Raw genomic sequence first — 230,686 nt, forward strand, 5'->3', positions numbered from 1 at the left:
GGAACCGTCCGGATGCTTCACAGGTACAGATTGTTCGATTTTCTCATCGCTCAGACCGTAGCCGCCTTTATCTACAGGTGTGCGAATGATGCTGTTGAAGCTTTCTTTCATTTGTGTCAGCTCGATGCGATCTTGTGGACGTTTTGGTCCTGCAAGACTTGGTACAACAGAGCCGAGATCCAGTTCAATCACATCTGTGAATTCAGGGTCAACGGTGCTGGAAGTACGGAACATGCCTTGAGCTTTGTAATAAGCTTCAACCAATTCTACTTGCTCGTCAGGACGGCCAGTGTTGCGCAGATAGTTCAATGTTTCACTATCAACAGGGAAGAAACCGATCGTTGCGCCATACTCTGGTGCCATGTTGGCTACTGTTGCGCGGTCAGCCAGACCGATGTTGGCAAGACCTGGTCCGTAGAACTCTACGAATTTACCAACAACGCCTTTTTTACGAAGCAATTGGGTAACGGTCAGTGCCAGATCCGTTGCTGTTGCGCCTTCGCTCAGGCTGCCTGTCAGTTTGAAACCGATAACGTCCGGTGTTACAAAATAAAGCGGTTGGCCCAGCATACCTGCTTCAGCCTCAATACCACCAACACCCCACCCAACAACACCAAGTCCGTTGATCATGGTGGTGTGGGAGTCTGTACCTACGAGGGAATCCGGGAATACAACGGTTTCGCCGTCCACGGTTTTTGTTGCTGCCACGGAAGCCAGATACTCCAGGTTAACCTGGTGAACGATCCCTGTGGATGGTGGAACTGCACGGAAGTTGTTGAATGCCGTTTGCGCCCAACGCAAGAAGCGGTAACGCTCTTCATTACGCTCAAACTCAACTTTGATATTGTAATCAAGTGCATCGTTGGTACCAAAAGCATCAACCATAACGGAGTGGTCGATAACGAGATCGACCGGTACGAGCGGGTTGATCTGTTTTGGATCGCCGCCTGCTTTTTTCACAGTATCACGCATTGCAGCGAGGTCAACGACAACCGGTACACCGGTGAAATCCTGCAGAACGATACGTGCAGGGATGAATGGAATTTCCTTGTTATTGTCACGGCCATCTGCCCAGCCGGTCAGTTGTTTTACATGTTCTTCGGTGATAGCACGTCCGTCGAATTGACGAATTGCTGCTTCAAGCAACACTTTAATGGAGAAAGGAAGCCTGGAAAGATCGCCGTGGCCGTTTTCCTGAAGAGCATCGAGACTGTAGTAGCGGTAAGACTTGCCTCCAACCTCAAGACTGCGAGCGGCGGAGAAATGATTCTTTGCTGACATACATGTACCTCCTTGGGATGTGTCGGTGAGATGAAGAAAACGTTCATTTAGGTGAAGAACAGGCCTTCATCGTTCCGTGTTCTTGTTCGTTAGTTTCATCAGATGAAACGTAATTTCATAATCATAACTTTAGTTTTAAGTATACCGTTTTCACCTCCGTACGTAAAGGTCTTTTTGCCTGATCAAGCAAGCTTTTGAACGGATGAAGGCGTTTTCGTGAAGCGAGCAGGAACAAGATATCTTGTGTACCTGTATTTGCCGAATTTCGAATCTCCCTCCTGAGCCGTGTACATACAACCGAAGACCCTTTCATATGAATAGTAGGAGTTTATATACGCAATGAAATATTCCGGACAGAACTCATGCCAAAGGGGGACATAGGCTTGGAACGGGAATGGAAGAGTGCCTTATATACTTACGTGAACCAGTACAATCGCTGTGAGATCGACTACCGTCCACAGACCAGCGAACGGATCGTTACCGATCCTGACTTCGTGGTGGAACGGGGAGAGCGTATGGCAAGGCTGGACGAATGGTATCGTAAGCGGCGCGCCGTGCCTCTTCGCAGCGAGACCAGCGCCAAGCTTGTGCGCACGCTTATGGATGGCCAGGAAGAAGCGGTGGTGGATGTACAATTGTACAGCAGACTGTTCTACGAGAAGAGCGGTATCACCCACCGGGAGGACCGGATTGAGCGGGAGCGGTTAACCTTTCTGCGGCAGAGTGGTGGATGGGTCATTGGACGGGTCGAGCGAGAAGTGCCGGAGCGTCGCCCTGCTGGGGAAGGACGTCCGTTTCAACAAGCTGATTTTGTACAGGCGATGAATCGGCCGCTTCTGAATCGGGAAGTGTTGGGTCAAGGAAGAAGCTCACGGCAACAATCATATCGCAGAGATTTGGCGGTCGCCTATGCAGATCGGTGGTGGAATGCGGGGAATCCGGCATTTGAGGAATTTGATGTGGATTGCACCAATTACGTGTCCCAATGTCTCTTTGCAGGGGGCGCACCCATCCACTATACTGGTAGAAGAGAAGCCGGCTGGTGGTATAAAGGGTATGTGAACGGCTCCGAAATGTGGAGTTACAGTTGGGCAGTTTCCAACAGTCTGGAGCGTTATTTGTCAGGCAGCAGCTGGGGTCTGACCGCGACAGAAGTGGAGCGTCCTGAGCAGCTGATGCTCGGCGATGTTATTCTCTACGATTGGGACGGAGATGGACGATTTCAGCACAGCACCGTTGTGACCGCGTTTGATGCGGGCGGTATGCCGCTTGTTAACGCACATACGGTTAGCAGCCGTCACCGCTTTTGGGATTACCGGGATTCTTACGCTTGGACGGAGCGGACGGTATACCGGCTTTTTCATATTGCAGATGAGTTTTGATGACGAAAGATTTTCGGGATGCGGTGACGCAGACATCCAGTTCCGTGTAAAATAAGACCAGATAATGCAAGCAGAATAACAAGGGTGCTGAGCATGCAAGCATGACAGCATCAGGCACAGATAATCGGAGGGTACACATGAGTATGGATAAATTAAAAGTAGGCGTCGTGTACGGCGGAAAATCGGGCGAGCATGAGGTGTCGCTGCAAACGGCGTTTGCTGTAACAAACGCATTTGATTATGAAAAGTATGAACTGGTTCCTTTTTATATCTCCAAGCAGGGGACGTGGAAAAAAGGACCTGTCATGCATGCGCCGTTCGCGCAGATTGAAGACTTGAAGCTGGAGCAATCGGCAGGCGGAACGCAGGATGCACTGAACGCCCTGTTTGGCCGTTTGTATGGCGGAGCAGAAGCGCTGGACGTGATGTTCCCTCTGCTGCATGGTACGTTTGGAGAGGATGGCACCATTCAGGGCATGTTTGAGATGGCGGATATGCCATATGTAGGTGCAGGTGTACTGGCTTCGGCTGGCGGCATGGACAAAGTGGTCATGAAAAAGCTGTTTGCACAGGCTGGCATTGACCAATGTGCCTTTACGTATTTTAACGCGACACAATGGAAGCAGACAGAGCACGAAATGATCGTACAGGTCGAAGATCAGCTGGGGTATCCTTGTTTTATCAAACCGGCGAATCTGGGCTCTAGCGTGGGAATCTCCAAAGCACGTAACCGCGATGAGCTGAAGACAGCTGTCGAGTTTGCACTTCGGTATGATACGAAGGTTGTCATTGAGGAGTTCGTTGAAGCCCGCGAAGTTGAGGTCAGCGTCCTTGGCAACGACGAGCCCATGGCTTCCGTTCCAGGTGAGATCGTATCCTCCGGTGAGTATTATGACTATGCAGCCAAGTATATTGATGGTCAATCACAGATGCTGATTCCAGCTCCACTGGACCCAGAGGCCGCAGATCGCATTCGCGAGGCAGCTTTGCAGGCGTTCCGTGCGATTGAAGGTAACGGTATTTCACGTGCGGACTTCTTCATTCGGAAAAATGACGGCGCCTTGCTTATTAATGAAGTCAACACCATGCCTGGTTTCACACCATACAGCATGTATCCACTTCTTTGGCGTGAGACAGGTGTATCGTATGCCGAACTGCTGGATCGCATGATTGAACTGGCACTGGAGCGTTACAACCGCAAGCAGGCACTGAATTACGAGAACGGCGTACAGGCGTAGCCTGCGACCACAAGATCAGGAGGGATATGCATGGGATTTCAGACTGAATTCAATTCCGTATGCAAGTTCAAGAATGAGCAGGAGCTGTTCGAACTTCTTGAATACGGACGCGGCAAAATGGTCAAACAGGGCTTCCGGGTATTTCCTACCGGCCAGAAAGTGATTGCATACACACCGGATAACGTGGCTGTAGCCATCGTCAAGATCGTGGTTTCCATTGCAGAGATCAACTTCCAGGGGCAAGAGGTAACCGAGGTGGAGATGCAACTCATCCGCAAATTGACTGAGGAAGAATCACGCATCCAGACTGCCCTTGCGGATGAGATGTTCTTTGGGGAGCAAGCACAGGAGTAGTTGTTGACTGTAAGTGCGGGTCGGAAGGACGGATTTGCCAGAATACGATTATGGTCACTCTTTTAGGGTAAAACTTGGTTATATACAGTGACGGTACATCCTGACGGCTGAATATGCCGTGCGGGTTCTCCGCCCTAATAGAGAGGAAGAGATTCATGCTCGTACGCTTTGGTTACGTGGCAATGTCCGTGCTTATAGAGAACGCCTCGCCTTCCCGGACCATGACCATGTCGAGTTTTAACAAAATCGATGACAGGGAAGCCGCGATCCGCAAGCTCGAACGGATTGCAGCCGAGAACCTGCACAATACATTACGTTTGCTCAGGCACAACAAGGGTAGCCATATTCATGTATATCGCTTCTCTTCCAAATTGATTCCACTGGCAACACACGAGGACCTGAATGATTGGGACCCGTTCCCGGCGCTAAAGCAGGACTTTGCGGCCATTGGTGATTTTGTGAAGGAAAATCATATGCGTGTGTCCTTTCATCCGGATCATTTTACCGTACTTAGTACCCCCCGCGAGCAAGTTCTGCACAACTCGATTCGCGACCTTCGTCATCATGTTCGGATGCTGGATGCCATGGGATTGAATGCCACTGCCAAGAACAATATACATATTGGTGGTGCATACGGGGACAAGCCTTCGGCGGCGCTTCGTTTTGAAGAAAACTTTTTGAAGCTGGATCGGGACATTCAGGAGCGGCTCACACTCGAAAATGATGACAAAACGTTCAATGCGCCTGAGACACTTGCCGTGTGCCAGCGCTTGGGATTGCCCATGGTACTTGATATCCATCACCATTGGGTGAACAACGAAGGAGAACAGGCATGGGATCTGTGGCCTGATATTCTAAAGACCTGGCAGTCACCGCTTGCCCAGGCAGATTCACCGGCTGATCAGCCATTGCCACCCAAAATCCATGTCTCCAGTCCGAAGAGCGAGAAGGATCTGCGAGGTCATGCTGATGGTGTAGAGGTAGAGCCTGTGCTCGATTTCTTGCGTCATATCGCAGCAGACACCCCAAGACTTGACGTGATGATTGAGGCCAAACGCAAGGATGAGGCTCTTGTGCAACTGATGCAGAAGCTGGCATTCTATCACGAAGAGGGTGTGGAGTGGGTGGACGAGTCTACCGTCATCATTCATCCGTAGTGCCAAAAGGGGCCTGGGCAACGAGAAACTTTATGACCTGTGGGGCGTATACTTTTAACAAGTATTTCAACTTTTCGTAGATTGATATAGAAAGTAGAGTGAACGCTTTGAATGAGAAGGAAAAGACACCTTATGTCGTGACAAGCAAAAGCTATACTGCCGTTGCCATTAATGCAGCTTCCAAAGCTGGCGAATGGATCAAAAGCCGTCTTGGGACGGTAGCTGAACTTGGCACCAAATATTCACCCCAAGATCTGGTGACCGAAGTGGATAAAGGAGCGGAGCAGATGATCCGCCGCCTGATTCTCACGCATTTTCCCCACCATGCCATTCTGGGTGAAGAAGGCGTAGAACCGGGACCGGAAGCTTCGGCAAAAGCACTGAAAGAGGCTGAGGAAGAAGAGTTCCTGTGGATTGTTGATCCTGTGGATGGAACGACGAACTTTGTACACGGATTCCCGTTTTATTCGGTGTCCATCGCATTGGCTCACGATGGTGAAGTCATTGTCGGCGTGATCTACGACCCTTCCCGTGATGAGATGTTTGTTGCGGAAAAAGGGAAAGGAGCATATGTTCACGGAAACCGGATGCTTGTATCTGGTGAACAGGAACTGGCTCAGAGCCTGATTGCGGTTGGATTCCCGGCAGACACAACCTTTGCGTTGCCACTGAATATGGCCGCTGTGCAGGCGCTTGCTCCGCAAGTTCGTAACTTGCGTGCAGGCGGATCTGCCGCCCTTCATCTGGCGTATGTTGCCGCAGGACGTCTCAGCGCCTACACCGAAGTTGGCCTGAAACCGTGGGATATAGCCGCAGGTGCGCTGTTGGTTGAAGAATCAGGCGGCAAGGTGACGGATACCATCGGAACGCCTTACCAACTGTCTGTAAACCATGTCGTTGCCAGCAATGGCAAAATCCATGATGCACTGACGGATGTGCTGAAGGAAGCGAAAGCAACCGGTCTGGAGTGAGTTTATTCAACTCATCTGCTCGCCTTTATCACCGGATTTCTCCCTTGGAAAAGGGAATCAAAGAAATCTGGGGATAACAGCGATCGGAAGATGGTTCTGTACACGAAGTGAAAGTACAATAGTATGGTTAACGCAAGTATGACTTTAATTAAAGGAGCGAAAACAATGGATGAATCCAAAGAACTGGAACGACGGCTCAGTGATATGCTGACGGAAGGGGACATGGAAGAGTCCGGCGACACCGATCAGCGTGAACGCCAGCTGATTCCTCCCAAATATGAAGTGCGAATCCAGACAGAACGTGATCCAATTGTCGAGGAAACGTTAAAGTACCGGAAGATGGCACGTGAAGTGGACGATCGTTATGATCGGTATCTGGAGCGAGCTACCGGGAACAAACCGGAGAGCGACAAAGGTCATTCGATTGCTGAAGACTCGAATAAGCCGCAATCTTAACTAATCACTGAACGTCATAGCTGAGCTTAACCAATAACAGGCTCCCCTTTAGGGAGTCTGTTATTTCATGTGTGCTCTCAGTAGAGAGGACAACGCCTACTTTGAAATGATAGAATAGAGTAACACGACTTATATCATTGGAATGACCGATGTACTATATATTAGTGTAATTATAGATTCGCGAGAAGGAGTGTTACCTGAATGAAGCGTAAACGTATATGGGAAAATACAGCTGCCGGTTTAACGGTAAGCATGTTGGCAGGAATGCTGCTCTTTACATCATCTGCATTGCCTGCACACGCGGCTGACACCAAAACCGGTGTATTGCCAGCGGGTACAAACGAGACTTCGCTGACTGCGAAGAAAGATGCAGTAGCCGTAACGAAGGAGTTCCGCATCGTGACATTGGGAGATTCCATAACGGTAGGTTATGAGCCCAACACAAAAGAATTGCCCTATGGTTATGTAGAACGTCTGCAGGAGCAGGGTTTGCTGCATGGACGTACACAGGTGGACAACTACGGGATTGCCGGATTGAAAACCAGTGGCCTGAAAAACTTCACTACTGCAATTAAGGATGGTAAAACGCTGACTTCTGAAGCCATTCAACCAAGTCTTCCTGATCCAAGAGCGGGACAGATCGGAGCCAATACTGCTGCAATCCGTGAGAGTGTAGCACAGGCCAATCTGATTGCAATTACCATTGGGGGTAATGATGTATCTGAGCTTCTCGGTACAGCAGACAAACTGAGTGATCAGGAACTGCAAGCGAAGGTAAAAGAATTACTCGCAACATATACAGCCAATGTTAGTGCAACGATTAATGATATCCATGAAATTAATCCGACAGCTACAATTGTCATCGCCGACCAGTATCAACCGATGCCAGAAGTAGCAGGCAAGGCACTCTATGCCAAACTGATGGAGGCATCCCAAGGTTTCACACAGACCATTGATGGCATTGCAGCACAATTCACTGCTCAGGGTACCGATGTCAAAGTCGCACACGTGGCCAAGGAGTTTGTTGGTGGTGAAGGCACGATGACACATATGATCAAAGATCGTGATTTCCACCCGAACCAATTTGGATATGCGGCCATTGCCGAAGTATTTGCCAAAACAATCTGGGGCGACTACACCAAGCTGACTGTACCTGCCACAGGTGAACCAATGAACATTATTGTGAGTGGCAAAACATTAAATACACCGTACAAACCGATTATCCGTAACGGCAAAAACTTTGTGGCGATTCAAGACATCGTGAATGCGGTCGGTGCTACTACAGTGTGGGATAACAAAACTTCAACCGCAACCATTACATATGGAGACCGGAAAGTTGCTGTGAAGATTGGTGCCAATGCTGTGAAGGTAAATGGAGCATCGGTTACTGTGGATACACCTGCATTCCTGAATAAGGTAGGCAAAGAATCCAAAACATATGTACCCCTTGCCATGGTGGCTGAAGGTCTTGGCTTTGATGTGCAATATGTAGCGAAGCTGAAAACTGTTTTTGTTAATCCGTAAATTGTATTTCATACTTTAACATGATGTTATTCAACAGCCAGAATACCTTGATCTGTTCAAGGTATTCTGGCTGTTTTGTGTTCTTTTTGAGTTGCTGACACAGATGTATACCTTCTCTAATGACCTAAAATGTTGCATAAATATATCTTGTCAGATGACCAATGGATGTGTAAATATGAAAATAACTTACAATAAAACCACTAACCTATAGCATGACAGGCACCCCTCGCAAGCCAAAGGAGCGCTTAGGATGAACAAAATTAAGAACGCTTTCACAACACTGCCGATTCATCACAAAACGATTCTTCTCATCGGACTCTTGATGTTAATCAGCTTTACGTTTTATGCATCCGTACTCCGATATGTGTTCAGTATCTATGACCGTCAGATCTATGAGAAATCCTCGCAGGTCCTCAATATGTCTTCAGTAGGCATTGAGAATCAACTACGTGAAGTTTCCAATCTCTCCTTCAAGGTGATGTCAGACGAGCCGCTTCAACAATATTTGCTTCAACTTGAAAAGGCCGAGACGGGATATGAGAGAAATGGTCTGCGCAAGAAAATTACCAACCGATTGGTTGCTTATGCGGGTTCTGAGAAATACGTCTATTCCATGCTATTTATCGATAATGATAATAACGTCATGGCTGCAGGGAACCGGGAAGGGATTTCGGAGTCGAAGCAAAGGGAATTGGTATCGCTGGGGGATCAATATACAGGCTCCAATGTCTGGCACACAAGCGGGGATAAACAAGCCAGGCTTTTATCTGTACGACAGGTGAAATCTTTTACTGGGGGCGCATTTACACTGGATAAGCTCGGGACTCTAATTATCCGAGTGCGTCTGGACCGAATCGTACAGGATCAGATGCAGGAACCCGCAGAGGACTCACAGTTATTGATTTCGGATGGAAAAGAAGTAATCTATCCAACCGAATCTTCGGTAAGTGAAGCTGAGATTGAATCGGAACTGAAGCGTACCCAACCCTATGGAATTGCCATGTTTGAGCAGGGGAGACACTTTGTAGCCCGTGCCAATTCTTCCTACACAGACTGGACGTACCTGTACACCACACCTTTTGACCAGATGTTTAAAAAAATTCAGTTTGTTAAACAGTTGGTCACGGTTATTTTTATCATGATTTTTCTGGCGGCACTCATAATTGGAGCAAAGTTCTCCCGCAGTATTACCCATCCGATTGCACAGCTGATCAAAAAGATGCGTAATATCGAAAAAGGTGATCTGGATAAACTGGAGGAGGCTGCCTTAGGTAACGTTCCGATGTCTCCACAGAATGAGGTTGGGCTGCTGCATCGCACATTCAAGATGATGCTTCAGCGGATTCGTGAATTAATTGATGAGAATTATGCGAAGCAACTGGTGATTCGTGAGACTGAGCTGAAAGCGCTTCAAGCACAGATTAATCCTCATTTCCTATACAACACGCTTGAATCCATTAACTGGATGGCCAAAGTACAGAAACAACGTCAGATCTCGGAAATGGTTGAGGCGCTTGGATTCCTGCTGCGCAGCTCTGTGAATATGACGGAGAAGTGGATCACGCTGGAAAGAGAGCTGGACATTGTCCGCAGCTACGTTACAATTCAGCGCACGCGTTTTGAAGAGAGACTGGATTTTGATATGGAGATTGCGCCTGAGGTGGGTTCAGCACGAATTCCCAAGTTAACACTGCAACCGCTGGTAGAGAACGCCATACATTATGCACTCGAACCAAGCATTGACCCTTGCCGGATCCGTATTCGGGCGAGAGCAGATGGAGATAAGGTGATTATTGAAGTTGAGGACGACGGTCCGGGGATGACACCGGAATTCCTGGAACAATTACACGAAGGACGTATTCAGACAAGAGGGCAGGGCATTGGGTTATCTAACATCCAGGAACGAATCAGACTGACCTTCGGCGATGAAGGTGGAATGGTGATGAGCAGCAAGCCCGGATCAGGAACTGTAGTATCGATCAGCATACCTTGGATCAGAGAGGACGATGACGATGTACAAAGTGATGCTCGTAGATGATGAACGTGTCATTCTGGAAGGGATTTCTCAAGTGGTCGATTGGGCCGCGGCAGGTACGGAATTAGTGGGTACGGCGAGGAACGGGATCGAAGCATTGGACAAAATCGGGCAGTCGAGACCCGATATTATTATTACGGATATTTCCATGCCAGGTCTGGATGGTCTCGGTCTCATAGAGAAGGCATCCGAAGCATACCCGGGAGTACGTTTCATTATGTTATCCGGCTACAAGGAGTTCGAATATGCTCGCAGAGCGATGCAATATGGTGTGAAGCATTATTTGCTCAAACCCTGCAACGAGAATCAGATCCATGATGCGTTAACTGAACTGTTGCAGGAACATCAAGATGCTCAGGTGAAGGAACATGTTGCCGGTGAGATGAAACAGCGATTGCAGCGTGTCCTTCCGCATGTGAAGGAGCAATTTCTGCTGGAGTTCATGACCAACCGCACCTATGGGCCGGTTGATCTGGAGTATTATCAGGAGCTGTTTGATCTGGAGCTTGAACAGAACGCGGTTCGGTTACTGCTGTTCCGAATTGTGGATGAACATGATTACAGTCACTTATTTGCGATCAAAAACATTGCCAGTGACCTGCTCCCACATGTCCTGTTAAGCACAACCATTGAAGGCAAACTCCTTATCCTGCTTGCGGATTCAGTTGACCCGGCCGGACTGAAAGAAAGTATTGAAGAGGTTCGGACTGCATTTACCAGACTATATAAATTGGAAGTGACCGCTGCGCTGAGTGAAGCAGATCGAATGATTCAGTCCCGGCGGTTGTTTCGTGAGGCATTGCAGTATCTGAACCATCGCTTCTTTATCGGTGAAGGCAAGCTGATCACGAAGAATGATCTAGTTCTGGCCGGAGAATGCGACGGGGTGCATGTAGAACAGGATGCGGAGCAACTGTGTCAGTTGATCAAATCAGGTAATACCGAGGAAACAGCGGTAGAGGTGGATCGTCTGTTTGATCTATTATCGCGTCAGCAACTGGAAATTGAAGTGACTCGCTCTTACGTAGTGCAGCTGTACTCGGCGATGGTTCATGTCTGTCCACCTGAGGAGGCAACGGAATTCACCCAGCGTATGGCAGAACTGCCGCATATCGATACGTTATCTGGTTTGAAGTCTTTTATTGCAAGCAGTGCAGCCCGATTAACTTCCGGTTATTACAAAAACCATATCAGTCGTCAGTCTTCTGCCGTGGAGAAGATGATGGATATCGTGGATCGTCATTATGGAGAGGCGGATCTCTCTCTCAATGGGGTCGCGCATCAGATGTTGTATATGAATCCGGATTACCTGGGCAAGATTTTCAAAAAAGTCACAGGCGAGAATTTCTCCAACTACGTGAATCGCCTGCGCATTGAACGCGCATGTGACCATATTCGCAGAGGCGGGGATGTGAAAGTATTCGAGCTTGCTGAATTGTTCGGATTCGGCGGGAATTCGCAATATTTCAGTCAGGTGTTCAAAAAGTGGACCGGTATGACACCTACGGAATTCCGTAGGATCGGCATATAACAGTGGACTACCAATCATGTGATTCATGTCTGGGGAGGACGAACAGCGCCGAGAGGAGGCTGTTGTCCTCCTCTGTTTTTTGAACCAACAAGACGGTTTTGTGTATTCAACTCTGGTCGTACATTTGCGAAAATGACATTAACAAGTTTGTGAAAGCGTTATCAGTAACGAAGGGATAACTCGTTCACACAACCATATCAACATAAAAGGGGAGATTGACATGGTGAAAAAGGCAATATTCCTGATGATGGCTGCTTTGCTCGTGTTTACAGCGGCATGTAGCTCAGGTGGAGGAACTGAAGGAGCATCTGGAGATGACTCAGTTACCCTGCGGATCGCTTGGTGGGGCTCGGATGCAAGGCATGAATATACACAGAAGGTCATCGACCTGTACAAAACGAAAAACCCGAATGTCAAAATCGACGTGGAATATGCTTCATTTGATGACTACTGGAAAAAGCTCGCGCCACAAGCAGCTGCAAATCAGTTGCCTGACATCGTTCAGATGGATATTTCCTACATCAGCCAATATGCACAGAATGGTCAGCTTGAGGATCTTGCTCCATATCTGGGCAATCAGATCAAAGTGGACGATGTGTCCGAGAACGTTATTAGCACAGGTGTAATTAACGGCAAACAATATGGGGTACCTGCCGGTGTTAACGTTCTGGGCTTCCAATATGACCCTGCTTTGCTTCAAAAAGCGGGAGCGGAAGCTATGCCTGAAAATATGACATGGGAATCATACGAAGCACTGGGTAAACAAGCCGCAGAGAAAGGCCTGTATTTGGATGGAGGGGTAGCTCCTGATATCTTCTTCCATTACTTCCTGCGTACCAAAGGACATTCGCTTTACAATGCAGAAGGAACTGGCCTTGGTTATGATGATGACCAATTGTTTGTGGAGTTCTTCGGACTTATGCGCCGCATGATCGAGCAAGGTGCAGCACCTACGCCGGATGTAGCCAACCAAACCAAAGGCATTATTGAGGAATCAGACCTCGTGAAGGAAAAAGGAATCGGCGTATGGCAATGGTCCAACCAGTTCGTAGCCTTGCAACAGGTAGCGAACCGTCCACTCGAAATCGCTCCAATGCCAGGACCGGATATGGAAAAAGGACTATATATGCAACCAAGTATGTATTGGGGTGTAACGTCCAACTCCAAAGTGAAGGAAGAAGCGGCTAAATTCATTGATTTCTGGGTGAATGACGTGGAAGCCAACAAACTGATCAAAGGTGAGCGCGGTGTGCCAATTTCAGGAGCAATCAAAGAAGCTATCGCACCTGAACTGAGTGACGCAACAAAACAGGTCTTTGAATTCGTAGCAGCCATGGAGCCTAAGGCTTCACCAATGAGTTCTCCGCCACCGGTTGGTTCACCTGAAGTAATCTCTGCTCTGGCAGATGTGGTTGAAGAGTTGAACTTTGGCAAAATTACACCTGAACAAGCAGCAGAAACATTCCGCAAGAACGCCGAATCTGTACTTGCGAACAATAAATAACAGTTGAATGATGGCTTGCTCGTCCCACCTCAGGGATGGTCGGGAATGGGGCTACTCGCGAATGCGAGGGCCTTTCCCCGTCCAGATGACCGAAGCCAGGATGAGGGAGCAAGCTGATCCATGAAGGAGGTTCGTTCCATTGAGGCAGTATTCGTCGTTACGTAGAAACTTAACTGGATATGCGTTCATAAGCCCGTTTATTATTGGATTCCTGGGCTTCACACTCATCCCCATGTTTGTGTCCTTATATATGTCGTTCACGAGTTATAACTTGTTCACTTCTCCGCGGTGGATTGGGCTTGATAACTACACCAAAATGTTTTTTGATGACCCGAAATATTGGAACTCGGTCAAAGTGACGTTTCTGTATGTATTCATTGGGGTACCGTTAAGGTTGATCTTTGCCCTCTTCGTAGCGATGGTCCTAAACACTGGCTCTCGTATGATTGGAACGTACCGGACGCTGTATTACCTGCCATCCATTATCGGTGGTAGCGTGGCTGTATCCATCATGTGGCGTAACCTCTTCAGTAATGAAGGTGTTATCAACAGTGCTCTAACGGCAATTGGGATCGGGCCTATCAGCTGGTTTGGTGACCCGAATGCGTCCCTCGTTATGCTTATCTCACTGTCTGTGTGGCAGTTCGGTTCGTCCATGCTGATCTTCCTGGCTGGTCTCAAAAATATCCCTACTGAGATGTACGAGGCAGCAGGTGTGGATGGCGCGAATCCTATACGGAAATTTTTCAGCATCACCTTGCCACTGCTTAGCCCAATCGTCCTGTTCAATATGATTATGCAGACGATTGGAGCATTCATGACGTTTGTACCTGCCTACATTATCTCCAAAGGAGAGGGCGGTCCAATGGATGGTACGATGTTGTACTCTCTGTATCTGTTCCGTCAGGCATTTATGTTTAACAACATGGGTTATGCTTCGGCCATGGCCTGGATCATGCTCATCATGATCGGTATACTCACGGTAGCTGTATTCCTGACATCCAAGTACTGGGTGTTCTACGAATCTGAAGGAGGGAAGTAACGATGGTTTGGAGAAATGTGAAATGGCCCATTTATCACCTGTTCGTTGCAGCTCTTGCCCTCCTGATGCTCTATCCCGTCCTATGGATGCTATTCAGTTCATTCAAGGAAAGCCGTACGATTTTCGTCACAGCGGATACCCTGTTTCCTGCGGAGTGGATCTGGAGCAACTATGTGGATGGCTGGAAAGGCACAGCTGGAAGACCGTTTATGGATTACATCACCAACTCACTTGTAATCGTGGTTATTTCCACGATCGGTGCCGTAATATCATCATCGCTGATCGCTTTTGGTTTTGCCAGACTGAATTTCAAGGGACGCACGTTCTGGTTCTCCTTGATGATGTTAACACTGATGCTGCCACATGACGTGGTATTGGTTCCTCAGTACATCATTTTCACGAAGCTCGGCTGGCTGAACACTATCTTGCCAATCGTTGTCCCTACATTCTTCGGAATGCCATTCTTCATCTTCCTGATGGTACAGTTCATTCGAACGATTCCGAAGGAGCTGGATGAGGCTGCAACCATCGATGGATGTAATAAGTTCAGACTGTATATCCAGATTATTATGCCGCTGATCAAGTCTTCTCTGGCGACTGCAGCCATCTTCTCCTTCTACTGGAGATGGGAGGATCTGCTCGGTCCGGTATTGTACCTGAACTCGCCTGATAAATACACCGTGTCGATGGCGCTGAAAATGTTCCTCGATAGCGAATCTGCTTCCAACTGGGGCGCAATGTTCGCCATGTCCATCGTCAGTCTGGTTCCGGTTGTAGCTGTGTTCTTCATCTTCCAAAAACAAATTGTTCAAGGGATGAGCACCAGCGGATTGAAAGGATAAGCCAGATTACTGTATCTTCGTATCTTCGCCCGAATGAACGTTTACGAAAGTTAACCAAGGAGGTTATCGCTTTTGAATAAAGCTCAGGGTAGTCAGGCCGTTGCCATGGAGGCAGCGGCAGAGGGCCAGGCAGTTTCCGTGACCAGCTGGAAGTTTAACTTTGGACCGGACTTGGGAAGAGTAGATGAGACAGGGGATTATCTGAAAGTAACTGCAACAACCGCATATGAGGAACGCGGAGGATACGGATTCGAGGCAGGATCTCTGGTGTATGAGAAACAACGCATTCGTGATGACGATGTGCCGGATCCCACGAAACAACATCATAATAATTCGGGGCAGACAACCATGTCTGCCCGATTGCGTTCAGGCTTCTGTATTCCGCTCAAAGCATCGTTCATCGTGGATGTTCCCGACGGAACCTACCAAGTATTACTTGTTGCAGGGGATGAATTGGCTGAGACAGTGACCCGCGTGAAAGCTGGTGAAGGCAGGCTTGTACTGCCAACCATTCGCACACTTCCCGGACAATACGCAGAGGTTAGATTCTCGGTTGTTGTTAGCGGCGGCAGACTTCGTCTGTCATTCTCCGGTCCTGCACCGAGAATTAATACTTTGGAGATTACTCTTGCGAATCAGACCATGACCGTATTTCTTGCCGGGGATTCAACCGTAACGGATCAGCCGGAAAGTGGATATCCGTATTGCGGCTGGGGCCAGTTATTGCCAGCACAGTTCAAACATGATGTGGCAGTAGATAATCACGCCCAGTCAGGCCGCAGTTCCCGCAGTTTTATTAATGAAGGCAGATTAAGCGCCATTCTGGAGCGAATCAAGCCCGAAGATTTTCTGTTTATTCAATTTGGACATAACGATGAGAAGCCGGACCCTGAACGTGGTACGGACCCATTCACAACATATAAGGAATATTTGAAAAAGTATATCGACGCTGCATGCGAAGCCAAGGCTCGTCCGGTGCTCATCACTCCGGTGCATCGTCGCTATTTTGCGGATGATGGCACATTGACCGATACCCACGGCGATTATATCATCGCAGTGCGTGAGTTGGCCGAAGAGGAAGATGTTCCGCTGATTGATCTGGCTGAGCGCAGCCGTCTTCTGTTCGAGCAGGCGGGCGTTGAAGGCACTAAGGACGACTTTATGTGGGTGCTGCCAGGCGAGTATGTGAACTTCCCCTCAGGCGTGGAGGATAACACGCATTTTCAGGAACGCGGTGCCCGCCGCCTTGCCCAGCAGGTGGCAGAAGCCATCCGCGAGTTGCAATTGCAACCGTTGCAGATGTATCTGCGGTAATCAGTATCAGTATCAGTAGAGGATCTAATTCTATTGTTCTAGGGGATAAGTTCCCGCAGGATTTTAAGTCCTGTGCGTCTGTATTTAAGCGAAGCGAGTTAAACGAAGTAACGAGCCAGCAAAGTTGCCCAGCGAAAGAGCGAAGGCAATAATCTTTAAAAAAACAGGCGAGCGTAGCAGCGAAGAAGGGCGGAATCGGGTAGAGGGAGCGAAGCGTCCGCCTTTGGAGCGGGATTTCCCCTGCTGAGGGGGAATTGAATAGAAATCCCGAGCCAACAGCGGCCCACGGCCCGATCCGCCCGCCAAAGCGGCCGCCCAGCGAGCCCACGGGTTTTAAGCGTTGCCCCCGCGAATGAGCCGAAGAAATCCCGAGCCAACAGCGGCCCACAGCCCGATCCGCCCGCCGAAGCGTCTGCCCCGCGAGCCCGCAGATTTTTAACTTAATATTGCACTCGCAAAAAAAAGGAGGATGTATTTCAATGACACCTGACCAGACAGAATCAGGCACATCTGCAAGTAAGAATGTTTCAGTAGCTACAGGTCACACCTACTGGGTCATTCCGGATGGTTACATTCCCCCGGAGAGCCGGGGCACATTGGAGAGTCATGAGAGTATCTGTGTACTGAACACCAGTGCCACGGATGCTGAACTGCATCTCACGATTTACTTTGAAGACAGAGATCCACTCGAAGGTATTGCCGCCGAAGTGCCAGCAAGAAGGACGAAGCATATTCGCACTGCATCGCTACGATCTGGGGAGCAGTCTATTCCGCCGGGCGTGCCTTATGCGATTACGGTTTCGAGCAATATCCCCGTTATCGTCCAGTACAGTCGTTTGGACACGACCCAGCCTGAATTGGCTTTGATGAGTGTCATGGCGTATCCATTAGGATAACTTCCCCAATCGACAGCATAGTTGGAGATGGTAAGAAGCCCCGTAAACCTTGCATCCAATGCAGGCACGGGGCTTCTTTTTCTTCATTTATTCGCTGTATTTATACGTGCTCGCATTAAGGATATCCACGTGAACCTCCACTTTTCCAAGCTTAAAACGTTGGAGTGGATCCGCCCGATTGTATACTTCCTGTTTCCATAAGGGAAGGTTGTGGCGATATAAGTGTTCCACAAGACCGTATGAATCAATCTTGTGTGACTTGGTTTTTTCGAACGTATCTCGGATTTGGGATTCGATCTGTTTTTCGGCTTCTTGTTCCATGGCATGAGGCGTGCGTGGGGCTCCATGGTCTTCGGTGATGGAACTTTTGACCGAGGTAACCAGATCAAATGTGACGCCATCTCCTTGTTTCCTTGCCTTGATTCTAGTCTTGGGATCACGAAGCATCAGGGTTAAATCAGGAGTCTTTCGATCATTCCCATATACGTATAGTGGGTACTGATGTACGCGCTCATAATTTACGTATCGTGTACCGTCTGCGTCTGCTCCTGCAACTCTACCCTGACTTGTGCCTTTGGAAATAACATAAAATCCATCCATTCTAACAAGGGGGGGAGTTTTATCCCCGTTGAACCAAGTCTCGTTCCTCGTTGACACCGAGGGTAAAAGAACGACAGAAGCGGGCTCCCGTAGTCCATCAAGAAGCTGATGGAGCCGGATAGGTTCGTAACCGGAATGCTGTTTGTATAGCCTCATGGGCTCAAATAACTCAATGGTCTGGGCGGATTGGTTCAGCAGCGCAGAAGGGGAGAGCACGTCCGGAATGTTATGTTCTGTCGCGTAAATCCAAGGTGTATATCTCAGTTGACCTGAATGTAGCAACGTGTTAAATATATCCTCCAGCTTCCCGTCGAGAGCATTTTTCGATAAAACAATGGCTTTAACATGAGTCCAGAGCGTTTGCTGCTGTGACGTTTCATACAAGTCGTTAATAGCCATGCTCAGTGTTGTACCTTCGCCCCGTCCAATCCAGATATCCCTTGTCTCCCGGGAAGTTGGTGTTTCCTGTTTTGCAATACTGGAGAAGTCAATCAGTTGGGCATACGTAATATACTGGTTGTCCACATAGTCTATTCCTATTGCCGTGATGAAGTTAATACTTTGCACCTCTTTGGAATCCCAGCACCCCGTTAGCAGGATCAAACAGCTTATAAGAAGCCCACTTATGGATACCCATCTTTTCACGGACGTTTCCTCCGGCGGGTGGAATCCTGGGTATGAAGTGCTGCTGGACGTTTGGTTCTTTTCATAGAAGGTGGCATGGATACGGCCTGAGTGAAGTCTCCGGGAATGTAGGGAGATACGGGTGACAGATAGGATACGCCATAACACTCCAACGATACGAGGTGCACCAAAAGAGCGAACAGTCCGATCATAAATCCAAATAATCCAAGGATCGAAGACATAATGAGCATTCCGATACGAATGTGTGCAGTAGCCCCGCTCAGCACGGTGTTCACGAGTATATAGCTGGAGATGACCGAGATCGCTACCGTGACTATGATGGTGGGAGACGTAATCCCGGCACGAATGGCTGCATCCCCGATGATAAGTCCACCGACCACACTGACGGTCTGGCCCAATGCACGTGGTAACCTGCGACCGGCTTCGTTAAATAGCTCAAACATAAAAATCATTAGAAATGCTTCCAGCGTCACCGGCATGGGCAGGCCCATCCGAGTACCGGCAATCGTAGCCAAGAGAGGTAACGGAATCTGTTCCACATTAAAACTGGTCAGGCCGATGTAGAAGGCTGGGAAGAAACAGGCAATCAGCAGACCGGAAATACGCAAAATCCGTTCGAAGGTAACGATGAAAAAGGGTGTACTTTCGTCCTCCGGAGACTTCAACTGATTGAAAAGTGTAGTTGGGGCGATGACCGCTACAGGAGAACCATCGATGAGAACGGCAAAACGTCCATTTAACAAGGAATCAACGACAAAATCAGGACGTTCGGTATTATCTGTGAGCGGAAAGATACTTCTAATTCCTCCCATGACAGCTCTTTCCATGATCGATGTACCCAGAATGCCATCAATCTCAATCTGATCCAGATTGTGCCGAGCTTCTTTCAGAATGTCTGGATTGATAATATCTTTTACATATAGAAGCCCGATGGATGTCTGGGTACGACCGCCTTTGACATATTTCTCATAACACATCGAAGAGGTTTTCATTCGTTTGCGTATAAGGGCCACGTTGGTATTGAGTTCTTCGGTGAATCCATCGCGCGGGCCTTTAACTGATGTTTCAATAGCTGATTCTTCTGGACTGCGTCCCGGGATATCAGCGATATCCAGACTGCAGGACTGAACGCCATTGCCGAAAATGATCAGTAGTTGTCCACTAAAAATCAACAGATTAAGTTTCTTGGAATCAGTGAGATCCTCAATCGGATTTAAGGTTAATCCCAATTCCTTGGGATATGATTCTTCAATGATCAGGGAGTGTTGTTCCAGACGGGGAATAATAAATTGGTTGATTTGTTTGCCGTCGACCAGTCCTTCGCAATAGAGCAAAATGACTGGCTGATCGGATTCATCTTTGACAGGAAAGGTCTGAATAACAACATCCGCACATGGATTGAACTGCTCTTTCAAAGAGGCAAGCAGTGTTTCATGGGACGTGGTGTCAATCGCTTGATGCTCCATGATGTTTCCTCCTCTGGTGGCGTGAATGGATAAATGCAACCGTCGTCGCGATAATCGCAAGTCCGCTCAGATATACGAGATTGAACGGAAATATGTATTCGACCAGAAGCTTTTCGAAGGTCATATCATCCAGAGGATACAACATGGTTAGAATAAAGAAGACACCTAACGAGATACAACTGATAAGCCTTCTGGTAGAGCTCTTAATATTCCATATTTCTACTACAATATACATGGCGAGACTAATTCGGGTGAACGAGCCTGCGAGCCATTGGTAGATGGAAAAGAAGTCGGTTTGAGCGATGTATTTGCCCAAGGAGGCAATTCGCCATTCTTCAAAGGCGGGATATCGCATTTTCGCAGCCTCAAAAGGATCGAATTCTACAATCGCCCCGATGAGTGGGCCGACAGTCAGTCCCACAAGAATGAGTGCGAGCATCAGATACTGCCATACACGTATACGATTGGTGAGATGAGGCTGGATATACCAGATGAACAGCAGTTCAAACATGCCTGCAAGACTGTAAATCATGCCATTCAACACCGGATGCCAGCCATGTTCTAACACAGGCAGGAGACGACTGTAATCCTTGTATTGAGTGTTCACAATGGCAACATAGAAGCCCAGCAGTACCACCAGTGGAAGGATCAATCCTGCCGTAAATGCCAGTGAGCGGATGCCTTTATATGCCCCATAGGCACAGAGAGACATGAGGGCAATACTGGTTACCAGAATTGGCGTTTCTGTCAGGTAATTTGTTTTGGCCCAAGTCGTGGTTTCGTGCAGGGTGAAATAGATTGCGCTCAGAAAAAAGAGACTGTTCCCAACTCGAAATAACATGCCAATAGGCTTGCCGAGACGGGATGTTAACCACTCATGCAGGGTTTGATGCTGGAGGAAACGAGAGACATAGGCGAGCATTAGCGCAAATATTAGAAATGGTCCGGCTGATAGCAGGACGGAAATCCAAGAATCCCTTTTGGCCGCAGCCAAAAGGGCAGGAATAATCAGAACATGGCTGATCAAGCCAACGGACAACATGATCAACATCATAGCTTGTAAAAAAGAAGGTTGTGTTCGTTTCATGCTGAGGGGTCCCCTTTTCCCAATAGACTGTCCTCAGCAGTGTTAACGGGATTGGAGTGCTTCATACTGTCAGTCGAAATAACGAATACCCATTGCTTCTCTTTTACCTTTAGCATCGTTTCCCGAGCCGCTCTCCAGTCAAAATGCGGGGTTTGGGGAGGATGGGAGCGAATAACTCGTTGAACCGGCGAACCAACTTCCGTGCTGCCTCAATATGGGAAATCTTACTTGATCCCGGTGACCGGCCTGTGTTTGCGACCGCTCATATTGGTGCCAAGCACACCGGCGATAATCAACAATGCACCAATATAGTGATAGCTACCCACTGGTTCATGCAATATCCATGCACCTCCTACGATGGAGATGAGCGTGGACAGATTGCTGAATACACTCATTTGCGAAGCCTCCAGATGAGTAAGGGCATAGCTCGCGAGCAGGGTAGAGATCATGGTGGAGAGAATTGCCAGATAAGCAAGTGCACCCAGATAGGATGTATCTCCAAGCGGTTTAATGTAGTCCATCATGGAACCGCTGGACGCATGCCGGATCAGGGAAGCGGCGTTAAATACAATACAGCCAACCATCAGTGTGACCCAGGTTAATTCCATTGGTTTATACTTCTGGGTTAATGGTCTTGCAAGCACACCATAACCTGCAAAACAGACCGTGGATAGCAGCAATAATGCAATGCCCTTCAGGTTACTCATAGATACGCCGCTTCCTTGCATCATGAAAATAAAGACCACTCCAGCGACAGACAGTAGCAGGAACAGCTTCTGCATCGTGGATGTACGTTCCTTCAGGAAAACTGAAGCGAGAACGAGTGTGAATACAGGGGCCATAGCCTGAATAATTCCGGCTTCCGATGAGTTGGAAGAGACAAGTCCAAAGGCTTGAAAGGCAAAAAATAAGACGGGAGATAAAAGCCCTAGTGGAATGATGCGCCACAGATCACGAAGGCTCAGTCGGATTTTGATCCAGCCAAAAATGACAGGAATGCTGACAACGATCAGCGACAGAGCGAATCGGTGGGCAAGCACATCAATTGGATGTGCAACAGTGACGGTCATTTTAACAAATAAAAAAGATAGACCGATAATAGCTGCGTACAATACAGCTGCGATATAAGCGTATCCCCGAGTGTGTGTTGTGTTCATAAATGCTCCTCCAATACAGTAGTCATAGTGCTTTATCTTTCATTATCCTGAATTATGTCAGGTTCGAGGCACGTCCTGGCCTTATTCAATATACTGCCGGGTGCATCGTGCTACAATAGATAAAAGGTTGAACTGTATCGGTACAGTTGTTGGAGAGGGATGGGTGCATTGAGAAAATACGAAGTGATTGCCGAAGCGTTAAAGCAATGGATTCAGGAACAGATGCAGCAGCAGGATCGTCGCCAGTGGGCGGATAAGGGCATTCGACTGCCAGCAGTTCGAGTTATAGCAGAACAATATCAATGCAGTGTAAGTACAGCGATTCGAGCATATGAGTGGCTGGAACAGCGGCATTTGGTGTACGCCATACCTCAATCCGGTTATTATGCTGTACAGAACGGGACAGGTGCTCAGGACATGGACTGGCAGGGAGCGTTGGACTTTGCTTCAGCTGCTCCCGATCCAAGGGTGTTCCCTTATGCAGACTTTCGTCACTGTGTGGATCAGGCGATGGAGAAGAAGCAGGCAGAGTTATTTATGTATGGCACGGATCAGGGATTACCTTCGCTAATTCTGCTGTTGCAGAAGCAGTTTTCGGATTATCAGGTGTTTGCGAGAACAGAGCAGTTCTTTATCACGTCAGGTGTGCAACAGGCACTGGCTGTACTTGCATTGATGCCTTTTCCCAATGGAAAGAGAAAAGTACTGCTTGAACTACCGACCTATCATAATATGCCCTCGCTACTGAGTGGATTAAATGTGCCGATTGCCGGTGTGAGACGTGCCCTGGATGGGCTGGACTGGGCATCGCTTGAACGTCAGTTCGCTGAGGAAGATATCAAGTTTTTCTATGTCATGCCGCGCTTTCACAATCCGATTGGCACATCTTTGACTGTTGCTGAGAAAAAGAAACTGATCCGGCTTGCACAGCGGTACGATGTCTATCTGGTGGAGGACGATTATCTGGCTGATCTGGAGGACAATACGAAACAAGACCCGCTATGGTCATATGATACGGAAGGCCGGGTCATTTATCTGAAGAGTTACTCCAAAATTTTGTTTCCAGGCTTGCGCATTGGTGTAGCTGTTCTGCCCTCACCTCTAATTGAATCGTTTGGTGCATACAAAAAAATGCTCGATATCGACACTTCCGTCCTGTCTCAAGCTGCGCTGGAGATCTATGTCCACAGCGGAATGTTTGCTCATCACAGGAAAGTGATTCGTAACCGCTATGCTGCCCGGATGAACACAGTACATGAGCAACTGGACACATATCCAGAATTTGCTCCGTTTATGGACGCTCCTCGAACAGGAGGGGAGCATACCGTATTGCCTTTAGCGGGTGATATCCCACTTCGTGTTCTGCTGTCCCGGCTTCAAAAGCGTGGTGTCATCGTTGATACAACAGAACGGTATTATCCGGAGGGAACATATCAGGTGCATGAGGATCAAATGCTGCGATTGAACATCTCCAATGTGCCGAAGCAGAGAATCGAAGAAGGGATGCAGGTGATCCGGGAGGAAATTTTGAAACTTCAGATCAGGCAGAAATAACGTGAAGAATCGGAGTGTTGTCCGTATATAACAAAAGGCGTCCACACAAGTTGATCACTTGTTGGACGCCTTTTCCATGAATTGTTTTCCACCGACCATACAGCTTGTACGCTATATTGTAGATGGAAATAATCCGTTTTATTCCTGAGCCATCGCCTTGAAGGAAGCTTCTGCGGCTTCCAATGTAGCCTGAACATCCTCGTCTGTATGAGCCGTGGTTAGGAACCAAGCCTCATATTTGGATGGAGCCAAGTTAATGCCACGGTTCAGCATGTGACGGAAGAAGGAAGCGAACAGCTCTCCATCCGTGTCTTGAGCATGATCGTAGTTCGTAACCGGATGGTCACAGAAATGGGTGGAGAATGCACCACGAATCCGGTTGATTGTCAGTGCAATCCCATGACGGTCAGCAGAAGCTTGCAGACCTGCTGTCAGGTCGATAGCAAGGCGTTCCATCTCTTCGTATACACCTGCGCCTTGCAGGACCTCCAGACATGCGATACCAGCCGAGATGGATGCAGGGTTACCAGCCATCGTTCCTGCTTGATAAGCAGGGCCGAGTGGAGCAACCTGCTCCATAACATGTTTGCGTCCGCCGTAAGCACCGATTGGCAGGCCGCCACCAATAATTTTACCAAGAGCCGTCAGATCGGGTTCAATCTCCGCATGATTATCGAGTCCGGCATACGTCTGTGTAGAACCGTAATGGAAACGGAAAGCCGTAATAACCTCGTCATAGATAACCAGTGAGCCGTTGGCGCGTGTCATGGCACAGAGACCTTCCAGGAAGCCAGGCTCCGGCATAACCATACCGAAGTTCCCAACGATCGGTTCAACCATGACTGCGGCAACATCATCACCCCAGCGCTCCAAAGCTTCCTTCAGGGCTTCCAGATCATTGTAGGGCACAGTAATGACTTCTTGTGCAATACTGGCTGGAACTCCCGCACTGTCAGGAATTCCGAGCGTGGACGGCCCAGAACCCGCAGCCACAAGCACCAGATCCGAGTGACCGTGGTAACATCCGGCGAATTTTACGATCTTGTTGCGTTTGGTGTAGGCACGGGCTACGCGAATCGTGGTCATAACCGCCTCTGTACCGGAGTTTACAAAACGCACTTTATCCATGGAAGGAATGGCTTCTTTCAGCATTTTGGCGAGCTTGATCTCAAGCTCTGTTGGGGTACCGTACAGCACGCCATTTGCTGCAGCTTCCGTAATTGCCTGCGTAATATGAGGGTGAGCATGTCCTGTAACAATCGGACCGTAAGCGGCCAGATAATCAATATAACGGTTGTCATCGACATCCCAGAAGTGGGCGCCTTGGGCTTTTTTCATAAATACAGGTGCACCGCCACCAACGGCTTTGAACGAGCGTGATGGGCTGTTAACACCTCCTACAATATGTTCAAGTGCTTCTGCGTATAGAAGTTCGGAACGGGAACGTGATGTATTCATAAGATAACTTCCTTTCGTAATGCAAAATATGATAAAGGTACAAGCTACAGAAAGATATGATGATTTTCTCATAATAGTATAGCCGGGCACAACGAGAGGGCAGCGTAATGGCTGCCCTCTGCATGTTTAGATTACTGAGCCGGTTGCTCTGACTTTTGATCGTCACCACTGGCTGTTTTATCTTCGGTGCTGGTTGTACTATCATCCGTTGTAGCAGGCGGGTGAATAATATCCTGAATATGCTGCTTCAATTTCTCTTCATTGGTAACCGTCAATACTTGCGCACCGCCTGCTGTACGTTCTTCTTTCAGCAGGTTCATTGGCGGGATCTGCTCACTGCCATTCATGCTGCTCTGGTAACCGAGGCCACCCAGTTTCCACATATCGGAGAGTGTCAGATTCGTATCCACATAAGGATTAACCTGTTCCAGAATGGAAGGCAGCTTGGCAATGGTTGTTGTTGACTGCATTTTTGCCGTCACAGCTTTCAGCAACTCACGCTGACGCTCGGAACGAGCGAAATCCGACATCGCATCATGGCGGAAACGAACGTACATGAGGGCTGTTTCGCCATCCAGATGCTGATACCCTTTTTTGAGATCAATATCGTATTCGTTATTGTCTGCTTTACTTGTATAGTGCATGTCTTTCTCCACATCAAAATCAACACCGCCAACGGCATCCACCAATTTGATGAATCCCTGGAAATCCGTATACACATAATATTGTACAGGAATGCCGAGCAGGTCGCCGGCAGCTTGCATCGCTGCATTAGGACCATGGGTGATGGCAGTGTTGATCCGTTCCTTGCCATATCCGTCAATATTGACGTAAGTGTCGCGCAGAATGGAGAACAGATTGATTTTTTTGGTAAGTGGGTCGAGCGATACAACCATCATGCTGTCGGAGCGGGGAACTTCACCTTTTTTCAATCCGCGCGCATCGACACCCATAACGAGAATATTTACCGTTTCTGTGCCTTCCCATTTTGGAGGGTCAGGAGTATTTACTTTCTCCACATTCTCGATACCTGCGAATGGTGATTCGTCGCCGTCTTTTGCCAAACCGTCCAACTGATTGAGAATAGAACCGAAATAATATGCCGCTGCTCCTCCGATAATTAACACGAAGGCGGCAAGAGAAATCCATATGGTTCTCTTCGTCTTTCTGGTCATGCTAGCTCTCCTTTGTATTTGAGATGAAATAAAAAAACGAGTTCGAGTATTCAAGTAAGATCTAGTCGAAGCTTTCCGTACACGTCTTTTCCCAACATAAGGGCAGGACGCGGCTCCAGACTATTTTAAAGCTTGCTGAATTTTGACTGATACCATTATAATTTCTTTTTGGGCTACAAGCAATTTCAACAAAATCCAAGTGAGGTATAATCATGCTGGCGATTGATGTCAAAGATTTGCGCAAGTCGTTTAGCGTCCAGAAAAGCCGAGGTGGGCTGAAGGGCGCATTCCAAGACCTGTTTGCACGTCAATACCAAGAGGTATTGGCTGTAAATGATATTTCATTTCAGATTCCGCAGGGCGAAATATGCGGATATATTGGGGAGAACGGTGCCGGTAAATCAACAACGATCAAGATGTTGACCGGCATTTTGGTGCCTACTTCAGGGCAAATATCGGTTGGTGGATATGTTCCGTATCAGGAACGTGAGAAGTTTGTACAGAATATTGGTGTTGTTTTTGGTCAGCGCAGTCAATTGTGGTGGGATATTGGCGTTATCGAATCCTTCCATTTATTGCGCAAAGTATATCGTGTAGGAGAGGTCGATTTCCGTAAACGGCTGGATGAACTGGTTGAGCGATTGCAGCTTCAGGACCTGTTAAGTCGTCCTGTACGGAAGCTCAGTCTTGGTCAGCGTATGCGCTGCGAGTTAGTGGCAGCCTTGTTGCATAATCCGAGTATTGTTTTCCTGGACGAGCCAACTATTGGTTTGGATATTGTGGTAAAGTCGGAAATTCGGGATTTCCTGAAAGACATGAACAAGGAGCATGGAACGACCATTCTGCTCACCACCCACGATTTGCAGGACATTGAAGCCCTGTGTTCCCGGGTTATCATGCTTGATGCAGGCAACATCATTTATGATGGAGGTCTGGATCATCTCAAGTCCCAGTGGGGTAAGGAGCGCGAGATCCGCTTCAAGTTTGGTTCAGCTCACAACATCAGTCAGATGCAGGAATGGACTGCTGCGTTGCCTGTACGTTGGACGGTTGAGAATGAATTGTCCGCATCCGTATGGATTCCGCTGGAACTGAATGTTTCGGATGTACTCGGACGTGTCGTTGGACAAGCCGATATTACCGATATTCAGATTATTGAGATCAACACGGATGAGATTGTGCGCAGTATTTACCAATCCGGTTCCGCCGAGCGTCCCGAGATTGTGGGAGCAGGGAAAGAAGCGGTGGGTGTATCCTGAGATGAATAGTGCATTTATTGATTTTATGCGCATCCGTTTTCTAACGATGCTGGCATACCGGGTGAATTATTACTCCGGCATTTTGATATATACGCTGAATATCGGCGTGTATTACTTTACCTGGCAAGCCATTTACGGTAGCAGTGGTGAACTCGGCGGCTTCACGGCAGCGCAGATGACCACTTACATCGCTGTATCCTGGATGGCACGTGCCTTTTACTTTAACAACCTGGACCGGGAGATTGCCGCAGATATACGGGATGGCTCCATTGCAATTCAATTCATCAGGCCGATCAATTACGTTATGGTCAAAATGATGCAGGGTCTGGGCGAAGGTATCTTCCGCTTCTTGCTCCTCATGATTCCGGGGATGCTCATTGCCATTCTGCTGTTCCCGGTTGAATTGCCTACGGCGCCATCCGCGTGGATTGGCTTTCTCGTCATGCTGTTCTTCAGTTTCCTCATTAATTCCCAGATTAATGTGATAACCGGACTGGCGGCATTTTTTGTAGAAAACAATGAAGGCATGATGCGTATGAAACGCGTCGTGGTTGATTTGTTCTCCGGTCTAATCATCCCGATCAGCCTGTATCCAGGCTGGATGTCCGCGGTGATGAAAGTATTGCCTTTTCAGGCCATTACGTATCTGCCCGGTTCCGTGTTCACTGGAAGAGTGGAAGGTACCGCCATCTGGAGTGTACTCGGTATTCAGGTGTTCTGGTTTGCCGTACTGCTGCTTCCGATGGTATTGATCTGGCGTAAGGCGCGCAAGCGTCTGTTCGTGCAAGGGGGATAACAGATATGTACTATATGGGTCTGATCTGGGAATATTTGAAAAATTACATGAAAACACGACTCACGTACCGTGCTGATTTCTGGGTGGAGATCCTATCTGATCTGCTGTTCCAGGCAACCAACCTGATCTTTATCTTTGTGGTCTTCCGTCATACGGATAACCTGGGCGGCTGGAGTGAGAGTGAAGTACTCTTTGTTTATGGATATTTTATGGTGCCCTATGGCATCTTCAGTTGTTTTATCAATCTGTGGGGATTCAGTGAGCGGTACATCGTCAAAGGTGAGATGGATCGGATCCTGACACGCCCTGCACATAACCTGTTCCAGATCTTGCTTGAAAATGTAGACCCGCCTGCACTCGTGGGCTCGTTTATCGGCTTGATTATCATGATCTTCAGCGGAGCAGAGATGGGCTTGATGCTGGAATGGTGGCATATCCCTGCATTGATTATTTTGGCACTCAGCTCAGTCATGATCTATGCCGGCATTTATACCACCTTGACTTCACTATCCTTTTATTCGGACGCGCCGACAGGTATTTTGCCATTGATGTATAACATTCAAGGGTATGGGCGTTACCCGGTAACGATCTATAACCGTGCCATTCAGGTGCTGCTAACCTGGATCATTCCGTTTGCCTTTGTGGGGATCTATCCGGCAGCACTGTTCCTGGAAAGGTCCGAGATGCATCGCATGGCGCTGCTTACACCTGTGATGGGATTGGTGTTTGGCTCCATGGGCTTGCTACTGTGGAATTATGGCGTGAAGCGGTATCGCGGAGCAGGTTCATAATAACGCCCTATAACAATTCATGGGGGAGATTAGGGAGGAACTGACATGACGTTAAATGTAGGCGAATTGGCACCGGATTTTGAACTTCCGTCCAGTACGGGAGAATCGGTAAAGCTTTCGGCTTACCGCGGACAGCGGGTATTGCTTTATTTTTACCCCAAGGATATGACTTCGTCCTGTACGCAACAAGCTTGTGATTTTCGGGATCGACATGCTGAATTTGAAGGGCTGAACACGGTCATTCTCGGAATCAGCACCGATCCGATGAAACGACATGACAAGTTTATCGCCAAATACGGACTGCCGTTCACCTTGTTATCGGATGAAGAGCACGTTGTAGCCGAGCAATACGGTGTATGGCAGCTGAAGAAAATGTATGGCAAGGAGTACATGGGTATGGTTCGCTCCACTTTTCTAATTGATGAAGAGGGGAAATTGATCAAGGACTGGTCCAAAGTTCGGGTCAAAGGACATATCGAGGCTGCGCTTGAGGCTTTGAAGACATTGTAATAAATGATTTAGACATGTGTGAATAAATACATCCTAACCGTTTCATCATTAAAGGCTGTGCTTCGCGGAATTTCCGTGAACACAGCCTTTTTAGGTTGGCAAGCGCTTATGATTGGTTGAATTATTCTTGCTCTTGCCAGAACGAAGCCGATGCACGAGCAGTAGGAATAGCGGAATAATAAAGCTTACCGTGATATCCCAATCCACCCAAGCGGGCATAATCGTATTGGTGTAGAAAATGACATTGGGAGAAATCAGTACAGCTAAAGCGAATAATAACATGGCTGATGGCAGGATGAGAGGTTTATATGTCTTTAATCGAAATAGCTGAGCTGTTCCAACGACAAAGGAGAACATATACAGCAGGCTTTTAAAATAGGTAGCAATTAACCAAGCGGTCGCCATGAACGCCTCAATTCGCTCGAAAAAGTTGCCGATATTAATTTTCTGGGACAGGGTATAGGAGATGTAGATGTCATGCTGGGTCAGAAAGGGGCCAAATATCATCAGTGAAATGACCAACAGTGTGGTTAGCAACAGCCCTCCACATAAAGTAGCGAGTAACATGTCCCGTTTGATGTGAGGCCCGGACATCACATAAGGAAGAACCATGGTGATCACGATTAGTTCACCAAAGGAAGTGAAAGCCCCTCTAATGATAGACTGCATCAGATGAAGCCAAGGGGTGTTCAAGTAAGGTTGTAGATTTGAACTGTCTACTTTGGGCATCAGCCCCAGAAATAATAGAATCATAAATGCAACAACGATTGGAGTCAGCATTTCACTGCTTGCTCCTATTGTATGCAAGCCATGCATAAGCCCCCAGACCAGAGCGCACATAAGGATAATTAGAATGACCCGGATGGGGGTCTGAAGGTAGATCTGTGTGGTCATGAAGTCACCGACTTCACGGATACATATGACAGCGCCTATGGCGAAATAAAATAGATATGCAGCTGACAAAACAGACCCTGCCCACCGGCCAAGTATTTTTTGGCAGATTTCAATAAGGGAAAGATCAGGGTGTGTCTGATGAAGTTTGTATAGCACCCACATGATAAGTATGCCGATCGGTTGACCGATAAGAGAACAGATCCATGCATCCTGTTGACCCGAAGCAGTAACCACGGAGGGATAGAGTAGAATCATGTCCCCAATCATGACGAGAAAGGTAAGGACTGCAAATTGCCTAATGGTGATTTTCTCCTTAATTAACATAGACACCATTCTCCTTCTCTATATTCAGCATGGATGATATTCATGGATGAAGCTCCATTTCTCCATCCATACCATGCTCCTTCCCCCAAAAAATAGTACTCATTCCTGTGAGGAATTGTTTGGAGTAACCGATGATTTTCTGTAAGACTTGAGCAATTGTATCAGCAGAAGACAGCCTGGCAGAATGATCCCCAGTGTGGTATCCCAGTCTACCCAATATGGAACAATGGTGATCACGATAAAAGTAATGCTTGGTGAGATCAGATTGGCTAATCCGAACACAAGTATGGACGCAGGGAGTACCAGTATCTGATACTGCTTAAGCTTGAACAGTTCCGCACAACCAACAATAAACGCGTATAAGTATATCATCGCTTTGAAGTACGTAGAGATCAGCCAGGAAGAAGCCATAATGGCTTCAATACGTTCAAAAAAGCTCCCAATACTGATTTTCTGGGACAAAACAAAAGAAGCATATATGTTATGTTGCGTAAGAAAGGCACCCAAGACCAGCAGCGATATGGTAACGAGCGTTGCCAATACCAAGCTGCCTAAACCAGCTGCAATAATTACGTCCCGTGTTCGATGAGCCTGCTTGGCAACATAGGGCAGTATCATCATGATGGGAACGACTTCACCGATCGGATATATAATGCTTACCAGAATGCCTTGCGAGATAGAGACAACACCCGTATCACTTACTGGCTTCAAATTTCTAGTATCAATCTGAGGAAGCAGGCAGACTGCAAGGACGACAATAAACACAATAACGACGGGCATCAGTAGTTCACTACTTCGCGCAATCGTCTCTAATCCGTGAAACACTCCCCAGGCGATCACGATGACGAACATCAGAATGATGATGCGAATGGGAGTGTACGGGAAGATTTGAGTGGTCATGAAATCGCCGACTTCTCTCGTATGCGTGGAAGCACCAATAATGAAAAAGAACAGGTAGAAGCAGGAAAAGAAAGTACCTGGCCAGAACCCTAGAATGCTTCGTGCCATCTGCACCAGATTTTTTTCTGGATGCATACTACATAGCTTCAGGATCATGGCCATCAGTGCCATCCCCAGAGGAACGCCTATAAAAGCACAAATCCAGGAGTCTTGTTTGGCATAGGACGTGATGACCGAGGGGTAGATCAGCATCATATCCCCGACCACCATCATAAAGATGAGAGTGGTCAATTGTCTTGTTCCAAGGCGCCCCTGTTCCAGCATAATGGTCCTCTCCTTTTTCTAAGTTCCTGTCAGATGTGCCAAGAATTGATTAACAGGTTCATAGATCCACATGATGATATAGAGCGGACTGGGGAAATCCCACAGGTTGGCTGCAATTACACTGAACCCTGTGGCTATGACGAGCATTCCGCTGTACACAACTGTTTCCCTCCATTCCTTACGACGGATGAGACCTGGAAGATCAACCAAGCCTACGAGGCCTCCTATGACTATGACAGTAATTGTAATCAACATCCGGTCTCACTCCTTCAAATCCTCCTTGAATGAATCATCCAGTGTACCCACACGTTTGATCTGTACATTGGCTTCATACTTAACATCCAGATTCTCAAAATATTGATCCCAATCCTTTTCAATCTTTTTGAAAAATTTAGGATCGGCATGATACACTTCCTGACCGAATCCAAAAATGTCAATATGGAACTTTCGCCGCACTGAATTCACGGATTTTTCCATCAGTTCTATCAGTCGCTCCTCACTGTCCTTTTCCAACTCTTTGAGCGTTTTCATCGAACCAATTCTGATTCCGCACTCTACTGCACCAATGGAAGACACATTTTTGAGTTTGATGTGGATCACAGGCTGGTCGTTAATGACCTTGGCTTTTCGTTGGGTCTTGGTACGGAGAGCTTTGAACGTCACATTTCCGCCCTTTCGGCAAGGCATGTGACTGATGGTAGACACCACATTGTCGCGGATGTAGTTGTATCCTTTCGATTCATCTTCCGTTAACCAGCCGATCAGTTTGTCCTTTTTGAAGATGCTTAATCCCGTAGAATTCAGATTGGCCGGAGATTTGATTGTCGCAATATTATCTTTGCTTCCGCTTATCGCTGAACTGCCAACAACCTCTACTCCGGTGATGACAGGCTGGATTCCGGGAGTTAGCATGTATTCCATTAACTGATCACCAGTTACCGTAGTAGTGGGAGACCAGGTTTTGGCAGATACGTCCAGAGAATTAAACATCTTCTCCGCAGGGATATTCTCAAGTGGGGTAAGCACGTTCAGTACTTTGGAAGCCGTTGTATTTCGTGCAACCAAGACGTAATAATCGGGACGGACAGTAGGTTCTCGCATTAACGCTTCCATAACATCGTAGATGCCCTCTTTGCGTGCATATTCTTCTCCGAACACCAGTACACGGATATGTGCCATGAATATGCGGCGTGGACTTGTCTCGGTCAGCTTTTGAATTGCTTCAAACAGCGTGGACGCGGACGCTTCGTACAGCGTGACAGGAGTACCATTGCCTCCCCCTGATTTGGAGGATACTTCATTCGGCACGACGACCTGAGCACTCACTTTAATCAAATCGCCATCCTTGTCTACACCAAGACCCAGCATAATGCCAAGTTCATTCAATTCCTGGCGATCCCAGCATCCGGTAAGGAGAGGGAGCAGGCATACAATGCATACAATTAATCGGAAGCACTTGTTCATACGTTGTTCTCCTTACCGAATTAACGCTTCATTTTTTTGCTGGCTTGTCGGATTTTGTTTGGGGTACCCGTAGAGAATGGCCGTGTTTTCATATGGGACCAGGGTACACGAAACAGCGTATCTTTCAGATCTTTCTGAATTAGAGGTGCAAAGGGGGACATATACGGTACGCCAAAAGAACGCAAGCTGCACAGGTGTGTAACGGTAATGAGCAGAACAATTAGAATACCGTAGAAACCAAAAGCTGCCGCGAGTATCATCAATACAAATCGCAAAATTCGGACAGAGATAGACAATCCATTCTCTGGAATGACATAACTGGATATGGCCGTTATGGAAACGATAATAACCATTGCGGCGGAGACAACTCCTGCATCTACGGCGGCTTGGCCAATCACCAGTGTTCCGACAATGGAAACGGCCTGACCGACCGTTTTCGGAATACGTATACCTGCTTCTCGCAAAATTTCATAGGTCAGTTCCATCAGTATGGCTTCAATGAATGCGGGAAAAGGAACGCCTTCACGTTGAGCTGCCAGACTAATGAGCATATTGGTGGGCAACATTTCCTGGTGAAAGGTGGTAATGGCAATATAGAAGGATGGAGCTAGTAAAGCGATAAAAAAGGACAGATAACGAATCAAGCGAATCAATGTGCTGATATCGGCCCGTTGATAGTAATCCTCCGGCGATTGGAAGAAATGCACGAACAAGGCGGGAACCAGCAGCACAAAAGGGGTACCGTCCACGATGATGGCTACTCTGCCCTCAAGCAAAGCAGCACAAACCGTATCTGGACGTTCGCTATTGTAAACCGTGGGGAATAACGTTCTGGTTTCGTCTTGTACAAGTTCCTCGATGTACCCGCTCTCCAGAATCCCGTCAATATCGATCTCATCGAGCCTGCGCCTTAGTTCCTCTACCACTTCTGGATCAACGGTATGCTTCAGATATAAGACCGCAACCCTTGTTTTGGTGATACGACCAATCTCCTTTTCTTCGATCCAGAGATGAGGGTCACGAATCCGTTTGCGAATCAAGGATGTATTTGTACGCAAATTTTCATTAAATCCCTCCATAGGACCCCGAACAACGGTCTGTGAGATGGGTTCACCAACAGCGCGGTCTTCCCACCCAGCTGCGGCAATTTTCAATCCTCGTTCACAGCCTTCGAGCAGCAGGATGGCCGAGCCGGACAGGAGAGCATTAAGCACATCTTCCATGTCATCCACAAATGTTACATTGCTCGCAGCCAGAATGTCATTCTGGAGGTAGCTCAGATGCTCATCATCTGCAGAGAATTCCGGAAGTTCATGTGTCTTTAACAGGGATTCCAGGATGGAATGATTCAGAATCTGCACATCCACTAATCCATCAATGTACAACATGACTGCAGGCCATTTATGTAAACACTGGAGAGGGCGCATCATCAAGTCGTTGCTGTTCCCCATCACTTGCTTGCAGTATTCCATATTTTCGCTTAGATCCGGAGAGATTTGCCTCTGATCTTGGCGTTCCAGCGACGATTCACTCATGCCTTCACCTCCCTATACACCCTATATTTTCAAGTTAGTATGACCTGGATGAATTCGGATTATCACAAAAAAAAGGAGCTGCGATTATTCGCAACTCCTTGCCTGTTTATTATAGATGGACTTTTGTCCGAATTTACTTTTGTCTTTGTCGAACAGGGGCTGGCTTGGATACGGTGGATCTTGCTGTCCATGCTTTGCGGTAACGATAGAGCACGGCTACGATAAGCAATAGGCCAATTCCTCCCACGATATATGCTGCATATTGATGAGCCAGATGGAATACGGCGTTCCACTGAGGGCCAAATATTTTGCCAATGCCCAGAAACAGTACAACCCAGAACAGTGCGCCTGAATAGGCGTAGAGAGCGAATTTACGAAAGGGAACAGCGGCTATGCCTGCGAAATATCCAGTGAAATGTCTTACTCCCGGAATGAAATAACCAATGAAGATTAAGGCATTACCATACTTGGCAAACCACTTTTGCGTTTTATCGAGCTTGTCCTGCTTCAGCAGAAACCATTTTCCGTATCGTGTTATAAAGGGCAGTCCTGCTTTGGCTCCAATAAAATAAGTGATGGTCATGCCAATCGTTGTTCCCAGAAAAGCCAGTATGGTGAGGATTCCGAAGTCCAGATGCCCCTTGTAGGAGAGAAACCCTGCGTAAGCCATCGTTGTTTCACCAGGAAAGGGAAGTGCGATGAATTCAAGCAACAAGCCAAAAAACAATACGCTGTATCCGTAGGACCCAAACAGATGTTGGATCTTCTCAAGCAATTCCAATAGATTTCACTCTCCTGAATACGGGGTGGGAGCATGAATACTCTCCAAGGTGTTTTAATGTGTTCTGCCTGTCCATTATGCTACCTAATCTGAAGCGAAGAATCAATCAGGCTAGATAGCAAATTGTGAAAAAATATTAAACAAAATCACGTCTTTTTTCAATGTAGCCTCCATATAATTCTAACAAATCTGCTGAAGTCTATCAGCAAATTACTAGAGACGGTGGAGGTCGATTCGTAAATGGTACAGAGACCGGAATTGAGAATCAAGGAAAATGGGGGAAACTCTGCAACAACCATACATATGTTTTTAGCTGGACAGTGGTCTGTCATTCTCATGCGTATTGCGATATTGTTATGTGCATTTGCTGTATATGCAGGCACGGCTTATGCATCTTCTGCTTCCGGCTCAGGTGATCCAATCCCGGAAGATAAGAATACTCAAGACAAGGTAGTTTATCTGAGTTTTGACGATGGACCGGGTAACCATACCCGTGAAGTATTGGATATTTTGCGTAAGGAGAAGGTTTTGGCTACATTTTTTGTCCTGGGTGAGCAGGCAGAGCGTTATCCCGAGTTAATCCGGACGCTTGTGGAGGATGGACATGCTTTGGGAAATCATACGTTTAATCATCAATACGAACAGCTGTACAGTGATTTCAAAGTGTTCTGGAAACAGATCAAGCAGACAGAGGAAGTGCTGGAGCGTATCACCGGCTTCCGTCCGAATCTGGTGCGAGCACCAGGTGGTACCTACGGGCATTTTGACCAGAGTTATTTTGATTTGCTCCAACTGGGTGGATACACCGTCATGGACTGGAACGTCGATAGTGGAGATTCCAAGCGTAAAGGTGTTCCGGCCAAAGAGATCCTCAGCAATTCGACCAAAGTACCTGCGGGAGCACGTTCGGTCATTGTCCTGATGCATGACGGTGGTGCACATGCTGAAACGGTAAAAGCACTTCCGGGTATTATCAAATATTATCGTGATCATGGATATCGTTTTGACACCATAAAGAGTACGGATCAACCAGTTCAATTCCGTGTACATCCAGATAGTAAGTATAAGGCCCGCAAGGCGCCGGGAAAGGCCTGGATCGCAGAGCATGTAGAAGCGAATGCGACTTTGTGGCTTGCAAGCAAGAAGCTGAAGGTAGAGGTGGGTTTGGCTGCGGCTACCTTGCAACCGGGTGAGTTCCGCATGGAGGGTCAGCGAATCATGGTGCCATTGCGTACTTTCATGAAAAAATTCGGGGGCAGCACTCGCTGGGACTCTGAAACAAGGACGGCCATAGCAGTATGGAAGGAAAGAACGATTCATGCAGACAGTGTGAGTGGAACACTGACAACAACAGGGGCAATTGAAACAGGGGCAGTACAGAGTCAGGGCGGAACCATCTGGGTTCCGTTACGTGAGTTACTGGAGCAGATGGGGTTGAGGGTGAATTCCTTAACCAGTAATGAAGCAGAGTGGACGGTGAAGGCGGGCACTTCCAGATCCATTTCGGCAATGAACAACATATTTAAGTATAAAATGATCTGAAGAAAGTCATTCTTGCAGGACTATTCTCTCTACTTCCGGGCAACACTGAATCATAGATTACTATGGTTCAGGAATGCTGATGAACGGAAGGAGATCAGAGAAATGTCTTATATCCGAATGGAACATGAACATGCTGTTGAATTGTTAAACAGGGTCATGAAACGTGTTGAGAGTGTAATTATTGGCAAAAAAACAGAGATTCGTTATGTCCTCACTGCAATGCTCAGTGGAGGTCATGTACTTCTGGAAGATGTGCCGGGTACCGGGAAAACGATGCTGGTTCGTGCCGTTGCTTCTGCACTGGACTGCTCCATGGGCCGGATTCAATTCACGTCTGATGTCATGCCGGCAGATGTTACGGGCACTTCAATCTATTATCCACATACAGCTGAATTCAAGTTTCGGCCCGGACCCGTCATGTCCAATGTTGTCCTGGCTGATGAAATAAATCGCGCTTCACCACGCACTCAGTCTGCCCTGCTGGAGGCAATGGAGGAACGACGTATTACGGTTGATGGCACAACCTATGCTTTGCCACGCCCGTTCTTTCTGCTGGCGACACAGAATCCGTTACAGTTCGAGGGTACGTACCGTCTGCCTGAAGCGCAACTGGATCGATTTATCATGAGAATTGGACTTGGGTATCCCGATCCGGAACAGGAATTGGAATTGTTAACCCGCATGCAAGGTAGAGAAGCGCTTGATGAACTTCGCCCTGTCCTGCTTGCTGAAGAAGTCGTAGCCATGCAGCGTGAAGTCAAACAGGTACATGTTGATCCGGTCGTCAAACAGTATCTGGTGGCCGTTGCTGTAGCCTCTCGTAGCCTTCCGGCGGTCAGATTGGGCATCAGTCCGCGTGGAACACTGGCCTGGATGGCTGCGGCGCAGTCATTTGCCTATCTTCAAGGACGCAGTTATGTCATTCCGGATGATGTGAAAGAGGTAGCTGTGCCTGTCCTTTCCCACCGTATTCAATTGAAGGCCCAGAACAGAGCCGAGGTTTGGGGGCAAGTACAAGTCATTGAAGAAGCATTGTCATCGGTCCCGGTACCTGTACAGATGGCATCACAGGGAAGGGGACGGAGGCAATGACTGCGCTGGGACAACGGATTGTGAGTGCTGTCTTGGTGGTGGCTTTTGCTTCCTTGTATCAGTGGCATGGGGGCAAAGCGGCGTTGTTTCTATCCGTTATAGCTTTCTTGATGTTCACAGGAGGTCTGCTTCTCCATTGGTTCGGACCACGGCGTATTCACATCCGTCGGAAAATACACACGAACCGGATTGAGGCAGGCGAGCAGGTACGGGTTCTAGTCGAACTTGAATTCAATTGCCGTATTCCATTGTTATGGATCGTTCTGTGTGAGAACACACCTGCAGGTGTTCATCGCAAATTGATTTTCCCGGGAACACGGCGACAATTTTCCTATCAATATGAATGTTCCGGGTTACGCAGAGGAGTCTACAGATGGGATACGGGCAGATTGTACTGGGGTGATATGTTTGGCTGGAATACCCTCTCCGCAGAGACCGCGGGAGGTACCCCCTTGATTGTTGTTCCTCAAGCAACAGCTTGGGGGAAGGGTGATTCGGTAGAATTCGCAGCGATGATCGAAGGGACTCTGTCAGAGCGAAGAAATAGCCAGGGTAACCGTAGCCCTGAGTTCCGTGAATATCAGCAGGGTGACCCACTGGGACGAGTTCATTGGAAAAGTACAGCCAAAACGGGACAACTTCAGACCTTTCTGCCTGATACCACGGATCTGGCTTCGCTCGGCATCCTTGTGTATGAAGGCGCGTCGGGTTATGACGTAAAACAACGGGAGAACATGGATGCACCTGCTTTTGAACGAGTGGTTCGTGCAGCTGCCCGCTGGATTCATACCGCTGAACGGGATGACATTCCTTATCATCTGTGGATGGAAGACGGCGATAAGAACTATGATGCACAAGATCAATGGCAACATGGGCCGTTCCATGCAGATGATGAGAATCATGGACTGGACAAGTTAGCGGGGGCACGAATATCCAAAGCACAATCAGGCTCTGTTTCGCTTCGAACGGAGATGCTGGATGGACTAACGAGCGGGTCGCGAATTGTGGTTCTCACAGGTAAGATGGATCAGGTTCTGGCCGAATGGATCATAACTGCAATCGGGTCGGGTTATCGTGTAGAGGTGCAATTGACTGAAGCAAACCAGGACCAATTAGGATCAACGGATAGATTGATGAATGGATTGGGATATGACAGCTTAAGTTTGGAGCGGCTTCGTCACAGCGGGGTGCCGATCCACACGGTTACAGACGTTGCGTTATCTTCATTGGGAAAGGTGGAGGTAACGGATGTGGGAGCGTAATGGTAACCAGCAACCCAATTCCACTGTGGCCGACTTAGAGTCAACGGACCGTACGAGAATAGAATCGGCCTATTCTGTATATAAAACTGTGAACCAGAATTCTGTGACGGACATAAAGGATGAGGGATATGTTAGCGTACCTGTCCTGTACAAAATTTTTATTTCGGCCATTTTACTTATACTGTCTCTGGAGTGGATATATCCTGTTACATCATCAGATCAGCAGGGCAGTGAACGGTTCTTGTCCGTAATGGCGGGATTAACGGGAGCATTGTTGCTCGCGGGGTTAATTCGTACAGGATGGATCACCGGAGTACTGATCCGCTTATTCATTGCACTCGCTGCTTTATGTCTGATGTACGGAGGAAGTGATCCTGTCCGTTGGGCAGCTGCTTATCCGGGAATATTTTCAGCGGATATGGACACTTTTATAAATAACTGGCGATTTCATTCGATTAGTACAGAAACGAGAGGTTTGTTCATGATGTGCGGCTGGAGCATGCTCATGGCTTCTGTGCAATCCCTTGTATTGTTACGTCGAAGCGTTATGCTGTTTGGCACTGCAACACTGCTCTATTTGCTTTTGCTTGAATCCTTTGCGGGGCTGGATGTGTATGCTTCCGTAATACGGTCTGTCCTATGGACTTTTCTTATTCAGGCTCTGCTTCAGCTACTACGTCTCAATGGAGGAGTCACTACTCCGAGTTATCGCGGCAGCCCCTATGGCCGCTGGAGTGCCGTAACTATCGTTGCTTCTGCAGGTATGGTGCTTCTCTCAGCGTTACCTGGCCAGTTTGCTTCCATTCCTCAACCGGAGCGCATATCTCTGGAACAGATGGGTGAACGCATAGCTCGCTGGGCAGGTTATACACAGCACAGTAGTATCCCTGCTGCAACGGCAGTCACGGGATATAGCACAGCGGACGCGCCTATGGGAGCACCGTTGGTGCAGGGGAACTCAATCTTTTTTATAGCGAAAAGTCCGAAAGTGACGTATTGGCGAGGGGAGACCCGTTCATATTATAACGGTAGTACTTGGAGTGATCCGGGTCAAAGCTTCGAAACGGCAAGTCCATCCGGAATGCTGCGTGCTGATGGTTGGGAGAATCCAACCTATTGGAGTCGCGTTCGCCAAACCGTCACGATGCAGCGAGAGTGGAAAGGACCAAATCCTCTCTTTACCGGGGGCATACCGGTTAACGTATCGTTCCAGGATAAGAACAAGGATAATCAGGAAAACATGTTTTCATTGCTGTCTAATCGCGATTCGGCAACATTGTGGCTCGCGAGTTCAGGGGACGATAAGATCGTTAAAAATTATTCGGCAGACGTCATGGTTCCTGTCGCAACACCTGAACAGTTACGTCTGCTTGAGGAAACGAATAAAGGGAAAGATCCGGCAGCCATTCGGAGGGACTATCTGCAATTGCCTTCATCACTCCCTGGTCGAGTGCAGACGCTTGCCAAGGAAATCATTCAAGGCAGTGAGACCCGGTATGACGCTGTGCAAGCTGTAAAGACTTATCTGGCTGCTCATGCTGAGTATACGTTGGATACCCGTATGCCACCGCGAGGAACAGATTTTGTGGACGATTTTTTATTCGTCACACGGAAGGGATATTGCAATCATTTCTCCACAGCCATGATTGTGTTGCTGCGTGCAGAAGGCATCCCCGCACGCTGGGTTAAAGGTTTTGGCCCCGGAGTTGCTGACCCGGATGTGCCCAGTCAGTATGTGATTTCACAGGGAGATGCACATTCCTGGGTAGAGGTATATTTTCCGGGTGCAGGCTGGATGCCGTTTGAGGCCACGCCAGGCTTCACCATGGCGCAAGGCGCGGGCGAAGGTGTTGCAGCACTCGCCGGTCCGCAGCCTGTTGCGGAGACTCCGCCGTATACGAGCGGCGGAGTGGGTTACGCGGGCGCATGGCTGCTCGCCCGCGCACGGGCCATTGCCGCGGAGCCATGGCTTGTGGCAGCGGCCCTGCTGGGCGCCGCTGCTCTGGTCCGCATGCGGCGGCTACGCCCCGCGCTGCGGATCAGGCTGCTGCTGGCGTGGCCACGCAGCAGCTTTCCGGACCGCGAGCGGCTGCTGCGTGCCGCCGCTCCGGTCTGGGCCGCGCTCGCGCGCCGGTACGGCCCGCGGCCGCCGGGTATGACGCTACGTGAATATGCAGCGTCACCGGCTTTGGCCGCAGGCGCGGACGGGGCGGACATCGCGCGGTTTGCAGCCGACTGGGAACGGCTGCTGTACGGGCCAGACCGTCCGCTGCGCGCGGACAGTCTGGACTTCCTGCGCCGGGCACTTCGTTTGGCCCGGCGGTTGCAGGTGTTGTAACACCAGGATGTTACAACGTTACACCAAAGATGCGAAGCAGCTGCCATACAATCGCTATCGCTTTCCAATAGAGCTTGGCCACATGTGGGCAGATGAAGATCGCCATTGGCTGGCGCACTGTTTTTAAACGCAGCGTTTAGTTCATCGCTTCATGCCATACATAAGACGCCTTTCGCGCTGCGCTGCGAACGAGGCGTCTTTCCACGATCATACACTTGAACCAGCATCTTGCTGCCAAGCTTTTCTATTCGAAATTTCATATTTAGAGGCATTTGGTAATCCTGTTTTGATATGTCGAAAAAAGGAGTTTCGCCTTTCCTTGACGGTATGTTTTGTCGTTGCGTATAATTAGTTTCAATGAATTGAGGGAGGCACGGTTATGAATAAGCAGAATGAGATTGTGGTTGTCCTTGACTTTGGGGGCCAATACAACCAGTTAATCGCCAGAAGAATCCGGGATCTTGGCGTATACAGCGAGCTTTTGCCGTATAACACACCGGCGGAAAAGATCGCAGAAATGGCACCAAAAGGAATCGTATTTTCAGGTGGGCCGTCCAGCGTATACGCTGAGAATGCTCCACACGTGGACCCAGGTGTTTATGACCTGGGCTTGCCAATCTTCGGTATCTGCTACGGAATGCAGCTTATGGCGCAACAGCTCGAAGGTAAAGTAGAACGTTCCGAGAAGCGAGAGTACGGTAAAGCAGACCTTGAGTTTGCTGCTGGATCTACACTGGCAAAAGGCATTGAAGGCGAACATACGGTATGGATGAGTCACGGTGACCACGTGGTTACACTTCCTCCAGGTTTCAAACTGGATGCAGGCACAGAAAGTGCGCCAATCGCTGCCATGAGTGACGATGAGCGCAAATTGTATGCTGTTCAGTTCCATCCTGAGGTACGTCACTCTGTTCGCGGTAACGATATGATTCGTAACTTCCTGTTCGAAATCTGTGGTTGCGAAGGCAACTGGACGATGGAGACATTCATCGATGACACCATCAAAGACATTCGTGAAAAAGTGGGCGACAGTAAAGTACTGTGTGCGCTTAGCGGCGGTGTAGATTCTTCCGTTGTAGCTGCATTGCTTCACAAAGCCATTGGTGATCAACTGACATGTATGTTTATCGACCACGGTCTGCTGCGCAAAGGCGAAGCAGAAAGTGTAATGGAGACGTTTGTCGGCAAATTCGACATGAAAGTTGTCAAAATTGATGCACAAGAGCGCTTCATGTCCAAACTGGCTGGCGTGGATGATCCAGAACAAAAACGTAAAATCATCGGTAACGAGTTTATTTACGTATTTGACGAAGAGTCCAAGCAGTTCGATGATTTTGCATTCCTCGCGCAAGGTACACTGTACACAGACATCGTGGAAAGTGGCACAGCGACTGCACAGACCATCAAATCTCACCACAACGTGGGCGGTCTGCCTGAGGACATGAACTTCAAACTGATCGAGCCACTGAGCACGCTGTTCAAGGATGAAGTACGTAAAGTAGGTACCGAGTGTGGCTTGCCGGACGAAATTGTACACCGTCAGCCGTTCCCTGGTCCGGGTCTTGCAATCCGTGTTCTAGGTGAGGTTACTGAAGAGAAACTTAAAATTGTTCGTGATTCAGACTACATCCTGCGTGAAGAGATTGGCAAGGCCGGTCTTGACCGCGAAATCTGGCAGTACTTCACAGCCCTGCCGAACATGAAGAGTGTTGGCGTTATGGGTGATGCGCGTACGTATTCCTACACAGTAGGTATCCGTGCTGTAACATCCATCGACGGTATGACTGCGGACTGGGCACGTATCCCTTGGGATGTGCTGGAGAAAATCTCCGTACGGATCGTTAACGAAGTTGATAACGTAAACCGTATCGTCTATGACGTAACTTCCAAACCACCTGCAACGATTGAGTGGGAGTAAGTTGTGAAATATTAGTGGACTTCATTGCTTAGAAGCCCTGATATGGTTGGAACCCTTGAATTATTAAATAAAAGGCTCATTCTTGATAAATTGCTATCAAGAATGAGCTTTTTGTATTGGTTAGATGAATTAATCAACCCTAGTTCCGAAGTAACTCCAGTATTCGTTGGGGTTGACTGTTTGCTTGAGCAAGTATGGCTTGAGAGGCATCGGTTAGAATACTCAGTGTAGAGATCTTTATCATTTCTTTGGATATGTCAGTGTCCCTGATTCGTGACTCGGATGCTGTAAGGTTCTCAGAATAGTTGGATGTGTTGTTATAGGCGTACTCTAGTCGATTTTGATAGGCGCCTAATTTTGCACGCTCCCCTGTGACTTTATCTAAAGCCGTTTCGATATCTGTTAATGTGATATGAGGAATGACTTCATAATCATCAAAACTTGCTTCCGAAAATGCGGTGAACAATCCGGTGTAGCCTTCAAGCATGGATGTATTGGCGGAATAGCCTTCGATCTTTCCTACACCCGTAACAGAAAATGTATAATAATTGCCTACAACAGTTCCGGTAAGTTCATAGTTCTGATCTAATTGCGCAGGATCAACTACTATGGAGGTAATTAATCGATATGATCCATTTACGCGTTCTCCAATATATAATCCACCGTACTGGCTATACCAACCAAAAACTTGGTTGTTAAAGTCGTTTCCTTTAATAATTATGCCAATATTTCCATCTGGATGTGTCGTCATGAATTTTCCATTGACCGTAATGGTCATATCATTACCTTGAATTACTTCCGTGAGAATCGTTTTGTCACCAACGCCTTCAGTGGACTGTGTCAATAATCCGTTCTGGACTGTCCAGGCACCTTGCGCAGGATGCCATTGTGAAAACCTATTTTGATCGTTAAAATTCTCCCTATAATATAGGTCCAGATGCATGTCATTAATGCTTAGCGGAATTGTGTCAGTACCTGTATGGACAGCAGCATTAGTAAGTGAACCATTCAAAAGGTAGATTCCATTAAATTGTGTGTTGATTGTTATATCCTCTATATTTCGGAGGTTGTGTGTAATTTCTTGATTAATTGTTTCTTTATCACTATAGGTGTATGTATCATTTTCCCTTTGAACAAGTAGTTCTCTGATTCTTTGAAGTCCACTTGTTATGCTATTGAGAGCACCTTCCGCAGTTTGAATTAATGAAATTCCATCTTGGATATTTCTGGATCCTTGCTCTAAAGCCCTAATCTGAGCACGCATACTTTCGCTAATAGCTAGACCGGCAGCGTCATCCGCAGCGCGATTAATGCGTAGACCTGACGAAAGTCTTTCAAAAGAAGTTTTTTTGGCGTTACTATTATTATTAATTCTATTTTTGGCGTTTAATGCTGGCAGATTATTGTTAATTCTCATATTTCTCCTCCTATCCTAATATTAGTATACACGTTTCGTGGAGAAAATTAATCTGCTAAGGATGGACAATTTAAACAAGAATGACCGTGTTGATGAGCTATGAAACGTAAAATGCATTTTTTTAGGAAAAATTTAAAACGTCCATCGATGGTATAACAGATGACTGGGCACGTATCCCTTGGGACGTATTGGAGAAAATCTCCGTGCGGATCGTTAACGAGGTGGATAACGTAAACCGTATCGTGTATGACGTAACTTCCAAACCACCAGCAACGATTGAGTGGGAGTAGAACGTAATATAAATTTAAATGTATAATTAAAATACTCTTCTCTATCTGTGAATTTCAGCAAATAGAGAAGAGTATTTTTGTGCTCAAGCTATTTTGTTGAGTATTAAGGTTTGGAAGGATACTCTATATACAATTTCTTAGTTGGATTGCTCCATTTAATGTTTGCGCCAAGAAGAGACGGGAGATCCTTTGCTTTAACATATGAAGTTCCCGAGATATTCCTAGACTGTGTCAGGGGACTGCCATAGAGCACTGGTAACTTCTTGGAGGAATCATAGCCTACGACAACACCGAAGGATTCACTGATAGCACGTAAAGGAATGTATACGGACCCACTAACGATGCGGCCTGAATCTGAAATTAGTTTGCCATTTATAATAACTTTAACTTCTATTGGCTTGGAATCTGATCTAACTACGGTAGCATATGGCTCGGGCTCTGCATTCAATATGGCGGCAGTGGCAGGTGTTACAACTGTAATCTTCTTCTCACCAGTTATAGAACCGAATGTGACCTTTATTGAGGCGGTTCCTAAGCCTACAGCTTGAATGTTGCCGTTTCCATGGAGCTGTAATACTTCTGTGTTTGTTGAATGCCATGTGACCATATCCGTTACATAGACAGCATCCCCATTTTTAAAGTATGCAAGTGCATTCAGTTCGTTGCTATCATTTAAACCGAAAATGAATGGTAGAAAGTCAGGTCGCATTGTCCCCGCAACAACGAAAATTCTTTTCGGCATAGAAACGAAGATATTTGCTGGTGTTGTGTTATAACTCTGAATCGATTCTACAGTATGATTTACCAAGAGAGTCATAGCGGGTAAAACTTCAATAGACGTTTGTTTATTCAAACTGTCCTCTTTAGTTTTTAGATAAAACGATATAAATGCTTCGCCGGAGGAAGAATTAATCGATTTACCATTTTTGGATGAAATGGAAATAATAATTTCTTGTTTACCGTCATTAGGGTCAAAATCTGCGGGTTCTGGATTTTGGATCGTGTAATCCTTGGATTCAAAATAGTCGTTAGGAATGATAAAGGTATCGTCTCTCCATATGTATTTTCCTAGTGTTTCGTCAAACCGTATTACTTCATCTTCATCCGTTGTAAAAATATCATCATAGCTCAAAACGATAGTCGCTGATCGGATGTCCCCTTTTTCAGGAGGATTGCTAGTGTTGAGAATCCAACGTTCACCGATATACCTTGACCCGGGATTGGGTTGAATCGCTTGTTACATCAATAAAAACCTCCTTTGCTTTAGATTCCTTTGCTACGATAGCGCCCGCCAGACATCCTGCTATCAATAGAAAAGACAACACTCCCATAATTAACTTTTTTCCGAAATACATCTCATAACCCCCATAATACGTAATTTTCTTGTTTTATATCGGTAATTTTATAATGATAGTTAAGTTTGTAGTGGTAGTCAGTATCTCTTCATTTGATCCAAATAATTAGCCTCTATCTTATAGTTCAATTGGAATTTAGATTTCATCCCATTTTAAAGTTCACTTCATGATCCTTTCAGGTCGGGCCTGTACAATAAGTACATACTAAGAGCTATATGGCTACTGAAAGGAGAATTGAATGTATGCGTAAAACCGACTATATGACCAAATGGAAGATGGGCATTGGAAGTGCGTTTCTGATGGTGATGCTGGCAGGATGCGGTTCAGGTATGCAAGACCTGGCTTCCGGTTCGGGGGACTTTCCATTTGTGAATTTAGAGGCAGCGGATGCTTCTTCCGATCAGACCAGAAATCAGGATTTATCCTCTGACTCAACAACGAACGCAAATCAGGAACAACAAGAGGTACAAGATGCTCCGCAGACAGAGATATAAATAACATAAGACTGATCCGGTAAAAAATAGCTCCGGAACATGTCGCAAATTGCTCCATATACCTAATGAGTATAAGCCTTCGGAATACGAGATATCGTTATTCCTAGATCATCATTCACCTGATTGCTAAAACGCATCAGAAACATAAGCTAACCTGATTAGAGCGCTTCTCGCCCTTGGATCAGGTTAGCTTTTTTATGTTATCCTGCGGAACTTTCGCCATGAAAGAATGGACATATTCCATTGAGATTTCAACGAAAAAAGCGTATTCAATTGGGTTGTAAACCGCTGAACTGGTTCAATCTGTTAAATAATACGAACGATATTATACAAGGGTGATATTAATATTCGTTTTTCTCATTGACAAAAACATACTGCCCTCCTAAAATAGTGATGGGAAACAAACAAATAGCGCATACTTATTCGTATAATCCTGGGGATTGGCCCGGGAGTCTCTACGAGATCACCCTAATGATCTGGCTACGAAGAGGAGAAGGCTAAGCACATGAATTCTACATGATTGCGGGGACATCACGCACATTAGAATTTTTTTTGTTCTTAGTAAAGGCATCATGCCACTCCTTGTCAGCTGAACCCTGGGTGAAGAATCTTCATCAGGGTCATTTGTCGTTTTTCAATATGGCTTCAACATCTCTAAGGGGGAGTTAGTAATTATGGATCGTTTCTTTAAATTAAAAGAAAACGGAACAAACGTTAGAACGGAGATTGTTGCGGGTCTCACTACGTTTATGACAATGGCTTACATTCTTTTTGTAAATACGTTGTTCTTGGGACAAGCCGGTGCGGGGATGTCGGATAATGCAGTATTCTTTGCAACAGCCGTCGGCGCCGGATTAATGACTATTATTATGGGATTGTTCGTGAATATTCCGATCGCACTTGCACCAGGTATGGGGCTGAATGCGTACTTCATGACTGTCGTTCTAAGTTCGAATGGAGCGATTACTTGGCAAGCAGCTCTCGGAGCGGTATTCCTTTCCGGTATCGTGTTCATTATTTTGACCGTGACGAAGATTCGTCAAATGCTGCTTGTTGCAGTTCCGCAGTCGATCAAAATGGCCATTACGGTGGGTATCGGTCTCTTTATTACCATTATTGGTTTTAAACTTGCTAATCTCGTGGCTGTAACAGTTAATGTTGCACCAGACGCAGACCTGAGTCAGCCGATTCCAGGTAGCAGTTTTAACTTGTCATTGGGCAACTTTGTAACACATCACGATGCGTTGCTGGCCCTGATTGGTTTGCTCCTTATTGCTATTCTGATGGTTATGCGCGTCAAAGGCGCTCTGCTGATCGGGATCGTAGCAACAACGCTGATTGGTATTCCGATGGGCGTTACGAATCTGAGTGGTCTTTCAGGCGCAAGCTGGTTGCCTAACTTCAGTGATCTGGCGGTTGGACAGCTGGATTTGAAAGGTGCTATCAGTCTCGGATTGTTCGAGATCATCTTCATCTTTACCTTCGTTGAATTGTTCGACACGTTTGGTACGATGGTAGGTACTGCAACACGTATGGGTATTATGAAAGATAAGAAAAAAGGCGAGAAAACGATCGGTAAAGCAATGCTCGTCGATGCAGTTGGTGTCAGCGCAGGTGCTGCACTGGGTACAAGTACCATTACAGCATACGTTGAAAGTGCTTCAGGTGTTGAGGCGGGTGGACGTACAGGACTGACTTCGGTAACGACAGGTTTGTTGTTCATTTTGGCCCTGTTTATCGCACCGCTTGCGCTTGTTGTTCCATCCGCTGCGACGGCTCCGGCATTGATCATCGTGGGTGTGCTTATGATGAGTCAAGTACGTAGCATTGAGTGGGATGATTTCCTGCAAGCTTTCCCTGCTTTCCTTACCATTGTATTGATGCCTTTCACAGGTGGAATCGCAAACGGGATCTCCGCAGGTATCGTATCTTATGTGATTCTGGCGGTGTTCAGTAACTTGGTTACAGAGCGTAAAGTGAAAATTCACTGGCTTATGTGGATCTTGGCGCTCATTGTAGTCTGCCGATACGTATTTATTGGCGGGGAGTAAGGGTTCATTAGGTTTAATGAAGAATACGGAGATAAGTTGTTTACCTTATATATGAAAGAAGCGGAAGCCAGAGGATTTAAACCCGGAGCTTTCGCTTTTTTTTGTATTCTTTTCTTGAGCAAAATGAATTTCAAAAATGTTTTCCTTCTATATAGAAGGAATGAGTATAATGTTCTATGATCTGTTGGTTGTTTATCCAATGAAATCATCGGTTAATAAGTTCTATAACGTGATGAGTATGTACTCTATACAACATGAGTTTCTCTATAATTGGATTTGGGATCATATGAAAAACCTTTTTGCGTATTTGAGTTAATTACTCCGATCATTAAAGTTAGTGCGCAGATGTATCATTTAGCTGGTTATAAGGAGATACTTGTTAAAAGGTCTACAGGGTACTCATTTCATAAGAATATAATGTTTATCGAAAAAAGACTTGCGTTCCATAACTGTACATGGTATATTCTATTTCCGGCCAAAAAAACACGAGATACACGGTGCGGCAAGCAAATGAAGTAAGCTTCGAAAGAAACTTGAAAAAAGAGCTTGCAAAGTTGGTTCGGACATGATATTATATAAGAGTTGCTGAAGAGAACAACATTCGGTAACAAAATAAGTTTGATCTTTGAAAACTGAACAACGAGTGAGCAAACATTCTGCTTGCAGAATGAACGCGAAAGTTCGAGACAAGCTTGGCTTGGATCAACTGGAGCACAAATGAGATTTTTAATCTCGTCAGATTCAAAATGAGCTTATCGCTCTTTTCAATACTTTATTGGAGAGTTTGATCCTGGCTCAGGACGAACGCTGGCGGCATGCCTAATACATGCAAGTCGAGCGGAGTTGATAGGAAGCTTGCTTCCTTGATACTTAGCGGCGGACGGGTGAGTAACACGTAGGCAACCTGCCCTCAAGTTTGGGACAACTACCGGAAACGGTAGCTAATACCGAATAATTGTTTTCTTCGCCTGAAGAGAACTGGAAAGACGGAGCAATCTGTCACTTGGGGATGGGCCTGCGGCGCATTAGCTAGTTGGTGAGGTAACGGCTCACCAAGGCGACGATGCGTAGCCGACCTGAGAGGGTGATCGGCCACACTGGGACTGAGACACGGCCCAGACTCCTACGGGAGGCAGCAGTAGGGAATCTTCCGCAATGGGCGAAAGCCTGACGGAGCAATGCCGCGTGAGTGATGAAGGTTTTCGGATCGTAAAGCTCTGTTGCCAGGGAAGAACGCTTGGGAGAGTAACTGCTCTCAAGGTGACGGTACCTGAGAAGAAAGCCCCGGCTAACTACGTGCCAGCAGCCGCGGTAATACGTAGGGGGCAAGCGTTGTCCGGAATTATTGGGCGTAAAGCGCGCGCAGGCGGTCATTTAAGTCTGGTGTTTAATCCCGGGGCTCAACCCCGGATCGCACTGGAAACTGGGTGACTTGAGTGCAGAAGAGGAGAGTGGAATTCCACGTGTAGCGGTGAAATGCGTAGATATGTGGAGGAACACCAGTGGCGAAGGCGACTCTCTGGGCTGTAACTGACGCTGAGGCGCGAAAGCGTGGGGAGCAAACAGGATTAGATACCCTGGTAGTCCACGCCGTAAACGATGAGTGCTAGGTGTTAGGGGTTTCGATACCCTTGGTGCCGAAGTTAACACATTAAGCACTCCGCCTGGGGAGTACGGTCGCAAGACTGAAACTCAAAGGAATTGACGGGGACCCGCACAAGCAGTGGAGTATGTGGTTTAATTCGAAGCAACGCGAAGAACCTTACCAGGTCTTGACATCCCTCTGATCGATGCAGAGATGTATCTTTCCTTCGGGACAGAGGAGACAGGTGGTGCATGGTTGTCGTCAGCTCGTGTCGTGAGATGTTGGGTTAAGTCCCGCAACGAGCGCAACCCTTATATTTAGTTGCCAGCACTTCGGGTGGGCACTCTAGATAGACTGCCGGTGACAAACCGGAGGAAGGTGGGGATGACGTCAAATCATCATGCCCCTTATGACCTGGGCTACACACGTACTACAATGGCCGGTACAACGGGCTGCGAAATCGCGAGATGGAGCCAATCCCAACAAAGCCGGTCTCAGTTCGGATTGCAGGCTGCAACTCGCCTGCATGAAGTCGGAATTGCTAGTAATCGCGGATCAGCATGCCGCGGTGAATACGTTCCCGGGTCTTGTACACACCGCCCGTCACACCACGAGAGTTTATAACACCCGAAGTCGGTGGGGTAACCGCAAGGAGCCAGCCGCCGAAGGTGGGATAGATGATTGGGGTGAAGTCGTAACAAGGTAGCCGTATCGGAAGGTGCGGCTGGATCACCTCCTTTCTATGGAGAATCGTTTCCTGCAACGGAAACATTCAAATACGCAGCTTAGCTGCAAAACACTCACTCGTTGTTCGGTTTTGAGAGCTCAAACTCTCAAACAGCTTGCTTTTGCATGGAGCTTGTTCTTTGAAAACTAGATATCGAAACGAAACAAACGCGAATTAGAACATTCCTTTTTAGCTGAACTTGTGTAAACAAGTGAAGTGTTTATAAAGGTAGTTAAATTGCTTTTGTGAGGGTATCGGGTGAGAGCGACTTTTGGCTTTGCGCAAGCAAACCAAGGGAAGCGAGCGACCGAAACCGGAACAAAATGGTTAAGCTACTAAGAGCACACGGAGGATGCCTAGGCGCTAGGAGCCGATGAAGGACGTGGCGAACAACGAAACTGCCTCGGGGAGCTGTAAGCAAGCTTTGATCCGGGGGTGTCCGAATGGGGAAACCCAGCTGGGGTAATTTCCAGTTACTCACAACTGAATACATAGGTTGTGTAGAGGCATACCAGGGGAACTGAAACATCTAAGTACCCTGAGGAAGAGAAAACAATAGTGATTCCGTCAGTAGCGGCGAGCGAACGCGGAGAAGCCCAAACCAGAGAGCTTGCTCTTTGGGGTTGTGGGACGTCTCACATGGAGTTACAAAGGAACCGGTTAAGCGAAGAGGTCTGGAAAGGCCCGCCAAAGAAGGTAAAAGCCCTGTAGTTGAAAGTTGGTTCCCTCCGAGACGGATCCCGAGTAGTGCGGGGCACGTGAAACCCCGTATGAATCCGGCAGGACCATCTGCCAAGGCTAAATACTTCCTAGCGACCGATAGTGAAGCAGTACCGTGAGGGAAAGGTGAAAAGCACCCCGGAAGGGGAGTGAAATAGAACCTGAAACCGTGTGCTTACAAAAAGTCAGAGCCCGTTTTAGGGGTGATGGCGTGCCTTTTGTAGAATGAACCGGCGAGTTACGTTCCCGTGCAAGGTTAAGGTGAAGAGCCGGAGCCGCAGCGAAAGCGAGTCTGAATAGGGCGACATAGTACGTGGACGTAGACCCGAAACCGGGTGATCTACCCCTGTCCAGGGTGAAGGTGCGGTAACACGCACTGGAGGCCCGAACCCACGCATGTTGAAAAATGCGGGGATGAGGTGGGGGTAGCGGAGAAATTCCAATCGAACTCGGAGATAGCTGGTTCTCCCCGAAATAGCTTTAGGGCTAGCCTCGGAAAACAGAGTCGTGGAGGTAGAGCACTGATTGGGTGCGGGGCCCGCAAGGGTTACCAAGCTCAGTCAAACTCCGAATGCCATAGACTTACTTCCGGGAGTCAGACAGTGAGTGCTAAGATCCATTGTCAAAAGGGAAACAGCCCAGACCATCAGCTAAGGTCCCCAAGTGTGTGTTAAGTGGGAAAGGATGTGGAGTTGCACAGACAACCAGGATGTTGGCTTAGAAGCAGCCACCATTGAAAGAGTGCGTAATAGCTCACTGGTCGAGTGACTCTGCGCCGAAAATGTAACGGGGCTAAACACACCACCGAAGCTATGGCTTGATGCTTTGCATCAGGGGTAGGGGAGCGTTGTATAAGGGTTGAAGGTGTACCGTAAGGAGCGCTGGACATTATACAAGTGAGAATGCCGGTATGAGTAACGAAAAGATCAGTGAGAATCTGATCCGCCGAAAGCCTAAGGGTTCCTGAGGAAGGCTCGTCCGCTCAGGGTAAGTCGGGACCTAAGGCGAGGCCGAAAGGCGTAGTCGAAGGACAACAGGTCGAAATTCCTGTACCACCGTAAGCCGTTATGAGCAATGGGGGGACGCAGTAGGGTAGTGACGCGGACTGATGGATGTCCGTCTAAGCAGTAAGGCTGATGTGTAGGCAAATCCGCACATTGTAAGGCTGAGCTGTGATGGGGAGCGAAAATTATAGTAGCGAAGGTCATGATCTCACACTGCCAAGAAAAGCCTCTAGCCAGGTGAAGGTGCCCGTACCGCAAACCGACACAGGTAGGCGAGAAGAGTATTCTAAGGCGCGCGGAAGAACTCTCGTTAAGGAACTCGGCAAAATGACCCCGTAACTTCGGGAGAAGGGGTGCCCCGGTAGTGTGAATAGCACGAGGGGGCCGCAGTGAAAAGGCCCAAGCGACTGTTTAGCAAAAACACAGGTCTGTGCGAAGCCGTAAGGCGAAGTATACGGGCTGACGCCTGCCCGGTGCTGGAAGGTTAAGGGGAGTGGTTAGGAGCAATCCGAAGCTGTGAACCGAAGCCCCAGTAAACGGCGGCCGTAACTATAACGGTCCTAAGGTAGCGAAATTCCTTGTCAGGTAAATTCTGACCCGCACGAATGGCGTAACGACTTGGGCGCTGTCTCAACGAGAGATCCGGTGAAATTTTAATACCTGTGAAGATGCAGGTTACCCGCGACAAGACGGAAAGACCCCATGGAGCTTTACTGCAGCTTGATATTGAATTTGGGTACGATCTGTACAGGATAGGTGGGAGCCTTTGAAACGTGAGCGCCAGCTTGCGTGGAGGCAACGTTGGGATACCACCCTGATCGTATCTAGGTTCTAACCTGGTACCGTAATCCGGTGCGGGGACAGTGTCAGGTGGGCAGTTTGACTGGGGCGGTCGCCTCCTAAAGAGTAACGGAGGCGCCCAAAGGTTCCCTCAGAATGGTTGGAAATCATTCGAAGAGTGCAAAGGCATAAGGGAGCTTGACTGCGAGACCTACAAGTCGAGCAGGGACGAAAGTCGGGCTTAGTGATCCGGTGGTACCGCATGGAAGGGCCATCGCTCAACGGATAAAAGCTACCCTGGGGATAACAGGCTTATCTCCCCCAAGAGTCCACATCGACGGGGAGGTTTGGCACCTCGATGTCGGCTCATCGCATCCTGGGGCTGAAGTAGGTCCCAAGGGTTGGGCTGTTCGCCCATTAAAGCGGTACGCGAGCTGGGTTCAGAACGTCGTGAGACAGTTCGGTCCCTATCTGTCGTGGGCGTAGGAAATTTGAGAGGAGCTGTCCTTAGTACGAGAGGACCGGGATGGACGTACCGCTGGTGTACCAGTTGTTCCGCCAGGAGCACCGCTGGGTAGCTATGTACGGACGGGATAAACGCTGAAAGCATCTAAGCGTGAAGCCCCCCTCAAGATGAGATTTCCCAGTATGTAAGACCCCTTGAAGACGACGAGGTAGATAGGCTGGGGGTGGAAGTGCAGCAATGCATGGAGCTGACCAGTACTAATCGGTCGAGGGCTTATCCAATAGCAAGTTGTCATTCGCGTGTTTCGTTTCGAATCTAGTTTTCAGAGAACAAAACTCTGAAATGTAAGCTAAGCTATGCGTTTGGTGGCGATGGCGGAGGGGTTCCACACGTACCCATCCCGAACACGACCGTTAAGCCCTCTAGCGCCGATGGTACTTGGACCGCAGGGTCCTGGGAGAGTAGGACGCCGCCAAGCGATAGGAAGACACACTTGATGATATATCGAGTGTGTCTTTTTTATTTTAATCCTAAATGCTTATATAAACCTTAACAGCCTTGGTTATTTACCAGGGCTGTTTTTTATTTCAATATTTATGAAAATGTTAAATAACTTTAAAAGAATCATTTCTCTATCGTCCATTTAATTAATCGGCATCTGTCTATACTTTCATTTGTTTGCAAGCCTCTCCAAGGATTGTAAGGGAGTTCTGCAATGCATGCTGGGTTTCCGAATCAATAATGACTCCTTGTTTGTTCATTTTCAATGTAATATGAGGAATAGTTAAGCAGCCCTCTTGTAAGACTTGTGCATTAATCATGTTTAGTGTAAGCAATAAGGAAGCATGGGCTTTGTCACCTCCCATAGGGCTTGGGGAAGCAGCAATGACAATGGTGGGTTTATTGAGCCATTCTCCAGAAGATACAACCCAATCTAGTGCGTTTTTTAAGACCCCAGGAACGCCATTTCCATACTCTGGCGTGCAGATAAGGACACCGTCCGAATGCTTAAGTTGGGCTCTCAAGTTCTGTACGGACACTGGACCCTCTTCGACATCGATGTCGGGGTTAAAATGCGGTAGATCATTTAATCCATCATATACTTCAAACTTAAGGTTAGTGTGAGCCAGCTTAATCATGGCGTGCATTAGTAACGTATTGGAGGACTGATTGCGCAGACTTCCGGAAATGGCAAGGATATTTAATTCTTTTTTCATGGGTATAGATCATCTCTATTCTTTAGTAATGTATGGCAATCTGTTTATTTTCCTCCTGTTAAAATGAGCTGTCTATAGAAAACGCATATAATTAAGGCATTCTTCATGTTAGTCAGGGAATATCCACAATTCTTCATCAAAGATGCATGCCATCGTTTGTATTACTCTGGGTAATAGAATAAATAGATCATTTAATATAAACAACTGACGAAAGAATCATCATAAATATTTTATAAAATTAGTACCAAGTACTAAGACTTAGTGCTATAATAGTAAAAAACAAGTGAGGTGACTACCGGTATGAATCATCAATCAAAGGCAACCATCACGGCAATGGGGACGTATGTACCGGATCGAATATTAACGAATGCTGATCTGGAGAAATTGGTCGAGACAAGTGACGAATGGATTGTACAGCGTACTGGTATGAGAGAACGGCGAATTGCAGCTGAAGATCAATTTGTATCTGACCTCGCTACGAAGGCTGTAGAAGATATGATACGTCGTTATGATGTAAGTGTAGAAGATGTGGATATGATCTTGGTGGCTACAAGTACACCTGAATATGCTTTCCCAAGTACCGCATCCAGAGTACAGGCTAATCTTAAGATTCCACACACGGGTGTACTTGATTTAAATGCGGCATGCGCTGGTTTTACCTACGGACTACAGCTAGCCGACAGTTTGGTGACTAGTGGAATGTACCGCAAAGTACTGGTTATTGGAGCAGAGACATTATCCAAAATTACGGATTACACAGACCGCACGACTTGTGTACTGTTTGGTGATGGAGCGGGGGCCTTCTTGGTGGAGAGATCATCGGGTGCTGAAGGTGACTTTATGGCAGCCATATCAGGTACACATGGAGAAGGCGGTGTACATCTCTATAAGAGTGGTCTGTCTTCGGAGATGAATGGTGTGCCTTTACAGGGCGAAGGTTGTTTAGTTCAGAATGGGCGAGAGATTTATAAGTGGGCTGTACGGACGATTCCAGAGCAATTGGGTAAACTTATAACGAAAGCTGAATTAAGCCCTGACCAGATTGACTGGTTTGTCCCGCATAGTGCCAACATGAGAATGATTGAAGCTGTTTGCGAACGTGGTCCGGTTCCTTTGGAACGTACTTTAACCAGTGTCGAGTATCGTGGGAACACATCTGCTGCTTCCATTCCGCTTGCGCTACAGCTTGCAGTGGATGAAGGGAAATTGAAAGAAGGACAGAGCGTAGCTCTATTTGGCTTTGGCGGTGGTCTGACGTACGCAGGTCTGGTGCTGAAATGGGGCGTGCCGGACAACGTTCAGGAGTAACATCCGACGGTATGCAACACAAAAATAAATAGAGAACATAAAAGAGACCACCCAAACTTCATGCAGTCATGAAGAAGGTGGTCTCTTTAGTGGGTTAACTGGTTTCAAAAAAAGTGATATGATTGCATCTATTTTTTGTGTTAACCGGAATTGCTTAATCCCGTAAATATTTTACGGCGTAAGCTTAGGCGCTTGGCGGTGATGAGTTCCTTGTTCGTAGCTGTAAGCGAGCTTGATCAAGGTACCTTCATCAAAAGCACGACCCAGGAACTCCATACCTACTGGCAGACCTTCTGTTGTGAAACCGGCAGGTACAGTGATTGCCGGGAAGCCGGAGAATGGACTCAGACGGTTGTTACCACCGGAGTTTTGTCCTTCGCCAATAACACCAGCGGCTTGTGTGGATGTAGGATAGATGATGGCATCCAAGTTATTATCTGCCATAACTTTCAGCAAGGACTCACGTGTAACTTGGGTACGTTTCAGGACGATGTCCTTATATTCGGTAGTCTCCAGGGTTTGGCGTGCATCCCGAGTCTTCATGGATTGTTCTTGGGACTTATCAAACTCTCCGGAAGCGATGATCTCGGACAGACTGTGATATGGAGCATCTGCACCCAATGACTCCAGATAGTCATTCAACTGGAACTTGAATTCATATCCACTAAGGCTTGGGTACTTATTGATCTCAGTTAAGTTCGGTATGGAAATGGGAACTGCAGTAGCGCCCAGTGTCTTCAGTTCTTCCACAGCTGTGTTGATCACGTCAGCAACGGCTTTTTCTTCAGCTTTGGTACTTGGGATGAGTTCTGCAGCCACACCGATGCGTGCACCTTTCAGTCCGTTTACATCCAAGAAGTCTGTGTAGCTGGAAGGGATTTTTCCAACCGCGTAAGCTGTAGCGACATCTTTTTTATCATAGCCGGCTGTAGCATCGAGCATGATTGCAGCGTCACTAACGGTACGGGCCATAGGTCCACCAACATCCTGTGTCAAAGCCAATGGGATAATACCTTCACGGCTTGACAGTCCGATGGTTGGACGGATACCCACGAGGCTGTTGAAGCTGGACGGGATTCGGATCGAACCGCCAGTGTCTGTACCCATACCGGCTGCGGCAAAGTTAGATGCAATGGCTGCACCTGTTCCACCGCTTGAGCCACCTGGATAATGGTCCAAGGCGTATGGGTTCAATGTTTGTCCGCCCAATGAGCTGGATGTTGTGATGCCAAATGCGAATTCATGCAGGTTTGTTTTGCCCAAAATAATGGCGCCAGCTGCTTTGAGTTTCTTCACTTGTTCAGCATCGTGAGCAGGGACCGAATCTTTCAGACAGATACAGCCTGCGGTTGTCGGCATGTCATTGGTATCGAAATTGTCTTTCACCAGAATCGGAACGCCATGCAGAGGCCCGCGAGCACCTTGAGCTGCACGTTCTTCATCCAATTGCTCCGCAATTTGGAGCGCATCCGGGTTCAGGGTTAATACGGCGTTGATGCTTACACCTTGATCATCGTATTTTTCAATGCGGTCCAGATATTTCTGAACTAGCTCTTTTGATGTCAGTTTTCCTTGCGTCATTGCGGCCTGGAGATCCATGATGGTTGCTTCTTCCAGGACAAACGGTTTTATGTAGTTATAAATGCGGTCTTTCAGTATGGAGAGGTCATTCTCGGTAAGTACAGCGTTTGGAAGGAAGAGTGATTCCGTATAACCTTTCATCAATCCCGCAGTGTTCAATGCACCAACAGCACCTGCGAAAGTGGCTTCATCCGGGACATCCTTGAATGATTCGGTTGTCGAATCCAGCTTGAGCCATTGTTGCAAGGCGACCGCAGCATCTTTACGTTGTACGGTTTTGCCGGAGAGCTTGTCCATGGTAAAAGGAACACCTGCAAGTGTAGCTGCTTCTTCCATGGCCTGAACAAATGCTGCCGGAGTAGCTGGCGCTTTTCCTTTGGATACAGCTGCTACTGTTGTTTTACTCGTAGGCGTTGCCGTTGCAGCTGATGCCGAAGGTAACGTTCCTCCCCATGTTGTGGCAACAACAGCTCCCGCCAGTAACAAAGCCCCACTTTTTTTCAATACAGATCCATGATAAGTCATGCATCCACGCTCCCTTCCTGTGTCTCATTGATGTGTGTAGCAGCGATTCTGTTTCTATGCTTTTGACACATTGTATAGTCATGTCAGGTAATATTACAAGGTTTATATTTATCCAAAAAAACGTATACATCAATACTTTACAGTGTTAATACTTATTCATGCTTCTGTTTACATGTACTCAGAAAAACTATTACAAATTTTAATGTTAGGAAATATAACACGTAATCGATGTGTTGATTAAACATGAGGTTACAGGATGCGAGTAGATTAGGAAGTAGAGATGACAGAGCATACCTTTAGTGTGAAATGATATAATGAAAAGATAGGAATAGAAGAGACATAAGGTATTACAGAGAGGAAGAGATATGAAGTGAAGACATTGGTACTGGCAGAAAAACCGTCTGTGGCACGCGAAATAGCCAGAGTTATGGGTGCGCGTGATAAACATAAAAGTTATATGGAAGGCCCGAAATATATCGTTACCTGGGCACTTGGACATCTGGTTGGATTAGCTGAACCCGAGGATTACGATAAAAAGTATGCAACATGGAATCTGGAGGACCTGCCCATTCTGCCAGAGCGTACGAAACTGAAGGTACTTAAAGAGACCAACCATCAATATAAAGCAGTACAGCAGCTGATGAAACGTCAGGATGTGGGTGAGTTGGTCATTGCGACGGATGCGGCTCGTGAGGGAGAATTGCTGGCCCGTTGGATCATGCAGATGGCGGGGTGGAAAAAACCTTTTAAACGCCTGTGGATTTCATCCCAGACAGATAAGGCGATCAAAGACGGATTTGCTTCGCTGAAACCAGGCAGTCAGTTCGACCGTCTTTATGAATCTGCACGTTGCCGTGCGGAAGCCGACTGGATGATTGGACTTAACGTGACCCGTGCACTAACCGTTCGTTTTAATGCGCAGTTGTCTGCTGGACGGGTCCAAACGCCGACCTTGGGCATGATTATGGATAGAGAAAATGAAATTAATGGTTTCCGCTCGCAGGAGTATGAGACGTTAACGGCAGATTTGGGTGGTTTTCAGGCTGTGTGGCGGGCAGCTGGGGGAGATTCACGAATTTTCGACCCTCAAGAAACGCAAGAATTGAAGAAACGGGTAGATGGGCGCAAGGGTACGGTTGCCCAAGTGAAGAAAAGCGAGAAAGTAGAGCCACATCCCCTGGCATATGACTTGACGGAACTGCAACGGGATGCCAACCGAAAATATGGTTTCTCTGCAAAGCAAACATCAAATGTCCTGCAACGTCTGTATGAACAACACAAACTCGTGACGTACCCACGTACAGACAGTCGGTATCTGACTTCGGACATGACAGCTACATTGAAAGAACGTTTGGACAGTGTAGCCATTGGACCTTATGCGTCTTTGGCACGTCCTTTGCTGCGCAAAAATCTGAATATCACCAAACGTATTGTGGATGACAGTAAAGTTACGGATCACCATGCGATTATCCCAACGGAGCAAACAGTGCTTCTGAATCAACTGAATCCGGAGGAACGCAAATTGTACGATCTGATCGTACGTCGTTTTATCAGCCTGTTCTATCCGGCAGCGAAGTACGATTCGGTTGCGATCACGGTTCAAGTGGGGAATGACTCCTTCCATGTCAAAGGAACAACAGCGAAAGAAAGTGGATGGCGTGAAGTATACGGCGGTGATTACAGCGATGATGACGATGACCGTGCTGATGATGCAACAGACCATGAGCGTGCGCTTCTGCCAGATGTGCCGCAAGGGCAGTCCGTGACGGTTCAGCGTTGCCATATTAAAAGTGGACGGACGATGCCGCCCAAACGGTATACCGAAGCTGCTTTGCTTTCCCAGATGGAAAAGCATGGACTCGGGACTCCGGCTACGCGGGCGGATATTATCGAGAAGCTGGTCAGTTCCGATACAATAGATCGTCAAGGCAACAGCATGCACCCGACTGGCAAAGGAAAACAGTTGATTGAACTGGCTGCTCCGCAGCTTCGTACACCGGATCTGACTGCTCGCTGGGAAGCTGAACTGGAACGCATCGCTCGTGGGCAAGGGAAACCGGGGCCGTTTCTGGATAGTATCCGATCCATGGCGAAAGAGCTGGTGTCTACGGTAAAAGGCAGCAAAGCAGAGTACAAGCCGCATAATGTGTCTAATAGCCATTGCCCGGACTGTAACGCACGGTTGTTGGAGAAGAAAGGTAAGCGCGGCAAGTTTCTTGTATGTCCTACCGAGGACTGTGGATATCGTCGTTCAGCAGAGAAAAGATTGTCCAATCGTCGTTGTGCGCAGTGCCACAAAAAGATGGAAATCAAAGAAGGCAAGGCGGGGTTATATGTACAATGTCTACCTTGTGGTATTACAGAAACGTTGGATAAGGACAAACAGCATGTGAACAAACGCGATCAGCAAAAGCTGGTGAAACAGTATGCGAAGCAGGAGTCCATCGGTTCCAATCTGGGTGAACTGCTGAAGGCGGCTATGGAGAAAAAGGGAGAGTAACACGCTTGAGGGTAGTCGAGGTAGTACCTCGTGCGGTACGCGCCATGCGAATGATGTACTCATTTACTCCACAGGGACTGATTATAACTTTTCTCTACTCATCTATGTGCAGTCGTATAAGATCCTCCGTTTTCAGGCAACGTAAGCCAAGGAGGTGATACCTACATGCCGCACAACAAACCAGAGAAAATCCATAATCAGCAAAACAAAGACAGTATTCGGGAAGAGAGTATCGCTGTGCGCCCGGACAAAGCAGCCAAAAGAGCACCAAGCCTGAACGGTATTCCAAAGCAGGAGTCCTAGGTTAGAGCGAGGTTAGCGTTATTACACAAAATTGCGGTTCCCTATCCGGTGCGTTGAACATGTCTCTAATGAGGATTATAATGGAGGCAGGGAGATGTCCCAGGACAGGGGGATCGCTAGAATTATATGCAAACCGGACTTATATTGTGGTTTTTATTTATTAATGTAGTTGGTTATCTGGTGATGTCGGATGATAAGAGGCGTGCACAGCAAAGGCGTGATCGTACACCCGAACGGACGTTATTCTTATTAGCATTTATAGGCGGTGCTTTGGGAGTCTGGATCGCGATGTATAGGAAAAGGCATAAGACTAAACATCCCAGCTTCACCATTGGCATTCCATTGTTGTTGTTCCTGAATGCGGTAATCTATGGTTACTTTATTCAATGAACAGATGGAACACATGCGTAACCATTCCTTCTATGTTTTTAATTGTAGGATTGGAGATATCGAACTGGACTTACGCTGAAGTGAAGGTGTATCGTTAATTTGTCTGATATGTAAATTCATTCGTATAAATGGTTCATTGTGGCTGCGGAACGTTTAAGGAGTTATATGGTTCTGTTAGTTTATTACATGTCAGACCGAAGCTTGCTTCGCGTGCTCTACATATAAAGGAAGGGATGGGATTCACATGTTATTTTCCAAAATATTAGTGGCTTATGATGGTTCCAAAGCTTCAAATAAAGCACTTGATCGTGCGATTGAGCTAGCTAAAGTGTCCCCAAATGCAGTACTGGATGTCATTCATGCTTTTGATTTCCCGCGTGTATTCATCGGTGAGGGGTTGGCTCCACTGCCACCTTCACTTAATAATGACTACTACAATCTGGCGGTACAGACGACAGATGAAGCAAAAGAGCGAATTCAGGCTGCTGGTGTAACGGCCAATGTGGATCTGATTCAAGGAGCGGCAGCGGAAGTGCTGCTTGATTTTGCCAAAGAAAATGATTCAGATATCATTATTATTGGTAGCCGCGGACTGGGTGGTATTCGGGAATTTGTCCTGGGTAGTGTTAGTCACAATGTGGTGCAGCATGCTCAGGTTCCAGTACTGATCGTAAAATAATGGATGAAGTGTGTACGCACTGAAAAGCAGGAAGCCGGTTGTCTTCGAGAGATTGAAGAGGAGCCGGCTTTCTTTTATGGGATGAAATGGATGGCTAACCGAATTTAATGAAGCAATTCCCGAACATTATATTTGTCAATATGTTAAATGTTCGTCTTTAAGTTGACATTAGCTGTAGGGGATTGTTAGAATGTTAGATGTGTCGATCAGGTAAGAATAAGGTCGAGTAGGAACGAAATATGTAATAAGAGATTACCAAAATGAACGAAAATAGTTTGATAGATATTTGCTCGTATAACGCCGGGAATAGGGCCCGGAAGTATCTACCCGGGAACCGTAAATTTCCGGACTACGAGGAGATACGGCTGAGAGTCGCATGCAACCAGATGCGGACAGCAAGCCCCCTTTTGGCATGCCCAAATGAGGGATACGTATTTCTTGGAGTCCGGTGTCCGGAGAAAATGTGATGTTTTCGCGGGTAGCGGATTTTTTCATTTCACACGTAAAATGAATTCCTTATTACCAAGTGTAATCAAAAAAGCTCAGACGGGAGTTGGATGTATTCATGTCACTGCAAGTCGCTGTAATCATGGGCAGTAAGTCGGATTGGGAAACGATGAAACATGCGTGCGAGGTTCTGGATGAACTGGAGATTGGGTATGAGAAAAAGGTGGTCTCCGCCCATCGTACACCGGATTTGATGTTTGAATACGCAGAGCAAGCAATTGATCGGGGATTCAAGGTGATCATTGCAGGCGCAGGCGGGGCAGCACATCTGCCCGGTATGGTTGCTTCCAAAACGGTGCTTCCGGTCATTGGCGTTCCAGTTCAGTCCAAAGCATTGAACGGTCTCGATTCCTTGTTGTCCATTGTTCAGATGCCTGGTGGTATTCCCGTCGCAACTGTGGCGATTGGCAAGGCAGGGGCAACCAATGCAGGATTGCTGGCAGCTCAAATGATCGGTGCTTTTGACCCGGATGTCCAACGTCGCTCTGAAGCTCGCCGAGAGCGCATCAAACAAGAAGTACTCGAAAGCAGTGAAGAACTATGAGTAGTACAGGGAACCAATCCGGTATAGCAGGAGAACTGAAAAAAGTCCTGCTGCCCGGGAAAACAACCATCGGCATTCTTGGAGGCGGACAGCTCGGACGTATGATGACGCTCGCAGGAACGGCAATGGGGTATCGATTCGTTACTCTTGATCCCGCTGCGGATGCACCTTGTGGTCAAGTTGCTTGTCAGATTGAAGCTGGTTATGACGATGCCAAAGCTGCACTTGAACTGGCTCGGCAATGCGATGTCATTACGTATGAGTTTGAAAATGTAGATGCAGAAGTCGCTGGGCTGCTCGAGCGTGAGTCTTACGTTCCACAAGGAAGTGCGTTACTGTACACCACACAACATCGGTTGCGTGAAAAACGTGCGATCGAAGCTGCTGGAGTAAGAGTCGCGCCTTATCGTGAAATCACAAGTGTGGATACGATGCTTGCTGCTGTAAGCGAACTTGGAGTGCCGTGTGTACTGAAGACGGTGACTGGAGGTTACGATGGCAAAGGCCAGCGTGTAATTCGGGAAGCGAATGAGGCTGTGGCTGCGTACGAAGAACTTGCAGCTACAGGTGCGGAACTGGTGCTGGAACAATTCATCAAGTTTGAATGCGAGATATCGGTTGTTGTAGCGCGTAGTACAAATGGGGAGATTAAAACGTTCCCGCCAGCGGAGAACATTCATGTAAATAACATTTTGCATGCTTCAATTGTACCGGCTAGAGTTGCCGCAGACATCCAGATTGAAGCGCAAAAGCTGGCAGCAGCGGTGGCAGAATCGATGAAGGCTGTTGGGTTGCTGGCTGTGGAACTGTTTGTAGCGGCGGATGGAAGACTGTACGTCAACGAACTGGCACCAAGACCACATAATTCTGGTCACTATACGATGGAAGCTTGTGCGACTTCTCAGTTCGAACAACATATCCGTGCGATCTGCGGATTACCACTTGGGGACACTTCGTTATTGAGTCCGGTTGTTATGGTCAATGTGCTTGGAGAGCATCTGGAAGGTATTATCGCTAGAACAGGGCAACCTGATGCAGAAGCGATAGAGCTCGGTGTGATTCCCAAGCTTCATATATATGGTAAAACCGAGGCAAAAACAGGACGTAAGATGGGGCATGTGAATCTGCTTTGTCAGGATGTTGAAGAAGGATTGCAATGGATTGAACAAACTAATCTCTGGAGGAATACAAATTCATGATTGAACGTTATAGCAGACCTGAAATGAGAGCCATCTGGACCGAAGAAAACAAATTCCAATCGTGGCTGGAAGTTGAAATTTGTGCATGTGAGGCGTGGGCCGAACTGGGTGTAATCCCTAAGGAAGAAGCAGCATTGCTTCGTCAGAATGCATCTTTTGACATCGACCGCATCTATGAAATTGAACAGGAAACACGTCATGACGTTATCGCATTTACACGTACGGTATCTGAAAGTCTGGGTGCGGAGCGGAAATGGGTGCACTACGGACTGACTTCTACAGATGTCGTGGATACGGCTCTGGGATATGTACTGCGTCAAGCGAATGAGATTCTGGAAAAAGATATCGTGAATTTCATTGAAATTCTTCGCGAAAAAGCACTGGCTTATCAGCACACACCAATGATGGGACGTACGCACGGCGTGCATGCGGAGCCAACAACATTTGGTCTGAAAATGGCGTTGTGGCATGAAGAGATGAAACGGAACCTGGAGCGTTTCCGTCATGCAGCAGACAATGTACAATACGGCAAAATCTCAGGCGCAGTAGGAACATACGCCAACATTGATCCGTTTGTTGAAGAGTTTGTCTGCGAGAAGCTGGGCACGAAGCCAGCGCCAATCTCAACTCAAACATTACAACGTGATCGTCACGCGGAATATATGGCTACACTGGCGTTGATCGCAACGTCTCTGGACAAGTTTGCTACAGAGGTACGTGCACTGCAGAAGAGTGAATTCCGTGAAGTGGAAGAAGCTTTTGCTAAAGGTCAAAAAGGATCTTCCGCGATGCCGCACAAGCGTAACCCGATCGGTAGTGAAAACATCTCCGGCCTGTCCCGCGTCATTCGAGGACATATGGTATCCGCATACGAGAACGTAACACTTTGGCATGAACGTGACATCTCACATTCTTCCGTAGAACGTATCATTCTGCCAGATGCAACGATGCTGCTGAACTACATGCTGAACCGTTTTGGCAACATCGTGAAGAACCTGACGGTATTCCCTGAGAACATGAAACGCAACATGGAGCGCACCTACGGGGTACCATTCTCCGGTCGTATCATGACAAAGCTGATCGACAAAGGCTTCAGCCGCGAGCAAGCGTACGATACCGTTCAACCACGTGCGATGCAAGCATGGGAAGAGCAACGTCAGTTCCAGGATATCGTGAAATCCACACCGGAAATCACGGAAGTACTGAACGAAGAGGAAATCGCAGATGCATTCAACCCGTCATGGCACCTGAAGCACGTAGACACGATCTTCAAAAAGCTCGGCTTGAACGACTAATATATTAAGGTTTTGAATTATTCTACTCCCTAAAAGTATAGGTTGATTATGTGTTCACGCTGGAACGGAGAAGGCAGAAAAAACCTGAAGAAGCAAAGCGCTCGCCTTTATCACCGGATTTTCCCCTTGAGAAAGGGGATCAGAAAAATCTGGGGATAACAGCGATCGGAAGGTTGTTCTGCATTCGTAGTGGCCCCGCGTGAAGAGGGGAATTGGACGTATACTTTACATCTCCTGAAAGAAGGTGAGCCCATGGCACTGTCCACTGCGGCAGATCTCGTTAAAGCACCTCTGTTATATAAAGGAAAAGTACGTGAATTGTACGACCTGGGTGAACATTTTCTAATCGTGGTAACTGACCGAATCTCTGCATTTGATTACGTGCTGGATCCGGCAGTTCCCGAGAAAGGAAACGTACTGAATAAACTCAGCAGCTTCTGGTTTGAACTGACAGGTGACATGATGGAGAATCACGTCGTTCATACCGATGTGAATCAACTGGGTGATCTCATCACAGACCCTGAATTGCTCAAAGACCGCATCATGGTAACCCGCAAAGCAGAACGCATTGATATTGAATGTGTCGTGCGTGGATACATCACGGGTGGTGGATGGAGACAATATGAGACAAGCGGTGAAGTGAATGGCATTAAACTGCCTGATGGACTTCGCAAAAACGCCAAGCTCGAAGTTCCCATTTTCACCCCGGCAGCCAAAAACGATGTTGGTCACGATGAAGACATCCCGATGGATCGCATGAAAGAACTGGTGGGAGACGCACTTGCAGTTGAGCTTCAGGAAAAAAGCTTGCGCCTGTACGAATTCGCCCGTGATTACTGTGATCAGCGTGGCATCATTCTGGCAGACTGCAAATTCGAGTTCGGTATCGTGGATGGCAAGGTCATCCTGATTGACGAAATCTTCACCCCAGATGCTTCGCGCTTCTGGGCCAAAGAGAATTATGAACTCGACATCGAGATCGACAGCATGGATAAAGAGCCAGTGCGCACCTATCTCGCCGGAACCGATTGGAACAAGAACAGTAAACCCGATCCACTCCCACATGAGGTAGTTGAGGCAACAACCGCAAGATACGTCGATATTTATAACCGTTTAACGAAATAATAAAGTTTAACGTTTGAGTGAGCTGCGGGAAAGTTTGGCTTTCGATCGCTGTTGCCCCCGGATTGTTTTGATTGGAATCCTTTTTTCAAAAGGAAACATTCCGGTTGCAAAGGCGAGCACTTCGTTTCTCTAGCTCAAATCTTTCCCTCCGCCAGTGACAAACTGGTGGGTGAGGCAATTAAGAGCGGTGGCTTCCCACAGGTAGGGGAAGCCTGAAAAATTAAGAGAATTAAATTTACTAATTATTAAAGTAACTTAAAGACCATTCACCATTCACTGTTTTGAAGGAATGGTCAGTCTAGACCATTACACACCGTGCAACGTAAAAGGTTTAGGCCTTTAAAAAACGTCGCATGGACTAGCGGAGGGGCGGAATTGTTCTTAAAGGAGCGATAGCGTTCGCCTTTGTCCCCGGGTTTTGACCGCAGAGCGGGCCAAAACAATCAAAAAACCTGGGGACAACAAGCGACCGGAAAGAACAATCCGCCCCGGAGCAAGCACCAATGCCCCACCTTTTAACAGCGTAAAGCATTTATCCCGTTCATTACTGAGGAGGAACATAAGGATCATGATCAAAGCAACCGTATATGTCACTATTAAGCAAAGCGTACTCGACCCGCAAGGCGTAGCTGTTCAAGGAGCCCTGCATTCAATGGGATTCAACGAAGTGGAAAGTGTACGGATCGGTAAAGTCATGGAACTGAACCTGGATACAACAGATCGTGCGGAAGCGGAGAAACGACTGAAAGTCATGTGTGAAAAGCTGCTGGCCAACACCGTTGTTGAAGATTACCGCTACGAATTGGAGGGTTAATCTCATGAAATTTGCAGTTCTTGTGTTCCCTGGCTCCAACTGCGACATCGACTGTTACAAGGCAGTGGAAGATGCGATTGGACAAGAGGTTGATTATGTATGGCACACGGCTACAGATCTTTCGGCTTATGATTGTATTTTAGTTCCGGGTGGTTTCTCTTATGGTGACTACTTGCGTTGCGGAGCGATTTCCCGCTTTGCACCGGTAATGAACGAGGTAGCGAAAGCTGCTGAACAAGGTAAATATATTTTGGGTATTTGCAACGGATTCCAGATCCTGACTGAAGCGGGATTGCTTCCAGGTGCATTGATCCGTAACACTTCCCTGAAATTCCGTTGTCACGATACGGTATTGAAAGTGGCGAACGCAGATACACCATTTACACGTGACTATGCACCCGGCGAAGAGATTATCATCCCGATTGCTCACGGTGAAGGCAACTATTATTGCGACGAGGAGACGCTGGCGAGTCTGCAAGCGAACAACCAGATCGTATTTACTTATGGCAACAACCCGAACGGTTCCCTGGGTGATATCGCGGGAGTCTGTAACGAGGGTGGAAACGTGGTCGGCATGATGCCACATCCAGAGCGTGCAGTGGACTCACTGCTAGGTTCGGAAGACGGCAAACGTATGTTTACATCTATTTTGAAAGCATGGAGGGATCGGCATGACGCAGCAGCTATCCGCTAAGGAACCGACAGCAGAACAGGTCGCAGAACATAAACTTTACGCACAAATGGGCGTATCTGACAGCGAGTATGCGCTGATCTGTGAGTTCATGGGGCGCAAGCCAAACTACACGGAAATAGGTGTGTTCAGTGTAATGTGGTCCGAGCACTGTGCTTATAAAAACTCCAAGCCATTGCTGCGCCGTTTCCCAACCACTGGACCACGTGTCCTGATGGGACCTGGTGAAGGTGCCGGTATCGTGGATATCGGTGATAATCAGGCCGTTGTATTCAAAATTGAAAGCCATAACCATCCTTCCGCGGTTGAGCCTTATCAAGGTGCGGCAACAGGTGTGGGCGGCATTATCCGTGATATTTTCTCCATGGGTGCAAGACCGGTAGCAATACTGAACTCCCTGCGTTTCGGTAAGCTGGAGAGCGATCGCGTTAAATATTTGTTCGAACATGTGGTAGCGGGTATTGCTGGATACGGTAACTGTATCGGGATTCCTACCGTTGGTGGCGAAGTGATGTTTGATGAGAGCTATGAAGGTAATCCGCTGGTTAACGCGATGTGTGTAGGTCTGATTGATCATGACAAGATCCAGCGCGGTGTAGCTAAAGGTGTAGGTAACCCGGTTTACTATGTGGGCCCGCCAACAGGCCGGGATGGTATTCATGGAGCAACCTTTGCATCGGTTGAACTGACGGAAGAATCCGAGTCCCAACGGACAGCGGTTCAGGTTGGTGATCCATTTATGGAGAAACTGGTAATGGAATCCTGTCTGGAATTGATCGACACGGGCATCGTGCTCGGTATTCAGGATATGGGTGCTGCGGGTCTGACATGTTCGAGTGCAGAGATGGCAAGTAAAGCGGGTAACGGTCTGGAATTGTATCTGGATCAGGTACCACAGCGTGAAGAAGGCATGACGCCTTACGAAATGATGTTGTCCGAGTCCCAAGAACGGATGTTGTTCGTCGTTGAGCCGAAGGATGAGGCGCAGGCGATGGAAATCTTTGAACGTTGGGGCGTTATCTGTGCCAAAGTCGGTAAAGTAACGGATGACGGTCGTCTGAAATTGATCCACCACGGCGAAGTGGTCGGAGATATGCCGGTAACGGCTTTGGTTGACGAATGTCCAGTGTATGACAAACCTTCTTCGGTACCTGCATACTACGAGCAAAGTGCTTCCATCGACACGCTTCGTTACGACGAAGTGTCGGATCTCGGCGGAGCATTGAAACAAGTGCTGGCTTCACCAACAGTAGCAAGTAAAAAATGGATTTATGATCAATACGACTATATGGTGCGTACAAGCACTGCCGTTCGCCCAGGTTCGGATGCTGCCGTAGTTACGATTCGTGGAACACGCAAAGGTCTCGCGATGACAACGGACTGTAATGGACGTTATGTGTACCTTGATCCTGAAGTTGGTGGACGGATTGCCGTAAGTGAAGCAGCGCGTAACATTGTATGTTCCGGTGCAGAGCCGCTGGCAATTACGGACAACTTGAACTTCGGTAACCCGGAGAAGCCGGATATTTTCTGGCAAATGGAGAAAGCGGTAGACGGTATGGCGGAAGCTTGCCGTGTGCTGGATACGCCGGTTATCGGTGGTAACGTAAGTCTGTATAACGAAAACGCCAAAGGCTCTATCTATCCAACGCCAGTTGTCGGTATGGTAGGTCTCGTTCATGATACGGATCATATCACGACACAAGCATTCAAGTCCGAAGGTGATGTTATCATCCTCCTCGGTGAAACAAAAGCTGAACTGGGTGGTAGCGAGCTGCAATACGCAGTTCATGGTCAGACGGAAGGTCGTCCTCCAGAACTGAACTTGCAAACGGAAAAAGCGTTGCTCAGCACGGTGCTGGAAGCAATCCAATCCGGTCTTGTTCGCTCTGCACATGACTTGTCTGAAGGCGGCTTGGCTGTTGCACTTGCAGAGTCTTGTATCAGCGGTAACGTAGGAGCACAGGTGAATGTGGAGACTGCACTGCGTGCAGATCACGCCCTGTTCAGTGAGAGCCAATCCCGTATCTTGTTGTCGGCTACGCCAGAGCAAGCGGGTAAACTTGAAGCATTTGTACGTGAGCGCGGTGTACCTGTAGCTGTGATTGGACGTGTAGAAGGAAGTAACCTGACGATTGAATTGAACGGAACATCAGCCGTGAGCGAACCTGTAGGAGGTTTGGCTCAGGTCTGGGAGGATGCGATTCCATGTCTCATGAACTGACGACAGGACCGTTGTGGACAGGCGATTATTATAATGAAGGGTCCGGCAAGGAAGGACTCGACAAATTGAAGGAAGAATGCGGCGTGTTTGGGGTGTTCAGACACCCTGACGCGGCTTCGCTCTCCTATTATGGACTGCATGCGCTGCAACATCGGGGCGAAGAAAGTGCAGGCATGTGTGTGAGTGATGGCAGCCAGTTTAACTATCATCGCGGCATGGGTCTGGTGAAAGAAGTGTTCACCAAAGACCTGATGCAGACGTTGACGGGGGATATTTCCATTGGACATGTCCGTTATTCAACGAGTGGTGACAGTAAACTGACAAACGCACAGCCATTGGTATTTAAATACCGTGATGGCGATTTGGCGGTAGCGACCAACGGGAACATTGTGAATGCACCAACGATCCGGCGCGAGCTGGAGCAGAGCGGTTCCATTTTCCAAACAACGAGTGATACTGAGGTCATTGCGCATCTGATTGCACGATCCTCCAAAGGGCTTGTGGAAGCTGCAAAAGAGGCGTTCCAGCGCATTGTGGGTGGTTATGCATTTCTGATCATGACCAACGACAAGCTGCTCGTGGCTTCCGATCCGCACGGACTTCGTCCGCTGACGATGGGTAAGCTGGGAGATGCGTATCTGTTTGCATCTGAGACGTGTGCACTGGAAACAATTGGCGCAGAGTTAATCCGTGACATTGAACCGGGTGAACTACTTGTGTTGGATGCAGATGGTCTGCACGAGGATCGCTTTGATCATCACAAACACCGCAAGGCATTATGCGCGATGGAATATATTTATTTTGCTCGTCCGGATAGTGATATGAATGGTACGAACCAGCATGCGGCCCGTAAACGGATGGGAAGCCGGATGGCCATTGAGTCGTTTGTGGATGCGGACTTGGTTACGGGGGTACCAGATTCCAGCATCTCGGCAGCAATTGGATACGCTGAACAGACAGGTATTCCGTATGAGATGGGTATGATCAAGAACAAATACACCGGACGTACGTTTATCCAGCCAAGCCAGGAATTGCGGGAGCAGGGTGTGAAGATGAAGCTGAGCGCTGTGCGTCGCGTTGTGGAAGGCAAACGTGTGGTCATGATTGACGACTCCATCGTACGGGGAACAACCTCCCGCCGGATCGTGAACATGCTGCGTGATGCAGGAGCTACCGAGGTTCATGTGCGTATTACATCACCACCTTTCAAAAACCCGTGTTTCTACGGTATTGATACGCCTGACAGCCGTGAATTAATTGCTTCACAGTTGTCGGTGGAAGAAATCTGCCGTGAAATTAATGCGGACTCCCTGGAGTTCCTCAGTCCCGATGGACTGATTGCATCGATTCAGGGAGATAATCAGGATGACCCTAAAGGCGGACTATGTCTCGCATGTTTTGATCATGATTACCCAACCCGCCTCGACTTTGGCGGCGAGGAAAAATTCGGCTGTAGCTGTTAGCCCTTAAGCCCAGCCTTGCGGAGCAACAGGGGCCAGGCAGCCAGGCGAAGCAGCTGCCCCCGGGCTTAGCCCGAGCCCTTAAGCCCCGCCTTGCGGAGCAACAGGGGCCAGGGCAGCCAGACGAAGCAGCTGTCCCGGGCAAAGCCGGAGCCCTTAAGCCCCGCTTTGCGGAGCAACAGGGGCCAGACAGCCGAGCGAAGCAGCTGCCCCCGGGCAAAGCCCGAGCCCTTAAGCCCCGCCTTGCGGAGCAATAGGGGCCAGGCAGCCGAGCGAAGCAGCTGCCCAGCGGGCTTGCCCGCAGCGTAGCTGAGCGGGGTTCGCTGACCGATGGCTTGCAGCCAACGGAATCGGCGAACAATCCCGCGAGATCACGCACGAACCAACCATAGCAAGATCACACCAGCCACCTCTGCACCGCTTTTTTGGCGGGTGTCCAGAGGGCCTGCCAAGGTCCTATGGGGTCCTCCCGGGCGGGAGGATTTAGGTGGGGCGAAAAAAAAGGAGATGATTCCACTTGTCTGAAGCATATAAAAAGGCCGGCGTTGATATCGCGGCAGGTAATGAAGCGGTTGAACGGATGAAAAAACACGTGAAGCGTACCTTCCGTCCGGAAGTGATGACAGATCTGGGTGGATTCGGTGCCCTGTTCGGTTTGAACAAAGATAAATACGATGAGCCGGTGCTTGTATCCGGTACAGACGGCGTAGGCACCAAGCTGAAAATTGCATTTGCCATGGACCGTCATGATACTATCGGAATCGACGCGGTAGCGATGTGTGTGAACGACATTGTGGTACAGGGTGCAGAACCACTCTTCTTCCTTGACTATCTGGCATGTGACAAAGTCATTCCTGAGAAGATTGAAGCTATTGTTGCGGGAATTGCTGAAGGCTGTCATCAATCTGGTTGTGCGCTGATCGGTGGCGAGACGGCGGAAATGCCGGGCATGTACAGTGAAGGCGAATATGATATTGCCGGATTCACGGTGGGTATCGTAGACAAAGCGAAGATCATCAACGGTACAACGATTGCCCCTGGTGACACAGTGATTGGACTGGCCTCCAGCGGTGTGCATAGTAACGGATTCTCGCTGGTACGCAGACTTTTGTTGGAAGATGCGGGACTTGATCTGCATGATGAAGTAGCGGAACTGGGCGGTAAGTTGGGTGATTCCCTGCTGGAACCTACAAAGATCTATGTTAAACCTCTGTTGTCCCTGCTGGAAAAGGTGAAAGTAAAAGGCATGGCACACATTACAGGTGGTGGCTTCATTGAGAATATCCCACGTATGTTGCCGAGCAACGTGAATGTGGATATTGACTACGGCTCTTGGCCGATCCTGCCGATCTTCAACCTGTTACAGGAAAAGGGTGCTGTCTCGAACCGTGACATGTTCACCACATTTAACATGGGTGTTGGGCTTGTACTGGTGGTTAATGAAGCAGATGCAACGGAAGCGCTGCAACAACTGAAAGCATCTGGTGAAGAAGCGTACATCATTGGCCGTGTTACTGAAGGAGATGCGCGAGTAACCTTCACGGGAGCGGATGTTTAATGGCGAACTACCGCATAGCTGTATTTGCCTCGGGTGAAGGGACTAACTTTCAGTCATTGGTCGATGCAGTACGGAACGGTGGGCTGAATGCATCCGTAGAACTGCTCGTGTGTGATAAACCTTCTGCACGTGTTGTGCAGCGGGCACAGGATGCAGGCGTGGATTGTCATCTGTTTACTCCGAAAAATTATGCTTCCCGTGAAGCCTATGAGGCAGAGATCGTGGAAGTGCTTGAATCCAAAAAAATCGACTTGGTTGTTCTTGCGGGTTATATGAGATTGCTGACTTCTGTTGTGGTGGATCGTTACGCAGGGCGGTTGATTAACATTCATCCGTCCTTGCTACCGGCATTTGCAGGCAAGGATGCGATTGGACAGGCACTTGAGTATGGTGTGAAAGTGACGGGCGTGACTGTGCATTTTGTGGACGGAGGCATGGATACCGGACCGATTATTGCCCAGCATCCGGTTCCCATTTTGCCGGAGGATACGCCTGAGTCAATCAGCCGTTCCATCCATGCAGCTGAACAGCAGTTATACCCTGAAGTGGTTTCCTGGTTCGCGCAAGGTCTGGTTCAACTAGACGGACGTCATGTTACTGTTAATAAACCGGTTTGATATAAGTTGAAATTTTTTTACACATTAACGGAGAGGACAGAAAAAACCTGAAAAAGCGAAGCGTTCGCCTTTATCACCGGATTTTCCCTTTAAGAAAAGGGAATCAAAAAATCTGGGGATAACAGCGATTAGAAGGTTGTTCTGTCATCGGAGTGTCCCGTGTAAACATCTTAGTTCCACTTATATAACAGAAGTCGAATATTGGTACGCATTTTGTGATATTTCTCGGGAAATAAATCGGCTGTGTTTCGTCAGGAAACGCGAAGCCATGGGACATTAAAGGAGGAGCATATTGTGAGTATCAAAAGAGCGCTGGTCAGCGTATGGGATAAAACAGGCATCGTGGACTTTTGCCGCGAGCTGTCGCAAATGGGTGTGGAGATTATTTCGACAGGAGGTACAAGCAGCCTGTTGTCGAAGGAAGGCGTACCTGTCATCGGAATTTCGGATGTGACCGGATTCCCGGAAATCATGGACGGACGTGTCAAAACATTGCATCCGGCAGTGCATGGTGGGTTGTTGGCTGTTCGTGACAGCGAAGAGCATAAGCGCCAGATGGAAGAGAACGGACTGGATTATATCGACCTCGTTGTCGTAAACCTCTACCCCTTCCAAGATACTATCGCCAAACCGGATGTGACGTACGAAGACGCAATCGAGAACATCGATATCGGTGGTCCAACGATGCTTCGTTCGGCAGCCAAAAATCATGCTTTTGTTAGTGTTGTTGTTGACACAGCAGATTATGGCAAGGTGCTTGAAGAAGTTCGCAGTAATGGCGATACCACCCTCGAAACACGCAAACGGCTTGCGGCAAAAGTGTTCCGCCATACAGCGGCTTACGATGCAGTTATTTCTGACTATCTCTCCAACCTGAACGGTGATCCGTTGCCAGAGCGTCTGACGGTTACTTACGAAAAACTCCAGGATTTGCGTTATGGCGAAAATCCACACCAGCAGGCGGCATTCTATCGCAAACCGCTGGCTGCTCAAGATACGTTGACAACAGCCGAGCAATTGCATGGCAAAGAGTTGTCTTACAATAACATCAACGATGCGAACGCAGCATTGCAGATTGTCAAAGAATTTGAAGAACCGGCGGTTGTTGCGGTTAAACATATGAACCCATGCGGCGTAGGTATTGGCGCAAGTATCTATGAAGCTTACAGCAAGGCATATGCTGCAGATCCAACGTCTATCTTTGGTGGCATTGTGGCAGCAAACCGCATTATCGATAGCGATACAGCAGGCAAATTGAGTGAGATTTTCCTGGAAATCGTACTTGCCCCTGACTTTACACAAGAGGCACTCGATATCCTGACGAAGAAGAAAAACATTCGTTTGCTCAAAACGGGTGAACTGAATGCTGCTCGTAAACGGGAGAGCCAATTCGTGGTAACGTCCATCGACGGTGGTATGATCGTGCAACAGTCCGATGTACACTCCATCGAAGCGAGCGAGTTGAATGTTGTAACCGATCGTGCGCCATCGGAAGAAGAACTGAAACAGCTGTTGTTTGGCTGGAAAGTAGTTAAACACGTGAAATCCAACGCGATTGTACTTGCTGCGAATGACATGACGGTAGGTGTGGGCGCTGGACAAATGAATCGTGTGGGTGCAGCCAAAATTGCGATAGAGCAAGCGGGCGAGCAAGCAAAAGGTGCTATTCTGGCATCTGATGCGTTCTTCCCAATGGGTGATACGCTGGAACTGGCTGCAAAAGCCGGAATTACAGCAGTGATTCAACCGGGTGGTTCGATCAAAGATGAAGAATCCATCAAAGTAGCCAATGAATACGGAATTGCGATGGTCTTCACAGGCGTTCGTCACTTCAAACACTAGAGCGAAAAAGGTTTAAATAAGGGGTGTCGCCAGTCATGCTTATGACTTATGGTACACCCCCTCTTTTTTAGGTTTTTCAACACGTACTAGCGTAACAAATCCAGTTATGCACGGAGGGGGAACAGAACGAATGGATATTCTGGTAGTAGGCGGCGGTGGCCGGGAGCATGCAATCATCTGGGCACTGGCAAAGAGTCCAAAGGTAGACAAGATTCACTGTGCACCGGGAAATGCAGGTATTGCTCAGCTCGCTGAGTGTCATGCCATTGCGGTAAATGAATTCGATAAACTAACGGCTCTTGCTGTAGAGCTTAAAGTGGGCTTGGTAGTTATTGGTCCGGATGATCCGCTTGCAGATGGGATTGTGGATGCATTTGATTCGACAGGTATTCCGGTATTCGGACCCCGTCGTAATGCAGCAGAGATCGAAGGAAGTAAAACGTTCATGAAAGACCTCCTGCACAAATATAACATTCCAACCGCAGCCTATGAAAAATTCGACAACTACGAACAGGCTCAAGCATACCTGAATGAGCAAGCAATACCAGTTGTCATCAAGGCAGATGGACTGGCAGCGGGCAAAGGTGTGACGGTAGCTTATTCGCGTGATGAGGCTGATCAGGCTCTGCGTAGCATCATGGTGGACAAAGTGTTTGGTGAAGCGGGAGCCAAAGTCATTATCGAGGAATTCCTCGCAGGGCAGGAAATGTCCATTCTGGCCTTTGTCGATGGAGAGACGGTTCGTCCGATGGCGGCAGCACAGGATCACAAACCTGTATTCGACAACGACCAAGGACCAAACACAGGCGGTATGGGTACATACTCACCTTTGCCACATATCCCTGCTTCAATAATTGAGGAAGCCGTGGAGACGATCATTAAACCAACTGCCAAAGCGATGGTGTCCGAGGGACGTCCATTCCAGGGTGTATTGTTTGCCGGACTGATGATTTCACCAGATGGTAAACCCAAAACGATTGAGTTCAACGCACGTTTTGGTGATCCGGAAACACAGGTCGTATTGCCACGCCTGAAGAGTGACTTGTTCGATATCTTCTGGGCAACTGTTCATGGCAAGCTGGCTGATATTGAGATTGAATGGAGTGATGAAGCCGCAGTATGTGTGGTGCTTGCTTCAGGAGGTTATCCGGGTCCTTATGCCAAAGGTGTAGTCATTGAAGGACTGGATCAAGTGCAAGATGCCGTGGTATTCCACGCAGGTACAGCGCGTAGTGAAGCAGGTGAGTGGGTCACCAATGGTGGAAGGATTCTGGGCGTAGTTGGCCTTGGTGCGGATATTGCCGAAGCTAGAAACAAAGCCTATGAACAGGCGGAGCGTATCCATTTTGATGGTAAACATCAGCGGACGGATATTGCTGCCAAAGCACTCGTATAGAATGAATATAAGAGCTCGTAAAGATGTATACCGGAAAGGTATTTGCATCTTGCGGGCTCTTTGCTACGTATATAGATGTATCTTGTGCAAACGGCCGGACTTGTCCATACGGGAAAGACATGGGGAAGATGCGAAACAGGATATAATCTGGGTGTTTAGGCACGTTGTTTAATACCCTAAAGTACAGGGTAGTATTTTTATAAATTGGACTATACTAATCATGTGAACAATATCACATTATGAGATAATATCAATCATATTATATAAAGTACGTAACATACATAGAGACTAATTTGTGAACATTATACTGTAAGCTTGTGGCAAACCATAACGTGCAACTGGATGGTTGAGCGGGAAACATGGTATACTTTTCGGAAACAGGAATGAGTACGAGGGGAGGTGGATATCTATTGGGTAGGCGATATTGTAAATTGTCCAAATGGCGAATCTAGGTGGAGTTAAGCGAGGAACAATTGACAGCATGAGGGGTAACCCGATTTGAATGAAGAAGTTTCTGCATGTCATTGACTTCATCTTGAATTCCTGTTTTGGTTTTACAAGGTCAAACACGTACGACATATACAAATATGATCATTATTCGATTTCATATAAGGCATAAGCCATGATGAACGACAAACAGCGGATGAATGGTTAACGTAGTTAACGGATCACGCTGTAACTATCTCTGGAGGTGAATCCCTGAGAACCGGGGAAATCATTGGACATAATTACCATATTGAATATCGCTTTACTTATTATCTTGATTGCATTGACTGCATTTTTCGTAGCATCGGAGTTCGCTGTAGTCAAAATTCGTACATCAAGAGTAGATCAACTGGTTGCCGAAGGCAATAAAAAGGCTGTACTGGCCAAAAAAGTTGTCTCGGACCTGGATTATTATCTGTCAGCCTGTCAGCTCGGTATTACGGTCACTGCTCTAGGACTGGGAGCGCTCGGAAAACCGACGGTTGAGAGATTGTTATACCCGGTATTCAATTATTTAGACGTACCTGCTTCGATCTCATCAATTGCTTCCTATGCGATTGCCTTTATCCTCGTCACGTTTTTGCACGTGGTTGTTGGTGAGATGGCACCGAAAACGCTGGCGATTCAATTTTCAGAAAAACTGACATTAATGCTTGCCCCATCGCTATACTGGTTTGGTAAAATCATGTATCCGTTCATCTGGGCGCTTAATGGAACCTCACGTGTTCTTCTGCGAGGATTCGGTGTAAAGCCTGCCAAACATGATCAAGCCTACTCGGAGGACGAGATCAAAATCATCATGAACCAGAGTTATGAAGGTGACGAGAACAACAAGACCAAGCTTTCATATCTGGAAAATGTATTTGTGTTCGACGAACGTGATGCCAAAGACATCATGGTGCCACGTACGGAACTGGTGACATTAGATCAGGATATGACCTATGACGATATTATTCCTATATTGGATGAACATAACTATTCACGTTACCCTGTCATCGAGGATGGGGACAAGGACCGCATTATCGGTGTTGTGAATGTGAAAAAGATTTTGCCTGACATGGTAGCCGCAAGATCGTATCAACTAAGCGAGTTCGTTCGTGAGATCCCATTTGTTTCTGAAGTTACAAGTATACAGGATGCGATGATTAAAATGCAGCAGGAACGTGTACACATGGCCGTGGTCGTGGATGAATACGGCGGTACCTCGGGTATCATTACGATGGAGGATATTCTGGAGGAGCTGGTCGGTGAGATTCGCGATGAATTCGATGCCGATGAGGTGGCGGATATTCAGGAGACCGGAGAGAATCAATATCTCATTAATGGCCGGGTACTTTTGGATGAAGTGGAGCGACAGTTCGGACTTATCTTTGAAGGTAATGAAGAGATGGATACTGTGGCCGGATGGATCCAGTACCAGAAGGGTGTAGGTGTGGAAAAAGGCGATACGGTAGAACACGGCGATTATGTGTGGACCGTTGTTGATACCGAAAACTATCACATCAAACAAGTTCTTCTGGAGCGGGTAAACGGCGCTCAGGTTGAGGAAGCTACTAGCGATCTGGCGTGATCTTGCCCGAAAATCTTTTGAAAATTTTAAATGTTTTTGCGATAACGGAGCAGTGTAGGGGACGGAATCGATTCTGAAGAAGCGCAGCGTTCGCGTTTGCAAACCAATTTTAAACCTTTGAAAACAACAATCAGGGAAATTTGGAGGCAATGGCGATCGGAAGAACGAGCCGTCACCGGAACGTCACTCGTGCAACCTTAATATAAATTTTACTTGGAGGTGAATCCCTCAACCTGAGGGAAATCATTGGACGGAATAATAGCCTTGAATTTATTTTTAGTAGCCGTATTTATAGGTCTGACAGCCTTTTTTGTTGGAGCCGAATTTGCAATTCTTAAAGTACGGATGTCCCGAATCGATCAATTGATCTCGGAAGGCAACAAAAAGGCAGTACTGGCCAAAAAAGTGGCGCACAACCTGGATTATTATCTGTCGGCATGTCAATTGGGGATTACCATCACGGCGCTGGTATTGGGAGCCTTGGGTGAACCTACTGTTGAGAAAATGCTGCATCCGCTCTTTGAGCGAATGGAAATACCAGCGGCATTGTCTACCGTGCTTTCCTATGGTATTGCTCTGGCGATCATTACGTTCCTGCACGTGGTTATCGGTGAATTGGCACCGAAAACACTGGCGATTCAGTTTGCAGAGAGAATGACGCTGTTGCTGGCACCACCACTATACTGGTTCGGTAAAATCATGAATCCATTCATCTACGCGCTGAATGGAGCTGCTCGTCTGTTACTTGGCATATTTGGTGTAAAACCTGCCGGGCATGATACCGTCCACTCCGAAGAAGAGCTGAAGCTGATTATGGCACAGAGCTACGAGAGTGGCGAGATCAACCAGACGGAGCTGGACTATCTCAAAAACATTTTTGCTTTTGATGAGCGTCTGCTTCAGGAGATCATGATTCCACGAGATAAAATTGTTACTCTGAATAAGGAAATGCCGATTGATCAGATCATTGAAACGCTGAATCGACACGAATACACGAGATACCCTGTTATTGCGAATGGGGATCAGGCTCATTTTGTGGGCTTCATTAACACAAAAGAAATGTTGACGAGTGTAGCTGCGGGCAGAGACTTCAATATGGAGACTTTTGTTCACAATACGCCGAGTTTCTCCGAGCGTTCTCCAATCAAGGATGTACTGATCCAGATGCAGCAAAGCCGTGTACACATTGCCACCGTGAAAAATGAGGCAGGTGCTACGGTAGGTATGGTTACGATGGAGGATATCCTTGAAGAGATTGTCGGAGACATCAAGGATGAATACGAGCATAAAGATTTGGTGAATCCACCAAAAAGAATGAAACTGGTTTAATAAGCAGTAATACAAAAGTGATACAGGAATACGAAACAACCTAATCAATCGTTATAACGCTAAGCAGGTTCCCGGAGTGATCGGGGCCTGCTTTTTGTATTAAATCTTAATTTTAAAATAAAAGCTTGCATAATGTAGTCCAATGAATTAATATAATTAAAGAATCTTAACTTAAAGATAATTAACAGAAACCAATAAATAAAAGAAGCAAAATAAGTCGAACTAATAACTTACACGTAACGAAGAGGACAGAAAAAACCTGAAAAAGCGAAGCGTTCGCCTTTATCCCCGGATTTTCCCTTAGGAAAAGAAATCAAAAAAATCTGGGGATAACAGCGATTGGAAGGTTATTCTGTCATCGTAGTGTCTGTGTAAATAAACCAAGGGAGTGAAGATTATGTTCAGAACTTCAGGAATTCATCATATTACAGCTTTTGTTGACGATGCACAGAAAAACGTTGATTTTTACGCAGGTGTGTTGGCACTCAGACTGGTGAAAAAAACCATTAACTTTGATGCACCAGACGTTTATCACTTGTATTACGGAAACGAGCAGGGTGCACCGGGCACAATTATCACCTTTTTCCCACAGCAGAATTCAAGAAGAGGTGTCATTGGTTCAGGTCAGACTGGAGTTACCGTATATGCGGTTCCTGTGGGCAGCCTGCCTTTCTGGAAAGAACGTCTTGCTTCCTTCAATATTCCATATGAAAATAAAACGAGATTCGGTGAGCAGTACATTCGTTTCTTCGACAAAGGTGGTCTGCTGCTTGAACTGGTTGAGCGCGAAGGTGGTCAGCCAAGCAAATGGTCTTTCAACGGTGTAACACCAGAGCATGCCATCAAAGGATTCGGCGGTGCCGTATTGTTCAGTCATGTTCCTGAGAAAACCATGGACGTATTGGTGAGCAAACTGGGTCTGGAGCAGGTTGGCGAAGAGGACGGACTCCTTCGTCTTCAGGCAAGCGGCGATATTGGCCAGATCATCGACATTCAGTCTACAGGTATCCAACGCGGGATTGGCGGAGCGGGAACGGTTCACCATATTGCATGGCGTGCCAAAGATTACGTAGAGCATGAACAAATTCAGCAGGATCTTGAACAATCCGGATATCATCCAACGCCAGTCATTGACCGTCAATACTTCAACGCTGTGTATTTCCGGGAGCCGGGAGGCATACTGTTCGAATTGGCTACGGATCCTCCGGGATTTGCACGGGATGAACCAGCAGAGAGCATGGGCGAGAAACTGATGTTGCCTGAATGGTATGAGCCACAGCGTGAGCAGATTGAACAATTGTTGCCACGAATCGAAGTACGTGAATGGAAAGGAGAGTCCAAATCATGACCATAACCAATACAATGAAACATATCTATAAAGCAGGTGCTCAGCCGGATGCTCCAACAATTCTGTTGCTTCACGGCACAGGCGGAACCGAGAATGATCTGGTCGGTCTGGCGGAGATGATCGCACCAGGAGCTGGCATTCTTGGGGTGCGGGGGAATGTATCGGAGAACGGGATGCCCCGTTTCTTCCGCCGCCTGGCCGAAGGTATTTTTGATGAAGAAGATCTGGTTGCTCGTACGGCGGAGCTGGGATCTTTTGTAGATGCAGCTGCGGTGGAATACGGTTTTGATCGGTCCAACGTGTATGCACTGGGTTACTCTAACGGTGCCAACATTGCGGCGAGCCTGATCTTCCATCAAGCGGATGTATTCAAAGGTGCAATTCTGCATCATCCGATGGTACCGCTGCGCGGACTGGATTTGCCGGATCTGAAAGGTCTGCCTGTGTTCATTGGTGCGGGCGATAACGACCCGATTGTACCAAGACGTGAAACGGAGGAACTTGCTTCGCTACTCAGCGGTGCAGGTGCCGATGTAAACACACATTGGGAGCGTCAGGGTCATCAGTTGACTCGTACCGAAGCAGAAGCCGCGGCAGCTTGGTTTAAGACACAGGCGTAAATTGGGTGGATAGACGGTTATGAAACGTATAGAGACAGCCTGATCGTGAAGATCGGGCTGTTTTTTCTTTTTATTTTGATCATCGTTAGGAAGAAGAAGAAATGATGGACTGGTGTTATGTAACCGTTACTAACCGGGTAAACATTTGAATGTGTGGTAGATAACCTTGTATGCTTAGTGATATAGCTATGTATCAACATCATGAACTGGAGGGGTTAATGTGGAACGTAACATCAAGGAACTGGTACAGCAGATGACACTGGAAGAAAAAGCGGGTATGTGCTCGGGACTGGACTTTTGGCATCTGAAAGGGGTGGAGCGTCTTGGCATTCCATCCATCATGGTGACGGACGGACCTCACGGGCTGCGCAAGCAGGATGGAAGCGCAGATCACCTGGGTCTGACGTCGAGCGTGCCCGCAACCTGTTTCCCTTCTGCGGCAGGATTGGCTAGTTCATGGGACAAGGAGCTGGCGCGTCAGGTTGGGGTGGCTTTGGGTGAGGAATGTCAGGCCGAGGATGTAGCGGTACTGCTTGGACCGGGTGTAAATATTAAACGTTCCCCATTGGGTGGACGTAATTTTGAATACTTTTCCGAAGATCCGTTGTTATCTACGCAGATGGCTACCGGTCATATTCAGGGTGTGCAGAGCCGAGGTGTGGGTACGTCTCTCAAACACTTTGCAGTTAATAATCAGGAAGAACGGCGCATGTCAATTGATGCGGTGGTGGATGAACGGACGCTGCGCGAAATTTATCTGGCAAGTTTCGAAGGTGCGGTGAAGGATGGACAGCCGTGGACGGTGATGTGTTCATACAACAAGGTTAACGGTACGTATGCAGGTGAGAATGAATGGTTGCTTACGGATATCCTGAAAGACGAATGGGGACACGAAGGTCTTGTGGTGTCAGACTGGGGTGCGGTCAATGAACGTGCAGACGCCCTTGCAGCAGGACTAGAACTGGAGATGCCAACAAGTGGTGGAATCGGTGAGCGTAAAGTGATTGATGCCGTAGAAAGCGGACAACTGCCGCTGGACAAGCTGGATCGGGCGGTGGAGCGTCTGCTTACGCTGATCTTTAATGCTGTTGATCAAAAGCAAGATGGGGCTACATATAACAAGGATGAGCATCACCAACTTGCGCGTAAGGTGGCAGCCGAGAGTATGGTTTTGCTGAAAAATGAAGAGAGTATCCTGCCGCTTGGGCGTGAAGGCGATGTGGCGATAATCGGGGCATTTGCGCGCAAACCTCGCTTCCAGGGCGGCGGCAGTTCCCATATTAATCCGACCAAAGTGGATGATATTGTGGAAGAGATGAAACAGGTGGCTGGCGAAGGTGTAACCTTCTCGTATGCCCCAGGTTATCGGATTGAAGTGGATGATGTGGATGAAACGTTAATGAATGAAGCTGTTCAGGCAGCGCAGTCGGCGGATACCGCCGTAGTGTTCGTTGGATTGCCCGATCGTTATGAATCCGAAGGGTATGATCGTGCCCATTTGCGTCTGCCTGACAATCATATTCGTCTGATCGAAGAGATTGCAAAAGTCCAATCACGTGTCGTCGTGGTGCTGAGCAACGGATCTCCAGTGGAGATGCCTTGGCTGCCGCAGGTGCAAGCGGTGCTTGAAGCTTATCTTGGTGGACAGGCTGTTGGCGGAGCGATAGCTGATCTGTTGTACGGAGAGGTAAATCCATCTGGTAAACTGGCGGAGACATTCCCTGCCAAGCTCAGCCATAATCCATCCTTCTTGAATTTTCCGGGCGAAGGGGATCGAGTTGATTACCGTGAAGGCATCTTTGTTGGTTACCGCTATTATGACAAAAAAGAGCTGGAGCCACTGTTCCCGTTTGGCTATGGACTGAGTTATACGACATTTGAATATGCTGACCTGAAGTTAGATCGCACAGAATTGACCGATCAGGATGAGGTGAATGTGCAAGTAAGGGTCACCAATACCGGTGACAGAGCGGGCAAGGAGATTGTACAGCTGTATGTCAGCGATGTAGAGAGCACAGTTATTCGTCCGGTGAGAGAATTGAAAGCTTTTGCCAAAGTGGCTCTGGAGCCTGGAGAGTCCAAAGTGGTGAGCTTCACACTAAACAAGCGTTCATTCGCCTATTACAACTTGGATATGAAAGACTGGCATGTGGAGACCGGAGAGTTCGAGATTCAGGTAGGCAGCTCCTCACGGGACATTCATTTGCAGACACGTGTGAATTTAGAGTCTACAGCGACATTCCTTCCAACCTATACTCGTAATAGTACATTGGGTGATATCCAGCGTGATCCGGCCCATAAAAAGCTGCTGGACCAGGCTTTGCAACAATTTCAGGAGGCCAGCGGGTTTGGCGGTGATGATGCTGGTGATCACGCAGATATGATGGATGCGATGATGAAATATATGCCGCTGCGTGCACTTGTTGCGTTTAGCGGTGGGGCCATGACGGAAGAAGCGATGAATGAACTTCTGGAGCAGCTGAACAAAAAGGACCATGGTATTCGAGGATAAGGGTCGGTACCTTTAAACCGAAATTTGTCCATCCTTGGATTAAACGATTGTGCAATCCGTGCAGGAACTGCGCACGAAGCAACAAGAATGTGTATGTGATAGCCAGCCGCATATTGGCTGGTACAGTTACCCGATCCGATCATGGATCGGGTTTTCTTTTTGCATAAAGGAAAAGGAGGGGAATGGAATTGTGGGATGCGGGGTGATCCATGCAACGTGGAAGAAAGCGATAGGACTGTTTTAACTTGATGAAGCAACATGGTTGTCGTAAAGCATGGATTATTCTATAATGAAGTAATTGATAATCATTTTCAATTAGATTCGGTGATAGATACTATGCAAGTAATCAGGAGGGGAATATGAATCCTAACCCTAGCTCACATACATTTGGTTCAAGTACGTTTGTTCAGACCCGCGATGGTCGCAAACTACATTATATGTCCAGGGGAACAGGAGAGCTGACGGTTGTATTTGAGTCCGGTATGGGCGTCTCCAGATCAAACTGGGGACTGGTTGCACCAGCCATTGCTGAGCATGCACGTGCAGTTGTGTATGACAGGGCAGGGGCGGGACGAAGTGATGTCGACTCGGCTCCCCGCAACCTTGAACGCATTGCAGGGGATCTTGGAGAACTGCTGACAGCTCTGGGCCCGGGCCCATTCATTCTGGTTGGACATAGCTGGGGTGGTCCGATTGTACGGGCTGCGGCAGCTGCACATCTATCTCGATTACGTGGCATTATTCTGGTAGATCCATCAGACGAGCATTGCGAAATGTATTTTTCCAAGCTTACTAAAAAGAGCTTTGCCATCAATGGTTTCATTATTCCAATCATGGCGCGGACTGGCTTATATAAGATGCTTGGCAGCAAAGCTGGAAGTGTTCAGCCTGACGATGTGGCAGCGGATCACCTCAAGGAGGATTTCACTGTACGGGCAGCCAGCACGATGCTTGCAGAAGGCAAAACATTTCTGGATGACATGGCAGCGCTGCTGGAACATCCTCCGGCTCTGGGTGATCTGGAAGTTAGCGTGATCTCGGGTACGAAACCGGGCAAGGGAGAGGGGAAAATAAGACCTGCCCTCATTACGGCGCATCGTCAGACGGTGAGCCAGCTGTCCAATGCGAGATGGATTGGGGCCGATCAATCGGGACATATGGTTATGTATACAGACCCTCAGGTCATTATTGGTGAAATTGTACGAATGATAAATGAAGTGAGCTCAGGCGCAAGAACAGATCAAAAGTGATACAATACAAAGAAAAGCAGTGCGCGACATTGCTAGACCATAAAAGCGGAGTGTGGAGACAACATGAAACCAGTTGAACAAGAACCAACGGGAACCACAAGTCCCGGTCGTGCCAGTGTTGGCATGGAAGATATCGTACGCGCACATCATGTGCTGCGTGAGGTCATTGTAAGAACGCCGTTACAGCGGGATGCTGTATTGTCGGCCAAATATAACTGTAATGTGTATCTGAAAAGGGAAGACCTTCAAGTGGTACGTTCGTTCAAAATTCGGGGCGCCTATAATATGATTCGCAGTCTGACACCAGCCGAGATGGAGAAGGGTATTGTCTGTGCAAGTGCGGGCAACCATGCTCAGGGTGTTGCTTTTAGCTGTAATGCCCTTGGAATTAACGGCAAAATCTTCATGCCGAGTACAACACCGAACCAGAAGGTGAAGCAGGTGCGTCGCTTTGGTGGAAACAACGTTGAAGTGGTGCTGATCGGGGATACGTATGATGACGCTTATGCAGAAGCAATGCGTGCATGTGACGAACAGGGCATGACGTTTATCCATCCTTTTGATCAACCGAAGATTATTGCAGGTAATGGTACGGTAGCGATGGAAATCATGGAAAGTCTCGATGAGAATGCCGACTATGTATTCGTGACGATTGGTGGCGGAGGGTTGGCAGCCGGCGTGGGAACTTACATGAAGACCGTGAGTCCGGAGACACGCATCATTGGAGTTGAGCCACTTGGGGCAGCTTCCATGAGTGAGGCGATGTTCCGCAAACAGGTTGTGACGTTGGACGATATTGATAAATTTGTGGATGGCGCAGCGGTGAAACGGGTTGGTGATCTCACCTTTGATATCTGCAATAGTATACTTGATGACATTGTGAAAGTGCCAGAAGGCAAAGCCTGCACAACTATTCTGGAGTTATATAATGAAAATGCGATTGTTGTCGAGCCTGCCGGTTCCTTGGCTGTTGCGGCGCTGGAGCAGTATCGTGAGCAAATCGTGGGCAAGACGGTGGTCTGCGTAATTAGTGGCGGTAACAACGATATCGACCGGATGCAGGAGATCAAGGAACGTTCCCTCATATATGAAGGTCTGAAGTATTATTTCATGGTTAATTTCCCGCAGCGTGCAGGAGCTTTACGTGAATTCCTGGAGGAAGTTCTAGGGAAAAATGATGATATCACCCGGTTTGAATATACGAAAAAGCATGATAAGGAAAATGGCCCTGCCTTGGTGGGCATCGAGCTGATGTACAAGGAAGATTACCACCCGCTCATTGAACGCATGAACCGCAAAGGTATCGCCTATACCGAGCTGAACAAAAATCTAAATCTGTTCAACATGTTAATCTGATGAATCATTCCAGTGTGCAATCAGACCACCAAGAAACATCTCCTCTGATCAGACCTGCGCGCATAGAAGATGCAGATCAGGTCATTCCGTTACTGTATCAGGCGATAGGGGATATAGCTTACTCGCTAGCGGGTGAGGCGGATCATGAGAAGGCGATGCAGGTTTTGCAGGAGTTCTATGTACAGGAAAACAACCGGATTAGCTATCGTCATGTGACAGTGATGGAGCAGGATGGGCTGATTGCGGGGATTCTGGTAGCCTATGATGGCGGAGAAGCAGATCGTCTGGACCAGCCGATTCTGGATCGACCTGAACGAAGCCGGGATGAGAAGTATGCATTGGTCAAAGAGACCCGTCCGGGGGAGTATTATCTGGATACTCTTTCGGTAAGTGAAGCTTATCAGGGGCAGGGCATCGGCCGGGCACTGATGGCTGCTTTTGAGCAGCAGGGCAGAGATCTGGGTCACTCGCAGGTATCCCTGATTGTAGAACGAGACAACGGCCGTGCGCTAATGCTGTACGAACGGCAGGGATATGTCAAAGACGATGTGATTGTCATCACAGAACATGAGTACAATCATATGGTCAAACCGATTCAATAGAGCAGGAAGCTGACGGGTTAAGTCAGTTTTGAATATAGAAGCAAGAAGAAACCGCCACAGGAGCGAATCCTGTGGCGGTTTTTGGTATGGTGAGATGTTTAAGTTTAGCCTGAATTTTGGCCCGGATATTAACTCTGGGGAACGGATTAACTCAATAATTCGCATAGTCGCTGACCGGCACATTCTGCTCAAGCCATTTCTCGACAGCAGCTGTTTTCTCGAATTTGGCTTCGGTTACGATGTCCATGAACTTTTCGAGTTTCCTCAGGAAGGCACTGTCTTCGGATGAGTTACGTTGTAAGACAGCTTTGTAACCTTTCTGGGCATTGGCTGTCATTTTGTTCGTTTCATAGTCAAATAAAGGTGTATTATTCAGGCCATAAAACGTATACAAGGTATAGTTATTCATTAGCTTCTTCACCTGTTGTAACCGATTAGACTTCGGATATTCGTTCAGGAATCGTTCCTGATTCAAAGCGCGATTGAGTATCTCCTGATAGCCAATGACCAGTGCACCATCATCGGCGGCAAGGTTGCTGGTTTCGACCGCCATGATATTAATGTATTGTTTGATGTCTGGTTTCACGTACGAGATATATTTCTGAAAAGCCATATAATTCATGATCGGATAGAGGGAACCTTCCAGCATAACCAGGCGATAACCGCTATCCCGTGCTTGCTGGAGCAGTGCACGCAGACTGGCATCGTTGGTGCGGCTCATCAGTTGGGTGAAGCTATCATTCCACTTGTAGGCTTTGATCATTTTGTCCTGAACGTTAGGAACGAGCAGGCGGTCCGTCATGGCTGTTAACGCCTTGTTGCGGGCATTCTCCAGCTGTAAGACCATTAGGGTTGCATGATGAGTTGTAACTTGATCGATATGAGATTCGAGATAAATATCCGCGGCAGGCAAGCCGTTCTTTTTGTAGAGCATGGACTGAAATGTTTTATATATCGTTGTTGAACTGGCAGTCGTGACTTTGGTATCTGTACTGGAAGATGCGGCAGCAGCGACTCCGGATAATGGAGCGACAGCCGTTTGGAGCAGCATGAGGATGGTGGTAGCTGTAATGAAGGTGCGCATGCCTTTACGTGTGGCAGATTGGAACGATGATGTCATAGATATGAACCTCCCGTAGTTAAGAAAATGATAGGCGTTGTTCACTAGTCACTATACATTAACGCAATTGGGGCAGGATGTGGTTGCGGAATGGTGACAAATTCTTCTGTTATTTTTAACTTTTGGAGGGTGGAAGATAGAGGAAGATTTCTGCGAAAATATTTTTTGTACAACTGGAAACTTTTGAGCTGATCGGAACGTCTTAGTTGTGCATAGGAAAATACAGGAATTCATGAAAAGAACAGCGAATCTATTTCGATGTTAACTAAATGTGAGAATGGGGATATGGGATATGAGGAAAGCGGGAGGAAAACAAGTGAAGAAGGTAATGTCAGCGCTGGCTGTATCGGCCATGCTGATGTCCGCACTTCCAACATCGGTTATGGATGCAGCTGCGAGGATCAGTATATATATTAATGATGCAGAGTTATCATCTGCTCAGGCACCTGTCATGAAAGGTGGACGCGTACTGGTTCCGCTTCGGTCGATTTTTGAAGGATTGGATGCGAAGGTACAGTACACGAACAGAACCAAAACGATTGTTGCAACGCGCGACGATCAGGAAGTTAAATTGACACTTGGTTCCAAAACGGCATACATCAACGGGGAAGCGATATCGCTGGATGTACCTGCAAACACGATTAAGGGCAATACGATGGTTCCGATTCGTTTTGTCAGTGAAGCTTTTGGAGAGAAAGTATTTTGGAACTCACGTAATCAGCGTGTAGATATCAAGACAACAGCAACACCTCCAGTAGATGAGACACAATATGCTGCATGGAACATCTATGGTTCGGTATCCGGAAGTAACGGAGATGGTCGTGACTTGACCGTGAGCTTCACACGTCCAACTTCAGAGAAGGCGGTATCTGCTTACCGGATTATGCTGGTGAAAACTCGCGATGTGAATAGCTTTACGGAGTCCTCAGCCACTGCCGTACCTTCTGCGAACTATACATCTGTTACACCAAATGGCAGCAACCCGAAACTGACACTTAATGCACAGACACGTGACGTAAACGGGGATCTGCTTAACAGCAATGAAACGTATCGCCTGTATGTACTGACTGTTGGTAACAGCACCAATAATTATAAAAATGCACTGAACTGGTCTTCCCAAGCATTGAAGCTCAATAATGTGAAATCCACAGTACAGGCGGTTACAAGTCTGCGTGCTGCAGATATTAGTGACTATGGCGATGGCCGCGATCTGGAGATTAACTTCACGCAGCCGAGCACAACATCGAACATTACGTATTATCGTGCTTTTGTCGTTAAAGCGAAGGACTCTTCAGCGTTCAATCTGGCTGCAGCGAACAAAGTGTCAAGTGCCAACTCCACGATCATATACAAAGGAAACAGTACCGCAGTGAAAAGCCAGCTGACTTCTTCGACACGGGATACGTCTGGCGAAATGATTAAAAGTGGCACAGCGTATGTGATCTACATCTTGTCGGTAAGCACTAATACAACAACAGACAGCAAGCTGTCCGCAGCATCATCTTCACTTACGTTGTCCGTGAACACAGCAACGTCTCCAGTAATTACGCAGGTGAAGGATAACTCGGATTATGGAGATGGTCGTGACATTCAGGTGAGTTTCAACCGTTCATCAGATGAGTCCAAGGTGGCGAATTATCGCGTCTTTGTGGTGCGCAACTCGGTTGCCAGCAGCTTTAATCTGACAACGGCGAGTAACCTGTCCTCCAGTCTGTACTATACGGTGAATAAAACAGGCAACAACATTACAACGACTTTACCTTCATCCATGAAGGACACAAGTGGTTATAACGTAACGAATCTGCAAGATTATCGCATCTTTGTGATGGCGGTGGGCAATCAGCAAAATGGATACACCAATGCGCTGTCAGCTTCCTCTACAGCTCTGAGACTGACAACGACCGGTAACGCGGGAGTCATTAGCAACCTGGCTGTTGCGGATATTGGTGACAACGGTGATGGGCGTGATCTACGGGTGTCTTTCAACAAGGCCGCGGATGAATCCAGAATCTCTGGATATCGAGTATACGTTGTTCGCTCCGGTAATGCGGGCAACTTCACACTAAGTGCAGCTAATGCGTCGAACTACTATACGCAGGTGAACAAAACGGGTGGTAACCTGTCCGTTACGCTTCCGAATGCATATGATACAAGCGGTTCCCTTATTTCCAATAACGTTTCCTATCGTGTATTCGTTATGTCAGTAAGCAATAGCGGAAACTCAAGTCAAAATGCGTTGTCTTCATATTCTTCTCAGATCACACTGACTGCGAACACGGCTGTTACCGCTCCGACCAGTGTGACTGCGAAGGACATCGCGGATAACGGAGATGGACGTGATTTGCGTGTGACATTTAATCGATCGTCGAATGAGACGAACGTGTACCATTACCGTGTATTTGTAGTCAAAACTTCCAACTTGAGTGGATTTGATTTGGCGGAAGCTAATCGGAACTCCAACTTTAAGGTGGTAAACAAAGCTGGAGGAAGCGGAGATTACACGGTGACTTTAGACGATACGAAGGCAACAGATAGTACAACTATTCGCAATGATGAGAACTATCGCATATTTGTACTTGCGGTAAGTAATACAGGTAATTCATCTAATGTGCTGTCAACAGCTTATGCAGATGTTAAATTGTCAGTAACTAGTGCAGTAGGAGCAGTTACCATTACTAAAATTGATTTTAAGAACGAAGATCAAGCAGCTGGTGATGTAACGGATGTTACTTTGAGATATACGGAACCAGCTTCCAAAGCAGGCATTGGACGTTATGTTGTTATGGTTGCTCCGACAGGAAGCGCATTTGGGCTCAATGTAGCGAAGAATATAGCGAAAGAAAACAATTCCACTACAATAAAATCTGTGGAAACATCTGGTGGAAATGCCACACTTCCGGGTGTACTGTCTGATATCAATGGTCAAAAAATTGAAGCAGGCAAATCATACACGGTGTATATTTTATCTGAATCAAACGACAATAATCGTGAATCAAGTTTGGCTTCATCTACATTCACGATTAATGCGAAGAAACAGACAGTAACACCAGTGCAAGCGGTAACTGCAACAGTAACTGGTAATTCAATCAATGTAAGTTTCAATAAGCCAACTAATGAAGCAGGTATTGCTCGTTACGATGTGTATATTGTTAAAGAAGGAAACGGTTCAGGAACTGCTGGCAGAGCTTTAACATTTGTTGATCCAGGTGGTACTTCTTCAGGGACAGCAATAGTGGATATTGGAAATTCGGCCAAGGATTCAGATAATGTAGATTTTGGAACGGGTAAATACAGAGTTTTGGTAGTCTCAGTGGTGAGTGAATCGACGAAATATACATCTGTCAGTGCAGAAAGCACATTTGATATTTTGCCAGCTCCTTCTGGCAATGGCACTCAATCATCTGCTGCAGACCCCTCTACGCCAGGTTCATGAATCCAGATAGACAAATGCGGTTGAAACGCATACTGGGTAATTAATTTTTAGAAATTTAAAGCCATTAACTCCCTTTCCAACCGGAAAGGGAGTTTTTAATATTCCCGCGTAGACACCGCTTAATATCCTCGCGGCAATTCACTTGATAAAAAATTTGTCGCCAGAACGGTTCCTTAGACCAATGTTGCATTTGAACCAATTATTGGATAATAAAGGGAAGTTGGCTATATAGATTGAACTAACATTTACACGAAACGGAGTGGCCAGTGTAAATTTCTTTAGTTCACCTTATGTAAAAGCCTATGAGCCGAAAGGAATGATGGAATGCTTGCATTTCGTTTGACAGGCCTGCCGGATTCCCGGTTGCCGTTGTACCTGTATTGTGTGGGCACGCAGGAAGAGAAAGTTCTGCATAGACCGGATGGATTTCCGGTGTATCAGTTGTTTTTGTCACGGGGTGGTGAAGGGCAGTTCTGGATTCCGGGAAAAGGGACGTGGACGATGGGAGCAGGGCAGTTATTCATCGTGGAACCCGGGATTGCGCATGAGTATGTGCCTCATTCCAAATCCAAAGGTGAACTTGGTTATATCGGTATTGGCGGTGCATCGGCTGGATCAGTACTACAATCCACGGGTTTGCTTCAGAACGAACCGTGCCATATCTCCGGTTTTGAAGTCATCTGGTCACGCATGACCAATCTCTGGCACGCGCTGGATCAAGGAGTAACGGAGATGTGGGACACATCAATCCTCATCTACCAGCTCATTTTGGATCTAGCACAATCGAAAATTCCATCTGATGTCGGCATCGGAGGTATTGGATCATCTAGGGCACAGGATGGCACTGTAAAACACTCTAATCGGGAGTCCGATCCGAGCAAGGATGCACTCGTCCGAGCAGTAGCATTGATGCATACGCACTACCAGGATGACCTGTTATTGAAGCATGTTGCTGACGCAGTGGGCTATTCGGTTCAGCATCTCAATCGATTATTTCATCATCATTATGGCGTGACAGGACATCAATATATGCAACGATTACGTTTGCAGAAGGCTTCGGAATGGCTGGACAAACATCCACGAGCAAGTGTGCGAGAGGCGGCAGAGACCGTGGGGATGGAAGTGAACTATTTCATCCGGATGTTCAAGCGGGAGTTTGGAGAGACACCGGGCAAAGGAATCAAACATCGGAACCAGCTCCAAATGGAAAAAGACCTCACGAGTTCGTGAAGTCCCTTAATCGCTTATATACGTGTTATGCTGTTTTCTTTTGTCCAAATAAAGGCCTTACCGTTGCAAGTCCCACAACTCCGATCACTGCACTCACCCACGGAGCCAGTGCAAATACCGGAAGTTTATCACGCAGTGGATACCCCACAAACAGCACAAGTACCACGATGACGATGTAGATGATGATCCCCTTAAGGTTAACCTTAGGTACGGTGTTCTTGTCTGCTCCTTCATCGTCCGGTCGCTCAGCAAGGCGGCGAAGCATCTCGACCAATGCGATACCGCCAACTGCTGCAACGATCAGAGAGAACAGACTGATGTGTTGGAACGGCTCCGTATCTCCGCCAGTCCAACCCACGAACAATCCCACACATCCTTGAATCAACATGACAAAAGACAAAGCCGCCCAAGCGATCATGGCATACCACTTTGGTGTCCGTTTCACAGGCTCTGGATTCTCAGCTGGCTGTGGTTCTACAGCGTTGGCATTCTTTTTCGATGAAGCTGTTGAACTATTACCACGGGTTGGGCTTGATTTACCCACCTCAACGGCAGCCGTCTTCTCCGGTGCTGTATTTGTAATCCTGAGCTGTGCATGGATGTCTTGTTCCAGATCAGGTCCGTATAACTCACGAGCGGGTTTGTTATCCCGCTGAGCCTGTACGATCGCTTTTCCTGCGGAGAGTATCCACTCTTCCTGTGTTCTCTCGTCCGCTGGCGCATGACGCGCAATTGTGCTGATCTCGTCATACAGTTTCACATGTTCAGGTGTCATTCGACTCATCTCAGTTATTTGCCGATTCTGTATTTCTTTAAGCTTCTTATAGGAAATTCCCAATGATTGCTCCCCCTGTCTACACACGTTCTGATCTTCCAATTGACTGAAGACCCTGACGGTATTTTAGTATACGGGAAGGGCTCTCGTTTCGCAAAGTCATTCCTTATAAAAAAGCTGCTCATGGTGGACCCATATCCATACACAGGCCAGTATAACACAGGTGCATAACAGCACCAGTTTACCGTGATGTTGAATCCATTCCAGTAGATGTTCCATGAATTCATTCCTTTCGGCAGAAGGATTCCGAGGCAGATGCTGCCTATGTTTGTTCGTTTATTTTCCCCTGTTCATGTGAAAAAATACCCTCACGCCTCACAGATCTAACGATTGTGTGAAGTATGCATAAAGAGCAGCCGATTCCATCACAATAGTAGCATTTCCAACAGAAATCCAAGATTGGAGTGTGCTTGTTATGGATAAACAAACAGAATTGACGCGGAAGCTGCTACTGAACAGCAACTCCCGTGGAGTCGTGGACGAGGTTGTATCCTTTGAAGAGAACCTGGAGGATACGGAGTATGCAGAAGAACTGACAGATGGCAATTTGAAGGGAAGAAGTTTCTGGGACAATAGTGATTCGGGTCATGAGCATGAGTGGAATGGACGGGTGGAGACCCACGAGATGTTCCGTAGAAGCTACGAATAACGATCCTGTAACACTTGATTTGAATTCCAAATGATATCCGGGCCAGCTGTCATCAGCGTGGCTCATTTTTTTGTGCTTATTATCCGATAAAATGTAGATTGGTAGTCGACGTAGAAAGGGTCCTTACTTACGTTGACTTGAAGGTTACGGGATGATAATATATGAATAACATCTTAATACACACTAAACTTATCGGATTATATATATTTAATAAATGGAAGTTAACAGGCTAAGCTTGGAAAGGGGAAATCGGTATGGAACGTCAGATCAGTATCCGTCATGGACAGGAAGAATTAACAGCCACGATTCATTATCCGGTTGTGAAAGATATAAAGGAGGAGAAGAGTCAGCAGCGAGTCCCTCTGGCGGTCATCTGCCACGGCTTCGTTGGTAGCCGGATCGGCGTGGATCGTTTGTTTGTAAAGACTGCACGGGAGCTGGCTGAAGACGGTTATCTAGTCCTGCGTTTCGATTATATCGGTTGCGGAGAGAGCAGCGGGGAGTACGGAGCGGAGGGACTGGAGTCCATGGTGCTGCAGACCCGTTCGGTGCTGGATTACGCGGTGAATTGCAGTGATGTAGATCCTACGCGTGTTACGCTAATTGGTCATAGTCTGGGTGGTGCCGTTGCATTGCTAACTGCTGTGCGCGACAAACGTGTTAAGAACCTGGTGATGTGGTCCTCCGTGGGTTATCCATTTAATGATATCGTGAAGATTACGGGACGGGAAGTATACGATGAAGGCGTGAAGGTGGGTGCGGCTGATTATCTGGGATACAAATTCACACCGACGTTCTTTGAGTCTCTTGCTGAACAACAGCCATTCCAGGAAGCAGTTAAGTTTAGCGGAGATGTACTCGTCGTGCATGGCACGTCAGACGAGATTATTCCTGTAGACTACGCATTCCTGTATCAAAAGGTATTCTGGATGCGCCAAGAGGGCCGCTGTGACAAGGAGATCATCTTCCAGGGCGATCACACCTTCTCTTCAGGTAAAGAGCGGGAACAGCTAATTACGCGTACCAGAGAGTGGCTTGGGGAACGTCAGAAGATTGAGCAGGATTGGCAGCACTGGATGATATAAGTGGTAGATCACAACTGTTTGGGGATGTCAGCTTGGAAAAGCGCCTTCTTAAGGGTAAAATAGAGGAGTAAGCATTCTATCCGTGTCTGGAGGTTGGCAGCAATGACATTACCCGCACTTTTCATTGCGCATGGTTCTCCCGCTCTGGCGGTGGAGAGCAATGACTACACTCACTTCTTGAACCAGCTTGGAGACAGGCTGCCGGCTCCGAAAGCCATTGTCGTATTTACGGCGCATTGGGATTGTCCTGAACCGTCCGTGACGATGGATGATACACATCAGACCTTGCATGATTTTTACGGATTTCCTTCTACGATGTATACGATGGAATACCCTGCATCTGGGCAGCCAGATTTAGCAAACGAGATATGTGCTTTGTTCACCCGCAGCAATCTGGCACATCAGCCGATTCGAGGCCGAGGGCTGGATCATGGCGTATGGGTACCGTTGCTCCATATGTATCCCGAGGCTAACATCCCTGTGATTGCTGTATCTGTAGACTCGCTGCGTACGCCGCAGGAACAGTATGATATTGGCCGAATGCTGGAACAGCTGCGTCATGATGATGTGTTAATCATTGGCAGCGGTGGAACGGTACACAATTTGCGATTGCTGGGCAATACGGATGAACCGCAAGAGTGGGCGGTGGAGTTTGATAACTGGATCGGGGAGCGCTTGCAGCAGTGGAACACAAGAGAACTGTTTCAATATGAGAAAAAAGCCCCTCATGCACGTACGGCGGTTCCGTCGTATGGTACAGAACACATTGCACCTTTGTTCTACGCCATGGGTACAGCGGATATGTCCCGATCAGCGAAGCGTATATTCCAGTCTTACCCTTATGGAACGCTCAGTTTGAACTGCTGGCAGTTTGGAGACGGCGTGTAACTTGGAACAGACAACAGCCTGATTATGGTGCTTGAAGCCAGTTTCGTACGGATAACATAACGTGTATTAATGCATACAATTACAATATATAAACAAAAGAAGGTTACTGTACACCCTTGAAGGGCTACAGTAACCTTTTTTCAATACGAGGACCTATTCATGCAATAGATCTTTATTTGCGGATTTCGAACAATTCACAGTCTGTACGCGAATGATAAGCGAGCTCACTGACACTGGATTGTACCACTACGGTGTTGCTGTCAAAACGGATAATGATGCCACCGGAGTCAATCTGGTGATTATCTTTAAAAACTCGAACCTTATACTTCATATTCATGGCTTCCTGGAAGTCCGCATCGGTCTCGAGACGTCGCTGGGTCGGCATATCGTGTACTCCTTTGAAGTTCAACTTTATTTCATCATAATACGATTTTCTGTGGATGGGCAAGTCAGTCAGGCATTCGGGCTGATTTTGAAAAGTAAAAAACCCTGCTCTCCAGGGGGATTGGAAGCAGGGCCGAGAATTCTATGAATGATTGCTTAAGCTGTTTTTTGAGTAGGGCTAATCGTTGGTGTGTCTTTAGGCTGATTGCCTTTGTTGTTACGAGTGAACAATCCGCGAAGGTAAGGCAGTACCCAGTGATCCAGACCGATTTTACCTGCATTTGCACCAGCAACGACAAGGAAGATTTCCATTACAACCAGTTGAGCATTCGTGCTTACTGTTCCCGAGAAGAGGAACGCGAAGTTCATGACCATAGCCATCAGTGCTGCTAGTGTAGTGAAGCAACCGAGGATGAGACCCAAACCTACAAGGAATTCACCCAATGGGATAACGAAGTCGAACAGTCCTGCGTTTGGTACTGCGAATTTCTCAAGGAACGTTCCCCACCATGCTTGAACTGCTGGATGATCACCCGTTGTTTTTTCCAATGCCCCTGCAAGGAAACCGCCAGCTTCGAATCCGCCAGTCAATTTGCTCCATCCGTGAGTCATCCAATCATAACCGATATACACCCGAAGTACTGTCAAAATCCACATTGCTACTTTGTTTTCTCTAAGCCATTGGTTTGTGCTGAACATATGAACCACTCCTTCATGGAATTTAGTGTGTGTTGTTTTTGTTTTTTCTAAGTGATCACCTTTGATGTCTTTATTGTATAGTTCAAAAGTTGTTTTGTTTGTGATTAAAATCACAATCTAGTTCAAATTTTAAGTAAGGTTTGAGAAGTTCACATTTAGGACATATTTTTCTCGCAAATCGCTGTTTCAAATGTGAATTTCAAGCTGTATCAAGGCCTTCTAGGCGCAGACAAATCGGATGGGGTGTGATTAAATGGAAAGAAATACGTGAAATGGTTGCCTACATGAGACATATATCACAACTTAGAACCAGGCCATATCGTTCAGGAGGTCCTATATTGAAGCTTTTTAAATGGAACAAAGCAGCATCGGCTGCATCCCTATTTATTCTCTCATTGAGTCTTGTTGCCTGCCAAAACCAGGAGGTAGCGCAGATGCCAGTTCAGCCAGAACCGACACCTGCACCTGTACAAGAAGAACAGAACGTGGAGGAGTCCAACACGTCTCTCTATACAGCACCTCTGACAGGTCTGCCTGTAGATGAAGCAATTACGCGTCGACCACTCGCCGTAATGATTAATAATGCACCAGCAGCTCGGCCCCAATCGGGTCTAAGTTCAGCCGATATCATTCTTGAAGTTCTCGCTGAGGGAGGCATTACCCGTTTCATAGCCATCTTCCAGAGTGAAGGCGGTGCGGAGACGGTTGGACCCGTTCGCAGTATACGTCCATATCTAATTGAGCTCGGCGAGAGTTATGATGGGGTACTTGTTCACGCCGGAGGCAGTCCGGAGGCGTATTCCATTTTGCAAAGGCAGCAGAAACAGCATATGGATGAAATCTCGAATGGTGGACCTTACTTCTGGCGTTCCTCGGATCGTAAAGCCCCACATAATCTGTATACTTCAGCGGACAAGCTGAGAGAAGGGTCAGATATCAAGGGTTATAGCCATGATTTCAAGTCGCCGGTATACAACTATAACGAAGAAGGCGCGACATCCGCAGGAGAGGCAGTGAAGCAATTCGATATCCATTATTTATTGGATAGTTACCGGGTGACGTATGATTATGATGAAGTTAGCGGACGATATATGAGAATGGTGAATGGCAAGGCAGATCAGGATCTGGATAATGGGACTCAACTTGGTGCAGCGAACATCATTGTGGCAGGTGCAGATCATAAGGTGCTTGATAGTGTAGGTCGGTTGTCCGTTAATTTGGAACAGGGCGGGGAAGCCATGCTGTTTCAAAAGGGCAAGATGATTCGTGGGCAGTGGGTGAAGAAGCAGGGGGATATTATACGGTTTGTTCAGGGTGGCAGTGAAGTTGCTCTTGTGCCTGGTAAAACCTTTATCAGCATCGTTCCCAATCAACCTGAATTTTCCAGTCACGTGAAGCTGGCTGTTCAGCAATAAAAGGATGTAATGAAAGAAAACAATGAAACATGTATTCATTTTGCCGTCGAAAAGGCATTATATTTGTCCTTAGCGTGAAAAGTAGAATCGTGTCGATTTTGAATTTTGATGTCGAATTGTAAACGCAGTGTAAAATCTTGACTTGAATTTACCATTATTCCAAATAATTAAGATTCATTTCAGATTAATGTGATAAGAATATAAAAAAGGATCACACCTTTTGTACAAACCATGAAACAAATATGATAAGATATCAAAGGTTGTCATTTCATGTTTCATCGGTTGTCGGCAATTTTTCTCGTAAAGGGGATAGAGCTATGAAGCTTAAGAAGAAGAAGGATATATTTTTTGAGACACTGGAGAATATGGCAGATACGGTTGTTCAAGCGGCAGATTATTTCTCCCAGCATGTTTCCAACCTTCAGGATGTGACTCTTTTTGCTAATGAAATGAAGAAGTACGAGTCGAAATGTGATGATTACGTGCATACGATCATTACAGAACTCAACAAAACATTTATCACACCGATCGAACGCGATGATATTATGGAGCTGACAACAACACTTGATGACGTATTGGACGGACTCGAAGCAACGGCTTCCCGTTTCTATATGTACCAACTGACAGATCCAGATGATGAGTTCGTCATACAGTTTGCTGAAATTTTGCGCCAATCGGCTTACGAAATTCAGAAGGCGATCCATCTGCTGTCCCAGAAAAAATTGCTCGCGATCCGTGAGTATACCATTCGTTTGAATGATCTGGAAAACCAAGGCGACGAAGTGCTGCGCATGTGTATCAAACATCTCTTCGCTACCGTGTCTGATCCGATTGAACTGATCAAGCGTAAGGAAATTTACGAACGTCTTGAGACAACAACGGATGCTTGTGAAGACGTAGCGAACGTGCTTGAATCCATCATTATGCGTAATTCTTAAGGAGCCAGAGAATAATGGAAACAACGATTTGGGTATTGGGTATAGTCGTCTTCCTTGCACTGGCGTTTGACTTCATCAACGGTTTTCACGACACGGCCAATGCCATTGCAACTTCGGTCTCAACCCGAGCACTGACGCCGCGTCGAGCTATTCTTATGGCAGCGGTGATGAACTTTGTCGGTGCGATGATGTTCACAGGCGTTGCGAAGACGATTGGGGGGAGTGTGACCGACCCCACCACGCTGGATAACGGGATAGAGGTCGTCATAGTCACCTTGATATCAGCGATTATCTGGAACCTGGTTACATGGTGGTTTGGTATTCCGTCTTCCTCATCACATGCACTTATTGGAGCCCTTGCAGGTGCCGTGCTCGTTGGCGCAGGATCTGATAAGGTGAAATGGAGCGGATTCATTGATATCGTCGGAGGTTTGCTATTATCACCTCTGATCGCATTTGCCATCGGTTATGTGGTCATGACGATTCTCAAATATATTTTCGCCAAACGCAGTCCGCATAACGTGAACAAAGGTTTCCGTACGGTACAGATTTTCACGGCAGCACTGCAAGCATTCACGCATGGTACGAATGATGCACAGAAAGCGATGGGTATTATTACGTTTGCTTTGGTTGCAGCAGGTGTGCAGGATAATCTGGATGTTCCGCTGTGGGTTAAAATCTCAGCAGCAACTGCGATGGCTCTGGGTACATCCATTGGTGGTTGGAAAATCATCAAAACGATGGGTACCAAAATTTTTAAAATTGAACCGATTAACGGTTTTGCCGCGGATCTGTCAGCTGCATCCGTTATTTTCACAGCAACGTTGCTTCACCTTCCAGTGAGTACAACGCACGCGATCACATCAGCTATTCTGGGTGTTGGCTCCGCGAAACGTTTCTCTGCGGTGAAATGGGGACTTGCTGGACGTATTATTATTACGTGGTTCATTACGATTCCGATTACTGGGGCACTGGCAGGATTATTGTACTGGATTATTTTCTAAAAAGAGAAGTTATCCCGAACGAATTCGGAGTTACCAGACAATCTGTTCATAACTGTGTGAATATCGGGATATGTGGATAAATATACAACCAAAATCAAGAGACGCCTGTGCATGAACGTGTGGACAGGCTGGATATGTGGATAGCCATCCGTGGAATGATAAACCAAAAGAAGATATTCCTGTGGATACAGGGAACTGTGGATAGGGAAATGAGAGAAGCCAACAGGGTTGGCTTTTTTTGTTGTCGAGTTTGAATGCGTCTGTGGATATTTTGGACACGTGGGAGACGTACCTATGGTTAAAGTTGTACAATGACTTAAAGATACAGGACAAGGACGTGGTCTAATTTATGATTCGTACACTCGCCATTACACGAGAACATCAAGTCTCCGTTAACGTACCACTTACACAGCTGGATTTGAACGATTACGCCTGGGTATGGGCGGATTTTAACCAGCCAACGGAAGAGGAAAGCCGTTTGCTGGATACATATTTTCATTTTCATCCATTAGCCATAGAGGACTGTCTGCATGTATTGCAACGGCCCAAGCTCGATTATTATGATAATCTGCAGTTTCTTGTACTGCATGCACTGAACCCGTCCACACTGGAAGCCGAGGAGGTTGACTTGTTTCTCGGATCAAACTTCCTAGTGTCTTTTCATCATGGAGTTTTGGAGGAAGTAGATGAAGCTTGGGAACGCTTGTTGCACCATGCACATGAACGTACCATTTGGGCGCGAGGTCCGGTGGCAGCAGCCTATACGGTGATGGACAAGCTGGTCGATCATTATTTTCCGTCTCTATTTGCGATTGAGGATGAACTGGCCGAACTGGAGAACCGGGGTGGACAAGAGTCGGTTGAAGACTTGATGAACCAGGTGTTTGATCTGCGGACTCGATTGCTGAAGCTTAGAAGAACCGTAGTACCGATGCGGGATCTGCTCTATCGGGTGGTGAACTCCCAGCATGTGCAGCGAACAGGTGAACATACGGCTTATTTTACCGATATCTATGACCATTTATTGAAGCTGACGGACATGATTGAAGCCGATCGGGAGATGACCGCTGACCTGCGCGACAGTTATATTTCCCTGAACTCCAACCGGATGAATCAGATCATGAAGACACTCACGGTGATCACGACTGTATTTATGCCGCTCACACTGATCGCGGGTATATATGGCATGAACTTTGCCTATATGCCTGAGCTTCAATGGAAGTTTGGGTATGGTGCGGTGCTGCTGTTAATGTTTGTGCTTGGTGGAAGCATGGTCGCCTGGTTTGTGAAGCGGGGATGGTTTAAGTAGAAAATGTTACGCCTTACTGCTCCGTATGCAGTTCCATCTTTCGGTGATAAGCGCACGCTCTTTCGAGCAGATCATCAGAAGAAGATTGCATAGCTGAAGCAACGTTTGTTACATATGAAAAGGGCCACTGGACAAGGGTCTCAGGCAGAAATTACTGTCGGGAGATGATGTTTGCCAGGTGGCCTTTCTGATTCTTCTATTAGAAGTTTTGAAAAAAAATGTATCCACATGTGAATAACTATTCCGCTGCAATAAGCTGTGTATAACTTATGATGACTTCCTTTTACTCCATTTCAAGAACAAAAGAAGTCGTTGCTGCCTCTTTACCATTCACAAGAATGGTAAGCGTATGCAGACCGGCATAATATTTTCTCGTTGTGATGACTTTGAAAGATTGTTTAGTGGCTACCTTGGTTCTGCCTGTCGGGTACATTTTATCGGAGCATTTGAATCGTTTGGGGGCCTGTTTGCCGTTGGCCTTCATATAACCCATCTCATATTCAATTCGCAGCATCTGTGACTCGCCGCTCTCATTAACGACATCAAACGAAAAATGAAGATCCTCACCAATGCTAATCGTATCCTGGACAAGCTGAAGCTGCTCAATGTGAATCGAATCCTGCTCGTTATAACCAAAAAGACTTAGTGCTTTGCTATGTCCTTTCTTCAGTAATGACCTGCTGGCATGCCGAACAATCCAGTCTGTGTGTACATGTTGTCCGTACCAGGTCGTGGCCAGATCCATAACCAGTTCAGGGTGGTCCTTGGAGATGTCATTCAGATGATTGGCGACACTTTTGCGAACATAGAGGGACTCGTCCTGTTTTAATGCATGCAGAATCGGAAGTACAGGTGTTGGATCAGTGATAAAGTTCTGGAGTTTCGCACCCCATGGCAAACGTGGCCGGCTGCCCTCACTGGCAAGTCTGCGGATATGCTCGTTGTTGCTCTCTGCCCACGCCATCATATGTTTCATCGTTTGGATTGGATAATGTTCAATAAACGGGCGTACCGCGAACTCCGAGCTGGAATAAGGTGTGAAGAGGGTCAGATACTTCATGGATAACTCGTAATCTTCTGGGTCAAGTCCGTTCACTTCGATAAAATCCGGTACAAACAGATATTCAACGCCTCTCATCGTAGGGGCAGCTTGTTCGATAATATGTAATGCTTCCTCATAATTGTCCGGCAGTACCTGGGTCAAAGCCAGTGTGATTCTGCGAATGCGCGCTTTGAATTCCAACTGTTCCCAGCCTTTAGCGAAAACCAATTCATGAAATTGCTGTGTATCCAGCTTCGGGTAGAATTGACGCAACTTTTCGCCGGTCCGATCGATTAATGCGGGAGTGTATTTGTCTTTGATAAGTTCCATGGTCCGCCTCCTTTAGTTACTATCCAGTATACCTCAAATTACAGAAATAAGAACGTAAGTTCCTGAAAATTATTTATATACGGATGAACGGTGTTAAGGCACCCGCCTTCTGTAAGGGGGTGCCTGAATTTTTTTTAACCTTTGCGACTTTTGGGACGGCGCTTCGTGGAATTGGATTTGCGGCGGATTGGAGTCGTATTACGGCGACGTGGAACATTCGTTGCTTTGTTCCGACGTTTACTTTTGCGTTTGCGGGACGGCTTATATTCTTCATAGTCTGCATCGGCCGCGCTGTTATTCGATTTTCCTTTTCCAAAAGGCAGAATGCCCATAACGAGTTTCATCATCGGAGCCATCTGCTGGATCCCACCAACGACCTTTTGCATTTTGCCTATTCCACTCATGATTCCATCAATACCGCCGAAGCGGTCGATCATTCCTTTTAACTCACCGATGTTGGCTAATGAAAAGCCGGAACTGCCAGTAGCAGGCGCCGTTACCGGAGCTGGGGGAACAACCTGAGCTGCACCTCCATAAAAATTCCCGCCTGGAGCACCTTGCCCATACGGTACGATTGCAGATGCTTCGACTTCACCAAACCCCGGGTAGTGTGGTTCTACGCCAGGGTACATCGGTTGGATCTGGGTTTCATTCAAAGACCGCGGAACCACACCGGGCGGCATATAGGCAGAAGTATGCGCCTGCCGATGAGCATGAGAAGACGGACGCTGCCCTGGTGCTGGCTGGCGGTGATAATAATGCTGTGGCATGAACGATCACGTTCCTTCTATGTTGGATTTCGGAATTGCGTTCCATGAGTTGCATGACAGATGTACATCATAGACCCTTGTGGAACTCCCTTTTGTTATACTGTATGTCATTCGCGGAGAGACGGCGTAGGCGGGTATCCCGGAAAACGGGATATTTGCGGATTTGGGCGCATGTAAGATGGCAGGTTCACGAAGAGTAAAATGCAGTTTAGACACAAAATTGTCACATTTAGGAGGATTGAAATCCTACATAAGTAATCGGATATATACAGGTGAAAACTGGGAAAAAGCGCGGTAATTTCGCCCGATGTGCGTGAGGGGAGGACAATAGTACCTTTTGTAAGCGGTAACATGTATTTTTATTCTGTAGTGCGTGAAATCGGTAACGCTTGAAATACCAACTCAGGGTGAGTACAATGTAGGTACACAGTAACCGCTAGGGGATGATGATGAAATGCAGCTGAAAAAGCTAAATGATAAAAGCATTGAACAACTATTCGAGGCTATTTTAACGCTAAAAGATATTGAAGAGTGTTATGTTTTCTTTGATGACCTCTGCACAGTTAACGAGATCCAATCCATGTCCCAGCGGCTGGAAGTGGCTCGTATGTTGGGCAAAGGCAATACGTATAACCAGATTGAAGCTGAGACTGGTGCGAGTACTGCCACGATTTCACGTGTCAAACGCTGCCTGAATTACGGTAATGATGGTTATAAAATGACGCTGGAACGCCTGGGACGCTAACATGAAGAAGCCGGGTGTACTCATCATCAGTCACGGTTCACAGGAGCAGACCTGGGTGGAATCCGTCGATGACGCGATCTCCCGGTTGAATCTGCCTGTTCCATTACCGGTTGAAGCCGGTTTTCTTGAACTTGTGGAAGGACGCCTGATCCAGGACGGTATCGACCGACTGGAAGCACAAGGCGTAACCGATATTCTGGTCGTACCTCTATTTGTTTCGTCCGGGAGTACACATGTGGATGAAATTGAATATGCCATTGGTGCAAAGGAAACACCTGATCGCGAAACGGATCTGGAACCGTTCGATGTGAAGGCTCGGGTTCACTTCGGTTATCCAGTGGATAACGATCCGGATATTGCCGTGATGGTGTGGGACAAAGTCCGATTGTTGTCGCAGCAACCAGAGAAGGAAACGATTCTGCTGGTGGGCCATGGTAGTATTCATGATGGTTTTCGCGAGCGTTGGGAAGCTGGAATTTCTTCCCTTACAGAGCGTGTGCAGGAAGTTAGTGGTGTAGCCCATACAGATTATGCATTGCTGAATCCGGAGAGTGTGTACGACAAAGTGAAGTACTGGAGCGAAGAGCGGGGGAACCGAGTCATTGTGGCGCCGCTGTTTTTGAGTGCCGGTTATTTTACGAGGAACGTTATTCCGGATCGGCTGCGGGAACTGAACTATGTGTACAGCGGTGAGACACTATTACCACATCCATTGCTTGGACAGTGGCTGGAGCGTCAGATCCAGATTTTGCTAGAGAGATGTAATGAAGTTAAAGCTTCTTCTTGAAGTGATTGCTTTGGCATAGGTGTGTAATCACATCGCTCGCAGTAATGTCGCATCAATTGATTTGAACTCCATAGCTTCATAAACAATCAAACCACGTCGAAGGACGTGGTTTTTGTTTGTTGTAGATCACTTGAGCGAGGATTAATTTATCTATTAATGGGTGCGTGCAATTGCAGATGTAGCTCCAGTAAACTTATTAGTTGGTCAACGATCTCCTCGGCCGGATAAGGCATGGAATTCATAATCCACCACTCCAGGAGGCCCACAGCAGCGGAAGCAAGAAACTGTATGGTGATCTCTTTTTTCATACCTTCCTGGATGCCACAGGCATCCATCTGTTCCTCCACTCCCTGGACCAACAATGTCATCAACTTACTACGGAACGCGGGAATACCTTTTTTAGTTAGAAGTGTGGTATAGGTAGAGGCATGCTGTTCCAGATAACTGAAGGTTCGGAGCAGCGCATCCTTGGCCGTAACGGGTGTTGTAGTAGGGCTTTCGAACATACAGGCATCCAACAACCGCTGCAAATAGGTCTCAATGCATTGATCCAACAGGTCGAACTTGTCTGCGTAATGCAAATAGATGGTTCCTCGGTTTACATTAGCCCGATCAGCAATATCGTTTATCGTAATTTGCTCAAATTCCTCTTCCGTCAACAACCCTACAAAAGCTTCAATTATTGCCTTTCGTGTCTTGAGTACTCGTCTGTCCATGGCCCCTCCTTAATATTTCTGCTATTTCTCTAATTTCTAATGATTATCAACAATAAGGAATCATTCGTTGATTATTCAACAAAAGCGGATATTTTAACGATTGAAGCACAGTAGGTGCTTTGTTACTCTTATTTTATCAACAAATGTTCATAAAGCAACGAATATTGATAAAATATGAAATAGAGGGATAGCCAATGAAGATATTAGTGTATGGTGCAGGTGTTTTGGGCAGTCAACTGGCGCAAGTTCTGGTGCGCGGTGGCAATGATGTCACTATTCTGGCTAGAGGGAAGCGGGCAGAGGAGCTGGAGAAGGATGGAATCGTTATCCGGCATGTTTTCCAATTCAAAACGACAGTTGATCCGGTTCGGGTAGCCAGAGCGTTGGAGGTGGATGACCTATATGATCTGGTTTTTGTTGTCATGAAATACAACGATTTTTCTTCAGTGTTACCTATTCTGGCAGAGAATCAGAGCAACAATATTGTGATTGTGGGAAACAACGCAGATGCGCGAAGCATGCAAAACTTTTTGGAGGTAAACAGCAGGGTAGCAAAACAGGTCGCGTTTGGATTCCATGTGAGTGCAGGGAAGCGGGAAAAGGACCGCATGTTATCGGTCGGTGGAGGCAACGGACAAATGGTGATCGGCAGTCTGGACGGAGAGATAGGCTTTAAACCTTTACTGGATCAAGCTTTCCAACATGTGAAATACAAGTTAAATGTTCTGAGCGATATTGATGCCTGGCTGAAAAGCCATATCATCCCCATTCTGATGCTTAATGCGGTGAGCTTTAATGAGAAGCATGAATTGATCAAGTTGGACGGGAACAGAAAGCAAATCCAACATATGATTGGGGCGATGGATGAAGGCTTTAGCGTACTTGAGGCTATGGGCATAACGATTATACCGGAGATTCAGGCTAAAATGATTCGCAAGCATCAACGGATGTTGTACCTCCTGTTGAAGATCTATAGCATGCTTCCGGTTCATAAGCTGGTCGCGGGTTCTTTTGGAGAGATTGAGGCGTTAAATAATGCATTTACCGATTGGAAAAAGACAACAGGCATCCCGACTCCCCATTGGGACGTGCTGAAAAGAGATTTTACTATCCTATAATGAAGTGAACTCTTGCTCATTGACCCCATACCGACTACAATAAAACCAACTAATAAAATGGGGATAAGGAGATATACAAATGCGAGAAGTGCCCATGCGTTATGTGAAAGCGAATCAGGTCGGTATTGTATTGTTTGTTTTACTCTCGTTTGTGTTCAATCCGCTGGTAGTTCTGGGCTTGCTGTGGATCATTCAGGTAGTTGGGCTGGCTTCTGGTGGCAAGCTTAATCTGTTTGTGCAGATTGGGAAAGTTGTGTTGACTGGTAAAGGGACAGAGACGCAGGCGGTTGAGCTGCAGCGATTCAACAATATTCTGGCGGTGCTCTTCCTGACTCTGGCACTCATCTCGTTCTCGCTTGGCTGGGTAGCCGCAGGTTATGTATTCTCCGTTATGCTTCTCGCCGCTGCAAGCGCGGCTCTGCTGGGTTATTGTGTGGGTTGCACGGTGTATTTCTGGTACAAACAGCTACGTGCAGGACGAAAAATCGGATTTTGAGGTTGGCTGAAGAAGTGATACAGGTATCTGGGATACTACGATAACTTCATAACGAAATCCCCCTCAAGTGAGTTGTTCACTTGAAGGGGATTTTCTTTTTTATCTTATCTGAACCAGGCTTTGTTTAAATTGTTGGTGAAATTGTTATCGTTGAAAGGCACGTTGGCGCTACCAAAGTTTGTCGTATTGAGCGCATTTCTTGCCGCAGAAGTCAGATCGTCCCATCCGATCAAAGGCTGAGTTCCGCCAACAGCGCTGGTAACGCCAAGCTCATGGTTCAGCGGCCAGGTACTATTATAGGAAATCAACGGATGGTTACCTTGTGTATTGGTATTGCTCGGCGTGACGTTGGTGAACTGGCCGTGACCGGAATATGCGATAGAGAGGATTTTGGAATTGACAGCTGCCGGATTATCGACCCACACGACGATTCCTTCCCAATCATGACGATGGCCGAGTCCAGAGGAAGGGGAGTCTTTGGGGAAATACCACGAATACATGATAGCCCATACCCCATTGTGCCAGGCGGAACGGGAGTAAATCTGCCCTGTACTTGAGCTACAGTTTCCATTTGATGACCCGGATGTATTCAAGCCAGCACTGGTATTGCCCTGTTGATCCACTGCGGGGAAAGGCACACAACCATGATAGATTTTTAGAAATGGCTGAAAACGCTTGGCTGCTTGTTGCATTACGGTGACTGGTGTGACTTCCTGGAATCCGACAACCTGATCATGATTAATTTCTGCTGCTTCAACAACGGTGACCCAAGGAATACATGCCATAAGTGAGACCAGGAGCATTAACACGATTTTTTTCATTTACACTTCTCCTTCAAGGGAATGATGTGGTGCTAAGTCGAGGGTTCACTAAAACTATATTGGAAAAAGGTTCATGTTATTTATCTTTTTATCTTAAGATTTGTAAATTTGTAGCATATCTATGTCATAATCATATGTAGATCATCGAAATCGAAGACTAATTCCTGCCCAAGCGGGCAGAATGGTTGATTAATGAGACTATTTTACATAAAAGGTAGTGGGGAAGATTCAGGATCGGTGCGTGAGGTTTATTGGGTAATGGATGGATTAGTAGGTATCTATATGAAAAAATATACTTATGGATTACAGGCTAGGACATCTTTACATTTGATGATATGATAGGAGTTAAAGGCTTTGGAATGAGACGGAATTCCTGATGCATAGATATAGGTAAGACGAAAGATTAGAGCAGAATGAACGCAAAGTCATTATTGTGTAAAAAATATGCCCTTTTGTGGACTGATGCAACGTAAGAATATGAGGTCGTTTAGACTCATGGATAATGTGGAATAGGTGGCGTATGAGATGAAAAAAGCTCGCTTAATATATAATCCGACCTCAGGCCGGGAAGAAATGAAGAAACGTCTGGCTGATATTTTGCAGCGTTTGGATCAAGGTGGTATTGAAGCTTCATGTCACGCAACAACGGGTGAAGGTGACGCAACCCGAGAAGCTGAACTTGCGATTGAGCGCGGATATGACATGATTATTGCTGCTGGTGGCGATGGCACGTTGTACGAAGTGATTAACGGTATGGCCGAGCGGGAGAACCGTCCTCCGCTGGGTGTGTTTCCTTTGGGAACAACGAATGATTTTGCACGTGCACTCGGCATTCCGAGACAGTGGGAAGATTACGTGGATCTGGTCATTAACCAGCAGCTTCGCCCGCTCGATCTGGGCAAAGCGAATGATAAATATTTTATCAACATCGCCGGTGGCGGCTCATTGACTGAACTGACCTATGAAGTACCGAGTCGTCTGAAAACGATGATTGGGCAACTGGCCTATTATATGAAGGGTATTGAGAAAATGGCGAGCCTGTCTCCTCAGGAGCTGATTATTCGCGCCGACGGTCAGGAAGAGATTCATGATGAATTCATGTTATTCCTCATCGCCAATACCAATTCGGTCGGAGGTTTCGAGAAGTTGGCTCCAGGCGCAACCATTGATGATGGTCTGTTCGATGTCATTTGCGTGAGGAAATGTAATTTGGCTGATATGATCCGCCTCGTAACGCTTGCGCTGCGTGGGGAACATCTGAACGACAAGAAAGTGGTTCATTTCCAGACGAGTCATATGGAAGTTACGTCCCCGGGATATGTCCAACTGAACCTTGATGGAGAGTTAGGCGGCACACTGCCAGCTACGTTTACGAATTTGCGTCATCACTTGATGCTGTATCGTTAAACTTGGCACTTGGCGGAGAATGTGGTCGCTTGGAAAGCAGTGATGCCATAGTAGTCGTTGCACAGCACCGCACAAGTGATGAGGAGAGTTGGATTCAGCTATGCGGTAAAGCGAGATGGAAGTGGATTTTCCAGTTGCTGTGTACGGTGGGATCACGTATAATCTCATGTGGTCACCATGCGTTGAGCTGATACAGGGCACATTGTGGTAATTGAGTGAACGTGAACAGCGAACAGGTGAACAGTGAACATTGAAGGTTAAAAGCGCTATTCTTGTTCGATGGTACTGCGATGTGGTACACCGTGCTGAATGTAACAGTTTGGTCGAGTGCCGGCTGGCGGCTAACGAACTCAGAAAGCCTTAATGTGGCGAAATCGCCGAAGCTGTGAACTAACGAATCTCAGCGTCGCTATTTTGGAGAAAATGACCGAAAAAGGTCGGAAAACACCATCCGAGTATGATATAACGTTTCTGAAGTTCATTAGAAATTCGGAACGTTATTTTTGATGTGAATAAGGTGTGCCAGATTCGTTAGAATCGGGAACAAAATGCAATAGAGATTTCTCCCTCGCCTGCATAGGCAAGGGTACTATATAAGAAGAAAGAAGTGAATGTACGTTGTCTAATACGAACCGCAGCGGTCGTGGAAAAAACCGCCGGAATTCGGCTGCCTCTCAGGGGCAAGGGAACGCTTCAGCGTCCCGTCAGCCAAGTCAATCATCTCGTCCATCTACACGTCAGCAGGGAAAAGAGGTGCGGCCACAAGGCGCATCTCTTTCTGCCGTTCGTCCAAAGGGGAGAGCGCGTGAATCTGCATCAATCGAAGGACTGCCCGTTAGCAAAAATGAAGAGACCGTCATCGACATCATTGGCATGAACCATGACGGTGAGGGTGTAGGTCGTGCGAATGGATACACGCTCTTTGTGCAGGGTGCGCTTCCAGGTGAAACCGTGCGTGTGCGCGTGATGAAAACCAAGAAGCAGTATGGCTATGCCAAACTGCTGGAGATCGTGAAAGCAAGCCCGGATCGAGTGTCTGCGCCTTGCCCGATCTATGATCAGTGCGGCGGCTGTCAGATCCAGCATATGAGTTATGCTGGACAGCTTGCGTGGAAACGCCAGTTGGTGGTCGATAATTTGCAGCGGATTGGCAAGTTGAACGTGATGGTGGAGGATGCAGAGACGTTGGCATCCAACGAGCAGGATGATAAAGAGGGAGCCGAACAGCGTGTGCAGGATGACGCCACAGTTGGTGATGCGAATCAGACAACTGGACCGGCTACATCTGAAGTGCAAATGATCGGCAGCAATCGTATTCGTCTTCGCCTTGAAGGTGTCATGAGCGAAGAAGATGCGGAGCAGGGCATTCGTGTACTGCCTACGATGGGCATGGACGAGCCATGGCGCTATCGGAATAAAGCACAGGTGCCAATTGGAGCTGCGGAGGGTGGTCTAGTAGGTGGGTTTTACGCTAAAGGAAGTCACCGGATCATCGATATGGAGAGCTGCCTCATTCAGCATGAGCACAATGACGAAGTGGTCGCGAAGGTTAAGGAGATCGGCAGTCATTTTGGAATCAGCGCATATAACGAAGAGACAGGTCGCGGATTGCTGCGTCATGTGGTCGTGAAGAAGGCGTTCCGTACAGGCGAGATGATGCTCGTTCTGGTTACGAATGGTCGAGACATTCCGTACAAAGACGAATGGATTGGCAGTATCCGTGAAGCGATTCCGCATGTGGCGAGTATCTGCCAGAACGTGAACAAAAAACAGACCAACGTCATCTTTGGCGATGAGACCCGCGTCCTGTGGGGCCGTGATGTAATCTATGATTATATCGGTGATGTGCAGTTTGCCATTTCGGCGCGTTCGTTCTATCAGGTAAATCCGGTGCAGACGGAAGTGTTGTATGGCAAAACGGTAGAGTACGCAGGACTGAGCGGCAAAGAAACTGTAATTGATGCCTATTGCGGCATCGGAACGATCTCTCTTTTCCTCGCGCAACATGCGGATCAGGTTTACGGGGTGGAGATCGTGCCTGAAGCGATCGAAGACGCGCGTAGCAATGCGCTGTTGAACGAGATGAAGAACGTGAAGTTTGAAGTGGGTGCATCCGAGGACGTTATTCCACGCTGGAAAGAACAAGGCATCGAAGCTGATGTCATCGTTGTTGATCCGCCGCGGAAGGGCTGTGATCCACGTTTGCTGGAAACGATCCTGGAGATGAAGCCGGAGCGAGTGGTGTATGTGAGCTGTAATCCAAGCACCTTGGCACGTGATCTGCGTGTGCTAGAGGATGGTGGCTATCGGACGGTTGAGGTAACGCCGGTGGACATGTTCCCGCATACGGTGCATGTGGAGAGTGTAGCGATGTTGGTGAGGGATAATTACAGATACTAAGAACAATTGATATCTAAGAGATTATCGTCTGATGCAAATATCCTTGGTTTATATAACAGAGTACTCGAAGCAGAATTACCGCAAATATGCTTAAGGCTCTAAACTGAAGAAGACTAACAGATGATAAAGAAATGAAAGACGCTGGGAAGAAATTTACCCAGCGTCTTTTTTTGTCAGTTTGCCTTTTAATCTATACTAAATCGATTCTTGAATTTATCTGCGCGGCCTGATCAGCGGGATGAAGAGCATGTCCATACTAGCATCAGACTTGGTAAAGTGCTGTAAAAAACTAAGATTCCCCTTTAATTTGGAGTAAGAATTCTCTTCCATAAAAAATTTGGTGTGGGGGGAATGCTTCGAATGAGGAAATCATTTAAGCAGGTCGTTTCCGAGTTACTCGCAGCGGCTCTGCTTCTTCCGGGCGGCTTGATAGCCTATCGGCATCTAATTCACAAATTGTGTATCAGGAAACATTCCAGAATAGCCAAGGCAAGGTAACTCAAACAGGTGGTGCTGGATTCGAAGCGGAAACATCAACGGAAAAGGTGGCAAAATCGCACCAACTGAATTATTGACCCGCGCTGAAGCAGCGGTGATTCTGTCCCGGATCTGGGCAACTCATTGAAGCTGCTGTCTGTACTTTACAGGCGGCAGCTTTTTCAAATTCCATGGCCCTCAATCATGATTGTAATAGAGATCGTTAACCAACCGATTCCACTTGTAGCTCAGCACAAATCATTCGTTCAGGCGATTTTATTATAGGAGGGAACCCCTACTCAATGCTGAATATTGTCGATCCAATACATAGACATCATAAATTTTACTTTTTTCCACTTTGCAATAAAGATGGAATCTGATAGGATAAGTTTATAAATACGATGGTTTTAGTGAGGATTAAAAAGGAGGCCGCCTTGCCATGCAAGAATTAACACATCTGGATCAACTTGAGGCTGAAGCGATATACATTATCAGAGAAGTAGCAGCGGAGTGCGAGAAACCGGTCATGTTGTATTCCATCGGCAAGGACAGCTCGGTCATGCTGCACTTGGCCCTAAAGGCTTTCTACCCCGAGAAGCCGCCGTTCCCATTCATGCATATCGATACAACCTGGAAATTCAAGGAAATGATTGAGTTCCGCGACCGAAAGGCGAAGGAATTTGGTATCGAGATGATCGTGCACTCTAATGAAGAGGCTATTCAGCAAGGAATCAATCCCTTCGACCATGGTTCCGCATATACCGACATTATGAAAACCACAGCCCTGAAGCAGGGATTGGATAAATACGGATTCACGGTTGCGTTCGGTGGCGGAAGACGTGATGAGGAGAAGTCGCGTGCGAAGGAGCGGATTTTCTCGTTCCGGAACAAGAATCACTCGTGGGATCCGAAGAACCAACGTCCGGAGATGTGGAAGCTGTTCAACACGCGAATCAACAAGGGAGAGAGCATTCGAGTCTTTCCGCTGTCCAACTGGACTGAGAAGGATATCTGGCAATACATTCGTCGGGAGAGCATCGATATCGTTCCGCTTTACTCCGCGGACGTAAGACCGATCGTTAATCGTGACGGGCATATCATCATGGTGGATGACGAGCGGATAAAGCTTGAGCCTGGCGAGAAGGTAGAGATGAAGAAGATTCGCTTCCGCACGTTGGGTTGTTACCCACTCACGGGCGGAGTCGAGTCCGATGCCGTTACGCTGGATGAGATCATTGAGGAGACATTGGGTGCGTTATCTTCCGAACGGACCAGTCGAGTTATTGATCAAGAAGCGGCGGGAAGCATGGAACGACGCAAACGGGAGGGCTATTTCTAACATGAAGAGTCTACTTAAATTCATTACCTGCGGAAGTGTGGATGATGGCAAGTCCACGCTGATCGGACATATGCTCTATGAGGCCAAGCTGCTGTTTGCCGATCAAGAACGCGCGCTTGAGCTCGATAGTCGATTGGGAAGCCGAGGCGGCAAAATCGACTACTCGCTGCTCCTCGATGGTTTGCTGGCCGAACGCGAACAAGGGATTACCATTGATGTGGCATATCGTTATTTTACGACGTCTCATCGTTCCTTCATCGTGGCGGACACACCGGGACACGAAGAGTATACGCGCAACATGGCTGTAGGCGCTTCCTTTGCCGATCTAGCCATCATTCTGGTGGACGCTACCAAAGGCATCATTACCCAGACCAAACGCCATGCCCGGATCTGCGCCCTGATGGGGATCAAGCATCTCGTATTGGCTGTGAACAAGATGGATCTGGTTGGCTTCGATCAGAGGACGTTCGAGGCGATTAAGGAAGAGTTCATCCAAACGACGGCTGAATTCCAAATCAAGAGCATCCAGGTCATTCCCGTGTCCGCTACGGAAGGGGACAACATTACAACCCAATCGCCGAATGCACCCTGGTACGAGGGGTTAGCTTTATTGCCGTATTTGGAAAGTATAGATGTTCATACTACCGATGATACGAAGCCTTTCATGATGCCGGTTCAGCGTGTAAGCAGACCGGACCATACGTTCCGTGGGTTCCAGGGCCAGATCGAGGCTGGAAAGATTGCGGTTGGAGACGAACTCATGACTCTGCCAAGTCGGGAGAAAGCCAAGGTTAAGCGGATTTTGGTGACGGACCAAGCTCAGGATTCGGCTTATGCTGGCCAACCGGTTACGATACAACTGGACCGCGAAGTGGATGTCTCGCGGGGCTGCGTGCTTACGACGGACAATCAAGTCCAAGAAGCTGACAGCTTCGCTTCTACGATCCTGTGGATGGACGATTCCGTCCTGACTCCAGGCAAGCATTATTGGGTAAAGGTCGGAACGAAGACTCTTCCGGGCACTGTAACGGCGATTACCCATAAAATTGACATTAACACGGGCCATACCGTTCCGGCCGATCAAATTGTTAAGAACGAATTGGCCAAGTGTGAATTCACGCTGTCGGATCAGATCGTCTTCGATTCCTTTGAGCACAATAAGAGCATTGGAGGTTTTATCCTCATTGATCGTGTCACTAACATGACGTCTGCTTGCGGAGTCATCGATCAAGCTCTGAAGGGAGAAAGCCGATTTGCCACGCTGGATACGGGGATCACGAGAGAGGTTCGCGCCCAGCAGAAAGGACAATCTCCGCTCACGCTCTGGTTTGCTGGCTTGGATACGGTAGCTCTTGCCAAGGAAGTGGAGAAGCGACTAATGTCATCCGGTTACCATACGATGCTGCTTGAGAGCGTCAGTGGAGAAACGCTCCGCGGTACGGCGGAGATGGCAAAGGTGTTGAACGACGCCGGCCTGATCTCACTGGTATCCCATGATTCTATCAGTGCGGGCGAACTTGAGACAGCTCGAGAGATCATCGGGGGTAAAGGATTTATAGAAGTTAACGCGGACGAGATCGGCGGAATGTCCACCCAGGATGCCGCGAAATCCGTGGTTAAACGAGTCGTGCAATCCGTTATCGATCACAGTCCTTCGAATAACTACGACATTTAATAAGCATGTCCGATAAAGCGGTTGCCGATCAGGCAGCCGCTTGTTTGTTTCGTCAAGATCCCTTTATATGGGGAGACTGATCTCTGGATGCCAACATCACCCGTGCTGAGGTTGCAGCTATCGTCCAAAGAATATTGAAGGCTTCGGACTTGATTTAAAGCACCAAAAGGGTTCCCCCATGCAGGAAGAACTGCATAAGGGGAGCCCCTTTTTGTCTTTGTTTCAACACCGTCCATTAACTAAAGTAGTCTAAACCTCCCCATCATCCCAAGCGGTAATTAATATACGTGCACACCCGTACCAAGCACGGATTTGTTTTGTACGGAATTACCGGATAGATATACCTTTTGCAGATCTGGCAGTTGGCTTAGGGTCTCGATATTGGAAATAGCATTGTTCTCGAGATGGAGCTCTTCTATGGCCTGCCAGTTACTCATGAATTCGAGAGAAGCCAAATTGCTGTCTTGCATAGTGAAGGAACGCAGGGCGGACAGTTTGGCAAAGTAAGGCATCATTTGGTCAACTTCAGTAACAGAGGTGTTGTTTATGCTGAAATACGGCTGCTCTAAGGTTAAATGTTCAAGCACGCTGTTCTCCGCGGCCGCCTTTTGTTCAAAGTTCAGCCTGCACTCGGAGCACATCAGAGATTTCACCTGATTTAAACGAAATAAAGCATCGCTCTCCTTATATAGTGATGAGTCGTAAATGTTTAGGGTCTCTAGGCTGGACAAGCCGTCCAAGGCGGCAAGACGGGTTATTTCACTGATCTCCCAGAGCGAGAGTTGCTCCAGTTTCGGGAATTTACCCAGCGCAGCCAAGTTCAACTCGCCACTTCCGCCACGGAGCGTCAGGCTGGTTGCAGCGGGCGCCTTCAGGCCCGAGAGAAAGGAGGTTGGTATTTCCACTCGCTCTACTTTAGGCAGTGTCAGCGCTTCTGCATTCTCGTAGTAGCCAGACAACGTTAATTTCCGCAGAGAGGGCAGACTGTTTATGGCTTTTACCGAACCAAGCTGACTTAGAGAAGCCAGGCGCAGCGTAGTAATGGAGTTTTTACCAGCCAAGCGCTCCAGACTGGAGAAGTTTACATTTTCGATATCTAACGTTTGTAGAGCAGGCATATTTTGCACAAAGTCGATGGACTTTACGTTCGTTAAATAGGACAACTGAAGCTCCTGAAGCTGGGTCAAGGCATATAGCGGCTGCAGGTCTGTGGTTTCACTGTACTGTATAGACAAGGATGATAACCCGGTCATGGACGACAACCATCCGAGTTCATCGACAAAGGTGAGCGACAGGGACTTGATTGGCAATTGGTTTAACAAGTGAAAATCTGTTACAGACTCATCCACATAGGTAATGGATAAAGAGTTCAGATTGGGGAATTCCAGTAGTAGGGCCAACTCCTGATTGCTGCGAAGCTGAGTGGAAAGTTCCGTAATTTTAGACTTGTCGCCAAAGTAGCTCGAAAATGTACTGAAGGATTCGTTAAAAGCGCCAGCATAACTTTTTAATCCGGGCATATGGGCCAGAGTGGTTTGGTCCGTCTGGGATATTTCATAGGTATTCTTCAGATCCAATGCCGTCAGTGCCTTAAAAGCTTCAAAATCTCGCTGATCAATCCGCTGGCTATTCAGTTTCTTGTCCTGAGTAATATAAGTGATCTTCTCGGCCTGTTCATCGCTGAAGGGATCGGAGAGGCTATATGTAAACTTCCACTGATCATTCTCCGAATGCTCTACAGTTAAATAGCGAATACGAGCCAATTCCTCCTCTGTTGGCAAGGCGGCCCCTTTATCAAAGATATCTCGCAAAAATGAGAGCAGAACCTCGCTTTCAGGCATCTTTCGTACAGGCAGATTGGCTTCTGTTTTTGGATAGGTGGAGCTGTTGCTATAATAAAAATAAGTACCGATGGCGCCAGCTAGGACTAACATCAGTATCAGCATTACCTTTACGGAGGCAGTCTGCTTCAGCGGTGCTTTAGGGGGCGTTCCGTGGTAATGATTAATGGTCTGGTCTACGTAATAGACATGATTTTGCTTCAATAAAAGCTCTGTTTCACAATAGGGACACTTTAAAACCTCATCCTTCTTGTATTCAATTCTTCCGTTGCAATTGGGGCAGTTTAGCGGAATAAACGCCACGAATGTCCCCTCCTTCATTATGATGGTCATAAGATCATGCTGAACGGTCATCTGATTTCATTATACCTTGTGAATTTACGTTTGATGAGAGAAAGAAGTTTCACATAGCAAAGGAGCAGGGAAATCCTGCTCCTTTTTGATCTTTTTTAAGTATGGCTGGTGGTAGGCATCATTAAATAAATCATTAAGCGATCGAAGTAATCGGATGTTTAACTTGCACAGGGTAGAGATGTTCACCATGGGTTCTTACAAATAAACCTTCATTGGTGATCGAACTTTTTAGAACGATATCAACTGTTGCATCTGGCGTGAAATGGAAGGTTACTTTCTCCGTATCTTTATCTGCAATCTTATCCAAGATATCTTTCATATTCAATTCGTTTAAGCTAACAACGTCGAAGAGCTCAATATGATTGTCTTCTTTCTGATAAATAACAATGACGTTTTCGTTTTCCAAGTAATAAATATCATCACTAAAGACATTCAGGCAATAAAACATGAGTATTCCTTGAGCATGATAGGTTGCGAAGTGCTGAGAAACAGGTAATCTTTCCGATGCCAATTTTTCAATAAGACGTATATCATCCGCGTTAGTAACATTTAGTTTTCGGATGTTCGCAGGCTCGGGTGATTTTTTTGCCGTATAATTCATTGAAAAAAGATGTTCTTCCACAGGATTAAATCCAAACTTGGGATAAAAATCAAGCACCGATTCATTGGCAAAAAGGTACATGTAATCGTACTTGTTCTCGTATTCCTCTAAAACTTTATTCATTAAACGTGTGGAGAGTCCTTTTCCCCGATAATCAGGATGTGTCATCACCGTGCCGATTTGAATCGCTTTTTTCTTCTCACCGTGAATGATGAGCTCAAGGATGTTAACGGAAACGTTGGCAATAACCAGGTCTCCATCGACATATGAATAAGGGATGTAACGCTCGCCCCAGTATCCTTGTTGATACCAATCTTCAAAATTGATCTCAAACGTGTTGACAGCAAGCTCGAAAAAACTCTTGCGCAGTACTTCATTGTTTTTATAATTCTTCATAAATATTAATTCTTGCATGGTATTACCCCCTTAATTCTCAAAAGTGACTGTTTGTATAGTGGTACGATCCCGTATTTAACTATGTAAAGTATGATTACAGGTGAAATTCTGCTTATGAGTTGTTGTTGGTTAAGCAGGAGTTTTAATAAGAGAAAGTGGAGTTTGATATGGAAAGAGACGCGAGCGAATTCGCGTCTTATTTTTTGCATGCTTTATAGGATATGCTTAAATGAAATTGCGTCAGTGAACTTGTTTTTCACTATTGAAAATCTTGGTCCATTAATCTACGGCAAAATGTACGATTGCACTATATAACATCTTGTTGCGAAAAGGGTCAAACGTTACTTGATGTTGAACTTGCTTCACGCGCAGCATTAATGCTTTGTTCATTCCGATACGGTCTTCAATCGCTCGTTCCAGTTCACGGAAGTCATAAGCCTGTAAGCATTCGACTTTGTCTTTGATCATATCCAGTGAAATTTCCATATATAATTCAGGCCTCCTTAAAATCTCGATTTGCAGGTTAAAAGCCTGTCGAGCTTCATTTTAGAGGAGCTTTTCCAGTTCGGCAAGAGCAATCGGGCTGAAAATCTAATAAAGACGTGATAAAATCGGGAAAGGGCAATTTCGAAATCGCCCACTTTCATTAATCTGAAGATCTAATGGAAGTAATAACAGATACTGCTGTTTGAACAAAGTTACATTTGCATGGTATAAGTGAAGAAGAAGCTAGGACACCATAATGTGAATCGTAACGAAACTGCGAATGATCATGTAAATGATAGGCAAGCAGATGCATGAGTTACGAGTTTTACTATTTTAACTATTAATGAGGACAAAAACTGTCCTGGAATGTATAGAGGAGCTTTTGAGATGACAAAGGAAAACTTTTGGCGTGAATTGCCACGACCATTTTTTATACTGGCACCGATGGAAGATGTGACGGATGTTGTGTTTCGGCATGTCGTAGGTGAAGCGGGGAGACCGGATGTGTTTTTTACGGAGTTTGCGAACACAGAGAGTTATTGTCACCCGGAGGGGCACCATAGTGTGCGTGGACGGTTGACGTTTACAGCGGATGAACAGCCGATTGTGGCTCATATCTGGGGAGATAAGCCGGAGTTTTTCCGCGAGATGAGCATTGGTATGGAAAAGGAAGGCTTTAAAGGTATTGATATTAATATGGGCTGTCCTGTAGCGAATGTTGCGGAGAATGGAAAAGGAAGCGGCTTGATCTGCCGGCCAGCCCTTGCGGCGGAGATTATTCAGGCGGCGAAAGCCGGGGGACTGCCGGTCAGTGTGAAAACGCGTCTCGGATTTACTGAGGTCGATGAATGGCGGGACTGGTTAACTCATATTTTGCAGCAAGACATCGTGAATCTGTCTATTCACCTGCGTACGAGAGAGGAAATGAGCAAGGTGGATGCACACTGGGAACTGATTCCGGAGATTAAGAAACTGCGTGATGAGATAGCTCCTAATACACTGTTGACGATTAATGGGGATATTCCTGACCGTGAGACAGGCCTGAGACTCGTGGAGCAATATGGTGTGGATGGCATTATGATTGGACGCGGTATCTTCCAGAATCCGTTTGCTTTTGAGAAGGAGCCGAAGGAACACAGTAGCACGGAATTGCTTGATTTGCTACGGCTGCATTTGGATCTCCATGATCAATATTCCGAGCTTGAACCGCGTTCGTTCAGCCCGCTGGCCCGTTTTTTCAAAATCTATGTTCGTGGCTTCCGGGGTGCTAGTGAGCTGAGAAACAGCTTGATGAACGCCAAAACCACTTCTAAAGTACGCGAATTGCTCGATGAGTTTAAAAGTAATGAACAGGTGGAGTAGAGTAAGACCTAATCATGGATACGGAGTATGATTCAGGTAGATTAATAGCAAAAAAAAGAAGCGGTAACTCTTCCGCTTCTTTTTTTTGCTTTGCTGTTTAACGCGTATACGCAGCCTTCTCCATAGCGACCGGTTGAGGATTGGCAAGCACCCATAATACCGCCAACTCGGATAATCTGGCAGGCGCATCAAAATCGTATCCATCGCGAAGCCTGCTGACCAAGTCTGCTGCCTCTTGGAGAAGTGCGGGGGCGAGTGGTGCACCAGAGCCCAGGTGACGAATCAGTGCATCCAGCATCTTGCGATACTCCGCATCCCAGTTTCCACCGCCATTATCCAATACTTCATGGGACACACGTCCTGTGATGCGGATGACCTCTCCCTGCACCGTTGGAGCGTGGCCCTGGGCCGGAATGAGATATTCCCACAGCACTTGGTGCTGTTTGGTCCAAGTGGTTGCCTTTACCTGAATGGGGGTAGTCCCATCGTGCATGATCCGATTCGCTACCGGCTCAACATCAAATAACTGGTACAGTTTGATCAGCGCGTCTGAAACTTCATCGACCTTGTCCTTATTGAACTTCTCACGGACGAATTCAAAATCCTTACCGATCCGCTTCACCGACTCTTTCATTTCCGGGGTGACCGATGCTCCGGCATCCAGCAGAATTGCGGCAATCTCTGCCAGATTGACTATATCGCTATTCCTGCAATTGACTAACCCCTTAGCTAATGGGGTATTTCCCTGTTTATTTTCTACGTTAATAGTAGCGCCTTGGTTTACCAACTCTTGAACCACTTTGGTTCTATACCCATTTACCGCTGCATGTAACGGTGTTTCATTTTGGTAATCCACAGCATCCAGATCCGCACCTAATTCAAGGAACAGGGGTACATTTCCTGACCAGTGTGAGGCATGGGCATGTAAAGGCGTGCGTTGATATTTGTCGCGTGCATTAATATCTGCCCCTTGTTCTACCAGCCAGCGGACCACTTCATCCGATATATGCCGAAAGCTGAGGGCCGTACCTTTGCTGTAGCCCCCACGGGCATCCCATTCGCATTGCTCGAAAACCTCTTTTACGGTAGCGATATCATTATCTTTAACGAGTTTTTCCATATGAGCAGGTAAGGTTGCTTTCTTCGTAGCCATTACACTCTTCCTCTCCTTTGTGAATAACACCGTATGTTCCAATGGTAGGGCTATGACGATTTAATAGTAAGTAGATAATTTTCTGCAATTTTATCACATAGGGAATTTTAAAACCAATAACTGGGTTTCTTCCATCATCAATTTGGTTTGCTATGTTATAATTTAGATGAATGTTGATACTGGAGACGGATTGAAAAATATATGAAATGATCGCCGCAATTCATGCGGTAGGCTTTTGATAATAGGAGGATCTATGTCCTGGAGCAAATTGAAGCAACAACTGGAGAGTTTTCTTAGTCCTGCGTTAGTTGGAAGTGTGGAGTACCGTGCCACCAGCTATAGCTATTCACCTGATAAATCAGGCAATTGTTATATTACTGTAGATAAAAAGAATGTACTCAACATGAGTGATACTACAACCCCAATCCGATGGTATCAGTCAGAGCAGGAGATCAAGAGCGATCCGGAGATCATGATTCCTGTGAGCGATGAAGAGATTGAAGCTATCCGAAAAGATTCCAAAGGACCCATTCCCGAGGATCGTCTTCAAGTCATGGCAAGAAGTAGAAAAATCTCCGTACATGCCAAAGAGCTTTTGTTGGCTCAGACCGCACTTAGTAAATCGAATTTTACTGTTGCAGCTACGACGTATCTATCAACTTCTATAGAGGATAATTTGGAGAGCAAGGATATCTTATTTAATATTTTGGCTTTAATGGACAGACGAGTTGGCAAAAAGCGAATTCTAAACATGTCGGAGCAGGTCAAATTAAAGCATCCAGCGGTGCAATATTTTTATGAACTGCGTCGTCGTACGGTGTGAAATTGAATAACATTCACGGATAGAGGTACACTGTGTCGGTGACGGTTTCACTGAAATCTGCCTAACAAGTGGATATAGCTTTTAACTATAACCAGTTATGGTTTTTAAGTATCCCTTCTAACTGCTCTCAGCGTGATATGATCATTGTATACAACGAGGGGGTTTTTTACATGACTGATAAGTTCCAGATCGTAGGAAGTTTATTGCGGCCAGATGAGCTGCTGAAATATAAAACACAAATTGAACATAATGATGATATCCAATATCCGTTCTATGAAAACTACGAAGGATATGAGAAGTGTGAGACAGAGGCAATCAAACAAGTTGTCGCAAAGGAAATCGAACATAACTTGTCCGTGGTTACCGATGGCGAATTTTCCAAATCGATGTGGCATCTGGACTTTGTATGGGGATTTGGCGGAGTGAAGCGTTACATCGCGGATCACGGCTATTTTTTCAGAGATGTGGACGGAACTTCGAAATATGAAACACGCAAAGATATTGGACTGCGCATCACTGATAAATTGAGTGGAAAGAACCATCATTTCATTCAACTGTTCCAACAACTGCAAGACACGGCTGGCGAGCAACAAACCAAACTTTGCGTACCGTCTCCTTCCCATATTTTCGGTGAGCTTTCCTGGTCGGATAACATTGGTGGAACGGATGCTGTATATCAAAACATACAGGAACTCAAAGAGGGTCTTGTGATCGCGTATAAGGAATTCGTGGAGGAATTCGCTGCAGTGGGCGGTAAAATTCTACAATTCGATGATTGCTTGTGGGAACTGTTTGCAGACGACAACCCGAACTCTCCTTTTACAGGGGAAAATATTAATCAAGATGAAGTAAAGGGTCTTGCTACCGAATTCATTGATATTAATAATACCGTGATTGACTTTGGTCATAGCCTTGGCTTGAAAATGTGGACACATAACTGCCGCGGCAATTATGATTCCCGCAACATGGGTGGTGGATCGTATGCCAAAATTGCGAATCTGTTCCTGAAGCAATTGAAGTATGACCGTTTCTTCCTGGAGTGGGATGATGATCGTGCGGGTTCAATTGAAGCTCTGGAAGTGTTCAAGGACAGACCTGAAACGGAAATTGTACTGGGTCTGTTGTCATCCAAAACGAGTACACTCGATGATGAAGCACGTGTTGTCCGTTTGCTGGACGAAGCTTCCAAAATCATCGATAAGGATCGGCTGCTGTTGTCTCACCAATGCGGATTTGCATCCTGCGATGGTGGTAACGAATTAAGCGAAGCTCAGCAATGGGCGAAGATTGATCAAGGGCAGAAGATTGCAAAGCAATATTGGGGCAGCACCGTCTAGGATTCAAGCTGCATGTATTGTGACCTTATAAACACATTGCTTGATCAATAGTGTTCTGCACGATAATAAAACGGCGACTTTCCCTCTGGAATCTATCCAGGGAGAAGCCGCCGTATTTGTTGTGGAACGTACGTATGGTACGTTCTCATTTCTATAACTTTTTTAAACTAATGATGAGGCAAGCATGTCTTTCTTTATTACAGCGATTCACGCTTTGCCAGCCATTCCTTTTTCAACAAAGCATATTGATACGTATTCTCGTATTTCGGTGTGCCGTCCTCATTTTTGACAAATGAAATGAACTCCAAAAAAAGCCCTTCCCGGCGCATGCCCAGCTTCTCACACAGTTTCTGAGAACGGAAGTTATCATCCTCGACATAGGCGTACAGTCGTCTGATTCCCTGTTCCATAAAGAGATTTTCGATGAAAGCATTGGCGCTCTCACTGGCGTATCCTTTTCCTTCAAATCTTCCATTAAAATTCCAACCAATACTATACGTATCTGAATTCGAATCCTTACCTGTATCGGAATCCCGATCTTCCCTCATACCAAACAGCTCACCGATCAACTCGTTACTGTCTTTCAGGCAAACCGCGATGTGGGAATCGTCACTGCTTCTTTTTGCGACCTCTGCCGCAGCGTCTTCCAATGTTGAAATTCGTTGATCCATAAAACAATTTACTCTGGGATTTGCCGTGTATTCCAATAGTCCGGCTGCGTCCGTTACGGTGAAATTTCTCAGGATTAATCGATTGGTTTTAAGTATTTGCATAAGATGATTTACCTCCGGTTTTCATATCAATAGATTGGCTTTGTTCATGTTGTATCTCTTTTTATTTTACGAGACGCCCTATTCGTACTATAACTGGGTATTGCCTTGGGTTTGGCTTTGGTACTGTCTGACCGGGAGAACAATCCCACCAATTTCTCCCTATAGATATAACCGAGTACAAACCCGATTACAGCGATAACAGAAATAATAATGGCGATTGTGTATTGTTGCATATGAATCGTGGACCCTACAACGGTAGATGCGATGATCCATGGCAGACGACCAACGATAAGGATCGTGAAGAACCTAAACGAACTAATCGATGTAAGTGCGGCGACAAATACAAGCATGTCTTTGGGCAAGCCGGGAATTACGAAAAAGATGAATAAAAAAGCGGAGAACTTCTTCTCATCATGAATTAACGACATCCACTTATTATTTTTCTTTTGCATTAGCCGTGAAATATAGGCGCGACCGATAAAACGAGTGAAATAAAAGGCGATCGCTGAGCCTATAATCAAGCCTATTGTAGTATACAAGGACCCAAGTGTAACCCCATAGATATAACCGCCTGCAATCTGTACCACTTCTCCTGGAATGGGTGCAACCACGATCTGAAGAATCTGGAATAAAATAAACATGACCGGACCCCAATGGCCTGTTGAATGAATATACGCTCTGAAGTTGTCCATGGAAGACATGATTTTAATAAGGGCAGGAGAATAATACACCAGTAGACCAATGGACAACATGATGAACAGACCCAACAATATGTTAATCATTACTTTTTTCGAAGGTTGTGGCATACCTGACGACCCCTTTGTCTAATAACTTCTACATATTTACAGTATAAGACGAAATTATTAAGAGATACCTACATAACTTCTGAAGAATTCTTAAGTCGATTGTATTTGCTGGTAGTCGCTAATAGCGCATATTATACTGAAATTAGACGGAGGGATCAGATGAGCAAGAAAATTCTAATTGCTGATGATAACAGTGAAATTCGTGAAATTGTAAGGATTTTGTTAGAGAGTGAGAATTATGAAGTGATTGAAGCGATAGATGGTCAAGATGCGATTGATAAAGTGAACGAAGAGACGGATCTTATTATTTTGGATATGATGATGCCCAATAAATCGGGGCTGAAGGCGTGTCTGGAGATTCGTGAAAAAACAAGCGCACCGATCCTGTTTCTCACGGCGAAAACGCAGGATTCTGACAAACAATTGGCCTTTTCCTCAGGCAGTGATGACTTTTTGTCCAAACCCTTTTCCTATACAGAACTCGTTTCGCGGGTGAAGGCTTTACTGCGGAGGTATTATGTATATCGGGGCAAAGAGAAGACCGAAGAAAAGGACCAAATTATCGTTAAGGATCTTACCGTCCATCAGGATTCAAAAGCCGTGTTTGTTGGGGAGAAGGAGATTGCTCTGACTGAAATTGAATACCAGATCTTGCTGCTGTTGGCTAAGAAGCGACGAAAGGTATTCTCGGCAGAAAATATATATGAGAGTGTTTGGGGGCAACCCTACTTTTATACATGTAATAACACGGTGATGGTTCATATTCGTAATTTGAGAGGCAAACTAGAGGATGACCCGCAGAACCCTAAATATGTGAAGACCGTTTGGGGGAAGGGGTACAAAATTGAATAGATTATTAATCGGAAAAAAGCTGAAGATTAAACTGGTTCTGGCGGTTGTCATTTCTTTGGTTATTTCCATAAGTGCACTCGTTATTTTACAAGTTGTTGGCGAGACTGTATTGGATAGTTATTTAAGCAAATCCACTTTTGTAGAGAACAGGCAGCAAGATGCGCTTGATCGATTTGAAGCATTTGTGGATAACCAGAACGTGTCAACCCGTGATCATGAGCAATTGTCTGCTTGGATAAGACATGAGCGCTACTTAAATCTGTATATTTTTGCAAAAGACAAATTGATATTTTCCTCCAACACGGAGATTGATCCTGCCATTAATGAAGAGTTGTTAACTCAATTCGTGCCATCAAAGATACCCATCACCACCATCCATTTTGCGGATCAGGATGCCCAGATATACTTGGTTAGCTTTTATGAGTATCAATATTACAACCTCATTCTGATTATTGGTGTTTTTATAGCGGCCATTGTGTTCCTTGTTTCCTTTCTACTGATGATTAATAAGAAAACATCTTATATTGGGGTGCTTGAACAAGAGATCAAAATACTCGAAGGTGGAAATTTGGATTATTCGATTACGATATCGGGAAAGGATGAACTGTCATCTCTGGCCCAGAGTATTGATGAGATGCGGAAATCATTTGTGGAGCGGCTGGACAGCGAGGAGAGGGTCAGGATGGCCAACCGTGAATTGATCACGGCGATTTCCCATGATTTGCGAACGCCACTCACGATTCTATTAGGATATATGGATATCATAGAGCTCAACAAATATAAGACACATGAGGATCTGTTGCAGTATATTCATAATAGCCGGGAGAAGGCCTATCAGATCAAAGTGCTGTCAGACAAACTATTCGAATATTTCACGGTATCCTCGGCCGCTGAAGAAGAGGAAGTAGAATTTGAAATGTATGAGGGCAGAGCACTTATCGATCAACTCATAGATGAGCAATTAGTGGTTTTGGACGATATAGATGTGCAGGTTCAGACAGATGCATATCATGAGGAGTTTTTGCTGGAAATCAATCTAGTCGCCATGCGTCGCGTAATGGATAACATATTTTCTAATATTCGAAAATACGCAGATCCAGGGCATCCCGTTCATATCCAGATTTCTTTGAAGCAACAATGGGTCATTCTTGCGGTGGAGAATAAGATTAAACATGGTGGCAAAAAGAATGATAGCAACGAAATTGGGCTCGTTAGTTGTCAGAAAATGATTCAGCAGCATAACGGGACGTTGACGGTGTCGCAGGAAAAGGATATCTTTTCACTACAGATTACGCTACCTGTCATCATCAATAAACCAACACAGACTCATATATAACGAATCTCTTGAAATGATGCTGATTGTCTTCCGTGGGATTTCTCTGGCTGTCTGATTTTGTTACCTTAGACTGCTGTAGTGGAGAAGCTTGCTAATAGGCATGGGCGAATGAACATCGCTCTACCATTCACACTATACAAAAAGAGCCATGCGACAGCATGGCTCTTACATATATCGTGAGAGGGCAAACCTCATGTTTTAAACAACAGGTGCATTTTGTTTCTTGAAATATTGATTAATTAGAAACGCGAGCATTGGTCCTGGCTCAGCCTGCTGTAATTGAGCCTGATCGCCAAATTCCATGAGATACGGCTGTTCCGTAGTACAAGGAGTCCAATAAGGCATTAGCTTTCCGGTGGAGTCCGAGCCGTTTGGGTCACCTGTAGCAATAAAGTTGGATAAATAATTGCACATCTGGCGGGCCAGATCATAATGCTTGCCTGTGAAAGGCCGCCAGCATTTGGCGAGTGTTTCGAAGAAAAACCACAGATCAACGGAGTGAAAAGTGCCTGGCTGGTCCCAGCCCGGAATCTCGGCGTCGAAGTTATAATAGTAGAGAGGCGTTTCAGACGGATGACCGCTGTTCGCGCGGATGGCGAGCAGAATGGCATGTTGGATCATGCGGACCGATGCTTGTTGCAAAGCATGTTCGATTTGGCCGGTATCAGCCTCACATAGCTGTAAAAAGGCAGGAGCATCCTCGCCAAACAGTTCCACAGCCATCTGCTTCAGTTCTTCCAGATTGGCTGCGGCGGGACGGGTCCAAAATTCGGAAGATGTATGCCCCACCATTACGGGGATCGCCTCGCGCTCCTGCTGAACAAAACGAGTAAACGGATCGCCTGCACAGAATTGTTCATCGATGACGGTTCCCCAGAAGCTTTTGTATTCGAGTGCTTTGTCACGGAGATATTCAGCATCCAGTTGTCTCGCCTCAGCCAGGGAAGATACGCCAAGGAAGCCGAAAAATTCAACCCCTGCTTGCTCTGCATCCCTTAGTGTGGAACGGACAGAAGGCACGCGGACCTTCGGGTACAACTCGGTAGCTATACCGCTCATGATGACGGCTCGCTGGAACAAGCCTTTATTTTGCGGAGAGGTCATCTGGCTGAGTACACTTCCTCCGCCTGCCGATTGTCCGCCGATGGTGATCTGGTCTGGATCACCGCCAAAGGCGGCAATGTTGCTTTTGACCCACTGGGTACCTGCTTGCTGATCGAGATGACCAAAGTTGGCGGGTGCATGGGGGGATTCGGCACTAATCTCAGGATGGCACAGGAAGCCAAAGGCATTCAGCCGATAATTAATCGTCACAACGACAATACCTCTACGAGCGATTCGCTCGCCATCAAATTCCATTTCGGCCGTATGGCCGACTTGCAGGCCCCCGCCAAAATACCAGACAAAAACAGGCAACTTCTCGTCCGTACGCTTGGCGGGTGTCCAGACATTCAGATACAGACAATCCTCGTCCATGGGCAGGTCGGGATCAACGGCCCATTCGCGGGTATAGATATTGTTATCATCGATGACTGTTGGGGCTTGCATGGAGATGGGGGCAAAATCAAAAGCTCGCAGTACACCTTCCCAGTTCGACTGCGGCTGCGGAGCGCGCCAGCGGTTCTCACCTACAGGAGGTGCGGCAAAAGGAATGCCCTTGAAGCTGGTAATCCGCGGGTCCGCCGCGGGCAGTCCTTGCACTTGTCCGTATTCTACCGTAACCATTCTAAGCATAACAACAATCTCCTCTCTGGATTTAGCGTGTAAGCGTTACCGAACATCTGATTAACGATATTAAGATAAACCGAACGCGAGAACAGGGTAGCTGTAGAAAGGGGGAATCAAGGTTGAATCCGATTTGGCATGAGAGCAGTAGAGCCAGTAATTTGTATTTTATCAGCGGTGGTCACAAGCCGGCCAACCCTCACCAATGGGGGCCAGGTGTACGTGACGTTTATGCGCTGCACTATATTATCCGCGGCCAAGGGACGCTGGAGACGGGCGGCCGCGTTTTTCGGCTCGTTACGGGGGAAAGCTTTATCATATTTCCGCAAAAAGAGATTTACTATTATCCAGACCCTCAAGATCCATGGGAGTACGTCTGGGTGGAGTTTAGCGGTGAGGATGCCGGGCGGTTGCTGGGGCTGACACAGCTCTCAGAGGTACACCCCGTGGTGGCGGTCTCGCCGGAGACACTGCAGCCTTTTTTTCACCTTGCCTGGAACGCAGGTGCATCATCTTATGAATTACTGCGGGCGGATGCACGTTTGCGTCTGCTGCTCTCCTACTATATGGAGCATTATCCGAAAGAGCCGCAGGTGGACGCCAAGGATTATGTCTGGCTGGCGAGAAAGTACATCGAGCAGAACTACTGGAAGCCAACATTGACCGTCACCGAGATCGTAAAGGCAGTTAATCTGGAGCGCAGTTATTTGTTTCGTCTGTTTAAGGCAACAACCGGCAAGTCTGTTTTGGAGTATATTACATCCTGCCGAATCGGGCGCGCCTGTGAACTGCTGAAGACGTCGGGTCTACCGATTCAATCGGTAGCCTATTCTGTCGGCTACAATGATCCGTTATATTTTTCCAAAGTATTCAAGAAAGTAACTTCACACACGCCAACATCGTACATGATGCTGCACGGGACCAAAGCATAACGTTAACGGAACAGGGCGCAGTTCCCGGACTCTCGGAAATAACGGATCAGCTTCTCAATAGGCTCACGTCCACAGTTCAGCTTCACTCCTATACAATCAATGCACAGAAATTGCTGGGCAGAGCGCGAGATCAATTTGAGGTAGATGCCCACATCGTCTGAAGAGAGCGGAACCTGACAGGAGGTGCACAGGCGATGTTGAGCCATCTATTTCACCAGTTTGGCCCGGACGACGAGGCAATCATGTGCTGCGACAACGGGAGCGAAGCGTTCTCGGAATACGCCAAGCTCTTGATGTTCCCAGCAGTCATACAGGGACAGCGCATAACCGGCAGCGTAAGGCAGACCCATATCCCAAAATTGCAAAGACAATTCCCGCTGGCTGTCACTCAGGTTGAAGAAACCAATAGCTAGATCACCATCTGTGAGTACCTTCACCAGCATAAATACATCGTCTGTGTGAAACCATTGCGGTTCTGGTTTAATGCGGTAAGCTCCGCGCGCTTCTACATCCTGATTGATAGCGATCAGGTCAGGATTCAGGAGAATATCTTTTGTGATCTGGTTAGCCTTGCGCACGTCACATCCGATCATTAATGGGGAACCCATCATGGACCAGAGAGAGAAGTGGGTTTTATATTCGATGTCGTTGCATCCGCCGATGCTGCCAATATAATCATTGTTGCTTCCACCGTACATACCAACGATTAGCATATCCATGTCGTTATGACAGAAGGAGCCGGTGTAGCTTTGTTTGCCCAATTGAGACAAGGCAAGTTCCTTCACTGAATCCCAATTGTCGCGGATATCGCCGGTGGAGCGGTACATATGAGCGCCCGATTCCCGAATCCAATCGTATACGTCGTCGGCTCCCCAGTTGCAGGCGGAGAACAGGATTTCACGTCCGCAGTTTTTGAGTGCAAGGCTCATCCGTTTGTACAGCAGCTCTCCTGAGATATGGCGCGGCTTGAAGCAGTAATCATACTTCAAATAATCAACGCCCCATTCGGCAAAAAGGGCAGCATCCTGGAATTCATGCTCAAAGCTGCCTGGATACCCGGCACATGTATGCGTACCCACACATGAATACATGCCGAACTTGAGTCCTTTGCTATGGATATAGTCAGAGAGCGCTTTCATTCCGCTGGGGAATTTCTCCGGGTCAGCCACCAGATTGCCGCTCGCATCACGTTCCTTCAGGCTCCAGCAATCATCAATGACAATATACTCGTAGCCAGCGGCCAGATAACCTTCCGATACAAACACATCAGCGACATCCCGAATTAATTGTTCGTTAATATCCCACGTAAAGGTATTCCACGAATTCCAGCCCAGGGCAGGGGCAAAGCCTAACACTTGATTGTTGCTCATGCTCACGCATCCTTCCTCATCTCGGTTTTGTTAACAATACTAAACTGAACATAAACGATGAGCGACGTATCCTGCCATAGCTTAACGTTGCTTGGACATGGACATATGTTGCTCCGCTTGTACTGGGGGAATTAGCTCTTCCAATCCGGCTCGCGGCAGGTATCAGAAGTTGCCGATAGAAGTATAAGAAAGGAAAAATGTCTGTCTGCGAAGAAATTATATCTATCTTTTCAGGGATCTGTGCGAAACAATGGTATAGATGTTATGATCGGTGATAATGCTCGAACAGGTTGTCAGAGCCACAGGGAAATTTGAATAGTATTCTGTTCTTTCAGGAAAAATACTCCAGTGGTAGTTCATCATGCGCAAGGTAACAATCTTACCAGAACGATTATTCAGGTGGCAGAATGGTTTGAATCGGATAATGAGCGATTTACCTATCCGGTTTTTCGTTAAACATAAGTGTTTGTTTGATTTGATCAGATATATAATTTATACGATTGGGAGTGTTGCCAAATGAATCTAGATGAAGTAATGCAGGAGCTTGAAGCGCTGGGCAAAGAACGAACGAAAAAAATCTATATCTCCAATGGTGCGCATGAACCGCTATTTGGCGTGGCAACCGGGGCGATGAAACCAATGGCAAAGCGGATCAAAAAGGATCAACCTTTGGCGGAGCAACTATATGCGACGGGGAATTATGATGCGATGTACTTTGCAGGCGTGATAGCCGATCCTCAAGCGATGACGGAAGCAGATTTTGACCGTTGGATCGATGCTGCTTATTTTTACATGATCTCTGACTTCATCGTTGCCGTCACGTTGGCAGAGACGGATGTTGCTCAAGCAGTTTCGGATAAGTGGATCGCGAGCGGAGATGAACTGAAAATGTCAGCAGGATGGAGCTGTTACTGTTGGTTGCTCGGTAGTCGAAAGGATGCTGAGTTTTCGGAGAATAAACTGATGGAGATGCTGGAAAAGGTGAAAAAGACGATTCACCAATCTCCGGAACGAACAAAATATTCGATGAACAACTTCCTGTATACCGTTGCAACATCCTATCAACCGTTGCATGATCAGGCAGTGGAAACGGCCAAGGCTGTGGGACCTGTCGAAGTGAACAAGGACAAGCCCAAGAGCAAGATGCTGAATGTCTCTGAGAATATCCAAAAGGCAGTGGATAAAGGGCGGACGGGCTTCAAGCGTAAATATGTAAGATGCTGAAATTTTCGCCGTATCGTCAGTTTTAACATATGGAACATATGGTTATCGTGGGATTGAAATCCACAATCTCCATGTTATAATGAGGACAGAAACAGCTTATAATGCAAAGAGAGCCGTGCGGTAACACGACTCTCTGACGCAATAGCCGCTTTTAAGGGCGGTGGGCTTAACAAGAGGATACACGATCAAGTAGACCGCAACCTTTGCAAGGGTGGGCGGTCTACTTGTGTTTATTGGACAGCAGCGCTACAATCAGCAAACCGAAGGTAAGCATTAGCATAATTGCTTCAAATACTGTCACAAGGCATCACCTCCCTTCCGGGAGATTAGCCGACCGCCCATATAAGCCTTTCCATTGCTCTGTGAGTATACCATATTTTTCTTGGAGCTAATAGATGAACAATAATTCGTTTTTATAAAAGTTTGGGAATGTTAATGACCTCGTACATTATATGCGATAAGAGCGTTACGGTGGCTAGTATGGAATTTATTAAGTTGTAAACAGTTAAGAGAAAACACGCCATTTATAGGCGTGTTTTTTGTTGATAGGTAGATAATCAGCATATAGCAACATCAAGGCTACATATCGTTCCTTTTAACCATTTCTTTGGCTTGCTGCCTGCCCGCTGAGAGAAAGCTGTCGCTAAGCTCAGGATCACTAACAGAGCGTGCAAGTACAAGCGAGCCAACCATTGTACTGAACAGTGCACGACCTCTGGACACATCGATCTCAGCCAGATTGGAGATAAAAGTGATCATCCGCTCCAATTCATGGGTAAATACCTGCCGAACCTCTTCGGACGAACGGGATATTTCGCTGGAAAGGGCGGGGAAAATACAGCTCATTTCCGTTTGGTCGCGGTGATACGGACTCAAATAATAATCGATTACTTTATTAATTTTGGAATTCTGCTCTTCCTGATCAGCCACGTTCTGTAGAAGTGTAATGGTATCACTAATGGCATATTCACAGGCTTCGGCAACCAATTGTTCCTTGTTGTCAAAGTGTGAATAGAACCCTCCGTGAGTTAATCCAGCTCCCTTCATAATAAACGGGACACTCACCTCCTGGATACCATTGGTGCGAAAAGCTCGAGCCGCACTCTCAACAATCTTACCTCGTACTTTTATTTTATGTCCTTTGGGATAGGGCATGATCACTCACTCCATAGCTTCATCGTTCTGCTTTTCTAAAATATTATAGTCATCATAATAAAGCCTGTCAATTTGGGGACTGGATATCTGTTCATTTTCAAAAGGGCCAATACGATTGTTGACGGCCTTAAAATATGATGGTTATAATATATTACGGTCATCATATTTTAAATCGACTTCAAATCGGGAGGTATCAGACTATGAGCAAGCTTGAATCTGTGGATACGTTAGTTATTGGATCAGGTCCAGGGGGATATGTGGCGGCGCTTCGTTCTTCGCAGTTGGGGATGAAGACGGCGATTGTTGAACGTAAACAGCTTGGTGGGGTCTGTACACATGTGGGTTGCATACCATCCAAAGCCTTAATTGCGGAATCGCATCGCTATGATTGGTTCAGACGGTTCAATCAAGCTGACGCGGCGGCTACATTTAAGACTGCTCAGGATTTTAAACAGGGGGTTGTGAATAAACAGGCAGGTGGCGTCCACTATTTGTTAAAGACTGTGGGTGTAAACATTCTGGAAGGAGAGGCTAGTCTGTTGGATGAGCACACAGCGATGATCCGGCAAACTGGACAGGAGCAAAGCATTTCTTTTAAAAATCTCATACTGGCAACGGGGTCTCGTCCAATTGAGCTGCCAGCATTTCCACTTGGAGGTCGTATCTTATCTTCCACTGAAGCATTATCTCTACAGGAGGTTCCGAGTAGTCTGATTGTGATCGGCGGAGGTTATATTGGGGTGGAGCTTGGACAGATGTATGCCAAATTTGGAACAAAGGTAACGATTCTGGAGGGAGGGGCCCAAGTATTGCCTGGATTCGAGGGGGAACTTGTAGCCCCTGTAGTCAAACAATTGAAGGCGGATGGCATCCAGATCGTAACCGGAGCGATTGCTGAAAAGGTGGAGCACAAAGCGGATTCCGTTACACTGCATTATTCAAAAAAACAGGAGCAGCAACAAGTTACAGCAGAATATGTACTGGTTACGATCGGCAGGAAACCCAATACAGACGGCCAGTTAGGACTGGAACGCATAGGTTTGCCCGTAACAAACAAGGGACTGGTTGACACGGATGAACAGTGCAGAACGGTTATCCCGCACATTTATGCCATTGGAGATATTACAGCCGGTCCGGCACTTGCCCACAAGGCATCCTATGAAGCCAAAGTAGCCGCAGAAGCCATTGCGGGTCTTACCTCCAAAGTGGATTACAAGGTGATTCCGCTTGTCGTGTTTTCTGATCCGGAGCTATCCAGTGTTGGGGTAAATGAGACGGAAGCCAAAGCACAGGCCATTCCGGTGGTTATTGGGAAATCTTCTTTCGGAATCAACGGAAGAGCGTTGGCGTTAAGGGAAACCGAAGGTTTTGTGAAAATAGTGGCTGACCCGACATCAGGAATTGTCATTGGCGCGCAAATCGTCGGCGTGGAGGCATCTACACTGATATCGGAGCTCGCACTCGCAATTGAGATGGGGGCAACCGTGGAAGATCTGGCCATGACGATTCATCCTCATCCGACTTTGGGAGAAGTGATCATGGAAGCAGCCGAGAACGCGGTCACCAAAATGATGATGAAAAGTAAAAGTGCACAGCAAATTTAACTATATAAATTGAACTATACATTTACACGAAACGGAGAGGACAGAAAGAACCTGAAGAAGCGGAGCGTTCGCCTTTATCACTGGATTTACCCTTTATAAAAGGAATCAAAAAATCTGGGGATAACAGCGATCGGAAGGTTGTTCTGTCATCGGAGTGTCCAGTGTAAATATTTTTAGTTCAACTTATATACACGAGGATTGGGAATGGGAGAGATATAAGAATGAAGATAAAAGCAGGTTTGTATATCGGAATTGCGATGGTGTTTATTATTGGAGGTTCACTTCTTGCGGTTAAAGGGAAGGATGCTGTAAGTCAGGCCGAGAGCCGGAAACAAGGCATACTTGAGGCAGAACAAACGACTTTATTTTATCAGAATAGTCCCGGGACGATTGCAGAGGTTGGTGCATCTACGGGGGACTTTGTGAAAGAGGGAGAGGTTCTTCTCAAAGTGAAATCAGCAGGGGAGGGAGATGTGGATGTACTCGCACCGTATGACGGGTTGGTTGACCGAGTTGCTGTAAAGCAGGGGGATCAAGTCCAAGCAGGAGTCCCGCTAGCAGTTGTGCAAAAGAATACGTATTACACCGACCTTTACATACAGGAAAGTGAAATTCAACAGCTTGCAGTGAATCAAAGCATTGATGTTCATTTCCCTTATTTGGATCAGCCAACGCAGGTGAAGGGGAGCGTTACTTCCATCTCAACTGCTCCTCAGTTTGCGAACTTGCGTATGTCGCGGGAAAAAGGGCAAGCCGATTTGAGCATGTTTCTGGTCCGAATATCGATGGATTCGAATACCGATTTGCTTCCGGGGATGACGGCAGAGGTGAAACTTGATGAAATCACTGATTGACGAGTGGAAGTACGTCGTAGGCAGTAAGTATATACGGCTAATTTTTATTGGGCCAATGATTGCAGCCTTATTTTTCGGCTTAATGTTCTCGCAGAATCAACTCAGTAAATCACCAGTTGTGGTCATTGATGAGGATCATAGCGAATATTCACGGCAGTTGATCTCCAAAATAAATGCGTCACAATACATGAGCGTCAAGAGTGTATATGCGAGCCGAATGAGTCCAGAAACTTTACTTGCTAACGAGCAGGCTGTAGCGGTCATTATGCTTCCCAATCAATTGGGACTGCGTCAACAACAAGGGAAATCGACGAATATCGGTATCTTGATGGATAACACGATGCCCTCGGGGCTGACCGGTATTCGTACTGCAATTCAGGAGATCATCCAGACGGAAAATATGACCCTTTCCATGACACGTTTGATCCAAAAAGGGATGGATGCCGAGACAGCTAAAGGGATCGTGTCCCCGTTATCCCTTCAGCAGCGGATGCTGTTTAATCCAACCTCCAGTTATGTTGGTTTTATGGTACTTGGATTTGTGAATATCGTAGTATTGATGATTACAACAAGTGCAGCGGGCTCAATTGTACCCCGGCTTCGTCAGGAAGGGAAACTGTTTGCAAACGGAAAGTCACCTTTTCAACTATGGGTTCGGAGTGTACCTTACGCTGTGTTGAGTTCACTTTCACTGCTTCTATCCTATGGATTATTAAAGCAGGTGGGGGGAATGCGGTTTGAAGCAGAGGCTTATCTTTTTATCATTCCGTTAGTTGTTTATGCTGTTGCTTTGTCACTCATGGGTATGCTGATTGGATACACTGCCAAAGATATGTCGAAAGTAAGCCTACGAACCAGTTTTGTATTGTATCCCTCCTTTCTGGCTACGGGAATTCAATTAACGCCGCTGGCGTTCCCAGAACCGTTCCAAATGTTCGCATGGGCATTACCCATGAACTGGCTTAACCGTCTGATTCGTGGAATGGCGTTTAGGGACGGGGCGCTGACAGCCTACAGTCAGGAGTTGGGGGCATTGCTGATTATTATTGGCGGAGTGTCCTTGTTTATGGGATTACTGTTTCTGCGGGAAACAAGGAAAGTTTCTTCCAGCAGAGCACCCCTGTTGAATACGGATATATTGCCGAGCAGTAGTTAATTATTTAAGAATCGTTAAACAACGAAAAAAGGCGCACGGGAGTCATTCCTGTTGCGTCTTTTTGTTTTCTTTTTAGATCTCATCGTGTCTCTCATACGGCGAGCTATTTTCCATCGTTGAGGTCTTTATACAATTGTTCTTCGTAAGCTTTCACACGATCGCTATCCATCTCTTCTACACCAGTAAATACATTTTTTGTGTTGTGATAAAAAGCAAGAGCGAAGTCTCTGACGACGTGAACATCGTGATGTTCTAGTGCAATCGATTGAAACAGATTGCTTAACATATATTCAGCATTTGAGCCGTCTTTTAGATAATTGAAACTCATAAATTCTTGAAGGACATGATACTTAAATTCTTCGAGTTCCTCAGTAGTAGGATTGTATTCCCGAGCAAGCTTTTCTGTTGCTTCGGCTTTTTCTGTAGGTGATTGATCGCTTTTAGCTAGTTCGTTCACTGATGTCTGCCAATCTATTGCTGCTTGCTCCGTCTGTTCGACGGAACCAGTTGTAGATGCTTCATCTGTTACCACATCTGTATTTTCAATCTGTGATACTGCTGTACTGACTTGTTTAGTTTCCTCTGTTTTTGTCACGTTGCACGCACTTATGAGAGAGGACAAAACAAGAATGGATAAAACGAGTATTGATTTCTTCACAATATTTCCTCCATTGGTATGTAATCTTAGTTAGTCTACCAGACTAAAGGTTATGTTACTATGTTCAGTGAAATCGTATTCAAAAAATGGATCGTGATAAAGAGGGAAATAACATAGATTGATTCTCATTAGTCGTCATCATTATATGATATAATTTTTGACTGAGAGTACAGAAATGGAGAGCAAGAACGGCTTGATCCAGCTACTCCATAGCTGCACCCAGTTGTGACCTACTGCTCAGATGAAAACTTCCAAGGGAGCACTGATTTTTAGGATACAGAGCTGCACGCAGATAAAATTATTTATTATGGGAGTTGTCTAACGAATCATGAATAAAAAAGAAGTCGCGCATATACGCAAGCAGTTTAAACTCGATCACGATCTACTGAATATTTACGATATTCTCAACGTGTATATTACGAAGGAAACCAATGAGGTCTATCACTGGGAGCGTCACCCGTTCGAACTGGTGGATAGAGAGAAACAGGAGCTGTACATGGGCAATTTCAAAAAATTGCTGACAGGTGATTTGGATCAGAAGTTATTTGAACTAAAGTTCCAGGAAGCGGCGGAGGACCCGGCACAGGTACTGCTTCACCAGGCGCTGGTAACAGGTGATCCGGATGAATGGCAGGATCTGATGCTGCTGCTCGTGGATCGAATGTTGGTGGATACGAAGTTTGAGCGGGACATGGTAGCTACGTTCGTGCGTGGACAGTATTATCTGCCGACCAAGGCTAGAAACGAAGCCACGGAAGAGAGTGAGAAGAACGAGGTGTTCGCCCATCCGTTCATTCTGTGCAGCGTGAACTCTACGGAGAAACAGCGGAAGACACTCCTGTTTGATTACGTGGAGAGAGAATTCAAATACAACATTATTGTCGATCCGATTATCAAATTAAGCACGCCAGAGCAAGGGTTCCTGTACCCTAGCGTGACGGACAACTACTCCGATGTGAATCGTGTACTGTATTGTACAGGGAAATCGAATTTCCCGGATCCGCATTTTGTTGAAAATGTATTGAATGGAGAAAGATCCGTAACCGCACTGGAAGAACGGGCGATCTTCGAAGATATCGTCAAGGAAGTGGCCGGTGAACAGCTCGATTCAGCCACCATTGCACATGTATACGAGGAGATCAACCGAGTCATCGAGATTAACGAAGAGTCCCATGAGGAAGAGCCTCCGAAGCTGGATTATAAAGATCTGGAACGTGTACTGACCGCAAGCGGTATAGAGGATCTGACAACAGAGAAAGTAGAACGTGCCTTCGAAACGATCGTTGACAACAAGAATTATGAGATGAAAGCGACCAGTGTTATGCCGAAGTTTACGTCCAAGTCCATTAAGATTGAGACCAAGGTTGCTACGATTTCGGTTAGCCCGCAAGACCTGAGATATGTGAAACAGGTGAACTATCAAGGCAGACGTTGCATCATGATTGAAGTGGACGAAGATGTTGTGATTGAAGGATTTACGCTCAATACCGAAAAACTTATAAATGAGGATTGATCGTAGACCATGATGAAGTAAAATCATCGGACAAGTACGAATGAACGTCCATCTATTGCAAAAAGCCCATCCTAAGGCATTATCGCCAAGGCATGGGCTTTTTTGCTGTTTCATGACTGCCGCAGAAGTTGTTTGATATCCGCTGCCGGACTGGAGCCAAGCTCCTCTTTGAGCAATTCCTCCAGCACCAGATACTGGCGCTGCGCTTCGGTTCTTCGTCCAAGCGATAGGTACAACAGGATGATCTCGCGATGAATATCTTCCCGAATCGAATCAATCTGGAGGATACGTTCAAAATAATACAGCGCCCGTAACGGCTCGCCTGCCTTCGCGTGATAGTGGGCCGCAGTTTCCATCGTCATGATGAAATCCAGTTCCAGCTGTCTGGACCACGCAAAAGCCCACTCATAATGCCTTCCTTTCAGAAGTTCACCCGTATACAACGTATCCATCCGCTCGAAGAGCTCGGGGCGATGTGCCGAGGCCTGACGCATCTGCCGGAACAAAGTCTCGAACTCGTACAGATCACAGTTAATCGCTTCCCGGTCGATACGGATACCGTTTCTGTCCTTGAGAATGATCGGCACGTCACTGTTATCGCCGATGGCACGCCGCACGTAGTACAGTGTGGAATTGATGTTCGTCCAGGCCTTCTGCGGACTGAGGTCCTTCCACAACGTATCAGCCAAAGCATCGCGGGTGGTTGATTTGGTATACAGCAAGAATGCCAGCAATTCTTCCGTCTTGGGCGTTCTAAGCTTGATGGGACTGTCTGCTCCGGCTCCGCCGAACACGGTGAATTCACCGAACAGACGAACGTTCAGTTTGGGTCCAGGCACCGCTGGTTCAGGTGTTGTCACGGACTTGTTAAGCTTTTCCTGCAACCGTTTGATGCTGCGGTTCAGTCGCTCAGCCGTGACCGGCTTGATGACGTAATCGATCACCTCTTTGTCGAAGGCCTGCACCGCATATTCCTCATATCCAGTCACCAGCACGATTGGAAGTGAAGGATGATGTTTACGCAATTCACCAATGAGTTGCATACCTGAGATGCGAGGCATCGTAATGTCCAGAAATGCCGCATCGAAGCTATTCTCTGCCGCATATTCACAGGCTTCCTCCGGGTCATGAAACGCACGAGATACCTCGACTTCACCACTTTCTGTCAAAATACGATTCAGTCGCTTCAGCGACAAATCCTCATCGTCCACGATGATGACTTTCATCTTCATGTTTTATAACCCCCGTTCCCATCTGTGCTTAGACGTTGATTTGGAAGATCAAAGGTAATCCGCGTTCCCTCGCCGTCCAGACTTTCCATCTGAAGGTGTCTGCCATACAGCAGGTTCAACCGGCTGGAGATATTCCATAGTCCCACGCCGTTACTGCCATCGGTAGATTGCCGAATTTCATCCATCCGTTCCCTGGTTATACCAATTCCGTTGTCCTCGATGGTGAACCGTGTTTCCGTATCATTCAGATTACGTATAGACAACATGACGCGGCCCCCGTGAATGCTGGACATCAGGCCGTGACGAATCGCGTTTTCAATCAGGGGCTGTAATGTGAGTGGTGGAATGTCCATGTTCCGGTTCACGTCCGCATCCACGTCGATGATGACCTCCAACCTTGGGCCAAAGCGAGCTTGTTCAATCGCTACATAGGCCTCGATCATCTCCAGTTCGTTCATCAGGCTTGTCTTTGAGTCCAGATGTTTAAAGTGCACACTCCGCCGTAAGTAACTCGATAATTGCAAAATCAATTGTTCTGCCCGATTCGGCGCATCCACACACAATTCGGCAATGGCGTTCAGGGCGTTATACAGAAAGTGCGGGTTCATCTGTGACCGCAAAAAAGATATTTCCGCATCTCGCGCAGCTTGCACGGATGTTTTCATCCGAGTCAAACCGCCGATCCGTGCCAGCAGTTCCTCCGATTCGAACGGCTTGGATACAAAATCATTGGCACCTTTCTCCAAGGCCAACTTCAATTGATTGGCTTTATTACTCGCCGTCAGCATGAGGACAGGCAACTCGGAAGGAGAGAAGCGCTCCCTGATCCGTTCCAGTAATTCGTAACCCGACATGTCGGGCATCATGATATCAGCAATGACGAGATGCACGGCGGGAAGCTGGTCGAGCAGTTCCAGTACCGAAGGTGAGCGTGAAGTGACCGCGTAACTGTATCCTTCCAGCTTCAAGAGATTCACTATTGTCTGCAAATTAGCTGAGTCGTCATCCACAACGATGATCCATTCGTCTTTATTCCCTTGTACAATCGTTGGTTCTTCGAACCGGAGTAGCCGATTATCAGGACCTGTAGGAGCGATGGTAAGTGGCATGACGTTGGAACGTTTCTCTCCTTTATTCTCTGCCAGCGGAAAGGTCAGGATGAACGTGGCACCCATGCCGGGTGCCGATTCCGCATGAATGGTTCCGCCGTGCAGCTCGACCAGCTTGCGCGTAATGCTCAGTCCTAGACCGGTGCCTCCAGCAACGACTGGCCCCGTATCTGCTTCCTGCTCGAACGGTAGGAAGATATGTTCCAGCTTGTCCGTACCGATACCACGGCCGGTATCGATAATGCGTATCTCCGCTTTGCCTTGCACAACCGCAGCTTTGATGCTTACCGTGCCACGTTCCGTAAACTTAACAGCATTGCCGATTAGATTATGCAAAATCTGAATCAGTCGATTGCCGTCTGCATAGATCGGCGGGAAATGCGACGGGATGCGGTTGATAAGCTCCACCTTTTTCGCGCCAAGCAGGAAGGAGTGCATACGCATGACCGATTCGACAAACGAGTACAGATCGGTCGAAGAACGGTGGAGCGGGATGTCGCCATGTTTCATTTTCGAATAATCCAGCAATTCATCGACCAGATAAGTTAATCGTCTGCCACTTCCCGTCACGATCGCCAGATTGTGCGCTTGCTCATCGGTAAGGGGACCTTCTGCGCCTTTAAGCAGGCTTTCACTGATGTTAACAATCGCGTTCAGCGGTGTTTTGAGCTCATGCGAAGTATTGGACAGGAAGTCGTCCTTCACCTTGTCCAGCAAGAGCAACTGATCTTTGAGTGTACGGACCGTACGATAGGCCTCGAAGAATCGAAGCACCGCTAGAAACAGCATCAGGATGCTGAACAGGACAATGGAAGCCTGCCCGATATTCATGTTTTCCTTGAGCGAGATCGAGAAGAGATTAATGTCCAGACAATACAGCATGATGCTTAAGAGAGCTGCGTACCACAGAAAAGTAGACAGCCGTTCGCCCTTCTCACTGGTTAGGAACTGTTTTGCACATTGATACAGCAACCAGATTAACAGCAACGTATACATAACGACGACGTAAGGTGCAGCAAGCCCATAGATGGAAATAGGCAGGAGCGTGACCATGCATAAATATGCTCCGAAGATGATCAGGATCACCGCCGTGAGCAAACCGGACAGGATGCCTGTTTTGAATCGGTAGAAGTAAAAGGTTAACAGACCCAGACATGCCACAGAGCAGAAATCTTTTAATTTATAGAGTGTGCTAAAGGAAATTTCCGTGCCCGCCATGGATAATACACGTTCGCTGATCATGCCGTTATAGAGTGCATACAGCAGACAGATTAGACCAATCAGCAGCAGGGAATCGTCCCTGTTTCGGTAGAGTGCAGACCCCAGGTAACTGATGAGGAATATGATAGAAATGGTACCCAGTACAGCAAGCGTGCCAAATTCGATAGCTGTGTTGAATTGATGTTTTTTCAGCATGGCTGCTTGTTCGCCGAAAAAGAGTGGACCCGGAATGCCAGAGTCCGTGTAATCGTAATTAGCCACCCGGATCAAAATCTCAATGTCACCGCCATGATAGGGGAAAAAGCCAATCTGGGGGGAGTTGCCTGGTCGGTAACCTGCGGATTTTGCCACGGCATGCCCGTCTTCCAGCAGCTTGTTGCCATTGATGTAGATTTCGCTAGCAAAACGGATGTTCATTTTTTTGATCGCCAGCGTTCCTTCAACAGGTGCATTACGCAGCACTAGTCGATACGTGGCGAAGCCGTGGGTAGGCAGTCGTTCTCCATTCACTTTAAGTCGATTCCAGGAGCCGGGAACGGTTGCATAGGTGTCGGGTGCTTTCGTTGGTCCAGCCTGATTCGATGTGGCAGATTCGTCAGGAAGCAATCGCTCCCAGTAAAATTCCCACTCCCCGTCCAGCTTGATCCGCTCGTCTTGTTCAGGATTCCAGGCCGAGAGGTCCAGAACACCTTGACGGGCATGAAGCGCAGCAGATTGTGGTTCTCTGATCGTTGACAGCAGCAGTACGGTAATAGCGAGTACAACAGTCAGGACAACGCCTGAAATTTTTAATAACACGAAATGCTGCTCCTTTAGAGATTGTTCAATCCTTTGGTAGCTACGGACAAAATCTCTTGTATTCTATCGGCATTGTAGCGAATATCTCTGGGGGGCGCAATCAAATTTCGACATTTTTTTCTGTTTATTGTTTGTTCATTGTGATGGAAAAGCCCGAAAGTCACCATGACTTTCGGGCTTTTTGGTACCTTTTTTATGCAGGGTTATTTCAATATGCTGTACGTGAATTCATACCCACCCCGTGAATTCCAATATTGAGGCTTTTGCAGACTGTGCTTCTGTATGAGCGCCTTTGCGCCAGGCTTTGGGTGATTCGCCCATCAGTTTGGCGAAGCAGCGGTTAAAGCTGGAGATGGATCGGAAGCCGACCTGCTCAGAGATAGACAGAATGGAGGCCTCCGTGCTTTTCAATCGCTTGCAGGCTTCTTCAATCCGGGTACTGTTCAGAAAATCAAGCGGCGTGGTTCCCATAATTTCATGGAACTTGCGGCGAAAATGCGTTGTACTCAGATGACAAAGATCAGCGAGATAATCGATGGTCACGGGCATCATATAATTTTTGGTGATAAACTCCAGCACGGGTGAGATGACCAAGTCACCTTGGAGGTCTCGTTCCCGTTCCTGATCCTGAGATGACAAGCGCTCGCTGCTCGCATGAATTCGAAGCAGTTCGATATATAGAGACATCAACAAGCCGTACGCGCTCTCCCGATAGTAGGGGGACTGCTGCTTCATTTCTTCTACGATTGATGTTGCGAGCGTATGAATTTTGGGATGCTGTTCCTTATTCAGAATGCAATTGGTTCCCTGAATAGCCCATAGATTGGGTTCAATGTGACTTTGGGCTGTTTTGAGCGAATGACGGAAGAGTTCTTCCGGTGAAAAAAAGATATAAGCCCACAGGCTGGCGTTATTAGGTGAACTGTACGTGGTGTGCGGAAGGTATCGGGGAATGAACGTGATGTCGCCTGCCCGAAAAGGCACAGATTCTCCCTTAATCTCAATGATTCCTCCATCTGAATAACAGATGCCAATCTCCATGTGGTTATGGAAATGAAGATGCTCACTCTTGATATCGGATATTCTCCAGCGGTCTCCACTGAGTAACAGGACAGGGAAATCAATGGGCAGGCTATAGTGACGATATTCAATGACCGGTTTCTTCGGTTTGGGCATGTTCGAGGACTCCTATGTATAAATGATTGAAATTGCGCAGTTTTGTTATGAATATGCTTAGATTGAGACTATTTTACTGCGTACAATGGAATAAGTAAAGCGTTTACAAAAATGGACGGACACCTCTCAGGGCGCACTTGGGGGCGTGTGCGCAGGGAGAGGGGAATAACAATGCTTCAAGTGAAATATGACAGAGATCAGATTCTACACGTAATCGAGAACGTTACCAAGAAAACACTGGATATGGATCTGACATGGGATTGGCCCGGTGGAGTGGCTTATTATGGTGTATCCAGAGCCTATCAAACGACAGGCAACCAAGAGATTCTGGACAGGCTGGTGAAATGGGCGGACGAATATATCGAGCTGGGTCTGCCAAGTTGGACGGTAAATACATGTGCCATGGGCCATGTGCTCATCACTTTATATGAAGAAACCGGGGATCAGAAATATTGGGATATTGTCCTCAGCAAAGTCGATTATCTCCAGAACCATGCGCTTCGCTTTGGAGACAATGTGCTTCAGCATACGGTATCCGTTTCCAATGATTTCCCCGAACAGGCTTGGGCGGACACCTTGTTTATGGCGGCATTTTTCCTGCTCCGCGTAGGTAGCAAATTAAAAGACGAAGCCATGATTCAGGATGCGCTGAATCAGTATTACTGGCATATCAAATACCTCCAAGATCCGAGCAGCAGTCTGTGGTATCACGGTTATAACAATATCAATAAGGACCACATGTCCGGATTTTACTGGGGAAGAGCAAACGCTTGGGGAGCCTATACGATGTCTCAAGTAAAACCTCAGCTCAACGACTGGTACCTGTATCCGCAATGTATGGATGTAGAGTGTGCACTTCGCGATCAGTTGGCGGCTCTCAAGCTGGTGCAGACCGAGAATGGCTTGTGGCGTACGGTTCTGGATGACGAAGATTCGTACGAAGAGGTGTCCGCTTCCGCGGGTATTGCAGCAGCCATGATCAATAATGGCAATCCACTGCATACGAAATATGTGCAAAAAGCATTGGAAGGCATCCTGAGCAACATTAGTGAAGATGGGCGCGTGCTTGGTGTATCTGGTGGTACGGCGGTCATGAAGGATCGGGATGGTTATCGCAATATTCCAAAAGACTGGATTCAGGGCTGGGGTCAGGGCCTGGCACTCGCTTTTCTGTCCGATATGTTGAGATAGGGAGGGAACCACATTGTCCAAACCAACCAAAGGCTCCTTTACACTACCGGGAGAATCCGGTTATGAGGCACTGACGCTGGAACTTGCCGATCGCTGGGGTGCCGATGTAATTCGAGACAGTGACGGTACAAAGTTGTCCGATGAGATTATTAATGCCGGATACGGCATCTATTCAACCATTTGCATTATTCGGGATCATAATGAGTGGGCATCCCGTAATCTGGATAAACTGCAGCAATGTTTTCTCATTACCAATCCGAAGGTCGCTGTGCAAGATTATGTATCCATCTATCTGATGGAGGACTTCTTCGCTGAACAATTCAGGGTGAATGATTCCAAAGAAGCGTTTAAATATTGGCAGGTTTATGATCGAACGACTGGGGAAGAAGTTCCTAGAGGACAGTGGAATTATGAAAGGGAATCTGGCAATGTTGTCATTACTGGCGTTGCTCCTTGGCATAAATACACGGTGAGTTTCATGGTTTATCGGATATGGGAAGAGATTTCCATGTACAATCACACGACGAATAATTGGGACAAAGAGCACCTGATGCAGATTGACCCGATCTATACAGACACCCAAACGTATCTGCTGGATTGGATGGAAAAGTGGTGCCAAGAACACCCGGAAACAACGGTTGTACGTTTTACGTCCCTATTTTATAACTTCGCCTGGATCTGGGGCAGTGATGAGCGGAACCGCCATTTGTTCTCGGATTGGGGTTCATACGATTTTACCGTAAGTTCGAGAGCACTGGATCTGTTTGCTCAAAAATATGGGTATTCACTCTCAGCCGAGGACTTTGTAAATGGCGGTAAATATCGGGTCACTCATATGCCTGCGGATCAGCGAAAGCTGGATTGGATGGCATTTATCAATGATTTTGTCATTGAATTCGGTAAAAAGTTGATTGATATTGTCCACAAACATAACAAGCTGGCGTATGTCTTCTATGATGACAGCTGGGTGGGCATGGAGCCGTACAATGATCGCTTTGAGGAATTTGGATTCGACGGCATGATCAAATGTGTGTTCTCCGGTTATGAGGCAAGAATGTGCTCAGGCGTTAAGGCTGATACCCATGAGATTCGCCTGCATCCCTACTTGTTCCCAGTTGGCTTAGGTGGGCTTCCTACCTTCAAGGAGGGCGGAGATCCTACCCTGGATGCGAAGAAATATTGGATTAATATCCGGCGTGCGCTGCTGCGTGAGTCGATTGACCGGATTGGACTGGGTGGATATTTGCATCTGGTTGAGCCTTACCCGGACTTTGTGGATTATATCGAGAAGATTGCCCATGAATTCAGGGAAATGAAAGAGCTGCATCAAGAGGGAAAACCGTATCAGATCAAAACAAAGGTAGCCGTCCTGCATAGCTGGGGCAAGTTAAGATCGTGGACCTTGTCCGGTCATTTTCATGAAACACATATGCATGATCTGATTCATGTGAATGAGGCTTTAGCCGGGTTGCCTGTTGACGTGCAGTTTATTGATTTTGATGATATTTGTCAGGGCGCATTGAAGGATGTAGATGTTGTCATCAATGCCGGCTCTGCAGGTTCAGCATGGAGCGGTGGAGAGCATTGGAGTGACCACAAGTCTGTGGACTTATTGACCCAATGGGTGTATGAGGGTGGTACCTTTATTGGCATTAACCAGCCTTCGGCAATGGACGGGTACGACAGCTATTTTAGAATGGCTCATGTGCTTGGGGTGGATGAGGATACAGGCGCCAGAGTTGTTCATGGAAAATGGTCGTATGAGGTTAGTGATGAGTATGGTTTGGTGCCTGAGGGGGCCAGCATACTTCCGAAAAATAACATTTATCTTACTGATGGCTCAGCAGCTGTAGTGAGTGAAACGGATGGTCGGATCACACTGTCCACACATGCTTTTGGAAAAGGGAAAGGGATCTATTTACCTTCCTTCGAATTCAGCTGGGAAAATACAAGACTACTTCTGAATTTGATTCGATTTGCGGGCAATGAATTCGATGAAACAAAGTACATCACGGATAACTTGTATACCGAGTGCGCGTACTACCCTGAGAGCAACATATTGGTTGTGATCAATAATAGCGATCAGGTTCAGTCCACGACGATCAATACAGAGCATGGAAAACAGACCGTGGAATTGGACCCGTACGATACGGTGATCACCAAAATTGGTTTAACAAAATCGGTGTAAGGAGCAGATATGGGTTCTATTTCATAACGAAAAAAGCTCAAGCTACGGCAATCAGCCAATGCTTGAGCTTTTGTTGTATTCAGTATCTATTAAAGTCTGTATTCCCGACTGGATTTATAAGTTAAATGCGTATTATACAAGAAATTTTATGGAAATGCAAGAGGAAAAAGATTGCTTTTACGTAGGCTATCGTTTATGCTAAAAAAAGGAAGTCTACTACATTTTAATAGGAGGTATGGGTGATGGAAAATATGATGATGATGAACATGATGATGAACATGTGTATGGAAGAAATGATGTGCAAGATGAAATCCATGAAGATGATGATGGAATGCATGGAAGACAAAAGCATGATGGAAGGCATGGACATGAATAAAATGATGTCCTGTATGCAAGAATGCGACGAAATGATGACTACAATGATGGGCATGATGAGCAACATGAAGAAAGCATCGATGTAATTATTGATGATTTATTTAATGTAAAGCTGGCGGGCTTTACATAATGCGCGGAACAGTTGACTGTACGCATCACATCAAAAGCGTAGTAAGCCTTAATCAAGGCGGGTTAAGCAGACGAACTGCAGACCGGCTTTTTTCTTTATTTATATTGAAGAATCTTCCTCGACACATCGATACGCATAAGCTTTAATTTGAACCATTGCTCCTGTAGGGAATCGGTCTGAGAACCTTCGGAAGCGACCCGCAGTTTATTAAATATTTCCAATAGCTGGTTGTTAATCCGGTCATAGTTGGCGAGCAATTCACGCAGCATAACAACCTTTCGTTCTTTCTGTAGCAATTCATCCTTCTGCTCTTGAAGCTTTTCAAGAATATCTTCAGCCCATTCCGAGTCTCCTATGGTACGGGCATAATTATATAAATCCAAATAATCGTTAACCCAAGCTTGTGTCCAAGAACTCATGGCGTTATTCACTCCAGTCGGCTTCACATTTCTATATACCGAGTATTATACCCGGAATAATATAATTTACAAGTGGATTATAGGATTTTTTGGGATAAACATAGGTATTATGGTCAATGCCCTAGTCGGTAAGCAGTTTGTCGAGCTTCATATTGTCAGGAAATAAACCTTCATGAGTTCCGATGATGTATTTCACTTCATTAAATATATATTCTGGAAAATAAATTTAAAATATACTATGTTATAGGTGGATATGATGAAGGGGTACGTTCATTGCTCAACCTTAAATATCTGGAGGGGCTGTGCCATGGTGATATGCATGGGAACAATAATGCTTCTCAACAGGGGAATCAGTTCATCCATGATGACTTTGAGTAATAACGTTGATGCTATGTAATTGTTAGAGGAGACAACGATAAGACATGAGCCGAAAGACATACTGTAAGCGTATTCAGTTTCTGGATGATTGGAGTCTCAAAACCAAGTTGTACATATTGTTCATCTTTTGTGTGCTGGTCCCTGTCCTGGTCACAAATACCGTGTTTTACCAAAGCATCAAAGGTAACATTGAAGAGAAGGAGCATAGCCGATTTAATGAAATGCAGCAAAGGATCAAGTTCAACCTGCGGAACAGTATAGACAATAGCTTGTATGTGTCCAATTTTCTCTATACCGATGGAACGCTGAACCGGTTCATGGAGTTCAAGTATCGCGATCAGGAAGACTATTATTCTGCCTACTATGATATGCTTAGCAACAACAATCTGGTCAGGTACTACTACAGCTACCAGCAGGTGAATCAAATTACGTTTTATGTTGGCAATGATACCTTTGTCAATGGAGGAAACTTCATTAAGCTGGATGATGAGGTGAAGAAAAGTGATTGGTATCAAGCGCTGATGAACACAAGCGACCATATCATGATCTATTCGTATTTTGACAAACAGCAGGCGGAGATGTCGCAAAGTCAGGGAGGACGCAAAGTAAGCATTATTCGCAAGCTGGATTACTTTGGGGAGCAACAGGTTGAAAAGGTGTTAAAGGTTGATCTGGACTACGCTTTCATCAACAAATCGCTTAAAAATGAGGGAGCAAATGGGAAGGTGTATGTCGTTTCGGATGGCAGGGTCATTTTCTCAAACGATTCAAAAATGAATCAGATGCGCAAGCCATTTAATCTGATTGCAAACAGTCCAATTGACCCTGTTCAATCCATGCAATCGATTCCCGTCGTATCCGAGGATTGGCAGATTGTCGTCAGCACGGAGAAATTGGACGTTCTGTCGGAGATTGTTAATTCGAAGCTTAATTTGACTTTACTAATTATTCTTAATCTGTTGGTTCCGACACTGCTGATCTGGTTGATATCCAGATCACTGGTCATCAGAGTTGATCGGATAGCAAAACACCTGGATCAAGTGAAGCATGAGAAATTTGAGGTGATATCGGGACCTGTGGGCAAGGACGAGATCGGCAGCCTGACCCATAGTTATAACATGATGGTCATCAAGATCAAGAACCTGATTGAGATTGTGTTTAAGGGCCAGGTGGAGCGGCAAGCCCTTGAGCTCTCCAAAAAGCAGGCGGAGCTGAAAGCCCTTCAGAGTCAGGTGAATCCCCATTTCATGTTCAACACACTTGAAACGATCCGTATGAGGAGTTTGATCAAGGACGAGCTTGAAACCTCCGATGTCATTCATAAACTGGCACTGCTGTTACGTCAGACGATCAATTGGGGCGATGATCTGATTACAATCGCAGAGGAAATCAATTTCGTGGAGAGTTATCTGAGTATCCAGCAGTATCGCTTTGGCGAAAAGCTGCAATTTGCAATCCGGATCACAGACGAATCCATTGCTGCCATGATGATACCCAAGCTAACCGTTCTCACCTTTGTGGAGAATGCTTGTATCCATGGCATTGAGGGGACGTCGAATGATGGGGTCGTGGAGGTATTATTCGAAATTCGAAGTAATGAACTGTACATTTCCATTCGAGATACCGGAGTCGGTATGGATCAGGACAAGCTGGCCTCGCTCCGCAAAATGATGCAAGACCCGAGTATGGATCGGATGAGCGAGCTTAGCAGCATTGGTATGATGAATGCATATATTCGGCTGCGGATGTATTTTGATGATTTTGTTCAGGTGCACATATTCAGTGAAAAGGGGAAGGGAACAACGGTTAGCATTCAAATTCCTCTTATGCAGGCATCTCAAGAATAAGGAGCGAGGATATGATCAACGTGCTGATTGTGGACGATGAGCCATTTATTCGCCAAGGACTTCTATTGTTAATTGATTGGGAGTCTTACGGATTTCAGATTTGCGGTCAGGCTTCCAATGGCATGCAGGCATTGGAGTGTGTACGCGCTATGCAGCCCGATCTGGTGATTTCCGACATTAAGATGCCGGAAATGGACGGATTACAGCTTGCCAAAACCTTGTACGAGCAATATAACGGTGACATCAAGCTGATTCTTCTAAGTGGATTCTATGAGTTTGGATATGCCAAGCAGGCGATTAAATACCAGGTGGATGACTACATTCTTAAGCCTATTGTGAAGACCGAACTGGTTCAGGTGCTTGAGGAGTTCAGGGTCGCATTTAATGCGCGGACGGAAGAGAAGAGATATCAGCAAAAAAAAGATCGGATTATTATGGCTCAGCATATGCAGTCAATCTTGCTTGGGGTGGCTGAGGAGGATGCTGTTACGAGTCTGCAGCCCCACTATCAAGATGCCGGCATACTGCGTTGCATCCTGATTGAGGCGGAAGCCGGTCCAGAACAGGGAACGGATTGGTGCGCTCGGGTTGAGGCATGGGTGGGCAAGCCTTTGCCGGGACAAATTTTGAAGCCGTTCACAGGTGATAAAAATGCGGTTCTGCTTATTGTTATGGACCTGATGGTGAACCGTGAGGCAGTGACCTTGGAGCAATATTTGACCCGATTACATGCCGATCTGAGCCATGGTCAAGAGGCGGCTATTGCTTGTTATGTCGGGAAGGAAGTACATGAGTTGGAGGCGCTGTACGAGTCTTATCAATCTTGCGGCATAATGAAAAGCTTACGTTTCTTCACCACTTGCAGGCCCATTTATTACTTCGAACTTATGGATACGACCTTATTTGTTAATCGGCCGGGACAGTTCGAAAAACAATTGTTTGATGGGCTAGTCAAGTGTATTGAGGAACAGCAGACGGATGAGCTATATAGTCATGCAACGGGGATTTTTCAATTTTTTCTGGATGAGCGAATCGAGCCTGGTATTGTTCGCATCCACTTGCATTATTTGGCATACACTTTGCTGGATCTCGTGAATAACGATACGGTTACTCCAGATTCCGGGCTGATGGAATCGACTTTCCTGAAGGTGAACTACGCGATGTTATCCATGGAGGAAAACATTGAACATTTATGCGAATTCTCGCTCATGTGCGCAGAGAAACTGAAGGAGCAGCAAAAGTCAAATGCGATGGGCGTATTAGCCAAAATTGAGGCCTTCATTCACGAGCATTACAGAGAAAATATCAGCCTGAAATTGCTCGGGGAGCAGTTTTACATGAATAGTGCATATCTGGGTCAGATTTTCAAAAAGCATTTCTCGATCAGCTTCAGTGATTATTTGAATCAATTGCGTATTGAGGAAGCCGCCCGGCTGTTGCGCAGAACAGATCAAAGAGTATACGAAATCGCAACAATGGTGGGATATCGGGATTCCGATTACTTTATTAGCCGGTTCGAGAAACTCATGGGGGAGACTCCTGCACAATATCGTAAAAGTGCCCATGCTGCGTACTCTCTTGATTAACATCCTGCACTCCTTGACGGAGCGGCGGGATATTTTTTTTCGCAGATGCTGGAATTAGTGGGATTCCATCTATAGTTTATCCCGTTGAGAGGGGCATGGAAGCATGATAATTTTAAGTCAGCCTTTGGAAAGCGCTTTCCAAAAAGCTTCTGTCAATATAATCGATGGAGGGGTCATGATGAAAAAGGATGTTAGAAAAAGAATCAAGTATAGTGCTCTGTTAGCTTTAATACTGGTCATCGCACTCGCTGGATGTACACCGGGATCATCCTCGAAAGGGGAAAAGACAGCAGATGGAAGGGAATTGAAACAATTTTCCGCATTTTTTGCCGTACCGGGAAAAATTGCGCCTGACGATAATCGGGTGTTAAAGGCTATTGAGGAGAAAACAGGCGTCAGAGTAACGATGGACTGGCTTACGGGCCAAACAGCCAAAGAGCGGATTGGTGTACTCATTGCAGGCGGCGAATATCCCGATTTTATCGATGGGAGTGATGGTACTCAGCAACTGGTAGCAGCAGGGGCGTTAGTACCACTTGAGGATTACATCGATAAATATCCAAACATCAAAAATTACCTGGGCGAAGACTGGAAGAAGATGAAAAATACGACGGATGGACATATCTACTTCATTCCTCAATTCGGCAATATACAAGAAAAGTCGATGAAAGTATCCCATGATGGAGAAGCGTTCTGGATTCAGAAGGCCGTACTGGAGTGGGATAATTATCCGACAATCAAAACGCTTGACCAATACTTTGACTTGATTGAACGGTATAAAGCAGCTCACCCGACCGTTGATGGTCAGCCAACAATTGGATTTGAAATTATCTCCTATGACTGGCGTTATTTCGCACTGGAGAACCCTCCGCTCTTCATGGCTGGTTATCCGAACGAAGGCGCAGCCATCGTTGATAAAGAAACGCTGACGGCTAAAAACTACAATACCATTCCTGAAGCGAAAGCATATTTCAAGAAGATCAATGAGGTATATCATCAAGGCCTGGTTGATAACGAAACCTTTACAGCAAACTATGATCAATATATATCCAAAATTTCTACCGGACGTGTGCTGGGTATGGTGGATCAAGGATGGCAGTTCCTTGACGCCGAGGCATCACTCGTGAAGCAAAAATTGTATGACAAAACCTATGTACCGTTGTCCATTACACTCTCCGAGGATGTTAAAGGGCGCTATCAGAACAATCCAATCCTTAACGTGAATGGCGGCTTGGCCATTACAAAGAGCTGCGAGGATATCGAGGGAGCACTTCAATATATTAATGATTTGTTGGACCCTGAGATGGAGGTATTGAGAACCTGGGGACAGGAAGGCGTGGATTATCAAGTCGATGACAAAGGCGTGTTCTCCAGAAATGAGGAGCAACGTGCGAATTCCAAAGATCCGGACTGGGTGCTGGCAAACACGGGAAGCCCGTTGGTCTATTTCCCGCATCATGAGGGCATGACCGCTGACGGGAAGAATGCACTTGACCCTAAGGAGCAGCCGGAGGAGTACCTTGCCACATTGAATGACATTGACAAAAAAGTGCTGAAGGCCTACGGATTCACGAAATTTACCGACTTCCTTGAGCCTGCGGAGGAAAATGAACCGTGGTTCCCAATCTATACCTATAATTTCGAACCAAATAAACCGGAGACCATCGCCAGACAGAAGATGGACGATGTAAAACGCAAATGGCTGCCAAAAGTGATTATGACTTCACCATCCGAATTTGATAAAGCCTGGGAAGAGTATCAAGCCACACTCAAGGAGAGTGCAGATATTAAAGCGTATGAAGATGCGCTGACGGAAGAAGTCCGCAGACGTATGGAACTGTGGGGGTAAAGTCCTGTCACACAGAATGGCTATGGGGAACCCCGTAGCCTTTCTTACACGCTAGATTGGGAGATTGGATAGGAATGGAATCGATTCACCCAGACTGGGTGATATAGATAAACTCGTAAGCAAGGAGAGAAAAAACATGGCCAAAAAGGAGTTGCAGCCTTCGTTAAAAACCAGCCATATCCCAGCGGGAACAAGCTGGATCGGGTACAACCTGTCCAGAATGAAAAGTCAGCGACAATTGATGTGGATGTCATTTCCGTTTATTGCGTTTATCGCTATTTTTGCGTATGGACCATTATGGGGCTGGTTGATGGCGTTTCAGAATTATAGACCGGGCATTGGTTTTATGGAGCAGGATTGGGTGGGGCTGGATCATTTTCGAACGTTATTCACGGACCCTACATTTTTACGTGTCATTCGCAATACGCTGGCGATGAGCCTGATCAGTCTGTTTCTGGGATTTGTCGGCTCGATTGGTCTGGCGCTGTTATTAAATGAACTGCGAATGGTATTGTTCAAACGTGTGGTACAGACAGTTTCCTACCTTCCACATTTCCTGTCGTGGATCATCGTAACAGGTATCGTTGCAAATGTATTGTCAACGGAAACAGGAATTGTGAATGTACTGCTGACGAAATTGGGCCTGATTGATGCACCGATCAATTTTTTTGCTGAACCCAAATACTTCTGGGGGATTGTGGGTCTGTCCAGCATGTGGAAGGAAATTGGCTGGGGCACGATTATTTATCTGGCGGCCATGGCGTCGATTAATCCGAGCTTGTACGAGGCAGCTTCCATCGACGGAGCCGGCCGCTTTCGCAAAATGTTCAATGTCACGCTTCCAAGCATCAAACCAACCATCATTATCCTGCTTATCATCAACGTTGGTAACGTACTGAACGCAGGTTTTGAGATTCAATACTTGCTGGGGAACGGACTTGTGCAGGATGTATCCGAGACAATCGACATTTTTGTTTTGAAATACGGGATTAATCTCGGTAACTACTCACTTGCCACCGCAGCAGGCATTTTCAAAAGTGTGGTCAGTCTGGTGCTCATATTTATCGCCAACGGGATTGCCAAGTCTCTTGGTGAAGAGCGATTGATATGATAAGGGGGCAGAGCTGTGAAGAGATTTAGCAGAAAACGAAGCTTGGGAGACTCTATTTTTTCCATCACCAATGGCATATTTATGTTGCTTGTCATGGTTGTTACGTTATATCCTTTTTTAAACACCATTTCCGTATCTTTCAATAACGGGCTGGATACGATCCGTGGAGGGATCTATCTCTGGCCGAGGGAATGGACGCTGCAAAATTACGTCTCCGTATTCCAAAACCCGAATCTGACACAAGCCGCATTTGTTTCGGTCGCCAGAACCGTGGTGGGAACGGTTGTACAGCTGTTCTGTACAGCCATGCTGGCCTATGTACTGAGCCGCAAGGAGTATATGTTTAACAAATTGGTCACGACGCTGTTTGTCATGACGATGTATTTCAGCGGCGGCTTAATTCCGGGATACATGCTGATCAAACAAGTGGGGCTGCTGAACAGCTTCTGGGTATACATTATTCCCGGGTTGATCGGGGTGTTCAACATGATCGTCATTCGTACCTACATTCAGGGACTGTCGGAGGGATTGATTGAATCCGCGAAGATGGATGGAGCCGGAGATTTTCGGATTTTCATGCGTATCGTGCTTCCCCTATCCAAGCCGGTTCTGGCTACGGTTGCACTGTTTATTGCTGTAGGTCAGTGGAACTCCTGGTTTGACTCCATGTTGTACACGGCGGGAAATCGGAATTTGACCACCTTGCAGTATGAGCTGATGAAATTGTTATCCTCTGCGACCTCACAGGGGGGGACCGTCAACGTGGATTCATTCAAAAATGTAACCAACATGGTGACGCCTGTATCCATTCGGGCAGCAATCACGGTTGTGACAGCAATGCCGATCGTTTTACTGTATCCGTTCTTGCAAAAATACTTTGTGACTGGACTAACCATTGGAGGGGTAAAAGAATGAAAAATGCAAATCAAAGCGAACAATGCACGTTTAACAATCCGATCATGCCCGGGTTTTATCCAGATCCATCCGTATGCCGGGTGGGTGAAGATTTTTATCTGGTGACATCAACTTTTGCCTATTTTCCTGGCGTTCCGATCTTTCAGAGCCGTGATCTAGTGAATTGGAAACAGATTGGAAATGTGCTGGACCGCCCTTCGCAATTAAATCTTCAGGGAGCAGGCCATTCACAGGGGATATTCGCTCCAACGCTTCGGTATCATGAAGGCACCTTCTATATGATTACAACCAATGTATCACATGGCGGCAATTTTGTTGTAACCGCTACCGACCCGGCTGGGCCATGGTCTGACCCATATTTTATTGAAGGCGCAGAAGGCATAGACCCTACGATTTTCTTTGATGACGGCAAAGCGTATTACCTTGGTACACGTCCTTGCTCCCAGGGAGTTCGTTACAATGGGAACTGGGAAGTGTGGCTGCGGGAGTTGGATCTGGGCAGTATGAAGCTGGTGGGAGACAGTTACGTTCTGTGGCGCGGGGCGATGGTGGATGTCATCTGGCCGGAAGGCCCGCATCTGTATAAGATCGATGAGTATTACTATTTATTGATTGCAGAGGGAGGCACAGGGCCAAACCATGCCGTGACCATTGCTCGTAGCAAAAGTTTGACCGAAGGATACGTCGGGAATCCGAATAATCCAATCATTACACATCGCCATTTGGGTAAACGTTACCCTGTTGTTAATGTAGGACATGCCGACTTGGTGCAGGCTGCGAATGGTCAATGGTTCATGGTCATGCTTGCTTCGCGTCCATATGGGGGGAGCTATAGCAACCTGGGGCGGGAGACGTTCCTTGCTTCTGTTGTTTGGGAGGACGGATGGCCTGTTGTCAATGAGGGCCGCGGAATCCTGGAGGAGCAGGGCACGTTGGATTTGAAGCCTGTTCCGGTAGAGCCGCAACTGCGTTTTGACCATTTTGACAGTGATAAACTGGGCTTGCAATGGATGTTCCTGCGCAATCCTCAGGAGGATCTCTATTCATTAACCGAACGAAAAGGATACTTGCGGCTGAAGCTGAAACCGCAAACATTGAAGGAAAAAGAAAATTCCAGCTTTGTTTGTCTGCGTCAAAGGCATATGGATTATGTCGCAGCTACAGCGATGGAATTTGTGCCCGGGAATGCCAACGAAACGGCTGGTCTTGTCGTCATTCAGAACGATCAGTATCACGTACGGATTGAGCGTGCTCTGGCCGAGAATCAGCAGGTGCTGCGTGTGGTGACCGTTATAGATGGTCAGGATAGCCACATTGCGCAAATCGCGCTGGAGGGTGATGTATCGCGAGTGTATATCAAACTGGCTGCGACAGGTCAGCAACTCAACTTCTATTACAGCACGGATGGAAGTCAGTATCATCTGGTGGCGGAACAGGTAGATACAAGTAGCTTGAGCACCGAAGTAGCCGGCGGCTTTGTTGGCTGTTGTATCGGAATGTTTAGCAGCAGCAACGGTACTTCTTCCGATCAAGTAGCGGACTTTGACTGGTTTGAATATGGTTCCATCTAGTAGATTCATCCACATCTGAAATGACTAGAGGCTGAATAGAGTGAATTGACGATTCGGCAGTTGTGGCGACTATGCTACAGATCATATAGAGAAAGCTCAACCATGCAGTTACAAGCGGATGGTTGAGCTTTTTCTATGATGGATATATATTTTCCGATTCCGATAACTCCCTTTCTGCTATATATTAAGAATGATATTCATATAGAAAGAAGGAGATGTTTTGATTTTCAGAAAACTTGTGAGGTGGACTTTAGTTCTAATGTTTCTACTACCTTCCATCGTCAATAGCCAGCATCAAACCGTGTATGCGGATGAGGGGCCTATTGTGGATTTGAGGTATGAACCTAACGAGGACGGCACTATTTTCATTGAAGGAGTGGCAACAGACTCAGCATATGAGAACGTGAGATTGCAGATTAGTACACTTGACGTTAATGCAAGTGGTAAAAGTGAACATGTTAGCTTGTATGAGGCACAAGTAATGACGAATAAAAATGGTTATTTTAGTGTAACCACTTTGAGCATTGACCCCTCTAAAGTAAAGAATGATTATATTTCAATCTCTTTTTATAATGAGAGAGGGAAAGAGTCAACTGTATCACCGGGATATCCTCTAGCTATGCCTAATCTTGACACGAGTCACTTATATGAAGATCCGGATTACATTAAAGTTGGTCCATTTGACAAGTTTAAAGACGGGTACACTCCACCGGTTAAGAATGAAATAGATTATACACAATATGGTGTAGGTACAGCAGCACCGACAGTAACTACAGCAAAACAGATTAAACAAATCGTTAAACCTGTATCCGTAGCAGCAAGCAATACACATGTCATTGTCTTGACTGCAGATGGAACGATATATGGTTGGGGAGATAATTTACATAACGAAATTAAGGATAGTGTTCATCCAGTACTGCCTGTAACAAAAATTAATAAGCTCTCTAATGTAGTGAAAGTAGGGGCAGGAGAACGTTTTTCACTGTATCTAACCAAGCAAGGCGAACTTTATGGCTGGGGAGACTTGAACTATTTAGGAATCAAAACAATGACGGGAACACCCCAAAAAATCACGCTGATCCCTGAGACGATAAAGGATTTAAGTGTTTACGGGAAGGGTGTCGTATTGTTAACGAATTCGGGGAATGTCTATCAGCTTGGAGGAGCCGGTGGCACAGGTATGAAACTCTTGAAGAATCATCATCGAAAAATCAATATTCGAGATGTTGTGGACGTAACCATTGGCGATCTTGATCGTGCTTACGCCGTTAAGAAGGATGGTACAGTGTGGTATTGGAACACCAATATGAAGGACAAAGAAACTACAGCTACACCAATGCAAGGATTCAAAAATATCAAAAAAATCTCATCGGCTGGAGATAACGGGCCCTATTTGATAGCACTGGATAAAAAGGGGAATCTATGGGCTTGGGGTGATAACACTTCACGTCGGTTGGGTTTCAATGTTACCCAGAAGTTGTACAAGCCTCTGATGATTAACAGAGGACCAATTCGATTGAATGGTGTAGAGATGACGTATCCTCGAGTCGATCTTGCATACAAGGCTATTTCCGCTGGGGATGAGGGAGCATTGGTAGTCACTGTTCAAAATGAAATGTTATTTATGGGATATGGTGCAGGTACAGTTAATTTTGCAAGTACTGAGGAAGCGAGAAATTCCTATAAAAACGTATCACTAATCGAAACAAGTTATAAAAATATGTATTGGGTATCCAATGGGAAGTTATGGGTCGCGGGTTATCGGAATGAATATGGACAGTTGGGATTTGGGGTTAAATTGTAGTGTGTTGTTCGTTTAACAAACCTATTAATAGATAACAACCGTCTGTTCTTATAATGGCTTAGGATAACATCTATGTTATGATATTTGCATCTTCAAAAGTTCGATTGAAGGGGCATAGCGTATGAATCAGAGCATACAACAGTTTAAAGCGGATTTTTTCAAAGCGTTGGCACACCCGATGCGGATTCAGATTCTGGAGCTGCTGAGTGAAGGAGCCAAGAACGTGAATGAACTGCAAAGCATTCTGGGATCGGAAGGCTCTGCCGTTTCACAGCAACTGGCTGTATTGCGCAGCAAAAACGTTGTCCATGGAATCAAAGAAGGGACAACCGTCACCTATTCGCTGCGTGATCCGCTGATTAAGGACCTGCTGGCAGTCACCAAACAGATTTTTGACAATCATCTGGTTGATGCCATTTCCATGCTGGAAGATATTCGAAAAGAGTCCTGACACAATAAACAAGAGCAACTGGGTGTAATCACCGGAGGTTCTTGTTTTTTTGTGTTAAGTTCCTGCTGGGATTGTGCGTAATCCGATTGACAGGACGTATGCAGGGGAGTAGTCTTTTGAATATATTCAAATATTCAAATATATAAAGAAAAGAAGGTTTTTGTACATGAAATGGATGGGGAGATATGCAGGGTACAATGTTGCCGCTTTTCGCAAGGATCTGTTATCAGGACTGATTGTAGGTATCATTGCGATTCCACTCGGTATGGCCTTTGCCATCGCTTCCGGGGTCAAACCGGAGTATGGATTGTATACCACAGTAATCGCAGGGATTCTCATTTCCTTGCTGGGTGGGTCCAAGTTCCAGATTGGCGGGCCAACGGGGGCATTCATTCCAATCCTCTTTGCCATTGTGATGCAGTATGGATATGAGAATCTGCTGATCGCCGGAATGATGGCCGGTTTGATGCTTGTACTTATGGGCGTATTCAAGCTTGGGGCATTAATCAAGTTTATTCCAAGGCCGGTGACTATCGGTTTTACGGCAGGGATCGCCGTCATTATTTTTAGCGGACAAATTACGAACTTTCTGGGACTTCGAGGCATCGAGAAACACGAGGATTTCTGGTCCAATATGAAAGAAATCGGGATGCATATCTCGACGATTAATATATACAGTGTGCTTACAGCTGGAATCTGTCTGGCTGTTCTTCTGCTTGTACCCAAGTTTGCACCAAAGGTGCCCGCATCACTGGTGGGGCTGGTTCTTTCGACGGTAGTCGCGGCTTTCTTTTTTGAAGGGCAGGTGGCTACAATTGGTTCGTCCTTTGGCGCCATACCCAGCTCTTTGCCTCAGTTTCATGTGCCTGAGATCACTTGGGAGCGTATCGTGAACTTGCTGCAACCCGCTTTTGTCATCGCCATGCTGGGTGGAATTGAATCGTTGCTATCCGCAGTTGTTGCTGATGGCATGACCGGAAGTCGGCATAACAGCAATCGAGAGTTGATTGGGCAGGGGATTGCTAATATGGTGACGCCGTTATTTGGTGGTATTCCTGCAACAGGAGCGATTGCACGTACAGCAACAAATATCAAATCTGGCGCAGTATCGCCATGGTCTGGTGTGATTCACGGTGTAGTGGTTTTGCTGGTACTTGTTCTCTTTGCGCCATATGCATCCCACATTCCTCTTGCCAGTATGGCTCCCGTTCTCATGCTGGTGGCCTGGAATATGAGTGAACGAAAATCCTTCATGCATGTCATGAAAACCAAAACGAGCGATTCACTCGTTCTGCTGATTACCTTTTTGCTGACCGTATTTACAAGTTTAACAACGGCTGTAGAGGTTGGGTTGATTCTGGCTGTTCTTTTATTTGTTAAACGGATGAGTGAGGTGTTAAAGGTTGCCAAAGTACTGCCCGATCCCGAGCATAAACATGAGAAAGTCATGGCGCACATGGTTCGGGAAGGACATGACTGTCCGCAAATAAGCCTGTATACAATTGAAGGGCCACTTTTTTTCGGCGCAGCGGATATGTTCGAGAAGTCGGTCATGGATTCGATTCATCGGCGACCAGGCACTCTGCTGTTGCGCATGGGCAAGGTGCCTTTTATGGATACAACAGGTGAATCCAATCTGGCCCGTGTTGTCAAACATATGGAGAGATCCGGGGGCAGGGTTTTACTTTCAGGCATTCAGGCGCAACCGTTGGAGATGCTGAAAAAAACAGGTTTGATTGAACGGATTGGTTCGGATCATATGTTTGAGCACACGGGTGAAGCCATCAATTATGCATTATTGCATCTGGATGTTCAGAAATGTAGGGGGTGCAAACATTTTGCCTTTCGTGAATGTGCTGCATTGTCGAGTGCTGGCACCGACCCAGAGTGTAATAACCTGCTGAAACCTGGAAAGCGAGTCAATGCAAATAGCCCTATCTAACCTGCTGATGAGAGAGATGGAGCTATACGAGTCTAAAGAGTATTTGTTTATCAAAATATATATTCTGGAAAATAAACGAAAAATATACTATGTTATAGGTTGATAGGTGAAAGGATTACATCGTTCATCAGATGAGAAATAATCATATTAAACCGAAGGAGCAACCATATGTCCATTCAACCGACTGCTTTACGTTCAGTGCTTAACCCCAGGTACCTGGAGTCTGCATTGAGTAATCAATATGACATTGGAACATGGGAAGAATGTTTATTTTGGCTTAGAGGATTGAATGATACCTACCGGGTTCGCACGTCCAGTGGCATGTACATTCTCCGTATCTACCGCACTGAAATCACGGAGGCAGATGTTCAGTATGAGCTTTCATTATTGTCTCAACTCAAGAACGTTCTAGGTTCTGCGGAACATACAGACATTGGAGAATACATCGAGAAGAAAGATCATACGGGATATACGGTGATGGAGGCTGCGGAAGGCAAGCGGGTTGCTGTAATGTTTCGGTATATTGAGGGTACGGAGAACAACCTGGAGGATGAGGAGTCTTGTTACGCCTTTGGTCAATCTGCGGCTGAATTGCATGAGGCTATGGATCAGGTGAACATGGAGCTGCCACGATATGAGCTGGATCTGAAGTTACTTATTGACGAACCCCTTGAGCGAATTATCCAATATATCGGTGAGAACAATGAAGCAGCAGCATTTCTCCATACGTTTGCCACAACATTAAAAGAACGTATCGTTGCCACTTCCAGACAAGACTTGGACTTTGGTCTGTGCCACGGCGATATGCACGGGAATAACAATGTGTTTCAACATGAACATCAGTTCATCCATTATGACTTCGAGTGGGCAGCCAAAGGCTGGCGTGCCTATGATTTAGCTCAAGTGAAAGTTCGAAAAAGACAGTCTGATGAGCGAAAGGCAGCATTATGGGATGCGCTAATGGCAGGATATCGTTCAGTCAGAAGCTTCTCTGCCGAAGATGAGCAGGCGGTTGATCTCTTTATTGTTGCTCGCCGATTCTGGGTGATGGGACTAGATGTTGCTTTTATCGAGAGTGATACGGGTGCGCTGGACTATGGTTCGGATTGGCTGGATAGTTTCGTGGAAGAATTCCGGGATACGGGAATTATATCCTAGTGAATGATGAATATTATTTTAGGTGTAGGTTTAAATGTTTTAAGACCCTTCCGAGTCAACTTGAACTCGTGAGGGTCTTTTTCATCTTATATTGAAGGTAACAGGGGCACTTATTAGTTGGATGATGATGAAGAAGCAGCAGCAGCCGATGCTGCCGCAGCTGCGGCCATGGCGGCCTGCTGGGCGATAATAATGTTTGTGATGCTGGTTGAGATGGTTGTGGTTAGAACACCGTTGCGCAGATCCTCTACATGTTGTATGGCTACCAGAGCAGACGAGAACAGGAGCAACTCCTGTTTGTCGATTGACCAGGCACCGAAGCCTTTTTGAGTCCGTAACCAGTCATTTGTTTCTGCGACTTCATCCACTAATGACTCTCTGTCCGAAGGCAGTAGAGAAAGTATCCCGAGAGATGGTAACGTATACGTTTTATCCATTCGGAGACCCCTTTTGCGAAAAGCTTCATTTAAAGCAATCACACGAGCACCTGCATCCGGGGGATCATCTCCAAGAACCAGGACCTGTGTTAACGCCTGCACACTGTTTCTGGAAGAGAACTCTGGTTTTAATTCCCCGTAGAGTTGTTCCATACGTGCCACACCAGTATCCACCTCGAGATCGGAAAGGGCTAACATGGCAGCGAAAATGTAGTCGTCCTGTCCAGTGAGGAAACGATGCTCTGCTTTCATGCCGTCATAAAATAATTTGGCCCGCTCCACCGTAGGTTGAAACTGGTCAGGTGATGTCTGAGTAGCGATCTGATAGGCGGCAATAACCAGATAATCGGAGTTGCGGAATTTGATCTCTTTCATCAAGTCATAGACATGTAAGGTGTCTGCCAGTCTCGTCTCTTCATCCGTTGTAAGGGAGAGCATGGCAGCAATGCTAATGGCCGAATTACCTCTGAATGCAGAGAAAAGTTTTGTGTTTTGCTTAATCAACTCATGGCTTTGACGAATAGCTTCCCCATCCGCTGTTTTATTCTCCGCTGCATAGAGCAGGGCAGCCAGACGTTGCATCATCGCATGTTGCCATTTGAACGACTTCTTGATGATCTGGGTATTGGAAACAAATAATTCAACTCGTTCTGCATGATGCTGCTGCATAGGCACACCTCCATATTCACTGTTATTCTACAATTCCCTTCCAGCTTCCTTCATTCCGTCGGTGTAAACAGATTAGATGATTAGGAATATCAAATGAACTAAAGCGATTATTCCCATAGGGTAGATCAATGATCTGGAGAACCCGTTTTTAAATTCATTTCGAGGATGTTTTTCGAAAAAGAAGTGTAATACGGTATGTATGATGAAAAAGATATCCAGAACCCAGAATGTAATGGTCTGATACGAGCTAAAAAGCAGAGAGAGGATGATGGTATACATTGGCAGGTGAATCCAAGTGAAATACCTATAGGCTTTATCATCTTCCATATCTTTTAACACCATAAACAATTTCCACTCGGACCGCCTGATGGCATCCATTTCGTGAAGCAGAAAGAGAGACAGGTTAAACAAAAATAAGACTAGTAAAAAGTCAGGCATATAAATTCTCCCATTTTTCAATTTTATACAAGCAGGTCAATAGCGAACAAGTCACTTACGGTATTGCAACCCACATATACAATACGTGAGTTGTCCTTTGGGGGTTCCAGCAACCTCCCTGTCGAGTCATGTATTAGAAAGTCTCTGTCACTTTGTTTACACAACGCTGCAGTGAATTGTTTATTGAACTGTCTGCCATATTCATTAAGCGGTTATCCTATACTTATATGTGTAGTGAATCCGTTTCCTCACATTCCTTGTTGTATTTCTGCGGCACATCTCGTACAATTTGGTGAAGTAATTCTGCATTGCGTTAATGTGAATGTGAAAATTAAAGATTACATCAGGAAGCTGTACACAAGAAAAGGGGAGAATCGTTTGGAATCAAAGCAACTATCTAGAGGGCTAAAGCCCCGCCATGTAGAGCTGATTGCACTCGGAGGTACAATCGGCGTTGGTTTGTTCATGGGATCGGCAAGTACGATCAAATGGGCAGGACCATCCGTGCTGCTGGCCTATTTACTGGCCGGTATCGTTATCTTTTTTGTCATGCGTATTATGGGTGAAATGTTGATTCAGGAGCCGGTAACCGGTTCGTTTGCTACATTTGCTCACAAATATATTAGTCCGCTTGCCGGATTTCTGACCGCCTGGAGCTACTGGTTCCTGTGGGTTACGGTGGGTATGGCGGAAGTTACGGCGATTGGTATCTATGTCGGGTATTGGTTCCCGGATATTCCGCAGTGGCTGCCTGCACTTGCTGGGGTGCTCATCATTGCGGCGGCAAATCTGGCGGCTGTGAAGTTCTATGGGGAATTTGAATTCTGGTTTGCGATGATCAAAGTGACTGCCATTGTGGCGATGATCGTGATCGGAACCGGGCTCATCTTCTTCGGCTGGGGGAACGGAGGACAGCCAATCGGGCTGTCGAATCTGTTCAGCCATGGCGGATTCTTCCCTGGAGGCATCAAAGGTTTTCTCTTCGCGCTATGTATCGTAACGGCTGCGTATCAGGGCGTTGAAATGGTCGGTATTACAGCAGGCGAAGCGGAGAATCCGAAATACACCTTGCGTAAAGCGATCAAAAATATCGTATGGCGTATTCTTATTTTCTACGTTGGTGCCATATTTGTTATCGTAACCCTGTACCCTTGGAACGAAGTGGGCGAGACGGGAAGCCCGTTTGTGCTCACCTTTGCCAAAGTTGGTATTGTTGCTGCAGCGGGAATCATTAACTTTGTGGTACTCACGGCGGCCATGTCGGGATGTAACAGCGGGATTTACAGTGCGGGACGGATGCTGTACACTCTGGCTGAGAATGGGCAGGCACCTGCCTTTTTCAAAAAGCTGTCCAAAGGCGGGGTTCCCCGCAACAGTATCGTCATTACAATCTCCTTGCTGCTGATTGGGGTTGTGCTGAACTACCTGATGCCGGACTCCAAGCTGTTCCTGTACATCTACAGCGCAAGTGTTCTTCCGGGTATGGTTCCATGGTTCGCGCTGGCGTTCAGCCAGTTCCGATTCAGAAAGCGTTGGGGCAACGAGATGGCGGATCATAACTTCAAGTCCAAATGGTTCCCGATCAGCAATTACATCATTATTGTGTATCTGATCCTCGTCATTATCGGTATGGCTTTTAACCCCGATACGCGCTTGCCTCTGGTTGTTGGAGCTACGTTCATGGCAATCGTGGTGGCTGGATATTTCGCATTTGGCATTGGCAAAAGACAACGGATAGATGGCGGCGAAGATCGCTAGTCTAATATTCAAAAATCAACTTATATCGTAATTTCATACGTGCATTCCTTGAATACAATGGAGAACCTGCGGGTGATTCAGCGTCATTCAAGGAGTGCATTTTTTTATCCGCAAAATTCATACTTGAATCTCCTGTAACTGGAGGTTTTAAGATTGGAGGTAGAAAGGGAGGCTTTAAGCATATGAGGACAGTGGAATGGATTTATCTTATTTTCAACCTGCTTATATTAGTGGGGGTAATCGGGATCGGGAGACAGAGTCAACATTTTCGGAAAATGGTATGGGGTGGATTCGTCATATCGGGTGTGCTGCTGATCATCCATGGTGTGGTCGAAGGACTACGTTGGCCGATGATGCCGGCGTATCTGCTCACGTTGGTTCCACTGGTTGTGTTATTTACAAAGGCAAGACGCCAGCAACAGTCAGGTGAAACCTCGCTGAACAGCAAAGGTTCCGGGGCATCTGCTTCGAAATCACCTGTGGCGGGGAAATTCGGACGTGTTCGAATCATCGCAACGTCTTTCCTGGTGTTGCTATACGCTGTTGTGAGCATTGGCTTGCCACTGCTGTTCCCGGTGTTTTCGTTTGCCAAGCCAGCAGGTCCTTATGGAATCGGAACGGTATCCTACGACTGGACAGATAGCAGTCGGGACGAACTTCTGACGGGTAACGCCGGAGAGAAACGGGAGCTGATGGTACAGATCTGGTACCCAACGAATTCAGACGCAGAGGGCGCAACAGCTCCTTATGTTAATAAGCCGGATATCTATGCGACAGCCTTCAATGAAGTGCTGAAACTGCCAAAGCTTTTATTTTCCAGTCTGAGTCAGGTCAAAACACATGCGATACAGGAAGCTCAGTTGTCTGAGGCCGAAGCCAAGTATCCGGTTGTTCTCTTCTCTCATGGTCTGCATGGGTATGAAAATCAGAATACGTTCCAAGTCGAGCAACTGGTCAGTCAAGGTTACATTGTTGTGGGCATTAATCACACGTATAGCAGTTTGGTGTCCGTATTCCCGGATGGACGTGTGGCGCAGTTTGAATCGGAAGGAAAAGAAGGCTTTGAACAGCTGCAATTCAGTTACATGGACAAGTTGAATGAGACATGGGTGAAGGATGCACAGTTTGTACTGGATGAGGTAGAGAAGTTGGGTACGGGAGATCCGAGCGGACGCTTTACCGGACGTATGGATCTGGACAATATCGGCATGTTTGGGCATTCATTTGGCGGAGCAACGACAGTACAGATGTTAATGGATGATCCACGTGTGAAAGCAGGCATGAATATGGACGGTGTATTGTTTGGCGAGAAACGTATCCCTGCGGAAGGCGTGGGCAAGCCGTTCCTGATGATGAGTGCAGACTCAACCGTTGCAGGCACAAGTGTGATGAGTGACGAGGAAATTGCTGCAATGGGCACGACCCGTCCGGAAGCCGAGAAATATTACGAGGAAGTGTACGAGCGCTATGAGCCGGTAACCGCAGGAGGTAACTTCTGGATGGAGCTGACCAACACCAAACATCTGAGTTTCTCCGACCTCTACCTGATCTCTCCAATGCTCGAATGGACACAGGGTGTAGATGCGCGGGGGACACAACAGTTGGTTAACGATACAACGATTGATTTCTTCAACCACTACTTGAAAGGGCAATCGCTCCATATGGACAAGGAAGTGGGAGAACATGAATTCTATTCGTTGAAAAAAGGCTAAACGTATAAATGGAAGGAGACTGGAGTTCAGTCTTCTTCCATTTGTTTTAAACGTAACCGCATGCCCTCCTGTAACAGGTTAATGCCATCTACAATCTGGCTCCATTCGGGATTCATCACCTTGCACAGCTTGTTAAAACGCAAAATACGATCGGTCACGGAGTCCAGCATATATCGGGCCTGTTTACTAAAAAATACTTCAGGTGTTTCAGCATGCTCGACACTTGCATACATCAACACAAAGTCCCACACCATGCTTTGCACAGCAGGGCTATCGATTGCCCAACGTTTGTCCAGAGCTTCGGTAGTGCGAATGCGAATAGCCTCCATTTTTTTCACCCAGACGTCCGCTTCGACTTGTGGCTGATTCGCCATAATGAAGAACGGAACCTCCAGCCGAGCCAGATCGGCCCAATAGGCCGGATCATTGATCAGTTCCTGAATTTCCTTCCAGGCCAGTGTTTGCTGAGCCGTCAGTTTGGTATCTTTCATCATGTATTTATCGAAAAAGTGCAGAAACGACACTCTCCAATCCTGCGGAATACTGTCCAGCAGATGAGATTCATTCACCTTGGCAGCAACGAATTGTTTTCGACTACTCGCATTGGCCGTTAGTGACTCTACCAGACTGGAGATATAGGTGAGAGACTGTTCGGTATGTAGTGACGTTTCTTCTTCATGCTGCCTCGCTTGCTGCAAAACGGATAGCATGGAATTCATCGTGCCGATCTGAGTTTCCAAGGCTTCAATCTGCAGATCCAGTGCCTGTGCTACCGCCAGTTCACCGGACATGAGCTTTCGAATATCCGGTATGCTGAAATTCAGATAACGAAGTGTTGTAATGAGTTCGAGTTGCCATAGGTCTTGCGTTGTATAAAGTCGATGCCCGCCTTCCGTATGATTGGAGGGCTGTAACAGTTCAATCTCATCGTAATAACGGATCGTTTTCACCGTGGAGCCGATCAGTTTGGCTGCTTCACCAATGGAATAGGGTTCTATATTTGGGTTCAACGAGATCACCTCATGTTCTATTATACAATCTCCAGTTAGGGGAGATTCAATGTTAGACGACTGTCAGGGAATTCGGACGAACTTAGTTTAAATTCCACTCATCTCGGTTACAAAGGAAAGAGTGCAACTTTTACGCAAATTAAATTCACAACAAATAAAAAATACGTTTATACGATGGGTATCGTGTAAATAACCAAGGAGGAAATTGAACATGGCTAATCAGGACCAGCACACCATGCAAGATCCAACGACACAATATCCGAAGGCTACACCGGAGTGGAAACAGCAACAGGATGAGCCGGGGCTTCAGCGTGAGATGACACCTGTTCCCGATGCGGGTGAGAAAAGTTATAAAGGCAGCGGACGTTTAACAGGACGCAAAGCAGTTGTGACCGGGGCCGACAGCGGAATTGGCCGGGCGGCAGCGATTGCGTTTGCCCGTGAAGGTGCAGATGTCGTTCTGGCTTATCTGCCGGAAGAGGAAGCAGATGCGCAGGAAGTTGTGAAGCTGATTGAGGAAGTCGGTCGCAAAGCAATTACGCTGCCAGGTGACCTGAAGGATGAGAAATACTGTGAAGAACTCATTGAATCTGCGGTAAAAGAGCTTGGCGGGATTGATATCCTTGCTAACGTGGCAGGTAAACAGCAGTTTGTAGAGCAGATTGCGGATCTGACCACCGAGCAGTTCGATGCAACGTTCAAAACAAATGTCTATTCCATGTTCTGGCTCTGCAAAGCAGCTGTAAAACACATGAAGCCGGGCAGCTCCATTATCAACACATCATCGATTCAGGCGTACAAACCTTCGCCAATCCTGCTGGATTATGCAACAACGAAGGCATCCATTAACACGTTCAGCAAAGCGCTGGCACAACAGGTGGGTAGCAAAGGGATACGTGTCAACGTTGTTGCACCGGGCCCGGTATGGACTCCGCTTCAGGTCGTGGGTGGACAGCCAGTCGAGAAGCTCGCTGATTTCGGCTCCAATACACCGCTTGGTCGAGCAGGACAACCTGCCGAGATGGCTCCGGCATTTGTGTTCCTGGCAAGCCAGGAATCCAGCTATGTGAGCGGTGAGACACTGAATGCAAATGGCGGTACGGTTAGTCCGTAAATAGTCTTAGGTAATCCGATCAAGAGGATACGGTCTCCATATTGGGGGCGGTATCCTCTTTTTTGTCGTTAAGATGAGAGAAATAAAATATTTTTATATATGAAAGCGTTCTTATATAAAACGGAAAAGGTACATGGTAATATATTCAAGAACATGATCTTCGCTCCCAGCTCTGAGAGTGCGTTGCTTATACAATGAATCTGTTCAGATCAATACACTATGCCTAGGAATCGAAGGAGGAATTCTGTAATGGCCAAGAATGTACTTAAACTAGGTGACCCTGTCATAAGCACGTACACATCATATGGGACATTAACATCCGTTATGCACGAAGATTTATGGCCATGGATTTTCAATAACTTTATACAAATCAGGTATGCACATGGATGGGGAATTTTTTCGTTTGATTCCCATCAGTTTCTGCTAAGTACCTGTCCGGGAATTTCCTTTTACAACCTGCCACAAGAAATTGTAATTAGCAAATGGGGAACATCACTTAAGCAAGTGATTACGGAAGCGATAGATATGGGGTATTATCTATATATTTATGCAGATAGATACTACATTGCGTGTACAGACTATTATCAAAAAGAACATCTCATGCATGAATTATTGGTGTACGGGTATGACCTGGATCAAAATTTGATATACATTGCTGATAATCTAGATGATGGTAAATTCATACAAACCGTATGTAGTCTGGATGAACTTGAGAAAGGCTACTGGACCATGTCTAATGAGTACAGTTTTTGGACAGAAGTGAGATTCCTCAAGCCAATTCAGAATATCAATTATGCAATTCATGTGGAGCAGATTATAACGGCGATGGAAAACTATCTTAACTCAAGCGAGACATATGACTTAGTGAGAGATCAGAAATACGATTTTGGAATGCAAGCCATCCAACGCATCTTTACCGACATTGAGCAGGCAGCCATAGTTGGAGAAGCATTGGATTCACGAGTCTTTCATCTTTTGTATGAACATAAGCTACTAATGGAGTTACGTTTATCTTATTTAATGGAGAAATTAATCATTGAGCCAGATGCAACTTTTATGGAATTAAGCACTATTCTGAAACAGGACTACTTTAAATTGAGAAATATAGTTCTGAAGTACAATATAACGCGTGATGCAAGTACACTAAATAAAGTAAGTGAGAGATTACAAGAGAATCTCATGAAAGAGAAAGCATTTATTTCTTCTTTTATTACCAGATTACAACAGGTTAAATCAATGGCTTGAAGTCATCTAATAATAGACAAAAAATCCCCTTTGCTTGTTGAATAAGCAAAGGGGATTGCTGTGTAACTAAGTTACTTCTGTTCTGGTTTCGGGTCCAGAATGGCATAACTGCCTAGCGTGGCTAATTGTGCTGTGTTCAGAAGCGCTTCATCCACTGCAGCGAGGGCTTCGCCGGCAGCTGTCATCAGCTCATCAGAGTCAACAGGTGAGGCGAAACGGAGAATGACCCGGTTCTCTCCTTTTTTAAGTTCACTCTCAGCCTTGGTTTTGTACTCATTAATGGACGCGACTTCGAGACCATTCTGTACATAATAATCATTGGCATCGCTATCGCCATTAAACATCGCGAGCTCGGAATCAAGCCAGTAATCTTGATCCGCTATCGTTTTCTGACTGGCAGCAGTCTCATCATTGGCATTGTACAGGAAATACGGGATGCCGGAGTTCGTCAGGTTGTTGGTGGCATCGACATGGAACCATTCGTTCCCGATTTTGACCTTGTTCCATGCATGTGGAACGCCGCTGGAAGCGCCTGTTACAACGATGCTTTCCAATCCCGAGAGATCGGAGAGCAATTTGTAAACGGAAGCATAGCTGGCACATACCCCAACACCTTTGACCAGAATACCGTATGTGGTAAACGAGTCATTGAACTGCGGATCGACATTTTTGAAGTTGTTCAGCTCCGCATTTTCCAGCGCTGCATCATCATACTTCGCGTTATCGTTCAGATAATCGTAGATGGCTTTTCGTTTCTCGTCTTCGTTCATGCCGTCTTTGATAATAGAAGCCACGACTTCGTTCGCTTTGGCAATAATCTCATCTTGCTTCTTCTGGATACCACTAGCGGATTCATTATAATGAATCGAAAGGGTAAGCGTACCATAGTTGTATTCAAAACCTTCCACACCAAGAATCAATGGATTCTGGTACATCACTTTCAGAACAACATCTGAGAGTGTCGTGAAATTTTGAGCTTCGGGGAAAGCTTTTAACGAAATTTTATCTTGTGCCGCAATCATATTTTTGGCTAAAACTTCTTCCAATGCGGTATCTGCATTGATCATTGCATCGCCTGTAGCAGGCTGAGGCACAGTTTCCTGATTACCTTGTTCTACATTTTGCTGTGTATTGGACTTCTGTTCATCTACCAGATTGTCTTCTTCAGCTTCAGGAGCTGGAGCCGGTGTTTCATTGGAAGTTTCTTCAGAAGCTATATCTGAAGAATTATCAGAAGTCTCATCGGAAGCCTCAGTAGATAGAGGATCAGTTGCATCTTCTGACGTTCCAGTATCGGTTGTAGACTCTGGAGTTGAAGTTTCCGAAGCCGGTGCTTCTTCTGTTTCCGTTGCAGACTCAGGTGCATCATGATTGTTGATGATCGTTGGCACGTCAGGTGCAGGGACGTAAGGTGTGTCATTCTTCGGTTCCACCAGTCCGTTGCTGGAATCGGCTACGGTTTGCTGAGAAAGTTTGTCCAAATCTGCTTGAGTTACATTCTCTACGCGTACGTAACTTTTCAGAGCTGTTCCTTTAATATGAAAAGGAATATTCGTTTCATTGAACTCTGAAATCTCTACGCTTTTGGTATCATAGACAATGGTTTCACGGGCTAGAGAGCCGTCATTGTACTCAACTGTTGCTTTCTGAGGAAGTACATCTATATTCTTTAATTTCTCCATATACAATTGTTCTTTCAAAGATGTTGGTAACTGGGAAGCAAGCGGAGCTGTAGGGACACCTCTGCTAAAATTGGATTCTTTGCCTCCACCGATTGCAGTGACGTAATATTCTCCTCGTATACCATGGTTCTGAGTGGTAGTTATCATTTCATTATAAGTGCCTAGTCCGCCTTTTCCGTCTTTCATAAAATCATTGAAAGACGTCTCTGTTGTTACCGCAATATCTAAAGGCAGACTATTACTGAAAGCGTCCTCTGCGCCAGTTAGAGGGACATTTGTATCGAAGTTGGTTAGGTCAGAACGTTTATAAATTTTATATTTTGTGGCACCTTCAACCTTGTCCCAGACCAACTTGAACCGTCTATCTTTGTCAATTTCGTATCTTAGGTTAGGTACGGGTAACTCCGATTTCACTGTAAACGGAATAATGATGGGCTGATCGAGTAGTGTTAGGTTTTCCGCATCTGGATCATAATTCAGACGAATGTAATAAATGGGGGCACCGCCCCAAGAACTTTGATCCTTGTTCATTATGGAATCTGAACTTAAAACGCCCCATCCAAGAGGCTTAATGGAAACACTATTGTCGTTTGTCTCTGGGATGGCATATACATCGCTTGCTTTAAGTGCTTTAATATCGGTATGTACACTAATAATGTCACTAGCTCGCAGGTTACTTTTACGTAAATCGGCTTTGAACTTGAACATAAATTCTTCATCCTGAGCTACGTTGTACATCGGCATGATCGCTTGTTCCGATTCGGAGCCGTATTTCTGCTTCAAACTTAAAATGGTAGAACCTTCTACTACTTCTGTAGGATTATTCTCGGACGGACTGCTTTCCTGCTCATTACTCTGGCATCCAGCCAGTAACAGGGTGAGCGCAAACATAACGAAAAATAGACGTTTCATGATACACCGCTTTCTTGTTTTTCTCAGTTGCTCTAATGGCTACGTTCTACACACCGAAAGATTATCAAACTTGGTTAAAACCCATAATCGAACCTCTTAACGGACAAACCTCCTATTAATTTCCTAATATCCTTTGCTATTTTATGGTCATATTGACGCATTGTCAAGGTGAGAGGGTAGGTTTTAAGTCCTGTAGAACAATAGAACAGTTGTAACTCCGTAGCGTGTGTTCCATGTTAAAATACAAGAGTTACTACATATTTATATATATAAGCGGAACAATTGAATAGACTGGAGGGGCTCAGATGACAGCAGAACAGATTGTCAGAACCTTTTTTGAAGAAGTCCGATCAGGCCGGAATCCTGATTATGCAAGCAGCTTGATGGCGGAACAAGTACTGGCTCATCAAGTGATATCTGAAGATGAGGTCACGGTCACCCGAACACCTTCCGATTATGCGGATCATGTGCGAGAGATGATTAAAGCATACGGGGAATTTTCACTCGAAATTCTAGAGTTGCTGACGCAAGGTGATAAAGTTTATGTGCGCTGGAGACAAACGGGTATCCATGTTGGCGAAGTGGACGGATATAGTCCAACCAATATCCCCGTGATTGAAATTGCCAGTGCAGTATACCGAGTGGAAAACGAACAAATTGCAGAGTATTGGATACAGATCGACAGGTTGGGCATCGAGAAACAATTGGAACGTAATCGGAGCTGAGTTTCTCAGCTCTTTTTTAGTTTTCAGTTCTTTGTAAGCGTTCCCGTGTTATAATGGACAAAGTTGTATACAAGTTACCTAAAACGTTTTCTGTCTTTTAACTCCATAATCTGAAAGTGAGGTTCAGTGATGATTAAAGCAACGGAAGATAATCAATATGTTGAACTGACAAGCCCGACAAGCTTACCGAAGGCATCCGGATTCCTTTGGAATGAAAAGATGATGATTCATGTGAATTGCCGGGGGTACGCGGTGGCCCAATTCATGCAGCCCGAACCTGCGAAATACTCGTACGCGCCCAACCTGGAAGCGAAGACGTTTATGCAACCGGAGCAGCCATACTATGCCCACCATCCGGGACGGTTTGTCTATATTAAAGATGAAGTAAGTGGCGAAATCTTTTCCGCCCCGTATGAACCGGTTCGCAAGCAGGCGGATAGCTATACGTTCGCTGCGGGTAAACACGATATTCACTGGAAAGTGATTCAGGACGACATTTGCATCGAGATGTCCCTGCGCCTGCCGAAGGAAGATGTCATGGAGCTATGGCGTGTGAAGGTAACTAATCTGTCTACGAGAAAACGCAAGCTTAGTATCTACCCGTATTTTACGGTTGGCTATATGTCCTGGATGAACCAATCCGGTTCATATGTGGAAGATTTGCAGGGCATTGTCTGCTCGGCGGTTACGCCGTATCAGAAATATCAGGATTATAGCAAAATCAAAAACTACAGCGACAAAACCTATCTGCTTGCAGATCACCAGCCGACCGCGTGGGAAGTGAATCATGAGAGCTTTGAAGGCGAAGGCGGACTTCATAATCCTTCCGCCCTTCAGTCGGAGACACTAGCTGGTGGAGATGCACGCTATGAGACACCGGTGGCTGTATTGCAATACAGAGTCGAATTGGAAGCAGGAGCGGAGCAGGCGTATCGATTCATCTTTGGTCCGGCTCATGATGAGACAGAGATTGAGGGCATTCGTCAGCATTATTTTGTGAAGCAGAATAAAGAAGGACAGGATGGGTTCACCGCAGCCGAGCAGGAGTATGCTGGTTATATTGCGGAAGGGCAAGGGAACATCCAGATTGAGACACCGGACAGCTGGCTAGATAATGTTGTAAATCACTGGTTACCTCGCCAGATGTACTATCATGGCAAAACCAATCGTCTGACAACCGATCCGCAGACGCGGAATTATTTGCAGGACAACATGGGCATGAGTTACATTCAGCCACAGATTGCGCGGGCTGCGTTCTTGACTGCTTTGTCTCAACAGCATATAAGCGGCGCGATGCCAGACGGCATTATTTTGCACCCGGACGCAGAACTGAAATATATTAACCAGGTTCCTCATACCGATCATTGTATCTGGCTCCCAGTCTGTATGAAGACTTATTTGGATGAAACGAATGACTATAGCATTTTGGAGGAACAGGTTCCTTTTACAGACAGTGAACAGAAGGTTTCGGTATTGGAACATATGAATCTTGCGATGCGCTGGTTGATCCATGAGCGGGATGCGCGTGGGTTGAACTATATCAATCAGGGTGACTGGTGTGATCCGATGAACATGGTGGGATACAAAGGCAAAGGCGTATCCGGCTGGCTGACCATTGCGACGGCATATGCATTTAATGTGTGGGCAGATATTGGTGAACAGGCAGGGCATGGCGAGGTTGCAGCGGAATTCCGTCAGGAAGCCAATCAGACCAATGCGGTAGCAAATGAGTATCTGTGGGATGGGGACTGGTATGCCCGCGGAATTACGGATGATAACGTTGTGTTCGGTGTGAGCAAAGACGTGGAAGGACGCATCTATATCAATCCTCAGAGCTGGGCACTTATGAGCGGTGCTGCGGATCAGGAGAAACAGGAGAAGTTAATCCGTGCTGTAGAGGAGCAATTGGAGACGCCATATGGTGTCGAGAAGCTCGCGCCGTCTTTCACAGCTATGCGGGAAGATGTAGGTCGAGTTACGCAGAAACATCCGGGAAGTGCAGAGAATGGTGCAGTGTACAATCACGCGGCGGCTTTCTATATTTACGCGTTGTACCTGGTGGGCGAGAAGGAGAAGGCGTATCGTTTGCTGCGTAAAATGATTCCGGGTCCTGATGGCGAGGATATTCTCCAGCGGGGTCAGCTACCCGTATTTATCCCGAATTATTATCGCGGAGCCTATCGTCAATTCCCACGTACAGCCGGGCGCTCCAGTCATCTGTTCAACACCGGCACGGTGCCTTGGGTGTATCGTTGTCTGATCGACGGACTGTTTGGTCTGCAAGGTCACATGCAAGGGCTTCAAGTTCGTCCGCAGTTGCCAGAAGATTGGAACGAGGCATCGGTTACGAGGTTGTTCCGCGGGGCTGAGCTGCAAGTAAACATGAAGAAGGATGCATCTGTCCAGACAATTGAGGTGCATGTCGACGGCCAACGGATTGAAGGCGACATCATCAAGAACATACAAGCCGGCGTGAAATATGAGGTGCTGGTGAAGCTGCCTTTGTAGAAAAGAGTACGGAGTACTGCTGAACGGTGTGAAGAGTTTTGGACAATCACGAAGTAAATTAAAAACTGCCTTTCCTTTATAGAAGGAGGGCAGTTTTTAATTTCAAGATGTTGTTTTGAATTAATTAGTTTGTCAGACTGAATATGATGAAAGAATCCACAAGCTAAGTTTGATTTGAAAACACTCTATTCTTTGACTCTGTACCAATAGCTATAAATCTCTGAATAACCCAGCTTGGCGTAAAGCTTCAAGGCAGGTACATTATTCGCAACGACTTGCAGGTAACTGGACGTAGCACCTTGTTTTTTTGCCCAATGCAATAGATGCAGGATCATCTGTTCAGCAAGTCCCTGATTCCGAAAGTTAGCGTCTGTTATGATGTCATATAATCCAATGTAGCCACGTTCGATGACACCAAACCCACAAGCGACGACTTGCCCATCGATCAACAGCGAGATGAAACCTACCTTTGTCCGGATATTCTCCAACATTAATTCCGTCGTTTCCCTTTGCAGATCATCCACCTGATTTAACCTGCAAAAATGATCCAGCCATGTTGTGGTCAACTGTTCGTCGATCTGTACAGATTGGTGCACAGGCTCTTTGATCTCTTCCAGACTCCGAGTCTGGATACGGGTCAGATCGACAACGCCATACCCTTTGTCTTGCAAAAGTTGGTCGAGATGATCCGGCTGAATAAACGGTGTGATTTTGAATATGGTACTTAACTGATTGGAGGCATAGATGCGCTCACATTCCTCAATCTTTTTATGCACATCCAGAGTGGAGTCGTAGATAGGTTGAACGGAGTTGGCACGTTTGGTATATCCTTTGGCAAAACGCAGTACCCAGCCGTCATATAATAAGGTGGACAAGGGTTGCCAGTGGTTAAGCGATAGTTCTTCAATGGTTTTATGTTCTGAATCTATGGTATGCGTCATATCCAACCTCCGATTTTATGATTAAATAATAATACATAATAATGTATAAAAATACAATGCAAACATAAATATTGCCGAACAGTATGCATTATGGTCGGAGATGGTATACAATTTGATTTGGTTGAATGAATAACTTCAGAAGCGGAGCGCGTTATGTTAACTATAGAATTAAATAATCACAGCATTAACTGTCATATCCAATACGGCAAACGCAAAAAAGTGTCCATCACGATGGACTTGCCTTATATGGTAACAATCAAAGCACCCAATGGTACCAGTGAAGACATGATCCGGCAACTTGTAGAGCAGCACGGGGATGTAATTTTGAAGAAATCCGCACTGATGCAGCGGGCGCTCGAAGGTCCTCAAGCCAAGGAATACGAAGATGAGGGCAAGGGGAAGTTTCTGCTTTTTGGCAAAGAGCATGCACTGCATGACTTAATCCCTGTAGAGGGTCTGACAGAAGAAGAGCTGCGAGCGAATTTGAAGAAGTTTTATTTTGCCGAGTGTAAACGTATGATTGGGGAGCGCATCGGTCGCTATCAGCAGGAGTTGAAGGTGAAGCCGAAGTCAGTAGAGATCGTAGATTCTCCCACCAAGTGGGGCAGTTGTAGCTGGGACAAAAAACTTACGTTCAATTATCGTCTGGCGATGGCGCCACTGGAAGTGATGGATTATGTCATCATTCATGAACTGTGCCATATTCACCACATGAATCACGATCGCTCTTTCTGGCGGCGGATCGGTAGCATCATGCCGGATTACAAAACAAAAGAAGATTACCTGATGCGAAATGGTCGGGCTATGACACTATAATTCCAGACCCAAGTTTGTACTTGATACGATAGATCCCTCCATTATAATTCGTAAAATCCGCGATGGTCCCACTGTTTGCAGTGAGCGGCTTCGCGGATTTTTTGTTATGTCTGGATCAGGAGTGGGTTACTTGAACGCCGTATTGTGTGAAAAAATGAGTAACCGCATCCATGTCCATTCGATCATCAAACAGATGCTCAGGATAATAGACGCCTGGAGCCATAGGCTCATCCGTTGGCATCATCAGTATTTTCTCGGCTTGCACCGCAGCGCCGAGTGCAGTCATGTGGGTCTGACCAAGTGGGTCAGAGACCGTCATCGTTCGTTCAACCTGGTTACCTTTCGCATCCAATCCTTTCAATTGAATGACCAGATGATGTGCACTCCCAGTTCCTGGATTATAGAGCAACTTTCGCCGGAATGGCTTGAAACGTTCACCGCTGATCATCTTCCATACTCCAGTTTTAACCAGTCCCGTGAGTGCATAGGTAGATACTTTACTATCGAATGCAATGCGGAAGCTGGTTGAATCAATATGGCTGGTATGAGGCAAAGTGACGTGATCGGGTGTGTCCAGTCTGTAACATGGGGTCGTATACCCGTTCGGGAAATGAACCTTAATCGGATCTGTCATGGGGTAGACGAGTCGGTTCGTGTTGGATTCGGTGACCTGAAAAGGAATACTCATCCGGTCCATGAAGGCTGCCGAATCAGGGCCGGCCTTATCCCGCAGCGACCATAGGGCATGAATGTTTACTTCGACATGTTGCAGAGAGTTAGAAAGTATCATGGCAAAGAGTGACGCCGTTCCTGCCATCCATCCAGAGGACAGCACTACCGGAGCATGAAGCTCTTCCTGCTCTACTGTACGGATCGCTTGATTGAACACCTCAGTCCAGCGTGTTACATCGATAAGTGGAATTTTTCTCCGCACTGCCGATACCAGTAGCCGATCATCCAGATCGTTCACTGCATTAATGATTAACGATATATTCTCTCCTGCGTGAATCAGTGGATCGTCTGCATTGGTATCAACAACAACCGTTTGGACACGATTGGATGGAAAAGGTGCTGCTTTACCTGCAGAACGGCCTCCCAGTACCAATTCCAGATCAGGATGCCTGTCATGCAAAATGCGGGCAAGCTGTGCACCTACAGCACCATAGCCTCCAGCAATAAGAACTCTTTTTCTATTCATTCGATAAACCTCCGTTGATATGTTTATGTACTTATATGTTTAAACTATTGAACATATAGAGGTGAAGAAAAGGAATGCATTACACCAGCGCGGTATGCGCTAGCTCTGACATTCCACTTCCACGAGATGAACGAGCTGTTTGATTAATTCGATCGCATCGTTGAACTCCAGCTTGTAATACATCTCCGTACCTTTTTTCTGAACCGATAACAGCCCGGATTGACGCAATATTTTCAAGTGATGAGAGACCGTAGGGCGTGACATGGGGACATGCTCTGCAATCTGCGATACGTTCATGCTCTCTTGATCAATGAGCAGCGATATGATTCGCTGGCGAACGGGATCTCCCAAACCTTGAAGATAAGGACTTAGATTTTCGAAAATATCAATAACTTTTTGGTTACCTATCGACTCGTTCATGGCTCACTCCGTTATAATGTTTAATTGTTTAAACGTATTATAAGGCTTAGTTCACTTAAAAATCAAATTTAACATTCCAAGTTGCAGGAAATTAGCTGTTCCGCTTGTCCATTTGAAGTACAATATAAGCAAATATGCCCGTACCACGGATCCATTGATGTATCCGTGGTGGAAGGAGTCCAAGATGGCTGAGAGTAACCATTATTCGGTGCTGGTAGATGAATATATCTCAGAGTTTGCACCCGATGTACAGGTGAGATTACAGGCGTTAAGACAGATTATTCGTGAAGCGGCTCCGAACGCCGAAGAGAAGATCAGTTACCAGATGCCTACGTATGCACAGCATGGGAATTTGGTTCATTTTGCCGCTTACCAGCATCATATTGGGTTTTACCCTGCTCCCAGGGGAATTCAAGCTTTCCAGGAGGAACTCTCCAAATATAAAGGGGGAAAGGGATCTGTCCAGTTTCCGCTCGACCAGCCATTGCCGGAGGATCTGATCCGCCGGATTGTGGAGTATCGTGTGAAAGAAAATGTGGAGATCGCCTTGGAAAAGAAACGCAAAAAGGGAGCACCGAAGTAATTAAAGCTCCTATCACAAAAGCTCATATCATAAACTATAAAAAAACAGTCGGATGCCTATGCATTCCGACTGTTTTTGTTTTTAGATTCTAGGTTTTACTCTGGTCGTACTTCATTTTACTTTAGTTTATTCCTATGCTCTTGCTTCCCTTCTATTCAAAGTAATACGTAACGTCTGAATTACTTGCTGTAGGAATCAGATACATAAAGCTTGGGTCCACTTGCAAGTAGATGGTCAGGTCGGAAACACCCAGATTAGGGACAGTCAGACTGAATCGACCGTTAGCGTCCAGCTTCACTGTTTCGGTGCGAATATGTTTTTCGTCAGGTGAAGGACCGTGGATCTGGAATGAGAATGTTTTGCCTGCATAAGCCGTGAGTGTTCCCCGTACTTTCAGCGTACGATCCGCTGTATATTCGAAATGCATTAGATGGTTATCCAGGTAATCCTCGTTCCCCGTATCCGGGTCCTGGGGCTCTGTTCCAGGGTCTTGTGGTTCTGTCCCAGGATTCTGTGGATCGGTTACAGGCTCTTGTGAAGGATTGCTAACCGAGAAGAAACGTGTCTGATATGAAATTTCTGCTTTGGACCCGTCTTTCTTTTTCAAACCGGTAATGCGAACGTTGAACGTGTCGCCTGCCTTCAAGGATTTCAAATTATCTGGGCGGAAAATAACAGCATAGTTATACCCATAACCATCGGAATTTACATTGAAATAGGCCTTTGCAGGATCACTGCTAACCGGGGTTTTTGCTCCCAGTACCCAAGTTTTCTGATCCGATGAACGCACGATCTCCACCTGTACCTCCGAATTGGAAGGCTTCGCGAAGACGTCCGGATTCAACTGTGCAGACCAGGCTTGTGACACATTGAATGCTTCAATCGGGAATGCCCCTTTATTCGGATACAAGTTGTAATTGTAATTGAGTTTTCCTGAACGGCTCGTATCCATAACTTGCATGGTGCTGAAGTGGCTCGCATAGTTTTTGTTGTCCCGGGATGCAATTCCGAATCCGACCTTTTTCAGTTGAGGACTCAAAATCCAGCGGCGATGGCCGAGTGCAGCAATGTTGCTTGCATCCGAATCATCCATATAAGCTTCAACACTTTGGACTGCAAGGTTTCCTTGAGCACCATAGGAAGCGTACAGGTTGGAGCTTGAAGCCGATTTGGCTCCCAGATCAAAAAAGTCTTTTGGCATATCTGCAGGACGGACTGGGAAATGAGTCAATTCTCCGGTAGAAACAACGACTGCTCCATGCTGGGCTTGACGATTAAGCGCAGGATCCAGAACGAGATCTCCATCCAAACCGGAGAGATACCGATAGAAGTTGGCTGCACCTAGAGCCTGCTCTAATGTGGTGTTACTTACTACACCAGCGACGTAAGGTGCTTTGGTCGAGGGTTTCTGAGTGAACGTTGCAGTTTGGTTCTTGCCACTCATCCATTGTGTCCATTTCTGGCTGATTTCTTGTTCACTTCGCTCAGGCAGCAGACTGTCGACAGGGGCCGCAGCGATCTGCTGAGTTCCGAGCAGCATAAACAATAGACCTGCCAGAGGAAGAGAGAGTAACGAGCGGATGTACCTTTTTTGAATAAACATGTTCTAATCTCCTTCTAGTAAAAAAATATTATTATGTATTCGATGTATTTTATCGACATTAAAGGTATAATTCGTTAGTTTTATGAATGCAATTGTTTATTCGAATTCAGCGATTTTTCAGCCAGAGCCATTATAATACTCACGGAATCCTGTAATCGAAAAGGAGTTTTTGCATGTCTAAGGTGCTGCATAAGTCGTTTTATCTCATTTTGCTCGTGTTTGTTGTGGTGTTTATTGCTTCGTCCTTGTTGGTTCGGGCACAGTACAACTACGCCTTGTATGGGGACAATCCCATTTTGGGCATGCAGCAGTGGAGTATTTTTCTCCCGGTCATTCTTTTGCTTCTTGGTTCAGGTGTCGGGTTATATGCTCTATGTCTGAAGCTGAACAAATACAGTCCGAAGGTTGTCATTCCGATTGTGCTGCTAAGTTCTTTGGCCATTCAGATCATCATCATTTTTGTATTTCCGAGAGTACCCACCGATGATTCACAGACCGTTCTCTCACTCGCCATGAACATGCTGTATGACCAAGACTACTCGTCGTTTGAACCGGGTGGTTATCTGCAGATGTTCCCGTTTAACTACTCGATCGTGTTGTACCTGAAGACATTGCTGTACCTGTTCCCGGACAACTATCTGGTCATCAAACTATTTAATATTTTGTTTTCAACGTTAACAACGTTCATGATTTATCTTATCTACAAACAAGTGAATGACAGATCTACGGAGCGTGATTACGGTGTGTTGATCTTTGCAGCCACGTACCTACCGTCCTTGTTCCTGAACAACCTGATCTATAACGATGTGATTGCCACAGCATTTCTGACATCTTGTATATACTTTGTTATTCGTTTTGTACGTGAAAAGTCTTGGAAAACAATCGTCATTGCCGCCGTTTTTCTCGCAATGGGCAATTACTTCCGAAGCATTGGCGTGATCGTGCTAATCGCTGCCATCATAACTATCCTGCTGAATATGTGGAGCATCGGAATGAAGAAAGTTGTCATTTCCATCGGTGTGCTGGCTATGTTGTTTAATGTACCAACCTGGACTCAGAATGCGGTTCTTCAATCCTCCGGTGTTGTGAGCGAATCTGTCGGAGAGAATGCTGCACCGGTCTATATGTGGCTGAATATGGGCATTAATCTGGAGCGTTTTGGCTTCTGGGACAATATGGAGAGTTATCAGATCTATCAGAGGCAGGCCAACTACAATAAGGCTGAGAGCGCAGCATTGTTCAAACAAGAGATCGGCAACAAGCTGTCTGAAGCAAGTGCAAGTGACTTGGTGCAGATGTATTACAAAAAGATTATATGGACCTGGACCGAAGGAACGTACCAGATGGACCGCTACGGAATCGGCAATGAAAGTTCCATGGGTGCCGGAAGAGGAAGGGGAGGCGGAATCGCAAGCTCCTACAGTTACACCAATGCGATAACAGAACTGTTACAAGGGGATTCGGTTTATCGGACAGGTTTGCTCTGGATTGTATATGTGATGAATTTCTTGATGTACTGTTTTATTTCCATCCGGTTGGTTGGTGGAATTCGTCGTAAACGGTATGATGAAGTCTCCTTAATCCTGGTCATTCTCGGATTCATCGGATTTTATATTCTGTGGGAGATTAAGTCCAGATACATCTACCCTGTATATCCGTTGTTGGTTGTGCTGTCCTATATGGGTTTCAAAGATACGTATGACTTCATATTCCATCGTAAAGGTACCTTGGAGAGATATTCCCTGAGAAAAAGGTGATCATATGCGAAAAAATAAATATTTTACATCGGTTACGCTACTCCTACTGCTGGGATGTTGGGTTATGCTAACGGCTTGCGATGTGATAACCGCTCAGAATATTACCAAGACCAGTTCTGCGCAAGGCATGAACGGTGGCGGTATGCCGAATGGTGGTGGCCTGGGAATGAATGGAGGAACACCGAGAGGTGGAAGAGGCACCGCGGGCATGAATGATCGATCAGGCAGTCCTGGCATGACGCAGGGGATGATGAATGCCAACATTACTGGTAGAGTCATCTCCGTGAATGGAAACACAGTTACGCTGGCGTTACTTGAGGTGCAGGACAACTCATCCCCAAGCATGGAGTGGAAGGATACCGGAATGGAAATGAAGTTGAATATAGGTGATGATGTTGTTATCACTGAAGGCATGGGGACGCCGGGTTCGGGCAATTCCAGCCCACGTGCGAATTCGTCCATTCAAGTGTCTGATCTCCAAAAAGAAAACATCGTGATGGTGTGGTATAAGGACAACACCGAGACGGTGGAAAAGGTGATGGTTGTCCAGTAAAAAATGATGGGATTATCGTCATTTTGTAATTGCTTACATTTGGCTTATCGGCTATTATGGTAACAACTGGTTTTTTGAAGGGAGTGAGCGTCATGAAACGACGGTCTAAGATGGTATGTTCTATTACTACAATGAAGGTAAGCATAAACTGAATAATTCCGGCAGATCATTCAGATACAGTGTGGACACATCCAGCTTCCCAGTCGATCTGAGATCTGCCGATCTATAGGGATATAACTGCTCAATTTTTCTGGCGTATGCGAGGTTTATTTGCTTGTGCAAATTTCTCATACACTCAGAATTTTTAAAAGCCGCAGGCATAGCCTGCGGCTTTTTGCGCGCAAAAATAGGCATTCGGTGGTTACAAGCAATGCACATAAAACGATCAAAAAGGAGAAATGTCCATGTTAAAATTAAAATATTTATTCCAAAATAAAGACCTTGCCGAGATGATTCTAAAGAATTGGAGTTATGATCCCGAGTCGCTGGACATGTTTCAGTATTATCGCATATCCTCCAATGCCGTGTATCCGTTCAGAGATCAGGGGGAAGTGAGATTGCTTCGATTTGCCCCGGTTGAGGAAAAAAATCAAATCAACCTTCGCGCGGAATTGGATTTCCTCCGTTATCTTCGAACGAATCAGTATGGAGCCATGGAGGCTGTACCTTCTCATTCAGGGACAGAACTTGTAGAGGCTCACACCCCATGGGGAACGTACTATGCTTCCGTATTCAAGCGAGTACCCGGATCGCAGTTAGGAAGTATTGATTTGAATAACACCATCCTGTACAGCTATGGTCAGGCATTGGGCGAGCTGCATCATCTATCGCGCGCATTCATGCCTGAGCAGAAGGAGAAACGCTGGAACTATACGGATGTTTTGGATTGGATGCAGGAGATCCTGAAGGGTTTTCCTGGTGAAACGGCTGCTTTGAATGAGGTGGAGTTTCTTCGAACGTATTTTGCGACTTGGCCGATGACCCAGCAAAATTTCGGTCTCATCCACTACGATTTTGAACTGGACAATGTCTTCTATGACGAAGGTAGCCAGTCTTGTTATGCCATTGATTTTGATGACTCGATGTATCACTGGTACGCAATGGACGTGGAACAGAGTCTGGATAGTCTACGTGAGGAGATCGAGCCTGAACAATGGGAGCAGAAGAATCAATTGTTCCTGAACGGGTATTGGTCCAAGGTGGCAGAACGTTATGATCTGGAGAGTATGTTCCCCGCTTGTCGTCGTTTTGCCAATTTGTACGGTTATGTGCGTATGCTTCGATCTGTTACAGAGCAGTGGTCACATGAGCCGGAGTGGATGAGCGGACTAAGAGCGAGGTTAGCGAGGATAATGACAGAAAAGGCAGAGCAATTCGGTCATCCGATTTAATTTCTACACGTAAAAAGTTATATCCACCAATACACTGAACATTGAACGTATGTCATGTCTCATATCAAAATCAGTCCTCATAACAAACAAACCAGCTGGGAATTCAATGTTGAATTCCTAAGCTGGTTTTTACATGTTACTCGGTATAATCACTTATCGCAGTTCGCCCCGCCTCTACACTGATCCAGTAGGAATAATCTTCGCGCACGTCCACATAGAGGTTAAGTTCCTTTGCATCAAGGTTACTTAGCGTTAGTTTGAAATTGCCATAGGCATCTGTTGTAACCTGTTGCGTCTGGATGTGCTCTACAGCAGGCGAAGGACCATGGATTTTGATCGGCATCGTCTGGTTGGCATACGCCGGGAACGTACCTTGAAGGACCAGCGTGTGATCTGCAGAATATACAGCTTTCATGGTCTGATCCGGTAGTCCGCCGTTCTTTTCATTCTCGGTAGCTTCAGTGGCATTCTTCGGTCTGCTCCATAGTTCGAAGCCTTTTTCCTTCAGGTTCTGGAGAAAAACAACGGCTTCTGCCCGGGTCAAGGATTCATTTCCTGCATAACCTTGCACCGTAGCAGCGGTTTTGCCTGAAGAGTATCCCATGTTCAGCAGATACCGGATGGCATCTTCATCCTGGGTATAATTTTTACCGCCAAGCCCCGCCACGATTACGGCTACTTCTGTTCGGTTCAAGGCATGATTGCGCAGCTTTGGATTCTGTTTGCTGGCATCCAGATTCAGATTCAACGCGGAAGCATAGGTATAATAACGATCACTCCAGATGTTTCCTTTGACAGCTTGTCCCTCCGCAGCATCGATACTCTGAATCACATGGGAATTCGCATACAGCTTGAATACCATAGAGAGGAATTCGGCCTCACTCACCCGATTGTTGGGTTTGAACGTTCCATCCTCGTATCCACTGACCATCTCCTGTTGAACGGCCCATTGAATGGCATCTTTCGCCCAATGTGTGCGGATATCAGTTAATTGGGGAATTCCCGTTACCGTAACAGAGACAACCACTTCTTTCCCTTCAAAACGAATCCGAATTTCGGCTTTACCAGCCTGCAGTCCAATGATTTTTCCATCCTTGATGGCAATGCGATCTGACGTCGTAGTGAAGGAAACGTTAGACTGGGGAACATAGGATGTTCCGTTATCATTCACGGCAATGATCGAAGGTAGATCAATCTGTTCTCCTGCTCGGACTTTCAGGTTTGGTTGTCCTGGCGTTATACGGGTAAGTGTTGTATCTTGAACACCGTCCACATGGAAGAAACGTGTGGAGTATGAGATCTCCGCTGCTGTACCATTTTTCTTTTGCAGACCTGTAATTCGAATGTCGAACGTATCGCCGTTCTTTAACAATTGCACATCGTCCGGACGGAAGATGATGGCGTAGCCATATCCATATCCACCTGTCTCTACATTGAAATAGGCTTGATTAAACCATTGTTTATCTGCAGGGTCCACGTTGTAATAACCGGTTGGAAAGCCACTGTTCTGATTGTTGGCATTAAAGGTCCACGTACGTTGATCGGAAGTCCGAGTCATCTCGACCTGTACCTCAGATAGTGATGGTTTCGCGAATACATCTGTATTCAGTTGAACAGACCAGGCCTGTGTACTGCCAAAGGCTTCGATTGGAAATGCACCCTGATTCGGGAACAGGCTGTAGTTGAACGAAGTTCCCCCAGTTCTGCTTTTATCAAATACCTGCATGGCACTATAGTACTGATCATATGTCTTGCCTGCTTCACTACGAGTGGCGAGTCCAAATCCGATTCGTTGCAGTTGTGGACTCAAAATCCAGCGCCGATGACCGAGTCGATCAATATTGGAGGCGTCTGAATCATTCATGTAGGCCTGTATGCTTTTTGTCAGGACGTTATTCTTGGCACTGCTGGTAACGTACAGATTGGAGCTGCTGGCAGACTTTGAACCGGTGTCAAAGAAATCCTTTGGCATATCTCCTGGCTGCTCTGGATAATGGGACAGGTATCCACCCGTGGAGACCACAACAGCCCCATGTTGGGCTTGACGATTCAAGGTAGGATCAAGGACAAGATCGCCCTGTAGCCCCGTGATAAAACGATAAAAGTTGGCTGCGTTCAGCCCTTGTTCCAGATAGGCGTCACTTACCACACCAGCAGAGTAGGGAGCACTTGTCGAAGGTGTCTCTGTATACAGGGGAGATGTATCATTGCCATTCATCCACTGATTCCACTTTTGGACAATCTCCTGCTGACTTCGCTCAGGTAACAAACTGTCGACCTGTTCCGCATATGCCGCTTGAGCACCCCATATCATAAACAGCAAACCTGCCAAGGGCAGAGTGAACAGTGAATGTATTTTATTTTTCCGGTAAACCATGTTTCCAACCCCTTTCATATCTGAACGTACGAAGAACATATGCATGTTCAGCATTATGGTATATTCATCGACATTACAGCTGGTTTTGCTTAGAGCCAGGCATGAGTAGCATAAGGCCGAGCGTGTGAAGGAGGATGTTTAAATTAGGGAGTTGGTGGTTCATTTGTTAAAAAAAGAGCACAGGCCACCCCGCTGATTCAGGACAGCTTATGCTCTTTCTACATATGTATCTACTTTTTAGTCGAGACTCAGGTCGAAATCAGGCTCACACATATAATCTAATGGGTACAGATCATCTCGTGCCGAGATTAATGCACGGAAATGCAGATCCCTGATACCATGCTCAGTTGCACTTTCATCTGATCGATTGGAGACAAGTTCAGCTACCACAAATACGTCTTCTGCGAGGTTACATTTAAAAAGAACATTTTTCGGATGAATGACTTCCTCCAGGTAACTGTACGTCATCACTTGAAATGTTTGTCCGCGCCAGTTTGTCTTGATCACTTTATAGGACTGTGTGCGAACCAGATCCAGATAACGTTCCAGCTGGAACGTATGCTCAAATTGCGTAATATAACCTTTTTTGTCCACATCAATCGTAAACTCCACATCATAGCTCACATGCATTTCATCTTTATAAGTTCCGTTCATAACCTTCATGTTGTCAAAGTGTAATCCGAATTCCGGATCTTCTACATAGGGAATGGTAATGAGTTCGGGGTCAACATAATCTGTGATCTTGCTGTTCATGGATGGTGCGCTGTAATACTTCGATGGCTGAAGATAAATCGATCCAATCATGCTTCCTGGGAAACCGGGGCTGCAAGTTATTCGCATAGTCATCTCCTTAGTTGTTGGTCAGTATTTAGACGAACGAGTAGGGAGAAAGTTGCACCAGAATAAGGAAATGAAGGACAGGAAGAACCCAGTATGTCTATCTCCCAAAACATCGAGCAGGAACGAATGGTAGGTAAGTATTCTTTTAAGTCATGAATCGCATGTCTACTTCTGTTCCTGCTACTTTCATATGAACAGGAGTACTGGCACTATTTCCAATCTACTTACTCTTTTGATACAGTATCTGTAGGACATATCGGAGGTATATATTATGTATGGAACAATGTTTTCATGAATGGGTCATGGAGAACCGTGCCCCATATCGCTCTCGAGAGGAGTCCATCTAATGAATGTGAATGAACATGTGATCGAACAACAGTCTCTTACCTTTGTAGGCATCAAACGAACGTTCTCTTGTGTGGATGGTGATAATTTAAGAGAGATTCCTAAGATGTGGCAGGATGCTTTGGCAGATGGAATTGAGGAACGTTTAAACGGGTTCAACAACGGAGCCATTCCCGGTTTGGTAGGCATCTGTGTAGATCAGAGAGAGATGAAGGACAATCAAATGGAGTATTGGATTGCTACCTCTCACTCAGGTGAAGTGCCTGAAGGTTTGGTGTCCATCGAACTTCCCGCGTCCCATTGGGTTGTATTTGAAGCGGATGAATTAGAGCCGGAGGCGATACAACGGTTGTGGCACCATATTATGACAGAGTGGTTTCCTTCCACTTCATATCAGCATACAGGTATTCCAGAACTTGAAGTGTACAGAGGTCATGGTGCACCTCCCCAAGTCTGGATACCCGTCAAATTGAAATAGGAGGGCTACGATGTTATCGAATAAAGTGATTGATCATTGCCAGGAGCAAGGCTGGTGGCATGAAGATGTTCCAGCAGCATATGAAGAAGCATTGCAAAAGCTGGAGATTGATCTTCAGTCGGATTTCGCACAATTTTATTTACATGCAGAGGATGGACCGACTTTTTACAGCAGGCATCAGGAGTTGTATCAGATCTGCTGGTTTATGGAGAACACCGTATATATGGAAGACATGAATGTAGCACAGCTTACACTGGGACTTCCCGAGGCGTATATTCCACTGGACAGTTTTGAAGGTGAAGGTGGATTTTTCTACAACCGTCAGACGGGAGAAGTGGTGCTGGTGGAACTGGGCGAATCGATTGAACGGTTTCTTAATGGTGAGAGTGAGCCGCAGTGGGCTGATTTCAATGCTTTTCTGGAGTGGTATTTCGTTCTGGAGGAGGAGACGGTGCAATGAAAGATCTGACACCGGAACATGCCGAACTGGAGCGACAAATTGTAGAAACGGTAGAAGCAGGTAATGTGCTGGATGAGACGCAGCAACATGAACAAGCACTTATCTATTATGATCAAGCATGGGGTATGTTGCCCGAGCCGAAGATGGAATGGGAGATTGCAAGCTGGATCGCGTCCTGTCATGCGAATGCACATATCGATCTGAAGCAGTATGAACTGGCGAAGCCGTGGGCTGAGATATCGTTAAGTACGCGGAGTTCGGATAGAAATACGAGTCCGTTGATCGATCTCGGCATGATCTGCATGAGACTTGTACAGCATGACGAGGCGTATTCGTATTTGCATCAGGCGTATGAGTTCGGCAAAGAGCGGGCATTCCAGGGAAGCCCAAGGGACGTGTTGAACTATTATAAGAAAGAGCGCGCCAAGCGTACCTAGAGTGATTCCGACCATACCATGAAACAAAAAGGGTACCCCGGTTTGGCCAAACATGACCACAGGAGTACCCTTTCGAGTTGAATATTCGTTTATTACTTATTACAGGATGTTCCACTTCATCTAATCCGAAATGTTACGCGTATAGTATTCAATAATATCCTTACGACGGATAATACCGAGGAAGACACGATCGACATCCACCACGGGCACAAAATTTTGGTCTGCTGCAAGTGTCAGCATATCCTCCATTTCAGCCTCAATGAATACACATTCATTATATACCCGATTGTTAATCTCATGGACTTGAACCTGATCCATCGTATCAAAAGTCAATCCGGGTGTATTTCGCATTTTCCATAACAAATCGCCTTCGGACAGGGTAGCAACATATTTTCCATCCTGGTCAATCACGGGAATGGCGGTGTAGTGGTGCGATTCCAATTGCTCAATAGCATCTTTCATGGAAGCGGTAGACTTGATATAGGCCACTTCGGCTTTGGGGAGTAAAAAATAGCTGATTTCCATCATCGGGCTCCTTTTCAGCCTTTTGCATAGCAAAAAAGCTTTAGTATGTAATCTCACTATCCTTATTTAAACATATTATGTGAGCTTTCGGCTATTTTTAATGATAAATTCGTCAGATTTGTTTCATTGTTTAAATGGCGCTGGAAATCTATAGTGTATATTAGAGGTGATGTAACCATGAAATCCAAACGTAAATTAATGTACGGACTGCTGCCCATCTTGTTTGCAGGTGGAATCGGAATGTATCTATACATGCAGAATAACAAAGAAGCAGAGGCCAAGCCCCAGACTACCGTGAATCAATACATAGAGCATCTGCAAAAAAAAGAATTTGACCAGTTGTACACCTTGATGACACCTGCTTCGCTGCAAGAGTCGGGCATGAACAAGGAACAATTTGTTGAGAAATACAATGCGATCTATTCGGGTATGGAAGTATCCACCGTCAAGGCGGAGGTTAAACCTGTGGAGGTTGCCGAAACGGCTTCCGATGGCAGTAAGACCGATGCAGAGAAACAAAACCCGGATACCTATGAGGTGGATTACAACCTGCAACTGACAACTTTTTTGGGTGAAGTCAGTGAGACGCATACATTAAAACTGGTCCGGCAGGAGCTTGAGGACGGGGGCAAAAACTGGCAAATTAACTGGCAGCCTTCACTGATCCTGAATGACATGGTTAAGGGCAGTAAGGTACGAGTGAGGACACTGTTTCCGGATCGTGGAGACATTGTGGATCGTGATGGTTTGCCGCTCGCTACCAAGGGCACGATGAATGAATGGGGCATTGTACCTGAGAAACTTGGGGATAACCCGGACCAGATGATTGCTCGAATCGCGAGCCATTATCAGGTTTCGGAAGATGCCATTCACAAGGCGCTTGCGCAGACATGGGTGAAGCCGGAGTATTTTGTCCCGATTGGTTCAACGGAGGAGTTTGACGTGCCAGAATCTTTAAGCGGGGTTACGATGCAAAGCAAGGAAATCCGCTATTATCCACTCGGCGAGGCGGCTGCGCACCTGATTGGTTACGTGCGCAAAGCCACCAAGGAAGATCTGGATAAGGATACGGAAGGGTATTATCGCGCAGAGGATTGGATCGGTAAAGCGGGTTTGGAGCAGTCCATGGAGAAGCAGCTGCGTGGTGAACGTGGTGGTCTGATCGAAATCACCGATGAATCCGGTAACTCCCGTTCTGAGCTTATTAGCAAGGATGCTGTAGATGGACAGAATGTTCAGTTGACGATTAGTTCCAAACAGCAAAAGAAATTGTATCAGACTTTATCCAGCGGTGGAGACGCCGGTGCAATGGTTCTAATGAATCCGACGGACGGCAACCTGCTGGCGTTAGTCAGTGCGCCTTCCTATAACCCGAACAAGATGGTTACAGGACTTACTCAGGCAGAGTGGGATGCTTATTCGGCGAATGAGAAGCTTCCTTTTATCAACAGAGTCACTACCCGATACGCACCAGGATCAACCTTCAAAGCGATTACAGCCGCAGCGGGGCTGATGGAGAAGGTGACCAGAGCGGACAAAACCCATGATATCTCTGGCTTGCAATGGCGTAAAGACGATAGCTGGGGCGGTTATTATGTTAAGCGTGTGAAGAGTTTATCCCCGGTTAACATGGTCGATGCTCTGGTGTATTCGGACAATATTTACTTTGCGATGGAAGCGATCGAGATGGGCAGCGCCAAGTTTATTGATGGGATCCAGAAGTTTGGTTTTGGCGATAACTTTGGACTGGATGAACTGTATCTGAAGCCAAGCCAATATGCCAACGAAGCACATCTGGATCTGTCGTCTGAGGTGTTACTCGCTGATACGTCCTACGGGCAAGGGGAGATGTTAATGTCCCCGATTCATCTGGCATCGTCATTTACACCTTTTATTAATGAAGGGAAGCTGGTGAAACCTGTTCTGATCGAGGGAAAAGAAAGCACTGACCCTGAGGTAATTATTACTCCGGAAGCCGCAAATACGGTTAAGGATGCTTTGGGAGAAGTTGTTTCCCGTCAGGGAGGCACCGCCCATACCTTGAATTCAATACCTGGTGGACTCGCGGGCAAGACGGGAACAGCGGAACTGAAAGCGAAGAAGGGAGAGAAGGGGCAGGAAAACGGATTTTTCGTAGTGTTTGATACCGATTCTCCGACCTTCCTGTTATCAGCTGTAATTGAAGAGGTGAACGGCCGAGGTGGAAGCCACTATGTCGTGGATAAATTAAAGCCTTTTTTGGAAAAGTTGAAGATTACGCAGTAACTCCGATTTAATATATAGCCTCGCAAGCATAATAAAAAGACCCGGTCACCATGTTATAGTTCTCACATGTGACCGGGTCTTTTTTGTTTCATTTTATTCAATATGGGATCATTTATTTCCTTGCAGTGATCATGAAGCGTGCCGAGTTGGTACGAATGCCCTTCTCGTCGTGATGTTCATTCACAAACTGCTGGAATCGCTCAAAGTCAGTGTCTACCTTCCCGAAATCAGGAATGATGGGTGCATGGGTTAGGAGAAACATCAAATCTTCGGGTGTAGCGTAATGCTCCACCACATTATATTCACGGACCTGAATGTCATGGAAACCTGCTATTTGAAGTTCATGCTTGTATCGTTCCATCAATGTGCCAGGTTGAATGCCAAGGCTCTGTCCACGGCCAAAAGCTTTTGAAATGTTGGATTTATCATGTTCGCTAACCTGCTGGGTTAGAAATATCCCACCCTGAGCAAGAACCCTAAATACTTCTGAAGCAGAGAACCCAGAGTGTCTGGAAGATACCACATTAAAGAAGCAATCTGGAAAATCCAGTTTTTCTGCGTCCATATGAAAAAAGCGTACATTGGAATGACCGCCCATAGCCTGAAGATTATGCTGTGCGGTCTCAATCATTCCTTGAGCGAGATCAATTCCTACTAGCAATAAAGCTTCTTCCGCAATGGACAGAATGGCTTCTCCACCACCTGTTCCAATATCCAGCAACAGATCGGACGATCGCGTATGGCGAACAACTTCCTCATAGAAGTTCCATCCGATGTTCTCCGAGACAACGTTCATGGAGCTGAAGTTCCAGCCATTCGTCCGGCCTACGCGTTCATAAAAGTTAGCGTAATCTATTTTGTTTTTCATTCTCATATTCCTCCAATGTGAGTTTGTTTGAATAGGACAAGTGAGTTGTGCCAAATCGTTCTAATATAAATGGTCGAATAGGATCAAATGGACAGACGTGTCCCTTGATAGCTGGTACGCGTTTTGACCCAGCCCGACGACTAATTACTTCGAACAATACGGAGCAACATCCGTGTCACCTCACAAGTTGGAATGTCTCCATTATATTCAATTGACAGCGTATACGCGAGGTGTTATTTTGAGGTGGAATGTATTCTATGAGTTCGAGGTGATCAATGGTGGCTATTCGTGCTAAGCAGATCTTTGTCAATTTACCTGTTCAAGATTTGAAGAAATCCGTTGAGTTTTTTACTAAGGTGGGGTTTGAGTTTGACGCCAATTTTACGGACGAGTCTGCTACTTGTATGATCATCGGGGAAAATATTTATGCCATGCTTCTGGTGGAGGAACGTTTCCAATCCTTCATTTCGAAAAAAATCTCCAATGCCGCCGATACAACCGAAGTCATTGTTGCCCTGTCTGTAGATAGCCGTGAGCAGGTAGATGTGATTGTACAAGCTGCCCTTGATGCAGGAGCGAAGCCATCCAACGAACCGCAGGATCACGGATTCATGTATGGATGGAGTTTTCAGGATCTGGATGATCATCTGTGGGAAGTCTCCTATATGGATCTAAGTGCTTTTCCTTCAGAGTGATAAAATGAAAATAACTAGAGCCTTCCTAGATTAATAGGAAGGTTCTTTTTTTGTCAGTCGTACCTTTTTCATTGCTTATATTGGGTGCATCTGTTAAAATACAGAACGAATGTTCAGTATGCATGGGACGGAGTGAAATGGAATGAATATGAATAAAAAGCAACTTCAAACCGAGCAGACCAAGAAGAAACTTGCGGATGCTTCTAAAGCCCTTTTTGTACAAAAAGGTTATAAAGCAACGTCTATTGAGGATATTGTAGCTGCGACGGGCAGCAGCAAAGGCAATATATATTACCATTTTAAAAGTAAAGAAGGTCTGTTCCTCTATCTAATCGATGAGTGGGATCGGGAGTGGGAAGCGAGTTGGGCGGCTAAAGAACATCTGTACCGCACCTCCACGGAAAAGATATACGGACTGGCTGAACAACTCGTCATGGATGACATGAATCACCCGCTGACAAAGGCGGCTGATGAGTTCTTCACAGGGGAAAAGAAAGAAAATGATATTGAGGAACGGATATCCTTAATGTTTGAGCGGCATATTCAATTTAATAAACAAATGATAGAGCAAGGCATTGAGAGCGGTGAGTTCAAAGCAGACAATGTAGATAATCTCGCGCTCATATTGGAAAGTACCATTATTGGTCTTAGTCAGATGTCACGGGGGATGGAGCCTGATCAGGCTCTCGCTCTATATCGTCAGGCCGCTAGTGTATTCTTGCACGGGATTGCAAAAGATAAAGCTTAAGCAACATTTTGACAACTACGGAGGATGGAATCATGGCATTACTGACACGGAACAGGGGCGCATTGCTGCTGTTAATGTTTAATATTTTTCTCGTTTTTACAGGTATTGGTCTGGTTGTGCCGATCATGCCTGCGTATATGGATCTACTGCATATCACCGGATTCACGGTTGGATTGCTGGTAGCGGCATTTTCCTTCACTCAGTTTCTGTTCTCCCCGCTTGCGGGTCGATGGTCGGATACGTGGGGACGTAAAAAAATTATCGTTGGCGGTATGCTGATTTTTGCCGTATCCGAGTTTATGTTTGGTGCGGTCAATGCACCAGTGCTGCTCTTTGCAGCCCGGATGCTTGGTGGTATTGGTGCGGCGATGATCTTCCCGGCAGTTATGGCTTACACCGCAGATATTACAACAGAGGAAGAACGCGGCAAAGGTATGGGATTGATTAATGCAGCGATTACAACTGGATTTATTATCGGCCCGGGAATTGGTGGGTACATTGCGGACTTTGGCATTCGAATTCCGTTCTACGCCGCTGGGGTTGCCGGTTTGCTGGCATCCATCATTACATTGATTATTTTGCCGGAATCCACGCGAAGCACAGGAGAACAAAGTAAACCTATCCCTGGTTTAACGAAGGTCAAAGCTCCGGGTATGGTGTCCCAATTGCTCAATTCATACCGGGAACCGTACTTTTTCAGCTTGATTATTGTGTTTGTTATGGCATTTGGTCTGGCGAACTATGAGACGGTATTTTCATTATTTGTGGATCACAAGTTTGGTTTCACGACCAAAGACATTGCATTCATCATTACATTTGGTTCCATCGCAGGTGCGGTTGTGCAAGTATCCCTGATCGGTTGGTTGCTCAATCGATTTGGTGAAAAGATGGTCATTTCAGTCTGTCTGTTATTTGTAGCCGTATTTGTACTGTTGACCTTGTTTGTAAGTACGTACTGGATGATTCTTGTCGTAACGTTTATCGTCTTCTTGGGAATGGATATCTTACGTCCGGCGATCAGTACACAGATGTCCAAACTGGCACAAGAACAACAAGGTTTTGTGGCCGGACTGAACTCGGCGTATACCAGCTTGGGGAATATCGCAGGTCCGATCGTAGCTGGAGCACTGTTCGATGTGAATATTAACTATCCTTATGTTTCGGCAGCAGCGGTTTTGGCGATCTGTTTCCTGTTATCCTTACGGGTACTTAGAGGGGCCAAAGCGGTTAAGCAACCGAAGGCTGAAATGTAATTTTATAATTGGAAAAGAAAGCTTCCACATCAATGCATCAACACCAAAAAATTCGACTACACATGTTTCATGTGCAGTCGAATTTTTTAATAGTACGTGTATTAACGAATTTCTCCATTCGTTTCAATCAGTTTTTGATACCAGTGGAAACTCTGTTTGCGGATACGTCTCAATTCCTTGATATCAAATTCCTCACGATCCACATAGATGAATCCATAACGTTTGCTCGACCCTTGATGTGTGCTAACCAGATCGATCGCAGACCAAGGGCAGAAGCCAAACACATCCACGCCGTCTGTAATCGCCAGTTGAATCTGTTCGATATGTTTATTGAAGAATTCAATACGATATGGATCGTTAACGACGTCGCCTTCCTCTAGTTTATCAAAAGCACCCAGACCGTTTTCCGTTACAATCAATGGCAGATGATAACGAGAGTAGATTTGGCGCAGGGTAGAGCGGAAGCCCACGGGATCAATTTCCCAGCCAAACTCCGTTTTTTGCAGATTGGGATTCACAGATCCTCTATATGCGCCCGGTTCACCTACGATTTCATGCTGGTCTCCTGTATGGGAGAAGTCATTACCATCGTTCAGACTTTCACCAACCGTCTGGGAAGTATAGTAGTTAAACGCAATAAAGTCAGGGTTTCCTTGCGCCAGGATGTCCATATCTCCATCTTCAATGATGGGCGTATATCCTTTCTCTTCGAGATAACTCCAGGCAATATGATTATAACGTCCATATACCGCCATATCGAGATAGAGCCAGTTACGAATGGCAGCATAGTTATCAGCCGCGAGTGTGTCTTCTGGTTTGGAGCTAGCCGGGTAAATTACACCGATATTAGGAGCTGGGCCAATCTTGGCTTCAGGCAGCATTTCATGACACAGGACCATGGCTTTAGCTTGAGCAACCAGCATGTGGTGATTTTGCTGATACAGTGTTTTTTGCGGATCAACAAGTGTTGTATCCAGTGTACCCAGAGAGCCAGGATGCAGGATCAGCATATTTTGTTCGTTGATGGTCAGCCAATATTTAACCCGATCTCCGTAGTTCTCATAAAGGGTCTTGGCATATTGTTCAAAAGCATCAATCGTTGCACGGTTGGACCAGCCGCCTTTTTCTTCAAGCGCATAAGGAAGATCAAAGTGATACATCGTCACAATGGGTTCAATACCGTATTTAATTAACTCATTAATGAGGGAATCGTAAAAGGCGAGGCCCTTCGGATTCACTTCACCTGCTCCTTGCGGATAGATGCGTGTCCATGCGATGGAGAAGCGGTAGGCTTTAAAGCCCATTTCGGCGAGCAACGCCACATCTTCTTTGTACATATGATAGTGATCACTGGTTACCTTGAAGTCGGTTACACCTTCCACATGGTTGCCCATGTCGATGACAGAAGGGCCTTTGCCATCTTCATTCCAGGCTCCCTCAATCTGATAGGCAGAGGTTGAACCTCCCCAGAAAAAATCTTTAGGAAATGGTTTCAGTTGAGTATGTTTCATGGTTAGTTCCTCCTAAGTTGAATTCGTATAATATAAGTTGTGTCAGACAACGAGAGTCAGCAGGACATCATTTTTCTGTACCTGTGCCTGAGTTGTTTCGAACACATCCACTTCTTGCTGCGTTAGAGTCACAATGACAGGTGTTACGGTTTCGTATCCGGCTTCCTTGATCTTATCGATGTCAAACTGGATCAACAGATCGCCCTGTCTGACGATATCACCTTCCTGAACAACTGGAGAGAAGTGTTTTCCCTTCAGCGCTACTGTGTTGATGCCAATATGAATCAGAATTTCCGTTCCTGCGTTGGTTGTTAATCCAATGGCATGTCCAGTCGGGAAGAGGGAAGTGACAACACCGTCTACCGGAGCGACAACTTCGCCAATCTCAGGGACAATCGCCAAACCTTTGCCCATAGCACCAGTCGAAAAGGCGGGGTCGTTAATGGTACTCAATGCTACGGCTTTACCTGTAAGTGGGCTATAAATTTGTTCTTTCTTGATTTCTGTTGTTTTAGTCTCAAGTACGACAGGAAGTTCTGCTGGTGTACTTTCAGCCGATGTGGAGACAGATTCGTTTGTCTCGGAAACTGTATCTTTGCTTTTGCTTTCGTAACCAAACATCACCGTTAATACCGCGGCTACCGCAAAGGAGCAGGCAATCGCAATCACGTAGACAACCGTTGGTGTATAGACAGGAATGGCAAATATATTGTGGAACACATAAGCAGTCATTTTAACACCAAAGTGACCATTGATGGCACCGCCGATCGCACCTGCGATAACCACGATAGGAATTACACGTTTATAACGCAAGATCAGACCATATACGATTGGTTCAGTTACTCCTGCAAGCAAACCGGTAAGGCTGGTCGAGCCAGCAAGGGTTCGCAGGGTTTTATTCTTTTTGGCTTTCAGGAAAATACCGAAGGCTACACCGATTTGTGCAAATACAGCTGCAGCAGCCATGGCTTCAATCGGATCGCCGCCAACCCCGATATTCTGAATCGTGATTGGAGTAAAGCCCCAGTGGAGTCCGAATACAACCATGAAGGTCATGAATCCACCCAGTACAACCCCTGATAATATACCGCTGACACCAATGAGCCAAGTTACGCCGGAGGAGATCCAGTCACCTACCGTGGTGCCAAATGGTCCAAAGGCCATTGCGGACAGAGGAACCATAATCATCAAAGCAATCATCGGTACAAGGAACAATTGCAGGTCTTTTAAAATGATTTTCTTGAGTAACTTATCGAGAACAGCGTAGATACTAATCGATATGAAGATTGGGAATACGCTGGCTGAATAATTCATCATCACAACCGGTATACCCAGGAACGATACATCTGAGCCCTTATCCATCAGCCCGGTGAAGCTCGGTTCCATCAGAGCGGCACCAATTACGCCAGCTACATAAGGATTGGCTTTCAGCTTCATACCCAGTGTGATGCCAAGGAAGATGGGCAAGAAATAAAATACAGCGTTGCCGGCAGCAGATAAAATCAAGTATGTGTCACTTGTATCCGACATCCATCCGAGCATGGTCAGGACAGTCAGCAAAGCTTTTAACATACCTGATCCTGCCATAGCCGGGATTAACGGTGAGAAACTTCCGGATATAATTTCAAAAACTTTGGATAATAGCGAGGTTTTTTCCCCTGTGGACTCAGTCGATGAGGAGGAATCTCCTCCAAAATCCCGGTTTTTCATAATCTCTGCATATACATGAGCCACGTTACTACCGATGACAACCTGGAACTGGCCGCCGCTTTCGACAACGGTAATAATGCCGTCATGCTTTTCCAGCGTTTCGCGTTCGGCTTTTTTTGAATCTTTCAGGTCGAATCTCAGCCGGGTCGCACAGTGGACAAGACCATTGATATTGGCTTCTCCGCCGACGAGACGAACGATGTCATCCCCCATTTTTTTATGATCCATGTTCATTCTCCTTTGTTGTTAAGATTGCCTGAAAACAAAAAAATACCTAAACGAATGGCTATGATCATCGGAAAGATGACCTGTTGCCAATCATTTAGGTATCGCCTGCTTGAGCAGTAACAATCCTTGTCGTTAAGTTGTGAGACCTACTATATATGACGCCGAAATCGTTTGCAAGCTTTTTTTATTCTGTATCGAGTAGCTCGTTACGAGAAGTGACACGTTGAATATGGATCGTCAAATACACCTTTTCATCAATGGACATGGCACTTTCAAACTTGCCTTCAAGGTACTGATTGATCTGCTGTGTGCACTCAAAAGCGTTGCTATATTTGTCCTTCACCTGCTCATACAGAAAGTTGTCTCCTGAAGCAAATTGCTCCTGTTCATTACTCAACATTCTCTGCACAAAATATTGAAGATGGGTAATAAACCGGGAATAATTAAACGAATTTTCATCCAGGGCGATGTGGTAATGGTTGGTCACAATGTTGAAGATATCATCAATAACTTCAGTGATTTCAACGGTTTGTTTCATGCCTTGAGCATCTTGACGAGCGTTTACAAAATGCATCGCAATAAAGCTGGCCTCATGTTCATCCATTTGGATGCCGAATTGTTCCTGGATCAGCTCCACCGCGTTCATGCCAATCCCAAATTCCTTCTTGTAAAATTTCTTGATCTGCCACAAAAGGGAATTCTTTAGCCCGACAGATTTACGGTACCGGGTAATGGCAAATTGAATATGATCGATCAATGATATATAGATATTATCACTAAAAATATCGCCCATTTCCTTTTTGGCATGGCCTACAATTTCGTCCGCTAACCTCAAATATTCAACCGATGTTTCCCCAATCAGATCGATTAATTTTTGTGGTATTTTATCCGATTTCAGCACAAAGGTTTTTTCGATTTTATCCTCATCCACAGGCTGTCCATTTTTCTTTTTGAAGCCAAGACCGTTGCCAATGACAACAAATTCGTGACCAACCTGGTTCTCAGCCCGGATGACATTGTTGTTAAAAATCTGACGGATGATCATATATGTGTTTCACCTCAATTGGTCGTAATAAAAACAAAAAACCCAAACTAAGGCTTAATAGACAGCCTTGGTTTGGGTATCGCCTGCTTACCAGTAACAATCCCGAAGAAGACGCAGCTTCCTCTTTCAATTATGTCCACTATACCGCTTTCATAACAGAATAACAATACAATGATTTATGGAAATGGACGTAAAGACGTGGATTTTTGGTATAATAAGAAATGCTGGAAGTGAATTAGATGGGCTGGGTTGCATAATAAGTTACCGAGGACGGTCATTTTTAAGCATATACAGGATTATTGGAGTGATAACATGAGCAATGCAAAAGGAAAAGGCGGCACCGGCCGTGGTACGGGTAAAAAAGGCTGGAACCGTTGGCAAGCCGCTGCTAACCGGGCGAAAAGTGCACCTAAGCCTTATAAAAGTAAAGGCACAAAGAAGAAGGACGATACCGAAACTTCAAGTGGCAAGCCCGAGTAAGTATGGCTTGACGATGCCAGAGGAGAGAGCTGCCTGACTAACGGGTGGGTCTCTTTTTGCTTGAAAAGATAAAAAATTAAATTGACAGTAATGTAAATATGGTAATAATATAGAGCTTACGCAAATTAGATGGTAGTGCTACTATATAGAGAAAGGAGCAACAGCATGCCTGTTAATATGGATGAAAATCCACTTGGACTGATTTTGTCACGGACGTATCTGGCATACAAAAAAACAACAACCAGAAATCTGAGTGAACAGGATATTACTCCGGAACAATTTGCAGTCTTGAATGAATTGAGCAAGGCTGGAAGTCATATATCACAGAAAAAACTGGCTGAATTAACAGTGCGGGACCAGACAACGGTAGGCAAAATTATAGACAAGTTGATTCGGAAAGGTCTGGTGACAAGAGAGGAAGATCCACAGGACCGCAGAGCGGTTTTGCTTTGTTTGACGGCGGAAGGACTGGAAATGAATAAGGTTCTGACACCAAAGGCAAAACAGCAAGAGCAAGAGGCACTCGCCGAATGTTCCCGTGAAGAGCTTGAAGCATTCATGAATGTGATGAATCGTATCTATGAAAAGATGAAATAAATTTTTTTGACCAAATATGTGCATGTGCATATATATGTAGTGCAATTATTTTAATTTTAACTAACGGGAGTCGTGAACGAATGAGAAGCTTCAAAGATTTTCTTAAAGTGCCACAGACAAAAATAGGGTTGGTTTTTGCTTTGATTGTTCCGCTGTTATTTGTTGTGATCTGGATGACGGGTTATCATCAAGCCACGGAGAGAGTGGATCAACTTCAAGTTGCTCTTGTGAACGAAGACGGGACACAGGGAACAGAGGTGCAGAAGCAGATTGAAACGCTCGCGCCTTTCCATGTCAATGTTCTGGGATCTTCCGAGGAAGCTGAGCAACAGATGAATGCAGGTAACTATGCGATGGTTATTGTTATTCCGGAAGGATTCACTGACCAGATTTCAGGAGGCACAGAGGCGAGCTTGTCCTTTTATATCAATCAGGGAAATGCCGATGTAGCCAAATCCATTGTGGAACATGCTGCGACCGGAATGACTGCACAAATGGGTCAAGGGATTCTGGAATCCAAGGTTCAAGTGACACTAAGTAACGATAGTATAAACAGCGATGAACTGAGTGCAGCTATTGGACAAGCGATGGCAAAGATGAATGAAGGGCCTGTAAAGGCTGAAATTTATAAAACGAATAGTGTGAGTGATTTTGCTACATCGATGCTGCCCATGATTCTGGGTTTTATCACCTACATTGCTGCGATGACTATGAACATTCAGTTTAATATTACGTCAAATATGATGAAGCGTACCCATTCCAAATGGGAAATCTTCTGGGGACGGCAAATGCTGTTATTGTGTGTAGCAGTGATCGTTCCTCTAATAGTGGATACAGTTGCTCTTCAGTTCACGGATGTTGCGAGTTCCTTCGGCGCTTTGTATCTGTATCATGTGCTGGTGAGTCTGGCGTGTATCTGTTTTACACAGATGAGTTTTGCCCTGTTTGGCAATGCAGGCCCTCTATTTAATGTAGCGATGGTTCCACTCCAGTTGATGACAGCAGGAAATATCATTCCAGCCGAGATGCTGGCGCCATTCTACCGTTATATCGGAAACTTTCTGCCCGCTTCCAATGGGGTACAGGGATTTATGCGTTTGATCTATAGTGGAGAAGCAGTGGGGGGATACATGGTTCATCTTCTGTTGATCTCGATTATTACGTGGGGAATTACGTTGCTGCGAGTTGGCATGCAAAAAGCAGGTAATGGACAAATGACGATGACGCCTCCAGCATCAGCACAGGCACAACATTAAGAGTTTCCTTCTATATATAATGTAATAACACACAAGGAAGTGGTTCACGTATAGTTATATGCGTGCATCACTTTTTTTGTTTTCTTCTATAATACCTCTACTTATACTCGTGGTAACTTACAGTGCCCAGAGTAATCTTTCATGACCTTGATAAAAGGACAACCTAAATTGAGCGTATTTAATGAAGCTAAAATATATGAGAGGAGATGTAGGCTAATACGTTTAAAATCAATTAGACATGTATTGCGATGTATGAATGGAAAGAATGTCATTTAAGCTATAATAAACTTTACTCTGGGATATAGGAGAGCAACACAGTAAAGGTAGTTGATTTGTAGTAAATGAAATTTATTAAATTAAGTATTGTAATTAATATTTATACGTGATATATTATTAATCCGGCCAAGAAAACACGGTGAAACACTGGTGCGGCAAGCGAATGAAATAAGCTTCGAAAGAAACTTAAAAAAAGAGCTTGCAAAGTTGGTTCGGATATGATATTATATAAGAGTTGCTGAAGAGAACGGCATTCGGTAACGAAACAAGTTTGATCTTTGAAAACTGAACAACGAGTGAGTAAACATTCTGCTTGCAGAATGAACGCGAAAGTTTGAAACAAGCCTTGGCCTGAATCAACTGGAGCACAAATGAGATTTTTAATCTCGTCAGATTCAAAATGAGCTTATCGCTCTTTTCAATACTTTATTGGAGAGTTTGATCCTGGCTCAGGACGAACGCTGGCGGCATGCCTAATACATGCAAGTCGAGCGGACTTGAAGAGAAGCTTGCTTCTCTGATGGTTAGCGGCGGACGGGTGAGTAACACGTAGGCAACCTGCCCTCAAGTTTGGGACAACTACCGGAAACGGTAGCTAATACCGAATAGTTGTTTTCTTCGCCTGAAGAGAACTGGAAAGACGGAGCAATCTGTCACTTGGGGATGGGCCTGCGGCGCATTAGCTAGTTGGTGAGGTAACGGCTCACCAAGGCGACGATGCGTAGCCGACCTGAGAGGGTGATCGGCCACACTGGGACTGAGACACGGCCCAGACTCCTACGGGAGGCAGCAGTAGGGAATCTTCCGCAATGGGCGAAAGCCTGACGGAGCAATGCCGCGTGAGTGATGAAGGTTTTCGGATCGTAAAGCTCTGTTGCCAGGGAAGAACGCTTGGGAGAGTAACTGCTCTCAAGGTGACGGTACCTGAGAAGAAAGCCCCGGCTAACTACGTGCCAGCAGCCGCGGTAATACGTAGGGGGCAAGCGTTGTCCGGAATTATTGGGCGTAAAGCGCGCGCAGGCGGTCATTTAAGTCTGGTGTTTAATCCCGGGGCTCAACCCCGGATCGCACTGGAAACTGGGTGACTTGAGTGCAGAAGAGGAGAGTGGAATTCCACGTGTAGCGGTGAAATGCGTAGATATGTGGAGGAACACCAGTGGCGAAGGCGACTCTCTGGGCTGTAACTGACGCTGAGGCGCGAAAGCGTGGGGAGCAAACAGGATTAGATACCCTGGTAGTCCACGCCGTAAACGATGAGTGCTAGGTGTTAGGGGTTTCGATACCCTTGGTGCCGAAGTTAACACATTAAGCACTCCGCCTGGGGAGTACGGTCGCAAGACTGAAACTCAAAGGAATTGACGGGGACCCGCACAAGCAGTGGAGTATGTGGTTTAATTCGAAGCAACGCGAAGAACCTTACCAGGTCTTGACATCCCTCTGATCGATGCAGAGATGTATCTTTCCTTCGGGACAGAGGAGACAGGTGGTGCATGGTTGTCGTCAGCTCGTGTCGTGAGATGTTGGGTTAAGTCCCGCAACGAGCGCAACCCTTATATTTAGTTGCCAGCACTTCGGGTGGGCACTCTAGATAGACTGCCGGTGACAAACCGGAGGAAGGTGGGGATGACGTCAAATCATCATGCCCCTTATGACCTGGGCTACACACGTACTACAATGGCCGGTACAACGGGCTGCGAAATCGCGAGATGGAGCCAATCCCAACAAAGCCGGTCTCAGTTCGGATTGCAGGCTGCAACTCGCCTGCATGAAGTCGGAATTGCTAGTAATCGCGGATCAGCATGCCGCGGTGAATACGTTCCCGGGTCTTGTACACACCGCCCGTCACACCACGAGAGTTTATAACACCCGAAGTCGGTGGGGTAACCGCAAGGAGCCAGCCGCCGAAGGTGGGATAGATGATTGGGGTGAAGTCGTAACAAGGTAGCCGTATCGGAAGGTGCGGCTGGATCACCTCCTTTCTATGGAGAATCGTTTCCTGCAACGGAAACATTCAAATACAAAATCTAGCCAGGTCGGCTAGTTACTCACTCGTTGCTCAGTTTTGAGAGCTCAAACTCTCAAACAGCTTGCTTTTGCATGGAGCTTGTTCTTTGAAAACTAGATATCGAAACGAAACAAACGCGAATTAGAACATTCCTTTTTAGCTGAACTTGTGTTAAACAAGTTTCAATAAAAACGGTAGATTGCTGGAGCGAGTGATCGAAATGGAGCGACTTTTGGATTTGGACGTAGTCCAAACCAAGCGGAGCGACAGCTCGAACACGAGCGCAATGGTTAAGCTACTAAGAGCACACGGAGGATGCCTAGGCGCTAGGAGCCGATGAAGGACGTGGCGAACAACGAAACTGCCTCGGGGAGCTGTAAGCAAGCTTTGATCCGGGGGTGTCCGAATGGGGAAACCCAGCTGGGGTAATTTCCAGTTACTCACAACTGAATACATAGGTTGTGCAGAGGCATACCAGGGGAACTGAAACATCTAAGTACCCTGAGGAAGAGAAAACAATAGTGATTCCGTCAGTAGCGGCGAGCGAACGCGGAGAAGCCCAAACCAGAGAGCTTGCTCTTTGGGGTTGTGGGACGTCTCACATGGAGTTACAAAGGAACCGGTTAAGCGAAGAGGTCTGGAAAGGCCCGCCAAAGAAGGTAAAAGCCCTGTAGTTGAAAGTTGGTTCCCTCCGAGACGGATCCCGAGTAGTGCGGGGCACGTGAAACCCCGTATGAATCCGGCAGGACCATCTGCCAAGGCTAAATACTTCCTAGCGACCGATAGTGAAGCAGTACCGTGAGGGAAAGGTGAAAAGCACCCCGGAAGGGGAGTGAAATAGAACCTGAAACCGTGTGCTTACAAAAAGTCAGAGCCCGTTTTAGGGGTGATGGCGTGCCTTTTGTAGAATGAACCGGCGAGTTACGTTCCCGTGCAAGGTTAAGGTGAAGAGCCGGAGCCGCAGCGAAAGCGAGTCTGAATAGGGCGACATAGTACGTGGACGTAGACCCGAAACCGGGTGATCTACCCCTGTCCAGGGTGAAGGTGCGGTAACACGCACTGGAGGCCCGAACCCACGCATGTTGAAAAATGCGGGGATGAGGTGGGGGTAGCGGAGAAATTCCAATCGAACTCGGAGATAGCTGGTTCTCCCCGAAATAGCTTTAGGGCTAGCCTCGGAAAACAGAGTCGTGGAGGTAGAGCACTGATTGGGTGCGGGGCCCGCAAGGGTTACCAAGCTCAGTCAAACTCCGAATGCCATAGACTTACTTCCGGGAGTCAGACAGTGAGTGCTAAGATCCATTGTCAAAAGGGAAACAGCCCAGACCATCAGCTAAGGTCCCCAAGTGTGTGTTAAGTGGGAAAGGATGTGGAGTTGCACAGACAACCAGGATGTTGGCTTAGAAGCAGCCACCATTGAAAGAGTGCGTAATAGCTCACTGGTCGAGTGACTCTGCGCCGAAAATGTAACGGGGCTAAACACACCACCGAAGCTATGGCTTGATGCTTTGCATCAGGGGTAGGGGAGCGTTGTATAAGGGTTGAAGGTGTACCGTAAGGAGCGCTGGACATTATACAAGTGAGAATGCCGGTATGAGTAACGAAAAGATCAGTGAGAATCTGATCCGCCGAAAGCCTAAGGGTTCCTGAGGAAGGCTCGTCCGCTCAGGGTAAGTCGGGACCTAAGGCGAGGCCGAAAGGCGTAGTCGAAGGACAACAGGTCGAAATTCCTGTACCACCGTAAGCCGTTATGAGCAATGGGGGGACGCAGTAGGGTAGTGACGCGGACTGATGGATGTCCGTCTAAGCAGTAAGGCTGATGTGTAGGCAAATCCGCACATTGTAAGGCTGAGCTGTGATGGGGAGCGAAAATTATAGTAGCGAAGGTCATGATCTCACACTGCCAAGAAAAGCCTCTAGCCAGGTGAAGGTGCCCGTACCGCAAACCGACACAGGTAGGCGAGAAGAGTATTCTAAGGCGCGCGGAAGAACTCTCGTTAAGGAACTCGGCAAAATGACCCCGTAACTTCGGGAGAAGGGGTGCCCCGGTAGTGTGAATAGCACGAGGGGGCCGCAGTGAAAAGGCCCAAGCGACTGTTTAGCAAAAACACAGGTCTGTGCGAAGCCGTAAGGCGAAGTATACGGGCTGACGCCTGCCCGGTGCTGGAAGGTTAAGGGGAGTGGTTAGGAGCAATCCGAAGCTGTGAACCGAAGCCCCAGTAAACGGCGGCCGTAACTATAACGGTCCTAAGGTAGCGAAATTCCTTGTCAGGTAAATTCTGACCCGCACGAATGGCGTAACGACTTGGGCGCTGTCTCAACGAGAGATCCGGTGAAATTTTAATACCTGTGAAGATGCAGGTTACCCGCGACAAGACGGAAAGACCCCATGGAGCTTTACTGCAGCTTGATATTGAATTTGGGTACGATCTGTACAGGATAGGTGGGAGCCTTTGAAACGTGAGCGCCAGCTTGCGTGGAGGCAACGTTGGGATACCACCCTGATCGTATCTAGGTTCTAACCTGGTACCGTAATCCGGTGCGGGGACAGTGTCAGGTGGGCAGTTTGACTGGGGCGGTCGCCTCCTAAAGAGTAACGGAGGCGCCCAAAGGTTCCCTCAGAATGGTTGGAAATCATTCGAAGAGTGCAAAGGCATAAGGGAGCTTGACTGCGAGACCTACAAGTCGAGCAGGGACGAAAGTCGGGCTTAGTGATCCGGTGGTACCGCATGGAAGGGCCATCGCTCAACGGATAAAAGCTACCCTGGGGATAACAGGCTTATCTCCCCCAAGAGTCCACATCGACGGGGAGGTTTGGCACCTCGATGTCGGCTCATCGCATCCTGGGGCTGAAGTAGGTCCCAAGGGTTGGGCTGTTCGCCCATTAAAGCGGTACGCGAGCTGGGTTCAGAACGTCGTGAGACAGTTCGGTCCCTATCTGTCGTGGGCGTAGGAAATTTGAGAGGAGCTGTCCTTAGTACGAGAGGACCGGGATGGACGTACCGCTGGTGTACCAGTTGTTCCGCCAGGAGCACCGCTGGGTAGCTATGTACGGACGGGATAAACGCTGAAAGCATCTAAGCGTGAAGCCCCCCTCAAGATGAGATTTCCCAGTATGTAAGACCCCTTGAAGACGACGAGGTAGATAGGCTGGGGGTGGAAGTGCAGCAATGCATGGAGCTGACCAGTACTAATCGGTCGAGGGCTTATCCAATAGCAAGTGATAATTCGCATGTTTCGTTTCGAATCTAGTTTTCAGAGAACAACACTCTGAAATGTAAGCTACGCGTTTGGTGGCGATGGCGGAGGGGTTCCACACGTACCCATCCCGAACACGACCGTTAAGCCCTCTAGCGCCGATGGTACTTGGACCGCAGGGTCCTGGGAGAGTAGGACGCCGCCAAGCAATCTAAAGACACACTTGATGATATCGAGTGTGTCTTTTTTATTTTAATGTAATTCATTTAATGTAATCCTTAGTTCAGATTTGACTTGTTATATACATAAAATACTGGCGTTCCAATCCTTAAAGCTGTGATACAATAGGTGAGGTCTATATAGAAAACGGAAACACGCATAAGTACGAGGAGGAACAGTGAACACGATGAAATCAGCCCCGTTTATTGCCGTGGAAGGTCCGATCGGAGCGGGGAAAACAACGCTGGCAACGATGCTTTCCCATGAATTGAATCTTCCGTTAGTTAAAGAAATCGTAGAAGAGAATCCATTTCTGGCTTCCTTTTATCAGGATATCGACGAGTGGAGTTTCCAATTGGAAATGTTTTTTCTGTGTAATCGGTTTAAACAACTGGAAGACACGGGCGCTCATTATGTAGAGCAGAATACCCCAGTCATTTCAGACTATCATATCTATAAAAACATGATTTTTGCCGATCGTACCTTAAAGGGAACGAAACGGGATAAATATCGTCAAATCTATCATCTGTTAACAGATGATCTGCCAAAGCCCAATCTGGTGCTCTATATTGAAGCTGAACTGGATACGTTGATGTACCGCATTAACAAGCGTGGACGCTCATTTGAGCAGGATATGGACCCGGCATATATGGAACAACTGATCGCCGATTACAAAACAGGCATGGATTATCTGGCAAATAGCACAAATCCGCCAGTAATCATTAAGGTCAATGCAGAGCAACTCGACTTTGTGGAACATCCTGAACACTTCAGGCAAATTGTTAATCAGGTAAAGGAGTATATCATATGAATAACTATGGCATTCCAACGAATGCATTAATTACAGTAGCAGGTACGGTTGGAGTGGGTAAATCCACGTTAACGGCTGCGCTTGCACAGCGTTTGAATTTCAAGACTTCTCTGGAGCAAGTAGATCACAATCCTTATTTGGAGAAGTTCTATCATGACTTCGAGCGTTGGAGCTTCCATCTGCAGATTTATTTCCTGGCAGAGCGCTTCAAGGAACAGAAGAAGATTTTTGAACTGGGCGGAGGATTCGTACAAGATCGTTCCATCTATGAAGATACGGGCATTTTTGCACAGATGCATGCGGATCAAGGAACCATGTCTGCTACAGATTTTGAGACATACAGCAGTTTATTTGAAGCGATGGTAATGACACCGTATTTCCCACATCCAGACGTGCTGATCTATCTGGAAGGCAGTCTGCCGTCGATTTTGAGCCGTATTACGGAGCGCGGACGCGAGATGGAAATTCAAACGGATCGTTCGTACTGGGAGCATATGCACGAGCGCTATTCCGTGTGGATTGATCAGTTTACAGCTTGCCCTGTGCTGCGTCTGAACATTGATGAGTATGATGTGCATGATCCGGCATCGGTGGATGCCATTTTGGCACAGATTGCAGCTGTCATTCAGCCTTCCAAGGAAGTGCAAAGGTAAGATAGAGAGAGCTTTTCAATGTAGTTTTCTCGGTTACATTGGTTATATCTATGATACAGATATGGACAACATCCCTTCTACGGCTATTATGCTGTTGGAGGGGTGTTTTTTTATGTGCCAAGGGAATGATTATGAGAGGTTTGTGGACAAAACTAAAAGGATATATTCGAGCGTATAAGGAAATGGATGCTTAATATATCTTTTCTATTATATAAATACATGGTCACCAAAAGTAGAAAAATGTTGAATAATAGGTCTTTTTGTGGTTTCATAGGAAAGGTGAATTCTGGAAAAGAAGCATATGCATGACTCAGGAGGGAAAGACAACGTGGAAGAGAAACAAGGAGTTAAAATCGGTATGCCGATCATTGGTGGCTTAATTGCAGCCATTCTGGGAGGCATCGTATGGGCAGCTATTGCTGCAATGACCGAGTATGAGGTGGGATTAATTGCGATTTTGATTGGAGCGCTCACGGGTTACGCAGTTGTGTTGTTCTCCAATAAACAAATTGCGACAGTACATAAGATTATTGCCGTACTGTTTGCGCTTGTTGGCATTTTGCTAGGGAAATATCTGACGGTGGCTTATTTTACTTCCGAACTGTTTGGTGATGTAGGCGTGATGGAACTTGTGTTTGATAGCGAGATGATCAGTGCGTTTGTGGAAACCTTCCAGGACTATTTCAGTCAACCGATTGATTTGTTATTTATTGTGCTTGCAATTGTATCTGCATGGCAGATTCCTGGCCGGATGGCGAGAACCAGTCTAGCCACGGATGCATCTTCATCGGATCACGCACCAAGAGCTTAATCGGATAGACGGTGGACGCTGGCAGCAATATGAAGAACGTTTGACAGGAGAACTTAATGCTCATCATCCTAAGCATCTGGTGAAACGATTATATCGAAGGACTGGGAGCAGAAGAAAAACGTAGTAAAGAGTATTTACTTTAAAAGATATTTATAAAGTACTCAGAGTGAGCAGCAGTTAGGCTTGTTCACATTGCGGCTGAGTTACTTGCATACATAAAAGGGACGATACGCCTGAGGGTGTACGTCCCTTTTGTGTATCCACCAGGTAGGGGTGGATATTGCTCATAACTTTTGCAACAATTCGGATCGAATTAAATTACTTACCACATAACCCTAGTAAATATCCAGCATGTTCATAAGGTTAATTACAAGAAAGATAGGGTCACCCCAGGAGGTAGGTTCAAATATCCGAATGGTCATTTACAGCGATAAAGCTGATGATGAGAGATTACTTTTACCACTAGAGGACAGAGCTCTAAGTTCCAGATTATCGTTTAAAGCGCATATCTTACGGCAATGAGAGTTGAATAATACTGTATGAAGTTGAAGACAGGGCTATATTATTTGTTTTGGTCAGCGAATACAGCCATGGCATCTTTCATGAATACTGCCAATCCATCGCCAAACTGATCAATATTACGAGTGAAGCGTTCATCGTCTACGTACATCTGACCAAGTCCTCTAAAGGCCTCAGGTGAGTAGCTTCCCATTTGGTTTAGCCAAGTGTACCACTCTTTGATGCCTGCCTGTGCCTCCGCAGATGCTGGTTCTGTGTGACGAAGTGAAGCCAGATGTTTGTAGATTTCGTTCATTTGATCGGATAGAGCTTTCTGATCCGTGGTTGATTTACTGTGGAGCTTCTGATTTGCCTGATCTACGGCTTGGTCTCCCCACCGTTCACGCGCTTCCTGTTCATACGGATTCTGGCTAAAATCAAATCCTTCGAATTGTTCTTTGGCTGTCATTTTAATTTCTCCTCTCACGTGTAGAACTGTTCTATCAATAGTAGCAATCATCTGGTCCAAGCGTTGGCGCTTCTCCAGCAAAATAAGTCGGTGCATATTTAGTGCTTCTTCTGGATCGAAGGAGGGGTTGGTGATAATGTTTTTGATCTCCTTCAGAGAGAAGTCGAGTTCCTTGAAAAACAAAATCTGCTGCAACCGTTCCAGGTTGGCATCTGAATATAATCGATACCCGGCAGCAGTTACTTCGTCTGGGGTTAATAGTCCGATCTCATCATAGTGATGCAGTGTGCGCACACTGATCGAGGCAAGTTCGGCAACTTCTTTTACCTTCATGGCCATGAGTGAAACCTCCTTACAACACCGATTGTACAGTGTCACGTTACGTGAGAGTCAACAGTTGAAAATGAAAAAAACAAGATGCGAGCATGGAAGCTGCATCTTGATCATGGTTTGGTGACTGGATGTGACTGGATGTGAATACTAGATGTGAATAGGTGTGACGAAATTATTGTATCATTTAGTCATTGTAGGTGAGCGGATGCGCTTCTAAGTCGAAGACATAGACTGCCGCGCCGCGGGGGTGTTTTGAGGCTCCTCTGTTATGGAGAGGAGCGTGAGCAGTTGTGGGCTGCACCATATATTCGGTGCAGCCCACGGGCTGGCAGTGCAGGGAGAGCAGGGCTACGCCTGCATCCCGCGCACTGCCGCAGCGAACTGCGCAGCCGCTGCGCGCACGTCGGCCGCGCCCGCGATGGCGGAGATGACGGCTACGCCGTCGGCTCCAGCCGCCATCACGGCGGCCGTGGTATCGGGCGTAATGCCGCCGATACCCACAATCGGAACTGCGATGCCTGCGGCGCGCAGTTCCGCCACCCCTGCGGGGCCCAGCACAGCGTGGGCATCCGCTTTGGAGCGCGTCGGGTACATGGGCCCGACGCCAAGGTAGTCGGCGCCCGCCTGCACAGCACGGCGCGCCTCATCCACGGAGTGGGCGGATACGCCAAGCATCCGCCCATCTCCAATGCGGGCGCGTACCAGCGCCGCGTCCGCATCTTCCTGGCCGACATGCACGCCGTCGGCCTCCACCGCTACAGCCAGCTCCACATCATCGTTCACGATGAACGGGACCCCGTGCTGGCTGCACACCTCGCGAAGCCGCATCGCAAGTGTGATGCGAGCTTCGTCGACAAGGGCGCCAGTTCCCTTTTCACGGAACTGGAACAGCGTAATGCCGCCAGCAATGGCCTGGCGCAGCACTTCCACCGGGTCTTGCGTTGTATTGACGCTGCCCATCACCAAATACACCTGCATGGCGCGTTGTACCGCTTCTGCATCCCAAGGGCGCATCACTGCTCACCCCGCTGTCTGCGCTGATACGCAAAATGATTTGTTGGCCCATGTCCGGACCCAATCCCCAGTTCATCTTCGATGGCTGCTTGAATGAATGCTCGCGCGGTCGTAACGGCAGCCAGAACAGGTGAACCCTTGGCTAACTCTGCGGTGATGGCAGCAGAGTATGTACAGCCTGTTCCGTGTGTATGACGTGTTACCACACGAACATTCTCCAGATAATGAAAAGACTGCCCATCGTAGAGCACATCCACGATCATGCCACTTCCTTCATCATGACCACCTTTGACCAAAGCATACGTCGAGCCCATCTGTACAATCCGTTTTGCGGCTTCTTCCCGCTGACTCAGATTCGTGATGGACATCCCGGTAAGTAGTTCCGCTTCCGGAATATTAGGTGTTGTGATCAGGGCATGGGGCAACAGCTCCGTAACCAGCGCCTGTACCGCTTCCTGCTGGAGCAGGGGCGCACCGCCTTTGGCGACCATTACGGGGTCGATGACCAGATTAGACCAATGGTATTGCTGCCACTTCTCAGCGACTAATCGAATAATCTCGGCATTATAGAGCATGCCAGTCTTCACCGCGGTTGGCTGAAAGTCTTCGCCGGTCGAGTCCAATTGCTGGGCAATGCCATCGTAAGGGATGGGAAAAACGCCCTGCACACCTGTTGTATTTTGGGCAGCAATAGCCGTGATAACGGTCATGCCGTATACGCCAAGCTCCTGGAACGTTTTCAGATCGGCCTGAATTCCTGCACCGCCCCCGTTATCAGAGCCTGCAATGGTTAGCGCTTGTACAATGCTCATACTGCACCTCCACGGACCTGACGGATCTGTGCGCGTTCTGCCAAGAGGTCTGGTGTTGCTTGTGCCAGTTGATTCAACAATTCAATCTGGAAGCTGCCCGGCCCCTGATGAGCTGTCCGCTCTGCCGCCAGTTCAGCCGCTACACCATAAAACGCGAGCGCTTCAACAACACTGCCTAGAAGATCGGCTTGCGATTCCGCTATGGCTGTAAAAGCACCAATCACCGAACTGAGCAGACAGCCAGCACCTGTGACCTGAGTGAGCAGGGCATGACCATTACTCGTGAGGAATGTGGATTGTCCATCAGTAATGATATCTTCTTTTCCGGTAATGACCACGACACAGCCAAGTTTATGCGCTGCCCGCTCCGCAATGCCGATTCGGTCGCCCTCACCTGATCCTGCGTCCACACCTTTAATACTCCAACTCTCGCCGATGACATCAGCGACCTCTGCCACATTGCCGCGCAGTACCGTGAGACGAAGTTCACGAACGAGCATCTGCACGGTTTCCGTGCGATAAGTGGTTGCGCCTGCGCCGACGGGATCAAGCACCACAGGCACGTGATGCGCATTAGCCGATTGGCCTGCCAGACGGATCGCCTGAACGACTTTGTCATCGAGAGTACCAATGTTGAGTACCACGGCACCTGACATCTTGGCGACATCAGCGACCTCTTCATGCGCGTAAGCCATAAAGGGGGACGCACCAAGTGCGAGCAGGCCATTGGCTGTAAAGGGAGCAACGACAAGGTTGGTAATGTTATGGACGAGCGGATTTTGCGTACGAACACGTTCCAAATAAGACATATAATTTCCTCCTTGTTTTGAAGTGACCCCATCGGTAGAAGACCGGTATGAAGGGTCACTCAGCAGAATAATAGGATATGAGTCTCCTTGTTGAGTTGGGGCGCAGAGTCTAACAACAGCCAGATGCATTAATGCGGGAAAAGCAGAAACGTAAAATCTAAATCAATTTCATAACTCACTAAAAATGGATTTTTGGAACTGGATATAGACAAATTGAATCATTCTGATAGATATCTAGCCTGGATTGATAGCTAAAAGGTGGATCAAAATAAAATGTAAATTCGCAGATAGGCAACAGTACAATTACGAAACAGTAAAAAACGCAAGAATACAAAATACAGAAAGTGAACCCCGCGTATGTCTCCAAACCCAGGCAAGCGATGCGGTGATGGACGTTAGTGTCCAACCAGTGTCTTGAAGTCCAGGCTGGTCGATACCCAACTCATTGGGGCACGACTGGTCAGACGATGTTACTAAAGAACACAGGACGTCTTATTTGGCTGTCAGGTCCTCCTTTTAAAATGTAAGGAACATCAGACACGTTATTTCCCAGAATCTCCTGACCAAAACGCTGCAAACAGCTATTTATTCTGATATAACATGTTTCAGGTTCTTTAGATTTCTGCAACCGCTCCAAATTCCTGAATAGGACGTCTCAGATTCGTTAGCGCTCGCTCCATGTTCTACTCTGGGCATATTAGGGCGCGATTCAGCTCCCAGTAGGCTTGAAGATAGGCGCTAACTTAGATTACCAAATACATATCAACAAGCCACCCAAACGCATATCAAGCCACCAAAACTCATATCAAGCTGCCCAATTGCACATCAAGCCACTTAGGCTTTATAAATTCTGATCCTCCGATGCTTGCTTCAGGCCAATTCCATTTCACAAACCTTCATGCATCCGATCCTCACGTTTTTGCTAACTTTACTTTTAATCCCATAGCTTTCATTCCCTTTGTGTTCAATCACTTTTCCTTCATTCACGTTGCTCTCCTTTACTTACTCTCCTTGCAGATTAATAAAAGCATCCTCGGCTTTCACCGATTCAGGAATCAAATCCTTTTCAACGAGCCATGCACGTACATTTTCCCATGATTCCATCTCCTGCCGACCAAACGGTTGGCCTTCTTCATTCATGAGTGGCAGCAGAATTGCCAGACTTTTGGTTTCGATCTCCGGGTCAAGCGGTGATGTTTCATTCTCATGAGCGAGGAGAATACTCAAGGCTTCTTCTGGATGCTCAGTCACATATTTCTGTCCTTCCTGGATCGCTTTGACGAACCGGGTAAGTTGGTCTTTTTTTGCTTCAATGCCAGCTTCACTCGCAGTCAGGACCAATTCATAATAATCAGGCACACCATACTCGACAGGGTTAATCGATTTTATGGCATGTCCTTCTTTCTCCAAAATCAATTGCTCATGGTTAATAAAACCACCCATAATTGCATCCGCCTGTCCGGAAGCCAGCGAAGGAATCAGATCGAACCCAACGTCGACCAGATTCATGTTGTCGGGATTGCCGCCATCCTTGCTGATCATCGTGCGTACCATCGCTTCGTACAGAGGAATGGAGGAATAACCAACAGTCTTTCCTTCAAGGTCTTTGGGTGAACTCACGTTGCCATTCGCTTCGGTCAACAGATGCACAAGCGGGTGGCGAACAACAGCAGCAATGGAACGTACAGGAATGTTCTCACCACGAGCGAGCAAAATTTGGGGCTGGTAGCTTAGAGCCAGATCAATTTTCCCGGCAGCAACAAGTTTGAGTGAATCATTGGTATCCGCAGGCATCTGAATTTCGACATCGAGACCTTGATCTGCAAAGTATCCTTTTTCTTGAGCAACGTAGATGAAGGAATGTACTGCATTCGGGTACCAGTCGAGCATGATGGACAGTTTATCTTTAGCGTCTGATGCTGGTTCGGTTGCAGACTTGTCTGTTTGTTGTGCATGGGTTGCAGAGTCTGTTGTTGGCGTGTTTTTGCTGGTATTCGTGGTGCTGCATCCGCTAACGATCAGCAAAAGGCTAATGAGCATGATGGGAAGCAGGGAGTATATACCTTTGTTATTCATAAATGAAGTTCCTCATTTCATCGTTTTGTTTACATCTAATTTCTCTCTAATTTTTATCCAGCTATTTTTTCTCTCCATGACGCCGTATGCTAAACCGTTTCTCTATCCAGGCAATTAGTACAAACAAAACGATACCCAGCAGGGATAACAGCACAATAGCTGCAAACATCGCATCCGTGTTCATGTTGCTGGACATGCGACGGCTGAAGTATCCGAGACCTTTGCTGCCACCGAGCCATTCGCCAATCGTTGCCCCAACTACACAGTACACCACAGACATCTTTAACCCCGAGAAAAAAGAGGGAAGTGCCAGTGGAACCTGGAGTTTGCGAAAAATATCCCACTTGCTGGCGCCCATGGTAAGCAGCAGTTCACGCTGCTCTGGATCGCCTTGGCGGAGTCCATCGTAGGTACTGACCACAATGGGGAAGAATGCGATTAAGAACACGACCGCGACTTTGCTCCACAACGTGTAACCAAACCACAGGATGAATACCGGGGACAGAGCAATCAGCGGGATGGTCTGACTGATCACGATGAAGGGATACAAGGCCTTTTCAATCGATCGGTTCATATGCATGCCTGTTGCCAGCGTAATTCCAGTCACTATGGACAAGCCAAAACCAACAAGAACCTCCATAAAGGTAGCAGGCAGATGTATGGTCAGCAGCAGACGACGATGCTCAATTAGTGAGTTTACGATGGCCGTTGGTGCAGGAATGATGAAGGAGGGCACCCATCCCATAAGCACAATCGTTTCCCAGATCGCCAGTAAAGAGAGCATGAGCAGAATAAACAAACCATATTGGGAAAACGACCTCGAGAGCCACTTTGAACACCACGTCCAAACGCTAACCTCAGCTCTATCATTTTGCATGTAATTGTTCCTCCAGTTGTTTCCTCATCTGCACGAGAGCCGGTTCGTAGATCAGGTCCGAATGCCTTGGGCGTGGTAAAGGAACCGTCATACCCCGTAACTGCTGACCTTGTCCCCCTGGAGTTAACAGAATGATACGGTCACTTAACAGCAGGGCTTCTTCAATGTCATGTGTAATGAACAGCACGGTTTGGCCAAAGCCTTCCCACAGCTCCAGCAACCAGCGATGCATTTCTCGTTTGGTTAAAGCGTCGAGTGCACCGAAGGGTTCATCCAGCAACATGAGCTGCCCGCCTGTAAGCAAGGTACGGAGCAGTGCCACCCGCTGCCGCATGCCGCCGGATAACTCATCCGGATAGGCCTGCTCGTAACCGAACAAGCCGAATCTTGCCAATCCTGCCATGATATCGGCTCGTAGTTTGTCCTTGTCCTGTCGGCCTGGTGCCAATTCGGCAGGCAGCATGCAGTTCTCCATGACGGTTCGCCAGGATAACAGCAGATCTTTCTGCGGCATATAGGCGACTCGTCCGAGCCGTTGTCCTTGCGGTACATCAGCTATATCGATGGTGCCAACGGTTGGCTCATGCAGGCCTGCGAGCAGCTTGAAGAGCGTGCTTTTACCTGATCCGCTGGAGCCAATGAGCGAGACAAATTCTCCTTGTTGGACCTGAAGCGACACATTGGCGAGCACGGGGGAATCCTTTTTTTTAGGAAAAGCGAAGCTAACGTTCTCAATGGTTACATGGTTGTTCATCTGTTCCTCACCCCCTTAATGCCAGACTGCTGGAATAACAACGGCATCCTGTACTCTGCAAAAGAAACAAAAAAGACCCACCCATTTCCGGAGAAATGAGTGGGTCTGTAAGTTAAATCCGCAATTTATCTTCACATACATGAAAAAATTCCGCTTACTAAAAGGCCGCCGCTCCACTTCCCTCCGCTGGTATGATCCAGATCAGGTTCAAAGGGTCCGAATAGTCATATTCGTCTCAGCCGCAAGGCTCCCCTAGTGCAATGTTCAAGATATGCAGTTGTGTGTTCAGCATATATCACTTGAACATGAACTGTAAAGAGGCAGCATGATGGATTTCTTGAGATGAGCGTGGATTCAGACCCGAACAACTGAACAATTTACCTGGGCTCCCTAACCCGATATAATAGTGGTGGCCCGTATAGGCCGGATCACAAAATGCAGGTGGGATTGTTCTCCCTCCTAGGCAGAATGGGGACCCGAGTTGAAAACGTTCAAAAAAGTATATATTGAGATCACGAGTATCTGCAATCTGGCTTGCAGCTTCTGTCCGCAGACGCAACGTGCCAAAGGATTCATTGACCCTGAAGTCTTCAACAATATACTGGAACAAGTTAAACCACACACCAATCATATTTATCTACATGTCAAAGGCGAACCCTTGTTGCATCCCAAAATAGATCTGTTGCTCGATTCCGCACATGAGAAGGGACTCAAGGTGAACATTACAACGAATGGTACACTGTTACCCAAGACTCAGCATAAATTGCTTGGCAAACCAGCGCTGCGGCAGATGAATTTCTCCCTGCACAGCTTCGATGGGCATGAAGGTTCAACAGACCGTGACGGTTACCTGCGTCATATTTTGTCCTTTGTACACGAGGCCGTTAAGCACAATGTCATCATCTCATTCCGGCTGTGGAATCTGACGCAGGATAACTTCACAAATGCTCAGATGAATCGAAATCGGGAGACCCTTGAAGTACTGGAACGTGAGTTCAATCTGGACTTCCGCATTGAGGAAAAAGTGGTTCCAGGCAGCGGGGTAAAAATTGCCCCGAATGTATACCTGAATCAGGACCATGAGTTCCAGTGGCCAAGTCTGGATGCACCTGAAGATGACGGCAAAGGTTTTTGCCATGCACTTCGCGGTCAGGCAGCTGTACTTGTGGATGGAACGGTGGTTCCATGCTGTCTTGATGGCGAGGGTGTAATTAATCTGGGTAATGTGCACGAGAAGTCATTCTCGGAGATTATTGAGGGTGAGCGAGCGAACAATCTGGTATATGGCTTCTCCAAACGGGAAGCTGTAGAAGAGTTGTGTCGAAAGTGCGGTTATCGTCAGAGATTTGGAGCCTGATATCTTATATCAGCAAGCCGGAAGCCATTCAAGATCACACATTTGGAGACAAATGTAGTGGTCTTTCTTTGTTATCGGGAATTCAAGTGAGGGGTACATACGTTACAAATGAGCATACCAGAGGTTGATTTCAGCATATTGCTTGAGAGACCTGGCATGCAAAAAATGCCGATATGACAGGGATTGCAGGATGTCATGATATATCTGATCTAATGATTATTCTAGTTACCTTCCTTATTTGGTAGGATTAGGTTGTGGGTCGGACAGAGGTGCACCTCTGACGAACTTCCAGGACAAGCTCAGGCTTGTACACTACCAAAAAACGAGAGAATAAGGGAGGAATAAAGTTATGAAAAAAATATTGACGTTGTTGCTGTCGGCTGGTTTGGTTGCTTCCATATTTGGTGTAGCTCCGGTTGCTGCTGCACCTACAGTTGTTAATTCAACGATTGTTGTTCCAAAGGGCACGACCTATGACGGTCAAGGCAAAACATTTGTAGCCAATCCTTCCACACTGGGTGACGGTTCTCAAGCAGAAAATCAGAAGCCAGTCTTCCGTCTGGAGGCAGGGGCCACGCTCAAAAACGTAAACATTGGATCACCAGCTGCTGATGGTGTTCACTGTTATGGCAACTGTAATATATCAAATGTGGTCTGGCAGGACGTGGGCGAGGATGCACTGACATTGAAGTCTGCCGGAACGGTCAACATTACCGGCGGGGCAGCGTACAAGGCCTATGATAAAGTGTTCCAGATGAATGCGGCTGGAACAATTAACATCAAAAATTTCCGTGCAGATGATATTGGCAAACTGGTTCGCCAAAATGGTGGAACATCCTTCGCAGTTAACATGACGCTGGATAACTCCAATATTTCCAATGTGAAAGATTCGATTTTGCGTACAGACAGCAGCACATCACAAGGGAAAATTACGAATACCCGTTATTCCAAAGTACCAACGTTGTTCAAGGGGTTTGCTTCAGGGAAAACGAGCCAGTCTGGGAACACGCAATATTAAGAACAGGGATACCTTGGAATACGGATTGAAGGCGTGTATGGATAAGGTAGCTATTTCACATCGTGAAGTATGTCCAAAAGGCATCCAGGGGGATGCCTTTTCCTATGCCAACTTTTGATTTTTGTAGAGACCATTGCCACAAATACCCATCTGATGTACATTAGAAGCAATGAAATAAGTGAACCGGGAGCTCAATGAAGTTGGGCTGAGAGAGTGGCCTTGTGCCGCTGACCGTACATCTGATCTGGGTAATGCCAGCGTAGAGAACATGGATTTGCGATATGTAAGGGTGAATTGTGGGAATGAACGTGGATGAACAACAGACCTCTTTGAACTGTGGTGGTGTATCTGCCATGACGAAGGGGTGCTGGCTGATATTCCGTATTTTCGACATCCATCCATTACATCATTGTGAGGATTGTATACTGCGCGTAAGGCCTGCCCGGAACCGGGGAGGCTTTTTCGTTTATTATGATAACCCCCACAGGGAACAGAGGAAGGACGTAGAGAACATGGCAACAAAAGCAGGCAACAAGCGATTGAAACTAACGGATATTCTGGTAACCATCGTAATCGCAGTAGTGTTTGGGGTGATTTACAAGATATGGGGACCTACATATGACTTGATGAAACCGTTCGGCGTTCATGCGGAGCAGATGATCTACGGCATGTGGTTTATGGCGGGCACGTTTGCTTTTGTTATCATTCGTAAACCAGGCGTGGCGATTCTTGCCGAAGTTGCGGCTTCAACGGTAAGTGCTTTTCTGGGCAGTGAATGGGGCATGTCCACACTTGTATACGGTCTGTTGCAAGGATTGGGAGCCGAGATATTCTTCGCCGCATTTTTGTATCGCAAAACCAATCTGTTTGTCACTTGTCTTGCAGCCATAGGAGCTGCAGCGGCTTCGCTTTTGCTGGATTATCAGTACGGGTATATTGATTCACTCTCGGCCTGGAACTACACGTTATTTATCGGATTCCGCTTCATTGGAAGCATTTTGATTGCTGGAGTGTTCGCTTATTATCTCGCCAAAGCATTGGAACTGACCGGTGTAACGCGTTCGCTCAGACCGGTATCGAAACAGGATTATGAGGCTCTGGATTAGATGAACGGGGAAGGGAATTCGCAAGCGGTAAGTGTCACAAATCTAAGATGCAAGTTCCCGGGAGAGAAAGCCTTGGTATTTCAAGGCTTGTCTCTTTCTGTGCGTCAAGGAGAGAAAGTGTTGTTGCTTGGCCCAAGTGGCTCCGGTAAATCGACGTTATTGCAAATTCTGAGCGGTCTGATACCACGTTCGGTTGAGATTCCGATGAAATGTGATGATATTCAGGTTCCCGCCAAAGCAGGAGTGGTCTTTCAAGATCCGGATACCCAGTTCTGTATGTCCTTTACGGATGAAGAGATCGCATTTGTGCTGGAAAACCGAAATATTTCGCGTGAAGAGATGGCGGGTATGATTGAATATTATCTGGATCAGGTGGGGTTATCCTTTGAAAAGAATCGTGTATTAATCCAGTCCATGTCTCAGGGGATGAAGCAGCGTCTTGCGATTGCTTCGATGCTTGCCATGGACCCGGAGGTATTGTTTTTGGATGAACCCACTGCACTGCTGGATGATGAGGGTACTTCTCAAGTGTGGGATACCGTTAAACGGATTGCAAGTGATAAAACAATCATCATTGTTGAACACAAAATTAATGAGATTGTGGATATGGTCGACCGAATTATTGTGTTATCACCTGAAGGAAAGATCGTGGCGGATGGGCCAGCACAGCAGGTATTTACACATGAACGGGGCAAGCTGAAGGCTTATGGAATCTGGTATCCGGGTGTGTGGGATGAGCACGAGCAGGCAGCTAAGGAGGAAGAGGGAAGTAATTCTGGAGAGCTTCAAGTGTGTGTGGATCACGGCATCTCAAACTTGGAAGCACAGCAACCGTCTGGCTTATCCGATACACCGGGTATATCCCCCATATCTCACGTCTCATCCTTATCACCTGGATCACCCACCTATCAGCCTGCACTGGACTTGAAGCAGTTCACCGGATGGCGTGGGAAAACACCCTTCATTCAGGTCGAGCAGGCCAAAGTATGGCATGGAGACTGGATTGGTATTGTCGGAGCTAATGGAGCTGGAAAGAGTTCATTGTTGTTATCTCTGATGAATATCCTAAAAACAACAGGTCATTATGAGGTTGAAGGCCAGCCTTCTGGCAAAACGGAGCAGCTTGCAGATCAAATCGCGTTTGTATTTCAGAACCCGGAGTTTCAATTTGTGACTAACACCGTCGCGGAAGAAGTGGAATTCTCATTGCTGGGGGGCAGGCTTACAACGGAAGAAAGACTTGCCAGGACGAATCAGATGCTTAATCAATTTGGATTAATCGACCTGTCCGAGCGTCATCCCTACCAATTATCGATGGGGCAGAAACGACGCTTGAGCGTTGCCTCTGCACTGGTGAGAGAGCAGCGAATACTGCTGTTGGATGAACCTACTTTTGGGCAGGATGCCCGCAATACGTTTGCCATGTTAGCCCAACTGGAGCAATTGCGGAGAGAGGGAACAGCCATTGTTATGGTTACCCATGATCGTGAAATTGTAAAAAGATATTGCACCCGAATCTGGTCGGTGGATGAGGGGAGGTTATCTGATGCAACTGTCGTTTCCTCACCGTGAAACCTGGCTTCATACCGTTAATCCGGGATTAAAGATGATCATTCTGACGATGATGTTTGTTATCGTTATCCTTATCCACAATCTGAATGTAATGGCCAATGTTGCTGTGGCGATGATGTTATTACTGTGCTGGACAGGTCACCCATGGTATAGATTGATCCTGTACGCGTCCCCATTCATTCTGGTGTTTATCTCCACATCTACAGGTATGATGATGTTTGGTAAGGGAGAGACCACATGGTATACGTGGGGACTGATTCACATAACCGAAGAGAGCTTCTATCGCGGTCTACACTTGGGTTTTCGCTCGCTGAGCATGGCGGCGGCTGGGTTACTCTTTGGTCTTACGACCAAGCCAGTACGGCTGTTTTATTCCCTGATGCAGCAGTGGAAGCTACCTGCAAAATATGCTTATAGT

General features: G+C 46.6%; 185 protein-coding genes, 6 rRNA genes, 1 pseudogene and 4 riboswitches (2 of these 196 running past the window's edge). Of the genes and pseudogenes, 128 read left to right on the plus strand and 64 right to left on the minus strand.

The genetic code is table 11. From position 1 onward, the window contains the following. On the minus strand, positions 1 to 1,281 hold the 5' portion of the coding sequence (gene acnA, locus MHI12_RS03515; RefSeq protein ID WP_036614112.1) for an aconitate hydratase AcnA. 1,434 nt of this gene lie to the left of the window's left edge; the window shows 1,281 of its 2,715 coding nt (coding positions 1-1,281); the start codon lies at positions 1,279 to 1,281; the stop codon falls past the left edge of the window. A gap of 362 nt (positions 1,282 to 1,643) precedes the next feature. On the opposite strand from acnA, the gene MHI12_RS03520 reads away from it, so the two are divergent. The 14 genes from MHI12_RS03520 (at position 1,644) to MHI12_RS03585 (ending at position 17,527) form a co-directional block, all read left to right on the plus strand. Then, positions 1,644 to 2,663, plus strand: a complete 1,020-nt coding sequence (locus MHI12_RS03520; protein WP_405171539.1) for an amidase domain-containing protein — start codon at positions 1,644 to 1,646, stop codon at positions 2,661 to 2,663. Between the two features lie 137 nt (positions 2,664 to 2,800). Continuing rightward, the gene (locus MHI12_RS03525; protein ID WP_036614110.1) at positions 2,801 to 3,901 is read left to right on the plus strand and encodes a D-alanine--D-alanine ligase; all 1,101 of its coding nucleotides are present in this window, start codon (positions 2,801 to 2,803) and stop codon (positions 3,899 to 3,901) included. A gap of 30 nt (positions 3,902 to 3,931) precedes the next feature. After that, positions 3,932 to 4,255, plus strand: coding sequence for a hypothetical protein (locus tag MHI12_RS03530; RefSeq protein ID WP_036614107.1), 324 nt, complete (start codon positions 3,932 to 3,934; stop codon positions 4,253 to 4,255). 155 nt (positions 4,256 to 4,410) lie between these two features. Then, a complete protein-coding gene (uvsE, locus tag MHI12_RS03535; protein WP_074093415.1) occupies positions 4,411 to 5,412 on the plus strand; it encodes a UV DNA damage repair endonuclease UvsE in 1,002 nt (333 codons plus the stop codon). Between the two features lie 107 nt (positions 5,413 to 5,519). Further along, positions 5,520 to 6,383 (plus strand): inositol monophosphatase family protein, encoded by an 864-nt coding sequence (locus tag MHI12_RS03540; protein ID WP_405171540.1) that lies wholly within the window; start codon positions 5,520 to 5,522, stop codon positions 6,381 to 6,383. A 165-nt stretch (positions 6,384 to 6,548) separates the two neighbouring features. After that, positions 6,549 to 6,839: a hypothetical protein gene (locus tag MHI12_RS03545; RefSeq protein ID WP_338590718.1), complete on the plus strand. Its 291-nt coding sequence runs from the start codon at positions 6,549 to 6,551 to the stop codon at positions 6,837 to 6,839. Between the two features lie 201 nt (positions 6,840 to 7,040). After that, positions 7,041 to 8,363, plus strand: coding sequence for a stalk domain-containing protein (locus tag MHI12_RS03550; protein WP_405171541.1), 1,323 nt, complete (start codon positions 7,041 to 7,043; stop codon positions 8,361 to 8,363). 250 nt (positions 8,364 to 8,613) lie between these two features. After that, complete coding sequence (locus MHI12_RS03555) at positions 8,614 to 10,401, plus strand: histidine kinase (RefSeq protein WP_405171542.1); 1,788 nt, start codon at positions 8,614 to 8,616, stop codon at positions 10,399 to 10,401. After that, on the plus strand, positions 10,376 to 11,929 hold the full coding sequence (locus MHI12_RS03560) for a response regulator (protein WP_405171543.1): 1,554 nt from the start codon (positions 10,376 to 10,378) through the stop codon (positions 11,927 to 11,929). The genes MHI12_RS03555 and MHI12_RS03560 overlap by 26 nt, the downstream gene beginning before the upstream one ends. Before the next feature lie 220 nt (positions 11,930 to 12,149). After that, complete coding sequence (locus MHI12_RS03565) at positions 12,150 to 13,433, plus strand: sugar ABC transporter substrate-binding protein (protein WP_341006049.1); 1,284 nt, start codon at positions 12,150 to 12,152, stop codon at positions 13,431 to 13,433. 139 nt (positions 13,434 to 13,572) lie between these two features. After that, positions 13,573 to 14,475 carry a carbohydrate ABC transporter permease gene (locus MHI12_RS03570; RefSeq protein WP_047841423.1) on the plus strand — a complete coding sequence of 301 codons (903 nt, stop codon included), beginning with the start codon at positions 13,573 to 13,575 and terminating at the stop codon, positions 14,473 to 14,475. A gap of 2 nt (positions 14,476 to 14,477) precedes the next feature. Then, entirely contained in the window at positions 14,478 to 15,317 is an 840-nt protein-coding gene (locus MHI12_RS03575) for a carbohydrate ABC transporter permease (protein WP_017690747.1), read from the plus strand. Positions 15,318 to 15,422: 105 nt separating this feature from the next. Continuing rightward, a complete protein-coding gene (locus MHI12_RS03580) occupies positions 15,423 to 16,631 on the plus strand; it encodes a rhamnogalacturonan acetylesterase (RefSeq protein WP_405172926.1) in 1,209 nt (402 codons plus the stop codon). 479 nt (positions 16,632 to 17,110) lie between these two features. Further along, the gene (locus MHI12_RS03585; RefSeq protein ID WP_405171544.1) at positions 17,111 to 17,527 is read left to right on the plus strand and encodes a sensory rhodopsin transducer; all 417 of its coding nucleotides are present in this window, start codon (positions 17,111 to 17,113) and stop codon (positions 17,525 to 17,527) included. 87 nt (positions 17,528 to 17,614) lie between these two features. On the opposite strand, the gene MHI12_RS03590 is transcribed toward MHI12_RS03585, so the two are convergent. The 4 genes from MHI12_RS03590 to MHI12_RS03605 all read right to left on the minus strand — a co-directional run bounded on the left by MHI12_RS03590 (position 17,615) and on the right by MHI12_RS03605 (position 22,482). Continuing rightward, entirely contained in the window at positions 17,615 to 18,772 is a 1,158-nt protein-coding gene (locus tag MHI12_RS03590; protein WP_405171545.1) for a Ger(x)C family spore germination protein, read from the minus strand. After that, positions 18,769 to 20,238, minus strand: coding sequence for a spore germination protein (locus tag MHI12_RS03595; protein WP_405171546.1), 1,470 nt, complete (start codon positions 20,236 to 20,238; stop codon positions 18,769 to 18,771). The genes MHI12_RS03590 and MHI12_RS03595 overlap by 4 nt, the downstream gene beginning before the upstream one ends. Continuing rightward, positions 20,219 to 21,325 (minus strand): endospore germination permease, encoded by a 1,107-nt coding sequence (locus MHI12_RS03600; RefSeq protein WP_405171547.1) that lies wholly within the window; start codon positions 21,323 to 21,325, stop codon positions 20,219 to 20,221. The genes MHI12_RS03595 and MHI12_RS03600 overlap by 20 nt, the downstream gene beginning before the upstream one ends. 224 nt (positions 21,326 to 21,549) lie before the next feature. Then, entirely contained in the window at positions 21,550 to 22,482 is a 933-nt protein-coding gene (locus tag MHI12_RS03605) for a DMT family transporter (RefSeq protein ID WP_405171548.1), read from the minus strand. Between the two features lie 159 nt (positions 22,483 to 22,641). On the opposite strand from MHI12_RS03605, the gene MHI12_RS03610 reads away from it, so the two are divergent. Next, positions 22,642 to 24,036, plus strand: a complete 1,395-nt coding sequence (locus MHI12_RS03610; RefSeq protein WP_405171549.1) for a PLP-dependent aminotransferase family protein — start codon at positions 22,642 to 22,644, stop codon at positions 24,034 to 24,036. Positions 24,037 to 24,174: 138 nt separating this feature from the next. On the opposite strand, the gene MHI12_RS03615 is transcribed toward MHI12_RS03610, so the two are convergent. Both MHI12_RS03615 and MHI12_RS03620 read right to left on the minus strand, forming a co-directional pair. Next, positions 24,175 to 25,494: a glutamate-1-semialdehyde 2,1-aminomutase gene (locus MHI12_RS03615; protein ID WP_405171550.1), complete on the minus strand. Its 1,320-nt coding sequence runs from the start codon at positions 25,492 to 25,494 to the stop codon at positions 24,175 to 24,177. Positions 25,495 to 25,625: 131 nt separating this feature from the next. After that, positions 25,626 to 26,669 (minus strand): LCP family protein, encoded by a 1,044-nt coding sequence (locus MHI12_RS03620; protein WP_091018703.1) that lies wholly within the window; start codon positions 26,667 to 26,669, stop codon positions 25,626 to 25,628. Positions 26,670 to 26,881: 212 nt separating this feature from the next. Here MHI12_RS03620 and MHI12_RS03625 point away from each other — a divergent pair, with 212 nt between their 5' ends. The 4 genes from MHI12_RS03625 to bcp are packed head-to-tail and all read left to right on the plus strand — an operon-like array spanning position 26,882 to position 30,025. Further along, positions 26,882 to 27,928, plus strand: coding sequence for an ATP-binding cassette domain-containing protein (locus MHI12_RS03625; RefSeq protein WP_036614079.1), 1,047 nt, complete (start codon positions 26,882 to 26,884; stop codon positions 27,926 to 27,928). 1 nt (position 27,929) lies between these two features. Next, positions 27,930 to 28,724, plus strand: coding sequence for an ABC-2 family transporter protein (locus tag MHI12_RS03630; protein WP_036614077.1), 795 nt, complete (start codon positions 27,930 to 27,932; stop codon positions 28,722 to 28,724). 5 nt (positions 28,725 to 28,729) lie between these two features. Beyond that, positions 28,730 to 29,515: an ABC transporter permease gene (locus tag MHI12_RS03635; protein ID WP_076333833.1), complete on the plus strand. Its 786-nt coding sequence runs from the start codon at positions 28,730 to 28,732 to the stop codon at positions 29,513 to 29,515. A 45-nt stretch (positions 29,516 to 29,560) separates the two neighbouring features. After that, positions 29,561 to 30,025: a thioredoxin-dependent thiol peroxidase gene (bcp, locus tag MHI12_RS03640; protein ID WP_405171551.1), complete on the plus strand. Its 465-nt coding sequence runs from the start codon at positions 29,561 to 29,563 to the stop codon at positions 30,023 to 30,025. Between the two features lie 90 nt (positions 30,026 to 30,115). Here bcp and MHI12_RS03645 read toward each other — a convergent pair whose 3' ends face one another. From MHI12_RS03645 to MHI12_RS03670, 6 genes are all read right to left on the minus strand, one after another. Next, the gene (locus MHI12_RS03645) at positions 30,116 to 31,243 is read right to left on the minus strand and encodes an endospore germination permease (RefSeq protein ID WP_405171552.1); all 1,128 of its coding nucleotides are present in this window, start codon (positions 31,241 to 31,243) and stop codon (positions 30,116 to 30,118) included. Positions 31,244 to 31,342: 99 nt separating this feature from the next. Next, positions 31,343 to 32,467 carry an endospore germination permease gene (locus MHI12_RS03650; protein ID WP_405171553.1) on the minus strand — a complete coding sequence of 375 codons (1,125 nt, stop codon included), beginning with the start codon at positions 32,465 to 32,467 and terminating at the stop codon, positions 31,343 to 31,345. 18 nt (positions 32,468 to 32,485) lie between these two features. Continuing rightward, positions 32,486 to 32,722, minus strand: a complete 237-nt coding sequence (locus MHI12_RS03655) for a hypothetical protein (RefSeq protein WP_347399910.1) — start codon at positions 32,720 to 32,722, stop codon at positions 32,486 to 32,488. Positions 32,723 to 32,728: 6 nt separating this feature from the next. Beyond that, positions 32,729 to 33,931, minus strand: coding sequence for a Ger(x)C family spore germination protein (locus MHI12_RS03660; RefSeq protein ID WP_405171554.1), 1,203 nt, complete (start codon positions 33,929 to 33,931; stop codon positions 32,729 to 32,731). A 20-nt stretch (positions 33,932 to 33,951) separates the two neighbouring features. Continuing rightward, positions 33,952 to 35,466 carry a spore germination protein gene (locus MHI12_RS03665; protein WP_341006061.1) on the minus strand — a complete coding sequence of 505 codons (1,515 nt, stop codon included), beginning with the start codon at positions 35,464 to 35,466 and terminating at the stop codon, positions 33,952 to 33,954. Positions 35,467 to 35,599: 133 nt separating this feature from the next. Continuing rightward, positions 35,600 to 36,247, minus strand: coding sequence for a DedA family protein (locus MHI12_RS03670; protein ID WP_017690726.1), 648 nt, complete (start codon positions 36,245 to 36,247; stop codon positions 35,600 to 35,602). Positions 36,248 to 36,487: 240 nt separating this feature from the next. Here MHI12_RS03670 and MHI12_RS03675 point away from each other — a divergent pair, with 240 nt between their 5' ends. The 5 genes from MHI12_RS03675 (at position 36,488) to guaA (ending at position 44,399) form a co-directional block, all read left to right on the plus strand. Further along, a complete protein-coding gene (locus MHI12_RS03675) occupies positions 36,488 to 37,789 on the plus strand; it encodes a polysaccharide deacetylase family protein (protein ID WP_405171555.1) in 1,302 nt (433 codons plus the stop codon). A 102-nt stretch (positions 37,790 to 37,891) separates the two neighbouring features. Further along, the gene (locus tag MHI12_RS03680; RefSeq protein WP_405171556.1) at positions 37,892 to 38,881 is read left to right on the plus strand and encodes an AAA family ATPase; all 990 of its coding nucleotides are present in this window, start codon (positions 37,892 to 37,894) and stop codon (positions 38,879 to 38,881) included. Next, positions 38,878 to 40,143, plus strand: coding sequence for a DUF58 domain-containing protein (locus MHI12_RS03685; protein WP_405171557.1), 1,266 nt, complete (start codon positions 38,878 to 38,880; stop codon positions 40,141 to 40,143). The genes MHI12_RS03680 and MHI12_RS03685 overlap by 4 nt, the downstream gene beginning before the upstream one ends. Beyond that, a complete protein-coding gene (locus MHI12_RS03690) occupies positions 40,130 to 42,481 on the plus strand; it encodes a transglutaminase family protein (protein WP_405171558.1) in 2,352 nt (783 codons plus the stop codon). Before MHI12_RS03685 ends, MHI12_RS03690 begins: the two co-directional genes overlap by 14 nt. Before the next feature lie 379 nt (positions 42,482 to 42,860). Beyond that, on the plus strand, positions 42,861 to 44,399 hold the full coding sequence (gene guaA / locus MHI12_RS03695; protein ID WP_341006067.1) for a glutamine-hydrolyzing GMP synthase: 1,539 nt from the start codon (positions 42,861 to 42,863) through the stop codon (positions 44,397 to 44,399). Between the two features lie 139 nt (positions 44,400 to 44,538). On the opposite strand, the gene MHI12_RS03700 is transcribed toward guaA, so the two are convergent. Beyond that, the gene (locus MHI12_RS03700) at positions 44,539 to 45,816 is read right to left on the minus strand and encodes a flagellin (RefSeq protein ID WP_405171559.1); all 1,278 of its coding nucleotides are present in this window, start codon (positions 45,814 to 45,816) and stop codon (positions 44,539 to 44,541) included. Positions 45,817 to 45,953: 137 nt separating this feature from the next. Here MHI12_RS03700 and MHI12_RS03705 point away from each other — a divergent pair. After that, a pseudogene (locus MHI12_RS03705) lies at positions 45,954 to 46,106 on the plus strand (hypothetical protein); the annotation flags it as partial. A 103-nt stretch (positions 46,107 to 46,209) separates the two neighbouring features. Here MHI12_RS03705 and MHI12_RS03710 read toward each other — a convergent pair. Continuing rightward, positions 46,210 to 47,238 carry a hypothetical protein gene (locus MHI12_RS03710; RefSeq protein ID WP_405171560.1) on the minus strand — a complete coding sequence of 343 codons (1,029 nt, stop codon included), beginning with the start codon at positions 47,236 to 47,238 and terminating at the stop codon, positions 46,210 to 46,212. A 465-nt stretch (positions 47,239 to 47,703) separates the two neighbouring features. Between MHI12_RS03710 and MHI12_RS03715 the strand changes: the two genes are divergently transcribed. The 5 genes from MHI12_RS03715 to rrf (MHI12_RS03735) all read left to right on the plus strand — a co-directional run bounded on the left by MHI12_RS03715 (position 47,704) and on the right by rrf (MHI12_RS03735) (position 55,766). Next, on the plus strand, positions 47,704 to 47,955 hold the full coding sequence (locus MHI12_RS03715) for a hypothetical protein (protein ID WP_405171561.1): 252 nt from the start codon (positions 47,704 to 47,706) through the stop codon (positions 47,953 to 47,955). Between the two features lie 403 nt (positions 47,956 to 48,358). Then, a riboswitch (purine riboswitch) is annotated at positions 48,359 to 48,458 on the plus strand. 171 nt (positions 48,459 to 48,629) lie between these two features. Continuing rightward, positions 48,630 to 50,006, plus strand: coding sequence for an NCS2 family permease (locus MHI12_RS03720; protein ID WP_047841443.1), 1,377 nt, complete (start codon positions 48,630 to 48,632; stop codon positions 50,004 to 50,006). 772 nt (positions 50,007 to 50,778) lie between these two features. Beyond that, positions 50,779 to 52,331: ribosomal RNA gene (locus MHI12_RS03725) — 16S ribosomal RNA — on the plus strand. 312 nt (positions 52,332 to 52,643) lie between these two features. Then, a 23S ribosomal RNA gene (locus MHI12_RS03730) occupies positions 52,644 to 55,569 on the plus strand. A gap of 80 nt (positions 55,570 to 55,649) precedes the next feature. Then, positions 55,650 to 55,766, plus strand: a 5S ribosomal RNA gene (gene rrf, locus MHI12_RS03735). The 16S, 23S and 5S rRNA genes sit together here, the layout of an rRNA operon. 184 nt (positions 55,767 to 55,950) lie before the next feature. Here the strand turns inward: rrf (MHI12_RS03735) and MHI12_RS03740 are convergent. Then, positions 55,951 to 56,505 carry an NADPH-dependent FMN reductase gene (locus MHI12_RS03740; RefSeq protein WP_405171562.1) on the minus strand — a complete coding sequence of 185 codons (555 nt, stop codon included), beginning with the start codon at positions 56,503 to 56,505 and terminating at the stop codon, positions 55,951 to 55,953. A 300-nt stretch (positions 56,506 to 56,805) separates the two neighbouring features. Between MHI12_RS03740 and MHI12_RS03745 the strand changes: the two genes are divergently transcribed. Further along, positions 56,806 to 57,813: a ketoacyl-ACP synthase III gene (locus MHI12_RS03745; RefSeq protein WP_405171563.1), complete on the plus strand. Its 1,008-nt coding sequence runs from the start codon at positions 56,806 to 56,808 to the stop codon at positions 57,811 to 57,813. Positions 57,814 to 57,984: 171 nt separating this feature from the next. Here MHI12_RS03745 and MHI12_RS03750 read toward each other — a convergent pair whose 3' ends face one another. Further along, on the minus strand, positions 57,985 to 59,919 hold the full coding sequence (locus tag MHI12_RS03750; RefSeq protein ID WP_405171564.1) for an amidase family protein: 1,935 nt from the start codon (positions 59,917 to 59,919) through the stop codon (positions 57,985 to 57,987). Between the two features lie 370 nt (positions 59,920 to 60,289). Between MHI12_RS03750 and MHI12_RS03755 the strand changes: the two genes are divergently transcribed. The 12 genes from MHI12_RS03755 to purF all read left to right on the plus strand — a co-directional run bounded on the left by MHI12_RS03755 (position 60,290) and on the right by purF (position 73,653). Continuing rightward, entirely contained in the window at positions 60,290 to 62,419 is a 2,130-nt protein-coding gene (locus tag MHI12_RS03755; protein WP_405171565.1) for a DNA topoisomerase III, read from the plus strand. Between the two features lie 165 nt (positions 62,420 to 62,584). Beyond that, positions 62,585 to 62,722, plus strand: coding sequence for a hypothetical protein (locus MHI12_RS03760; RefSeq protein ID WP_017690703.1), 138 nt, complete (start codon positions 62,585 to 62,587; stop codon positions 62,720 to 62,722). 126 nt (positions 62,723 to 62,848) lie between these two features. After that, a complete protein-coding gene (locus MHI12_RS03765; RefSeq protein ID WP_017690702.1) occupies positions 62,849 to 63,112 on the plus strand; it encodes a DUF1294 domain-containing protein in 264 nt (87 codons plus the stop codon). A 244-nt stretch (positions 63,113 to 63,356) separates the two neighbouring features. Continuing rightward, positions 63,357 to 63,791 (plus strand): universal stress protein, encoded by a 435-nt coding sequence (locus tag MHI12_RS03770; RefSeq protein WP_047840488.1) that lies wholly within the window; start codon positions 63,357 to 63,359, stop codon positions 63,789 to 63,791. Between the two features lie 270 nt (positions 63,792 to 64,061). Further along, a riboswitch (purine riboswitch) is annotated at positions 64,062 to 64,163 on the plus strand. Positions 64,164 to 64,356: 193 nt separating this feature from the next. Then, complete coding sequence (gene purE / locus MHI12_RS03775) at positions 64,357 to 64,842, plus strand: 5-(carboxyamino)imidazole ribonucleotide mutase (RefSeq protein ID WP_405171566.1); 486 nt, start codon at positions 64,357 to 64,359, stop codon at positions 64,840 to 64,842. Next, the gene (gene purK, locus MHI12_RS03780; protein WP_405171567.1) at positions 64,839 to 66,041 is read left to right on the plus strand and encodes a 5-(carboxyamino)imidazole ribonucleotide synthase; all 1,203 of its coding nucleotides are present in this window, start codon (positions 64,839 to 64,841) and stop codon (positions 66,039 to 66,041) included. Before purE ends, purK begins: the two co-directional genes overlap by 4 nt. Beyond that, positions 66,038 to 67,336: an adenylosuccinate lyase gene (purB, locus tag MHI12_RS03785; protein WP_047840491.1), complete on the plus strand. Its 1,299-nt coding sequence runs from the start codon at positions 66,038 to 66,040 to the stop codon at positions 67,334 to 67,336. The genes purK and purB overlap by 4 nt, the downstream gene beginning before the upstream one ends. 252 nt (positions 67,337 to 67,588) lie before the next feature. Beyond that, positions 67,589 to 68,461: a phosphoribosylaminoimidazolesuccinocarboxamide synthase gene (locus MHI12_RS03790; protein WP_405171568.1), complete on the plus strand. Its 873-nt coding sequence runs from the start codon at positions 67,589 to 67,591 to the stop codon at positions 68,459 to 68,461. A 568-nt stretch (positions 68,462 to 69,029) separates the two neighbouring features. After that, on the plus strand, positions 69,030 to 69,275 hold the full coding sequence (gene purS, locus MHI12_RS03795) for a phosphoribosylformylglycinamidine synthase subunit PurS (RefSeq protein WP_017690695.1): 246 nt from the start codon (positions 69,030 to 69,032) through the stop codon (positions 69,273 to 69,275). 4 nt (positions 69,276 to 69,279) lie between these two features. After that, positions 69,280 to 69,969, plus strand: coding sequence for a phosphoribosylformylglycinamidine synthase subunit PurQ (gene purQ, locus MHI12_RS03800; RefSeq protein ID WP_062836209.1), 690 nt, complete (start codon positions 69,280 to 69,282; stop codon positions 69,967 to 69,969). After that, positions 69,947 to 72,190 carry a phosphoribosylformylglycinamidine synthase subunit PurL gene (purL, locus tag MHI12_RS03805; protein ID WP_074093477.1) on the plus strand — a complete coding sequence of 748 codons (2,244 nt, stop codon included), beginning with the start codon at positions 69,947 to 69,949 and terminating at the stop codon, positions 72,188 to 72,190. The genes purQ and purL overlap by 23 nt, the downstream gene beginning before the upstream one ends. Beyond that, positions 72,175 to 73,653 (plus strand): amidophosphoribosyltransferase, encoded by a 1,479-nt coding sequence (gene purF, locus MHI12_RS03810; RefSeq protein WP_036606069.1) that lies wholly within the window; start codon positions 72,175 to 72,177, stop codon positions 73,651 to 73,653. Before purL ends, purF begins: the two co-directional genes overlap by 16 nt. 228 nt (positions 73,654 to 73,881) lie before the next feature. Here purF and MHI12_RS03815 read toward each other — a convergent pair whose 3' ends face one another. Continuing rightward, positions 73,882 to 74,040 carry a hypothetical protein gene (locus tag MHI12_RS03815; RefSeq protein WP_179086593.1) on the minus strand — a complete coding sequence of 53 codons (159 nt, stop codon included), beginning with the start codon at positions 74,038 to 74,040 and terminating at the stop codon, positions 73,882 to 73,884. A gap of 127 nt (positions 74,041 to 74,167) precedes the next feature. Here MHI12_RS03815 and purM point away from each other — a divergent pair, with 127 nt between their 5' ends. From purM to MHI12_RS03875, 12 genes are all read left to right on the plus strand, one after another. Next, positions 74,168 to 75,208: a phosphoribosylformylglycinamidine cyclo-ligase gene (gene purM / locus MHI12_RS03820; RefSeq protein ID WP_076329579.1), complete on the plus strand. Its 1,041-nt coding sequence runs from the start codon at positions 74,168 to 74,170 to the stop codon at positions 75,206 to 75,208. Further along, positions 75,208 to 75,825 carry a phosphoribosylglycinamide formyltransferase gene (gene purN / locus MHI12_RS03825; RefSeq protein WP_405171569.1) on the plus strand — a complete coding sequence of 206 codons (618 nt, stop codon included), beginning with the start codon at positions 75,208 to 75,210 and terminating at the stop codon, positions 75,823 to 75,825. The genes purM and purN overlap by 1 nt, the downstream gene beginning before the upstream one ends. Positions 75,826 to 76,119: 294 nt before the next feature. Then, positions 76,120 to 77,667: a bifunctional phosphoribosylaminoimidazolecarboxamide formyltransferase/IMP cyclohydrolase gene (gene purH / locus MHI12_RS03830; RefSeq protein WP_145326175.1), complete on the plus strand. Its 1,548-nt coding sequence runs from the start codon at positions 76,120 to 76,122 to the stop codon at positions 77,665 to 77,667. Between the two features lie 130 nt (positions 77,668 to 77,797). After that, positions 77,798 to 79,063 carry a phosphoribosylamine--glycine ligase gene (gene purD, locus MHI12_RS03835; RefSeq protein WP_405171570.1) on the plus strand — a complete coding sequence of 422 codons (1,266 nt, stop codon included), beginning with the start codon at positions 77,798 to 77,800 and terminating at the stop codon, positions 79,061 to 79,063. 718 nt (positions 79,064 to 79,781) lie between these two features. Then, positions 79,782 to 81,119, plus strand: coding sequence for a hemolysin family protein (locus MHI12_RS03840; protein ID WP_405171571.1), 1,338 nt, complete (start codon positions 79,782 to 79,784; stop codon positions 81,117 to 81,119). 246 nt (positions 81,120 to 81,365) lie between these two features. After that, on the plus strand, positions 81,366 to 82,448 hold the full coding sequence (locus MHI12_RS03845) for a hemolysin family protein (RefSeq protein ID WP_405171572.1): 1,083 nt from the start codon (positions 81,366 to 81,368) through the stop codon (positions 82,446 to 82,448). Between the two features lie 397 nt (positions 82,449 to 82,845). Further along, complete coding sequence (locus tag MHI12_RS03850) at positions 82,846 to 83,796, plus strand: ring-cleaving dioxygenase (protein WP_405171573.1); 951 nt, start codon at positions 82,846 to 82,848, stop codon at positions 83,794 to 83,796. Between the two features lie 14 nt (positions 83,797 to 83,810). Continuing rightward, positions 83,811 to 84,416: an alpha/beta hydrolase gene (locus tag MHI12_RS03855; RefSeq protein WP_405172927.1), complete on the plus strand. Its 606-nt coding sequence runs from the start codon at positions 83,811 to 83,813 to the stop codon at positions 84,414 to 84,416. Between the two features lie 220 nt (positions 84,417 to 84,636). After that, the gene (locus MHI12_RS03860) at positions 84,637 to 86,928 is read left to right on the plus strand and encodes a beta-glucosidase (protein WP_405171574.1); all 2,292 of its coding nucleotides are present in this window, start codon (positions 84,637 to 84,639) and stop codon (positions 86,926 to 86,928) included. A 359-nt stretch (positions 86,929 to 87,287) separates the two neighbouring features. Next, entirely contained in the window at positions 87,288 to 88,178 is an 891-nt protein-coding gene (locus MHI12_RS03865) for an alpha/beta fold hydrolase (RefSeq protein ID WP_405171575.1), read from the plus strand. Positions 88,179 to 88,241: 63 nt separating this feature from the next. Beyond that, complete coding sequence (ilvA, locus tag MHI12_RS03870) at positions 88,242 to 89,534, plus strand: threonine ammonia-lyase IlvA (RefSeq protein ID WP_036606060.1); 1,293 nt, start codon at positions 88,242 to 88,244, stop codon at positions 89,532 to 89,534. Beyond that, positions 89,534 to 90,136, plus strand: a complete 603-nt coding sequence (locus tag MHI12_RS03875) for a GNAT family N-acetyltransferase (RefSeq protein WP_405171576.1) — start codon at positions 89,534 to 89,536, stop codon at positions 90,134 to 90,136. Before ilvA ends, MHI12_RS03875 begins: the two co-directional genes overlap by 1 nt. A gap of 151 nt (positions 90,137 to 90,287) precedes the next feature. Here the strand turns inward: MHI12_RS03875 and MHI12_RS03880 are convergent, their stop codons facing one another. Further along, a complete protein-coding gene (locus MHI12_RS03880; RefSeq protein ID WP_405171577.1) occupies positions 90,288 to 91,256 on the minus strand; it encodes a hypothetical protein in 969 nt (322 codons plus the stop codon). 316 nt (positions 91,257 to 91,572) lie between these two features. Between MHI12_RS03880 and MHI12_RS03885 the strand changes: the two genes are divergently transcribed. Then, a complete protein-coding gene (locus tag MHI12_RS03885; RefSeq protein ID WP_405171578.1) occupies positions 91,573 to 94,689 on the plus strand; it encodes a stalk domain-containing protein in 3,117 nt (1,038 codons plus the stop codon). A 324-nt stretch (positions 94,690 to 95,013) separates the two neighbouring features. Next, entirely contained in the window at positions 95,014 to 95,919 is a 906-nt protein-coding gene (locus MHI12_RS03890) for an AraC family transcriptional regulator (RefSeq protein WP_405171579.1), read from the plus strand. 25 nt (positions 95,920 to 95,944) lie between these two features. Here MHI12_RS03890 and MHI12_RS03895 read toward each other — a convergent pair whose 3' ends face one another. Then, positions 95,945 to 96,757, minus strand: coding sequence for a DUF1129 family protein (locus tag MHI12_RS03895; protein WP_405171580.1), 813 nt, complete (start codon positions 96,755 to 96,757; stop codon positions 95,945 to 95,947). A 412-nt stretch (positions 96,758 to 97,169) separates the two neighbouring features. Here MHI12_RS03895 and MHI12_RS03900 point away from each other — a divergent pair, with 412 nt between their 5' ends. From MHI12_RS03900 to MHI12_RS03910, 3 genes are all read left to right on the plus strand, one after another. After that, the gene (locus MHI12_RS03900) at positions 97,170 to 97,403 is read left to right on the plus strand and encodes a hypothetical protein (RefSeq protein ID WP_047840502.1); all 234 of its coding nucleotides are present in this window, start codon (positions 97,170 to 97,172) and stop codon (positions 97,401 to 97,403) included. Between the two features lie 254 nt (positions 97,404 to 97,657). Next, entirely contained in the window at positions 97,658 to 98,488 is an 831-nt protein-coding gene (locus MHI12_RS03905) for an alpha/beta hydrolase (protein ID WP_405171581.1), read from the plus strand. A gap of 102 nt (positions 98,489 to 98,590) precedes the next feature. After that, complete coding sequence (locus MHI12_RS03910; protein ID WP_405171582.1) at positions 98,591 to 99,376, plus strand: DODA-type extradiol aromatic ring-opening family dioxygenase; 786 nt, start codon at positions 98,591 to 98,593, stop codon at positions 99,374 to 99,376. 172 nt (positions 99,377 to 99,548) lie between these two features. Here MHI12_RS03910 and MHI12_RS03915 read toward each other — a convergent pair whose 3' ends face one another. Both MHI12_RS03915 and MHI12_RS03920 read right to left on the minus strand, forming a co-directional pair. After that, positions 99,549 to 99,761: a hypothetical protein gene (locus MHI12_RS03915; RefSeq protein WP_017690673.1), complete on the minus strand. Its 213-nt coding sequence runs from the start codon at positions 99,759 to 99,761 to the stop codon at positions 99,549 to 99,551. Positions 99,762 to 99,916: 155 nt separating this feature from the next. After that, on the minus strand, positions 99,917 to 100,459 hold the full coding sequence (locus tag MHI12_RS03920) for a DoxX family protein (RefSeq protein ID WP_405171583.1): 543 nt from the start codon (positions 100,457 to 100,459) through the stop codon (positions 99,917 to 99,919). Positions 100,460 to 100,797: 338 nt separating this feature from the next. Between MHI12_RS03920 and MHI12_RS03925 the strand changes: the two genes are divergently transcribed. From MHI12_RS03925 to corA, 4 genes are all read left to right on the plus strand, one after another. After that, entirely contained in the window at positions 100,798 to 101,874 is a 1,077-nt protein-coding gene (locus MHI12_RS03925; RefSeq protein WP_405171584.1) for a DUF3048 domain-containing protein, read from the plus strand. Positions 101,875 to 102,191: 317 nt separating this feature from the next. Beyond that, positions 102,192 to 102,812, plus strand: coding sequence for a DUF47 domain-containing protein (locus tag MHI12_RS03930; RefSeq protein ID WP_017690670.1), 621 nt, complete (start codon positions 102,192 to 102,194; stop codon positions 102,810 to 102,812). Positions 102,813 to 102,826: 14 nt separating this feature from the next. Further along, entirely contained in the window at positions 102,827 to 103,816 is a 990-nt protein-coding gene (locus MHI12_RS03935; RefSeq protein ID WP_036668387.1) for an inorganic phosphate transporter, read from the plus strand. Positions 103,817 to 104,165: 349 nt separating this feature from the next. Beyond that, positions 104,166 to 105,125 carry a magnesium/cobalt transporter CorA gene (corA, locus tag MHI12_RS03940; RefSeq protein ID WP_036668386.1) on the plus strand — a complete coding sequence of 320 codons (960 nt, stop codon included), beginning with the start codon at positions 104,166 to 104,168 and terminating at the stop codon, positions 105,123 to 105,125. A 283-nt stretch (positions 105,126 to 105,408) separates the two neighbouring features. Here corA and MHI12_RS03945 read toward each other — a convergent pair whose 3' ends face one another. Together MHI12_RS03945 and MHI12_RS03950 are read right to left on the minus strand one after the other, a co-directional pair. Then, positions 105,409 to 106,497, minus strand: coding sequence for a DNA alkylation repair protein (locus MHI12_RS03945; protein WP_405171585.1), 1,089 nt, complete (start codon positions 106,495 to 106,497; stop codon positions 105,409 to 105,411). A 134-nt stretch (positions 106,498 to 106,631) separates the two neighbouring features. Next, positions 106,632 to 107,267: a tyrosine protein kinase gene (locus MHI12_RS03950; RefSeq protein ID WP_405171586.1), complete on the minus strand. Its 636-nt coding sequence runs from the start codon at positions 107,265 to 107,267 to the stop codon at positions 106,632 to 106,634. Positions 107,268 to 107,721: 454 nt separating this feature from the next. Between MHI12_RS03950 and MHI12_RS03955 the strand changes: the two genes are divergently transcribed. Together MHI12_RS03955 and MHI12_RS03960 are read left to right on the plus strand one after the other, a co-directional pair. Further along, positions 107,722 to 108,012 carry a YerC/YecD family TrpR-related protein gene (locus tag MHI12_RS03955; protein WP_017690665.1) on the plus strand — a complete coding sequence of 97 codons (291 nt, stop codon included), beginning with the start codon at positions 107,722 to 107,724 and terminating at the stop codon, positions 108,010 to 108,012. Between the two features lies 1 nt (position 108,013). After that, complete coding sequence (locus tag MHI12_RS03960) at positions 108,014 to 108,799, plus strand: sirohydrochlorin chelatase (RefSeq protein ID WP_405171587.1); 786 nt, start codon at positions 108,014 to 108,016, stop codon at positions 108,797 to 108,799. A gap of 146 nt (positions 108,800 to 108,945) precedes the next feature. Here MHI12_RS03960 and MHI12_RS03965 read toward each other — a convergent pair whose 3' ends face one another. Then, a complete protein-coding gene (locus tag MHI12_RS03965; RefSeq protein WP_341006093.1) occupies positions 108,946 to 109,515 on the minus strand; it encodes a TetR/AcrR family transcriptional regulator C-terminal domain-containing protein in 570 nt (189 codons plus the stop codon). Between the two features lie 194 nt (positions 109,516 to 109,709). Between MHI12_RS03965 and MHI12_RS03970 the strand changes: the two genes are divergently transcribed. Then, positions 109,710 to 110,633, plus strand: a complete 924-nt coding sequence (locus tag MHI12_RS03970; RefSeq protein ID WP_405171588.1) for a ketopantoate reductase family protein — start codon at positions 109,710 to 109,712, stop codon at positions 110,631 to 110,633. A gap of 79 nt (positions 110,634 to 110,712) precedes the next feature. Then, positions 110,713 to 111,129 carry a DUF4395 domain-containing protein gene (locus MHI12_RS03975; RefSeq protein ID WP_405171589.1) on the plus strand — a complete coding sequence of 139 codons (417 nt, stop codon included), beginning with the start codon at positions 110,713 to 110,715 and terminating at the stop codon, positions 111,127 to 111,129. Between the two features lie 104 nt (positions 111,130 to 111,233). Here the strand turns inward: MHI12_RS03975 and MHI12_RS03980 are convergent, their stop codons facing one another. After that, positions 111,234 to 111,950 carry an NPP1 family protein gene (locus MHI12_RS03980; RefSeq protein WP_405171590.1) on the minus strand — a complete coding sequence of 239 codons (717 nt, stop codon included), beginning with the start codon at positions 111,948 to 111,950 and terminating at the stop codon, positions 111,234 to 111,236. 525 nt (positions 111,951 to 112,475) lie between these two features. Between MHI12_RS03980 and MHI12_RS03985 the strand changes: the two genes are divergently transcribed. From MHI12_RS03985 to MHI12_RS04000, 4 genes are all read left to right on the plus strand, one after another. Next, entirely contained in the window at positions 112,476 to 113,357 is an 882-nt protein-coding gene (locus tag MHI12_RS03985; RefSeq protein WP_047840512.1) for a diacylglycerol kinase, read from the plus strand. 618 nt (positions 113,358 to 113,975) lie between these two features. Beyond that, complete coding sequence (gene rlmD / locus MHI12_RS03990; protein WP_405171591.1) at positions 113,976 to 115,757, plus strand: 23S rRNA (uracil(1939)-C(5))-methyltransferase RlmD; 1,782 nt, start codon at positions 113,976 to 113,978, stop codon at positions 115,755 to 115,757. Positions 115,758 to 116,673: 916 nt separating this feature from the next. Further along, complete coding sequence (gene cysD / locus MHI12_RS03995) at positions 116,674 to 117,573, plus strand: sulfate adenylyltransferase subunit CysD (RefSeq protein WP_405171592.1); 900 nt, start codon at positions 116,674 to 116,676, stop codon at positions 117,571 to 117,573. A 1-nt stretch (position 117,574) separates the two neighbouring features. Then, positions 117,575 to 119,248 (plus strand): GTP-binding protein, encoded by a 1,674-nt coding sequence (locus MHI12_RS04000; RefSeq protein WP_405171593.1) that lies wholly within the window; start codon positions 117,575 to 117,577, stop codon positions 119,246 to 119,248. Positions 119,249 to 119,526: 278 nt separating this feature from the next. On the opposite strand, the gene MHI12_RS04005 is transcribed toward MHI12_RS04000, so the two are convergent. The 3 genes from MHI12_RS04005 to MHI12_RS04015 form a co-directional block, all read right to left on the minus strand. After that, complete coding sequence (locus tag MHI12_RS04005; protein WP_405171594.1) at positions 119,527 to 121,293, minus strand: leucine-rich repeat domain-containing protein; 1,767 nt, start codon at positions 121,291 to 121,293, stop codon at positions 119,527 to 119,529. 283 nt (positions 121,294 to 121,576) lie between these two features. Next, positions 121,577 to 122,458, minus strand: coding sequence for a GNAT family N-acetyltransferase (locus MHI12_RS04010; RefSeq protein WP_405171595.1), 882 nt, complete (start codon positions 122,456 to 122,458; stop codon positions 121,577 to 121,579). Positions 122,459 to 122,719: 261 nt separating this feature from the next. Further along, positions 122,720 to 122,926 carry a DUF2536 family protein gene (locus MHI12_RS04015; protein ID WP_405171596.1) on the minus strand — a complete coding sequence of 69 codons (207 nt, stop codon included), beginning with the start codon at positions 122,924 to 122,926 and terminating at the stop codon, positions 122,720 to 122,722. Between the two features lie 387 nt (positions 122,927 to 123,313). On the opposite strand from MHI12_RS04015, the gene MHI12_RS04020 reads away from it, so the two are divergent. Beyond that, entirely contained in the window at positions 123,314 to 124,288 is a 975-nt protein-coding gene (locus MHI12_RS04020) for a tRNA dihydrouridine synthase (RefSeq protein ID WP_405171597.1), read from the plus strand. 97 nt (positions 124,289 to 124,385) lie between these two features. Here MHI12_RS04020 and MHI12_RS04025 read toward each other — a convergent pair whose 3' ends face one another. Continuing rightward, positions 124,386 to 125,441: an ankyrin repeat domain-containing protein gene (locus tag MHI12_RS04025; RefSeq protein WP_405171598.1), complete on the minus strand. Its 1,056-nt coding sequence runs from the start codon at positions 125,439 to 125,441 to the stop codon at positions 124,386 to 124,388. Positions 125,442 to 125,694: 253 nt separating this feature from the next. On the opposite strand from MHI12_RS04025, the gene MHI12_RS04030 reads away from it, so the two are divergent. Together MHI12_RS04030 and MHI12_RS04035 are read left to right on the plus strand one after the other, a co-directional pair. Next, positions 125,695 to 126,264 carry a hypothetical protein gene (locus tag MHI12_RS04030; protein ID WP_405171599.1) on the plus strand — a complete coding sequence of 190 codons (570 nt, stop codon included), beginning with the start codon at positions 125,695 to 125,697 and terminating at the stop codon, positions 126,262 to 126,264. Between the two features lie 170 nt (positions 126,265 to 126,434). Then, the gene (locus MHI12_RS04035; RefSeq protein ID WP_076253801.1) at positions 126,435 to 127,601 is read left to right on the plus strand and encodes a cobalamin-independent methionine synthase II family protein; all 1,167 of its coding nucleotides are present in this window, start codon (positions 126,435 to 126,437) and stop codon (positions 127,599 to 127,601) included. Positions 127,602 to 127,798: 197 nt separating this feature from the next. On the opposite strand, the gene MHI12_RS04040 is transcribed toward MHI12_RS04035, so the two are convergent. After that, on the minus strand, positions 127,799 to 128,374 hold the full coding sequence (locus tag MHI12_RS04040) for a GNAT family N-acetyltransferase (protein WP_341006106.1): 576 nt from the start codon (positions 128,372 to 128,374) through the stop codon (positions 127,799 to 127,801). 44 nt (positions 128,375 to 128,418) lie between these two features. Next, positions 128,419 to 129,180, minus strand: a complete 762-nt coding sequence (locus tag MHI12_RS04045) for a TVP38/TMEM64 family protein (protein ID WP_405171600.1) — start codon at positions 129,178 to 129,180, stop codon at positions 128,419 to 128,421. A 159-nt stretch (positions 129,181 to 129,339) separates the two neighbouring features. On the opposite strand from MHI12_RS04045, the gene MHI12_RS04050 reads away from it, so the two are divergent. After that, positions 129,340 to 130,032 (plus strand): response regulator transcription factor, encoded by a 693-nt coding sequence (locus MHI12_RS04050; protein ID WP_036668346.1) that lies wholly within the window; start codon positions 129,340 to 129,342, stop codon positions 130,030 to 130,032. Further along, on the plus strand, positions 130,025 to 131,368 hold the full coding sequence (locus MHI12_RS04055; protein ID WP_405171601.1) for a histidine kinase dimerization/phospho-acceptor domain-containing protein: 1,344 nt from the start codon (positions 130,025 to 130,027) through the stop codon (positions 131,366 to 131,368). Before MHI12_RS04050 ends, MHI12_RS04055 begins: the two co-directional genes overlap by 8 nt. Positions 131,369 to 131,566: 198 nt before the next feature. Here the strand turns inward: MHI12_RS04055 and MHI12_RS04060 are convergent, their stop codons facing one another. Then, positions 131,567 to 133,102: a carboxylesterase/lipase family protein gene (locus MHI12_RS04060; RefSeq protein ID WP_405171602.1), complete on the minus strand. Its 1,536-nt coding sequence runs from the start codon at positions 133,100 to 133,102 to the stop codon at positions 131,567 to 131,569. Positions 133,103 to 133,215: 113 nt separating this feature from the next. On the opposite strand from MHI12_RS04060, the gene MHI12_RS04065 reads away from it, so the two are divergent. After that, positions 133,216 to 134,025, plus strand: a complete 810-nt coding sequence (locus MHI12_RS04065; protein ID WP_405171603.1) for an AraC family transcriptional regulator — start codon at positions 133,216 to 133,218, stop codon at positions 134,023 to 134,025. Between the two features lie 2 nt (positions 134,026 to 134,027). Here MHI12_RS04065 and MHI12_RS04070 read toward each other — a convergent pair whose 3' ends face one another. Both MHI12_RS04070 and MHI12_RS04075 read right to left on the minus strand, forming a co-directional pair. Then, entirely contained in the window at positions 134,028 to 134,231 is a 204-nt protein-coding gene (locus MHI12_RS04070; protein ID WP_074093540.1) for a hypothetical protein, read from the minus strand. Beyond that, complete coding sequence (locus MHI12_RS04075) at positions 134,232 to 135,395, minus strand: glycoside hydrolase family 27 protein (protein WP_405171604.1); 1,164 nt, start codon at positions 135,393 to 135,395, stop codon at positions 134,232 to 134,234. It lies immediately after the preceding gene. A gap of 516 nt (positions 135,396 to 135,911) precedes the next feature. Between MHI12_RS04075 and MHI12_RS04080 the strand changes: the two genes are divergently transcribed. After that, the gene (locus MHI12_RS04080) at positions 135,912 to 136,619 is read left to right on the plus strand and encodes a DNA alkylation repair protein (RefSeq protein ID WP_405171605.1); all 708 of its coding nucleotides are present in this window, start codon (positions 135,912 to 135,914) and stop codon (positions 136,617 to 136,619) included. 220 nt (positions 136,620 to 136,839) lie between these two features. On the opposite strand, the gene MHI12_RS04085 is transcribed toward MHI12_RS04080, so the two are convergent. Both MHI12_RS04085 and MHI12_RS04090 read right to left on the minus strand, forming a co-directional pair. Then, positions 136,840 to 136,920, minus strand: a complete 81-nt coding sequence (locus tag MHI12_RS04085; RefSeq protein ID WP_353957565.1) for a putative holin-like toxin — start codon at positions 136,918 to 136,920, stop codon at positions 136,840 to 136,842. Positions 136,921 to 137,198: 278 nt separating this feature from the next. After that, on the minus strand, positions 137,199 to 137,774 hold the full coding sequence (locus MHI12_RS04090; protein WP_339786290.1) for a TetR/AcrR family transcriptional regulator: 576 nt from the start codon (positions 137,772 to 137,774) through the stop codon (positions 137,199 to 137,201). Positions 137,775 to 137,974: 200 nt separating this feature from the next. Between MHI12_RS04090 and lpdA the strand changes: the two genes are divergently transcribed. The 3 genes from lpdA to MHI12_RS04105 all read left to right on the plus strand — a co-directional run bounded on the left by lpdA (position 137,975) and on the right by MHI12_RS04105 (position 141,388). After that, the gene (gene lpdA, locus MHI12_RS04095) at positions 137,975 to 139,378 is read left to right on the plus strand and encodes a dihydrolipoyl dehydrogenase (protein ID WP_405171606.1); all 1,404 of its coding nucleotides are present in this window, start codon (positions 137,975 to 137,977) and stop codon (positions 139,376 to 139,378) included. A gap of 221 nt (positions 139,379 to 139,599) precedes the next feature. Next, positions 139,600 to 140,232 carry an HlyD family efflux transporter periplasmic adaptor subunit gene (locus MHI12_RS04100; RefSeq protein WP_405171607.1) on the plus strand — a complete coding sequence of 211 codons (633 nt, stop codon included), beginning with the start codon at positions 139,600 to 139,602 and terminating at the stop codon, positions 140,230 to 140,232. Further along, positions 140,216 to 141,388, plus strand: coding sequence for an ABC transporter permease (locus MHI12_RS04105; RefSeq protein ID WP_405171608.1), 1,173 nt, complete (start codon positions 140,216 to 140,218; stop codon positions 141,386 to 141,388). Before MHI12_RS04100 ends, MHI12_RS04105 begins: the two co-directional genes overlap by 17 nt. A gap of 103 nt (positions 141,389 to 141,491) precedes the next feature. Here MHI12_RS04105 and MHI12_RS04110 read toward each other — a convergent pair whose 3' ends face one another. After that, the gene (locus MHI12_RS04110) at positions 141,492 to 142,046 is read right to left on the minus strand and encodes a hypothetical protein (RefSeq protein WP_405171609.1); all 555 of its coding nucleotides are present in this window, start codon (positions 142,044 to 142,046) and stop codon (positions 141,492 to 141,494) included. A gap of 328 nt (positions 142,047 to 142,374) precedes the next feature. On the opposite strand from MHI12_RS04110, the gene MHI12_RS04115 reads away from it, so the two are divergent. After that, positions 142,375 to 143,559, plus strand: a complete 1,185-nt coding sequence (locus tag MHI12_RS04115; protein WP_091038856.1) for a DUF4317 domain-containing protein — start codon at positions 142,375 to 142,377, stop codon at positions 143,557 to 143,559. A 110-nt stretch (positions 143,560 to 143,669) separates the two neighbouring features. Here MHI12_RS04115 and MHI12_RS04120 read toward each other — a convergent pair whose 3' ends face one another. The 3 genes from MHI12_RS04120 to MHI12_RS04130 form a co-directional block, all read right to left on the minus strand. After that, positions 143,670 to 144,791, minus strand: a complete 1,122-nt coding sequence (locus MHI12_RS04120; RefSeq protein WP_405171610.1) for a response regulator — start codon at positions 144,789 to 144,791, stop codon at positions 143,670 to 143,672. Beyond that, entirely contained in the window at positions 144,788 to 147,919 is a 3,132-nt protein-coding gene (locus MHI12_RS04125; RefSeq protein ID WP_405171611.1) for an ATP-binding protein, read from the minus strand. The genes MHI12_RS04120 and MHI12_RS04125 overlap by 4 nt, the downstream gene beginning before the upstream one ends. A gap of 228 nt (positions 147,920 to 148,147) precedes the next feature. Beyond that, positions 148,148 to 149,095: a helix-turn-helix domain-containing protein gene (locus tag MHI12_RS04130; protein ID WP_405171612.1), complete on the minus strand. Its 948-nt coding sequence runs from the start codon at positions 149,093 to 149,095 to the stop codon at positions 148,148 to 148,150. Positions 149,096 to 149,266: 171 nt separating this feature from the next. Between MHI12_RS04130 and MHI12_RS04135 the strand changes: the two genes are divergently transcribed. From MHI12_RS04135 to MHI12_RS04145, 3 genes are all read left to right on the plus strand, one after another. Continuing rightward, on the plus strand, positions 149,267 to 150,286 hold the full coding sequence (locus MHI12_RS04135) for a glycoside hydrolase family 105 protein (protein WP_405171613.1): 1,020 nt from the start codon (positions 149,267 to 149,269) through the stop codon (positions 150,284 to 150,286). Between the two features lie 13 nt (positions 150,287 to 150,299). After that, positions 150,300 to 152,474: a 1,3-beta-galactosyl-N-acetylhexosamine phosphorylase gene (gene gnpA / locus MHI12_RS04140; protein ID WP_405171614.1), complete on the plus strand. Its 2,175-nt coding sequence runs from the start codon at positions 150,300 to 150,302 to the stop codon at positions 152,472 to 152,474. A gap of 242 nt (positions 152,475 to 152,716) precedes the next feature. Further along, positions 152,717 to 152,935, plus strand: coding sequence for a hypothetical protein (locus tag MHI12_RS04145; protein WP_056692804.1), 219 nt, complete (start codon positions 152,717 to 152,719; stop codon positions 152,933 to 152,935). 139 nt (positions 152,936 to 153,074) lie between these two features. Here the strand turns inward: MHI12_RS04145 and MHI12_RS04150 are convergent, their stop codons facing one another. Beyond that, a complete protein-coding gene (locus MHI12_RS04150) occupies positions 153,075 to 153,398 on the minus strand; it encodes a hypothetical protein (protein ID WP_133387345.1) in 324 nt (107 codons plus the stop codon). Between the two features lie 422 nt (positions 153,399 to 153,820). Here MHI12_RS04150 and MHI12_RS04155 point away from each other — a divergent pair, with 422 nt between their 5' ends. The 10 genes from MHI12_RS04155 (at position 153,821) to MHI12_RS04200 (ending at position 168,010) form a co-directional block, all read left to right on the plus strand. Continuing rightward, on the plus strand, positions 153,821 to 155,623 hold the full coding sequence (locus MHI12_RS04155; protein WP_405171615.1) for a sensor histidine kinase: 1,803 nt from the start codon (positions 153,821 to 153,823) through the stop codon (positions 155,621 to 155,623). Between the two features lie 11 nt (positions 155,624 to 155,634). Continuing rightward, positions 155,635 to 157,209 (plus strand): response regulator, encoded by a 1,575-nt coding sequence (locus MHI12_RS04160; protein ID WP_405171616.1) that lies wholly within the window; start codon positions 155,635 to 155,637, stop codon positions 157,207 to 157,209. Between the two features lie 175 nt (positions 157,210 to 157,384). Continuing rightward, positions 157,385 to 159,058 carry an extracellular solute-binding protein gene (locus tag MHI12_RS04165; protein ID WP_405171617.1) on the plus strand — a complete coding sequence of 558 codons (1,674 nt, stop codon included), beginning with the start codon at positions 157,385 to 157,387 and terminating at the stop codon, positions 159,056 to 159,058. 136 nt (positions 159,059 to 159,194) lie between these two features. Next, a complete protein-coding gene (locus MHI12_RS04170) occupies positions 159,195 to 160,169 on the plus strand; it encodes a sugar ABC transporter permease (protein ID WP_249913521.1) in 975 nt (324 codons plus the stop codon). 15 nt (positions 160,170 to 160,184) lie between these two features. Then, positions 160,185 to 161,084, plus strand: coding sequence for a carbohydrate ABC transporter permease (locus MHI12_RS04175; RefSeq protein ID WP_340031893.1), 900 nt, complete (start codon positions 160,185 to 160,187; stop codon positions 161,082 to 161,084). After that, positions 161,081 to 162,655 (plus strand): glycoside hydrolase family 43 protein, encoded by a 1,575-nt coding sequence (locus tag MHI12_RS04180; protein WP_405171618.1) that lies wholly within the window; start codon positions 161,081 to 161,083, stop codon positions 162,653 to 162,655. The genes MHI12_RS04175 and MHI12_RS04180 overlap by 4 nt, the downstream gene beginning before the upstream one ends. Positions 162,656 to 162,980: 325 nt before the next feature. Continuing rightward, positions 162,981 to 164,459, plus strand: coding sequence for an RCC1 domain-containing protein (locus MHI12_RS04185; RefSeq protein WP_405171619.1), 1,479 nt, complete (start codon positions 162,981 to 162,983; stop codon positions 164,457 to 164,459). A 121-nt stretch (positions 164,460 to 164,580) separates the two neighbouring features. Next, positions 164,581 to 164,910, plus strand: a complete 330-nt coding sequence (locus MHI12_RS04190) for a metalloregulator ArsR/SmtB family transcription factor (protein ID WP_017690603.1) — start codon at positions 164,581 to 164,583, stop codon at positions 164,908 to 164,910. A gap of 166 nt (positions 164,911 to 165,076) precedes the next feature. Next, positions 165,077 to 166,852, plus strand: a complete 1,776-nt coding sequence (locus tag MHI12_RS04195; RefSeq protein ID WP_405171620.1) for a SulP family inorganic anion transporter — start codon at positions 165,077 to 165,079, stop codon at positions 166,850 to 166,852. Between the two features lie 168 nt (positions 166,853 to 167,020). After that, on the plus strand, positions 167,021 to 168,010 hold the full coding sequence (locus tag MHI12_RS04200) for a phosphotransferase (RefSeq protein WP_405171621.1): 990 nt from the start codon (positions 167,021 to 167,023) through the stop codon (positions 168,008 to 168,010). A 113-nt stretch (positions 168,011 to 168,123) separates the two neighbouring features. Here the strand turns inward: MHI12_RS04200 and MHI12_RS04205 are convergent, their stop codons facing one another. Then, positions 168,124 to 169,116, minus strand: a complete 993-nt coding sequence (locus MHI12_RS04205) for a DUF4003 family protein (RefSeq protein WP_405171622.1) — start codon at positions 169,114 to 169,116, stop codon at positions 168,124 to 168,126. Between the two features lie 72 nt (positions 169,117 to 169,188). Next, on the minus strand, positions 169,189 to 169,554 hold the full coding sequence (locus tag MHI12_RS04210) for a DUF6713 family protein (RefSeq protein WP_405171623.1): 366 nt from the start codon (positions 169,552 to 169,554) through the stop codon (positions 169,189 to 169,191). A 378-nt stretch (positions 169,555 to 169,932) separates the two neighbouring features. Here MHI12_RS04210 and MHI12_RS04215 point away from each other — a divergent pair, with 378 nt between their 5' ends. After that, positions 169,933 to 171,312 carry an amino acid permease gene (locus tag MHI12_RS04215; RefSeq protein WP_074093579.1) on the plus strand — a complete coding sequence of 460 codons (1,380 nt, stop codon included), beginning with the start codon at positions 169,933 to 169,935 and terminating at the stop codon, positions 171,310 to 171,312. A 182-nt stretch (positions 171,313 to 171,494) separates the two neighbouring features. Then, entirely contained in the window at positions 171,495 to 173,024 is a 1,530-nt protein-coding gene (locus MHI12_RS04220; RefSeq protein ID WP_405171624.1) for an alpha/beta hydrolase family protein, read from the plus strand. Between the two features lie 26 nt (positions 173,025 to 173,050). Here MHI12_RS04220 and MHI12_RS04225 read toward each other — a convergent pair whose 3' ends face one another. Next, a complete protein-coding gene (locus MHI12_RS04225) occupies positions 173,051 to 174,034 on the minus strand; it encodes a MerR family transcriptional regulator (protein ID WP_405171625.1) in 984 nt (327 codons plus the stop codon). Between the two features lie 211 nt (positions 174,035 to 174,245). Between MHI12_RS04225 and MHI12_RS04230 the strand changes: the two genes are divergently transcribed. Further along, positions 174,246 to 175,148, plus strand: a complete 903-nt coding sequence (locus MHI12_RS04230; protein WP_405171626.1) for an SDR family oxidoreductase — start codon at positions 174,246 to 174,248, stop codon at positions 175,146 to 175,148. Positions 175,149 to 175,397: 249 nt separating this feature from the next. Beyond that, entirely contained in the window at positions 175,398 to 176,393 is a 996-nt protein-coding gene (locus tag MHI12_RS04235; protein ID WP_405171627.1) for a hypothetical protein, read from the plus strand. 71 nt (positions 176,394 to 176,464) lie between these two features. Here MHI12_RS04235 and MHI12_RS04240 read toward each other — a convergent pair whose 3' ends face one another. After that, the gene (locus MHI12_RS04240; RefSeq protein WP_405171628.1) at positions 176,465 to 178,987 is read right to left on the minus strand and encodes a transglutaminase domain-containing protein; all 2,523 of its coding nucleotides are present in this window, start codon (positions 178,985 to 178,987) and stop codon (positions 176,465 to 176,467) included. A 305-nt stretch (positions 178,988 to 179,292) separates the two neighbouring features. Here MHI12_RS04240 and MHI12_RS04245 point away from each other — a divergent pair, with 305 nt between their 5' ends. Continuing rightward, complete coding sequence (locus tag MHI12_RS04245; RefSeq protein ID WP_405171629.1) at positions 179,293 to 179,712, plus strand: ester cyclase; 420 nt, start codon at positions 179,293 to 179,295, stop codon at positions 179,710 to 179,712. 129 nt (positions 179,713 to 179,841) lie between these two features. Next, positions 179,842 to 182,220, plus strand: coding sequence for a GH36-type glycosyl hydrolase domain-containing protein (locus tag MHI12_RS04250; protein WP_405171630.1), 2,379 nt, complete (start codon positions 179,842 to 179,844; stop codon positions 182,218 to 182,220). A gap of 185 nt (positions 182,221 to 182,405) precedes the next feature. Here the strand turns inward: MHI12_RS04250 and MHI12_RS04255 are convergent, their stop codons facing one another. After that, positions 182,406 to 183,161, minus strand: coding sequence for a GNAT family N-acetyltransferase (locus MHI12_RS04255; protein ID WP_405171631.1), 756 nt, complete (start codon positions 183,159 to 183,161; stop codon positions 182,406 to 182,408). A 153-nt stretch (positions 183,162 to 183,314) separates the two neighbouring features. Here MHI12_RS04255 and MHI12_RS04260 point away from each other — a divergent pair, with 153 nt between their 5' ends. Continuing rightward, a complete protein-coding gene (locus MHI12_RS04260) occupies positions 183,315 to 183,977 on the plus strand; it encodes a SprT family zinc-dependent metalloprotease (protein WP_340389089.1) in 663 nt (220 codons plus the stop codon). Positions 183,978 to 184,092: 115 nt separating this feature from the next. On the opposite strand, the gene MHI12_RS04265 is transcribed toward MHI12_RS04260, so the two are convergent. Continuing rightward, positions 184,093 to 185,175, minus strand: a complete 1,083-nt coding sequence (locus MHI12_RS04265; protein ID WP_405171632.1) for a saccharopine dehydrogenase — start codon at positions 185,173 to 185,175, stop codon at positions 184,093 to 184,095. 99 nt (positions 185,176 to 185,274) lie between these two features. Then, positions 185,275 to 185,595 (minus strand): metalloregulator ArsR/SmtB family transcription factor, encoded by a 321-nt coding sequence (locus MHI12_RS04270; protein WP_340902166.1) that lies wholly within the window; start codon positions 185,593 to 185,595, stop codon positions 185,275 to 185,277. A 184-nt stretch (positions 185,596 to 185,779) separates the two neighbouring features. On the opposite strand from MHI12_RS04270, the gene MHI12_RS04275 reads away from it, so the two are divergent. Beyond that, the gene (locus MHI12_RS04275) at positions 185,780 to 186,178 is read left to right on the plus strand and encodes an iron chaperone (RefSeq protein ID WP_405171633.1); all 399 of its coding nucleotides are present in this window, start codon (positions 185,780 to 185,782) and stop codon (positions 186,176 to 186,178) included. Positions 186,179 to 186,329: 151 nt separating this feature from the next. On the opposite strand, the gene MHI12_RS04280 is transcribed toward MHI12_RS04275, so the two are convergent. Then, the gene (locus MHI12_RS04280) at positions 186,330 to 187,781 is read right to left on the minus strand and encodes a CAP domain-containing protein (protein WP_405171634.1); all 1,452 of its coding nucleotides are present in this window, start codon (positions 187,779 to 187,781) and stop codon (positions 186,330 to 186,332) included. Positions 187,782 to 187,954: 173 nt separating this feature from the next. Between MHI12_RS04280 and MHI12_RS04285 the strand changes: the two genes are divergently transcribed. From MHI12_RS04285 to MHI12_RS04295, 3 genes are all read left to right on the plus strand, one after another. After that, positions 187,955 to 189,538, plus strand: coding sequence for a glycosyltransferase family 39 protein (locus tag MHI12_RS04285; protein WP_405171635.1), 1,584 nt, complete (start codon positions 187,955 to 187,957; stop codon positions 189,536 to 189,538). A gap of 4 nt (positions 189,539 to 189,542) precedes the next feature. After that, complete coding sequence (locus MHI12_RS04290) at positions 189,543 to 190,091, plus strand: hypothetical protein (protein WP_340027515.1); 549 nt, start codon at positions 189,543 to 189,545, stop codon at positions 190,089 to 190,091. Between the two features lie 404 nt (positions 190,092 to 190,495). After that, complete coding sequence (locus MHI12_RS04295) at positions 190,496 to 191,482, plus strand: phosphotransferase enzyme family protein (RefSeq protein WP_405171636.1); 987 nt, start codon at positions 190,496 to 190,498, stop codon at positions 191,480 to 191,482. 136 nt (positions 191,483 to 191,618) lie between these two features. Here MHI12_RS04295 and MHI12_RS04300 read toward each other — a convergent pair whose 3' ends face one another. Together MHI12_RS04300 and MHI12_RS04305 are read right to left on the minus strand one after the other, a co-directional pair. Continuing rightward, positions 191,619 to 193,859, minus strand: coding sequence for an S-layer homology domain-containing protein (locus MHI12_RS04300; protein WP_405171637.1), 2,241 nt, complete (start codon positions 193,857 to 193,859; stop codon positions 191,619 to 191,621). A 237-nt stretch (positions 193,860 to 194,096) separates the two neighbouring features. Beyond that, entirely contained in the window at positions 194,097 to 194,699 is a 603-nt protein-coding gene (locus tag MHI12_RS04305; protein ID WP_405171638.1) for a hypothetical protein, read from the minus strand. A 346-nt stretch (positions 194,700 to 195,045) separates the two neighbouring features. Between MHI12_RS04305 and MHI12_RS04310 the strand changes: the two genes are divergently transcribed. The 3 genes from MHI12_RS04310 to MHI12_RS04320 are packed head-to-tail and all read left to right on the plus strand — an operon-like array spanning position 195,046 to position 196,419. Further along, positions 195,046 to 195,522, plus strand: a complete 477-nt coding sequence (locus tag MHI12_RS04310) for a GyrI-like domain-containing protein (protein ID WP_405171639.1) — start codon at positions 195,046 to 195,048, stop codon at positions 195,520 to 195,522. 10 nt (positions 195,523 to 195,532) lie between these two features. Beyond that, positions 195,533 to 195,982 carry a hypothetical protein gene (locus tag MHI12_RS04315; protein WP_076217251.1) on the plus strand — a complete coding sequence of 150 codons (450 nt, stop codon included), beginning with the start codon at positions 195,533 to 195,535 and terminating at the stop codon, positions 195,980 to 195,982. Continuing rightward, the gene (locus MHI12_RS04320; RefSeq protein WP_405171640.1) at positions 195,979 to 196,419 is read left to right on the plus strand and encodes a hypothetical protein; all 441 of its coding nucleotides are present in this window, start codon (positions 195,979 to 195,981) and stop codon (positions 196,417 to 196,419) included. Before MHI12_RS04315 ends, MHI12_RS04320 begins: the two co-directional genes overlap by 4 nt. Before the next feature lie 120 nt (positions 196,420 to 196,539). Here the strand turns inward: MHI12_RS04320 and MHI12_RS04325 are convergent, their stop codons facing one another. Further along, positions 196,540 to 196,944 (minus strand): CBS domain-containing protein, encoded by a 405-nt coding sequence (locus MHI12_RS04325; RefSeq protein ID WP_074093601.1) that lies wholly within the window; start codon positions 196,942 to 196,944, stop codon positions 196,540 to 196,542. Between the two features lie 177 nt (positions 196,945 to 197,121). Here MHI12_RS04325 and MHI12_RS04330 point away from each other — a divergent pair, with 177 nt between their 5' ends. Further along, the gene (locus MHI12_RS04330; RefSeq protein WP_405171641.1) at positions 197,122 to 199,209 is read left to right on the plus strand and encodes a penicillin-binding transpeptidase domain-containing protein; all 2,088 of its coding nucleotides are present in this window, start codon (positions 197,122 to 197,124) and stop codon (positions 199,207 to 199,209) included. Between the two features lie 112 nt (positions 199,210 to 199,321). On the opposite strand, the gene MHI12_RS04335 is transcribed toward MHI12_RS04330, so the two are convergent. Next, complete coding sequence (locus MHI12_RS04335) at positions 199,322 to 200,077, minus strand: class I SAM-dependent methyltransferase (protein ID WP_405171642.1); 756 nt, start codon at positions 200,075 to 200,077, stop codon at positions 199,322 to 199,324. Positions 200,078 to 200,355: 278 nt separating this feature from the next. Between MHI12_RS04335 and MHI12_RS04340 the strand changes: the two genes are divergently transcribed. From MHI12_RS04340 to MHI12_RS04350, 3 genes are all read left to right on the plus strand, one after another. Next, a complete protein-coding gene (locus tag MHI12_RS04340) occupies positions 200,356 to 200,772 on the plus strand; it encodes a VOC family protein (RefSeq protein ID WP_237178160.1) in 417 nt (138 codons plus the stop codon). A gap of 148 nt (positions 200,773 to 200,920) precedes the next feature. Then, positions 200,921 to 201,520, plus strand: coding sequence for a TetR/AcrR family transcriptional regulator (locus tag MHI12_RS04345; RefSeq protein WP_405172928.1), 600 nt, complete (start codon positions 200,921 to 200,923; stop codon positions 201,518 to 201,520). A 32-nt stretch (positions 201,521 to 201,552) separates the two neighbouring features. After that, positions 201,553 to 202,773 (plus strand): MFS transporter, encoded by a 1,221-nt coding sequence (locus MHI12_RS04350; protein ID WP_036668281.1) that lies wholly within the window; start codon positions 201,553 to 201,555, stop codon positions 202,771 to 202,773. Between the two features lie 101 nt (positions 202,774 to 202,874). Here MHI12_RS04350 and MHI12_RS04355 read toward each other — a convergent pair whose 3' ends face one another. The 3 genes from MHI12_RS04355 to licT all read right to left on the minus strand — a co-directional run bounded on the left by MHI12_RS04355 (position 202,875) and on the right by licT (position 207,267). After that, on the minus strand, positions 202,875 to 204,284 hold the full coding sequence (locus tag MHI12_RS04355; RefSeq protein ID WP_076253740.1) for a glycoside hydrolase family 1 protein: 1,410 nt from the start codon (positions 204,282 to 204,284) through the stop codon (positions 202,875 to 202,877). Positions 204,285 to 204,326: 42 nt separating this feature from the next. Then, positions 204,327 to 206,222 (minus strand): beta-glucoside-specific PTS transporter subunit IIABC, encoded by a 1,896-nt coding sequence (locus MHI12_RS04360; protein ID WP_405171643.1) that lies wholly within the window; start codon positions 206,220 to 206,222, stop codon positions 204,327 to 204,329. A 184-nt stretch (positions 206,223 to 206,406) separates the two neighbouring features. Beyond that, complete coding sequence (gene licT, locus MHI12_RS04365) at positions 206,407 to 207,267, minus strand: BglG family transcription antiterminator LicT (protein ID WP_405171644.1); 861 nt, start codon at positions 207,265 to 207,267, stop codon at positions 206,407 to 206,409. A 312-nt stretch (positions 207,268 to 207,579) separates the two neighbouring features. Here licT and MHI12_RS04370 point away from each other — a divergent pair, with 312 nt between their 5' ends. The 9 genes from MHI12_RS04370 (at position 207,580) to MHI12_RS04410 (ending at position 217,573) form a co-directional block, all read left to right on the plus strand. After that, the gene (locus tag MHI12_RS04370) at positions 207,580 to 207,747 is read left to right on the plus strand and encodes a DUF3934 family protein (protein ID WP_074093608.1); all 168 of its coding nucleotides are present in this window, start codon (positions 207,580 to 207,582) and stop codon (positions 207,745 to 207,747) included. 165 nt (positions 207,748 to 207,912) lie between these two features. After that, entirely contained in the window at positions 207,913 to 208,344 is a 432-nt protein-coding gene (locus tag MHI12_RS04375) for a MarR family winged helix-turn-helix transcriptional regulator (protein WP_405171645.1), read from the plus strand. An 80-nt stretch (positions 208,345 to 208,424) separates the two neighbouring features. Further along, positions 208,425 to 209,600: a YhgE/Pip domain-containing protein gene (locus tag MHI12_RS04380; protein WP_405171646.1), complete on the plus strand. Its 1,176-nt coding sequence runs from the start codon at positions 208,425 to 208,427 to the stop codon at positions 209,598 to 209,600. A gap of 702 nt (positions 209,601 to 210,302) precedes the next feature. Then, positions 210,303 to 211,855, plus strand: a 16S ribosomal RNA gene (locus tag MHI12_RS04385). A gap of 314 nt (positions 211,856 to 212,169) precedes the next feature. Then, a 23S ribosomal RNA gene (locus MHI12_RS04390) occupies positions 212,170 to 215,095 on the plus strand. A 75-nt stretch (positions 215,096 to 215,170) separates the two neighbouring features. Continuing rightward, positions 215,171 to 215,287: ribosomal RNA gene (gene rrf / locus MHI12_RS04395) — 5S ribosomal RNA — on the plus strand. A 198-nt stretch (positions 215,288 to 215,485) separates the two neighbouring features. Next, positions 215,486 to 216,109 (plus strand): deoxynucleoside kinase, encoded by a 624-nt coding sequence (locus MHI12_RS04400; RefSeq protein WP_405171647.1) that lies wholly within the window; start codon positions 215,486 to 215,488, stop codon positions 216,107 to 216,109. Beyond that, complete coding sequence (locus tag MHI12_RS04405) at positions 216,106 to 216,762, plus strand: deoxynucleoside kinase (RefSeq protein ID WP_074093612.1); 657 nt, start codon at positions 216,106 to 216,108, stop codon at positions 216,760 to 216,762. Before MHI12_RS04400 ends, MHI12_RS04405 begins: the two co-directional genes overlap by 4 nt. A 328-nt stretch (positions 216,763 to 217,090) precedes the next feature. Further along, the gene (locus MHI12_RS04410) at positions 217,091 to 217,573 is read left to right on the plus strand and encodes a hypothetical protein (RefSeq protein ID WP_405171648.1); all 483 of its coding nucleotides are present in this window, start codon (positions 217,091 to 217,093) and stop codon (positions 217,571 to 217,573) included. 562 nt (positions 217,574 to 218,135) lie between these two features. Here MHI12_RS04410 and MHI12_RS04415 read toward each other — a convergent pair. From MHI12_RS04415 to MHI12_RS04445, 7 genes are all read right to left on the minus strand, one after another. Beyond that, on the minus strand, positions 218,136 to 218,879 hold the full coding sequence (locus MHI12_RS04415; RefSeq protein WP_340910199.1) for a MerR family transcriptional regulator: 744 nt from the start codon (positions 218,877 to 218,879) through the stop codon (positions 218,136 to 218,138). 342 nt (positions 218,880 to 219,221) lie between these two features. After that, entirely contained in the window at positions 219,222 to 219,887 is a 666-nt protein-coding gene (gene thiE, locus MHI12_RS04420) for a thiamine phosphate synthase (RefSeq protein WP_405171649.1), read from the minus strand. Further along, the gene (gene thiD, locus MHI12_RS04425; RefSeq protein WP_405171650.1) at positions 219,887 to 220,699 is read right to left on the minus strand and encodes a bifunctional hydroxymethylpyrimidine kinase/phosphomethylpyrimidine kinase; all 813 of its coding nucleotides are present in this window, start codon (positions 220,697 to 220,699) and stop codon (positions 219,887 to 219,889) included. The genes thiE and thiD overlap by 1 nt, the downstream gene beginning before the upstream one ends. After that, the gene (gene thiM, locus MHI12_RS04430) at positions 220,696 to 221,508 is read right to left on the minus strand and encodes a hydroxyethylthiazole kinase (RefSeq protein ID WP_405171651.1); all 813 of its coding nucleotides are present in this window, start codon (positions 221,506 to 221,508) and stop codon (positions 220,696 to 220,698) included. The genes thiD and thiM overlap by 4 nt, the downstream gene beginning before the upstream one ends. 1,002 nt (positions 221,509 to 222,510) lie before the next feature. Next, positions 222,511 to 223,584, minus strand: coding sequence for an ABC transporter substrate-binding protein (locus tag MHI12_RS04435; protein WP_405171652.1), 1,074 nt, complete (start codon positions 223,582 to 223,584; stop codon positions 222,511 to 222,513). A gap of 61 nt (positions 223,585 to 223,645) precedes the next feature. Continuing rightward, the gene (locus tag MHI12_RS04440) at positions 223,646 to 224,461 is read right to left on the minus strand and encodes an ABC transporter permease (RefSeq protein WP_405171653.1); all 816 of its coding nucleotides are present in this window, start codon (positions 224,459 to 224,461) and stop codon (positions 223,646 to 223,648) included. Then, on the minus strand, positions 224,451 to 225,215 hold the full coding sequence (locus tag MHI12_RS04445; protein ID WP_405171654.1) for an ABC transporter ATP-binding protein: 765 nt from the start codon (positions 225,213 to 225,215) through the stop codon (positions 224,451 to 224,453). Before MHI12_RS04445 ends, MHI12_RS04440 begins: the two co-directional genes overlap by 11 nt. 161 nt (positions 225,216 to 225,376) lie before the next feature. Continuing rightward, a riboswitch (TPP riboswitch) is annotated at positions 225,377 to 225,479 on the minus strand. A 217-nt stretch (positions 225,480 to 225,696) separates the two neighbouring features. On the opposite strand from MHI12_RS04445, the gene MHI12_RS04450 reads away from it, so the two are divergent. The 5 genes from MHI12_RS04450 to MHI12_RS04470 all read left to right on the plus strand — a co-directional run. Further along, positions 225,697 to 226,572, plus strand: coding sequence for a radical SAM/SPASM domain-containing protein (locus tag MHI12_RS04450; RefSeq protein WP_338591071.1), 876 nt, complete (start codon positions 225,697 to 225,699; stop codon positions 226,570 to 226,572). Positions 226,573 to 226,921: 349 nt separating this feature from the next. Then, entirely contained in the window at positions 226,922 to 227,590 is a 669-nt protein-coding gene (locus MHI12_RS04455) for a pectate lyase (protein WP_405171655.1), read from the plus strand. Positions 227,591 to 227,762: 172 nt separating this feature from the next. Further along, positions 227,763 to 227,873, plus strand: a riboswitch (TPP riboswitch). A 229-nt stretch (positions 227,874 to 228,102) separates the two neighbouring features. Beyond that, positions 228,103 to 228,696: an ECF transporter S component gene (locus MHI12_RS04460; protein ID WP_315371099.1), complete on the plus strand. Its 594-nt coding sequence runs from the start codon at positions 228,103 to 228,105 to the stop codon at positions 228,694 to 228,696. Next, positions 228,697 to 230,268, plus strand: coding sequence for an ABC transporter ATP-binding protein (locus MHI12_RS04465; protein WP_405171656.1), 1,572 nt, complete (start codon positions 228,697 to 228,699; stop codon positions 230,266 to 230,268). After that, a protein-coding gene (locus MHI12_RS04470) for an energy-coupling factor transporter transmembrane component T family protein (protein ID WP_405171657.1) crosses the window boundary here: on the plus strand, positions 230,243 to 230,686 show its 5' portion. 351 nt of this gene lie beyond the right edge of the window; the window shows 444 of its 795 coding nt (coding positions 1-444); it begins with the start codon at positions 230,243 to 230,245; the stop codon falls past the right edge of the window. Before MHI12_RS04465 ends, MHI12_RS04470 begins: the two co-directional genes overlap by 26 nt.

It is taken from the genome of Paenibacillus sp. FSL H8-0280 (assembly GCF_045040665.1).
Classification (GTDB): domain Bacteria; phylum Bacillota; class Bacilli; order Paenibacillales; family Paenibacillaceae; genus Paenibacillus; species Paenibacillus xylanexedens_A.

Coding starts and splice junctions, on each gene's coding strand:
- MHI12_RS03520 (WP_405171539.1), top strand. CDS start 1,644: ATGCCAAAGGGGGACATAGGCTTGGAACGGGAATGGAAGAGTGCCTTA.
- MHI12_RS03525 (WP_036614110.1), top strand. CDS start 2,801: ATGAGTATGGATAAATTAAAAGTAGGCGTCGTGTACGGCGGAAAATCG.
- MHI12_RS03530 (WP_036614107.1), top strand. CDS start 3,932: ATGGGATTTCAGACTGAATTCAATTCCGTATGCAAGTTCAAGAATGAG.
- uvsE (WP_074093415.1), top strand. CDS start 4,411: ATGCTCGTACGCTTTGGTTACGTGGCAATGTCCGTGCTTATAGAGAAC.
- MHI12_RS03545 (WP_338590718.1), top strand. CDS start 6,549: ATGGATGAATCCAAAGAACTGGAACGACGGCTCAGTGATATGCTGACG.
- MHI12_RS03550 (WP_405171541.1), top strand. CDS start 7,041: ATGAAGCGTAAACGTATATGGGAAAATACAGCTGCCGGTTTAACGGTA.
- MHI12_RS03555 (WP_405171542.1), top strand. CDS start 8,614: ATGAACAAAATTAAGAACGCTTTCACAACACTGCCGATTCATCACAAA.
- MHI12_RS03560 (WP_405171543.1), top strand. CDS start 10,376: ATGTACAAAGTGATGCTCGTAGATGATGAACGTGTCATTCTGGAAGGG.
- MHI12_RS03565 (WP_341006049.1), top strand. CDS start 12,150: ATGGTGAAAAAGGCAATATTCCTGATGATGGCTGCTTTGCTCGTGTTT.
- MHI12_RS03575 (WP_017690747.1), top strand. CDS start 14,478: ATGGTTTGGAGAAATGTGAAATGGCCCATTTATCACCTGTTCGTTGCA.
- MHI12_RS03580 (WP_405172926.1), top strand. CDS start 15,423: ATGGAGGCAGCGGCAGAGGGCCAGGCAGTTTCCGTGACCAGCTGGAAG.
- MHI12_RS03585 (WP_405171544.1), top strand. CDS start 17,111: ATGACACCTGACCAGACAGAATCAGGCACATCTGCAAGTAAGAATGTT.
- MHI12_RS03595 (WP_405171546.1), bottom strand. CDS start 20,238: ATGGAGCATCAAGCGATTGACACCACGTCCCATGAAACACTGCTTGCC.
- MHI12_RS03600 (WP_405171547.1), bottom strand. CDS start 21,325: ATGAAACGAACACAACCTTCTTTTTTACAAGCTATGATGTTGATCATG.
- MHI12_RS03605 (WP_405171548.1), bottom strand. CDS start 22,482: ATGAACACAACACACACTCGGGGATACGCTTATATCGCAGCTGTATTG.
- MHI12_RS03610 (WP_405171549.1), top strand. CDS start 22,642: ATGGGTGCATTGAGAAAATACGAAGTGATTGCCGAAGCGTTAAAGCAA.
- MHI12_RS03615 (WP_405171550.1), bottom strand. CDS start 25,494: ATGAATACATCACGTTCCCGTTCCGAACTTCTATACGCAGAAGCACTT.
- MHI12_RS03620 (WP_091018703.1), bottom strand. CDS start 26,669: ATGACCAGAAAGACGAAGAGAACCATATGGATTTCTCTTGCCGCCTTC.
- MHI12_RS03625 (WP_036614079.1), top strand. CDS start 26,882: ATGCTGGCGATTGATGTCAAAGATTTGCGCAAGTCGTTTAGCGTCCAG.
- MHI12_RS03630 (WP_036614077.1), top strand. CDS start 27,930: ATGAATAGTGCATTTATTGATTTTATGCGCATCCGTTTTCTAACGATG.
- MHI12_RS03635 (WP_076333833.1), top strand. CDS start 28,730: ATGTACTATATGGGTCTGATCTGGGAATATTTGAAAAATTACATGAAA.
- bcp (WP_405171551.1), top strand. CDS start 29,561: ATGACGTTAAATGTAGGCGAATTGGCACCGGATTTTGAACTTCCGTCC.
- MHI12_RS03645 (WP_405171552.1), bottom strand. CDS start 31,243: ATGTTAATTAAGGAGAAAATCACCATTAGGCAATTTGCAGTCCTTACC.
- MHI12_RS03650 (WP_405171553.1), bottom strand. CDS start 32,467: ATGCTGGAACAGGGGCGCCTTGGAACAAGACAATTGACCACTCTCATC.
- MHI12_RS03655 (WP_347399910.1), bottom strand. CDS start 32,722: ATGTTGATTACAATTACTGTCATAGTCATAGGAGGCCTCGTAGGCTTG.
- MHI12_RS03660 (WP_405171554.1), bottom strand. CDS start 33,931: ATGAACAAGTGCTTCCGATTAATTGTATGCATTGTATGCCTGCTCCCT.
- MHI12_RS03665 (WP_341006061.1), bottom strand. CDS start 35,466: ATGAGTGAATCGTCGCTGGAACGCCAAGATCAGAGGCAAATCTCTCCG.
- MHI12_RS03675 (WP_405171555.1), top strand. CDS start 36,488: ATGGTACAGAGACCGGAATTGAGAATCAAGGAAAATGGGGGAAACTCT.
- MHI12_RS03680 (WP_405171556.1), top strand. CDS start 37,892: ATGTCTTATATCCGAATGGAACATGAACATGCTGTTGAATTGTTAAAC.
- MHI12_RS03685 (WP_405171557.1), top strand. CDS start 38,878: ATGACTGCGCTGGGACAACGGATTGTGAGTGCTGTCTTGGTGGTGGCT.
- MHI12_RS03690 (WP_405171558.1), top strand. CDS start 40,130: ATGTGGGAGCGTAATGGTAACCAGCAACCCAATTCCACTGTGGCCGAC.
- guaA (WP_341006067.1), top strand. CDS start 42,861: ATGAATAAGCAGAATGAGATTGTGGTTGTCCTTGACTTTGGGGGCCAA.
- MHI12_RS03700 (WP_405171559.1), bottom strand. CDS start 45,816: ATGAGAATTAACAATAATCTGCCAGCATTAAACGCCAAAAATAGAATT.
- MHI12_RS03715 (WP_405171561.1), top strand. CDS start 47,704: ATGCGTAAAACCGACTATATGACCAAATGGAAGATGGGCATTGGAAGT.
- MHI12_RS03720 (WP_047841443.1), top strand. CDS start 48,630: ATGGATCGTTTCTTTAAATTAAAAGAAAACGGAACAAACGTTAGAACG.
- MHI12_RS03740 (WP_405171562.1), bottom strand. CDS start 56,505: ATGAAAAAAGAATTAAATATCCTTGCCATTTCCGGAAGTCTGCGCAAT.
- MHI12_RS03745 (WP_405171563.1), top strand. CDS start 56,806: ATGAATCATCAATCAAAGGCAACCATCACGGCAATGGGGACGTATGTA.
- MHI12_RS03750 (WP_405171564.1), bottom strand. CDS start 59,919: ATGACTTATCATGGATCTGTATTGAAAAAAAGTGGGGCTTTGTTACTG.
- MHI12_RS03760 (WP_017690703.1), top strand. CDS start 62,585: ATGCCGCACAACAAACCAGAGAAAATCCATAATCAGCAAAACAAAGAC.
- MHI12_RS03765 (WP_017690702.1), top strand. CDS start 62,849: ATGCAAACCGGACTTATATTGTGGTTTTTATTTATTAATGTAGTTGGT.
- MHI12_RS03770 (WP_047840488.1), top strand. CDS start 63,357: ATGTTATTTTCCAAAATATTAGTGGCTTATGATGGTTCCAAAGCTTCA.
- purE (WP_405171566.1), top strand. CDS start 64,357: ATGTCACTGCAAGTCGCTGTAATCATGGGCAGTAAGTCGGATTGGGAA.
- purK (WP_405171567.1), top strand. CDS start 64,839: ATGAGTAGTACAGGGAACCAATCCGGTATAGCAGGAGAACTGAAAAAA.
- purB (WP_047840491.1), top strand. CDS start 66,038: ATGATTGAACGTTATAGCAGACCTGAAATGAGAGCCATCTGGACCGAA.
- MHI12_RS03790 (WP_405171568.1), top strand. CDS start 67,589: ATGGCACTGTCCACTGCGGCAGATCTCGTTAAAGCACCTCTGTTATAT.
- purS (WP_017690695.1), top strand. CDS start 69,030: ATGATCAAAGCAACCGTATATGTCACTATTAAGCAAAGCGTACTCGAC.
- purQ (WP_062836209.1), top strand. CDS start 69,280: ATGAAATTTGCAGTTCTTGTGTTCCCTGGCTCCAACTGCGACATCGAC.
- purL (WP_074093477.1), top strand. CDS start 69,947: ATGACGCAGCAGCTATCCGCTAAGGAACCGACAGCAGAACAGGTCGCA.
- purF (WP_036606069.1), top strand. CDS start 72,175: ATGTCTCATGAACTGACGACAGGACCGTTGTGGACAGGCGATTATTAT.
- MHI12_RS03815 (WP_179086593.1), bottom strand. CDS start 74,040: ATGGTTGGTTCGTGCGTGATCTCGCGGGATTGTTCGCCGATTCCGTTG.
- purN (WP_405171569.1), top strand. CDS start 75,208: ATGGCGAACTACCGCATAGCTGTATTTGCCTCGGGTGAAGGGACTAAC.
- purD (WP_405171570.1), top strand. CDS start 77,798: ATGGATATTCTGGTAGTAGGCGGCGGTGGCCGGGAGCATGCAATCATC.
- MHI12_RS03850 (WP_405171573.1), top strand. CDS start 82,846: ATGTTCAGAACTTCAGGAATTCATCATATTACAGCTTTTGTTGACGAT.
- MHI12_RS03855 (WP_405172927.1), top strand. CDS start 83,811: ATGAAACATATCTATAAAGCAGGTGCTCAGCCGGATGCTCCAACAATT.
- MHI12_RS03865 (WP_405171575.1), top strand. CDS start 87,288: ATGAATCCTAACCCTAGCTCACATACATTTGGTTCAAGTACGTTTGTT.
- ilvA (WP_036606060.1), top strand. CDS start 88,242: ATGAAACCAGTTGAACAAGAACCAACGGGAACCACAAGTCCCGGTCGT.
- MHI12_RS03875 (WP_405171576.1), top strand. CDS start 89,534: ATGAATCATTCCAGTGTGCAATCAGACCACCAAGAAACATCTCCTCTG.
- MHI12_RS03880 (WP_405171577.1), bottom strand. CDS start 91,256: ATGACATCATCGTTCCAATCTGCCACACGTAAAGGCATGCGCACCTTC.
- MHI12_RS03890 (WP_405171579.1), top strand. CDS start 95,014: ATGCTTGCATTTCGTTTGACAGGCCTGCCGGATTCCCGGTTGCCGTTG.
- MHI12_RS03900 (WP_047840502.1), top strand. CDS start 97,170: ATGGATAAACAAACAGAATTGACGCGGAAGCTGCTACTGAACAGCAAC.
- MHI12_RS03905 (WP_405171581.1), top strand. CDS start 97,658: ATGGAACGTCAGATCAGTATCCGTCATGGACAGGAAGAATTAACAGCC.
- MHI12_RS03910 (WP_405171582.1), top strand. CDS start 98,591: ATGACATTACCCGCACTTTTCATTGCGCATGGTTCTCCCGCTCTGGCG.
- MHI12_RS03915 (WP_017690673.1), bottom strand. CDS start 99,761: ATGCCGACCCAGCGACGTCTCGAGACCGATGCGGACTTCCAGGAAGCC.
- MHI12_RS03920 (WP_405171583.1), bottom strand. CDS start 100,459: ATGTTCAGCACAAACCAATGGCTTAGAGAAAACAAAGTAGCAATGTGG.
- MHI12_RS03930 (WP_017690670.1), top strand. CDS start 102,192: ATGAAGCTTAAGAAGAAGAAGGATATATTTTTTGAGACACTGGAGAAT.
- MHI12_RS03935 (WP_036668387.1), top strand. CDS start 102,827: ATGGAAACAACGATTTGGGTATTGGGTATAGTCGTCTTCCTTGCACTG.
- corA (WP_036668386.1), top strand. CDS start 104,166: ATGATTCGTACACTCGCCATTACACGAGAACATCAAGTCTCCGTTAAC.
- MHI12_RS03945 (WP_405171585.1), bottom strand. CDS start 106,497: ATGGAACTTATCAAAGACAAATACACTCCCGCATTAATCGATCGGACC.
- MHI12_RS03950 (WP_405171586.1), bottom strand. CDS start 107,267: ATGCCACAGCATTATTATCACCGCCAGCCAGCACCAGGGCAGCGTCCG.
- MHI12_RS03955 (WP_017690665.1), top strand. CDS start 107,722: ATGCAGCTGAAAAAGCTAAATGATAAAAGCATTGAACAACTATTCGAG.
- MHI12_RS03960 (WP_405171587.1), top strand. CDS start 108,014: ATGAAGAAGCCGGGTGTACTCATCATCAGTCACGGTTCACAGGAGCAG.
- MHI12_RS03965 (WP_341006093.1), bottom strand. CDS start 109,515: ATGGACAGACGAGTACTCAAGACACGAAAGGCAATAATTGAAGCTTTT.
- MHI12_RS03970 (WP_405171588.1), top strand. CDS start 109,710: ATGAAGATATTAGTGTATGGTGCAGGTGTTTTGGGCAGTCAACTGGCG.
- MHI12_RS03975 (WP_405171589.1), top strand. CDS start 110,713: ATGCGAGAAGTGCCCATGCGTTATGTGAAAGCGAATCAGGTCGGTATT.
- MHI12_RS03980 (WP_405171590.1), bottom strand. CDS start 111,950: ATGAAAAAAATCGTGTTAATGCTCCTGGTCTCACTTATGGCATGTATT.
- MHI12_RS03985 (WP_047840512.1), top strand. CDS start 112,476: ATGAAAAAAGCTCGCTTAATATATAATCCGACCTCAGGCCGGGAAGAA.
- cysD (WP_405171592.1), top strand. CDS start 116,674: ATGCAAGAATTAACACATCTGGATCAACTTGAGGCTGAAGCGATATAC.
- MHI12_RS04000 (WP_405171593.1), top strand. CDS start 117,575: ATGAAGAGTCTACTTAAATTCATTACCTGCGGAAGTGTGGATGATGGC.
- MHI12_RS04010 (WP_405171595.1), bottom strand. CDS start 122,458: ATGCAAGAATTAATATTTATGAAGAATTATAAAAACAATGAAGTACTG.
- MHI12_RS04015 (WP_405171596.1), bottom strand. CDS start 122,926: ATGGAAATTTCACTGGATATGATCAAAGACAAAGTCGAATGCTTACAG.
- MHI12_RS04020 (WP_405171597.1), top strand. CDS start 123,314: ATGACAAAGGAAAACTTTTGGCGTGAATTGCCACGACCATTTTTTATA.
- MHI12_RS04025 (WP_405171598.1), bottom strand. CDS start 125,441: ATGGCTACGAAGAAAGCAACCTTACCTGCTCATATGGAAAAACTCGTT.
- MHI12_RS04030 (WP_405171599.1), top strand. CDS start 125,695: ATGTCCTGGAGCAAATTGAAGCAACAACTGGAGAGTTTTCTTAGTCCT.
- MHI12_RS04035 (WP_076253801.1), top strand. CDS start 126,435: ATGACTGATAAGTTCCAGATCGTAGGAAGTTTATTGCGGCCAGATGAG.
- MHI12_RS04040 (WP_341006106.1), bottom strand. CDS start 128,374: ATGCAAATACTTAAAACCAATCGATTAATCCTGAGAAATTTCACCGTA.
- MHI12_RS04045 (WP_405171600.1), bottom strand. CDS start 129,180: ATGCCACAACCTTCGAAAAAAGTAATGATTAACATATTGTTGGGTCTG.
- MHI12_RS04050 (WP_036668346.1), top strand. CDS start 129,340: ATGAGCAAGAAAATTCTAATTGCTGATGATAACAGTGAAATTCGTGAA.
- MHI12_RS04060 (WP_405171602.1), bottom strand. CDS start 133,102: ATGCTTAGAATGGTTACGGTAGAATACGGACAAGTGCAAGGACTGCCC.
- MHI12_RS04070 (WP_074093540.1), bottom strand. CDS start 134,231: ATGGCTCAACATCGCCTGTGCACCTCCTGTCAGGTTCCGCTCTCTTCA.
- MHI12_RS04075 (WP_405171604.1), bottom strand. CDS start 135,395: ATGAGCAACAATCAAGTGTTAGGCTTTGCCCCTGCCCTGGGCTGGAAT.
- MHI12_RS04080 (WP_405171605.1), top strand. CDS start 135,912: ATGAATCTAGATGAAGTAATGCAGGAGCTTGAAGCGCTGGGCAAAGAA.
- MHI12_RS04090 (WP_339786290.1), bottom strand. CDS start 137,774: ATGCCCTATCCCAAAGGACATAAAATAAAAGTACGAGGTAAGATTGTT.
- lpdA (WP_405171606.1), top strand. CDS start 137,975: ATGAGCAAGCTTGAATCTGTGGATACGTTAGTTATTGGATCAGGTCCA.
- MHI12_RS04100 (WP_405171607.1), top strand. CDS start 139,600: ATGAAGATAAAAGCAGGTTTGTATATCGGAATTGCGATGGTGTTTATT.
- MHI12_RS04105 (WP_405171608.1), top strand. CDS start 140,216: ATGAAATCACTGATTGACGAGTGGAAGTACGTCGTAGGCAGTAAGTAT.
- MHI12_RS04115 (WP_091038856.1), top strand. CDS start 142,375: ATGAATAAAAAAGAAGTCGCGCATATACGCAAGCAGTTTAAACTCGAT.
- MHI12_RS04120 (WP_405171610.1), bottom strand. CDS start 144,791: ATGAAGATGAAAGTCATCATCGTGGACGATGAGGATTTGTCGCTGAAG.
- MHI12_RS04130 (WP_405171612.1), bottom strand. CDS start 149,095: ATGCCCAAACCGAAGAAACCGGTCATTGAATATCGTCACTATAGCCTG.
- MHI12_RS04135 (WP_405171613.1), top strand. CDS start 149,267: ATGCTTCAAGTGAAATATGACAGAGATCAGATTCTACACGTAATCGAG.
- MHI12_RS04145 (WP_056692804.1), top strand. CDS start 152,717: ATGGAAAATATGATGATGATGAACATGATGATGAACATGTGTATGGAA.
- MHI12_RS04150 (WP_133387345.1), bottom strand. CDS start 153,398: ATGAGTTCTTGGACACAAGCTTGGGTTAACGATTATTTGGATTTATAT.
- MHI12_RS04155 (WP_405171615.1), top strand. CDS start 153,821: ATGAGCCGAAAGACATACTGTAAGCGTATTCAGTTTCTGGATGATTGG.
- MHI12_RS04160 (WP_405171616.1), top strand. CDS start 155,635: ATGATCAACGTGCTGATTGTGGACGATGAGCCATTTATTCGCCAAGGA.
- MHI12_RS04165 (WP_405171617.1), top strand. CDS start 157,385: ATGATGAAAAAGGATGTTAGAAAAAGAATCAAGTATAGTGCTCTGTTA.
- MHI12_RS04170 (WP_249913521.1), top strand. CDS start 159,195: ATGGCCAAAAAGGAGTTGCAGCCTTCGTTAAAAACCAGCCATATCCCA.
- MHI12_RS04180 (WP_405171618.1), top strand. CDS start 161,081: ATGAAAAATGCAAATCAAAGCGAACAATGCACGTTTAACAATCCGATC.
- MHI12_RS04190 (WP_017690603.1), top strand. CDS start 164,581: ATGAATCAGAGCATACAACAGTTTAAAGCGGATTTTTTCAAAGCGTTG.
- MHI12_RS04195 (WP_405171620.1), top strand. CDS start 165,077: ATGAAATGGATGGGGAGATATGCAGGGTACAATGTTGCCGCTTTTCGC.
- MHI12_RS04200 (WP_405171621.1), top strand. CDS start 167,021: ATGTCCATTCAACCGACTGCTTTACGTTCAGTGCTTAACCCCAGGTAC.
- MHI12_RS04205 (WP_405171622.1), bottom strand. CDS start 169,116: ATGCAGCAGCATCATGCAGAACGAGTTGAATTATTTGTTTCCAATACC.
- MHI12_RS04210 (WP_405171623.1), bottom strand. CDS start 169,554: ATGCCTGACTTTTTACTAGTCTTATTTTTGTTTAACCTGTCTCTCTTT.
- MHI12_RS04220 (WP_405171624.1), top strand. CDS start 171,495: ATGAGGACAGTGGAATGGATTTATCTTATTTTCAACCTGCTTATATTA.
- MHI12_RS04230 (WP_405171626.1), top strand. CDS start 174,246: ATGGCTAATCAGGACCAGCACACCATGCAAGATCCAACGACACAATAT.
- MHI12_RS04235 (WP_405171627.1), top strand. CDS start 175,398: ATGGCCAAGAATGTACTTAAACTAGGTGACCCTGTCATAAGCACGTAC.
- MHI12_RS04240 (WP_405171628.1), bottom strand. CDS start 178,987: ATGAAACGTCTATTTTTCGTTATGTTTGCGCTCACCCTGTTACTGGCT.
- MHI12_RS04245 (WP_405171629.1), top strand. CDS start 179,293: ATGACAGCAGAACAGATTGTCAGAACCTTTTTTGAAGAAGTCCGATCA.
- MHI12_RS04250 (WP_405171630.1), top strand. CDS start 179,842: ATGATTAAAGCAACGGAAGATAATCAATATGTTGAACTGACAAGCCCG.
- MHI12_RS04255 (WP_405171631.1), bottom strand. CDS start 183,161: ATGACGCATACCATAGATTCAGAACATAAAACCATTGAAGAACTATCG.
- MHI12_RS04260 (WP_340389089.1), top strand. CDS start 183,315: ATGTTAACTATAGAATTAAATAATCACAGCATTAACTGTCATATCCAA.
- MHI12_RS04265 (WP_405171632.1), bottom strand. CDS start 185,175: ATGAATAGAAAAAGAGTTCTTATTGCTGGAGGCTATGGTGCTGTAGGT.
- MHI12_RS04270 (WP_340902166.1), bottom strand. CDS start 185,595: ATGAACGAGTCGATAGGTAACCAAAAAGTTATTGATATTTTCGAAAAT.
- MHI12_RS04275 (WP_405171633.1), top strand. CDS start 185,780: ATGGCTGAGAGTAACCATTATTCGGTGCTGGTAGATGAATATATCTCA.
- MHI12_RS04280 (WP_405171634.1), bottom strand. CDS start 187,781: ATGTTTATTCAAAAAAGGTACATCCGCTCGTTACTCTCTCTTCCTCTG.
- MHI12_RS04285 (WP_405171635.1), top strand. CDS start 187,955: ATGTCTAAGGTGCTGCATAAGTCGTTTTATCTCATTTTGCTCGTGTTT.
- MHI12_RS04290 (WP_340027515.1), top strand. CDS start 189,543: ATGCGAAAAAATAAATATTTTACATCGGTTACGCTACTCCTACTGCTG.
- MHI12_RS04295 (WP_405171636.1), top strand. CDS start 190,496: ATGTTAAAATTAAAATATTTATTCCAAAATAAAGACCTTGCCGAGATG.
- MHI12_RS04300 (WP_405171637.1), bottom strand. CDS start 193,859: ATGGTTTACCGGAAAAATAAAATACATTCACTGTTCACTCTGCCCTTG.
- MHI12_RS04305 (WP_405171638.1), bottom strand. CDS start 194,699: ATGCGAATAACTTGCAGCCCCGGTTTCCCAGGAAGCATGATTGGATCG.
- MHI12_RS04310 (WP_405171639.1), top strand. CDS start 195,046: ATGAATGTGAATGAACATGTGATCGAACAACAGTCTCTTACCTTTGTA.
- MHI12_RS04315 (WP_076217251.1), top strand. CDS start 195,533: ATGTTATCGAATAAAGTGATTGATCATTGCCAGGAGCAAGGCTGGTGG.
- MHI12_RS04320 (WP_405171640.1), top strand. CDS start 195,979: ATGAAAGATCTGACACCGGAACATGCCGAACTGGAGCGACAAATTGTA.
- MHI12_RS04325 (WP_074093601.1), bottom strand. CDS start 196,944: ATGGAAATCAGCTATTTTTTACTCCCCAAAGCCGAAGTGGCCTATATC.
- MHI12_RS04330 (WP_405171641.1), top strand. CDS start 197,122: ATGAAATCCAAACGTAAATTAATGTACGGACTGCTGCCCATCTTGTTT.
- MHI12_RS04335 (WP_405171642.1), bottom strand. CDS start 200,077: ATGAAAAACAAAATAGATTACGCTAACTTTTATGAACGCGTAGGCCGG.
- MHI12_RS04345 (WP_405172928.1), top strand. CDS start 200,921: ATGAATAAAAAGCAACTTCAAACCGAGCAGACCAAGAAGAAACTTGCG.
- MHI12_RS04350 (WP_036668281.1), top strand. CDS start 201,553: ATGGCATTACTGACACGGAACAGGGGCGCATTGCTGCTGTTAATGTTT.
- MHI12_RS04355 (WP_076253740.1), bottom strand. CDS start 204,284: ATGAAACATACTCAACTGAAACCATTTCCTAAAGATTTTTTCTGGGGA.
- MHI12_RS04360 (WP_405171643.1), bottom strand. CDS start 206,222: ATGGATCATAAAAAAATGGGGGATGACATCGTTCGTCTCGTCGGCGGA.
- licT (WP_405171644.1), bottom strand. CDS start 207,267: ATGATCATCCGTCAGATTTTTAACAACAATGTCATCCGGGCTGAGAAC.
- MHI12_RS04370 (WP_074093608.1), top strand. CDS start 207,580: ATGAGCAATGCAAAAGGAAAAGGCGGCACCGGCCGTGGTACGGGTAAA.
- MHI12_RS04375 (WP_405171645.1), top strand. CDS start 207,913: ATGCCTGTTAATATGGATGAAAATCCACTTGGACTGATTTTGTCACGG.
- MHI12_RS04380 (WP_405171646.1), top strand. CDS start 208,425: ATGAGAAGCTTCAAAGATTTTCTTAAAGTGCCACAGACAAAAATAGGG.
- MHI12_RS04400 (WP_405171647.1), top strand. CDS start 215,486: ATGAAATCAGCCCCGTTTATTGCCGTGGAAGGTCCGATCGGAGCGGGG.
- MHI12_RS04405 (WP_074093612.1), top strand. CDS start 216,106: ATGAATAACTATGGCATTCCAACGAATGCATTAATTACAGTAGCAGGT.
- MHI12_RS04415 (WP_340910199.1), bottom strand. CDS start 218,879: ATGGCCATGAAGGTAAAAGAAGTTGCCGAACTTGCCTCGATCAGTGTG.
- thiE (WP_405171649.1), bottom strand. CDS start 219,887: ATGCGCCCTTGGGATGCAGAAGCGGTACAACGCGCCATGCAGGTGTAT.
- thiD (WP_405171650.1), bottom strand. CDS start 220,699: ATGAGCATTGTACAAGCGCTAACCATTGCAGGCTCTGATAACGGGGGC.
- thiM (WP_405171651.1), bottom strand. CDS start 221,508: ATGTCTTATTTGGAACGTGTTCGTACGCAAAATCCGCTCGTCCATAAC.
- MHI12_RS04435 (WP_405171652.1), bottom strand. CDS start 223,584: ATGAATAACAAAGGTATATACTCCCTGCTTCCCATCATGCTCATTAGC.
- MHI12_RS04440 (WP_405171653.1), bottom strand. CDS start 224,461: ATGCAAAATGATAGAGCTGAGGTTAGCGTTTGGACGTGGTGTTCAAAG.
- MHI12_RS04445 (WP_405171654.1), bottom strand. CDS start 225,215: ATGAACAACCATGTAACCATTGAGAACGTTAGCTTCGCTTTTCCTAAA.
- MHI12_RS04455 (WP_405171655.1), top strand. CDS start 226,922: ATGAAAAAAATATTGACGTTGTTGCTGTCGGCTGGTTTGGTTGCTTCC.
- MHI12_RS04460 (WP_315371099.1), top strand. CDS start 228,103: ATGGCAACAAAAGCAGGCAACAAGCGATTGAAACTAACGGATATTCTG.
- MHI12_RS04465 (WP_405171656.1), top strand. CDS start 228,697: ATGAACGGGGAAGGGAATTCGCAAGCGGTAAGTGTCACAAATCTAAGA.